The sequence below is a fragment of the Leucobacter luti genome (genome assembly GCF_004217175.1).
Classification (GTDB): Bacteria; Actinomycetota; Actinomycetes; order Actinomycetales; family Microbacteriaceae; genus Leucobacter; species Leucobacter luti.
The window spans coordinates 406,478-637,163 of sequence record NZ_SHKI01000002.1 but is presented as its reverse complement, the minus strand read 5'-3'; the positions used below and the strand labels follow the sequence as shown (position 1 = coordinate 637,163).

General features: G+C 69.7%; 188 protein-coding genes, 2 tRNA genes and 2 riboswitches (2 of these 192 cut by a window edge). Of the genes, 81 read left to right on the top strand and 109 right to left on the bottom strand.

What is annotated here, in order from left to right; translation table 11 throughout:
- The 3 genes from EV139_RS02655 to EV139_RS02645 form a co-directional block, all read right to left on the bottom strand.
- On the bottom strand, positions 1-808 hold the 5' portion of the coding sequence (locus EV139_RS02655; protein ID WP_130452744.1) for an ABC transporter permease. It extends 149 nt beyond the left edge of the window; only the first 808 of its 957 coding nucleotides appear in the window; the start codon lies at positions 806-808; the stop codon falls past the left edge of the window.
- 63 nt (positions 809-871) lie between these two features.
- Complete coding sequence (locus EV139_RS02650; protein WP_130452743.1) at positions 872-2,518, bottom strand: ABC transporter substrate-binding protein; 1,647 nt, start codon at positions 2,516-2,518, stop codon at positions 872-874.
- An 87-nt stretch (positions 2,519-2,605) separates the two neighbouring features.
- Positions 2,606-4,261, bottom strand: a complete 1,656-nt coding sequence (locus EV139_RS02645) for an amidohydrolase (protein ID WP_130452742.1) — start codon at positions 4,259-4,261, stop codon at positions 2,606-2,608.
- Between the two features lie 147 nt (positions 4,262-4,408).
- Between EV139_RS02645 and EV139_RS02640 the strand changes: the two genes are divergently transcribed.
- Positions 4,409-5,164: a TetR/AcrR family transcriptional regulator gene (locus tag EV139_RS02640; protein WP_237465825.1), complete on the top strand. Its 756-nt coding sequence runs from the start codon at positions 4,409-4,411 to the stop codon at positions 5,162-5,164.
- Positions 5,165-5,301: 137 nt separating this feature from the next.
- On the opposite strand, the gene EV139_RS02635 is transcribed toward EV139_RS02640, so the two are convergent.
- A complete protein-coding gene (locus EV139_RS02635; RefSeq protein ID WP_130452741.1) occupies positions 5,302-5,913 on the bottom strand; it encodes a TetR/AcrR family transcriptional regulator in 612 nt (203 codons plus the stop codon).
- 118 nt (positions 5,914-6,031) lie between these two features.
- Here EV139_RS02635 and EV139_RS02630 point away from each other — a divergent pair, with 118 nt between their 5' ends.
- The 9 genes from EV139_RS02630 (at position 6,032) to EV139_RS02590 (ending at position 16,308) form a co-directional block, all read left to right on the top strand.
- Positions 6,032-7,078: a phosphotransferase enzyme family protein gene (locus EV139_RS02630; RefSeq protein ID WP_130452740.1), complete on the top strand. Its 1,047-nt coding sequence runs from the start codon at positions 6,032-6,034 to the stop codon at positions 7,076-7,078.
- The gene (locus tag EV139_RS02625; RefSeq protein WP_130452739.1) at positions 7,075-8,343 is read left to right on the top strand and encodes an aspartate aminotransferase family protein; all 1,269 of its coding nucleotides are present in this window, start codon (positions 7,075-7,077) and stop codon (positions 8,341-8,343) included. Before EV139_RS02630 ends, EV139_RS02625 begins: the two co-directional genes overlap by 4 nt.
- An 85-nt stretch (positions 8,344-8,428) precedes the next feature.
- Positions 8,429-9,391: an AraC-like ligand-binding domain-containing protein gene (locus EV139_RS02620; RefSeq protein ID WP_130452738.1), complete on the top strand. Its 963-nt coding sequence runs from the start codon at positions 8,429-8,431 to the stop codon at positions 9,389-9,391.
- 381 nt (positions 9,392-9,772) lie between these two features.
- The gene (locus EV139_RS02615) at positions 9,773-10,588 is read left to right on the top strand and encodes a MoaF C-terminal domain-containing protein (RefSeq protein WP_130452737.1); all 816 of its coding nucleotides are present in this window, start codon (positions 9,773-9,775) and stop codon (positions 10,586-10,588) included.
- Between the two features lie 86 nt (positions 10,589-10,674).
- Positions 10,675-11,859, top strand: a complete 1,185-nt coding sequence (locus EV139_RS02610; protein WP_130452736.1) for an ABC transporter substrate-binding protein — start codon at positions 10,675-10,677, stop codon at positions 11,857-11,859.
- A 136-nt stretch (positions 11,860-11,995) separates the two neighbouring features.
- Entirely contained in the window at positions 11,996-12,871 is an 876-nt protein-coding gene (locus tag EV139_RS02605; protein ID WP_130452735.1) for a branched-chain amino acid ABC transporter permease, read from the top strand.
- The gene (locus EV139_RS02600; protein ID WP_130452734.1) at positions 12,858-14,630 is read left to right on the top strand and encodes a branched-chain amino acid ABC transporter ATP-binding protein/permease; all 1,773 of its coding nucleotides are present in this window, start codon (positions 12,858-12,860) and stop codon (positions 14,628-14,630) included. The genes EV139_RS02605 and EV139_RS02600 overlap by 14 nt, the downstream gene beginning before the upstream one ends.
- Positions 14,627-15,322 carry an ABC transporter ATP-binding protein gene (locus EV139_RS02595; RefSeq protein ID WP_130452733.1) on the top strand — a complete coding sequence of 232 codons (696 nt, stop codon included), beginning with the start codon at positions 14,627-14,629 and terminating at the stop codon, positions 15,320-15,322. The genes EV139_RS02600 and EV139_RS02595 overlap by 4 nt, the downstream gene beginning before the upstream one ends.
- Positions 15,323-15,498: 176 nt before the next feature.
- Positions 15,499-16,308 carry a glucose 1-dehydrogenase gene (locus EV139_RS02590; protein ID WP_130452732.1) on the top strand — a complete coding sequence of 270 codons (810 nt, stop codon included), beginning with the start codon at positions 15,499-15,501 and terminating at the stop codon, positions 16,306-16,308.
- A 44-nt stretch (positions 16,309-16,352) separates the two neighbouring features.
- On the opposite strand, the gene EV139_RS02585 is transcribed toward EV139_RS02590, so the two are convergent.
- Positions 16,353-17,180, bottom strand: coding sequence for an SDR family NAD(P)-dependent oxidoreductase (locus EV139_RS02585; RefSeq protein ID WP_130452731.1), 828 nt, complete (start codon positions 17,178-17,180; stop codon positions 16,353-16,355).
- 218 nt (positions 17,181-17,398) lie between these two features.
- On the opposite strand from EV139_RS02585, the gene EV139_RS02580 reads away from it, so the two are divergent.
- From EV139_RS02580 to EV139_RS02570, 3 genes are all read left to right on the top strand, one after another.
- Positions 17,399-19,477: a primary-amine oxidase gene (locus EV139_RS02580; RefSeq protein WP_130452730.1), complete on the top strand. Its 2,079-nt coding sequence runs from the start codon at positions 17,399-17,401 to the stop codon at positions 19,475-19,477.
- Positions 19,478-19,549: 72 nt separating this feature from the next.
- On the top strand, positions 19,550-21,196 hold the full coding sequence (locus EV139_RS02575) for an amidohydrolase (RefSeq protein WP_130452729.1): 1,647 nt from the start codon (positions 19,550-19,552) through the stop codon (positions 21,194-21,196).
- Between the two features lie 5 nt (positions 21,197-21,201).
- Entirely contained in the window at positions 21,202-21,516 is a 315-nt protein-coding gene (locus EV139_RS02570) for an EthD family reductase (RefSeq protein ID WP_130452728.1), read from the top strand.
- 70 nt (positions 21,517-21,586) lie between these two features.
- Here EV139_RS02570 and EV139_RS02565 read toward each other — a convergent pair whose 3' ends face one another.
- Together EV139_RS02565 and EV139_RS02560 are read right to left on the bottom strand one after the other, a co-directional pair.
- Positions 21,587-23,113, bottom strand: a complete 1,527-nt coding sequence (locus EV139_RS02565) for an ABC transporter substrate-binding protein (protein ID WP_130452727.1) — start codon at positions 23,111-23,113, stop codon at positions 21,587-21,589.
- 96 nt (positions 23,114-23,209) lie between these two features.
- The gene (locus EV139_RS02560) at positions 23,210-25,531 is read right to left on the bottom strand and encodes an arylsulfatase (protein ID WP_130452726.1); all 2,322 of its coding nucleotides are present in this window, start codon (positions 25,529-25,531) and stop codon (positions 23,210-23,212) included.
- Positions 25,532-25,694: 163 nt separating this feature from the next.
- On the opposite strand from EV139_RS02560, the gene EV139_RS02555 reads away from it, so the two are divergent.
- Positions 25,695-26,321, top strand: coding sequence for a TetR/AcrR family transcriptional regulator (locus tag EV139_RS02555; protein ID WP_130452725.1), 627 nt, complete (start codon positions 25,695-25,697; stop codon positions 26,319-26,321).
- 71 nt (positions 26,322-26,392) lie between these two features.
- On the top strand, positions 26,393-27,223 hold the full coding sequence (locus EV139_RS02550) for a CPBP family intramembrane glutamic endopeptidase (protein ID WP_241988943.1): 831 nt from the start codon (positions 26,393-26,395) through the stop codon (positions 27,221-27,223).
- A gap of 99 nt (positions 27,224-27,322) precedes the next feature.
- Here the strand turns inward: EV139_RS02550 and EV139_RS02545 are convergent, their stop codons facing one another.
- The 6 genes from EV139_RS02545 to EV139_RS02520 are packed head-to-tail and all read right to left on the bottom strand — an operon-like array spanning position 27,323 to position 33,261.
- Positions 27,323-27,913, bottom strand: coding sequence for a Zn-ribbon domain-containing OB-fold protein (locus tag EV139_RS02545; protein ID WP_157992973.1), 591 nt, complete (start codon positions 27,911-27,913; stop codon positions 27,323-27,325).
- The gene (locus tag EV139_RS02540) at positions 27,910-29,061 is read right to left on the bottom strand and encodes a thiolase family protein (protein WP_130452722.1); all 1,152 of its coding nucleotides are present in this window, start codon (positions 29,059-29,061) and stop codon (positions 27,910-27,912) included. The genes EV139_RS02545 and EV139_RS02540 overlap by 4 nt, the downstream gene beginning before the upstream one ends.
- Positions 29,058-30,683 (bottom strand): AMP-binding protein, encoded by a 1,626-nt coding sequence (locus EV139_RS02535; protein ID WP_130452721.1) that lies wholly within the window; start codon positions 30,681-30,683, stop codon positions 29,058-29,060. The genes EV139_RS02540 and EV139_RS02535 overlap by 4 nt, the downstream gene beginning before the upstream one ends.
- Complete coding sequence (locus tag EV139_RS02530; RefSeq protein ID WP_130452720.1) at positions 30,683-32,305, bottom strand: solute symporter family protein; 1,623 nt, start codon at positions 32,303-32,305, stop codon at positions 30,683-30,685. The genes EV139_RS02535 and EV139_RS02530 overlap by 1 nt, the downstream gene beginning before the upstream one ends.
- Positions 32,293-32,604, bottom strand: a complete 312-nt coding sequence (locus EV139_RS02525) for a DUF485 domain-containing protein (RefSeq protein ID WP_198677419.1) — start codon at positions 32,602-32,604, stop codon at positions 32,293-32,295. The genes EV139_RS02530 and EV139_RS02525 overlap by 13 nt, the downstream gene beginning before the upstream one ends.
- A gap of 33 nt (positions 32,605-32,637) precedes the next feature.
- The gene (locus EV139_RS02520; RefSeq protein ID WP_198677418.1) at positions 32,638-33,261 is read right to left on the bottom strand and encodes a flavin reductase; all 624 of its coding nucleotides are present in this window, start codon (positions 33,259-33,261) and stop codon (positions 32,638-32,640) included.
- 224 nt (positions 33,262-33,485) lie between these two features.
- Here EV139_RS02520 and EV139_RS02515 point away from each other — a divergent pair, with 224 nt between their 5' ends.
- Positions 33,486-34,211, top strand: a complete 726-nt coding sequence (locus EV139_RS02515) for a response regulator transcription factor (protein WP_130452718.1) — start codon at positions 33,486-33,488, stop codon at positions 34,209-34,211.
- Here EV139_RS02515 and EV139_RS02510 read toward each other — a convergent pair.
- From EV139_RS02510 to EV139_RS02500, 3 genes are read right to left on the bottom strand one after another with little or no spacing between them, the layout of a single operon-like run.
- On the bottom strand, positions 34,186-34,935 hold the full coding sequence (locus tag EV139_RS02510; RefSeq protein WP_198677417.1) for an SDR family NAD(P)-dependent oxidoreductase: 750 nt from the start codon (positions 34,933-34,935) through the stop codon (positions 34,186-34,188). The two genes, EV139_RS02515 and EV139_RS02510, sit on opposite strands and share 26 nt — an antisense overlap.
- On the bottom strand, positions 34,928-35,314 hold the full coding sequence (locus EV139_RS02505; protein ID WP_130452717.1) for a hypothetical protein: 387 nt from the start codon (positions 35,312-35,314) through the stop codon (positions 34,928-34,930). The genes EV139_RS02510 and EV139_RS02505 overlap by 8 nt, the downstream gene beginning before the upstream one ends.
- A gap of 47 nt (positions 35,315-35,361) precedes the next feature.
- Positions 35,362-36,489, bottom strand: a complete 1,128-nt coding sequence (locus EV139_RS02500) for an acyl-CoA dehydrogenase family protein (protein WP_237465828.1) — start codon at positions 36,487-36,489, stop codon at positions 35,362-35,364.
- A gap of 266 nt (positions 36,490-36,755) precedes the next feature.
- Between EV139_RS02500 and EV139_RS02495 the strand changes: the two genes are divergently transcribed.
- Positions 36,756-38,267 carry a PAS domain S-box protein gene (locus EV139_RS02495; protein WP_206750805.1) on the top strand — a complete coding sequence of 504 codons (1,512 nt, stop codon included), beginning with the start codon at positions 36,756-36,758 and terminating at the stop codon, positions 38,265-38,267.
- Positions 38,268-38,323: 56 nt separating this feature from the next.
- Here the strand turns inward: EV139_RS02495 and EV139_RS02490 are convergent, their stop codons facing one another.
- Positions 38,324-39,922: a GMC family oxidoreductase gene (locus EV139_RS02490; protein ID WP_130452715.1), complete on the bottom strand. Its 1,599-nt coding sequence runs from the start codon at positions 39,920-39,922 to the stop codon at positions 38,324-38,326.
- A 241-nt stretch (positions 39,923-40,163) separates the two neighbouring features.
- On the opposite strand from EV139_RS02490, the gene EV139_RS02485 reads away from it, so the two are divergent.
- The gene (locus tag EV139_RS02485; protein WP_130452714.1) at positions 40,164-40,760 is read left to right on the top strand and encodes a TetR/AcrR family transcriptional regulator; all 597 of its coding nucleotides are present in this window, start codon (positions 40,164-40,166) and stop codon (positions 40,758-40,760) included.
- A gap of 9 nt (positions 40,761-40,769) precedes the next feature.
- Here EV139_RS02485 and EV139_RS02480 read toward each other — a convergent pair whose 3' ends face one another.
- The 3 genes from EV139_RS02480 to EV139_RS02470 form a co-directional block, all read right to left on the bottom strand.
- The gene (locus tag EV139_RS02480) at positions 40,770-41,906 is read right to left on the bottom strand and encodes a phosphotriesterase family protein (protein WP_241988942.1); all 1,137 of its coding nucleotides are present in this window, start codon (positions 41,904-41,906) and stop codon (positions 40,770-40,772) included.
- Positions 41,907-41,908: 2 nt separating this feature from the next.
- A complete protein-coding gene (locus tag EV139_RS02475; protein ID WP_130452713.1) occupies positions 41,909-42,949 on the bottom strand; it encodes an amidohydrolase family protein in 1,041 nt (346 codons plus the stop codon).
- Between the two features lie 141 nt (positions 42,950-43,090).
- Positions 43,091-44,065, bottom strand: a complete 975-nt coding sequence (locus EV139_RS02470; RefSeq protein WP_130452712.1) for a methyltransferase — start codon at positions 44,063-44,065, stop codon at positions 43,091-43,093.
- A 195-nt stretch (positions 44,066-44,260) separates the two neighbouring features.
- Between EV139_RS02470 and EV139_RS02465 the strand changes: the two genes are divergently transcribed.
- Complete coding sequence (locus EV139_RS02465; protein ID WP_130452711.1) at positions 44,261-44,980, top strand: alpha/beta fold hydrolase; 720 nt, start codon at positions 44,261-44,263, stop codon at positions 44,978-44,980.
- Positions 44,981-45,044: 64 nt separating this feature from the next.
- On the opposite strand, the gene EV139_RS02460 is transcribed toward EV139_RS02465, so the two are convergent.
- Positions 45,045-46,034, bottom strand: a complete 990-nt coding sequence (locus EV139_RS02460; protein ID WP_130452710.1) for an aldo/keto reductase — start codon at positions 46,032-46,034, stop codon at positions 45,045-45,047.
- 134 nt (positions 46,035-46,168) lie between these two features.
- On the opposite strand from EV139_RS02460, the gene EV139_RS02455 reads away from it, so the two are divergent.
- Complete coding sequence (locus EV139_RS02455; RefSeq protein WP_130452709.1) at positions 46,169-46,906, top strand: SDR family NAD(P)-dependent oxidoreductase; 738 nt, start codon at positions 46,169-46,171, stop codon at positions 46,904-46,906.
- A 120-nt stretch (positions 46,907-47,026) separates the two neighbouring features.
- On the opposite strand, the gene EV139_RS02450 is transcribed toward EV139_RS02455, so the two are convergent.
- Entirely contained in the window at positions 47,027-48,433 is a 1,407-nt protein-coding gene (locus EV139_RS02450) for an amidohydrolase (RefSeq protein WP_130452708.1), read from the bottom strand.
- Positions 48,434-48,570: 137 nt separating this feature from the next.
- On the opposite strand from EV139_RS02450, the gene EV139_RS02445 reads away from it, so the two are divergent.
- The 7 genes from EV139_RS02445 to EV139_RS02415 all read left to right on the top strand — a co-directional run bounded on the left by EV139_RS02445 (position 48,571) and on the right by EV139_RS02415 (position 57,611).
- Entirely contained in the window at positions 48,571-49,686 is a 1,116-nt protein-coding gene (locus EV139_RS02445; protein ID WP_130452707.1) for a zinc-binding dehydrogenase, read from the top strand.
- 49 nt (positions 49,687-49,735) lie between these two features.
- Positions 49,736-50,701 carry an aldo/keto reductase gene (locus EV139_RS02440; protein ID WP_130452706.1) on the top strand — a complete coding sequence of 322 codons (966 nt, stop codon included), beginning with the start codon at positions 49,736-49,738 and terminating at the stop codon, positions 50,699-50,701.
- Between the two features lie 2 nt (positions 50,702-50,703).
- Positions 50,704-51,768, top strand: coding sequence for an alpha/beta hydrolase (locus EV139_RS02435; protein WP_241988941.1), 1,065 nt, complete (start codon positions 50,704-50,706; stop codon positions 51,766-51,768).
- 154 nt (positions 51,769-51,922) lie between these two features.
- On the top strand, positions 51,923-52,921 hold the full coding sequence (locus EV139_RS02430) for an alpha/beta hydrolase fold domain-containing protein (protein WP_241988951.1): 999 nt from the start codon (positions 51,923-51,925) through the stop codon (positions 52,919-52,921).
- A complete protein-coding gene (locus EV139_RS02425; RefSeq protein WP_237465830.1) occupies positions 52,918-54,126 on the top strand; it encodes a multidrug effflux MFS transporter in 1,209 nt (402 codons plus the stop codon). Before EV139_RS02430 ends, EV139_RS02425 begins: the two co-directional genes overlap by 4 nt.
- A 309-nt stretch (positions 54,127-54,435) precedes the next feature.
- A complete protein-coding gene (locus EV139_RS02420; RefSeq protein WP_130452705.1) occupies positions 54,436-55,848 on the top strand; it encodes an aldehyde dehydrogenase family protein in 1,413 nt (470 codons plus the stop codon).
- A 632-nt stretch (positions 55,849-56,480) separates the two neighbouring features.
- Positions 56,481-57,611 carry a type IV toxin-antitoxin system AbiEi family antitoxin domain-containing protein gene (locus tag EV139_RS02415; protein WP_130452704.1) on the top strand — a complete coding sequence of 377 codons (1,131 nt, stop codon included), beginning with the start codon at positions 56,481-56,483 and terminating at the stop codon, positions 57,609-57,611.
- Here the strand turns inward: EV139_RS02415 and EV139_RS02410 are convergent.
- The 6 genes from EV139_RS02410 to EV139_RS02385 all read right to left on the bottom strand — a co-directional run bounded on the left by EV139_RS02410 (position 57,608) and on the right by EV139_RS02385 (position 65,818).
- Positions 57,608-57,985 (bottom strand): HNH endonuclease, encoded by a 378-nt coding sequence (locus EV139_RS02410; RefSeq protein ID WP_130452703.1) that lies wholly within the window; start codon positions 57,983-57,985, stop codon positions 57,608-57,610. The genes EV139_RS02415 and EV139_RS02410 overlap by 4 nt on opposite strands.
- A gap of 300 nt (positions 57,986-58,285) precedes the next feature.
- Positions 58,286-60,436, bottom strand: coding sequence for a DEAD/DEAH box helicase (locus EV139_RS02405; RefSeq protein WP_420029133.1), 2,151 nt, complete (start codon positions 60,434-60,436; stop codon positions 58,286-58,288).
- 170 nt (positions 60,437-60,606) lie between these two features.
- Positions 60,607-61,455 carry an ABC transporter ATP-binding protein gene (locus tag EV139_RS02400; RefSeq protein WP_130452701.1) on the bottom strand — a complete coding sequence of 283 codons (849 nt, stop codon included), beginning with the start codon at positions 61,453-61,455 and terminating at the stop codon, positions 60,607-60,609.
- The gene (locus tag EV139_RS02395; protein ID WP_130452700.1) at positions 61,452-63,260 is read right to left on the bottom strand and encodes a dipeptide/oligopeptide/nickel ABC transporter permease/ATP-binding protein; all 1,809 of its coding nucleotides are present in this window, start codon (positions 63,258-63,260) and stop codon (positions 61,452-61,454) included. Before EV139_RS02395 ends, EV139_RS02400 begins: the two co-directional genes overlap by 4 nt.
- A complete protein-coding gene (locus EV139_RS02390) occupies positions 63,257-64,198 on the bottom strand; it encodes an ABC transporter permease (protein WP_130452699.1) in 942 nt (313 codons plus the stop codon). The genes EV139_RS02395 and EV139_RS02390 overlap by 4 nt, the downstream gene beginning before the upstream one ends.
- A 78-nt stretch (positions 64,199-64,276) precedes the next feature.
- Positions 64,277-65,818: an ABC transporter substrate-binding protein gene (locus EV139_RS02385; protein WP_237465833.1), complete on the bottom strand. Its 1,542-nt coding sequence runs from the start codon at positions 65,816-65,818 to the stop codon at positions 64,277-64,279.
- 280 nt (positions 65,819-66,098) lie between these two features.
- On the opposite strand from EV139_RS02385, the gene EV139_RS02380 reads away from it, so the two are divergent.
- From EV139_RS02380 to hpaD, 6 genes are all read left to right on the top strand, one after another.
- Positions 66,099-66,884, top strand: a complete 786-nt coding sequence (locus EV139_RS02380; RefSeq protein WP_130452698.1) for a fumarylacetoacetate hydrolase family protein — start codon at positions 66,099-66,101, stop codon at positions 66,882-66,884.
- Positions 66,869-67,696 (top strand): HpcH/HpaI aldolase family protein, encoded by an 828-nt coding sequence (locus EV139_RS02375; protein ID WP_130452697.1) that lies wholly within the window; start codon positions 66,869-66,871, stop codon positions 67,694-67,696. Before EV139_RS02380 ends, EV139_RS02375 begins: the two co-directional genes overlap by 16 nt.
- A 320-nt stretch (positions 67,697-68,016) precedes the next feature.
- The gene (locus tag EV139_RS02370) at positions 68,017-69,507 is read left to right on the top strand and encodes a fumarylacetoacetate hydrolase family protein (protein WP_130452884.1); all 1,491 of its coding nucleotides are present in this window, start codon (positions 68,017-68,019) and stop codon (positions 69,505-69,507) included.
- A 2-nt stretch (positions 69,508-69,509) separates the two neighbouring features.
- On the top strand, positions 69,510-70,223 hold the full coding sequence (locus EV139_RS02365; RefSeq protein ID WP_130452696.1) for a GntR family transcriptional regulator: 714 nt from the start codon (positions 69,510-69,512) through the stop codon (positions 70,221-70,223).
- Between the two features lie 50 nt (positions 70,224-70,273).
- A complete protein-coding gene (gene hpaE / locus EV139_RS02360) occupies positions 70,274-71,770 on the top strand; it encodes a 5-carboxymethyl-2-hydroxymuconate semialdehyde dehydrogenase (protein WP_130452695.1) in 1,497 nt (498 codons plus the stop codon).
- A 40-nt stretch (positions 71,771-71,810) separates the two neighbouring features.
- Entirely contained in the window at positions 71,811-72,953 is a 1,143-nt protein-coding gene (gene hpaD, locus EV139_RS02355) for a 3,4-dihydroxyphenylacetate 2,3-dioxygenase (protein WP_130452694.1), read from the top strand.
- Positions 72,954-73,087: 134 nt separating this feature from the next.
- On the opposite strand, the gene EV139_RS02350 is transcribed toward hpaD, so the two are convergent.
- Complete coding sequence (locus tag EV139_RS02350; RefSeq protein ID WP_237465835.1) at positions 73,088-73,741, bottom strand: TetR/AcrR family transcriptional regulator; 654 nt, start codon at positions 73,739-73,741, stop codon at positions 73,088-73,090.
- Positions 73,742-73,746: 5 nt separating this feature from the next.
- Positions 73,747-75,246 (bottom strand): APC family permease, encoded by a 1,500-nt coding sequence (locus tag EV139_RS02345; protein WP_130452693.1) that lies wholly within the window; start codon positions 75,244-75,246, stop codon positions 73,747-73,749.
- Between the two features lie 111 nt (positions 75,247-75,357).
- Between EV139_RS02345 and EV139_RS02340 the strand changes: the two genes are divergently transcribed.
- Positions 75,358-76,566, top strand: coding sequence for a DmpA family aminopeptidase (locus EV139_RS02340; protein WP_130452692.1), 1,209 nt, complete (start codon positions 75,358-75,360; stop codon positions 76,564-76,566).
- A 228-nt stretch (positions 76,567-76,794) separates the two neighbouring features.
- Positions 76,795-78,336, top strand: a complete 1,542-nt coding sequence (locus EV139_RS02335) for an APC family permease (RefSeq protein WP_237465838.1) — start codon at positions 76,795-76,797, stop codon at positions 78,334-78,336.
- A 260-nt stretch (positions 78,337-78,596) separates the two neighbouring features.
- Here EV139_RS02335 and EV139_RS02330 read toward each other — a convergent pair whose 3' ends face one another.
- The 3 genes from EV139_RS02330 to EV139_RS02320 all read right to left on the bottom strand — a co-directional run bounded on the left by EV139_RS02330 (position 78,597) and on the right by EV139_RS02320 (position 81,205).
- Positions 78,597-79,574: a ribose-phosphate diphosphokinase gene (locus EV139_RS02330; RefSeq protein WP_130452691.1), complete on the bottom strand. Its 978-nt coding sequence runs from the start codon at positions 79,572-79,574 to the stop codon at positions 78,597-78,599.
- A gap of 45 nt (positions 79,575-79,619) precedes the next feature.
- Positions 79,620-81,056 (bottom strand): bifunctional UDP-N-acetylglucosamine diphosphorylase/glucosamine-1-phosphate N-acetyltransferase GlmU, encoded by a 1,437-nt coding sequence (gene glmU, locus EV139_RS02325; RefSeq protein ID WP_130452690.1) that lies wholly within the window; start codon positions 81,054-81,056, stop codon positions 79,620-79,622.
- Positions 81,057-81,133: 77 nt separating this feature from the next.
- A tRNA-Gln gene (locus EV139_RS02320) sits at positions 81,134-81,205 on the bottom strand.
- 101 nt (positions 81,206-81,306) lie between these two features.
- Between EV139_RS02320 and EV139_RS02315 the strand changes: the two genes are divergently transcribed.
- Positions 81,307-81,846, top strand: a complete 540-nt coding sequence (locus tag EV139_RS02315) for a MarR family winged helix-turn-helix transcriptional regulator (RefSeq protein ID WP_130452689.1) — start codon at positions 81,307-81,309, stop codon at positions 81,844-81,846.
- Positions 81,847-81,960: 114 nt separating this feature from the next.
- Here the strand turns inward: EV139_RS02315 and EV139_RS02310 are convergent, their stop codons facing one another.
- The 3 genes from EV139_RS02310 to EV139_RS02300 all read right to left on the bottom strand — a co-directional run bounded on the left by EV139_RS02310 (position 81,961) and on the right by EV139_RS02300 (position 88,814).
- Entirely contained in the window at positions 81,961-84,759 is a 2,799-nt protein-coding gene (locus EV139_RS02310; protein WP_130452688.1) for an Ig-like domain repeat protein, read from the bottom strand.
- A 99-nt stretch (positions 84,760-84,858) separates the two neighbouring features.
- A complete protein-coding gene (locus EV139_RS02305) occupies positions 84,859-86,829 on the bottom strand; it encodes a hypothetical protein (RefSeq protein WP_130452687.1) in 1,971 nt (656 codons plus the stop codon).
- 284 nt (positions 86,830-87,113) lie between these two features.
- On the bottom strand, positions 87,114-88,814 hold the full coding sequence (locus tag EV139_RS02300) for an amidase (protein ID WP_130452686.1): 1,701 nt from the start codon (positions 88,812-88,814) through the stop codon (positions 87,114-87,116).
- Positions 88,815-88,913: 99 nt separating this feature from the next.
- Here EV139_RS02300 and EV139_RS02295 point away from each other — a divergent pair, with 99 nt between their 5' ends.
- The gene (locus EV139_RS02295) at positions 88,914-89,486 is read left to right on the top strand and encodes a TetR/AcrR family transcriptional regulator (protein ID WP_130452685.1); all 573 of its coding nucleotides are present in this window, start codon (positions 88,914-88,916) and stop codon (positions 89,484-89,486) included.
- 104 nt (positions 89,487-89,590) lie between these two features.
- Here the strand turns inward: EV139_RS02295 and EV139_RS02290 are convergent, their stop codons facing one another.
- Positions 89,591-90,502 (bottom strand): LysR family transcriptional regulator, encoded by a 912-nt coding sequence (locus EV139_RS02290; RefSeq protein ID WP_198677416.1) that lies wholly within the window; start codon positions 90,500-90,502, stop codon positions 89,591-89,593.
- Between the two features lie 75 nt (positions 90,503-90,577).
- Between EV139_RS02290 and EV139_RS02285 the strand changes: the two genes are divergently transcribed.
- The 3 genes from EV139_RS02285 (at position 90,578) to EV139_RS02275 (ending at position 95,232) form a co-directional block, all read left to right on the top strand.
- Complete coding sequence (locus tag EV139_RS02285; protein ID WP_130452684.1) at positions 90,578-92,155, top strand: aminotransferase class I/II-fold pyridoxal phosphate-dependent enzyme; 1,578 nt, start codon at positions 90,578-90,580, stop codon at positions 92,153-92,155.
- Between the two features lie 74 nt (positions 92,156-92,229).
- Positions 92,230-93,660, top strand: a complete 1,431-nt coding sequence (locus EV139_RS02280) for an amino acid permease (RefSeq protein ID WP_130452683.1) — start codon at positions 92,230-92,232, stop codon at positions 93,658-93,660.
- 135 nt (positions 93,661-93,795) lie between these two features.
- Complete coding sequence (locus EV139_RS02275) at positions 93,796-95,232, top strand: amino acid permease (protein WP_130452682.1); 1,437 nt, start codon at positions 93,796-93,798, stop codon at positions 95,230-95,232.
- Between the two features lie 6 nt (positions 95,233-95,238).
- On the opposite strand, the gene EV139_RS02270 is transcribed toward EV139_RS02275, so the two are convergent.
- Positions 95,239-95,679, bottom strand: coding sequence for a MarR family winged helix-turn-helix transcriptional regulator (locus EV139_RS02270; RefSeq protein ID WP_241988940.1), 441 nt, complete (start codon positions 95,677-95,679; stop codon positions 95,239-95,241).
- A gap of 53 nt (positions 95,680-95,732) precedes the next feature.
- Here EV139_RS02270 and EV139_RS02265 point away from each other — a divergent pair, with 53 nt between their 5' ends.
- Positions 95,733-97,259 (top strand): MFS transporter, encoded by a 1,527-nt coding sequence (locus EV139_RS02265; RefSeq protein WP_130452681.1) that lies wholly within the window; start codon positions 95,733-95,735, stop codon positions 97,257-97,259.
- Positions 97,260-97,394: 135 nt separating this feature from the next.
- On the opposite strand, the gene EV139_RS02260 is transcribed toward EV139_RS02265, so the two are convergent.
- Both EV139_RS02260 and EV139_RS02255 read right to left on the bottom strand, forming a co-directional pair.
- Positions 97,395-98,816 (bottom strand): MFS transporter, encoded by a 1,422-nt coding sequence (locus tag EV139_RS02260; protein WP_130452680.1) that lies wholly within the window; start codon positions 98,814-98,816, stop codon positions 97,395-97,397.
- Between the two features lie 65 nt (positions 98,817-98,881).
- Complete coding sequence (locus EV139_RS02255; protein WP_130452679.1) at positions 98,882-99,772, bottom strand: arginase family protein; 891 nt, start codon at positions 99,770-99,772, stop codon at positions 98,882-98,884.
- 110 nt (positions 99,773-99,882) lie between these two features.
- On the opposite strand from EV139_RS02255, the gene EV139_RS02250 reads away from it, so the two are divergent.
- Positions 99,883-101,448, top strand: coding sequence for a PucR family transcriptional regulator (locus EV139_RS02250; RefSeq protein WP_130452678.1), 1,566 nt, complete (start codon positions 99,883-99,885; stop codon positions 101,446-101,448).
- Positions 101,449-101,525: 77 nt separating this feature from the next.
- On the opposite strand, the gene EV139_RS02245 is transcribed toward EV139_RS02250, so the two are convergent.
- Positions 101,526-102,752, bottom strand: a complete 1,227-nt coding sequence (locus tag EV139_RS02245; protein WP_130452677.1) for an acyl-CoA dehydrogenase family protein — start codon at positions 102,750-102,752, stop codon at positions 101,526-101,528.
- Between the two features lie 169 nt (positions 102,753-102,921).
- Here EV139_RS02245 and EV139_RS02240 point away from each other — a divergent pair, with 169 nt between their 5' ends.
- Positions 102,922-103,605, top strand: coding sequence for a TetR/AcrR family transcriptional regulator (locus EV139_RS02240; protein ID WP_130452676.1), 684 nt, complete (start codon positions 102,922-102,924; stop codon positions 103,603-103,605).
- Here the strand turns inward: EV139_RS02240 and EV139_RS02235 are convergent.
- Entirely contained in the window at positions 103,602-104,231 is a 630-nt protein-coding gene (locus EV139_RS02235; RefSeq protein WP_130452675.1) for an MBL fold metallo-hydrolase, read from the bottom strand. The genes EV139_RS02240 and EV139_RS02235 overlap by 4 nt on opposite strands.
- A complete protein-coding gene (locus tag EV139_RS02230) occupies positions 104,231-105,316 on the bottom strand; it encodes an S-(hydroxymethyl)mycothiol dehydrogenase (RefSeq protein WP_130452674.1) in 1,086 nt (361 codons plus the stop codon). Before EV139_RS02230 ends, EV139_RS02235 begins: the two co-directional genes overlap by 1 nt.
- Before the next feature lie 157 nt (positions 105,317-105,473).
- Between EV139_RS02230 and EV139_RS02225 the strand changes: the two genes are divergently transcribed.
- The gene (locus tag EV139_RS02225; RefSeq protein WP_130452673.1) at positions 105,474-106,166 is read left to right on the top strand and encodes a FadR/GntR family transcriptional regulator; all 693 of its coding nucleotides are present in this window, start codon (positions 105,474-105,476) and stop codon (positions 106,164-106,166) included.
- 188 nt (positions 106,167-106,354) lie between these two features.
- Entirely contained in the window at positions 106,355-107,557 is a 1,203-nt protein-coding gene (locus EV139_RS02220; protein WP_130452880.1) for an alpha-hydroxy acid oxidase, read from the top strand.
- Here EV139_RS02220 and EV139_RS02215 read toward each other — a convergent pair.
- Positions 107,526-108,815, bottom strand: a complete 1,290-nt coding sequence (locus EV139_RS02215) for an NAD(P)/FAD-dependent oxidoreductase (protein ID WP_130452672.1) — start codon at positions 108,813-108,815, stop codon at positions 107,526-107,528. The genes EV139_RS02220 and EV139_RS02215 overlap by 32 nt on opposite strands.
- Before the next feature lie 3 nt (positions 108,816-108,818).
- Positions 108,819-110,363, bottom strand: coding sequence for an alanine/glycine:cation symporter family protein (locus EV139_RS02210; RefSeq protein WP_130452671.1), 1,545 nt, complete (start codon positions 110,361-110,363; stop codon positions 108,819-108,821).
- A 180-nt stretch (positions 110,364-110,543) separates the two neighbouring features.
- Between EV139_RS02210 and EV139_RS02205 the strand changes: the two genes are divergently transcribed.
- Positions 110,544-112,286, top strand: a complete 1,743-nt coding sequence (locus EV139_RS02205; protein WP_130452670.1) for a fibronectin type III domain-containing protein — start codon at positions 110,544-110,546, stop codon at positions 112,284-112,286.
- Here the strand turns inward: EV139_RS02205 and EV139_RS02200 are convergent.
- Positions 112,267-114,114, bottom strand: a complete 1,848-nt coding sequence (locus tag EV139_RS02200; protein WP_130452669.1) for an ABC-F family ATP-binding cassette domain-containing protein — start codon at positions 114,112-114,114, stop codon at positions 112,267-112,269. The genes EV139_RS02205 and EV139_RS02200 overlap by 20 nt on opposite strands.
- Positions 114,115-114,243: 129 nt before the next feature.
- Here EV139_RS02200 and EV139_RS02195 point away from each other — a divergent pair, with 129 nt between their 5' ends.
- A complete protein-coding gene (locus EV139_RS02195) occupies positions 114,244-116,016 on the top strand; it encodes a lipase family protein (RefSeq protein ID WP_130452668.1) in 1,773 nt (590 codons plus the stop codon).
- A gap of 63 nt (positions 116,017-116,079) precedes the next feature.
- Entirely contained in the window at positions 116,080-117,846 is a 1,767-nt protein-coding gene (locus EV139_RS02190; RefSeq protein ID WP_130452667.1) for an alkaline phosphatase family protein, read from the top strand.
- 620 nt (positions 117,847-118,466) lie between these two features.
- Here the strand turns inward: EV139_RS02190 and EV139_RS15795 are convergent.
- The 7 genes from EV139_RS15795 to EV139_RS02160 form a co-directional block, all read right to left on the bottom strand.
- Positions 118,467-118,643, bottom strand: coding sequence for a hypothetical protein (locus EV139_RS15795; protein WP_157992972.1), 177 nt, complete (start codon positions 118,641-118,643; stop codon positions 118,467-118,469).
- 26 nt (positions 118,644-118,669) lie between these two features.
- Positions 118,670-119,383 carry a DsbA family oxidoreductase gene (locus tag EV139_RS02185; protein ID WP_130452666.1) on the bottom strand — a complete coding sequence of 238 codons (714 nt, stop codon included), beginning with the start codon at positions 119,381-119,383 and terminating at the stop codon, positions 118,670-118,672.
- 43 nt (positions 119,384-119,426) lie between these two features.
- Positions 119,427-120,362, bottom strand: a complete 936-nt coding sequence (locus tag EV139_RS02180; RefSeq protein WP_130452665.1) for a 4-(cytidine 5'-diphospho)-2-C-methyl-D-erythritol kinase — start codon at positions 120,360-120,362, stop codon at positions 119,427-119,429.
- Between the two features lie 82 nt (positions 120,363-120,444).
- Complete coding sequence (gene rsmA / locus EV139_RS02175; protein WP_198677415.1) at positions 120,445-121,335, bottom strand: 16S rRNA (adenine(1518)-N(6)/adenine(1519)-N(6))-dimethyltransferase RsmA; 891 nt, start codon at positions 121,333-121,335, stop codon at positions 120,445-120,447.
- Positions 121,332-122,237 (bottom strand): TatD family hydrolase, encoded by a 906-nt coding sequence (locus EV139_RS02170; RefSeq protein WP_241988939.1) that lies wholly within the window; start codon positions 122,235-122,237, stop codon positions 121,332-121,334. Before EV139_RS02170 ends, rsmA begins: the two co-directional genes overlap by 4 nt.
- Positions 122,234-123,844 (bottom strand): methionine--tRNA ligase, encoded by a 1,611-nt coding sequence (metG, locus tag EV139_RS02165; protein WP_130452663.1) that lies wholly within the window; start codon positions 123,842-123,844, stop codon positions 122,234-122,236. The genes EV139_RS02170 and metG overlap by 4 nt, the downstream gene beginning before the upstream one ends.
- A gap of 41 nt (positions 123,845-123,885) precedes the next feature.
- A complete protein-coding gene (locus EV139_RS02160; RefSeq protein ID WP_130452662.1) occupies positions 123,886-124,377 on the bottom strand; it encodes an OsmC family protein in 492 nt (163 codons plus the stop codon).
- 110 nt (positions 124,378-124,487) lie between these two features.
- Here EV139_RS02160 and EV139_RS02155 point away from each other — a divergent pair, with 110 nt between their 5' ends.
- On the top strand, positions 124,488-125,882 hold the full coding sequence (locus tag EV139_RS02155; protein ID WP_130452661.1) for an aminotransferase class III-fold pyridoxal phosphate-dependent enzyme: 1,395 nt from the start codon (positions 124,488-124,490) through the stop codon (positions 125,880-125,882).
- Positions 125,883-126,305: 423 nt separating this feature from the next.
- Here EV139_RS02155 and EV139_RS02150 read toward each other — a convergent pair whose 3' ends face one another.
- Positions 126,306-127,031 carry a TetR/AcrR family transcriptional regulator gene (locus EV139_RS02150; protein ID WP_130452660.1) on the bottom strand — a complete coding sequence of 242 codons (726 nt, stop codon included), beginning with the start codon at positions 127,029-127,031 and terminating at the stop codon, positions 126,306-126,308.
- 119 nt (positions 127,032-127,150) lie between these two features.
- On the opposite strand from EV139_RS02150, the gene EV139_RS02145 reads away from it, so the two are divergent.
- Both EV139_RS02145 and EV139_RS02140 read left to right on the top strand, forming a co-directional pair.
- Positions 127,151-128,119 (top strand): ABC transporter ATP-binding protein, encoded by a 969-nt coding sequence (locus tag EV139_RS02145; RefSeq protein ID WP_130452659.1) that lies wholly within the window; start codon positions 127,151-127,153, stop codon positions 128,117-128,119.
- Positions 128,120-128,139: 20 nt separating this feature from the next.
- Complete coding sequence (locus EV139_RS02140) at positions 128,140-128,919, top strand: ABC transporter permease (RefSeq protein ID WP_130452658.1); 780 nt, start codon at positions 128,140-128,142, stop codon at positions 128,917-128,919.
- A gap of 294 nt (positions 128,920-129,213) precedes the next feature.
- Here the strand turns inward: EV139_RS02140 and EV139_RS02135 are convergent, their stop codons facing one another.
- Together EV139_RS02135 and EV139_RS02130 are read right to left on the bottom strand one after the other, a co-directional pair.
- Entirely contained in the window at positions 129,214-130,008 is a 795-nt protein-coding gene (locus tag EV139_RS02135; RefSeq protein ID WP_237465627.1) for a PP2C family protein-serine/threonine phosphatase, read from the bottom strand.
- Between the two features lie 152 nt (positions 130,009-130,160).
- Positions 130,161-131,153, bottom strand: coding sequence for a LacI family DNA-binding transcriptional regulator (locus tag EV139_RS02130; protein ID WP_130452656.1), 993 nt, complete (start codon positions 131,151-131,153; stop codon positions 130,161-130,163).
- Positions 131,154-131,275: 122 nt separating this feature from the next.
- Here EV139_RS02130 and EV139_RS02125 point away from each other — a divergent pair, with 122 nt between their 5' ends.
- The 8 genes from EV139_RS02125 to EV139_RS02090 are packed head-to-tail and all read left to right on the top strand — an operon-like array spanning position 131,276 to position 138,967.
- Positions 131,276-132,244 (top strand): substrate-binding domain-containing protein, encoded by a 969-nt coding sequence (locus EV139_RS02125; RefSeq protein ID WP_130452655.1) that lies wholly within the window; start codon positions 131,276-131,278, stop codon positions 132,242-132,244.
- Between the two features lie 57 nt (positions 132,245-132,301).
- Positions 132,302-133,036 (top strand): ATP-binding cassette domain-containing protein, encoded by a 735-nt coding sequence (locus EV139_RS02120; protein ID WP_198677414.1) that lies wholly within the window; start codon positions 132,302-132,304, stop codon positions 133,034-133,036.
- A 6-nt stretch (positions 133,037-133,042) separates the two neighbouring features.
- On the top strand, positions 133,043-134,041 hold the full coding sequence (locus EV139_RS02115) for an ABC transporter permease (protein ID WP_130452654.1): 999 nt from the start codon (positions 133,043-133,045) through the stop codon (positions 134,039-134,041).
- 8 nt (positions 134,042-134,049) lie between these two features.
- Positions 134,050-135,075, top strand: coding sequence for a phosphotriesterase family protein (locus tag EV139_RS02110; RefSeq protein ID WP_130452653.1), 1,026 nt, complete (start codon positions 134,050-134,052; stop codon positions 135,073-135,075).
- Positions 135,076-135,118: 43 nt separating this feature from the next.
- Positions 135,119-135,868 (top strand): glutamine amidotransferase, encoded by a 750-nt coding sequence (locus EV139_RS02105; RefSeq protein ID WP_130452652.1) that lies wholly within the window; start codon positions 135,119-135,121, stop codon positions 135,866-135,868.
- On the top strand, positions 135,865-136,812 hold the full coding sequence (locus EV139_RS02100) for a nucleoside hydrolase (protein WP_130452651.1): 948 nt from the start codon (positions 135,865-135,867) through the stop codon (positions 136,810-136,812). Before EV139_RS02105 ends, EV139_RS02100 begins: the two co-directional genes overlap by 4 nt.
- On the top strand, positions 136,809-137,729 hold the full coding sequence (locus EV139_RS02095; RefSeq protein ID WP_157992971.1) for a ribokinase: 921 nt from the start codon (positions 136,809-136,811) through the stop codon (positions 137,727-137,729). Before EV139_RS02100 ends, EV139_RS02095 begins: the two co-directional genes overlap by 4 nt.
- Positions 137,726-138,967 carry a M20 family metallo-hydrolase gene (locus EV139_RS02090; RefSeq protein ID WP_130452649.1) on the top strand — a complete coding sequence of 414 codons (1,242 nt, stop codon included), beginning with the start codon at positions 137,726-137,728 and terminating at the stop codon, positions 138,965-138,967. Before EV139_RS02095 ends, EV139_RS02090 begins: the two co-directional genes overlap by 4 nt.
- 46 nt (positions 138,968-139,013) lie before the next feature.
- Here EV139_RS02090 and EV139_RS02085 read toward each other — a convergent pair whose 3' ends face one another.
- From EV139_RS02085 to prmC, 13 genes are all read right to left on the bottom strand, one after another.
- Positions 139,014-139,781, bottom strand: coding sequence for a YaaA family protein (locus EV139_RS02085; protein WP_130452648.1), 768 nt, complete (start codon positions 139,779-139,781; stop codon positions 139,014-139,016).
- A 154-nt stretch (positions 139,782-139,935) separates the two neighbouring features.
- Positions 139,936-140,196, bottom strand: a complete 261-nt coding sequence (locus EV139_RS02080; protein WP_130452647.1) for a F0F1 ATP synthase subunit epsilon — start codon at positions 140,194-140,196, stop codon at positions 139,936-139,938.
- A gap of 3 nt (positions 140,197-140,199) precedes the next feature.
- Complete coding sequence (atpD, locus tag EV139_RS02075) at positions 140,200-141,663, bottom strand: F0F1 ATP synthase subunit beta (protein ID WP_130452646.1); 1,464 nt, start codon at positions 141,661-141,663, stop codon at positions 140,200-140,202.
- A gap of 24 nt (positions 141,664-141,687) precedes the next feature.
- Entirely contained in the window at positions 141,688-142,578 is an 891-nt protein-coding gene (locus EV139_RS02070; protein ID WP_130452645.1) for a F0F1 ATP synthase subunit gamma, read from the bottom strand.
- A 75-nt stretch (positions 142,579-142,653) separates the two neighbouring features.
- Positions 142,654-144,279, bottom strand: coding sequence for a F0F1 ATP synthase subunit alpha (gene atpA / locus EV139_RS02065; RefSeq protein WP_130452644.1), 1,626 nt, complete (start codon positions 144,277-144,279; stop codon positions 142,654-142,656).
- A 54-nt stretch (positions 144,280-144,333) separates the two neighbouring features.
- Positions 144,334-145,110: a F0F1 ATP synthase subunit delta gene (locus tag EV139_RS02060; protein WP_130452643.1), complete on the bottom strand. Its 777-nt coding sequence runs from the start codon at positions 145,108-145,110 to the stop codon at positions 144,334-144,336.
- Positions 145,110-145,658 carry a F0F1 ATP synthase subunit B gene (locus EV139_RS02055; protein WP_130452642.1) on the bottom strand — a complete coding sequence of 183 codons (549 nt, stop codon included), beginning with the start codon at positions 145,656-145,658 and terminating at the stop codon, positions 145,110-145,112. The genes EV139_RS02060 and EV139_RS02055 overlap by 1 nt, the downstream gene beginning before the upstream one ends.
- A 37-nt stretch (positions 145,659-145,695) precedes the next feature.
- Positions 145,696-145,920 carry an ATP synthase F0 subunit C gene (gene atpE, locus EV139_RS02050; protein ID WP_017791782.1) on the bottom strand — a complete coding sequence of 75 codons (225 nt, stop codon included), beginning with the start codon at positions 145,918-145,920 and terminating at the stop codon, positions 145,696-145,698.
- 57 nt (positions 145,921-145,977) lie between these two features.
- Positions 145,978-146,781, bottom strand: coding sequence for a F0F1 ATP synthase subunit A (gene atpB, locus EV139_RS02045; RefSeq protein WP_130452641.1), 804 nt, complete (start codon positions 146,779-146,781; stop codon positions 145,978-145,980).
- 225 nt (positions 146,782-147,006) lie between these two features.
- Entirely contained in the window at positions 147,007-147,513 is a 507-nt protein-coding gene (locus EV139_RS02040; protein ID WP_241988938.1) for a Cg1360 family ATP-synthase-associated protein, read from the bottom strand.
- Positions 147,510-148,715, bottom strand: coding sequence for an MraY family glycosyltransferase (locus tag EV139_RS02035; protein ID WP_130452640.1), 1,206 nt, complete (start codon positions 148,713-148,715; stop codon positions 147,510-147,512). Before EV139_RS02035 ends, EV139_RS02040 begins: the two co-directional genes overlap by 4 nt.
- Before the next feature lies 1 nt (position 148,716).
- Complete coding sequence (locus EV139_RS02030; RefSeq protein ID WP_130452639.1) at positions 148,717-149,382, bottom strand: L-threonylcarbamoyladenylate synthase; 666 nt, start codon at positions 149,380-149,382, stop codon at positions 148,717-148,719.
- Between the two features lie 58 nt (positions 149,383-149,440).
- Entirely contained in the window at positions 149,441-150,331 is an 891-nt protein-coding gene (gene prmC / locus EV139_RS02025) for a peptide chain release factor N(5)-glutamine methyltransferase (protein WP_130452638.1), read from the bottom strand.
- A 169-nt stretch (positions 150,332-150,500) separates the two neighbouring features.
- Between prmC and cysK the strand changes: the two genes are divergently transcribed.
- On the top strand, positions 150,501-151,436 hold the full coding sequence (cysK, locus tag EV139_RS02020) for a cysteine synthase A (protein ID WP_130452637.1): 936 nt from the start codon (positions 150,501-150,503) through the stop codon (positions 151,434-151,436).
- A 162-nt stretch (positions 151,437-151,598) separates the two neighbouring features.
- Positions 151,599-152,168 (top strand): serine O-acetyltransferase EpsC, encoded by a 570-nt coding sequence (epsC, locus tag EV139_RS02015; RefSeq protein ID WP_130452636.1) that lies wholly within the window; start codon positions 151,599-151,601, stop codon positions 152,166-152,168.
- Positions 152,169-152,234: 66 nt separating this feature from the next.
- Here epsC and EV139_RS02010 read toward each other — a convergent pair whose 3' ends face one another.
- From EV139_RS02010 to EV139_RS01970, 9 genes are all read right to left on the bottom strand, one after another.
- Positions 152,235-153,629 (bottom strand): MFS transporter, encoded by a 1,395-nt coding sequence (locus EV139_RS02010; protein ID WP_130452635.1) that lies wholly within the window; start codon positions 153,627-153,629, stop codon positions 152,235-152,237.
- Between the two features lie 49 nt (positions 153,630-153,678).
- Positions 153,679-154,218, bottom strand: coding sequence for a GNAT family N-acetyltransferase (locus EV139_RS02005; RefSeq protein ID WP_130452634.1), 540 nt, complete (start codon positions 154,216-154,218; stop codon positions 153,679-153,681).
- 153 nt (positions 154,219-154,371) lie between these two features.
- Complete coding sequence (gene prfA / locus EV139_RS02000; protein WP_130452633.1) at positions 154,372-155,448, bottom strand: peptide chain release factor 1; 1,077 nt, start codon at positions 155,446-155,448, stop codon at positions 154,372-154,374.
- Positions 155,449-155,601: 153 nt separating this feature from the next.
- The gene (locus EV139_RS01995; protein ID WP_130452632.1) at positions 155,602-157,713 is read right to left on the bottom strand and encodes a transcription termination factor Rho; all 2,112 of its coding nucleotides are present in this window, start codon (positions 157,711-157,713) and stop codon (positions 155,602-155,604) included.
- A 222-nt stretch (positions 157,714-157,935) separates the two neighbouring features.
- Positions 157,936-158,871: a homoserine kinase gene (thrB, locus tag EV139_RS01990; protein ID WP_130452631.1), complete on the bottom strand. Its 936-nt coding sequence runs from the start codon at positions 158,869-158,871 to the stop codon at positions 157,936-157,938.
- Positions 158,868-160,178: a homoserine dehydrogenase gene (locus EV139_RS01985; RefSeq protein ID WP_130452630.1), complete on the bottom strand. Its 1,311-nt coding sequence runs from the start codon at positions 160,176-160,178 to the stop codon at positions 158,868-158,870. The genes thrB and EV139_RS01985 overlap by 4 nt, the downstream gene beginning before the upstream one ends.
- Positions 160,175-161,623 (bottom strand): diaminopimelate decarboxylase, encoded by a 1,449-nt coding sequence (gene lysA, locus EV139_RS01980; protein ID WP_130452629.1) that lies wholly within the window; start codon positions 161,621-161,623, stop codon positions 160,175-160,177. The genes EV139_RS01985 and lysA overlap by 4 nt, the downstream gene beginning before the upstream one ends.
- A gap of 312 nt (positions 161,624-161,935) precedes the next feature.
- Positions 161,936-163,363, bottom strand: a complete 1,428-nt coding sequence (locus EV139_RS01975) for an APC family permease (protein ID WP_130452628.1) — start codon at positions 163,361-163,363, stop codon at positions 161,936-161,938.
- 31 nt (positions 163,364-163,394) lie between these two features.
- Positions 163,395-164,492 (bottom strand): alcohol dehydrogenase catalytic domain-containing protein, encoded by a 1,098-nt coding sequence (locus EV139_RS01970; protein WP_130452627.1) that lies wholly within the window; start codon positions 164,490-164,492, stop codon positions 163,395-163,397.
- A gap of 167 nt (positions 164,493-164,659) precedes the next feature.
- Between EV139_RS01970 and EV139_RS01965 the strand changes: the two genes are divergently transcribed.
- Positions 164,660-166,096, top strand: coding sequence for a PucR family transcriptional regulator (locus EV139_RS01965; protein WP_130452626.1), 1,437 nt, complete (start codon positions 164,660-164,662; stop codon positions 166,094-166,096).
- Positions 166,097-166,116: 20 nt separating this feature from the next.
- On the opposite strand, the gene EV139_RS01960 is transcribed toward EV139_RS01965, so the two are convergent.
- Both EV139_RS01960 and argS read right to left on the bottom strand, forming a co-directional pair.
- Positions 166,117-166,878: an LmeA family phospholipid-binding protein gene (locus tag EV139_RS01960; protein WP_130452625.1), complete on the bottom strand. Its 762-nt coding sequence runs from the start codon at positions 166,876-166,878 to the stop codon at positions 166,117-166,119.
- 63 nt (positions 166,879-166,941) lie between these two features.
- Positions 166,942-168,612: an arginine--tRNA ligase gene (argS, locus tag EV139_RS01955; protein ID WP_130452624.1), complete on the bottom strand. Its 1,671-nt coding sequence runs from the start codon at positions 168,610-168,612 to the stop codon at positions 166,942-166,944.
- 95 nt (positions 168,613-168,707) lie between these two features.
- On the opposite strand from argS, the gene EV139_RS01950 reads away from it, so the two are divergent.
- Positions 168,708-168,780: transfer RNA gene (locus EV139_RS01950), tRNA-Arg, on the top strand.
- Positions 168,781-169,090: 310 nt separating this feature from the next.
- Here the strand turns inward: EV139_RS01950 and EV139_RS01945 are convergent.
- A complete protein-coding gene (locus EV139_RS01945) occupies positions 169,091-170,053 on the bottom strand; it encodes a formylglycine-generating enzyme family protein (RefSeq protein ID WP_337248814.1) in 963 nt (320 codons plus the stop codon).
- Between the two features lie 27 nt (positions 170,054-170,080).
- Positions 170,081-172,450, bottom strand: coding sequence for an arylsulfatase (locus EV139_RS01940; protein WP_130452875.1), 2,370 nt, complete (start codon positions 172,448-172,450; stop codon positions 170,081-170,083).
- Between the two features lie 391 nt (positions 172,451-172,841).
- Between EV139_RS01940 and EV139_RS01935 the strand changes: the two genes are divergently transcribed.
- Positions 172,842-175,022 carry a S8 family serine peptidase gene (locus tag EV139_RS01935; RefSeq protein ID WP_157992970.1) on the top strand — a complete coding sequence of 727 codons (2,181 nt, stop codon included), beginning with the start codon at positions 172,842-172,844 and terminating at the stop codon, positions 175,020-175,022.
- Positions 175,023-175,221: 199 nt separating this feature from the next.
- Here the strand turns inward: EV139_RS01935 and EV139_RS01930 are convergent, their stop codons facing one another.
- Genes EV139_RS01930 through EV139_RS01920 form a run of 3 tightly spaced genes read right to left on the bottom strand, consistent with a single transcriptional unit; the run spans position 175,222 to position 178,415 of the window.
- Positions 175,222-176,049 carry an anti-sigma factor gene (locus EV139_RS01930; protein ID WP_130452622.1) on the bottom strand — a complete coding sequence of 276 codons (828 nt, stop codon included), beginning with the start codon at positions 176,047-176,049 and terminating at the stop codon, positions 175,222-175,224.
- Entirely contained in the window at positions 176,046-176,645 is a 600-nt protein-coding gene (locus tag EV139_RS01925; RefSeq protein ID WP_237465631.1) for a sigma-70 family RNA polymerase sigma factor, read from the bottom strand. The genes EV139_RS01930 and EV139_RS01925 overlap by 4 nt, the downstream gene beginning before the upstream one ends.
- 48 nt (positions 176,646-176,693) lie before the next feature.
- Complete coding sequence (locus EV139_RS01920; RefSeq protein ID WP_130452621.1) at positions 176,694-178,415, bottom strand: cytochrome c biogenesis protein DipZ; 1,722 nt, start codon at positions 178,413-178,415, stop codon at positions 176,694-176,696.
- Between the two features lie 182 nt (positions 178,416-178,597).
- On the opposite strand from EV139_RS01920, the gene EV139_RS01915 reads away from it, so the two are divergent.
- Together EV139_RS01915 and EV139_RS01910 are read left to right on the top strand one after the other, a co-directional pair.
- Positions 178,598-179,260: a fasciclin domain-containing protein gene (locus EV139_RS01915; protein ID WP_130452620.1), complete on the top strand. Its 663-nt coding sequence runs from the start codon at positions 178,598-178,600 to the stop codon at positions 179,258-179,260.
- Positions 179,261-179,519: 259 nt separating this feature from the next.
- Positions 179,520-180,905: a DUF1214 domain-containing protein gene (locus EV139_RS01910; protein WP_130452619.1), complete on the top strand. Its 1,386-nt coding sequence runs from the start codon at positions 179,520-179,522 to the stop codon at positions 180,903-180,905.
- 10 nt (positions 180,906-180,915) lie between these two features.
- On the opposite strand, the gene EV139_RS01905 is transcribed toward EV139_RS01910, so the two are convergent.
- Both EV139_RS01905 and EV139_RS01900 read right to left on the bottom strand, forming a co-directional pair.
- Entirely contained in the window at positions 180,916-181,656 is a 741-nt protein-coding gene (locus EV139_RS01905) for an alpha/beta fold hydrolase (protein WP_130452618.1), read from the bottom strand.
- An 18-nt stretch (positions 181,657-181,674) separates the two neighbouring features.
- Positions 181,675-182,562 carry an EamA family transporter gene (locus EV139_RS01900; RefSeq protein ID WP_130452617.1) on the bottom strand — a complete coding sequence of 296 codons (888 nt, stop codon included), beginning with the start codon at positions 182,560-182,562 and terminating at the stop codon, positions 181,675-181,677.
- 82 nt (positions 182,563-182,644) lie between these two features.
- Between EV139_RS01900 and EV139_RS01895 the strand changes: the two genes are divergently transcribed.
- On the top strand, positions 182,645-183,538 hold the full coding sequence (locus tag EV139_RS01895; RefSeq protein ID WP_130452616.1) for a LysR family transcriptional regulator: 894 nt from the start codon (positions 182,645-182,647) through the stop codon (positions 183,536-183,538).
- 491 nt (positions 183,539-184,029) lie between these two features.
- Here the strand turns inward: EV139_RS01895 and EV139_RS01890 are convergent, their stop codons facing one another.
- Together EV139_RS01890 and EV139_RS01885 are read right to left on the bottom strand one after the other, a co-directional pair.
- Positions 184,030-184,581 carry a DUF4395 domain-containing protein gene (locus EV139_RS01890; RefSeq protein WP_130452615.1) on the bottom strand — a complete coding sequence of 184 codons (552 nt, stop codon included), beginning with the start codon at positions 184,579-184,581 and terminating at the stop codon, positions 184,030-184,032.
- The gene (locus tag EV139_RS01885) at positions 184,578-185,009 is read right to left on the bottom strand and encodes a thioredoxin family protein (protein WP_157992969.1); all 432 of its coding nucleotides are present in this window, start codon (positions 185,007-185,009) and stop codon (positions 184,578-184,580) included. The genes EV139_RS01890 and EV139_RS01885 overlap by 4 nt, the downstream gene beginning before the upstream one ends.
- A gap of 350 nt (positions 185,010-185,359) precedes the next feature.
- Between EV139_RS01885 and EV139_RS01880 the strand changes: the two genes are divergently transcribed.
- A complete protein-coding gene (locus tag EV139_RS01880; protein ID WP_130452613.1) occupies positions 185,360-187,636 on the top strand; it encodes an Ig-like domain repeat protein in 2,277 nt (758 codons plus the stop codon).
- A 101-nt stretch (positions 187,637-187,737) separates the two neighbouring features.
- Here EV139_RS01880 and EV139_RS01875 read toward each other — a convergent pair whose 3' ends face one another.
- A complete protein-coding gene (locus EV139_RS01875; protein WP_130452612.1) occupies positions 187,738-188,142 on the bottom strand; it encodes a hypothetical protein in 405 nt (134 codons plus the stop codon).
- Between the two features lie 188 nt (positions 188,143-188,330).
- On the opposite strand from EV139_RS01875, the gene EV139_RS01870 reads away from it, so the two are divergent.
- A complete protein-coding gene (locus EV139_RS01870) occupies positions 188,331-189,545 on the top strand; it encodes an MFS transporter (protein WP_130452611.1) in 1,215 nt (404 codons plus the stop codon).
- Positions 189,546-189,573: 28 nt separating this feature from the next.
- On the opposite strand, the gene EV139_RS01865 is transcribed toward EV139_RS01870, so the two are convergent.
- The 8 genes from EV139_RS01865 to EV139_RS01830 form a co-directional block, all read right to left on the bottom strand.
- Positions 189,574-190,467, bottom strand: a complete 894-nt coding sequence (locus tag EV139_RS01865) for an AraC family transcriptional regulator (protein ID WP_130452610.1) — start codon at positions 190,465-190,467, stop codon at positions 189,574-189,576.
- A gap of 126 nt (positions 190,468-190,593) precedes the next feature.
- Positions 190,594-192,039 (bottom strand): MFS transporter, encoded by a 1,446-nt coding sequence (locus EV139_RS01860; RefSeq protein ID WP_130452609.1) that lies wholly within the window; start codon positions 192,037-192,039, stop codon positions 190,594-190,596.
- A 54-nt stretch (positions 192,040-192,093) separates the two neighbouring features.
- Complete coding sequence (locus tag EV139_RS01855) at positions 192,094-193,524, bottom strand: L-serine ammonia-lyase (RefSeq protein ID WP_130452608.1); 1,431 nt, start codon at positions 193,522-193,524, stop codon at positions 192,094-192,096.
- A 9-nt stretch (positions 193,525-193,533) separates the two neighbouring features.
- Positions 193,534-194,865 (bottom strand): serine hydroxymethyltransferase, encoded by a 1,332-nt coding sequence (gene glyA / locus EV139_RS01850; RefSeq protein WP_130452607.1) that lies wholly within the window; start codon positions 194,863-194,865, stop codon positions 193,534-193,536.
- A complete protein-coding gene (gene gcvH, locus EV139_RS01845) occupies positions 194,862-195,239 on the bottom strand; it encodes a glycine cleavage system protein GcvH (protein WP_130452606.1) in 378 nt (125 codons plus the stop codon). Before gcvH ends, glyA begins: the two co-directional genes overlap by 4 nt.
- Before the next feature lie 145 nt (positions 195,240-195,384).
- Complete coding sequence (gcvT, locus tag EV139_RS01840; protein WP_130452605.1) at positions 195,385-196,515, bottom strand: glycine cleavage system aminomethyltransferase GcvT; 1,131 nt, start codon at positions 196,513-196,515, stop codon at positions 195,385-195,387.
- Between the two features lie 10 nt (positions 196,516-196,525).
- A complete protein-coding gene (gcvP, locus tag EV139_RS01835) occupies positions 196,526-199,378 on the bottom strand; it encodes an aminomethyl-transferring glycine dehydrogenase (RefSeq protein WP_198677412.1) in 2,853 nt (950 codons plus the stop codon).
- Between the two features lie 46 nt (positions 199,379-199,424).
- Positions 199,425-199,530: riboswitch (glycine riboswitch) on the bottom strand.
- Between the two features lies 1 nt (position 199,531).
- A riboswitch (glycine riboswitch) is annotated at positions 199,532-199,633 on the bottom strand.
- A gap of 106 nt (positions 199,634-199,739) precedes the next feature.
- The gene (locus tag EV139_RS01830; RefSeq protein ID WP_130452603.1) at positions 199,740-201,284 is read right to left on the bottom strand and encodes an amino acid permease; all 1,545 of its coding nucleotides are present in this window, start codon (positions 201,282-201,284) and stop codon (positions 199,740-199,742) included.
- A gap of 310 nt (positions 201,285-201,594) precedes the next feature.
- Between EV139_RS01830 and EV139_RS01825 the strand changes: the two genes are divergently transcribed.
- From EV139_RS01825 to EV139_RS01805, 5 genes are all read left to right on the top strand, one after another.
- The gene (locus EV139_RS01825) at positions 201,595-202,965 is read left to right on the top strand and encodes a glutamine synthetase family protein (RefSeq protein WP_130452602.1); all 1,371 of its coding nucleotides are present in this window, start codon (positions 201,595-201,597) and stop codon (positions 202,963-202,965) included.
- Entirely contained in the window at positions 202,946-203,803 is an 858-nt protein-coding gene (locus EV139_RS01820) for a gamma-glutamyl-gamma-aminobutyrate hydrolase family protein (RefSeq protein ID WP_130452601.1), read from the top strand. Before EV139_RS01825 ends, EV139_RS01820 begins: the two co-directional genes overlap by 20 nt.
- Positions 203,800-205,155: an aldehyde dehydrogenase family protein gene (locus EV139_RS01815; protein ID WP_130452600.1), complete on the top strand. Its 1,356-nt coding sequence runs from the start codon at positions 203,800-203,802 to the stop codon at positions 205,153-205,155. Before EV139_RS01820 ends, EV139_RS01815 begins: the two co-directional genes overlap by 4 nt.
- Positions 205,156-205,214: 59 nt before the next feature.
- A complete protein-coding gene (locus EV139_RS01810) occupies positions 205,215-206,009 on the top strand; it encodes a 3-oxoacyl-ACP reductase (RefSeq protein ID WP_198677411.1) in 795 nt (264 codons plus the stop codon).
- An 84-nt stretch (positions 206,010-206,093) separates the two neighbouring features.
- Positions 206,094-206,822, top strand: a complete 729-nt coding sequence (locus tag EV139_RS01805) for a FadR/GntR family transcriptional regulator (protein WP_130452599.1) — start codon at positions 206,094-206,096, stop codon at positions 206,820-206,822.
- A gap of 131 nt (positions 206,823-206,953) precedes the next feature.
- Here EV139_RS01805 and EV139_RS01800 read toward each other — a convergent pair whose 3' ends face one another.
- Complete coding sequence (locus tag EV139_RS01800; RefSeq protein ID WP_130452598.1) at positions 206,954-209,236, bottom strand: ABC transporter permease; 2,283 nt, start codon at positions 209,234-209,236, stop codon at positions 206,954-206,956.
- 148 nt (positions 209,237-209,384) lie between these two features.
- On the opposite strand from EV139_RS01800, the gene EV139_RS01795 reads away from it, so the two are divergent.
- Entirely contained in the window at positions 209,385-210,044 is a 660-nt protein-coding gene (locus EV139_RS01795) for a TetR/AcrR family transcriptional regulator (RefSeq protein ID WP_130452597.1), read from the top strand.
- Between the two features lie 92 nt (positions 210,045-210,136).
- Here EV139_RS01795 and trmB read toward each other — a convergent pair whose 3' ends face one another.
- Positions 210,137-210,883, bottom strand: coding sequence for a tRNA (guanosine(46)-N7)-methyltransferase TrmB (gene trmB / locus EV139_RS01790; RefSeq protein ID WP_241988937.1), 747 nt, complete (start codon positions 210,881-210,883; stop codon positions 210,137-210,139).
- 102 nt (positions 210,884-210,985) lie between these two features.
- Between trmB and aroQ the strand changes: the two genes are divergently transcribed.
- On the top strand, positions 210,986-211,426 hold the full coding sequence (gene aroQ / locus EV139_RS01785) for a type II 3-dehydroquinate dehydratase (protein ID WP_130452595.1): 441 nt from the start codon (positions 210,986-210,988) through the stop codon (positions 211,424-211,426).
- Between the two features lie 92 nt (positions 211,427-211,518).
- Here the strand turns inward: aroQ and EV139_RS01780 are convergent, their stop codons facing one another.
- Positions 211,519-212,505, bottom strand: coding sequence for a CPBP family intramembrane glutamic endopeptidase (locus EV139_RS01780; protein WP_237465636.1), 987 nt, complete (start codon positions 212,503-212,505; stop codon positions 211,519-211,521).
- Between the two features lie 368 nt (positions 212,506-212,873).
- Between EV139_RS01780 and EV139_RS01775 the strand changes: the two genes are divergently transcribed.
- Positions 212,874-215,243 (top strand): ATP-binding cassette domain-containing protein, encoded by a 2,370-nt coding sequence (locus tag EV139_RS01775; protein WP_130452594.1) that lies wholly within the window; start codon positions 212,874-212,876, stop codon positions 215,241-215,243.
- A 204-nt stretch (positions 215,244-215,447) separates the two neighbouring features.
- Here the strand turns inward: EV139_RS01775 and EV139_RS01770 are convergent, their stop codons facing one another.
- Positions 215,448-217,931, bottom strand: a complete 2,484-nt coding sequence (locus EV139_RS01770) for a DUF2510 domain-containing protein (protein ID WP_130452593.1) — start codon at positions 217,929-217,931, stop codon at positions 215,448-215,450.
- 160 nt (positions 217,932-218,091) lie between these two features.
- Entirely contained in the window at positions 218,092-219,078 is a 987-nt protein-coding gene (locus EV139_RS01765; protein ID WP_130452872.1) for an LOG family protein, read from the bottom strand.
- A 116-nt stretch (positions 219,079-219,194) separates the two neighbouring features.
- Between EV139_RS01765 and EV139_RS01760 the strand changes: the two genes are divergently transcribed.
- Positions 219,195-220,613, top strand: a complete 1,419-nt coding sequence (locus tag EV139_RS01760) for an RNB domain-containing ribonuclease (protein ID WP_130452592.1) — start codon at positions 219,195-219,197, stop codon at positions 220,611-220,613.
- A gap of 137 nt (positions 220,614-220,750) precedes the next feature.
- On the opposite strand, the gene ispG is transcribed toward EV139_RS01760, so the two are convergent.
- From ispG to rsmI, 6 genes are all read right to left on the bottom strand, one after another.
- The gene (gene ispG / locus EV139_RS01755; protein WP_198677410.1) at positions 220,751-221,902 is read right to left on the bottom strand and encodes a flavodoxin-dependent (E)-4-hydroxy-3-methylbut-2-enyl-diphosphate synthase; all 1,152 of its coding nucleotides are present in this window, start codon (positions 221,900-221,902) and stop codon (positions 220,751-220,753) included.
- 94 nt (positions 221,903-221,996) lie between these two features.
- Complete coding sequence (locus EV139_RS01750; RefSeq protein ID WP_198677409.1) at positions 221,997-223,454, bottom strand: M50 family metallopeptidase; 1,458 nt, start codon at positions 223,452-223,454, stop codon at positions 221,997-221,999.
- Positions 223,455-223,566: 112 nt separating this feature from the next.
- Positions 223,567-224,655, bottom strand: coding sequence for a 1-deoxy-D-xylulose-5-phosphate reductoisomerase (gene dxr, locus EV139_RS01745; RefSeq protein WP_130452591.1), 1,089 nt, complete (start codon positions 224,653-224,655; stop codon positions 223,567-223,569).
- A 76-nt stretch (positions 224,656-224,731) separates the two neighbouring features.
- A complete protein-coding gene (locus EV139_RS01740; protein ID WP_130452590.1) occupies positions 224,732-225,757 on the bottom strand; it encodes an FKBP-type peptidyl-prolyl cis-trans isomerase in 1,026 nt (341 codons plus the stop codon).
- Positions 225,758-225,908: 151 nt separating this feature from the next.
- Positions 225,909-226,439, bottom strand: a complete 531-nt coding sequence (locus EV139_RS01735) for a hypothetical protein (RefSeq protein ID WP_130452589.1) — start codon at positions 226,437-226,439, stop codon at positions 225,909-225,911.
- Positions 226,436-227,356 carry a 16S rRNA (cytidine(1402)-2'-O)-methyltransferase gene (gene rsmI / locus EV139_RS01730; RefSeq protein WP_130452588.1) on the bottom strand — a complete coding sequence of 307 codons (921 nt, stop codon included), beginning with the start codon at positions 227,354-227,356 and terminating at the stop codon, positions 226,436-226,438. The genes EV139_RS01735 and rsmI overlap by 4 nt, the downstream gene beginning before the upstream one ends.
- Positions 227,357-227,444: 88 nt before the next feature.
- Between rsmI and EV139_RS01725 the strand changes: the two genes are divergently transcribed.
- From EV139_RS01725 to EV139_RS01715, 3 genes are all read left to right on the top strand, one after another.
- A complete protein-coding gene (locus EV139_RS01725) occupies positions 227,445-228,524 on the top strand; it encodes a DsbA family protein (protein ID WP_157992968.1) in 1,080 nt (359 codons plus the stop codon).
- A 115-nt stretch (positions 228,525-228,639) separates the two neighbouring features.
- Positions 228,640-229,887 (top strand): MFS transporter, encoded by a 1,248-nt coding sequence (locus EV139_RS01720; RefSeq protein WP_130452586.1) that lies wholly within the window; start codon positions 228,640-228,642, stop codon positions 229,885-229,887.
- Positions 229,888-230,008: 121 nt separating this feature from the next.
- On the top strand, positions 230,009-230,686 hold the 5' portion of the coding sequence (locus EV139_RS01715; RefSeq protein ID WP_130452585.1) for an aminotransferase class V-fold PLP-dependent enzyme. It continues 630 nt past the right edge of the window; the window shows 678 of its 1,308 coding nt (coding positions 1-678); the start codon lies at positions 230,009-230,011; the stop codon falls past the right edge of the window.

The window sequence follows — 230,686 nt, the reverse complement described above, 5'->3', positions numbered from 1 at the left end:
GCAGCGAGCCGAGCCCGGAGATACCGAACGCCGACTCCACGATCGTGCTGGCCACGAGGAGGCCAGCGACGAGCAGACCGCTCACGGTGACGATCGGGCCGATCGCGTTGCGGAACACGTGGCGCCGGATCACGGTGCCGCGCTTGAGGCCGCGGCTGGTGGCAACTTCGACGTGCTCGCGCCCGATCTGCTCGACCATCGAGGAGCGGGTCACCTTGCCCACGAGCACCACGAACGCGATTGCGAGCGCGAGCGCCGGGAGGAAGAGGTGGTAGATCGTGTCCCAGAAGCCGGTGCCGGATCCGAACGTGGGGAACCACCCGAGCGTCACGGCGAACACGGCGATGAGCACGATCGAGCCGACGAACGAGGGGATCGCCCCGAGCACAGTGAGGAAGATCAGCATCGCGCGGTCTGCGAGCTTGCCGCGGTTGAGGGCGGCGATGACGCCGCCGGAGACCCCCACGATCGCGATCATGAGTGCCGCGAGCACCACGAGCCCGAGCGTGACGGGGAGCCGGTCCCCGATCACGCTGGCGACGTCTTGCCGATACTGGAGCGAGCGACCGAAGTCACCGCGGAAGATACCGAGCACCCAGTTCACGTACTGCTGCCACGGGGGCAGGTTGAGGCCGAACTGCTCGGTCACCGCTGCGATCGCTTCCGGGCTGGGCTTGCGGCCCCGCAGCAGGAAGCTGACGGGGTCGCCCGGCACCATGAAGCGCGAGAAAAACACCAGCAGGGACGCTAGGAACAGCGTGAGCAGGAGCGCACCCAGTTTGGATGCGATGCGCCGCGCGTAAGTCATCGTGGGTCTCCAGACCGTGGCGTTGGGAGGCGGGCGCGCCCGCCTCCCAACTGAGGCGAGTGGTTAGCGCGCGCCGAGCGTCGCGGCCCAGGGGAAGTAGAGGTAGCTAATCGAGGGCGACAGCCCCGTCACCCGCTCCCCCATGAACATCGCGGTGGGCGTCTCGGCGAGCGGCAGCCACGGCAGCTCCGCGTTTGCGATCTGCTGCGCCTGCGCGGTGAGCGTACTGCGCTCGATCGGGTCCATCGTGGAGACGGCCTCGGTGACGAGCGCGTCGAAGTCCGGGTTCGACCAGTTGCCGTAGTTGCTGAACTCGTCCGTGCGAAGCACCCCGTACATTTCAAGCGGGTCGGGGCTCGAGAGGTACCAGATCGTGTAGAAGAGGTCGACGCCCTCGCGGGCGCTCGGGTCCGAGAACAGTGCGGTGTACGCGGACGGCGTGACGGTGTCGATCGTCACGTCGAGCCCGATCGCCTTCGCCGCCGCGGCCGTCGCCTGAGAGACGATCGCGAAGTCCTGGCTGATCGGCGCGGTCACGAGAGTGAGCTGCTCCCCCGTCGCGCCGGCCTCCTCGACGAGCTGCTTTGCGGCAGCGACGTCGAACGGGTACTCCTCGATGTCGGCGAACGCCGCCTCCGTGGCGGCCGGATCCGACTCGCCCCACACGGAGCGGGTGGTGTGCACGTCGGTGACCTCGCCCACCCCGCTGTTCATCGCCTGCAGGATCCCCTCGCGGTCGATCGCCATGAGCAGGGCCTTGCGCACGCGCACGTCGCCCAGCGGGCCCTCGAGGTTTGAGACCACGAGGTTCGAGACCGAGGTGTTCATTCCAAAGAGGACGTCGCCGGTCCCCGCGTCCTGGATGCTCTTCGCGGCGTCCATCGGCAGCAGCCACGTACCGTCGACCTCGCCCGACTTCAGCGCGTTGGTGCGCGCCGTCGCGTCGCCCATGAACACGAAACTGAACGTCTCCGAGTGGGCAGCGAGCTCGGGATCCCAGTAGTCGGCGAACCGCGAGAGCTCGAGCTTCTCGCCCGACTTCCAGGATTCGAACTGCATGGGGCCCGTGCAGTTGACGCCGCCGGTCGAGTTGCCGTAGTCGGCGCCGAGCTCCGCGAGGGTTGCGGCCGACTCAATCACGCCTGCGGCGCCGCCCATGCCGAGATTGAACTGCGAATCAGGGATCGTCGTGGTGACCGTCACCTCGCGGTCGCCGGTCTGCTCGATGCTGGCGACGTTCTGATACACGCTGTACCAGGACGACCCCACCTCGGGGTCGAGGTGGCGCGACATCGAAGCGACCGCGTCGGCCGCCGTGAGCTCGGTCCCGTCGTGGAACTTCACCCCCTCGCGGATCTGGTACACCCAGGTGGTGGGCGTGGGATTGGCGAATGACTCCGCGAGCCCGGGCGTGAGCGTGAAGTCCGGGTTGAGCCGCAGCAACGACTCGCAGACGTTCGCGAGCACCTGGTTATCGGCGTAGTCGAACGCGTACGCGTAGTCGAGCGAGTACGGTTCCGAGTAGCTCGCCCAGGTGATCTGGTCGATGTCGCCCGACGGCGCGGCCGTCTGGTCGGTGAGCTCCCAGTCGAGCGGGGTGCCGGCGGCGGCGCCGTCGCCCTGCGCCGAGCAGCCGGTGAGCGCGAGGCCGGCGACCGCCAGGCCCGCGAGCAGGGCGCCGCCGCGGCGGCGCGTGAAGACAGCGAACATCGGTGTTCTCCCTTGCGTGTGGTGCGTGTCAGTTGAACCGCTGGGCGGTCGGGGTGTGCGGGCGCGGCGGGCACGTCCGCGACGGTGCTACTCGGTGCGCTCGTAGACGGCGACGCCGTCGATCCAGGTTTCGCGGACCCGGGCGCGGTGCAGCTCGGCCGGATCCAGCTCGAACGGGTTCGGTTCGATCACCACCAGGTTTGCGAGGTAGCCCTCCCGAATCGAGCCGGTGTCGTGGTCCCGGTGGTTCACGTACGCGGAGCCCGAGGTGTAGGCCGCGAGGGCCGCGGCGAGCGTCAGCCGCTGGTGCGCACCGCCCAGTGGTTCCGCGGCGGGGTCGCCGCCCTGCCGCGTGACGCCGACGTGGATTGCCGCGAGCGGATCGGCAGTGGACACCGGCCAGTCGCTGCCGGCGGCGAGTCGCGCGCCGCCGCGGGCGAGGTCGCCGAACGGGTACTGTCGCGCTGCCGCGCTCGCCTGCAGAAACGGCAGCGTGAGCGTGTCGAGCTGCTCCTCGTGCGTAGCCCACAGCATCTGCAGGTTCGCGACCGCATCGACGCTGGCGAACCGGCCGGCGTCTGCCTCGGCGACCACCTGCAGGTGGGCGAGGTGATGGCGGCCGTCGCTCGCGCCGTTGGCGGCTCGGGCCCCCGCGACCGCGTCGAGCGCGTCACGCACCGCCCGGTCACCGAGCGCGTGGAAGTGGACCTGCATCCCGGCGGCGTCGATCTGCCGCACAGCCTCGCGCAGCGTCTGCGCGTCGATGAAGGAGATGCCGTGGTTGTGGGTGTCGTGGCCGTGCGCGTCGCGGTAGGGCTCCAGCATCGACGCGGTGTGGTTCTCGGCGACGCCATCGACCATCACTTTGACCGTGCCGAGTTCGAAGCGCTCGGCTGTGCCGCTCGCGAGCCGCGCGTCACGGTGCGCGATCTTCTCGGCGAGCTGTTCGAGCCCGCGGTCCCGCTCCCACCACTGGGCTCCGACCACGTGTACGCGGAGCGTGCCCTCCGCGAGCGCGCGCTCGTACGCCTCAATGGTGCCGGCCCCCGGCCCGTCGGCGCCGACCCAGGCGTCTTGCCAGCCGGTAATGCCGAGCGCGATGAGATCCTCCTGCGCGCGCAACAGCCCGCGGTAGATGAGCTCGGCCGAGGCCTCGGGCTTCACCGCCGCGAACAGGTCCCCCGCTCCCTCATGGAAGGTCCCGGCCGCCGCGCCGCTGGCCTCGCGCTCGATGCGGCCGTCGGCCGGATCGGGCGTCGCGGCGTCGATTCCGGCGAGCGTAATCGCGGCGGTGTTCGCCCAGCTGCTGTGGTGGTCCCGACTCATGAGCAGCACCGGGCGATCCGGGACCACTGCGTCGATGAGCCCGCGGAGCGGCGCGCCGCCCGGGAAGTGGTCCATCGACCAGCCCCCGCCGAGGATCCACGGCTCATCGGGGTTGGCCGCGGCATAGCTGGCGATGCGGCGCACGGCGTCGGCGGCGTCGCGCGACTGCGTCAGGTCGCACTGCAGCGATTCGACGCCGCCGCTGATCGGGTGAATGTGCGCGTCCTGGAAGCCCGGGCTGAGCAGGGCCCCCGCGAGATCCACGATCCGCGTGTCCGCCCCGACGAACGATCCGGCCTCCGCCTCGGGCACCACGGCGTCGATGCGGCCGGCCGAGACCGCCACGGCAACCCCGGAGCTCGGTTCGCCGCTTCCGGTGAACACCGCGCCTCCGGTGAACAGTATTTCGCTTGCCATCTCGCTCCTCGTTCGTCTCTGAATCGGGCTGAGTTGGAGCGTATTCGAAGAGCGCCGCATTTGTCAAAGCCTTTGACAAAGCATTTGTCAAAGTGATGAACTTGGCCCCGCGCCCGATGCAATACGCTGGGTCCGGAGAGGAGCCACATGACCACGACACCCACCGCCGAGCCGGTACGCCGCCGCGCCGGCGCGCGCAAGGTGCGACTCGACACCGCGGTCATCGTGAGCACGGGACTCGAAATCGCCGCCGAGACCCGCTCAAACGAGTTCTCCGCAAAAGCGCTCGGCCTGCGCCTCGGCGTCGACCCCTCGGCGATCTACCGCCACTTCCGCAGCAAGGGCCACCTCATGGAGGCGCTCCTCGACGAGGTCCACCTGCGCTCGCTCGCGCGAATCACCGCGGCCCCGCACGAGTGGCGGCTCCGCGTACAGCAGCTCGCCGACGCCACGCTCATCGAATACTGCGCGCACCCGTCGATCGCCGCGGAGTCAATGGTGCTCACTACACACGGCCCCGGCGAGCTCGCGGCGATCGAACTCCTGCTCGACGCACTCGAGCACGCTGGCCTCGCGCCCGACGACGTGGTGCGCCACTACGCGCTCCTCTCCTCATACATCCTCTCGACCGCCTCCGGAATCGCGCGGGCCCGCATCGAGAGCGGCGACACCGAGGGGCCCGGCGAGAGCACTGCCTGGCTCGATGGCCCGATCCTCGCCGACCCGCGCGCGTACCCGCAGATCGCTCGATTCTCGGCCCAGCTTGCCGAGCTCGAGGATCGCGAGACCTACATGCTCGGCGTTGAAACGCTGCTCGATTCAGCCGAGCGCGCCGCCGCAGAGCGCGCCGCTGCCGAGCGCGCCGCCGCCGAGGGGCTGGCGACGCGCACCGCGCCGGAGTAGCCCCCGGCCGCGGGCGCGGGCACAGACGCGGGCACGGGCGCCGGGGGCACGCGGGGTCGACGCGGTCACGCACGCGGGGTCGACGCGGTCACGCACGCGGGGTCGACGCGGTCACGCACGCGACGCAGGCGCTCCCCTCAGTGCGCAGCGAGCCCGTCAGCGAGCCGCGCGAATGCCGCGTAGGCCCGCTCGGCGTCGCTCCCGCCGGCCGCCACTCGGATCGCGGCCTCGCGGAGCGCGCCAACGAGCAGGGTCGCGGTCGCCGCGGGGTCGACGTCGGCCGATACCTCACCTCGGAGCTGCGCCGCGCGCAGGTCGGCCTCGATCATCAGCGCGCTCGCGCCGGAGCCGATCCCGCGCTCAGCACCGTCACTGATCAGGGTGGGTCCCGACACGTTGAAGAAGTGCCCGAGGTGCTGATCCGCCGCAAGATCGAACATCGCGCGCGCGTGCGCCACGAGCCTGCCGCGCCAGTCCCCGGACTCGTCAACCGCGGCCCGAGTGCGCTCAACGAGCTCGGAGCCCAGGCGCGCGTAGGCGGCGCGCAGCAGCTCGTCTCTCCCACCGGGGAAGTGCGCGTAGACGGTGCCGCGGGAGATTCCCGACTGCGCAGAGACGCGCTCGATCGTGGCCCCGTCGAGGCCGCTCTCGCCGATCACCACGAGCACGGCGTCGACGAGCTCGTGGCGCGTGCGCTCCTGCCGGCGCTCACGCAGGCTCGGGGGGCGGGTGACCGGTTCCGCTGTCATCCTCCCAGTCTAAGAGACCGCATGCCCACTTGTGTACCGCAAGTTCACTTTCTATACTCTGAGTATAGAAAGTGGTGACGCGCCTCCGTGGCCGCACCGCCCAGCCGAGAGGATTCCCATGAGCGCCGCAGATCTCGCCGCCGCCGTCGAGCTCGCCCGCGCGGCACTCCCCCAGTACGGGATCGCCGCGGACACGGAGCTCACGCTCCTGAAACACCGCGAAAACGTCGTGTTGAGCCTCACCGCGCACGGCACCGACTACGTGCTCCGCGTGCACCGCCGCGGCTACCACAGCGACGCGGAGCTCGAGTGCGAGCTCGACTTCGTCCGCGCGCTGCACCGCGAGGGGGTCGCGGTGCCGCGGTTCGTCCTCGCCGCCGACGGCCGCGGCTTCTGCGTGGTGGGCGCGGACCACCCCGCAGGGGCGCACCAGGTTGATCTCCAGCACAGGCTCGACAACCACGGCAACTTCGGTGACGAGCGCACGGCGGTGGACGGCAGCGCCACCCTCGACCCGGCCGATTTCGCCGAGCTCGGCCGCCTCATCGCCGGCGTCCACGACGCGAGCGAGCGCTCGGGCTATACCATGTCGGTGCCCCGCGACGACTGGGATCTCGAGGGGCTCGTGGGGCCGAACTTTGCGTGGGGCAACCCGCTCCGACTTACCGAGCTCGCCGGCGCCGACCGCGAGGCCGTCGTCGCGGCAATGCGCGTCGCCCGGTCCACTCTGAGCACATACGGCACTCCGGCGCACCGCTTCGGCCCCATCCACGCGGACCTCACTCCGGAGAACGTGCTGCGCACGCCGGACGGTCTCGTGCTCATCGACTTCGACGACTTCGCGGCGGGGTGGCACCTGTTCGACCTCGCGACCGCGCTGTACTTCTACACCCCGCACCCGCACGCCGCCGCGTATCGCACAGCGCTGTTCGCCGGGTACGAGGCGGTGCGCCCGCTCGATCCCGAAGACCACCGGGTGTTTCCGGCCCTGCTCCTCACCCGCGCCCTCACCTACCTCGGATGGGCGGCGGACCGACGCGGCGAGCCCACTGCCGAGTGGCACGCCACCATGGTGCTGCCGCACGTGGTCGCGCTCGCGCACGACCTTCTCGCGACCACCACTTCCCCTTCGTCCGCGCACCGCACCCCCGGGAGTCCCGAATGACCACGAACGCCGCTCTGATCGCCCGCCGCAACCGCACGATCGGCCCGTACTCGCCGCTCTTCTACGATGAGCCACTGCAGTTCGTCTCCGGCTCCGGGGTGTGGCTCACCGAGGCCTCGGGCCAGCGCTTCCTCGACGGCTACAACAATGTGCCGCACGTGGGTCACGCGAACGAGCGCGTGGTGCGGGCGCTCGCGGAGCAGGCGGCGACCCTCAACATTCACACCCGCTACCTCAACGAACGCGTGGTCTCGTACTCCGAGCAACTCCTCGCCACGTTCGGTGCAGGGCTCGACCGCGTGCTCTACGGCAACTCTGGGTCCGAGGCGAACGAGCTCGCGATCAGGATCGCGCGGCAACTCACGGGAGCGACCGGCATGATCGTGTCCGACTACAGCTACCACGGCACCACGATCACTCTCGCTGAGCTCACCACGGGCCTGCGGACCCGGGAGCCGCTCGCTCCGAACGTCCGCGCGCTGCGGATCCCCGACCTCGACCGCGACGAGCGCACGGAGGCCGAGGTGCTCGCAGAGACCCTCGGCGAGCTCGACGCCGCGATCGGCTCCCTCCAGGAGGCCGGCTTCGGCATCGCGGCAAGCCTCTTCGACCCGCTGTTTTCAACCGAGGGAATGCCCCGGGTCCCAGCCGGGCTCGCCGCCGGGATCGTGCAGCGCGTGCGCGCGGCCGGGGGGCTCGTCATCGCGGACGAGGTGCAGAGCGGCTTCGGCCGCACCGGCAGCCACATGTGGGGACACGAGGCTGTCGGCATGGACCCAGACCTGGTCACGCTGGGCAAGCCAATGGGCAACGGCCACCCGATGTCCGCGGTCGTCACGAGCGAGGCGGTACTCGACGCGTTCGGCTCGCGGAACGAGTTCTTCAACACGTTCGCCGGCAACCCGGTCTCCGCCGCGGTCGGCGAGGCGGTGCTGCAGGAGATGGCTGCCGAGCAGCTTATGAGCCGTGCCGCAAGCCTCGGCGCGGTCGCGCAGACTCACCTCCGGGAACTCGCGGAGCGTCACGACTTCGTGCGCGCCGCGAAGGGAACCGGCATGTTCCTCGGCCTCGACTTCGCGATCGACGGCGCCCCGGCGCCGCAGCTCGCAAAGCGAGTGGTGGAGGGAATGAAGGCGCGCCACGTGCTGATCTCCCGCATCGGACGCGACGAGAGCGTACTGAAGGTGCGGCCCCCGCTCGCCTTCGGTGCGAGCGAGCTGCCGATCCTGCTCGACGCGCTCACCGAGGCGCTTTCAGAGGTTTGAGGGTATAGTCTCTCGGCAAGAGTGGCAACGGCGCCCGTCCCGCGGTGGGGCTGAGCGCCCAACTGGAGCAGTGAGGTGATGAGGCATGCGGATCGCTGAACCGCACAACACGTCTGGCCGAGCCGCCAGACGCGGCGACACCGACGGGCTCGCGGAATTCCGCAGCCTCGTCAGCTCCTCATTCGTGCCGCTGCGGATCACCACCGAGCGCGATGAGCCGTTCGTTGGCCGCACCGCGTCCGCCCACGCCGACGACGTGGTGTTTACCGAGGTCGCCGCGCGCCCCCACCTGGTTGAACGCACCCCGGAGAATATCGCGGACGGCGGCAGCGGGTACTACAAGGTGAGCCTGCTGCTCGCCGGAAGCAGCATCCTCGTGCAGGACGGCCGCGAGCTCGTGATGCGCGCGGGCGATCTCTCCGTGTACGACACGTCGCGGCCGTACTCACTCCTGTTCGGCGAGGAGTTCCGCAACCTCATCATGATGTTCCCGAAGGATCGCATCGACCTCCCGATTCCGTTCACCGAGCAGCTCACCGCGGTGTCGCTGAGCCGGGAGCACCGCGGCCTCGCCCCCGTGGTCAGCGCGTTCCTGTCGCAGTTCCCCGCGCAGCTCACCCCGCTCGACGGCCGGGTCAGGTCCAAACTCGCGCACACGAGCCTCGACCTCGTGGGCACGCTGTTTTCAAGCATCCTCGACGCAGACCCCGCGCAGCGCGACCCGCATCAGATGCTGCTGCACAAGATCACGGCGCACATCGATCAGCACCTCGCCTCGCCCGAGCTGTCGCCCGGGTCGATCGCCGCAGCGCACTACATCTCGACCAGGCACCTGCACGCGCTCTTCCGCCAGGCAGAGACCACGGTGTCGACCTGGATCAGGGAGCGCCGCCTCGAACGGTGCCGGGCAGATCTGCTCGACCCGGTGCTCGCCGACCGCACGGTCTCGGCGATCGCGAGCCGCTGGGGTTTCCCCGACGCCGCGCACTTCAGCCGGGTATTCAAGACCGCATACGGCGTCTCGCCGAGCGAGCTTCGCCTGAGCTAGCCCCGCCCGCGGCACCGCGCGCCGCCGCACGCTCCCCGCCCCACCGCGCCACCTCCCCGCGCGCCATCGCACCTCGCGCCTCGCGCCCGCGCGCTCCACTGCCCCGCGTGCCATCGCACCTCGCGCCTCGCGCCCGCACGCCGAGCGCGGCGCTGTGCCACCCCGGGCTCCCCGGCACCGCAACCGTTCTGTGACACTCGTTGACCCGCAGAGCACGAGCCTTGTCTGTGACTGCAGGCCCGTGCACTCCCCGCTGCGCGAGAACTATACGCTGCGTACAGTTCAGGATGAGGACGGGCAGTGACGCCCGCGGGCCACGGCCCACCGTCAGCTCCCGTCCCTCCGCCCAACGCAGTGCGAGGACACAGAGGAGTGCCAGCAATGACGACGATGCCCAGCGCCGACACCACGCCCGCGGACCCGAACGAGTGGCGCAGTTACGACGAGTTCGCCGCGGGAATCGACACGTTCAGGCTTCCTGACGCCTCGCTCGCGGGCGTGACGATCGCGCTCACGCTCGACGACGACACCCGCCTCGCCCTCGCGTTCGACGCGGACACCGTCCGCTGGAGCGCAACGGGCGCGATCGTCACGGCGGGCGAGCTCACCGACCCCTACGACGCGGTGCGCGTGCGCGATGACGTGGTCTTTGTGCACCTCCCGCTCGATTCGCGCGAGCTCGAAGCGCTCACGATCGTGTATTCGGAGACGACGCACCGCGCGCTCGTGACCCGCTCACTCATCGGCCCCGAGGACGCGGGCACCGAGCCGCGCGTGGGCCAGACGTTCTGGGCTGGGATCACCGACGGCGGCAGCCCGACCGGCGCCGTCCCCGCCCCCTCGCGCGACCTCATCGGTAAGCGCAACCTGTACCGCTACAGCCCGTTCCACCTCTACGAGCACGTCTACATGTCGAGCGAGCGCTACGCCTGGCAGTGCGTGCAGGGCGTGCAGCGTGGCCACGGCGACACTGACCTCTCGACGGTCTGGAAGTTCGCCGACGGCCTGTACCTGTTCTGCTTCCGCGAGTTCCGGATCGCGGTCGCCAGCGTCTGGCTGCACGATCTTGGCTACCAGCTGCGCACCACCGGCGCGTTCCTGGGCATCGCCGGGGACGGCGCTGCTGAGCACTCGCGCGCCGGCGGCCACATCTACCCCATCGGTTCCGTCACGTACCCGGACGTCCAGCCGGTGTAGGGCGCGGTGCACCCGCCTCGCCTCCTCACACTTCACGCCCCATCCCGCTTCACCATCCTTTTCTCACCCTTTCGAAAGGACCACCCATGAAACTCCGCATTGCACGCGCCGCGGCGCTCACCGCGGCGGCAGCCCTCGTCCTCAGCGGTTGCGCCGGCGGCGCAGACGCTGGCGGCGATTCCGCCCCCATCAAGCTCGGCTCTGTGAACACGATCAGCGGCGCGGCGACGTTCCCCGAGGCGTCCCAGGCGGCCGCCGCGGTGTTCGACAAGGTCAACGCCGACGGCGGCATCAACGGCCGTCAGATCGAGTACAAGGCGATGGACGACAAGGCCGATCCGGCAACCGCGACCGCCTCGGCCCGCGAGCTGGTCGGCAGTGACGAGGTGATCGGCCTCGTGGGCGGCGCTTCACTGCTCGACTGCGAGATCAACGCAAAGTACTACGAGCAGGAGGGCGTGCGCTCGATCCAGGGCATTGGCGTGGACCCGGGCTGCTTCAACTCGCCGAACGTCGCCCCCGTGAACATCGGCCCGTTCAACGACACCACGCTCACGATGCTGTACGGCTCGGAGGAGCTGGGGCTCGAGAGCCTGTGCGTGTTCACGAGCGTGATCGGCTCGACCGGCCCGGCGTACGCGGCCGCGGTTGAGCGCTGGAGCACCATCACAGGGAAGGAACCGACGCTCATCGACGACACGGTCCCCTACGGCGGCTCTGACTACACGCCGTACGTGGTGAAGGCGAAGGAGGCCGGCTGCGATGCGATCGTGAGCAACGCGGTCGAGCCCGACGCGATCGGCCAGATCAAGGCCGCAAACCAGCAGGGCTGGGACGACGTGACCTTCCTCTTCCTCACCTCCACCTACAGCGAGAGCTTCGCCGCCGCGGTTGACAACGCCGGAGCCGGCGTCAACGTTCCGGCCGAGTTCTACCCCTTTACCGAGGACAACGAGATCAACGCCGACTGGAAGTCGCTGATGGAGGAGAACGACATCACGCTCACCTCGTTCAGTCAGGGCGGCTACCTGGCCGCGACGTTCATGGTCGAGGTACTGCAGTCGATCGAGGGCGACATCACCCGCGACAGCCTCAACGAGGCCCTGTCGAGCATGTCCCCCATCGACAACGACATGATCGCCTTCCCCTACGAGTTCGACAAGATCGCGGCCCAGGACTTCGAGCCGGGCGGCTGGCCCGTCGTGCTCAAGTCGGGCACCGGAGCCTGGGAGAAGTCGGCCGACGATTGGCTGACCATCCCCGCCAGCTAGCCTGCGCGTCGCGCCCGTCCGGGCAGGAGCAACCGTCTCCTGTCCGGGCGGGCGCGACGATTCCGTCACCGTTGCTCGACCCGAAGGACCCCATGCACACTCATCACACTTTCCCGCACGGGCGGGAGACTCGCCCGTGAACGGCGGCGCGCTCCTCCAGGGTGCCCTCTCCGGCCTCGCCGCCGGCGGTGTCTACGCGGTCTTCGCGGTCACCCTCACCCTCATGTCACGGCTCGTGCGCGTGGTCAACTTCGCGCAGGCGGCCACCGGCATGTTCGCCGCGTTCATCTCCGTCTGGTTCGCCAGTTCGCTGGGGCTCCCCGTGTGGCTCGCCACCGTGGCCGGCGTGCTCGTCGGATCCCTGCTCAGCGCACTCATCGGGTGGATCGCGGCGACCTGGCTCTCGGAGGCGGATCTGTCGACCCGCTCCGCGATGACTGTCGCCCCGTTCCTCCTCCTCATGTCGCTGTCATACATCCTGTTCGGCAACAAGCCGAAGCCGTTCACGCCGATCCTCAACGGCCCGGCGTTCTCCGTCGCCGGCGTCGTCGTGAGCTGGGTCACGGTCGCAACCGTGAGCCTCGCGGTCATCGTCGCGTTCGCTGCTGCGGTACTGCTGCGCAAGACAACGGTCGGCACCAAGCTCCGCGCGCTGTCCGACCGGCCGACGACGGCCGAGCTCATCGGTATCGCCTCCAAGCCGCTGTCGATCGGCGTGTGGGCGGTCACCGGCGCAATCGGCGCAATCACCGTGCTCATCATCGCGCCAACCCAGTCGAACGACGCGGTCAGCCTCTCGATGCTCATCATCCCCGCAGCCGCCGCGGCGCTGCTCGGCGGCTTCAAGCGACTCGATCTCGCCGTGGTGGGCGGCCTGCTGCTCGGGCTGATCAACGGCGTCGTGGCCCAGGTGGAGCAGCTCGCGCTCGTGCGCGATTTCATCCCGTTCCTGTTCATCGTGATCCTGCTGCTCTGGTCGCAGCGGAAGGAGGTGTGGGATGCTGCTCGCTAACCGAAAGGCGCGTGCCCTCGCGCCCGTCGTCGTCGCCGTACTCGCCCTCGCCATCGGCTGGGCGCTCAGCGTCGGGCTCTCCGGCTACGTCGTCTACCTCGCCGTCAGCATGGTCACCGCGACCATCGCGGTGCTCGGTCTCGGCGTGGTCACCGGCTCCGCCGGCATCATCGCCCTCTGTCAGCTCACCTTCGCCGCGATCGGCGCGTGGGTGGTCGCCTGGCTCAACGTGAACGACGCGCCGGGCGGATTCGCCGTGTGGCTCGTCGCGGGCGCCCTCGTGGCGGGCATCGCCGGTGTGCTGATCGGTCTGCCCGCCCTGCGCCTGCGCGGCGTCAATCTCGCCGTCGTCACGCTCGGCTTCGCCGCCGCGTTCGACGTCATGCTGGTGCAGACCCAGTTCCCGGGCCAGGCCGACGGGGTCTCGGTCGCGCGCCCGGGCCTGTTTTCAAGCGATCGCGAGTACTTCTTCTTCTGCATGATCGTGCTCGTGGTGTGCGCGCTCGGCGTGTACGCGCTGCAGCGCAGCCGCGTGGGGAGCAGCTGGAAGGCCGTCGCGTTCTCGGAGCGCGGCACCGCCGCGGTGGGCCAGAGCGTGCGGCTCGCAAAGCTCTCGGCGTTCGCGGTCAGCGCGGCGCTCGGCGGGGTCTCCGGCGGACTCCTCGCCGGCCAGGTGGGGATCCCCTACGCGTCGAGCTTTACCCCCATCCAATCGCTCGCGATCTACATCCTCGCGGTGATGAGCGGCGCCTACCTCATCGATATGGCGATCTTCGGCGGCATCCTCTGGGTGCTCGTGCCCGAGCTGCTGAAGCGGTGGGGGATCCCGCAGGACTGGGGCTTCGTCGTCTTTGGCCTGCTCGGTATCCAGGCGCTCACGAGCGGCTCAAACCTCGGCGAGGCGATCCGCGGCGTGTTCAGATCGCGAGTGAAACGGCGCAGGGCGGCCGTGGTGGCCGCGACTGCCGCGGCAACCGAGGATGCGACGACCACCGCGCTCGACGCATTCGCGGTTCCCGAGGCGGCGCTCCCCGTGCCCGCGGACGCCGGCCCCGTGCTCGAAGTCCGCGGCCTCGGGGTCCAGTTCGGCACGCTGAAGGCGCTCGACGACGTGACGCTCCAGGTGCGCCCCCGCTCGATCATGGGGCTGATCGGCCCCAACGGCGCCGGGAAGTCAACGTTCGTCGACGCCGTGAGCGGCTTCCTGCCGCAGCACACCGGCTCGGTGCTGCTCGACGGCGAAGACATCACGGCGCTTACGCCGACCGCGCGGGCCCGCCGCGGACTGCGCCGCACCTTCCAACAGGATCGTGTGCCGCCGCAGCTCACCGTCGAGGCGTACGTGCGCTTCGTCGCGCGTCGCCGCCTCGATCACGACGAGCTCGCGGAGGCACTCGCGTTCCTCGGCTGCCCACCGCCCGAGGAGCACCTGTCGAACGTCGACGTGGGGACGCGGCGCCTCATCGAGGTTGCCGCGGCCGTGCTCTCGGGGCCGAAGGTGCTGATCCTCGACGAGCCGGCCGCCGGGCTGTCGCACGAGGAGCACCTGCAGTTCGGGCAGCGCCTCACGCGGATCCCGTCGCGATTCGACACCGCGATCGTGATCATCGAGCACGACCTCGACCTCGTGCGCACCGTGTGCACCGAGATCACCGTGCTCGACTTCGGTCGGGTGCTCGCACAGGGTGCTCAGCAGGACGTGCTCGACAACCCCGCCGTGATCGCGGCGTACATGGGAGATGCGGAGATTGGCTCATGAGTGAACTGCAACTGACCGGCGTGACGGTGAGTCGCGGCGCGGGCCCGGTGATCTCAGACGTGACGCTCACCGTGCGTGCCGGCGAGATCCTCGCGCTTGTGGGACCAAACGGTGCCGGGAAAACGAGTCTGCTCGAGTCGGTGTCTGGCGTGATCCAGCACTCCGGCGGTGACATCGCCGTCGACGGCGAGTCGATCGGCAAGCGCACGCGCGTGCAGCGCTCCCGGCTCGGGATCGCGCACATCGAGCAGGGGCGGGCAATCTTCCCCTCGCTCACGGTGCGGGAAAACCTCATGCTCACTGCCGGGTCCGAGGCAGCGATGCACGAGGTGCTCGCGTCATTTCCCGAGCTCGAAAAACGGATCGACGCGCAGTCGGTCCTGCTCTCGGGCGGCGAGCAGCAGATGGTGGTGCTCGCGCGGGCGTTCGCGTCAAGGCCGCGGTTCCTGCTCATCGATGAGATGTCGCTCGGCCTCGCCCCCGTCGTGTTCATGCGGCTGCTCCCGATTATTCAGGACATCGCCGCGTCGGGCGTGGGCGTGCTGCTCGTGGAGCAGTTCACCCACCTCGCGCTCGGGATCGCGGACGACGCGATGGTCGTCGCGAGCGGGCGGGTGAGCCGCGCGCAAGGGCCCGCGCGGACGCTCGAGGACGATCCGGAGCTGCTGCGCCGGGCGTACCTCGGCGGCTAGCTGCCCCGCCGCTCCCGCCCGTGGGGCGGGGTGCAGACCGGCCGGTCTGCACCCCGCCCCACGGGCGTGTAGCAGAGTTCGCTGGGGTTATACCCCAGGTCAGAAGCAATTTTCTGGGGTACAATTGAGCCATAGGCTCAGGCCGAAACCCGGCGGGCCTGTGAAAGGGAACTCCCATGGCCGAGAACACACACCCCCAGTTGCACGACGCCGTCGCGATCATCACCGGCGGCGCTGGCGGACAGGGCGCCGCCGAAGCACGCCTCTTTCTTGAGCGCGGTGCCGCCGCCGTCGTGATCACTGATTTCAATGCCGAGGCTGGCGAGCACCTCGCCGCGGAGCTCGGGGAGCGCGCGAGCTTCGTCACGCACGACGTGTCGAGTCCCGACGACTGGGCCCGGGTCGTGGAACACACGCTGAGTGCGCACGGGCGCATCGACACGCTCGTCAATAACGCCGGAATCCTTCGGATGCTGCCGCTCTCCGAGGAGACCGTCGAGGGCCTCGACAAGATCCTCAGCGTCAACGTCCGCGGCGTCTTCCTCGGCATGCAGGCCGTCGCACCCGCGATGCGCGAGCGCGGCTCCGGGGCGATCATCAACGTCTCGTCGCTCGCCGGGATCCAGGGGCAGGCGAACGCGACCGCCTACTCGGCGAGCAAGTTCGCGGTGCGCGGGCTCACGCGCTCGGCGGCACTCGAACTCGGACCGTTCGGCGTGCGCGTCAACTCGGTGCACCCCGGCACGATCCTCACGCCGATGATCGGCGACCTCGGTGCCGCAGCAGACCACTTCCCGTTCGCTGCCCTGGGCCGCGCGGGCAGAGCCGAGGAGGTCGCCACGCTCGTGGCGTTCCTCGCGTCGAACGACGCGAGCTACATCACGGGCGGCGAGTACATGGTCGACGGCGGATCCGCCGCGGGCGACCCGGTGCAGCTGAGCGCGGCGCTCAGCCTCGGCATCCGCACACCGGACGCCGAGGCGTAACCCGGGACGCCGGGGCTGAGTGGCCGGGCGGGCGTCCGCCCGGCCTACATGCCGGCGTGCTCGAACGCGAGCGTCGGCAGGTCGACGATGTGCGCGCCGCCGTCGGCGACGAGCACGGACCCGGTCATGTACGACGAGTCGCGCGAGCCGAGGAAGCGCACGATCGAGGCGATCTCAGCGGGCTCCGCGGCGCGCCCAAGCGGGACGTCGCGGGTCACCGCGGCGTATCCAGCCTCGCGATCACCAATCTCGGGGGCGTGCGCCGCGAACTCGTCCATCTCAGCGTCGGCCATCGGCGTGCGCACCCACCCGGGACAGACCGCGTTCACGCGCACCCCGCGCCGACTGTAGTCGCGCGCAAGGCTGCGCGTCAGCCCGATGAGCGCGTGCTTCCCCACCGTGTACCCGGCGACCGAGGGGCCGGCGAAGAGGCCGGCGAGCGACGACACGAGCACGATCTCGCTGCCCCCGGACTCGCCGGCGCGCGCCAGCAGTGCCGGAAGCGCCTCGCGGGCCATCACGAAGCCGGTCGACAGGTTCGCCGTGATCGCGCTCGCCCAGTCCTCGTCGCTCGTCTCCCCGACCGGCGCAAAGCCGTGCCCGCCGGCGTTGAGGATCAGCACGTCGATGCCGCCGAAGTCCGCAACGATCCGCGCGACCGCGGCGCGCGCCGACGCCCCGTCGGCGGCGTCTGCGACCACCGTGGTTGCGCCCGTGCGCGCGGCGACCGCTTCGAGCGGCTCAGCGCGCCGCCCCACCACCACCACGGTGGCGCCATCCGCCGCATACCGCTCAGCGACCGCCGCACCGATCCCGGTGCCGCCGCCGGTGATCACGACGACCCGTCCCTGAACTCCGCTGTCCTTGTCCATGCTGTGTGGTCCTTTCACGAGTGATTCGCGCCGCGCCGCTTCGCGCTGGCACCCCCATCATCCTCGGGAACGCGGCGCTCAGCGCGGATCGGGCCCGCTGGGTCAACACCGGAGCGCGCACGGTCAACGTGCGTGGAGACTCGCTTGGGATACTGAGAGTGGAGAGTTCCGAAGCCGCACTCTCGCTCACGCGAGGCGCAGAAATCGAGGATGATGTCATGACGATCACGGACCCCGGCCACCGGCCGGACGCCACCCACACGCACGGCGCGCGCGTCACGACACCCGGCACCCCCGAGCACCCGCTCGACCCGCTCACCGGCGAGGAGATCGCCGCCGCCCGGCTGATCCTTGCCGAGGCCGGCCACCTCACCGCCGACACGCGCGTGCCGCGCATGCTGCCACTCGACCCGCCGAAGCCGGCGCTCGCCGCCTGGCGCGCGGGCGACCCGCTCGACCGCAGGATCAGGGTGACGCTGCTGGACCGCGTGACGGGAGTGGCGCGCGAGGCACACGTGTCGGTCTCACGCGGGGAGATCGATTCGCTGCGCGAGCTGCCGACCGCGACCGAGCCGTACGGTCAGCCCCAATACCTGTTCGAGGAGTACGACGACGCGGCGGCGATCGTGAAGGCCTCGCCCGAGTGGCAGGCGGCCATGCGCCGGCGCGGGCTCGCCGACCACATGGAGCTCGCGTTCTGCTCGCCGCTCGCGCCCGGCTTTTTCGGTCGCGAGGAGGAGATTGGCCGCCGCCTGATCCGCTCGCACACCTATCTACGCTTCAGCGAGCAGGACAGCCCGTGGGCACACCCGGTCGAGGGCCTGGTGGTGCACGTCGACCTCACCGCGCGCCGCGTGATCCGAATCGATGACGAGGGCGACGTGCCCGTTCCTGAACAGCACGGCAACTACGGCCTCGCCGCGCAGGGGCCAGCGCGGACCAGCCTGAAACCGATCGTAATCACGCAACCGGAGGGGCCGTCGTTCTCCGTCGACGGCAGCCTCGTCCAGTGGGAGAACTGGAAATTCCGCGTCGGTTTCACGCAACAGGAGGGGCTGGTGCTCAACCAGATCAGCTTCCGCGACGGCGACGAGGACCGCAGTGTGGCGCATCGCGCGAGCGTGCCCGAAATGGTGGTGCCCTACGGCGACACCTCCGTGAGCCGGTACTGGATCAGCTACTTCGACGCCGGCGAGTATCTGCTCGGCAAGAACGCGAACTCGCTCGCGCTCGGTTGCGACTGCCTCGGCGTGATCCACTACTTCGACGCGTTCGTGCCAGACGACCACGGCAACCCCGTGAAGATCCCGCAGGCGATCTGCATGCACGAGGAGGACTACGGGATTCTCTGGAAGCACACCGACCTCGACGGCCACGCTGAGACCCGCCGCAGCCGCCGCCTCGTGGTGAGTTACTTCTCAACGATCGGCAACTACGACTACGGCTTCTTCTGGTACTTCTACCTCGACGGTTCGATCCAGGTCGAGGCGAAGGCCACTGGAATCGTGTTCGCCGGAGCCGGAATCCCGGGCTCCACGAACCCGCACGCCCCCGAGATCGCGCCCGGCATCTTCACGCCCGTGCACCAGCACCTGTTCTGCGCGCGCATCGATGCCGCGATCGACGGCGAGGACAACACCCTCCACGAGATCGAGGCGGTGGGCATCCCGATCGGCCCAGAGAACCCGTACGGCAACGCGTTCACCTGGTCGGAGACGCAGCTGACGAGCGAGCTGGGGGCTCAGCGGGTCGCGAACGGGCTGACCGGCCGGGTGTGGGAGGTGCGATCGGCACACCGCACCAACTACGTGGGCAAGCCCACCGCGTACTGGCTCGTCCCCGAGGGGAAGGCGTTGCTCGCCGCGCAGCCGGAGTCGACCGTGCACGGTCGGGCAGCGTTCGCCACCAAGCACCTCTGGGGTACGCAGTACGATCCGGAGCAGCTGTACCCGGCAGGTTTTACCCCGAACGCGCAGGCGCCGGGGCAGGGACTCCCCGAGTGGACGCGCGCCGACCGCAGCCTCGACGGCGAGGACATCGTGCTGTGGCACGTGTTCGGCCCCACCCACATTCCCCGCACCGAGGACTGGCCGATCATGCCGGTCGACTACTCGGGGTTCTGGTTCAAACCGCACGGCTTCCTCGATCAGAATCCGGCGATGAACCTGCCGGAAGACGCGCGCGGCGGCGCGCACGGCGGCGGTGCGTGCTGCACCGGCGGCGGCTGCGGGTGCTGCGCCGGCGAGACCTGCCGCTGCGGCAACGATGCGTGCGGTTGCGGCAAGCCGCGCCCCTAGCCGGAGTTTCACCATGCCACGGCCCGGACCGACCTCGGCCCGGGCCACCACTCTCACCGATTGGAGTCACCGATGACCCACCCCGCACCCGAGCTGATTCTCACGGGCGGCCGCATCTACACCGTCGACCCGGCACAACCGTGGGCCGAGGCACTCGCCGTCTCGGGCGGCCGCATCGTCGCGGTCGGCGCCGCCGCGGAGATCGCGGCGCTCGCGACACCCGACACCGAGGTGCGTGAGCTCGACGGCGCGTTCGTCATGCCCGGCCTCGTCGACGTGCACAACCACCACGCGATCGCCGGCCAGGAGGAGCTCTTCGAACTGCGAATTCCGCTCGGCGCGCACCTCGACGCCATCGCCGCCGCCGTGCGCGACCACGCAGCCACGCTCCCCGCCGACGCCTGGATCGTCGGCGGACCGTGGGCGAGCGATCGCCTCGGCGAGATCAACTCCGCCGCCGCGCTGGCGCAGCTCGACGAGGCTGCCGGCGGCCGCCCGGTGATGCTCTCCGATGACTCGCACCACAACCGGTGGGTGAACACCCGCGCCCTCGAGATCGCCGGGGTCGCCGCCGGGCAGCCGGGCGTGGTACTCGACGCCGACGGCCGCCCCACCGGGGTGCTCCTCGAAGCCGCTGGCATCCCCGTGGCGCAGGCCCAGCGCGAGGTGGGTGGGCTCTCCCCCGCCCAGGATCGCGCGGCCTCCAAGCGCGGGGTCTCGATCCTCAGCTCCTTCGGTGTGACCGCGTTCCAGGACGCCGGAGTGTCCACGCCGACGCTCGAGGCGCTGCGGGCGCTCGACGCCGACGGCGAGCTCGACGCGTGGGTGGTGACGTCGATGCTCGTCAACGACGAGATCTTCGGCAACTCAGTGATCGGCGACGAGCTCGTTTTCGACGGCGAGCGCTTCCGCACCGAGCACCATCGCCCAGACTTCGTGAAGATCTTTCTCGACGGCGTGCCGCCCACCCGGACCGGAGCGTTCATCGAACCGTACCTCCCGGACGACGTGCACGGGGATCACTTCCACGGCGCCACGCTGCTCGACCCGGCGGAGCTCACCGAGTGGCTGCGTCGCGTCGCGGAACGGGGCCTCTCCGCGAAGATCCACTGCACGGGCGATGCGTCGGTGCACGCTGTACTCAACGCCGTCGAGGTGATCCGCGGGGAGGGCTTCACCGAGACCCGCTATCAGGTGGCGCACGGCCAGTTCGTACACCCGGACGATGTGCCGCGCTTCGCCGCGCTCGGGGTTGCTGCGGATATCTCCCCGTTCATCTGGGTGCCCGGCCCGATCGTCGAGGCGATCCGCGAGGTGCTCCCCCGCGAGCGCGCCGACCAGATGCAGCCGAACCGCTCGCTGCTCGACGCCGGTGCGATCGTCGCCGGCGGCTCCGACTGGCCCGTCTCCCCGTCCCCGAACGCGTGGGAGGGCATCCACGGCCTCGTCACTCGCGCGGACCCGAGCGGCGCCTACCCCGGCACGCTGTGGCCCGAGCAGGCGATCAGTCTCGCGGAGGCGATCGCGGCGTTCACAATCGGCGGGGCCGAAGCGATGGGCCTCGCCGATGTCACCGGCTCGCTCACCGTGGGGAAGTCCGCTGACTTTGTGCGCCTCACCCGCGACCCGTTCGCGCACCCGGAGACCGAGCTGGTGCAGACCGCGGTCGCCGAGACCTGGTTCGCCGGCCGCCGCGTCTACGCGGCAGAAACGGAGTAGCGATCGTGCATACTCTCCTCGTGCTCTACCCAGAGCCCACCGACCGTGCCGCGTTCGCGGAGTATTACGAACGTGTCCACCTGCCGCTCTGCGCGAAGCTGCCCGGCGTGCAAGATATCAGCTACGCGCTCGGCATCACTGAGCCGGGCGCCGGCCCCTATTACGCGATGTTCCGGGCCACGTTCGCGGACGGCGCCGCGCTCGCCGCGGCCATGGCGTCGCCCGAGGGCCGGGCGGTCGAGGCCGACGTGCCAAACTACGCGAGCGGCGGCGCGACGGTGCTCACGTTCCCGACCACCAGCGTCCCGGTCCCCGGGTAACCGGTTCGAGCGCGCGGTGGGGTGCACGGGAGCCGAGACCCGTGCACCCCACCGCGCGCTCGCTCGGGAGCTAGCTCTCCGGCTGAATCTGACGCAGCGCCGGGAACATCATTCCGGTGACGGGTTCAACCGTCACGCCCGGGACGCTCACATAGATGTTGTCCGACTGATACCAGACCACGTGCCAGGCGTCCTCGGTCACCAACTCGTTGAGCGTGCGGATCTCCGCGTCCTGCTCGACCCCGGGTGCCGCAGCCAGGGCAGCATCGACCTGCGCCTGCAGCTTCGGGAACTCGGCGATGTCGGGTGACGGCATGTACCACTGCGGCACGGTGAGCTGGCGCGCGATCGTGGCCGCCGGGTTCGAGTCAACGGCAAGCACCGCGATGAACATTGGGTAGTTGGGCGCGTTCGATTGGTAGTCGGCGTACTGGAACTCATCCCAGCTCACCGTGATGCCGAGGTCACCAAATACCTGCTCCACGGCGGGCTGCCAGGGCTGGAACGGGGGCGCCATCGGAAGGGTCACGGCGAATCCGTCGCCATAGCCAGCCTCTGCGAGGAGCGCTTTCGCGCGATCGATGTCGTGCGCGTACCGGTCATCGAGCTTCGGATCGTTGCCCGGGAACCCCGCTGCAAACAATTGGTTTGTGGCCGTTCCCTGCCCTTCCCCGACGCTGTCGAGCAGGGCCTGACCATCGAACGCGTAGTTGAGGGCCTGCCGCACGCGCACATCACCGAGCGGCTCCAGTACCGAGCCGGTGTGATCATTGATGCGCAGGCCCACCCAGGACGCGGTCTGCGCGGCGACGTTCCACCCGTTGTCTTCGGCCATGGCAATGGTGGTCGCGTCGCCGTAGCTCACGTCGATCTGGCCAGCCTCGAGGGCGTTGTTGCGCGCGGTCGGATCCTGCATCGGGAGCACGCTCACTCTCCCGAAGGGAAACTGCGCACCCGCCCAGTGATCCGCGACCTTCTCGAAGCGGTACTCGGAGCCCGGCACGGTGTCTGCGCTGAGCAGGTACGGTCCGGAACCTACGGGCGCTTCTGCCAGAGTCCCTGCGGCGATCGCCTCGGGTGCCGCCATGTAGCTTCGCCCCAGCCCCATGAAGTACAGGAGCCGATCGTCTCGCGCCGTCAAGTGGATCTCGATCGTATCTTCGTCGACCGCGGTGACACGATCAACGTTGAGGTAGGCCTCGCGCGAAATGGTGCCCGCGCGGAGATATTCGAGGTTGGCGACCGCGGCCTCAGCATCGAACGCCGCGCCGTCGGAGAACGTGGCATCGCTGCGCAGGTTCATGGTCAGCAGGGTGAAATCGTCGGAGTACTCCCAGTCCGTCGCGAGCGCGGGCTGCGGCTCCCCGGTCCCGTCAATTGCGACGAGTGGATCGTAGACCGCGGAGAGGTACGGGGCGTTGAACCCGATGTCCGCGATCGCCGGGTCCCAGGACGTGAGATCGATGAAGTTGCCGATCCGCAGTTCGGTCGGCGCGGCGTCGCCGCCCGAGGTCGGGGCCGGCGCGCCCCCGGCGCACGCAGTCAGGAGCAGCGCCGCCGTGGCGAGCCCCGTGACCGCGAGGGTCTGTCGTTTCATGAGTGTTCCTTTCACTGTGGGTGGTGTGGGTGAGTGTGGGTGGTGTTCATGGTGCGACGTTTCAGAGCGGGGCGGAGCAGGGCTGCACTGCCGCGCTCAGTCCGCAACCGCGAGAACCGCCTCGTCGATACGCCTGATCACGGTGCGGTCGAAGTGCGATGTCGCACCGGGGACGTAGCGCACCCGGCGCAGCACGCCGCGACTGAACTTGAAGATGCCGTGGCGCTCGTGCAGTTCCCAGTCGACGGGGCCGCCGTAGTCGTAGCCCACGCTGATCCCGGTAAACGGCGCCATCCCGAGCAGCATTGGCACCTCCGACAGCTCGGCAACCGGCTCACCGTCGACGTGCAGGGTCACTCGCCACCGCAACCCGTCGAGCTCCGTGCAGCTCAAGACGATCTCGCGGACCCCGGCCGCGAGCCGAACACCGCGCACCCGGTGCATGTCGCCGTAAGCGTTGTAGGACACCAGCGGAACTCCGCCGTCGAGGGCAAGCAGATACCCGCCCCCCTGGTCGCCGTGCGCCACGATCACTCCCGAGGTTGCGGGTCCGACCTCCACCTCCGCGCGCACCTCGAACGAGCGCAATACGGTGAGCTTTGCGGATCTGAACCGCTCGAGCGGCGGCCGAAACGGCGGCAGCGTGACGGGTTCGGAGAGTTCTGCTTCGGTCTCCGGACGCACCGTGAACAGCGAGCCGTCGTCGTTGAGCGGAAATACGGTGTTGCGCCAGGCTTCGGTAAGCCAGGTGCGCGCGAGATCGCCAACGATCTCGGGGTGCTCGCGAGCCACGTCGCGAGTCTCGTTGGGGTCGCGCGCAAGGTCGTACAGCTCCCAGTTGCCCCCGGCCGCCCCCTGTTCGGGCGTGGGCGGCGCCGGCGCGACCGCCTTCCACGGCGCGGACACCAGAGCGCGCGCACCGAACAGCTCGAACATTTGCTTCTCCCGGCCAGGCGCGGCGCGGTCGCCCAGGGCAGGCGCGAAGCTCGCACCGTCGAACTCCTGCGTTGGCGACCCGTGCCGATGCGCGAGCGGCGCAACTCCGGCGAGGTCGAGCAGAGTAGGAGTGAGGTCTGAGACAAAGATGTGCTGCTCCCGGGTACCCGTGAGGGCACCCCGCCGCAGCGACTCCGGCCACGAGACGATGAGCGGTGCGTGCACCCCGCCCTCGTACAGGGAGCCCTTGAACGCGCGAAACGGGGTGTTTGACACCCGCGCCCAGCCCGCCGGGTAGTGTCCGTGTACCCTTGGACCGCCGAGCAACTCGATGTCGCGCGGTACATCCCGCACCCAGCCTGCCGGGAGTGGGAGCCCGGCGACAAACTGTGAGAAGTAACTCCGAGTCCCGGTAGGGCCCCCCTCGGCTGTCCCCCCGTTGTCACTCGCGATCACGATGATGGTGTTGTCGAGCTCGCCGAGTTCACTCAATCGGGCCCGGATCCGACCAACGCTTTCATCTACGCTCGTCACCGCTGCCGCGTACACCTCCATGTGCCGGGCGAACAGCTCCCGCTCGTCATCGCTGAGCTCGTCCCAGCTCTGGATCTGTTCACTGTCGGCGAGCACCCCCCGGGGCAGGCTGGCGTGCGCCGGCACAATGCCGAGGCGCCGCTGGCGCGCAAGTCGCTCTTCCCGGAGCGCGTCCCACCCGGCCGCGTACCGGCCGCGCTGGGCCTCGATGTCTACGGGTTTCGCCTGCACCGGGCCGTGCACCGCCGCGTGCGCAAAATACAGGAAGAACGGCTTCGACGCCGCGTTCGCGCGCACCTCGTCAATCATTGCGAGCGCCTCGTCGGTGAGGTCGTCGGTGAGGAAGTAGTTTTCTGGGAAGCTCTCTCGGTCAATCACCGAATTGTCACGGACGAGCCGGTGCGGATGATGCAGCGAGGTAAAGCCGTCCATGCACCCGTAATACCGGTCGAAGCCGCGCTGCAGGGGCCACGAGGAGCGATCCGCTGCGTCGTGCATGCGCGATTCGACGGTGAGGTGCCACTTCCCCACCATGAGGGTCGCGTAGCCGCCGGCGCGCAGGGACTCAGCGAGGGTGGCGGCGTCTTCGGGAAGCTCGCAGGTGAACCCGGGATACCCCGGATCGACGTGAGCAACCGTGCCGAAGCCGGCACGGTGCGGGTTCATCCCGGTGAGGAGCGCGGCGCGAGCGGGCGAACATACCGGAGCAGTGCGGTAGTTCGTGAAGGTCCACCCGTCGGCCGCTGTCGCGTCGACGTGGGGCGTGTGAATCTCACTGCCGAACGGGCCGAGGTCGCTAAACCCCAGATCGTCGACGAGCACGACGACAATGTTTGGGGCGCCGTCGCGGGCCCGTGGCCGCGGCGGATACCAGGGCGTGGACTCGGACGCGAACTCGGAGACGCGCCCCTGAAAGCCCTCGTACCCGCGTGATTCTGAGCGCTGCATTGCATCCCCACATCTTTTAGAGAACAGCTGGTCACTAAACAGTAGCGATCGGCCGCACCTCAAATGTCACGGATATATAACTTTCTACAGCCGGAGAATAACGTAGGCTGGAAGACGACCATCCGGTCACCACACTCGCCACCGAGCGCACTGAGAGCCGCAGATGCCCCGAATAGTCGACCACGACGCCCGCCGCGACGAGATCGCCGGCGCTGCGTGGCAGGTGATCGCGCGCGACGGATTCGATCAGCTCACCATGCGCAACATCGCCGCCGAAGCCGGGTACGCCCACAGCGCGTTCGCGCGTTACTTCCCAGACAAGGAAAGCCTGCTCACAGCCGCATTCCTGCGGACGCGATCCCAGGCTGACAGCGGGATCGCGGCGTCAACCGCTGGGAAGCGCGGAATCGCCGCGCTGCGCAGCATGTGCGTCACGGTACTGCCGCTCGGTGAAGCCGGAACGCAGCACGCCCGGGTCGCCCTCGCGTTCTGGAACCACGCGGCACAGAACCGAGCGTTCTGGATCACGCAGCGCGCTCACGCCGAACAGTGGCGCGCGCGGATCCTCCAGTTCCTCACCGAGGCTGAGCTCGATGGCGAGCTCGCACCCGGGGTCGAGCCGATCACCGCTTCCGACGAGATTGCCGCGGCGAACATGGGCTGGCAAACGATCAAGCTCCTCATGCCGGAGTTCGCAACCGACGCGCGCATGATCGCAGCCCTCGATTCGCTCCTCGGCAGCATCGTGGAACCGGGCCACCCGCTGCACGACACGACTCCCACCTATTGAGCGCCGCGGGCCTCGCGACGTAGGTTATTCCCATGCCGCAGTGCGCGCGGCCGCACACACAAGGGGGACCCGTGTCTGAATACGCTGAGCATGCAGAGCCGTCCGCGTGGCGACGATTTTGGAACGCCGGCGGCTGGTGGCGGTCACTGCTGCTCGTAGTCGCGTACTACGCGCTGTACCAGCTCGGCGGGATCCTCGTTCTCCCGCTCGCAACCGGGGTCACCGATCCGGGCCTGCAGGTTCTGATCCTCACGGGCCTCCCGATCCTGCTTGGCGGCGTGATTCTCGTCGCGTTCGCGCTCTCGATTGGCTGGCTGCGCGAGCTCTTCGGCCGCCAGCCAATCCGCGGGCGTGGCTGGATGTGGATTGCCGTGGCGGCGGTGCTGCTGTTCAACGCGCTGCGCTTCGCGACAATCGACTACACCGCAGCGGGCGCCGGGGTCGTGGTGGCCTGGCTCGTCACGGGCCTCTTCATCGGCTTCGCCGAGGAGGTGCTGACGCGCGGCTTCGTGGTCACCCTCATGCGCCGGGCGGGCTACCGGGAAATCGCCGTGGCGCTCGTCTCCGCGGCCGTGTTCGCTGCACTGCACTCGGGCAACATCCTGGATGGGCAGGGCCTGCTCACCACGGCTGTGCAGGTGTTCTACACCTTCGCGTTAGGCATCTGCATGTACCTCGCGCTGCGCGTCACCGGCAACCTCGTCTGGCCAATTCTCCTGCACGCGACCACAGACCCGTCAATCTTCCTGCAGACGAGCGACCCCGCAGCTGGAGCACTCACGGCATTCGCGGGACTCGGCAATTTTGCGGTGATCGCGGTGGGCCTCGTGCTGCTCTGCTTCATTCGCGGCCGGGTGCAGCCGGTGCCAGATTTCTCGGGCACCGGCGCGTTCAGGGGGTAGCTGCCCCACCCCCGGCCCGGGCGGCCAGCCCCGACCAGCCCCGGCCGCTAGCGCTCCCCCGCGAGCACGAAGCGGGAGCCGAGACTCCGTCGCGATTGGCTAATCGAAGTCGACTCGCAGGGGCCACGCGAGCTCGAATCCATCGCTGCCAGTGGGGAGGAGACGGGCGCCGGCGGCGAGCGCCGCGTCCCCAATCCGCTTCGCGTGCGGACCAGCCCCGAGGATGCGCACGTCGGCACCAGAAACGCCCCACAGGAACTCCTCCGCGACGCCAACTCGCGGAGGTTGGCGGCTCCCCCTGTCGAGCCCCGGTTTGCCGAGCTCGCTCGCACACATCGCCGGACGCCCCGTGCGGTCGAGTCGGAGCGAGAGCTCTACCAGTTCACCAGCTTCCAGGGGATCGAGCAGATGAGCGATGACACGGGCGCCGGCATCGTGCGCGACGAGCGCGATCGGCCACGGTCCATGCTCGCCAGAGAACGGCTCCCCTGGCACGTGCAGGTGTGTGCTTGCTAGGATCGTGCCCCGCGGGGCGACGGTGACCCAGGCAAGCTTGCCCGCAAGAGCGCCCGGTACCAGTTCGCGCGGCGGATACCACGCCCGACCCGTCTCATCGACTTGCAGTGCGAAGTCACCCGTGATCGCGTACAGGGTGGCATCGACCCAAGCGGATCCCCGCGCCAGTTTCACGGTGTCCCCAGGACGACCGCGCCCGACACGATCCCACGGTCGAAGTTCACCATCCCGAAGCCGGATACTGCCCCGACACGCGCTCCGTTCACCGCGTTGCCCAGCGGGGCACCGGTGAGCTGCCGCAGCGTTTCAGTAATCCCGAGGAAACCACCGGCAAATCCGGCTTGCCCGCTCGAGAGCTGCCCCCCGGAAGTGTTGTGAGGAAAGCTGCCGTCGACGGTGAAACTCTGCGCGCGGATAAACTGCGCGATGCCTCCCTCGTGCGCAAAGCCGAGATCTCGAAGCTGCATGGCGACCATGACCGGGTAGTCGTCGTAGCTCTGCACCAGATCGACGTCGTCCGGCTGCACCCCCGCCCGCGCCCACAGCCCCGCCGCGTGCCGCGCCCACCCACCCCGAGTCGCCACGGGGTCGTTCCGAAAGTCGTTGTAGCTTTCAAACGAAGCGAGCACCCGCACGGGTCGCAGCCCGAGACTCTCAGCCCGCGTCTCGCTCATCACGAGGAATGCTTCCGCTCCCGCGCAGGGCATGACGCAGTCCAGCAGGCGCAGCGGATCTGCGATCGGCCGTGACGTCAGGTATTCATCGAGCGTGTACGGGGTACGGAGCAGCGCGAGCGGATTTGCAGCGGCGTTCAGCCGTGAGGCCACGCAGAGTTTCCCCAGGTCCTCGGCGGTGACCCCGGTGTCGCGCATGAACACCTGAGTGATGAGCGCGAACACACCGTTCGGCCCGCCGGCGCCGTAGGGCGAGACTGCATCTCGCGTAAAGCCTGAGAACTCCGAGGTGAGACGGTTCAGCTGCCCCGGGCGATTGGTGTCGGCGCCGACGCACGCCACGATCTCCGCGTCTCCAGCGTCTACTGCAGTCACCGCGCGACGCAGCGCCACGATCCCAGCGGCGCCGCCCACGGTCACCTCAGTGAGCCAGTCGAGTTCAATACCGAGGTGATCCACAATGCCCGCGGCTGAGTCGGGGCCCATGGTCAGCGAGGCGAGCGCAAGCCCATCAATATCCGGGACTCCGATACCGGCCGCCTCGCACAGCGAATGAATCGCAGCACCGATAAAGTACGGGGCCCCTCGCTGCGAATAGCGCACATAGGGCACGGTCACCGGCGCGACCACCACCGCCCGCTCCCTCACGAGCCGTCCCTCCGAAGCTCGTACCCTGCGGCCTCACGATCCCACGTATCTGGACTCACCCCTTGTTCGCGGAGGACGAACTTGCGTACCTTTCCGTTCTCCGTGAGTGGGAGCTCGTCAACGAAGTCAACGAACCTCGGCACCGCGAAGTATGCAAGTCGCGTACGAACGTGGTCAAGCAGAGCGGCGGGGGTGAGTGTGTCGCCCTCACCACGCACGACCGCGATCATCACCTCGTCCTCCGCAAGCTCGGACGGCACTGGGAACGCCGCGACCGCCTCAACTTCCTGGTGGGTCAGCACGGCGGCCTCGACCTCGTGCGATGAAATGTTCTCACCCCGGCGCCGGATCACGTCCTTCAGCCGATCCACGAAGCTGAAGAACCCATCCGCGTCACGCACCACCCGATCGCCGGTGTGTAGCCAGAGGTTTCGCCACGACTCAACCGTCGCGTCGTGGCGTCCACGGTAACCGAGCGCGAACGCGAACGGCTCGCGTGAACGAAGCACAAGCTCACCGGGAGTACCGTCGGGCACTTCCGCATCGTTCGGATCCACCACGCGCGCTTCAAACCCCCGCTGCACGGTGCCCATCCGGCCTGGGCGACGCTCGCTCACGCGAGAGCCAATCACGAAGTTCGATTCGGTTGATGCGAAGCCGTCGACGATCCGAGCCCCGAAGCGCTGTTCAAACTCGCGCAGTTGCACTTCTGGGACGCCGGGGGCGAGCACCCGCCGTAGCGGTGACTCGCGGTCTTCCGGACGCGGCGGCACTGTGAGCAGTATCGGTACCATGGCGCCGAGCAGGTAGGTCACGGTGGCCCCGGCGCGTTCTATCGCGTCGACAAACCCCGAGGCTGAGAATCGTCGCTCGTACACGACGCTCGCACCCACCCGCGCCGCCTGGAACAGTGCGCTCAGAGCGTTTGTATGGAAGAGCGGGAGCGTCGTGAAGAGCACGTCTGTTGGCCCGAGTTCGAGCAGGGACGCGTTGTGGTACGCCCACCAGTAGTACTGCGCGTGCGGACACACCACACCCTTTGACACTCCGGTCGTCCCCGAGGTGTACAGCACCACGAACGGGTCGCCCGGCCGCACCGAGGCCGGCGGGAGCCGGGGCTCGGTCACTGGGCCGTGCGAGATAGGCTCCCAAGCGTCGACGCTGTTCTCGCTACCGCGAGTCACCCGCGCCGCGGGATCGGTGAGGACAACCAGCCTCGGCGTCGCGGAAACTGCAGCGAGCGCATCGCGCACCCGCACGGCAAGCTCTTGCTCGACCACGATGACGTTCGCCGCGGCGCTCTCGAGCATATGGCGGAGCTGCTCGCCCATCGCCGCAGTGTTGAGCGGAACACTCACCGCCCCCGCCCAGGCCGCGCCAAGCACGATCTCGAGAAACTCGACGCGATTGTGGAGGATTAGGACAATCGTGTCACCGCGGCGGACGCCATACTGATGTGTCAGGCGCCACGCGGCGTGCCCGGCGATCTCGCATGCCCGCTGGTAGCTCGCACTCGCGTCGCCGAAGCTGAAGAGCGGTGCCGACCCGTGCGTCTCAGCGGCGCGCTGGAGCATCCACGGCACCGTGCGCTCGGCCGGGACGGGGGCCGCGATGTCGGTCATCACAGCTCCTCCCGCGGCGTCACCGGCGTCGCGTTGGTCACCGACTCCGAGCGAGCCACGGCTGCGGGCTGCTGTGCCGCGGACGAACCGTCACCGCCAACCAAACTGGCTCGCTGTGGCCCGAATGCGGCCGCGCGCATGTCGGAGTACGCAGCGCTCGCACGCTCCGCATCGCCGGCATTGTGGCGTGAGCTGAGCGCGACGAGCAGGGAGGTTCCCAGGGCAACGGGGGCGGCCACGAGTGCCGGGTTCGAAAACCCGAGCAGCGCCGTCTCACCCCACACAATCGGGCTCAGGAGGATCACCGCGATTGACACGCCGAGGCCCACGGACATGCCAGCGACGACGGCCGCGCTGGTCATCCGCTTCCAGTACATCGTAAGCATGAGCGCTGGCAGGTTTGCTGCCGCGGCGATCGACATTCCCAGGCTTGCGAGAAAGGCGACGTTCTGGCGCTCAGCTGCGAATGCGACCGCGACACCCGCGATGGACGTCGCGAGAGTGGCGATTCGAGCTGCCCTGAGCTGTGCTGCAGCCGTCACGTTCCCGCGTCGGAGCACCTGACCGTAGAGGTCGTGAGCGATTGCGCCTGATGTCGCGATGACGAGTCCGGAGAGCGCCGCAAGAATCGTCACGAACGCAACGGCGGCGATGATCGCGAGCAGGGTCTTTCCCCCCACTGCCTCCGCGAGCTGCATCACTGCGAGGTTACCCCCGGGGTTTCTGGCGGTGATCGCGTCGGCCCCGACCAGCAGCGTCGCGGCGTACCCCAGCACCGGAACCATCGCGTAGAACACGAAGAACACCCAGATTGAGGTGTATGCGGAGGAGCGGGCCTGACGCGCATTCGGTACCGTGAGGAATCGGATCATCACGTGCGGAAGCCCAAGGACTCCGAACACGAGGCCGATGGTCATCGAGAGCTGGTCAAAGTTCTGCAGCCCACTGCCTCGGTGCGGCGCAACGAACTGGTCGCCGAGGGTGACCATGACATCGGCAAACGGGCGCAACGGGTTGAAGTCGAACTCGCCGATAACGAACACGAACAGCACGGCGGCGCAGATGAGGAGGATCCCGGTCTTCACGATCTGAATCCAGGTGGTCGCAACCATGCCCCCGAGGAGCGTATAGACCGTTGTGAGACCTCCGATGGCCAATACGGCCGCCCAATACGGGAGACCAAACATCAGCGAGATCAGTAACGCGGCTCCGACGAGTTGCGCTACCAAGTACACGAGACTGATCACCACAGAGGTAGTCGCCATCATTGCGCGAACGTTGCGCGCCGGGTAGCGCGTTGCGAGCACGTCAGCGAGCGTGAATTTGCCGAGGTTTCGCAGCGGCTCAGCGACGAGCAGCAGAGCCAGCACAAACGCGACGGGCACGAAGACGGCGAGGTAGAAGCCGTTGAACCCAGAGAGCGCGATCGCGCCGGTCACTCCGAGAAACGAGGCCGCCGATATGAAGTCGCCCGCGATCGCGAGACCGTTCTGTCTGCCGCTGATCCGACCACCAGCGACCAGGTGATCGGCGGCGGACCTATTCCTTTTTGCGGCAAGGTAGGTAATCAGGAGCGTCGCCGCAACCAGCAGCACGAAGATCGCGATTGTTACGGCGTCCATGTCTCCCCCTCCCGCTCGATGAGTCGCTCGCCAGCGGCGTCAGAGCGCCGAGCTCGACGCATGTAATACTGTGCGACGACCAGGGCGAGAACGAACTGAGCGAACGCATAGACCCACGCCACCGTGATGCCCAACCCAATGTGGGCGTCGAGCGCGGGCGTGAACCCGCCGAGGATCGGAAGCGGGAGGAAGAAACCGAGCACAATCGCGGCAAGGCCAAAGCGCACTCGATGGTTTCGTCGAACGAACTCTTCAAGGTCCGGCGTCGCTGCCGGGCCTATGTCTTTTGGATACGACACGATCAGACTCCTTTCAAAGCCGGCGGTCTGGATTCAGGTGGTGATCGCAGTTGAGGCGCCACCGGTGCGGTATGCCTCGTCGTGTATCGGTTGCGAGAGCGAAGAGGCGAGCCCCGGATCTGACCACTCGTCGTAGAACTGCCAAGTACTTCCCTGCCGGGAGGCTGCGGCTACGGGTACAAACGTCCGCCTGAAGTAGGCGAGCCCGAGCTGCTCGGTATCGGTTTCAACGCGGTCAAGCTCAACGAAAAACACCGAGTGCGTTCCCACCTCGATGTCGCGCACGATCCGCCCGGTCGCCCGGACCACCACCCCACGAAGCACGGGAAGGCCGTCGCTGGTCTCCCAGTCGGGCCAGGACAGCCGCTCCGCCATCGGCACCTGCGTCGCGCCGGCGAAATGCAGTGCCATTTGCGATTGTTCCCCGGAGAGGAGGTTGATCGCGAGCCGCCCGTTTCCCCGGAATGCCGCGTGCATTCCACTTAACCGATTTACACACACCAGGATGGTCGGCGGTGTATCGGTGACCGAACTCACCGCGCTCACGGTGATCCCTCCGGTACCAGCTGGGCCGGCAGTGGTGACAATACTTACCGCCGACGCGAGGCTCGCCATCGCTTCCCGGAACGACAACTGATCTGGCTGCGCTGAAGTCATGTGAACACCCCTGTGTGTTGATAGCTTCGTCCGGGAAATCCCCGTGTTTCACAGCCTATGAACGCGCTGACACCCGCCCCATCCGCGATGACTTCGCCCCTACTGTTCGTCGCGCATACACACCTACGGGTTCCTTTAGCTCGCGCCCCTACTGCTAGGCCGGACTCCCCTCGTGTCGTACTCTGACTGACAGGAGTATCCGTCAGCGTCGACACGGGAGATCAATGTCCCTCACCCACCCGCAAGAAGCCGCCCCGCGCGAGCGCGTGTTCATTGTCGACGACGACGACGAGCTGCGTGCCTCACTCGAGTGGCTCCTCGAGTCGGTCGGAATCCCATCGCGCTCGTTCAACTCGGCGGCGGATTTCCTCGCGGAGTTCGATCCGGCCGTCGTGGCCTGCCTCGTCACTGACGTTCGCATGCCGGGACTGAGTGGGCTCCGACTCCAGGAGATTCTGCGCGACCGCGGCATTAAGATTCCAACCATATTCGTGTCCGCGCACGGGAGCATCAGAATGTCTGTGCAGGCACTCCAGGCAGGCGCTCTGACGTTCCTCGAAAAACCTTACGAACCGCAGCAGCTCGTAGACCTCGTCCAGGACGGACTCGCGCGTGCCCGCGCACTCCACAAGACCGCGCATGAACGTGCGAGACTCACCGCACTCATCGACGCGCTCACGCCGCGCGAGCGCGAGGTACTCAGCTTCGTGCTCGAGGGCGAGCAGAGCAAGGTCATCGCGTTCGCGCTCGGAATCAGCACGAGGACCGTCGATGTGCACCGTGCCCGTATCCGGGAGAAGACTGGGGCCGCGAGCATCACCCACCTGGTGCGGGATCTGCTGCAGGCGGGTCTCGAACCAGAACATGTACTCACTGAAGCCGGGCTCACGGAGACGAGAGTTGCTCGCGAAACCCGCCGGACCGCTAGCGCAGGAGCAGGCCTCCGTTAATGTCCCAGCACGCCCCGGTCGTTGAGATCGCTTCGTCGCTGGCGAGCAAGACCGCAGTCTGCGCCACAAAATCAGGGGATAGCAGCGTTCCGACGGGGATCCCCCGTTCCAAGCCAGCCAGCTGCCCAGTACTCAGGGCGTCCCGCACCGCCGCGACATTGAGCGGGCCGGGCGCGATCGCATTTACGGTCACCCCGCGTGCTGCCAATTCCCGCGCAAAGACCTTCGTGAGTGCGAGCACCCCCGCCTTTGCTGCGGCGTAGTGGATCCCTGATGCGGTGCCGCCGTTCTGGCCGGCGAGCGAGGCGATATTGATGATGCGCCCGGTCGCCTGTTCAGCAAAGAAGCGGCCGAACACCTGGCACCCAATGAACGTCCCAGTGAGATTTAGCTCGATCCCGGCGGAGAAATCGCGCGGCGAAACCTCGAGCGCGTCACCGAAGAGCGTCTGCCCCGCGCAGTTCACGAGCACCATAGGGCCACCAAACTCCTGGTTGCTGCGCCTCAGCACCTCGTCCCACGATGCTTTCACGCGAATGTCGTGTTCGAGACCGAGCGCGCCGGTGACGGCCGCAAGTTCACGGGCCGCCACAGCGGCGCCGCGCCCGTCAATGTCGGTGACCACGACGCGGTAGCCCGCCGCCGCGAACGCGTGCGCAATTCTGCGTCCGAGCCCGCTCGCGGCCCCCGTCACCACGGCAACCCGGGCCACCCCCTCAGCCATGTACTGACCCCGTGGGTAGCGTCACGTCATCGCGAACCGTGAGCGGACGACCGATCCGTGCCTCGATCTTCGCGTATCTCCACAGTGCGTGCTCGCCCACACGAATCGTGCGCAGCAGGTTCGTGATTTCAGTCACCGTGGCCTGCGAATCAACGTCGGCGAGCATGTACGCGGTCCACGGCCAACCGTACGATGGTCCGACTTGCTGGGCGTCGTCGTCAAAGTCGGCAATATACGTGATCCCAGGATGCCGCGAGGTCTTCTCCAGCAGGTCGAGGGTCGCCTGCCACACGGCACCGCCGTCGCCAGCGGGCAGATCAAAAAAGTTCTGGTTGATTCCGATGCAGAAGAGCACGCGGAGAGGTGCAGCTGCAGTCATGAAGAAGCTCCAATTGGTCGTAATAATGGCGGGGCATCGGGCCGTTCCTAAATGAAGCCCGGGAATGGAGTCCCGCCGGTGAGGACTGACCCCGCGCTGTCGAAGATCCCATCCCCGAGAAATGCGTGCTGCGGCGGCACCGCGGCATCCCGCAGCATCTTCTGCAGCGGGTGCCCGTTGTAGATGGCCCCCGTCCCCGCAAGCGTGAATGCGATCTGGGTCGCCTGCCAACCGGCTTTGACTGCTGCGGTGCCCGCGAGCCGGAGCAATCCGGCGGTCCGGTCGTCAAGTGGGTCACCGCGCAACACGATCTCCCAGGCTGTCTCGGTGATCTCGTAGAAAAATGCGCGTGCGCTGCGCAGCAGAGACTCGGCTTTCGCAAGCTCGATGCGGAAGTACGCTCGATCTGCGAGCCGCGGCGCCCCGGTGATGCCGCTGCCGCCAGACCCGACCTCAGTGAGATAGTCGAGTGCGGCACGCCCCACGCCGAGGTTGACCACCGCGAGCACCTGCGCGGCGTAGGCAATCGCAGGATAGCGAAACAGCGGCTCGTCGACGTTGACGTCGCCACCCCGCACAAACGTATACTCCTCGGGGACGAACTTGTCGACGACGCGGAGCTCGTTGCTCCCGGTGCCCTCGAGCCCGAGCACGTCCCAGTTCTCTACGATCTCAACGTCTTCGGGCTTGAGTAGCGCAGTGAGCGGCTTCCCTTTGGTGTCCTGCCCCCCTGAGATACCGACGCCGAGCATGTCGGCAGCAGCACAGCCACTCGCGAACCGCCAGTGACCGTTAAGCCGGTAGCCGCCGGGCTCAGACATCGCTTCCTGCACCGGGAACAGACCGCCAGCGAAGACGAGATCTGGGCCGTCGCGGTACAGCTCGGCCTGTGTGGTGAGCGGCAGCGAGGCGAAGTAGACGAGCGCCGAACCGAAGCTGGCGACCCAGCCCGCGGAGGCGTCAACCGCAGAGATCCGCTCGATCTTGCGGAGGAACTCAGCGGGGGGCAGCGCGTCACCGCCGAACTTCGCCGGGGTCGCGGCGCGAAACAGCCCAACGCGGATAAACTCGTCAACCATGTCGCGCGGGATGTGCCGGAGTTCGGAGAACTCTCTCCGCCGCGCTTCCACTTGCGCGAGCATCGCTGTGAACGCGGCCTCGCTCGGGTCGATCAATCTCGGAGCCTGATCATTCGCTCGTGTATTCACGTTCAGTCCTTCCGGGCGTTGTGGGGCAGTGCTGTGGAGCCGCGCCGAGGGGCGTCGCTGAACTCCCAAATCTGACGCTACGTCGAGCGCCCCGGCGGAAACAGTGCGGAGCCCCTGGCGGCGAACCCGGGATTCCTGCAACACCCCTAAGGCTTCTACGTAGCCAGCGCCACGTCGCGATAGCTCACCGCGGCGCAGTTGCGTGCGACAATCGACGCATGGCTGTCAATGATGTGGCCTCGGTTCCCACGTTCTCGCTGCGCGACCTTCAGCGGTTGCTTGACGCGAGCCCGCTGAGCATTCTCATTCACGACGCAGCGTCGAAGAACATCTTGTGGGCGAACCACACCGCACTCAGGATCCTCGGGTTCTCGCTGCAAGAACTCCTCCCCCTGAAGGCGCACGATATGAGCGGGCTCGGTGAGATGTACCGCAGAGCCCGCGGCGTCGAGTGGCTACAGCGTGCGGCCGACGAGGGCAGCGCGAGGATCAAATGGAAGTACCGTTCGAAGTCGGGTAAGGAGACGCTTACTGACGCGATTGCGACGCGAGTCACTCTCAGCGAATCAACGGTGGTGATGGTCCAGTTCCGCGACATTGAACACGAAGAGCGTACCCGTGAGACCCTATCGCGCACGAGGGCAGCGCTCGCCACTTTTATCGGTCAGACCGATGAGGGTATCCTCATCGTCGACGAGCATGATGCGGTCACCTACGCGAGCCGTTCCGCCGAGCTGCTCCTCGGCGCAGAGCGCGGAGGGCTCATCGCTTCGAACCTGCTCGACGCGCTTGATGCGGATGGCCGCTCCGCGCTCAGCCTGGCGCTTACCCGCAGTAGGGAGCTCGGCCGTTCACAGCCGTTCCGTGTAGCGACACGACACCGGACTGCAACCGCAAGCTGGGTGTCGGGGAGCTGCCAATTCATATCTGACGACAACGTCACCGGGTATCTGCTCTTGTTTCACGATGTCACGGAGCCTCGACTGCAGGACATCCGCCGTGAACGTGAGCTTCAGCATCTCAACTACCTCGCGCGATTCAACGCGATGGGAGATATGGCCACCACGATTGAACATGAAATCGCACAGCCGATCTCCGCCGCCTCGAACTTCCTTGCTGGTGTGGAGCAGCGTCACCGTTCAGGGAATGTCAAGACGGCAACGCTGCTCACCGGAATACAGGCAGCTCAGGGTCAACTCGCGCGGGTCGGGGAGATCCTGCAGAGTCTCCGCAGGTATGTCACCAGCCTCGAACCGTCGTCACAGCTCATCGATCTGAACGCCCTCGTCGCCGAGGTCCGCCCACTGGTCGAGACGCGCGCTGCCCAGCACCAGGTCGACGTCACGTTCGCGCTCTCTGGCGTCGCGGTCCCAGTGCGCTGCGAGCGAGTACTCACCGGGCAGGTCATGCTCAACCTGTGTTTCAACGCTATCGAGGAGATGCGTGACTGGCCCATTGAGTATCGTGCGGTGCGGGTCGAAACCGCACACCGCACGGACCCGAAAGATTCGGCTGAAGGACGCGGTCTGTTTCGGGTGACCGATCTTGGCCGAGGGCTGAATCATGTGCCGGGCGGACGGGTGTTTGACGGCGCGTTCTCCTCTAAGAGCGGCGGGCACGGGATCGGCCTAGCACTCAGCCATCAAGTGATCCTGCGGCAGGGCGGAGAGATCGCCGCATACGAGCACCACCCGCACGGCGCGGTGTTCGAATTCGCTTTTCCGCTGGCAACTCACACGGGCTGACCGGCAGGAACTTCCCACCCCCGGCCCGGGCGGCCAGCCCCGACCAGCCTCGGCCGCTAGCGCTCCCCCGCGAGCACGAAGCGGGAGCCGAGCTCCCCGATCAGCACCGACGGCGCGTTCGTGTTGCCGGTGGTCACGCGCGGCATCACGGATGCGTCGATCACGCGCAGCCCGTCGACGCCGTGCACGGCGAGCCGCGGCGAGACGACGGCGAGGTCGTCCACCCCCATCTTGCAGGTGCCGACCTGGTGGTGGTAGGTCGCGACGGTCTGGCGCACGTACTCGACGAGGTCGTCGCCGTCGCCCACCTCGGGTCCCGGGTACACCTCGGTCGCGCCCCAGCCGCCGTCGGCCGGGTCGGCTGCAAGCGCGGGCTGTCGTCCGATCGACCGGCACTGACGCACCGAGGCGACGAGCGACGCGACATCGTCCTCGTGGCCCAGCGCGTCGAGGTTGATCCGCAGCGGATCCTCAGCGCCAGGGCCGGAGAGCGTGATCTCGCCGCGCGCCTGCGGGGTCACGAGTCCCGCCATGAAGCTGAGGCCGTCGTCTCCGCGCGGCTCGAGGTTCTCGCCGTACATCGGCACCGAGAAATTGATCGGCTGCGTGTCCGGACGGTCGAGCTCCGGCCGGCTCTTCCAGAACAGGTGGGTCTGCGTCACAGAGACCCCCGACTGCGGCGGACCGATCGGCTTCTCGGTAGCGAAAATCACGGGCGAGAGCAGGTGGTCGTGGAGGTTCTTCCCCACGCCCGGGAGGGCGACGCGCGGCGTGATTCCCACGGCCGCGAGCTCGTCGGCGGGCCCGATCCCGGAGCGCAGCAGCACGCGGGGCGAGTCAATCGCGCCAGCGGCGAGGATCACCTCGTCGGCGAACAGGTCCCGGGTCTCACCGTTCTGGGTGACGCGGACGCCGATCACGCGGGGCGCGGCGGCTCCGGCACCGTCGGTGTCGCCGCCGGCCTCGGCCTCAGCGAAGAGCAGCTCATCGACGCGGCAGCCCACCTCGATCGTCACGCGATCGCGCACCGGCTTCAGGTACGCCACGTAGGTGCTGAGCCGGATCCCGTCGCGCGCGGTGATCTGCTGCTGCGAGATCCCCTCGATCGACTCTCCGTTGTAGTCGGGGTTGTGGGCGAGCCCCTCCTGCACTCCGGCGTCAATGATCGACTGCTGGATCGGCGAGAGCTCGTAGTCGTCGGTCACGTCGAGCAGGCCGTCGCCACCGCGGAGTTCCGAGGCGCCGCCCGAGTAGCTCTCGATCTCGCGGTAGACGGGGAGCACGTCGTCCCACGCCCACCCGTCGTTGCCCAGCGCAGCCCAGTGGTCAAAGTCCTGCGGCACGCAGCGCACCCAGATCATCGCGTTCAGCGCGTGCGACCCGCCCAGCACCTTGCCGCGCGGCAGGTGGAGGCGGCGGCCGGCGGCGCCGGGCTGCGGCGTCGTGTAGTAGTCCCAGTCGTCGGCGCTGTGCCACAGCTCGCCCATGCGGCTGAGGTCGTGGATAGCGGGGTTCGTGTCTTCGCCCCCGGCCTCGATCATGGTGACGGCGACCCCGGCATCGGCCAGGCGGCGAGCGACGACGGATCCCGCGGATCCGGCACCCACCACGATGACGCTCTCGGGGCGCGGGCTCGTGTTGGACTGTTCCGACATCATGACTCCTCTCGGGGCGGCTTCCTCGCCGCGCACTGCTTCTGTATGACGATGGCATTTCGGGGAGGTCACGGTCGAGCCACCCGGGGGAAACCTGCCCGGATTGTCAACTTGACTGCCCCGCGGGGCAAGTTGGCTCGCGCGCAGCACGGAGGTCCGGGCGGCACCAGATTCTCCACCCCGAAGGTTTTATGTCTACAGTGGAGGATATAAAGTTGTGTCCGCCCACAGGAGAGCGCCAATGCCAAAAGTCATAGATCATGATCAGCGCCGCAAGGAAGTTGTCGATGTCACTTGGCAGCTGATCGTCGAGGGCGGCATCGAGGCCGCCACGATGCGCGAGATCGCATCCCGCGCCGGGTTCGCGAACGGTGCGCTGAAGCACTACTTCTCGGGCAAAGACCAGATCATCAAGGGCGCGTACGAGCGCTCGCTGAACAACCTGGGTGACCGCCTCGCCGCGCACACGGCGGGGAAGCGCGGGATCGAGGCGCTCGAGATGTTCATGCGTTTCACCCTGCCCATCGACCAGGAAGACGCCACCGCGGCGCGCGTGCTGCTCTCGTTCTGGGAGCGGTGCGCGTTCAGCCCCGAGATTCACGGCGGCTACGACGAACACCTCGACTCGTGGAAGGCCGGGTACCTGCAGTACCTCGCCGAGGGGCGCGCCGACGGCGACGTGCTCACCCCCACCCCGGACGAGCAGCTCGTCGACGAGATCATCATGCTCAATATCGGCGCCACCGTAGTGCGGGTCGTCAGCCCCGATCACCTCAATGCGCACGTGCTCGAGGCCCAGGTCACCGACTTCATCGCCCGGTTGCGCCGCGCGGAGTAGCCGCGGCGCTCAGCGGGGTGCCGGCGCCCCGAACGTGAGGGCCCGCGCGGGGTTCTCGTGCAGCATCCGCCTGATGTCGGGCTCGGCCACACCGAACTCGGCGAGGGTCGGCACAAAGTGGTCCACGATGTAGCCGTAGCCGTGACCGCCGTAGCGCCGCAGCTGCACGCGCTGGCAGACGTCGCCCCCGAGGAGCAGCTGGGCACCCCAGCCGTCCGCCACAAGCTCGGCCCACCCGCGCGCCACTTCGCGGTCGGTGAACGGAAACAGCGTGCCCCAGGGGCTCCCGGTCGTGCCGAGGAAGTCGGCCTCCACGAACACGCCGCGCGCGAGCAGGCGCCGCGCGAGCTCCGGTTCATCCGCGATCGTGCCCGCGTGACCGAACACGATCCGGGCGGGGTCTGCGCCCTCGGCCTCGAGCGCGTCGAGCACGCGCAGCTTTTCGTCGCCGGCACCGCCCATGTGCAGGGTAATCGGCGCGCCGGTGAGCGCGGCCGCCCGCCCCGCCGCGCGTACGCTGCGCATTTCCTCCGGGTGGATCGGGGCGCCCTCGGCGCCCACCTCGCCGATGATCCCCGACCTGATCCCGGTACCGTCGACCCCGGCCACGAGATCGGCGACGATCATGGCGGTGAGTTCTGCGACGCTGCGCTCAGCGAATCCGCGCGGCAGCAGATCTCGCTGGTACCACCCGCTCCCCATGACGATGTTCAGCGCGGAGGCGCGGCTGAGCCTGGCGAGCGCGGCCGCGTCACGGCCCACCCCGCGGGGCGTCACCTCGACCATCGTGCCGCCACCCTGTCGCACGAAGTCGCCCACCTCGTCGAGCAGCAGCGCTTCGTCACCGAGGATGTCATTCTCGGCGTTCGGCTGGCCGCGGCGCACCGCGGCCAGCGTGTCGAGCGTGAGCGGGAGCTGCGCCGCGGGGTCCCACTCCCCCGGCCGCGGGTTCGGCGAGTGGGCGGGCCGGCGGATGTCGAGGAACAGGTGCTCGTGCATCAGCGTCATGCCGAGCTGCTCGGGCGCGACCGCACCGAGCACGGTCTGGACGAGACCGGTGCGATCGGGGATCTCAAGTGCATCGAGTCGGACTTCAGTCCGCGCGGGTGCCGGACGCCGCGCGGCGGGGTGCTGGTCTTGGGTCACGCTCACACTGCCTTCGAATCGGTGCGCTGGAGGAGACGCCGCAGGGTGCCGCCGCCGACGGCCTCCCGAAGCGCCGGATCCCCGCCCAGCATCGCGAGGTAGGGCAGAAACTGCTGCGCGACGAACTCGAGCCCGTTGCCCCCGAACGCAGTGAGCCGGTGCTTCGCGCGCGCTCCGACGCTGAGCGTGATCCCGGCACCGAGGCCGGCCTCCGCGCAGCGCAGGATCGCGAGTGCGACGTCGTGATCGGAGACAACCGTGCGCACGGTGGGAATCCGGCCAAGCTCATCGAAGCAGACGGTCGCTCCCGTGGCGGCCGCGAGCCCGATCAGCGCGTCGAGCCGCGCCGGGTCGACGCCGACCCCGGCCCCGGCGCCCCGGCGCCGCCTGATCAGGTGCGCGGCGCCCGTGAGCATGACACGCGCGCCCCGCAGCCCCGAAGCCCGCAGCCGCTCGAGCGCAGCGCCCGCCTCCGCGAGGTCGGCGGGTGGCGCGAGCACGAGCGCGCGCCCGGAAGCCGCGGCGGACCGGGCGGCGGCCTCGATCCCGGCCGGGCCACTCGGATCGATCGCACCAACGACCCCGCCCGGGTGGGGGCCCAGCCCGGCGGCGGGCGCGCCGCCCGGAACACCGCGGACAATCGCCACGCCGGTGTCCCGGCTGAGCCGTGCGAGCGTGGCCGAGTCGGCCGGTGCGCCCGCCGCCGGGTCCGCGAGCGCGACCACGAGGGGCCGGCGCGGCGGGCCGACCTCCGGGCCGGCCGCCTCGGCGGGCACTGGGGCGGCCGCTCGGGCGACCGCCGCATAGCTGCGGAGTGCCCGTTCTGCGTCCTCCGGAGCGAGCGTCTGGTCGTCCAAGTTCGGGGCCCCGAGGAGCACCCGCCCGAGCACCTCGATGGTAACGGGGACGCGCTCAAACGCCACGTCGCTGGCGGGGCGCCCCGCATTTCCGCGCCCGGGCGCCCCGGTGCGGAGCAGCGTCTCGGCGGCCAGCCCCTGGCCCAGATCTGCCGCCGCCACGGGCCCAGTTACGGTCTCGATCACGGTCCTCGCGGTCCTTCCTGTTCGTAGCTCATCGAAGCGGAGCGGCTCAGGAGAGCGGCCCGACGGAGCGGCTCAGCAGAGCGCGCCAGCGGAGCGGCCCAGCAGAGTTGCTCCGCCAAGCGGCTCCGCGGTGCGGCGCGGTCAGACCGCGGTGGCCACGAGCACGCGCGGGCTGCCGGGCAGCGCGACGAGGCGGTCAGACTTCCAGCCGGCCTCGGTGAGCCAGGCTTCGACCTCCTCAACTGGGTACACGACGGTGCCGTCGATGTTGAAGTACTCGCCGGCGTGCAGCGCATCGATCGCGCGCTGGGTCCCGTCCTGGTCGAGGAAGAAGTCGAGCAGCATGAGCGTCGCCCCGGGAGCGGCCGCGTCACGGGCGGCAGCCAGGATTGCGCGGTTCTGCGCGGGGTCGAAGCGGTGCAGCACGTGGGTGAGCAGCACGAGGTCGTGCGCGCCGCCGGGAGCGGTCGACTCGGTCGCGCCCTCCTCGATGGCGACCCGATCCGCGAGGCCAGCTGCTGCTGCTGCGTCAGCGATCGAGTTAGCGAACCCGGGGGCGTACACAAAGCGGGTCGTCAGCTCGGGGTTGCCCTGCATCGCGGCGATGGAGAAGCCCGCGGCGAGCCCGCCGAAGTCGAGCGAGTTGCGGTAGCCCGAGAAGTCGAACGCCTCGGCAAACTGCTCGGCGTGCAGCGCGTTGTAGGTCATCACGCCGGCCATAAAGTCGGCCCAACCGGCCTCGTCCAGGTCGAGCGTCCCCGCCGCGTCGGTGTCAACGGTCTTGTCGTAGCCGAGCCACTGCGGGTAGCTAATGTCGTTGAGGAACGCGATGAACGGGGTCAGGGTGATCTCGCCAGTGCCCGCGAGATACTTCGCGGCGTCTGGGGCGAGGGTGTACGTTCCCGCCGTGCGCTCAAGCAGGCCCAGCGCGTTCATCGCGTCGGCGAGCGTGCGCACCTGGCGCTCCGCGTGCGCGGTCGCCGCGGCGAGCTCGGCGACGGTCTTCGCCCCGTCAGCGAGGGCGCCGAACAGGCCGATCCGGCTGGCAGCCGCGAGCTGCTTTGCGCCCATGAAGCCGATGGCGATGTCAACGATGCGGTCTGGAGTTGCAGTCATGAACTCGTCCTTTGCGTAGTGGCCGCCCGCGCTGCACGGGACGGCGGTGTCCGGTAGATGCTTTGGGAAACTCTACAGTTGTAGATAATAAATGTCTAGCGATCGCGGGTTTATTTTCTACTAGCATAGAAAAACAGCTCACGACCCGGATCCGGGCCGCGCCACGTCACCGTTTCACCGACGAAAGGTCACCCAATGGCTCTCGCAGTGCACCACTTCCCCGTCGCCTCAGCGGCGCCACCAATCGTGCTCTTGCACGGCTTCGCCGCGAGCGCGGACGAGGACTTCGTGACCCCCGGCTGGGTCGACACACTCCGCACCGCGGGCCGCACGGTCATCGCCGTGGACCTCCCGGGGCACGGCGCGAGCCCAGCGATCGAGCGCCCCGAGGACGCCATCACGAGCGCGGTGCTCGACGCGATCCTCGATGCCGCCGCAACGGTGGCCCCCACCGGGCCGCTCGACGTGATCGGGTACTCCCTCGGGGCACGCCTCGCCTGGGACCTCCCGGGCCGCAGCCCCCGGGTGCGGCGCCTCGTGCTCGGCGGCGCCAGCCCATTCGAGCCGTTCGCCGCGATCGAGCCGGCGGCGCTCACCTCGGCGCTCGCCGGGGCCGCGCCCACGTCCCCCCTGGTCGGCATGATGGCGGGAATGATCTCTGCGCCCGGTAGAGACACCGCCTCGCTCGCGCAGCTCATCCCGGGCCTCGCGTCCGAGCCATTCACCCCGCAGAACTCCGCACCGGGCGTCCCGACGCTGCTCGTCGCGGGGAGCACCGACCAGATGACGCAGGGCATCGAGGCGCTGCTCGCGGAGCTGCCACACGGCTCGCTCACGCACGTGCCCGGCGACCACCGCGACGCGCTCGACAGCGCGGAGTTCCGCTCGGCCGCGCTCGAGTTCCTCGCGGCCTAGCGCGGGTGTGGGCCGGCCACGCGGCCGGCCCACACCGTCACACCCCGGGGCCGCCCGGTCACACTCACGGCGCCCAGACCCCGTCGGCGCGCACGTCGCGGTCAAGCCAGAGCCCGGCGGTCGCCGCGCGAATCGCATCGGGCCCCACGCGCTCGAGCACACCGATCGCGCCGAGATTGTCGTCGAGTTGAGCCACCCGGGAGGCCCCGAACAGCACGTTCGCGGTCGCAGGGTTGGCGAGGCAGAACGCGAGCCCGAGCTGCGCCGGCGTTGCCCCGAAGTCCGTCGCGACGCGCTCGACCTCCGGATATGCCGCAACGATCCGCTCCCGGATCCCACCGACGTCGGCGCCGATCTTGCGCGCCGGGGCAAGCTTGCCCACGAGGATCCCGCCCTCGAATGAATCAGACGCCTGCAGCGCCAGCGTGCCGTCCGCGCACCACCCGCCGTAGAACTCCCCCTCGGCCATGCTGCGGCGCACGAGCCCGTACTTCAGCTGAGCAAAGCTCGGCGGGGTCAGCCGCTCAGCCGCGGCCGTGTCGAGCGCGAGCTGCAGCGCCTCCGCCGGCCAGTTGTTCACACCCCAACTCGCAAAGCTGCCGCGGTCGATCTCCGCCTGTACGTCACGCACCACCTGGGCGATGTCAATCTCGCCCATGAAGTCCCCCACCACCACGGTCTCGAACGACTCAGGACCGCCGCGCCCGGCGCCAATTCGATCGAGGGAGACGCGCATCTGCTCGGCGAACCCCGCCTCGGGGTACTCCCACAGCCAGAGCTTGCCGCAGAGCTGATAGTCGGTGCGGGCGAGCCCGAGCTCGCGCAGCGTCTCGCCAAACAGCAGATCAGTGCGCGACGCCTCGGCGTGCGGCCCCATGTTGTAGTAGGCCACATCAAAGAACGCGGCGCCCACCTCCACCGCGCGCCCCATGAGCGCGCGCCGCTCCGGCGGCGCCATCCGGTCCCAGGTGTTCCACGATCCGAGCGCGAAGACGGGCACTTCGGGGCCGCCGGGGCCGAGCCGCCGCTTCGGGACCACTCCGGTAAACGTCATGTCTGCCTCCTCGCAGGAGCCGCGCCCGCCGCTGCGCACGCGCACTCGTTTATTTTCTACAATCGTATAATATAAGTGAGGTTCGTTCCAGTGCCGCCGCCACCGCGCCGGCCCACCATGACAGAGGAGTCACCGTGACCACACACCGCACCGTTCTCATCACCGGCGGCGCCGGCGGCATCGGCCAGGGCATTGCCCGCGAGTTCATTGACGCGGGCGACCGGGTGATCCTCGCCGACCGCGACGCCGCGGCGGTCTCAGCCGCGGCCACCGGTCTCGGCGCGGAGGCGCTCACGCTCGACATCACCGACGCCGACGCCGTAGCCACGGCATTCGCCGCACTCGCGCCGAACGGCGGCGTCGACGTACTCATCAACAACGCGGGGATCCTGTCCGTGCACGGCGCGGTCACCGAGCTCGACCCGGCCGCGTACCGCTCAATCCTCGACGTCAACGTGCTCGGCACCTTCGTCATGATCCAGGCGTTCGCGCGCCACCGAATCGCCGCGGGCGGGGGTGGCACGGTGGTGAACATCTCCTCGATCGGCGGGCGCCAGCCCACGCCAGGCATGGGCGCCTACGAGTCGAGCAAGGCGGCCGTCGACTCGGTCACCCGCTGGGCCGCGATCGAGCTGGCGTCCCACGGGATCCGGGTCAACGCGGTCGCCCCCGGCCCCGTACTCACCCCCATGCTCGAGCAGGGAATGCCTGCGGGTTCCCCGGCTCGCGCGGCCTGGTCGAGCCGGATCCCGCTCGGCGACCTTGCGCGCGTGGCCGACATCGCCCCCGCGGTCGCCTACCTCGCCGGGCCGGGCGCCGCGCACATCACGGGCGTGAGCCTCCCGGTCGACGGCGGTCAGCTGCTCACGTAGCCGGCGCCACGCCGCGCAGGAGATCCGAACTCCCGCAGGAGATCCGAACTCAGGCGGAGAGAACGAGCGAAATTCCTCCGCCTGAGTTCGGATCTCCGTCCTGAGCGCGGGCGACGGCCCCTAGCGCTCGAACACCACGCGCCCCTCAAGCACCGTGACATCGACCGCGACGCCAGGGAGTCCCGCAGCGCCCGCCACGAACGGATCGCGCTCGAGCACGACGAGGTCGGCGACCATCCCGACGCCGATCGTGCCCTTCCACTCGCCAGCCCGATCCTGCGCGGCCGGCACGGCGGTGTAGCAGCGCAGCAGCCCGTGCAACCGCTCCCGCGCACTCACGGCGTCGGTGGCACCGCCGCCCGCGACGATCCGCGCGTCTGCGTCCGCGATTCCCCGCCGCCAGTCAAAGCCGAGCACGGGGGCGTCCGACGAGAGCACGAGCACCCCTGCGGCGAGCGCGTCGCCCAGCGGCCAGGCGGCGCCCGCCACCTCGGTACCGAGCATCCCGGCGAGCCAGTCGCCCGTCTGCGCCGCGATCCCCGCCTGGGTATTGAGCCACACCCCGAGCTCCGCCATGCGCCGCACCTGCGCGGGGGTGGCGAGGTCGCCGTGGATGATCACGTGGCCGAGCTCACGCACGCTGGGCGCGCCCGCTTCGGCCGCCGCCGCCTCGAACGCGTCGAGCGCGAGGCCGATGGTGCGATCCCCCGTGGCGTGGATGCCGACCTGCAGGCCGGCGAGGTGCGCGGCGCGCAGCATTGCGGAGAGGCCCGCGGTCTTCGCATCGAGCGTGTCGCCCTCGACGAGCAGATCGCCGTGCGTGCCGTCGTCGTAGCTGTGCGCGGTCCAGGCCTGGCGCGAGAGCGGGATGAGGTCTCCGAAGATCTTGACGCCGGGGATCGCCAGCCAGGCGGGGTCGCTCGTCGCGGAGATCGCGGCGTGATCCCGGATCCCGTCGACCACGGTGGCAACGTCGCTGGGGCCATCGAGGATCCCGTGCAGCGCGAGCAGGGTGACGCGCTGCCGCAGTTCTCCCGCGGCCGCGAGTTCCCGGTAGACGTCGATCACCTCGCTGTGGAAGCTGCCGGTCTCCCCGTCATCCTCGCCGGGGCCGATGCCCGGTTCGGTGTAGCTCGTAATACCCAGCTCGGAGAGCAGCACCCCCGCGCGCAGGATCGCGGCGCGGCGCTCGGCGCGGCTCGACACGAGCGTGCCGCTCACCTGCGCGGCGGCCTCGGGATCCGGGGCCCCGAAGAACGTGTGTGGCCAGCGCGCGCCGAGCCAGGAGCCGTGGAGGTGGGAGTCGTTGATTCCGGGGAGCACCGCGCGCCCGGCGAGATCGATCACGCGGGTGTCCAGCCCACACCAGGGCGCGAGTTCGTCGGCCCCGCCGACCGCGACGATGCGGCCCCCGGCGATAGCCACGGCCTCCGCGCGCGTGCCGGCCTCGTCCATGGCGAGGATCGCACCCCCGCTCAGCACGAGGTCGGCGTGTGCGCGCGGCGCGCGCGCATCAAGATCAGTCATGTTCCCTCCCTGGGACCCTGGACCGGCGGCGCGGATGCAGATACTTCGCGCTTATGGTCAACGTATGTAGAATAAAACTACATGATCGGCGCCCCGGGCAACGAGGCCGCGCCGATCCCCTCGGAACGGAGTACTCAATGACGATTCCCACAACCACCCGCGCCGCGGTGCTCACCGAGCACGGCGCTCCACTCACCCTCACGGAGCTCCCGCTCCCAGAACACATCGAGCCCGGCGCAGCGCTGGTGCGGATCACCTGCACCACGCTCTGCGGCACCGACATCGAGATCTGGGCCGGCAAAATGACGTTCCCCGGCATGCTGCCGATGGTGCTCGGTCACGAGATGGTCGGCGAGGTAATCGCCCTCGGCGACGGGGCTGTAGACGCCCTCGGCGCCCCGCTGCAGCTCGGCGACCGGATCGGCTGGTCTGAATCGGTCTGCGGCGAGTGCTTCGGCTGCACCGTGCTGCGGCAGCCGGTCGCGTGCGCGAAGCGCGGGTACGGGTTTCTGCAGCGCTCCGATGTGTTCCCCTACGCGACGGCCGGGCTGTCCGAGTACGCGTACGTGACCCCCGGCGCGCAGAAGCTGCGCCTGCCGGCCGAGGTGAAAGACACCTGGGCGTCGGCCGCCGGCTGCGCGGCAAAGACCGTGCTCCGCGCCTTCGACCGCGCCGGCGGGGTGCGCCCCGGCTCCCGCGTCGTAGTGCAGGGTTCGGGCGCGCTCGGCCTGTTCGCCACCGCGGTCGCGAGCATCTCCGGGGCCGGAACCGTGATCACCGCCGGCGCCCCGGCCGCGCGCTTGGAACTCGCTCAGCGCTTCGGCGCGACCCACACGATCGACATCGCGGGCGGCTCCAACGCGACGGTCGCGCGTGTGCTCGAACTCACGGATGGCCAGGGCGCCGATCTGGTGCTTGACTTCGCGGGTGCGCCGAGTATCGGCCCGGAGGCCGTCGGCATGGCAGCGCAGCGCGGCACCGTCGCGATCGTCGGTTCGACCGGCCCCACCGGCGACGCGTTCCCCCTCTCCGCGGTCATGGGCAAGGAGCTCACCGTCGTCGGCTCCCTGAACGGCGATGTCTCCGACTACTACCGCTCGATCGAGTTCTTCCGCACCTTCGCTGATCGCTTCCCCTGGGACGACCTCTTCTCCGCGCCCTGCGGGCTCGATGAGGCCTCCGACCGCATTGCGAACATGCACGAGCTGCGCGAGGTGAAGGCCGTCATCGACCCTCGACTCTCCCGCGAGTAGCTCCGGCCGGAGCACCCTCGCCCCCACTTCAGCTGTGAAAGGACCACCCATGACTCACCCGCCAGTCCCCCGCCGCCGGATCGGCACGAGCGAGCTGGAGACCTCGGTCTTCGCCCTCGGTTCCTGGCACATATACGACCGCATGCACTTCGAAGACTCAGTGCGGCTGGTGCGCACGGCAATCGACCGCGGCATCACCCTCTTCGACGTCGGCGTCTACAGTATGCCGGGATCCCCACCGGCGTTCACCGACGTCCTATTTTCCGCGATCATCCGCGCGGCCGGCGTCGCCCGCGACGAGTATCTGCTCTCCGAGAAGCTGTGGCTCGAGGGCTGGGACGAGCAGACCGGGTTCAGGTCCCAGCTCGACGCCGCGCTGTTCCGCGTTGGCGCCGAGCACGCCGACCTCGTCGTGCTCGGCGATCTCCGGCGCGACGACGTCGCCCTGCGCGACATCGCGCTCAACCTCGCCGAGCTCCAGTCGGAGGGCCGGATCCGCGCCTGGGGCGTCAACAACTGGTCGGCAACGAACGTGCAGGCGCTGCTCGACATCGCCGCCGCGGAGGGGATCCCCGGCCCAGAGATCGCCCAGCTCAAGTACAGCGTCTCGCGCCGCGCGATCCCCGACGGAGCACCGTTCGCGCGGCTCTGGGAGCGGGGGCTGTCAATGCAGGCGTCCGACGTGATGGAGGGCGGTTACCTCGCGGGGAAGGTCGCCACCGACCGTGAGGTGGGGCGCGACCCCGGCGGGATCCGACAGCGCATCATTAACGACGTGCCCGCCTTTGTCGCGCTCGCCGAAGAGCTCGGGGGCACCCCCGCCCAGCTCGCGATCGCGTTCACGCTCACCCACCCCGCAACGGCGACCACGCTGTTCGGGGCGTCGAGCGTGGCGCAGCTCGAGACAAACCTGGGCAGCCTGGCGCTGCTTGACCGTGTCGGGGCCGCCGCGATCCGGGAGCGCGTCACCCCGTTCTGGGCCGACCGCGGCCTCGTCGATCCGGAGGGACCGTAACCGTGAGCCAGATCATCCACGACGACGCACACACCGGGCCAGATTCGGCCGCACCGCCCGCACCGCCCGCGGCACTCGGCGCCCCGCAGCTGCCGCCGGTCCCGTTCGATCCGGAGGTCATCCCCGCGCTCGACGCGCTCAACGCGAGCGGGCAGCCCCCGCTCAGCGAGGAGTCGCTCCCACTCATGCGCGGCGGCGGGCCGGCGTTTCCTGACTCCGCCGCGGTTGCGGCGACCCTCCCGATCACCGCGGAGGAGCTGCGCATTCCCGGCCCGGCCGGCGCGCCAGCGCTCGAGATCACCGTGTTTCGACCGGAGCACCCTCGCCCCGGGGCCCTGCCGCTCCTCGTGAACTTCCACGGCGGCGGAATGATCGTGGGCCACCGCGCGTGGGAGCACGGCAGGGTCGCCGACCTCGTCGCCCGCCACGGCGTCATCGGCGTGAACGTGGAGTATCGCCTCGCCCCCGAGGACCCGTTCCCCGCCGGGGTCGAGGACAACTACGCCGCCACCTGCTGGGTGGCGGCGCACGCCACCGAACTCGGCGGCGACCCGGAACAACTCATCGTGATGGGCGGCAGCGCCGGCGGCGCGTTCGCCGCGGCCGTGGCCCTCATGGCGCGCGACCGGGGCGGTCCCGCGCTCGCCGGCCAGCTCCTGCTGTGCCCCATGCTCGACAACACGAACACCACGGTGTCGAGCCTGCAGTACGACGGAATCGGCACCTGGCAGCGCGACGCGAACCTGCTCGCCTGGCGCAGCGTGCTGGGCCCCGATCTCGCCTACGCAGACGACGCCCCGGAGTACGCGGCACCGAGCCGCGCGAAGGACCTCGCCGGCCTCCCGCCCGCGTTCATCGAGGTGGGCGCCGCGGAGATGTTCCGCGACGAGGACACCGACTACGCGCGGCGCATCTGGGCCACCGGCGGCGAGGCCGAACTGCATGTCTGGGCCGGCGGCTGCCACGGCTTCGACATGTACGCGCCTGAGGCCGAGATCACGCGCGCGGCGCTCGCCTCCCGCGACTCGTGGCTGCGGCGCATCCTGGGCGGGGGCGACCGTGGCTGAGCCGCGCGAATCCGCACCCGGGCCGCAGGGCTGGGCCGCAGGGCTGGGCCCGGCCGCGGCGCAGGGTCCGGACGCGCAGCAGAGCCCGGCCGCGGCGCACGAGCCGGCCGCAGCGCGGTACCGTGCCGCGCCGCCCAGGCCCCGCCCCGCACCCGTGCCTTACGATCCGGCGCTCCTGCCCGGCCTCGAGTTCTTCCTCGACCTGGTCGAGCGGATCCCGCTCCGCGCCGACACCATCATCGCGAACCGCGACCACTTTGCCACGATCATCCAACCGATGGCCGCGCAGGTCGAGGGGCGCGCGGTGACCTGGGAGGACCGGGTGATCCCCGGACCGCCCGGCGCGCCCGACGTCGCCGTGACTATCGTGCGCCCGGCAGCGAACGACGCCGCCGGCGATCATGAGCCCGGAGGCGCCGGCGGGTCCGGCCCAGGGCGCCCCGCGGTGCTCGGCATCCACGGCGGCGGCTACGTGCTGGGCACGCGCTTCTTCGGCACGGGCGAGCTCATCGACCTCGCCGAGCGGCACGGCGTGGTCGGTGTGGCCGTGGAGTACCGGCTCGCCCCCGAGCACCCGGCCCCCGCAGCCGCGGAGGACTGCTACGCGGCGCTCGCCTGGCTCGCCGCGCACGCAGCCCAGCTCGGCGTCGATCCGGACCGCGTCGTAGTCTCGGGCACGTCCGCGGGCGGCGGGCTCACGGCCGCGGTGGCGCTCCTCGCGCGCGACCGCGGCGGCCCGACCCTCGCGGGCCAGCTCGTAAACACGCCGATGATCGACGACCGCAACGACACCGTGTCGTCCTGGCAGTACGACGGCATCGGGGCGTGGGATCGCTCAAACAACGACACCGGCTGGGACGCAATGCTCGGCGCTGAGCGCGGCACCGCCGCAGTCACGCCGTACCAGGCCCCGGCGCGCGCAACCGATCTCACGGGCCTGCCGCCCGCGTTCATCGAGGTGGGCTCGGCCGAGGTGTTCCGCGACGAGGCGACCGCGTACGCGAGCGCGATCTGGGCCGCGGGCGGGCAGGCGGAGCTGCACGTGTGGTCGGGCGCCTACCACGGCTTCACGGGGTTCTCCCCCGACGCCGAGGTGTCGCTGGCCGCGAACGCGGCGCGCGACAGCTGGTGGCGCAGGATCCTCACCCGATGACGGGCGCGTCCCGCCGCCCCATGGGCCTCCTGCGCATCACGCTCGTGCTCGGCGCGCTGGAGGCCTTCGGCCCGCTCTCGATGGACCTGTACCTGCCGCAGCTGCCCGAGCTCGCGCGGTCGCTTGGGGCGTCAGACGCGCTCGGGCAGGCGACCATGTCGGTGTGCATGATCGGGCTCGGGATCGGGCAGCTCGTGGCCGGCCCGCTCTCGGACCGCTTCGGGCGCAAACGACCGCTCGTGATCGGAGTGATCCTGTTCGCGATCCTCTCCGCCGTGTGCGCGCTGGCGCCCACGATCGAGGTGCTGCTCGTCGCCCGCTTCCTGCAGGGGCTCGCCGGGTCCGCCGGCGTGGTGATCAGCATGGCGGTGGCCCGGGATCTGTTCCACGGCGTCGAGCTCTCGCGCATGCTCTCGCTGCTGGCGCTCGTCACCTCGCTCACACCGATCATCGCGCCGATCATCGGCGGCCAGCTCGCTCGCGTCATGGACTGGCGCGGCATCTTCCTCGTACTTGCCGGAGTGGGCGTGGTGCTCGTGTGCGTGGCCCAGTTTGGGCTCCGCGAGACGCTCACCGAGGGCCGGCACACGGGCGGCGTGCTCCGCACCACCGTCTCGCACGTGGGTGTCGTGATGCGCGACCCCCTGTTCGTCGCGCTCATGGCGGCGGCCTGCCTCGGCGGCGCCGCGTTCTTCTCCTACCTGTCGATGTCGAGTTTCGTGCTGCAGGATCAGTACGGACTCACTCCGCAGCTGTTCAGCGTGGTGTTCGCGATCAACGCGCTCTCGCAGCTCGGCGGGGCGCAGCTCAGCCGCCGCTTCGTGACGCGCTTCGGCACCGTGCGAATGTACCTCACCGGTCAGGTCGCCGGCGCAGTCGCCGCGATCGTGCTGCTCGGTGCGACGCTGGCCGGCGCCCCCGCAATCGCTGTGATCGTGCTGCTGGCCGTCTTCCTCGGCGCGAACGGGCTCGGCGGCCCAAACGGCACCACGATCGCGCTCGGCGGGCACGGGAGCCGGGCCGGCACCGCAGCCGCGCTGCTCGGGATGGCGACGTTCACGGCCGGCGCGGTCGCGGCTCCCGTGGTGTCCGGGCTCGCCGGCACCTCCGCCGTCACCATGGTGTCGAGCATCGCCGCCGGGTCCGGTGCGGCGGCGCTCGTCGCCGTGCTCGCCGTGCGGCGGCTCGCACCCCGCGGCGAGTAGGGCGGGGCGGGCTGTCGTTGTGCGCGGCCGGCGTCTGCGGCTTCGCGCACCGGGGTCTGGGGCGGCGGGGCGGGCTGTCGCGGTGCCCGCCGCGGGCGCACTCGGGCGGCGCGACCCGAGCCGGGTCCGGGTCCCGCAGCGCGATCCGGCACCCGATTCTGAGCAGCCACCCACCGGGCACCGAGGGCCCGCACATCCGGCCCCCAGATACTGGGCACCGACAGACAACCGCGGTGCCGCCGCAGACAAGCCCACCGCGGGGCAACCGTCTACGCTGAAATTACTGACCGGACTCGAAGTGGAGGATCCATGAAAACCTACGACAGCCTGCTTGCGGCGATCACCCCTCAGGGTGGCGAGACGCGCGAGGTGTTCGACCCGGCGACGGGCGAGAAGATCGGCGACGCTCCCGTCCAGGACGTCGCGGCGCTCGAGGCGGCGATCGACACGGCCACCGCAGCCCAGGTGGCGTGGGCGGCACTCCCCGACGCCGAGCGCAGCGCCTACCTCCACAAGGCGGCGGACGCGATCGAAGAATCCGCCGAAGCGCTGGCCGAACTGCTCTCCCGCGAGCAGGGCAAGCCGCTCAACGGACCGAACGCCCGCTTCGAGGTGGGCGGCTGCGTTGCGTGGACCCGCACCCCCGCGGACACGCCGCTGCCCGTCGAGGTGCTCGTCGACGACGAGTCCGGCTACGCCGAGATGCACTACCGCCCGCTCGGCGTGGTCGGCGCGATCTCCCCGTGGAACTGGCCCATGATGATCTCGATCTGGCAGATCGCGCCCGCGCTGCGCATGGGCAACACGGTCGTGATGAAGCCCGCCGAGACCACCACGCTGTCCGTGCTCGCGCTCATCACCGTCATGAACCAGGTGCTCCCCGAGGGCGTGCTCAACATCGTGCCCGGCCCAGGCCGCACGGTCGGCGACGCGCTGACGCGCAGCCCCAAGATCAACAAGATCATGTTCACCGGCTCCACCCCGGTCGGCAAGCGCATCATTGAGGCCTCGGCCCCGAACGTCACACGACTCACCCTCGAGCTCGGCGGCAACGACGCCGGGATCGTGCTCCCCGACGCCGACCCGAAGGCGATCGCCGAGGACCTGTTCTGGGGCGCGTTCATCAACACCGGGCAGACGTGCGCGGCGCTGAAGCGCCTCTACGTGCACGACTCGATCTACGACGCGGTCGTCGACGAGCTCGCGAAGGTCGCGGCCAACGTGCCGATGGGCGTGGGCCTCGACGAGAACAATGTGCTCGGGCCGCTGCAGAACCGCGCCCAGTTCGACGTGGTCGACAAGCTCGTCGAGTCGGCGAAGGCGTCGGGCGCTCGCGTGGTGCTGGGCGGCAACCCCGACCGCGAGGCCGTAGGCAACTTCTACCCGGCCACGCTGATCGCCGACATCGACCCGCACCAGGAGCTCGTGCTCGAGGAGCAGTTCGGACCCGCGCTGCCGATCATCCGGTACACCGACCTCGACGAGGCCGTGCGCCTCGCGAACGAGCTCGAGGTGGGCCTCGGCTCCTCCGTCTGGTCTGCCGATCGCTCGGCGGCGCTCGCCGTGGCCGCCCGCCTCCAGGCCGGCACCACCTGGATCAACTCACACGGCGGGCTGCACCCGATGATCCCGTTCGGCGGGGCGAAGCAGTCGGGCTACGGGCGCGAGTTCGGCGTCGAGGGTCTCAAGGCCGTCGCCGAGCAGCACGTGATTAGCGGCTAACCGCTCGGGTTCGTCCCGATGCACCGCGGCCCCCGGCCCGACGCGCACCGCGTTCGGGCCGGGGGCCGCGGTGTGCGGGTGGGCGGTGGGGGCGGGTCGGCGGTGCGCGGTGCGCGGTGCGCGCACCCCACCCCACCCCACCTCGCTCCACCCCGTCCACCTCGTTCCGCCCCGCCCACCTCGCTCCGTCCCGCGCAGATCCGACCCCTCCGCCCACATCCGACCCGTTTGACGGGCCCCCGGCCCCTCCGCAACGGGTCGGATCTGCAGCACCGGGTCGGATCTGTGGTGCGCCCGCCCCGCCGGAGACCGCATCGCGCCCACCGACCCAGCGCCCCGCCCCGCCTCATCCCACCCCGCAGATCCGCCCCCTCCGCCCACAACCGACCCGTTTGACGGGCCCCCGGCCCCTCCGCAGCGGGTCGGATCTGCAGCACCGGGTCGGAATTGCGGCGCAACGTGCCGCAGCGCCGAGCCCGCGCAGCGCGGCCGGTCGCACCCCGACGCCAGCTCACCCCATCCCGCCCGGCTCACTCGTCCACAGTCAGCCATAGCGGTGAAGCCAGCGGGGGTTGTCCACAGTCTCGCGATATCCGCACCGCACCCGCCGCTGGTCGGGGACGCTTGCAGATATGAATCATCCACTCAACCCAACTGCACGCGCCCTACTCACGCCCACCCAAGACCTCATACGCGCCGGTCACACCGGCCACAGCCTCGCGCGCCGCGTCCGTTCGGGCGAGCTGATCCGACCACGCCGCGGCTGGTACGCAGATCCCGACACCTGGCGGGAGGCTCCCGCTGAAGCGAAGCACCTCGCGGCGATCTGGGCGGCCCAGCGTGCGTCCCGCACGGATCCGCTTTTCGCGCAGCGGTCCGCCGCCACGCTGCACGGGCTGCCGGTCTGGTCTCGCTGGCTCCAGTCCACGGGAGTGCGGGTGGCGCATCACGACCGGCCGGCCACCCTCGATAATCCCTTGGCGACCAGGCAGTTCGTGGGGCCCGGGTACCGCGGGTCGCGAAACCCGCACGTGCAGTACCTGCACGAATCAGTCGACCTCACGCACACCACACGGATCGCCGGGCTGCGACTCACGACCGCGGAGCGCACTCTGTTCGACCTTGCTCGGAGCGAGTCGTTCGAGGTGGCACTGGCCTGCGCGGACCAGTATCTGCGGGAGACCGTACGCGTGGGCGCACTGGTAGATATGGCCGGGTGGCGCGCCTGGCAAGCCCGCCTCAACGCAATGATCGCCGCCGCGCACGGCCGCGCCGGCATCGCCCAGGCCCGCGCCCTCTCCGCGCTGGCAGACCCCCGCGCAGACTCGCCGTTGGAGAGCGTCAGCCGGCTCCGCTTCCTGCAGCTCGGCATCGACGTCGAGCCGCAGCATCCGGTCCGCTCAGAGCACGGCGGAACGCTTCACTTGGACTTCTGGCTGCTCGCGCTTGCATTCTTCGGCGAGTGCGATGGGAAACAGAAGTACCTTGACGACGCGTTTCGGGGCGGCAAGTCAGCCGCGGAGGTGGTGTACGCGGAGAAGCGGCGGCACGATTGGGTGACCGGTGTCACCGGGCGCCGCGGGATCCGGTGGGGCGCACCCGACGTTGCTACCGCGGCTCGATTCGCCGCGCGGCTCACCGCCTTTGGGGTGCCCGTGCCCGGGTCTCCCACCCGACGCTTCGGCCCGGAAATCAGGCGCTTCCTCGCGCGGCTCCCGAGTTCTGGCGGCGCAACTTTCGGGCGCGGCCCCCCGAGCGGCTAGTCCGCGTCGGGCGCGAGGGACTGCAGGATCGTGGCGTGGCGCAGCAAAAACGCGCGCTCGTCGAGCTTCTTGCGGCGAAGCCAGCCCGTGACCTCGGTGTTGTGCTTGCTGGCATTGCACGACGCGCAGGCGGGGACGACGTTGGTGAGGGTGTAGCGGCCACCCCGGGAGACCGGCTGGATGCAGTCGCGCTGCAGCGCGGGAGCCTCCGCCTGGCAGTACGCGCACCCGGCCCACGCATCGAGCAGCTGCCCCCACTGCGCATCGGTGAGGTCGTTGTCGACCTTTGCGAGTCGGTTCTGGCGGCGCTGTGCATAGCGGGCTCGCGTCGCCGCCGATTGAGTGGCAGACGAGCGCTTTCGACGGGGTGGCACGCCTCAAGGCTATCGACGCCGCGGACGCGGCAGGCACCCCCACGCCGAGGCAAGCCTTACGCTCTCACTGCACGCGCGAGCCCCACCGCTAGCTCAGCCCCCCTAGCTCAGGCTTAGGCCCAGCCCAGGCAAGACGAGGCCAGGCCAGGCGAGGCGAGGCGAGGCCGGGACCTGCCCAGGCCCAGGCCCGCCCACGCGCAGCCAGATCCAGGCCCAGGCCAGCCCAGGCCGCCTCCACGCTCCCTGAAACGAGTGCACCCCTCCGCCCGATGGGCGAAGGGGTGCGAGACTCAGAGGCTGCTACCAGCGGGGCTTGCGCTTGCCGTCGGAGCGGTTGGGGCCCTGGTCGCGGCGGTCGCCGCCGGAGTAGCCGCCGCGGTCGCCACGGTCGTTGCGGTCGCCACCGTAGCGGTTGCCGCCCGAGCGGTCGCCGCCGTAGCTGCTGCCGCCACGGTCGCCGCCGTAGCCGCCGCGGTCGTTGCTGTAGCCACCGCGCCCGCCGCGGTCACCGCCACGGTCGTTGCGGTCGTTGCTGTAGCCACCGCGCCCGCCGCGGTCACCGCCACGATCGTTGCCGTAGCCACCGCGTCCGCCGCGGTCACCGCCACGATCGTTGCCGTAGCCACCGCGATCGCCGCCACGGTCGTTGCGGGAGTAGCCGCCACGATCGCCACCGCGCGAGCCGGGGCCGCCACGATCCTCGGTCAGCTCGATGAGCTTGCCACCGATGCGGGTCTGCGAGAGCTTCTCGAGCGCACCGCCCGGGAGCTGCGCGGGGAGCTCGACGAGCGAGAAGTCGTCGCGCACCTGGATGCGGCCGAAGTCGTCGCGGGTGAGCCCGCCCTCGTTTGCGATCGCGCCGATGATCTGGCCCGGGTTGATCTTCTGGCGGTGCCCGACCTCGATGCGGTACATCTTCAGGTCGCTGCGGCGCTCGCGCGGGCCGCGGTCCTCGCGGGCCGGGCGGTCGCGGCCGGCACGCGGGTCCTCTTCGAGGAAGGCGCGCGCCTGCTTGCGGTCACGCTCAAACTTGCGGTCGTCGTCCTCGGTGAGGAGCAGCGGGGTATCCCCCTGCGCGACGACAGCGAGTGCGGCGGCAACGTCGGTCTCGGGCACATCGTGATTGCGCACATAGTGCGCGATGATGTCGCGGAAGCGGTCAATGCGGGCCGTCTCACCGAGCGCGGTGGTGATCGCGTCGTCGAAGCGGGACAGGCGGGTCGCGTTGACCTCATCGACCCCGGGCAGCGGCATCTGCGTGAGCGGCTGCTTGGTCGCCTTCTCGATCGCGGTGAGCAGGCGGCGCTCGCGCGGCGTCACAAAGCTGATCGCGTCGCCCTTGCGGCCGGCGCGGCCCGTGCGGCCAATGCGGTGCACGTACGACTCGGTGTCGATCGGCAGGTCGTAGTTGATGACGTGACTAATGCGCTCAACGTCAAGACCACGGGCGGCGACGTCGGTGGCCACGAGGATGTCGAGCGAGCCGTCCTTCAGCGCCTGCACCGTGCGCTCACGCACGTTCTGCGGGATGTCGCCGTTGATCGCCGCCGACGAGTACCCGCGCGCACGCAGCTTCTCAGCAACCTGCTCGGAATCGCCGCGCGTACGCGTGAAGACGATCACGCCGTCGAACGGCTCGACCTCAAGGATGCGCGTGAGGGCGTCGAGCTTCTGCGTGTAGGACACCACGTTGTAGCGCTGCGTGATGTTCGAGCTCGTCTGGGTCTTGCCAGCGATCTTGATCTCACGCGGGTCGCGCAGGTGCTGCTGCGAGATGCGGCGGATCTGCGCCGGCATCGTCGCGGAGAACAGCGCGACCTGCTTCTCTGCGGGGGTGTCGGCGAGGATCGTCTCGACGTCCTCAGCGAAGCCCATCTTCAGCATCTCGTCGGCCTCGTCAAGCACGAGGTACTTGATCTCGGTGAGGTCGAGCGAGCCACGCTTGAGGTGGTCCATGATGCGGCCGGGGGTTCCCACGACGATGTCAACGCCGCGGCGCAGCGCCGAAAGCTGCTGACCGTACGCCTGACCGCCGTAGATGGGCAGAAGGTGCACGCCGGGCAGGTGCGCGGCGTAGCTCTCGAACGCCTCGCACACCTGGAGCGCGAGCTCGCGGGTGGGGGCGAGCACGAGGGCCTGCGGCACACCCTGGCCGGGCGTGATGCGCGCAAGGATGGGCAGCGCGAAGGCCGCCGTCTTGCCGGTTCCGGTCTGCGCGAGGCCGACGACGTCGCGTCCCTCAAGCAGGGTCGGGATAGTTGCCGCCTGAATGGCGGAGGGGGTTTCGTACCCCAGACCGGTGACGGCGCGCAGCACTTCGGGGGGCAACCCGAGATCGGCAAAGCTTGCGCGCTCACCCTGGGTTTCGGTGGGAGCAGCGGTGTCACCGACCACGACGGCCGCGGCTTCGGCGGCGTCTGTGGATTCGGTGTTCTCAGAAGAGGTCATCATACTATTCTACCCCGACTTTGCAAGAATAGTTTGCGCTCCCGATGAACAGTTCCTGCTCGCGGCATCAGGCCGTGCCGTGGCCCCGGCGATCGGGCGGCGCGCCGGCCATGCCCGACCCGCCGCCAAGCCACGCCCGACGCGCCACCACCCCGCCTCCCGCCCGCAGCTGACTAGGCGGCGGCGCTGTCGCGCGCGTGCGCGGCCCGCAGCGCGAGCCACTCCGCGCGACGCTCAGCCTGCTGTGCCGGATCCGCGACGGGCGAGGCCGCGAGGAGGCGCTGACTGTACGGGTGCTGTGGATCGCGGGTCACCTGCTCGCCGTCGCCCACCTCAACGAGGTTGCCGCGGTACATGACGGCGACCCGGTGGCAGATGCGGCGCACCACGCCGAGATCGTGCGACACGAAGAGGTACGACACCCCCGTGTCGCGCTGCAGATCGATGAGCAGCTCGAGCACGGTGGCCTGGGTGGTGAGGTCGAGCGCGCTCACCGGCTCGTCACAGATGATGAGCCGGGGCCGCCGCACGAGCGCGCGGGCGATCGCGATCCGCTGCCGCTGCCCGCCAGAGAACTCGCTCGGGAATCGGTCGCTCACGCTCGCGGGCAGGTTGACGCGCTCAAGCATCTCGTTGACGGTTCGGCGGGCCTTCGCGCGGCCGACGCCGGCGGTCGCGAGCGGCTCGGCGAGGATCTCCCCGATCGTCATCATCGGGTTGAGCGAGCCGTACGGATCCTGGAACACCACCTGGATGTCTTTCGCGAGCTCACGCCGCTCACGCCTCTTCAGGTGTGTAATGTCGCGCCCGTCGAAGGTGATCTTGCCGGAAGCGACGGGCACGAGCCCGAGGATCGCCTTGCCGAGCGTCGACTTGCCGGATCCGGATTCGCCGACGAGCCCCACGCACTCTCCGTCCCCCACTTCGAGGGACACCTCGTGGAGCACCCGGTTTGGGTGGCGGCGTGTGCCGTAGTCGACGACGACGTTCTCGGCGGTGAGCAGGGGCGTCTGCGCGTTCATCGGGGTCCCTCCTGAGTTGCGACGGCCAGGCGGTCCAGCTCGGTGCGGCTCTCCGCACCGTCGAGGGACGCCGCGATGAGGTCGCGGGTGTACGGGTTCTCGGCGTGCGCGAAGATGGGCGCGACATCGTCGATCTCAACGATCGACCCGCTGCGCATCACCACCACGCGGTCGCAGATGTCGGCGACCACACCGAAGTTGTGGGTGACGATGATGAGGGCCATCTGGTACTCCTGTTGCAGCTCGCGCAGCAGCTCGAGTACCTCCGCCTGCACCGTGACGTCGAGGGCGGTGGTCGGCTCGTCCGCGACAAGCACCGACGGCTTTCCCGAGATCGCCCCGGCGATCAGCACGCGCTGCGCCATTCCACCGGAAAGCTCGTGCGGGTACGACCGCATCACCCGTGCCGGATCAACGATTCCCACCCGGGTGAGCATCGCGAGCGCGCGCTCGCGCGCCTCCGCTTTCGTCATCCCGTGCACGGCGCGCAGGGGCTCGGTGAGCTGGAACCCGATCGTGTACGACGGGTCGAGGTTCGTCATCGGCTCCTGCGGGATGTACCCGATCTCGTGGCCGAGCAGCTCGGCGCGCTCGCGCTTCGAGAGCGTGGTCACGTCCTCGCCGCCGATCCAGATCGCGTCGGCCGTGTAGGCCCCCGATTTCGGGAGCAGGTCGAGCATCGAGAACACGGTCTGCGATTTGCCAGATCCAGATTCCCCCACGATTCCGAGCACCTCACCCGGCGAGACGTCGAGGGTGATGCCGTGCACCACCTCAACCTCGCCATCGGGCGTCTCGTAGGTCACCCGGAGGTTTTCGAGGCGCACCGCGGAGTCAACGGCGGCCACCGAGATAGACCCGGTGGTGCTCGTCGTGCCGGCGGGCGTCTTCGCCGCGTTCGCGGCGGCAATTCGCTTCCGGTCCCGACGCGAGACGGTCGGGGTCTTCACGCTGATCACGTCGGCGAGCGTTGATCCGAGCACCGCGAGCGCGGCAATCGTAATGCCGAGCGCGAGCGACGGCCAGAGAAGCAGCATCGGATCGGTGCGCATCACCTTGAAGCCCTCGTTCATTGCGGCGCCCCACCCGGGGGTGGTCCCCCCGCCGATCCCGAGGAACTGCAGACCGGCCTGCATCCCCATGGCCATGCCAGCGGTGAGCGCCGACTGGATCACGATCGGGGCCGTGACCTGCTTGATCACGTGCTTCACCATGATCCGCGCGTCCGAGAGCCCGGCGACCCTCGCGGCATCGACGTATGCCTCGCCGCGCACGGAGAGCACCGTCGACCTGGTGAGCCTGAAATAGCCGGGCGCCATGAAGACGCCGACGGTGATCATGAGGATGTTGAAGTTGTTGCCGGTGTTGGCGCCCACGATGAGCAGGATCACCATGCCGGGGATCGACTGCAGCCCATCGCTGATCCAGCTGCCGATCCGGTCAGTCTTCCCGCCGTAGTAGCCGGCGGCGAGCCCGGACGGCACACCGAGAACGAGCGCGGTGACGATCGCGACGAGTGCGCCCCAGAGTGTGACCTGCGTACCCCAGATGAGGCGGCTCGCAACGTCGCGCCCGGTGGTATCGCCGCCGAGCCAGTGCTCGGCGCTCGGCAGCGCTCGCGTGATCGACAGGTCGACGAAGTTTGGATCGTACGGAGCGAGCCACGGCGCCAGCACCCCGACGATCACGATGAGCGCGAGCACGCCGATCGAGATGGCGCCGGCCGGCCGGCGCAGGAGCCGGGTGAGCAGCGAGCCGCGGCGGCCGCCGCGGGTGTCGAGTGAGTCGGTGAGCGGGGTGGTCATTTCACACGCGCCTTCGGGTTGATCCAGCCGAGCAGGATGTCGAGCAGGAAGTTGACGATGACAACGAACACCACGGTGATCACCGTGATGCCGAGCAGCATGGGGATGTCGCCGTTCTGTGACGATGCCTGCGTAAGCGGACCGATGCCCGGGAGCGCGAAGATCTGTTCAACGATGATCGCGCCGGAGAGGAGCCCCACGAACATGAGCGCCAGGATCGTGAGTGAGGCGGGTGCGGCGTTGCGCAGCAGGTGCATCACGAGACGCCAGCCGGGCAGGCCACGACTGCGCAGGGTGCGCATGTAGTCCTGCTGATCGGCCTGGATGATGGCGTTGCGCAGCTGCTCGGCAATCATCACGACCGCGCCGAGCGCGAGGGCGATCGCCGGGAGCGTGATCGACTGGAGCCAACCCCCCACTGACTCGGTGGGCTGTACGTAACCGACCGCCGGGAACATGCGCAGGTTGACCGCAAAGGTCATGACGAGCACGAGGGCAACCCAGAACCCGGGCAGCGCGAACAGGATCACGGCCGCGGCCTTGACCACCCGGTCGATCCAGCTGTTTGGACGCAGCCCGGCGAGCACGCCGAGTGTGGCGCCGAGCAGCGCGGAGAGCAGGATCGCGGCGGTCACCACTGAGAGGGTGACGGGGAGTTTGAGGGCAAGCTGCGCGCTCACCGGCTGAAAGTTCTTCCACGAGACCCCGAAGTCGCCGCGGAGGATGTTCGAGAACCACTCACCGAACTGCACGAGCACCGGGCGGTCGGTGCCAATTTTCTGCGCGAGGGCCGCCTGGGCCTCCGGGGTGGCGGCGCTGCCGAGCAGGCCGAGCGTGGGGTCTGGGATCGCTGCGTGAGCCAGGAAGAACGTGCCGGTCGCAACGACAACCAGCAGGATCACACCAGACAGCAGTCGCTTAAGCGTGAAGGTGAGCATAGGTACTCCGAGATCGGATGGGATCGGTGGTCTGAAACGGTGGGTGGGGCCGCGCGAGCGCGACCCCACCCGTGACTGCTACTCCGTGACCGCGATCTGACGCAGCGTCGGGAACATCATGCCCGTGACCGGCGTGACGGTGAAGTCCGCCACCGAGATGTAGGTGTTCGTCGACTGGGCCCACACCGAGAAGAACGCGTTCTGCGTGACCAGCTCGTTCAGCTTCTCGACCTCGGCGAGCTGCTCGTCGCCGGGGGCTGCGGTCAGCACCGTGTCGACCTGCGCCTGCACCTCGGGGAACGCTTCGAGGCCGGGAGTGGGGTTGTACCACTGCGGGTTGGCGATCTGGCGCTCGACCGTGGCGATCGGGTTCGAATCCATCGCGATGACACCCACGAACATCGGGTACTCGGGGGCCACCGACATGTACTGCATGAAGTCGGTCTCCTTCCAGGTGACGGTGATCCCGAGCTCGGTGAACGTCTGCTCGATGATCGCCTGCCACGGCTGGAACGGCGGGGCCATCGGCATCGTGACGGCGAACCCGTCGGCGTACCCGGCCTCGGCGAGGAGCTTCTTCGCGGTGTCGATGCTCGGCGGGTACTCACCCGTGAGCGACTCGACGTAGCCGGGGGTTCCGACCGGGAACACCTGGTTGGTTGCTTCGCCGACGCCCTGCGCGATGGTCTCAACCATCTCGGGCCCGTTGAACGCGTAGTTGAGCGCCTGGCGCACCTTGAGCTCGCCGAGCGGCTTGCCCATCTCGGTGGCTCCCGCGCGATCACTGAACTGGAGTCCCACCCAGGTGGAGAGGCCGCTCGCGACGTTCCAGTTGTTGTCCGGCGCGAGATCGGTCGCGGTCTTGTCGCCGTAGATCAGGTTGAACTGACCGCTCTCCATGCCGTTGAGCATCGCGGTCGCGTCGGACAGCGGGCTGACCGTCAGCGGGTCGAACGGGAATGCCGCCGCGTCCCAGTGATCGGCGACCTTCGCGAAGTGGTACTCCGCGCCGGGAACCGAATCTGCGCCCAGGGTGTAGGGCCCGGATCCGACCGGGGTCTCCGCGAGCGTGCCGGCGTCGATCGCCTCGGGCGACATCATGTAGCTGCGGCCCAGACCCATGTAGTACAGGATCGTGTCGTCGCGCTCGGTGAGGTGAATCTCAATCGTGTCCTCGTCGACCGCCTCAAAACTGTCGACCTTCACGTACGCCTCCTGCGAGCGGACGCCAGCCTTCAGGTAGTCGAGGCTCTTGACGGCAGCGTCGGCGTCGAACGCAGCACCGTCTGAGAACGTGGCGTCGGTGCGCAGGTTCATGGTGATGGTCTTGAAGTCGTCTGAGACTTCCCAGTCGGTCGCGAGCGCCGGCTGCGGCTCCCCATCGCCGTTGATCGCGAGGAGCGGATCGTAGATTGCCGACAGGTACGGCCCGTCGAACCCCACGTCGGCGAGCGACGGGTCCCAGGAGGTGACGTCCAGGAAGTTGCCGATGCTCAGCGGCTTCGCGGCCGACTCGGCGCCGTCGCCGCCGTCGGTTGCTGCCGTGCCGCTCGAGCACGCGGTCAGGGCGAGAGCCGCGGCCGCGAGGGCTGCGATTCCCGTGAGTGATCTCTTCATCATGTCTACTTCTCTCGGTTTTCGGACATGTGTGTTTGGGGTGAGGCTCCGTTGCTTTTCCACCGCATGTCCGGGCTGCGCGAGAGCTCCCCGGGGATGAGATGGACGTCACTTCGGTGTGCCGTCGGGTTTCATTCTACGAACGTTGACTAAAAAAGCAAACTATCGTCTACGGTCCGAGAATAACGATCCGAGCACGGCCATGCGCGACACCCAGGGCAGGGAAGGGTGGCGCCCCGCGTGGCGAATCGTATACGATTCCTGCAAGACCAAAGGAGGCCAAGTGCTCGACCAGACACAGATTGAAGCCATCGCCGACGAGCTCGTGCAGGCAGACCGCGACCGCGCCGTGCTGCCGAAGCTCACGAGCCGCTACCCGGGCATGGTGATCGAAGACTCGTACGCCATTCAGAAGGTGTGGTCGGATCGCCGCATCGCCGCCGGCGCGCGCCTCGTCGGCCACAAGATCGGGCTCACCTCGAAGGTCATGCAGCTCGCAACCGGGATCTCTGAGCCCGACTACGGGGTAATTCACGACGACATGGTCTTCGAATCGGGCGCGGTGCTCGAGTTCGACCGCTACTCGAACGTCCGCATCGAGGTCGAGCTCGCCTTCGTGCTGAGCAAGCCGCTCTCGGGCCCCGGCGTCACCATCTTCGACGTACTCGACGCGACCGCGTACGTGATCCCCGCGCTCGAGGTACTGAACTCGCACCTCGAGCTCGAGGGGCGCACGATCGTCGACACGATCAGCGACAACGCCGCAATGGGCGCCATGGTGATCGGCGGCCGCCCCGTCAAGGTCGACGAGGTCGACCTCACCTGGGCACAGGCCCTGCTCTACCGCAACGAGGGCATCGAGGATTCCGGCGTGGCCGGCGCCGTGCTCGGCCACCCGGCGCTCGGCGTGGCCTGGCTCGCGAACAAGCTCGCGCAGCACGGGCAGTCGCTTGAGGCCGGAGAGATCATCCTCGCCGGCTCGTTCACCAAGCCCATGTGGGTGGAGCGCGGCGACACCGTGCACGCCGACTACAACGAGCTCGGATCAGTGACGTGCCGGTTCGTGTAGAGCTCCCCGCGACGCTGCGGGATCGCCTCGCCGCCGCGGACCGCCCACTGATCGGACTCTGGGCGTGCGCCGGCAGCCCGATCACGGCCGAGATCGTCGCCGGCAGCGGCTGCGACTGGGTGCTCCTCGACGCGGAGCACTCCCCCAACGGGCTCGAGTCGGTGCTCGCCCAGCTCTACGCAATGTCCGCGTATCCGGTTGCCCCGCTCGTGCGGCCGCCGTTCGGTGACACCGTCACGATCAAGCAGTTCCTCGATCTTGGCGCGCAGAACCTCCTCATCCCAATGGTCGACTCCGCCGAGCAGGCCGCCGAGATTGTCCGCGCGGTGCGCTACCCGGACGGCACGCCCGGCGGCGGGGTGCGCGGCGTCGGCTCGGCGCTCGCGCGCTCGGCGCGCTGGAACCGGGTCGAGGGCTACCTCGGTCGCGCGAACGAGACGATCAGCCTGACCGTGCAGATCGAGTCGGCCGCGGCGGTCGCCGACGTCGAGCGGATCGTTGCGACCGACGGGGTCGACGCGATCTTCGTGGGGCCGTCCGATCTCGCCGCGTCGATGGGGCTGCTCGGGCAGCAGAACCACCCAGAGGTCGCCGCGGGTGTGCTGCGCGCGATCGCGGCGGGCGTCGCGGCGGGCAAGCCGGTTGGCGTGAACGCCTTTGTCCCGGCCGACGCCGAGCGCTACATCGCCGCGGGGGCATCGTTCGTGGCGGTCGGCGCCGACGTGGCGATCCTCGCCCGGCAGACTGAGGCGCTCGTGGAGCGCTTCACCGCGGCGCCGGGAAGCGCCGCGGCCCCGCGGGCAAGCTACTAGCCGGACCCAGCGCGGCGAAGCCACCGGCCGGAGCCAGACCGCTTCGCGCCCGGACCACACGGCCAACCGGGCGCACCGCCCACCAGGAGCACCGGCGGCCGGGATCACCGGGCTGCCGGTGCTCCCAGGGGCACCGGCAGCCCGGGCGCACGCCCCCCCCCCCGGTCCGCACCGGCGGCTCACCGCCCAGGCCGCACCGGCGGCTCACACCGCGCGCGCCAGTGGTCCGCCGCACGCCGAATTCAGCCCAGCGGACCACACTTCCAAAATCCACCCAGATCGTATACGATAAGAAATACAACGAGATGAGCGAGGTCGCCATGACGTACGGAATTCCCACACCCGGCAAGATCATTGCCGTGCACCTGAACTACCCGTCCCGGATCGCCCAGCGCGGCCGCACCCCGGAGTTCCCGTCCTACTTCTTCAAGCCGACCTCCTCGCTGGCCCCCACGGGCGGCACGATCGAGCGCCCCGCCGGCACCGAGCTACTCGCGTTCGAGGGCGAGGTCGCCCTGGTGATCGGCACGGCGGCGCGCTGGGTCTCCCCGGAGGACGGCTGGAAGCATGTCTCCCAGGTCACCGCCGCGAACGACTTCGGCGTCTACGACCTCCGTGCGGCAGACAAGGGCTCGAACGTGCGCAACAAGGGCGGCGACGGCTTCACGCCGATCGGCCCGGCCGCGATCCCTACCGACGGCATCGACCAGGATGCCTGGCGCGTGCGCACCTGGGTCAACGGCGCGCTCGTTCAGGACGACACGAGCGCCACCCTCAAGTTCCCGTTCGGTCAGCTCGTCGCTGATCTCTCGCAGCACATGACGCTCGAGCCCGGCGACGTGATCCTCACGGGCACCCCTGCCGGGTCTTCCGTGGTGCTTCCCGGCGACGTGGTCGAGGTCGAGGTCGACGCCCCGAACGCGCCCGGAGCCCCCACCACCGGCCGCCTCGTCACCACGGTGACGCAGGGCACGCACGAGTTCGGTGCGTTCGGCAACCGGCCGCAGGCCACCGACCTGCAGCGGGTGGAGGCCTGGGGCAGCGAGGCTGAGCACGCCGCGGCGGTTGCCGCCGGCCGCGCGACGCCGCTCGCGGGGGATCAGGCCGCGGCCGGTCCGCTCACCGACGAGATCCGTGCGCTGCTCGACGGGGTCGCCGTGGCAACGGTCTCCGCGGCGCTGCGCAAGCGCGGCTACGTCGACATCTTCATCGACGGTGTGCACCCGAATCACGAGGGCGATCGCATTCTCGGCACGGCGAAGACGCTCCGGTTCATCCCGTTCCGCCCCGACCTCTTCAAGTCGCACGCCGGCGGCTTCAACGCGCAGAAGCGCGCGTTCGACACCGTCAACCCCGGCGAGGTGCTCGTGGTCGAAGCGCGCGGCATCCCCTCGACCGGCACCGTCGGCGACGTGCTCGCGCTCCGCGCCCAGGTGCGCGGCGCGGTGGGCGTCGTCACCGACGGCGGCGTCCGCGACTACGCCGCAGTGCAGGAGTTCGACATCCCCGTGTTCTCGCAGGGCGCGCACCCGAGCGTGCTCGGCCGCCGCCACGTGCCGTGGGAGACCGACGTCACGATCGCCTGCGGCGGCGCCGCGGTGCAGCCGGGCGACGTAATCATGGGCGACCGCGACGGCGTGATCGTGATCCCGCCGTTCCTGCTCGCCGAGGTGGCCGCGGAGGCCGCTGCCCAGGAGCGTGCAGACGCGTGGGTGGCGGATCGTGTTGCCGAGGGGCACGCCGTGGACGGCCTGTTCCCCATGAACGCCGAGTGGCGCGCGCGCTACGAGGCCGAGACGGGCGCGGCGTAGCCATGTCGTCCGAGTCGAAGTCCGAGCGCGCGTACCGCCTGATCCGAGAACGGATCGACAGCGGGCAGTACGTGCCGGGATACCGCCTGGTGCTCGCACCCATCGCCGCGGAGCTCGACATGTCCGTGGTCCCGGTGCGCGAGGCGATCCGGCGGCTTGAGGCCGAACAGCTGGTCACCTTCGAGCGCAACATCGGCGCGCAGGTGGCGCTCATCAAGGAGACGGAGTACCTGCACACAATGCAGACGCTCGCGCTCGTTGAGGGGTCCGCAACCGGTCTCGCCGCGCCGTTCATCACGCCGGATCAGATCGAGCGCGCCCGCGCCATCAACCAGACCATGCGCGAGTCGCTGTCTGCGTTCGACCCGCAGGCATTCACGGAGCTGAACCTCAGGTTCCACAGCGTGCTCTTCGAAACCTGCCCAAACCCGCACATTCTCGACCTCGTGCACCGGGGCTGGAACCGCATGAAAGTGCTGCGCAACTCCTCGTTCAGCTTCGTCCCCGGCCGCGCCAGCGAGTCGGTCGAGGAGCACGAGCGACTGCTGCAGCTCATCGAGCGGGGCGGCACCCCCATCGAAATCGAGCTTGCCGCCCGCGCGCACCGCACGGCGACGCTCGACGCGGTGCTCTCGCACACGGGAGAACACCGACCGCACGAGCCGGATCCGGCCACTGCCCAGGCGCTGGATCCGGCACCCATTCCCACCGCGTGAGCGGCACACACACCACCCACACCACCATCACTGCCATCGGAGGCGACAGCATGACTCAGTCACAGCCCGCAGGGCTCCCAGACAAGATCCGCCACTTCATCGACGGAAAGTTCGTCGACTCGGTCGGGGGCGAGGAGTTCGACGTCCTCGATCCCGTGTCGAACGAGACCTACATCACGGCCGCCGCCGGCCAGAAGGCCGACATCGACCTCGCCGTCGCAGCTGCCCGCCGCGCGTTCACCGAGGGCCCCTGGCCCAAGATGCTCCCCCGTGAGCGCTCGCGCATCCTTCACAAGGTCGCCGACATCGTCGAGTCGCGCGACGCGCAGCTCGCCGAACTCGAGAGCTACGACTCCGGCCTGCCCATCACTCAGGCGAAGGGCCAGGCCCGCCGCGCGGCAGAGAACTTCCGGTTCTTCGCCGACCTGATCGTCGCGCAGCACGACGACGCGTTCAAGGTGCCCGGTCGCCAGGTCAACTACGTGAACCGCAAGCCGATCGGCGTCGCCGGCCTCATCACGCCGTGGAACACGCCCTTCATGCTCGAGTCGTGGAAGCTGGGCCCCGCCCTCGCGACGGGCAACACGGTCGTGCTCAAGCCGGCCGAATTCACCCCGCTCTCGGCATCGCTCTGGGGCGAGATCTTCCGCGAGGCGGGCGTGCCAGACGGCGTGTTCAACCTCGTGAACGGCTTCGGCGAGGAGGCGGGCGACGCGCTCGTCAAGCACCCCGAGGTGCCGCTCATCTCGTTCACGGGCGAGTCGACCACCGGCTCGCTGATCTTCGCGAACTCCGCGCCGTTCCTCAAGGGACTGTCGATGGAGCTCGGCGGCAAGAGCCCGGCGATCGTGTTCGCCGACGCGGAGCTCGACGCGGCGCTTGACGCCACCGTGTTCGGCGTGTTCAGCCTGAACGGCGAGCGCTGCACCGCGGGCAGCCGCATCCTGGTGCACCGCGACATCTACGACGAGTTCGTGGAGCGGTACGCTGAGCGCGCCAAGAACGTGGTCGTCGGCCTGCCCAACGATCCCGCGACCGAGGTGGGCGCACTCGTGCACCCCGAGCACTTCGAGAAGGTGACCCGCTACATCGAGATCGGCAAGTCCGAGGGCCGCCTGGTCGCGGGCGGCGGGCGCCCCGAGGGCTTCCCCACCGGCAACTTCGTCGCGCCGACCGTGTTTGCAGACGTGAAGCCGGACGCGCGGATCTTCCAGGAGGAGATCTTCGGACCCGTCGTCGCGATCACGCCGTTCGACACCGACGAGGAGGCGCTGGAACTCGCCAACAACACCAAGTACGGCCTCGCGGCCTACATCTGGACGTCGAACCTCAAGCGCGCACACAACTTCGCCCAGGCGGTCGAGGCCGGCATGGTGTGGCTCAACTCGAACAACGTGCGCGACCTGCGCACCCCGTTCGGCGGCGTGAAGGCGTCCGGTCTCGGGCACGAGGGCGGCTACCGCTCGATCGATTTCTACACCGATCAGCAGGCCGTCCACATCACGCTCAACGAAGCGCACTCGCCGAAGTTCGGCGCAGGCAAGTAACCCTCTCCCCCGCCCCAACCACAGATTGAAGGACAACGAAATGTCTGAACTCAAGGGTCGTGAAAAGACCTCCTCCGGCTTCTACGTCACCAAGGAAGCCCCGATCAAGACCGACAACCCGATCCTGACCCCCCAGTCGCCCGCGCCGGATATCCTGCGCTGCGCGTACATGGAGCTTGTGGTCACCGATCTGGCGGCGTCGCGCGCGTTCTACGTGGACGTGCTCGGTCTCACCGTGACCGAGGAGGACGAGAACACCGTCTACCTCCGGTCGCTGGAGGAGTTCATCCACCACAACCTGGTGCTCCGCAAGGGCCCGGTTGCCGCGGTCGCCGCGTTCTCGTACCGCGTGCGCACCCCCGAGGATCTTGACAAGGCCGTGGCGTTCTACACGGAGCTCGGCTGCCGCGTCGAGCGCAAGGCCGACGGGTTCACGAACGGCATCGGCGACTCCGTGCGCGTCGAGGATCCGCTCGGCTTCCCTTACGAGTTCTTCTACGACGTGGAGCACGTGGAGCGCCTCGCGTGGCGCTACGACCTGTACACGCCGGGCGCGCTCGTGCGCCTCGACCACTTCAACCAGGTCACCCCGGACGTGCCGCGCGCGGTGCGCCACTACCAGGACCTCGGCTTCCGCGTGACCGAGGACATTCAGGACGAGGACGGCACGGTCTACGCGGCCTGGCTGCGCCGCAAGCCGACCGTGCACGACACGGCAGCGACGGGCGGCGACGGCCCCCGCATGCACCACGTCGCGTTCTCCACCCACGAGAAGCACAACATCCTCGCGATCTGCGACAAGCTGGGCGCGCTGCGCATGTCCGACCGCATCGAGCGCGGCCCCGGCCGCCACGGCGTCTCGAACGCGTTCTACCTGTACCTCCTGGATCCGGACGGCCACCGCGTCGAGATCTACACCCAGGACTACTACACGGGCGATCCGGACAACCCGGTCGTCACCTGGGACGTGCACGACAATCAGCGCCGCGATTGGTGGGGCAACCCCGTCGTGCCGTCCTGGTACACGGATGCCTCGCTCGTGCTCGATCTCGACGGCAACCCGCAGCCCGTCATTGCGCGCACGGACGCCTCTGAGATGGCCGTGACCATCGGGGCCGACGGCTTCTCGTACACCCGCGATGAGGACGGCGAGAAGGGCTTCAAGCTCGGCAACACGCTGTAACTCTCGCGCACGCGAGTGCGGGGCCGGGGCGCGTGCGCGTCCCGGCCCCGCTGCGTGTGTGCGGCGGGACGGGTGGGGCGGCTACGCGCTGCGGGGCCGGGACGGCCGCTACACGCTGCGGGGCGGGGCGGCCGCTACGCGCTGCGGGGCGGGTGCGCCGCAGCGGTGAGCTCGGTGAGCGCGGTGAGCGCGCCCTGCGCGAGGCCCAGCGCGAGCTCCGCATAGCTTCGCACCGCGACGCGGCTCTCCTCGCGCGGCGTGCGGTCGCCCACGAGCGGGTAGAGATCGTACGCGTCCTCAAGCGCGACCAGGTTGCGCGCGATGATCCCGGGCGGCGAACCGAGCGTGAATTCCCCGGTCCCGGCCCCGATCTCCACGAGCGTGCGATAGAGCATCACCTGCCGCTCGACGAGCGCGCGGTGCGCGGGCAGGTACTCCGGGTGTGCGGCGAGCACCGGCACACTCTCGTAGACCTGCCGCAGCTCATCACTGATCTCGTCGGGCACGCCGGCGTCGATCATCGCCGCGATCCGCGCGGCCGCGCTCTCGGAGCGATCGAGGATCCCCTGGCGCCGCTCCGCGAACTGTTCCATTGCGCCGGCGAGCGCGGTGATCTGCAACTCGTTGAGGCTCGCAAAGTAGTGGAGCACGTTCGCGGGGCTCATCGCCGCCTCTGCGGCGACCGCACGCACGTTGACGCCGCCGCGGGGCCGGGTCCGCGCGACCCGCCAGAACGCCTGGACAATCTCGTCCCGGCGCTCCAGGCGGCGGCGCGCGGTCGCATTCATGTGGCTCAGCCTATGGCATTCGCCCCGTCGCGTTCGCTCGGCTGCACCCGCACGGACTCCGTGAGCCCGGCGTAATACTCGGGGCGCCGCGCACGGAGCACGAGCCCCACGATGATTCCGCCGATGAACAGGATCGGCGTCGGCAGCAGCAGCCACTGATTGATGGGCCCCTCGAGCCCCGTGACCACCTCGAAGTTCGTGACGATCAGCGCGTACCCCACGGCGAGCCCGATCGCGCCGAGGATCGGGGCGATCACCACGCGGAAGACGCTGTGCCCGCGCCGGTCCCTGAGGAAGTACCAGACCACGGCGATCGCCGCGAGCGCCTGCGCGAACACGAGCCCCTGCACGCCGGTTGCGTAGGTCCAGAGCGCGAGGCCAAGGAACGGGTCCGCGCCGACCACGATCGCGACGAGCACGCCGAGCGCCGAGAACACGGAGAGTGTGATGCTCGCCACCGCGGGCGACTGCGTGCCCCTGGTGGTGCGCCCGAGTACGCGGGGCAGCAGGCCCTCGCGGCCGAGCGCGAACAGGTAGCGCGTGCAGGCGTTGTGGAATGACAGCACGCAGGCGAAGAAGCTGGTGACGATCAGGATCTTCATGACGTAGCCCGCCCAGTACCCCGCGATCTGCTGGGTACCGTCGATCACCATGGTCTCGAACGCGTCGCCCTGCGCGAGGGCAATGATCCCGTCAACGCCGAACGCGGCCGTGAGGATCCAGAACGTGAAGCCGTAGAAGACGGCGAGGAACACGACCGCGATGATGGTGGCGCGCGGCACCGTGCGCTCCGGGCGCTTTGCCTCCTCCGCGTAGATCGCCGTGCTCTCGAAACCGAGATACGCCCCGAACCCGACCACGAAGAGCGCCCCGGACGTGGGGGCGAGGAACACGTTGTCGATACTGAATGGAGCAGCACTCCACGGCTCCGGGCCGCCGTCAATGAGTACCGCGACCGCGAGCACGAGCAGGATCGCGACCTCGAGCGTGAGCAGCACCGCGAGCACCTTCGCCCCGACGTCGATCTTGCGGTAGCCGAGGAACGCGACAATCGCGACGGAGAGCAGCGACCACACGCCCCAGGGCAGGTCGATCCCGAGCAGCTCGGCAAACGTGAACTGCGCGAAGAATCCGATGAAGCCGTAGAACGAGATGACGAGTGAGATGTAGGCGAAGACGGTCACCGACGAGGCGCCGAGCCCGAAGGGCTTGCCAAGGCCGCGCGAGACGTACGCGTAGAACGCCCCGGCGTTGCGCACGCTCTTCGACATCGCGGTAAACCCGAGCGCGAACAGGATCAGCACGACGCCGCTGAAGAGCATCGCACCGGGGGCGCCGAGGCCGCCGAGCCGAAACGACGTCGCGGCGCCGCTCACCACCACGGTGAGGGGCGCTGCGGCCGAGACCACGAAGAAGATGATGTCCCAGGTGCCGAGTCTGCCCGCGGCGAGGCTGCCCGACTCCGCGGTCGTGACTGCTGGGGACTGCGCTGGTGGGGCGGACATGTGAGACTCCTTTGTCAGAACTGAACATCGCGGTATGGTTTGAACGGCAGTCAGAAAAACTGACGAAAACCATTGGTTCATGAGTGTAGACACGAAAGACTGGTTTAAACAATGTTCAATGTTGAGCGCGCGGCACCACCGGCCCCGGAGCGGGCGCGGGATCTCGGGGTGGAGTTTGACGGCGAGCCGGGAGCGCTCAACGCGATCACGGACGTCCCGGGCCTCGAGGTCGGCCTCGTCACGCTCATCGGCGACGAGCCGGTCGCCACTCGCACCGGGGTCACCGCGATCCTCCCCCGCGGCAAAGCAAACGCCGGCGCACCCTGCGCGGCCGGCGTCGCGGTGCTCAACGGAAACGGCGAACTCACCGGGCGCAGCTGGATCGAGGAGTCCGGGCAGCTGCAAACGCCGATCGCGATCACCAATTCGCACGCCGTCGGCGCAGTCCACCGCGGCGTCGACGCCTGGATGGCAACGAACCACCCAGCCTCGGCGGCCGCGTGGATGCTGCCCGTCGTCGGCGAGACCTGGGACGGCTACCTCAACTCGATCAACGCCGACACGGTGCGGCCCGAGCACGCGGCCCGCGCACTCGATGGCGCCACGGGCGGGCCCGTCGCCGAGGGGAACGTCGGTGGCGGCACGGGCATGAACTGCTACGGCTTCAAGGGCGGCACGGGGACGGCCTCGCGGGTCGTCCGATCCGGAACCGCTTCCTGGACCGTCGGTGTGCTGCTCCAGGCAAACTTCGGCTCGCGCGCCGAGCTGCGCGTGCAGGGGCGACCGCTCGGCCGCGACTCGGCGGCCCCCAACCGCATGGAGGCGGAGAACTGGTTTGCCGCGGATCTGCGCGCCGCGGGGGTCGACGACAGCCCCGCCAGCGGTGACGCGGCCACGGGGTCTCCGGAGGCAGATGCCCGAACTGGGCGGGCAACCCCGGGGGCCGGCAGCGTGATCGTGATCGTGGCGACCGACGCCCCTCTCCTGCCGGATCAGTGCCGCGCCCTCGCGCGCAGGGTTTCGCTCGGCCTCGCTCGCACCGGCACCACCGGCAGCCACTTCTCTGGCGACATCTTCCTCGCGTTCTCCACGGCGAACGAGGCGGGCCTGTCGTCGCGCATGAGCGACGGTGAGATCCGCACTGAGACGCTCGAGCACATCGCCTGGGGCAGCATTGATCCGTTCTACGCGGCCGTGGTCGAGGCGACCGAGGAGGCCGTGGTCAACGCACTCGTGGGCGCGCGCGACATGACCGGGCGCGACGGCCACACGAGCTACGCACTTCCCCACGAGGAGGTGCGAGCGGCGTTCGGCGCCTAGCGCCGCGGCGGGCGCGGCGGCGCGCGATCGCCCGTGCGCAGCGCCGCCCGGCCACCCGCGCACACTATCCATTCGGATAGTCGTGCGCGGGTGGTCATGCCCCGTGCGCGCTCTGCACAGCCCAGCACTTCACCTCTCCCCGCGCCGAATCTAGACTCGGAGCGCATGTGCTGCCGGCGTCGTTGCCGGCAGGGTCGGCAACGCCGCAAGACCGGGAGGAAAAATCACATGAGCACAACCCAGGACGCAGGGGTCGCGCAGAGCGATCCGGGCCTCAGCCGCAGAACCCTCGGGGTCCCCGCGATCACCCTGATGATCATCGCGGCGTCAGCGCCGCTCACCGTGGTCGCCGGCGGAGTCACCACGTCGTTCGCCGTCACCGAGTCGCTCGGCGTCCCGCTCGGCTTCCTGCTCATCGCGGTCATCCTCACGGTGTTCGCGGTCGGCTACACCGCAATGGGCCGGCACATCACGAACGCCGGCGCGTTCTACGCGTACATCGCCCAGGGGCTGGGCCGCCCGCTCGGCGTCGGTGCATCGCTCGTCGCCCTCGTCTCGTACAACGCCATGCAGGTCGGCATCTACGGGCTGTTCGGCTTCCAGCTCTCGATGTTCCTCGAGGCGAAGTTTGGCATCGTCTCCCCCTGGTGGCTCTGGATCCTGCTCTGCATCGTCCTCGTGGGCGTGCTCGGCGTGAACCGCGTAGACCTCTCCGCGAAGGTGCTCGGTGTGCTCGTGGGCCTGGAGTTCCTCGTGGTCATCGTCTTCGACATCGTCTCGATCGCCGTCGCACCCGAGGGCGTGTCGACCGCCACGCTCAACCCGGCGGCGCTCTTCGGCCCCGCGCTCGGCATCATTCTCGTGTTCGGTGTCGCCGCGTTCATGGGCTTCGAGGGCGCAGCAATCTACGGCGAGGAGGCGAAAGACCCCAAACGCACCGTGCCGCGCGCCACCTACGCCGCCGTCGCCATCATCGGCGTGTTCTACGCGTTCAGCGCCTGGGCGTTCTCCGTGGGGGTGGGCCCGTCGCAGATCGTGGGGGCATCGCAGGAATTCGGCCCCGACCTCATGTTCGTGTTCATGACCGACCAGGTCGGCGTGCTGTTCGCGGACGTCATGACGCTCCTGTTCCTCACCAGCCTCTTCGCTGCGCAGCAGTCGTTCCACAACGCGGTCGCCCGCTACTTCTTCTCGCTCGGGCGCGAGGGCGTGCTGCCCGCGTGGTTTGCGCGCACCAGCCGCGCCGGCGCACCCTGGGCCGGATCGGTCGCGCAGACCGTGATCGCGCTCGTGGTCGTGATCGGCTTCGCGCTCGCGGGCGAGGCGTTCGGCGGGGCCGCCGCCCTCGGCGACTCAGCCTTCCTCTACCCCGTCCTCACGATGTTTACCTGGCTTACGAACACCGGGGCGATGGGCCTCGTGCTGCTCATGGCGGTCATCGCCGCGGCCGTGATCGGGTTCTTCCGCAAGAACCCGCGCGGGCTCAGCGCGTGGACCACGATCGTGGCGCCCGTGATCTCGGGAGTCGCGCTCATCTGGGTGTTCGTCATGATCCTGCAGAACTTCCAGCTCATGCTCGGACAGGAGGAGCCGGACGCGTCGACGTTCGTACTGCCGGGCCTCATCTTCGCCGCGGCAGCCATCGGCATCGTCTGGGCGCTCGTGATCCGCGCGACCCGGCCGAACATCTACCGCCAGATCGGACACGGCACCGAGCCGGGCGCGTACGGCACCGAACTCGTGGACGTGGTCGAGGCGCCCGAGCGCTAGCCCGGCGCCACGCGCCCGCGCCCGCGTGCCCGCCCGCGCGCACGGCGCCGAGTGTCGCCAAATGCCCCCTTCGGATTCTTCGAAGGGGGCATTTGGCGACACTCGGCGGGGTGGCTGGCCACGCCCTACGGGCCAGGCCCCGCGGGCCACGCGGGCCACGCGGGCCACGCACGCGGGCCACGCACGCGGGCCTGGCCCCGCAACGCCGAGAGCCCGCCTCCCCGAGAACGGGGCGGCGGGCTCTCGGCGTGCGAGGCGGGTTAGGCCGCGCCCTCGAACATGCTCGTGACGGAGCCGTCCTCAAACACCTCGTGGATCGCCTTCGCGAGCAGGGGCGCGATCGGCAGCACGGTGAGCTTGTCGAACCGCTTCTCGGCGGGCACCGGCAGCGTGTCGGTGACGACCACCTGGTCGATGAAGTCGGCCGAGAGGTACTCCGTGGCCTTGCCGGAGAAGATCGCGTGCGTCGCCGCGATGGTCACGCCGCGCGCGCCAGCCTGCTTGAGCGCCTCTGCGGCCTTCGAGATCGTGCCGCCCGTGTCGATCATGTCGTCGACCATGAGGCACCAGCGATCCTTCACGTCGCCCACGATGCCGTGCACCGACGCCTGGTTCGCAACCGAGGGGTCGCGGCGCTTGTGGATGATCGCGAGCGGGGCGCCCAGACGGTCGCTCCACACGTCGGCGACGCGCACGCGGCCCATGTCGGGCGACACGACCGTGAGATCGTCGCGGTTGAGGTGCTTCTCGAAGTGCGCGAGCAGCACCGGCATCGCGAAGAGGTGGTCGAGCGGGCCGTCAAAGAAACCCTGAATCTGCGGGGCGTGCAGATCGACGGACATGATGCGGTCGGCACCAGCGGTCTTGAAGAGGTCGGCAACCAGTCGGGCCGAGATCGGCTCGCGGCCGCGGCCCTTCTTGTCCTGGCGCGAGTAGGGGTAGAACGGCGCCACCACGGTGATCCGCTTCGCCGAGGCGCGCTTGAGCGCGTCGACGATGATGAGCTGCTCCATGAGCCACTCGTTGATCGGGTTCGTGTGCGACTGGATCACGAACGCGTCAGAACCGCGCACGCTCTCGTCGAAGCGCGCGTACAGCTCACCATTGGCGAACGTGCGCGCGTCGGTCGGGACGAGTTCGGCGCCCAGCTCGGACGCCACCTGCTCAGCGAGCTCGGGGTATGCCCGGCCCGAAATCAAGACGAGCTTTTTCTGCCCCGCCATCTCGATCGTACTCATCAGTGCTGATACGTCCTCACTTGTTGAATTCCCGCTTTTCCACGCTCACTCGGCTGCAGTACCGGTGGAACGCGCAGCCGCTTCCGCGGTGCTCGTTCCGGGCCGGTGCTCGGCCACCCATCCTTCAATATTGCGCTGCGGCGCTACGTTCAGCGCCAGTGCCCCTGAGGGCACGTTCTTTCGGACGACCGTACCCGCTGCCGTGTACGTTCCGTCTTCAATGGTAACCGGCGCGATGAGAACATTCTTCGAACCGACCCGAACTCCGTCGCCCACGGTCGACTGGTGCTTCTTCACACCGTCGTAGTTTGCGAAGATTGTGCCCGCACCGATGTTGCTGCCGGTGCCAATGGTGGCGTCGCCCACGTAGCTCAGGTGCGGCACCTTGCTGCCGTCGCCGATCTTCGCGTTCTTCGTCTCGACGAACGCGCCGATCTTGCCCTGCGCGCCGAGTTCGGTGCCGGGGCGAATGAACGCGAACGGCCCCACCTCAGCACCGGCCGCGAACACCGCGAGCGTCGCCTCGCTGCGGCGGATCCGCACCCCCTCGGCGACCTCGCAGTCGACGAGCGTGGTGTCGGGGCCAATGATGGCGTCGGCGGCGATCGAGGTGGCGCCCTGCAGGAAGGTCCCGGGGAGGATCTCGACGTCCGCCGCGATCGACACGTCCGCGTCGATCCAGGTGGTGGTCGGGTCCTGGATGGTGACGCCGGCCCGCTGGTGCGCGCGCACGATGCGCGCGTTCAGCTCGCGGCCGGCCTGAGCGAGCTGCGCGCGGTCGTTGACACCGGCGATGAGCCACGGGTCATCGGTCGCCACGGCCTCGACGGCGCCGCCGCCGGAGAGGATGCGCGCCGCGGCGTCAGTGAGGTACTTCTCGCCCTGCGCGTTGTTCGTGTCGATCTGCGCGAGCGCGTCCTGCACGGCACGGCGCGCGAAGACGTAGATGCCACCGTTGATCTCGGTGATGCGGCGCTGCGCCTCGTCGGCGTCCTTCTCCTCGACGATGCCGGTCACGGCCCCCTCGGGCGAACGCAGGATGCGGCCGAGCCCGGTCGGGTTGTCAAAGATCGCGGAGAGCAGCGTCATTGCCCGGCCTCCGTCGAGGTGACCGCGCACGAGGCGGTCGAGGGTCACGGTGTCGACGAGCGGCACGTCGCCGGAGAGCACGACCACGGTGCCGTCGAAGTCGTCGGGCAGCGCCTCGAGCGCCTGCTCCACGGCGCGGCCGGTTCCCGGCGTGGCGTCCTGATCCACGATCACGGTGTCCGGCGCGTGCTCCAGCACAGCCGCGGCGACGCGATCACGGTCGTGGCGCACCACGGTGATGACCCGGGACGGCGAGAGCCCCGCGGCCGTGTCGAGCACGTGCGCGATGAGCGAGCGGCCGCCGATGCGGTGGAGCACCTTGGGCAGGGAGGACTTCATGCGGGTCCCCTGCCCCGCAGCGAGGATCACGACCGCGAGCGAGCGTTCTACCATGAGATTTTCCTTTCACCGGAGGCGAGGTGCGTCCGTCGACGCCGCGTGCTGGGATTTCCCCCGGCACCCACGCACTGTTCCGCCTCCAGGATTCGAACCTAGACCTAACAGCTCCAAAGGCTGTCGTGCTGCCATTACACCAAGGCGGACCGTGCCAAAACAGCACGGATACAGTCTGCCAGACTCCGGAAGCTCTCGTGCACGCGCGGGAGAGTTCGCTCGACGTCGAGACAAGTTGGATAATGGAGGAATGAAGCATGAAGACGAGGTCGATCGGATCATCGCGGCGTGGACCACGGCGCGACCCGACCTGGATCTCGCGCCCCTCGAGATCTTTTCGCGCCTGTGGCGGATCACGAAGCACCTCGACCGGGCACGCGCGCACGCGTTTGAGCGCTCGGGCCTCGCCTCGTGGGAGTTCGACGTGCTCGCGGTGCTGCGGCGCGGCGGCGAGCCGTTTCTGCAGAGCCCCAAGCTGCTCGTGCAGCAGACCATGGTGTCGAGCGGCACAATGACAAACCGGATCGACCGCATGGTGGAGCGGGGACTCGTGCGCCGGCTCACTGACCCGAACGATGGCCGCGGCGTGCTCGTCGAGATGACGCCGCTCGGCCTCACGCTGGTTGACGCGGCGATCACTCGCCTGAGCGATTCGGAAGAGCGCCTGCTCGGCGGTATCCCGCGCTCCGAGCGGGAGCGCCTCTCGGTGCTGCTGCGCCGGCTCGCGCTGAGCGTTGACCGCTTCGAGCCGGAGCCGCTCCCGGTCGACGGGGATCCGCTGAGCGCCTAGCCCGGGCGCCCCGTCCCCAGCAGGCTCGCACCAGAGCCACCCCGCACCTCGCGGGCCCGCAGGCCCGCAGCCCGGGGCGCACCCGCGTCGCGCGGATCCGCCCCGGCATCCCGGCTACTTCTTCGCCGGCTTCGCCGCGACCTTCTGGGTCGCGCTCGCTGACTTCGCGGAGATGTTCGCGGTGCCCAGGTACTTCGCGGTGACCTTCACCTTGGCGGTCAGCGCCTTCGGTGCCGTCACCTTGACGGTCCCCTTGTGCGCCGCCGTGAGGGCGACCGTCCGCTTCGCGGAGCCGAAGCTCACGGTGACCCGCCCCGTGGGGTACGCCCCGTTGGTGAGTTTGCCAAGCTTCACGGTGACGGTGGGGCGCGTGCCGTACTTTGCGATCTTCGTGGTGACCTTCGCCGACGTCACGGACGCCCGGGTGATCGCGAGCGTGCTCGGCGCGAAGCGCTTCGCGGTGTCCGCGTAGGTGTCGTCGCCGATGTAGGCGGCGGCGACCCGGTACGTGCCCACGGGCAGCGCGGGCAGCTTGAGCGTGGCGCGCCCCGCGGAGTTCACCTTGGCAGTGCCGAGGTCGCGCGAGCCGGCGGTGAAGAGCACCGTGCCGCTCGTGGCCCCGGTGACCCGCACGCTCGCACTGGGGCGCACCCCGTACACCGCGCGTGTGGCGTCCACGGTGACCGTCGACAGCGTCACGGGGACAAGTCCCACGGTCACGCGCCGCGCCTTCGACGCGGACTCGCCGTAGCGGGCGTCACCCGCGTAGCGCGCAGTGAGCTGGAAGGTGGTGGCAACTGGCGAGCTGTAGGCGAGGGTGGCGGTGCCGTCGGCAATCTGCGCGGCACCGATCGTCTCGGACCCGGCGGTGAACACCACCTCACCGGTCGCGTCGGCGGGCACGGTGGCCACGAACTCAAGCTCGTCCTGCGCGGTGCCAGCGGTGTCGCCGCTGAGCGTCGTCTTAGAGCTGAGCTTTGCCACCTCGGCTTCGAGCTCGGCGACGGCGGGGGCGAAGTGGCCCGCCGCGTCCGCGAAGCTCGCGGCGAACGCCTGGGTGCCGCCGGCGGCGAACGCGGCGATCGCGCAGCTCGCCGCGCCGTCAGCAACGGCAACCGCCTCACACCCGGGGACGGTCACGCCGGCCTGCGAGAACGCGACGGTTCCGCCCGGGGTCCCGGCGCCCGCTCGCGGCGCGGTGACGCTCGCGGTGAGGGTGCCGCCCTCGGCGACACTCAGCTCCGCCGCGCTGAGAGCGAGCTCGGTGCGTGCGGCACCGAGGAGGTACACCGCGGCGTAGTCGGTGCCGTTCGCCCCGCCGACGATGTCGGGGACCCCGTTGCCGTCGAAGTCGCCGCTGCCGCCCACCGAGCGGCCGAGCTGCGCGCCTGCGGCCGCGCCGTCGATCCGGAACCCGAGTGCCGGATCGAGTGCCGCCGTCGAGATCGTGCCCGAGAAGCCGGGCTGCCCGTACACCACGTAGATCGCGCCGGCGTTCGACCCGGCAGCGTCGTGGCCCCACGCGCCAAGCAGCGCTTCGGGGACACCGTCGCCGTTCAGATCGCCGATTCCGGCGGCCGACCAACCAAACTTGTCGTTGTCGACCGCGCCGTCGATCCAGTACCCGCGGGGGACGGTCTCGCCGGTGCAGGCGCCGCTCGTGTTCAGCGCCTCGTCGGCGCAGCTGAACACCGCGTTCTCGGCGGCGCCGGGGGTCGTGAAGACGGTCTGCGTCGAGTCGGATCCAAGCACGACGGCCGCGGCCCCAGCGCGCGGGCCCGTCGCGGCGTTCGAGACGCCGTCTCCACCCACCACGAAGTCGGCCTTGCCGTCGCCGTTGATGTCGCCGAGCGCGCCGATGGCGGTGCCCAGCCGGTCACGCCCGCGCTGCGGCCCGTAGACCGCAAAGCCCTGCGCACCCAGGTTCGCGACGTCCACGCTCTGCCGCGTGGTCGAGCCGAACACCGCGTAGGCCGCGCCGGCGACGGGGGCCGACGCGCCCCAGGGGGTGGCGCCGTAGCTCCCCACCACGATGTCGGCGAGGCCGTCGCCGTTGATGTCGCCGACGTCCTCGGCGGAGATGATCTGGCCGCCGCTCCCGTCGATCGTGAACAGCACGCGCGCGGCGCCGGCCTCGGAGGCCACGTCGATCGTGTTCACGTCGGTGGACCCCGAGATCACCCACACACGTCCGACGTTCGCGGCTGCGGGGGTGCCCGCCTCGGCGTTCGCCGGCCGGTCGTAGAGATTGTCGGTGATCGCGAAGTCCGCCAGGCCGTCGCCGTTCACGTCGCCGAGCCCGCTGACCGCGTAGCCGAAGTTTGCGCTGCCGCCCGACGCCGCGTTGTCCGCGACCGCCGCCGAGTTGGTCACCTCGAAACCGCGCGTGCCGAGCGTGTCAACGTCGACCGGCTCGAAGTCCGCCGCCCCGAGCACCACCCAGGTGCGCTGGGTGCGGTTTGACCCGACGATCACGTCGTCGATGCCGTCGCCGTTGACGTCGCCGAGGCAGGAGACGCTCAGGCCCGCGAACGCGTTCGGGGTGTTCGGTCCGTCGATCCGGATCGCGCCCACCGCGGTGCCGCGCCCGATCGGGCCGGCGACGGGGTCGGCGCCACCGAGCAGGACGTAGCCAGCGCCGGCGTTCGCGGTGTTGCCCCGCTTCCACCACCAGTCGCCCACCACGGTATCGGCGAACCCGTCGCCGTTGACGTCGCACGAGCTGCGACTCGCGGCAAAGCCGAGGTCGCCGCCGGCCTCGCCCGTCCAGCGGAGCTCGGATACGGGCGGCGCGCCATCGCTGGTCGGGGTCTCAACGGCAAGCGCCGGCGTCGAGATGAACGCACTCGTCACCAGCGCGAGGGCTGCGACGACGCTCACCCCCGCTCGCGCAAGGTGTGATGTGGATTCCACGGTGTTCCTGTTCTCTGAGGTGATGGTGGGAAATGCTGCGGCGCTGCGCTGGCCCGGCGGCGGCGCACGCTTGGCCGCCGCCGGGCCGGCGCACGGGCGCTAGTTCGGCGCGTGCACGCCGTTGTTGCTGCCGAAGTCGGCCTTCGCATCGAACTTCTGGCGGCTCAGCGACACGTCGCCGAGCACGCTGCCCGGCACGATGTGCTGCCGGATCGCACCGACCGTGCGGTCGGTGCGCGCCCCGCCGCCATAGGGGTCGCTGTAGATCGTGCCGTCGGCCGTGGGCACCTGCGCGAGTGTGAGTTCCCCGAGGTAGAAGTCGCGCTGCGCGCCATTGAACGGCGAGCGGGGGTCCGTGTAGTCGAACCGCTCCGTGTCGCTGAGCCCGGCCCAGAGGTAGTCGGTGGCCGGGCGCTCCGCGTACCAGGCGAGGTCGAGCGGGCGGCTGATGCCGTTGGCGGTCGCCGTGCTGGCCGTCGCGTCGTACAGCCGGCTCGGATTGCGGATCCCAAACCAGGGATCGAACGCCGCGAACACGGTCCCGTCAGCGCTCACGATCTTGCTGTCGCTCTCCCACAGCTCGTAGAGCGTCCAGTCGGTCGGGTTGTTGCGCACGCAGTCGGTGGTCGGGATGATGCGGCGGCCGCCGTCCCCCGCGGGCAGCAGGCTTCCCACGGTCGGGATTGCGGTGTCTGGCGCGCAGGTGCCAAACATCTCGTTCGCGTTGCCGAAGCGGGTGAGGATGGAGGTGATGATCTCAGTACCGTCCGTGCAGCGCGCCGCGAACTCGCTCTCGTGCGCGTTGTTCGAGGTCGCGTCGGGTGACCAGCTGCCCTGGTGCTGTTTGATGAGCACGTCGCACACGAGCTGCGAGCCGTCGGCCAGGCGCAGCCAGTTGCGGTGTGCGTCGAGCATCTTCACGTTGTTTGCCACGAACACCTTGTGTCCGGCGTTGTCTTCGTGCCGCATGGCCATACCGCCGTGCTCGTGGCCGTAGTTCTCAAGTTCCTCGCTGGTGTATCCGAAGGGCAGGCCGACCGGCTCGCCCGCGACCAGGTCGTCCGGGGCGTAGAACGCCGCGACCCAGTCGAAGATCTCGGAGGTGCTCGGGTCGGCGCCGTGCTCGTGACCGAAGCTGCAGAGCTCGCCGGTTGCCGGATCGGTGACCTGGGCGGGGTGCCACGTCGGGTAGATCTTCCCGTCGGGGCCGACGGTCTGGTAGCTCGCGTGGAGCTCGGCCGGGCAGGTGTCCACCGCGCTCGGGACCCAGTTGCGCTCGGCGTACGCTTTCGAGGCCCCGCGCACGGGCGCCTCGGGCTCGGGCTCGGGCGCTGGTGTGGGCTTCCGAAGCGTGATCGTGGCGGTGTGCGCGATCGCGTCGGGCTTCGTCTCCGTGAGCGAGACCGTGTACTTTGCCGCGGTGGTGGTCAGCTTCGCCGCCTGCGCCGCGGTGAGGGTGAGCTTCACCGTGGTCGCGCCCTTTTTTGCCTGCACCTTTCCCTGGACGAGTGTCTTTCCGCCGAGCTGCAGCTTCGCGGTCCCGGCGCACCCGGCAGCGGCCGCGCAGCTGAGCCGCAGCGGTAGCACGCGATTCGACTCGACCGTGTAGCTCGCGGTGGTCACTTTCACCTGCGCCTTCGCCGGCTTGAGCGTGGCGCTCTGCGTGAACTTGGCGGAGCTTGGCTTCGTGGTCGCTCCCGAGATCTTGAGCTTCGCGCTCCCGCGCTTCACGAACGCCCGGTAGTCGGCGGTGCCGAGCTTCCAGTTCAGCGTCTTCGCGCCGCGGGCCGCCACCGAGTACTTGAGCGTCTTGGTGCCGCCCGTCGCCAGCTTGAGCGAGAGTTTCCCTGCGCACGCCTTTGCGGAGGTGCAGGCGACCGCCACGCTGACCACCCGGTCGGTGCCAACGGTCGCCTCCGCAGTGACGCGCTGCGGGGCTGCGGCGAGCGCGGGTGCGGGGCTCGCGACCAGGCCAGCGAGCGGCACGAGCGCCGCGAGGGCGAGGATCGCGACCGCGCGCCCCCGGCTCGCGCGTCTCCCCCGTTGGTGGGTCACACTCGTCGCTGTCATCTGCGCTCCTGTCGCTCGCGTCGCCGGCTCTGCGCCGGCGAAAAACAGTTCATCCTATCTAGCTAAGGCAAGCCTTAACAAGATCAGATGTACGTGGTGTTTCGCGGTGTGCCCCGGCCGGCAGCGCGCCCCTGCCTGGCGGGGCGCCCAGTCTCGCAGCGCAACCCTGACCTCGCACCGTCGGGCCCGAGCTCGCGCAGGAGAAAACACCTCAGGCGGGCCGATTCCGAAGAATCGACCCGCCTGAGTGCGGTCTTCCTGCGCGAGTGCGCGCGGGGCCGGGGCTACGCGACCGGACGGTCCTCCGGCAGCGCCGGGGTGGCCGCCGGGGTCTCGCGCAGCGAGCCCGGCGCCTCGAACGCGGCGGCGTAGCCGAGCAGCTGCGGATCCGCGTAGGCGGCGCCCGCGAAGGTGAGCCCGATCGGCATGCCGATGTCACTCATGTTGCCCATCGGCACGGTCACCGTGGGGATCCCCAGGTGCCGCAGCGCGTAGTTGCCATTCGAGAAGAACACGCCATTCGACCAGGCGTGATCCGCGGCGGCCGGGTCCCGCTCGGCGTCCTCGCGCCCCACGTCGGCGTTCGCGGGGAACACCACCCCGTCGAAGCCCTCCTCCTGAAGCCAGCGCTCGAAGAGGTCCTCGCGCAGGCGCACGAGGGCGCGCAGGCCGTCGGCAAAGTCGGCTCGCCTGCGCGGATCCGGCACGCCGCCGGGCACCTGCGCCATGGCGACCGTCGCGCGGTAGCGATTCGGGTAGTCCTCGACCTCCTCGTAGCGGTCGGGCAGCGTGCCCTCGGGCTGCGGGAAGATGCGCTCCGGATCAACGACGCCGAGGTTCGGGATCGCCGGGTCGGCGTTTGCGCGCAGGAAGTCGTCCCAGCCGTAGGCGAGGAAGTCGCTGAACTCGGTGTCCATCCACCCCTCGGGCAGCACGCCGAGTGCGCCGACGTTTTCCTGCCCCGGGCGATCACCCTCGTACTGCTCGATGAGCGGGAAACCGGTCACCACGACCTCGGCGCCGAGTTCCTCGAGCCGGGCGCGGGCAACCGCGAAGCGCTCAAGCACCGACGGGCGGACGGCGATCGGGAAGCGGGGGTCTTCGCCGAGGTACATCGCGGGCACGGCGAAGCGCTTGCCGCGCAGCGCCGCGGGATCCGCCACCTCGCGGTAGCTCACGGGGCGATGCTCGCTCGGCAGCGGCAGCGGGACCACATCCTGGTTGCGCCAGAAGTCGCCGCGGGGGTTCGCGTCGTCCTGCACGAGCACGTCGAGCAGGCGGAGCATGTCGGGCATGGTGCGCGTGTGCGGCACGACGACGTCGCGGGCGGGGAACAGCGGCCAGTTGCCGCGGATCGAGAGGATCCCCCAGCTCGGGGTGTACGCGCACAGACCGTTGTTCGAGGCGGGGCTGCGGCCGGAGGACACGGTCTCCTCACCCATCCCAAATACGGCGAGGTTTGCGGCGGTGGAGACGCCCGAGCCGTTCGACGAGCCGGAGGCGTAGGCGGCCGCGAGGTAGTCGCGGTTGTAGGGGCTCTCGGCCCGGCCGTAGACCCCGCGCTGCATCCCCCCGTCGGCCATGGGCGGCATGTTCGTCTTCCCCACGAGTACCGCTCCGGCCTCGAGCAGCTGCGCCACCGAGAACGCGTCCCACTGCGCCACCAGCGTCTCGAACGCGGGCGAGCCCGAGGCGACCGTGAGCCCGCGCACCATGTACGAGTCCTTCACGGTAAACGGGACGCCCTCGAGCGCGCGCGCCTCCCCGGCCGCCCACCGGCGATCTGACTCGGCCGCGGCGGCGAGCGCGTCCGGGTTGGGCACGATGATTGCGTGCAGCCCGTCGGGGCCCTGATCGTAGGCGGCGGCGCGCGCGAGGTAGCGCTCGGTGAGCCACACGCTGGTGATTTCGCCGCTGCGCAGCGCCGCGAGCACGTCATCGATGGTGGTCTCGATCAGCTCAAATGTTGCGGTCGGGTCGCTCATGCACTTCCTCGTTCCTGTTCCGAACCGGTATCCTGAAAACAGTTTCAGTTTTAATGCGCGCGGTGTCAAGCCCGCCGCGCCACAGTCGAGGGGAGCCACATGGCCGAGGACACACGGGAGCGGATCCTCGCGGCCTGCGCCACGGTGATCGCGCGCAACGGGCTCGCCCGATTCCGCATGAGCGACGTGGCCCGCGAGGCAGGGGTGTCGATCGGCCTGCTCGCCTACCACTTCGGCGATCGCGACGGGCTCGTGCAGGCCGCCCTCGACGAGGTGACCGCGAGCGCCACGCGCCGCGCGCAGCTCACCCCCGAGGCGCACACGCCGGCCGCCCGCCTCACCGCGCTGCTCTGCTCGGAGTTTGGCGACGAGCCCGGCATTCGCGCCGGTTCCACGGTCTGGAACGAGGTGCGGGCGGCGGCCGTCTTCGACGCCGGGCGCGCGGCCGCGGTCGCCCGCTCCACCGCGGCCTGGCAGGACGGCATCGAGGCGCTCATCCGTGAAGCGCAGCCCGGCGCCAACGCCGCTGCCGCCGCACGCGCGGCACTCACGCTCACCGCGCTCGTTGAGGGCCTCTCGGGGCGCTGGCTCACCGGGCAGCTCGACGCGGCCGACGCGCAGGCGGCGGTGCGCGGTGCGCTCACCGCGCTCGGGCTCGGCGCCGGCGCGTAGCGGAGGTCACCACCCGAGCGGGCGGCTCCGGCGACTCGGTACGGCTCGCTGGCCCCGACGGCTCGGCCCAGGCCCGAGCCCCGGCGATTCGGTGCCGGCCCCGGCTACTCGATCCCGGCCACGCGCTCGGCCGCGAGCTGCCGCAGGATCTCTCCAAGCCACGTCACCGCGGGCGGCACGGGCCCGCGCCGCGTGACGAACGACACCCGCCGCTCCCCCAGATCCTGCACGGCGGGGCGCAGCACCACATCAAAGTCGGCGTCGACGGCGGCGGCCGTGGTGAGCGCGAAGCCAAGCCCCTCGGCCACGAGCCCGTGGATCATCGTGAGGTCGTCGGTGCGCATCACCTCGCGCACGGGGAGCCCGAGCGAGTGATACACCCGGCGGAGCACCCGGTCAGACGCCTCGTCGGGGTTGCGGCTGCACACCCATGCGACCTCGGCGAGCTCGGCGAAGTCAAGCACGTCCCGCGCACCGAGCGGGCCGCTGCGCGACACCATGACTCGGTACGGCTCCGACAGGAGCGTGGTGCGCTCCACGTCCGGTACCGCGAGCGCGAGCTCGTCGGACACGTCGTAAATGAGCCCGGCGTGCACCTCCCCGCCGCGCAGCAGGCGCAGCACTTCCGTGGGCTCGGCCTCGACGACCTCGACCCGCACCGACGTACGCTGCTGCAGCCGCGCGATCGCGGCGGGCATGAGCCGCGATCCGATGGAGGAGAAGGTTCCCACACGCAGGGTCACGACACCCGCGTCGCGCTGATCCGCCACCGCGCGCTCCGCCCGCTCGATGCGCGTGAACACGGGCGCGATGTCCGCCGCGAACGCCGCGCCGAGGGGCGTGAGGTGCGCGCCCCGCCGATCGCGGTCCACGAGCCGCGCGTTGAGATGGGCCTCGAGCGCGCTGAGGTGATGGGTCACCGTGGGCACCCCGTACTGCAGCGCTTCGGCGGCCTGCGTGAGGCTCCCGTGCTCGCGGATCGCGAGGAGGACGCGGAACTGCTGGAGCGACATCATGTCATATATACTATGTGACCACGCGCGAAAACATGATACTGCGCATAGGGTCTGGTTTCTTCTTACCCTGGAGCCATGCAGACCGTTTCCTCCGCGACCGATCCGGCCGCGACCGCCGACGCCGCCGTGACCTCCGACCCAATTGCGGACGCCACATTCACGACTCCCGTGACGGCGGAGATCCCCGCGCACCAGTTCGAGACGCCCTACGCGGACGCGCTCCGCTCGCTCGCCGGCCACGACTGGCAGCGCCTGCACGTGCCGGGTCACCAGGCGAGCGCCGCGAACGCCCCCGGTGTCGCGGGGCTCGTCGGAGAGGCCGCGCTCTCAATCGACTTCCCGATGCTGTTCAGCGGGGTCGATCAGGAAACGTGGCGCCTCGTGACCCCCGGTCGTATCACGCCGCTCATGCGCGCGCAGGAGCTCGCGGCAGAGGCCTGGGGCGCGAGCCGCACCTGGTTCATCACCAACGGCGCGTCCGGCGGCAACCACGTCGCCACCACCGTGGTGCGCGCGCTCGGCACCGAGCTCGTGGTGCAGCGCAGCGTGCACTCAAGTGTGATCGACGGGATCACCCACGTGGGCCTCACCCCCCACTTTGTCACCGGGCACGTGGACACCGGGCTCGGCTCGGCGCACGGCGTCACCGCCGAGCAGGTTGAGACCGTGCTCGCCGCACACCCGGCGAGCGCTGCCGTGTACATCGTCTCCCCCAGCTACTTCGGCGCGGTCGCCGACATCGCGGCGATCGCCCAGGTCGCCCACGCACACGATGTGCCGCTGATCGTCGACGAGTCGTGGGGCTCCCACTTCGGGCTGCACCCGCGCCTGCCCGTCAACGCGGCGCGGCTCGGCGCCGACCTCATCGTGTCGAGCACGCACAAGGCGGTCGGCTCGCTCACGCAGTCGGCGATGATCCAGCTCGGCAGCGGCCCGCACGCCGCGGCGCTCGAGCCGCTCGTCGACCGCGTGGTCCGCTCGCACCAGTCGACGAGCTGCAGCGCCCTGCTGCTCGCGTCGCTCGACGAGGCGCGCAAGAACATCGTGACCCGGCCCGAGCTCGTGGAAGAGGCGCTCGCCACGGCCGAAGAGATCCGCCGCCGCGTCCGCGCCGACCGCCGCTTCCGCGACGCGACCCCGGACATCCTTGCGAGCCCGGACGCGGTCACCAACGACCCGTTCAAGATTGCAATTGACACGCGCGGGGCCGGGATCACGGGCAGCGACGCGCACTACCAGCTGCTGCGCGATCACCGCGTGTACGCGGAACTGTCCACGCCCTCCGCGCTGCTGCTGCTCGTTGGCGCGGTCTCCCCCGTCGACGTCGACCGCTTCTGGGACGCGCTTCAGGCGCTGCCGGAGGCGGCGATCGAGCCGGAGCGCCCGATCGTGCTCCCCGCGCCGTGCGAGCGCGCGATGGGGCTCGGCGAGGCGTTCTACAGCCCCGTCGAAGTGGTGCCGTACGAGGAGGCCGTCGGCCGCATCTCCGCCGACTCGCTCGCCGCGTACCCGCCCGGCGTCCCCAACGTGCTGCCCGGCGAGATCCTGAGCGCCGAGGTCGTCGCGTTCTTGCGCGCCACGGGCGCCGCACCCTCCGGCTACGTCCGCGGCGCGGCAGACCCGGCACTCGCCACGTTCAGGGTCGTCGCGTAGCGCCGACTACAATCGCCAGGTCACCCTTTCCCGCGCCGCACCCGGGCGCACCCGTCTCCACACAAGGGAGTGTCATGTCCACCACAGCCACCGCCTCGCCCACCGGCGAGATGCAGCGCGGCCTCAAAAACCGCCACCTGCAGCTCATCGCGATCGGGGGTGCGATCGGCACGGGGCTGTTCCTCGGCTCCGGCAAGCTCATCAGCGTGTCGGGCCCGTCGATCATCTTCGTGTACATGGTGATCGGTTTCTTCGTGTTCTTCATCATGCGCGCACTCGGCGAGCTACTGCTGTCGAACCTGAATTACCACACCTTCGGGGACATCGCGAAGGACATGCTCGGGCCCTGGGCCGGCTTCTTCGTCTCGTGGAACTACTGGTTCTCTTGGGTGATCGCCTGCGTGGCAGACATCATCGCGATCACCGCGTACGTGCAGTGGTTTAACCCCGAGATCCCGAGCTGGTTGCCCGCGCTCATCACCGCCGGCGTGCTGCTCGTGCTCAACCTGCAGCCGGTCAAGTACTTCGGCGAGACCGAGTTCTGGTTCGCGATCCTCAAGATCGTCGCGATCCTCAGCCTGATCGCGGTCGGGATCGTCCTCGTACTCACCGGCTTCACGAGCCCCGAGGGGACGCAGGCGTCGTTCGCGAACCTCTGGGAGCACGGCGGCATGTTCCCCATGGGTGCGAGCGGCTTCGTACTCGGCTTCCAGATGGGCATCTTCTCCTTCATCGGTGTTGAGATGGTGGGCACCGCGGCGGCCGAGACCGAAAACCCGCGCAAGACCCTCCCGAAGGCGATCAACTCGATCGTGCTGCGCATCCTGATCTTCTACGTGGGCGCCCTCGCGATCATCATGAGCGTCACCCCGTGGAACCAGATCGAGGCAGACAAGAGCCCGTTCGTGACCACGCTCGCGCTCGCCGGCTTCGGCCTGGCGGCCGCCGCGATCCAGCTCGTCGTGCTCACCTCGGCGGCGTCGAGCGCCAACGGCGGGCTGTACTCAGGAACGCGCATGCTGTTTGGGCTGTCAAAGGACGGGCACGCGCCAAAGTCGTTCGCGCTCACCGACTCCCGCGGGGTGCCGCGCGGTTCGGTGTTCTTCACGAGCGTGTTCCTGTTCGCCGCGATCCCCCTGCTGTTCGCGGGTGACGGCGTGGTGGCCGCGTTCACCTTCGTGTCGTCGATGTGCGCCACGATGATCCTCTTCACCTGGGGCTCAATCGTGGTGAGCTACATCGTGTACCTCAAGCGCTACCCCGAGCGGCACGCGGCCTCGAAGTTCAAGCTGCCCTTCGCGCGGATCGCGCCCTGGCTCGTCCTCGCGTTCTTCGTGTTCATCGCCGGCACGCTGCTCTACGGTGAGGACACCCGTCCGCCGTTCCTCGCGACGCCGTTCTGGTTCGTGCTGCTCGCAATCCTGTGGCAGCTCCGCAAGCGGAAGCTGCGCCGCGAGGGCCGACCACTCACCGCCGCGATCCCCCTGCCGGACACGCACGAGTAGGCGGGGCGCGCGCGGCCGCTCACCCGCATCCGACCACGGCATCGCGCCGCGCGCGCACTGAGGAGCCACCGCGCCTGCCCGCGCGCCCGCCCCGCGTGAGTACACTCGGGAGCAGACACCGGGATGGGAGCCGACATGACCAACACCGCGCCTTCGGGCACGCACGACGAACTGCAGCGGGGGCTCTCAAACCGGCACCTGCAGCTGATCGCGATCGGCGGCGCCATCGGCACCGGCCTGTTCCTCGGCTCGGGCAAGGTGATCAGCCTCACCGGCCCGTCAGTGCTGTTCATCTACGCGATCATCGGCTGCATGATGTTCCTGCTCATGCGGGCGCTCGGCGAGCTGCTGCTCTCAAACCTCAATTACAAGACCTTCGGCGACATCGCGAAGGACCTGATCGGGCCGTGGGCCGGATACTTCGTCTCGTGGACGTACTGGATCACCTGGGTGGTGATCTGCGTCGCCGACATCATCGCGATCACCAGCTACGTGGCGTACATCAACGCCTCGATCCCCACCTGGGTGCCCGCGCTGATCACCGTCGCGGTGCTCACGATCCTGAACCTGCAGCCGGTGCGGTTCTTCGGCGAGTTCGAGTTCTGGTTCTCCCTCATCAAGATCGTCGCGATCCTCGCCCTGATCGTCACCGGCGTGGTGTTGCTCGTGAGCGGCTTCGAGAACCCGGACACGGGGACCCGCGCTGAGCTCAGCCACCTGTGGGACCACGGCGGCATGTTCCCGTTTGGCGCCAGCGGCTTCCTGCTCGGGTTCCAGCTCGGCATCTTCTCGTTCATCGGGGTCGAGCTGGTGGGCACCGCGGCCGCGGAGACCAAGGACCCACACCACAACCTGCCGCGCGCGATCAACTCGATCGTCGTGCGCGTGCTGATCTTCTACATTGGCGCGCTCACCGTGATCATGGCGATCACCCCGTGGGACAAGCTCGATCCGGATCAGAGCCCGTTCGTGACCACGTTCGCCTACGCCGGGTTCGCCGCGGCGGCGTTCGCGATCAACATCGTCGTGCTCACCTCGGCGGCATCGAGCGCAAACTCGGGCTTCTACTCGGGCACGCGCATGATGCACTCACTCGCGCGAGACGGCCACGCACCCGGCGGCTTCGCGGTCACGGACTCGCGCGGCGTCCCCCGCAAGGCGGTGTTCTTCTCCACGGTGTTCGTGTTCTCCGCGGTCCCGATCCTGCTGCTCGGCGACAGTGTGATCGAGGCGTTCACGTTCGTGACGTCCGTGGCCTCGACGTTTATCCTGTTCACCTGGAGCATGATCGCGATCAGCTTTATTCAGTACCTGCGCAAGCACCCGGAACGGCACGCCACGTCGAAGTTCCGCACACCGCTGCCCCGCATCGTGCCGTGGGTGGTGCTCGCGTTCTTCGCGTTCATTCTCGTGACGCTGTTCCTCGCCGACGACACCCGCCTGCCGCTGCTGTTCACACCAATCTGGTTTGTCGCGCTCGCGGTGATGTGGCAGTTCACCAAGCGGAAGCTGCTGCGGGAGGGGCGCCCGCTGACGGCGGCCGTCGAGCTTCCCGACGCCGCGGAGCACTAGGCCCCGCTAGTCCGCTTTCGTCTCCCGGTACTCCTCGATCGAGGCGTTGAAGCGGTGCAGCAGCTCGGCGAAGGTGTTCACGTCGCTGGCGGGCCAGTCCGCCATGATGCGCTCAAGGGAGCGCACCGAGTCGTCGCGGGCGTCGCGGAGCCGGGTGCGGCCCTGCGCCGTAAGAGTGAGCTTGCGCGCGACCCCACCGGCTGGGTCGAGGATGCGCTCAAGCAGCCCCGCCTTGATCGCGACGGTGGTCTGACGCTGCAGCGTTGACGCGTCGAGCCTGAACGCCGCGCTGAGCTCGCCGATCGACATGGGCCCCTGCCCGTCGAGGCGACTCATGAGCAGGTATGTGCTGCGATCGAGCCCCTGCGCATGCGGGTGCTGGGCGATCGTGTAGCGGCTGAGCAGCATCTGCTCATACTCAATATCTGCGATTCGGCGTTCAGTCACGGCGCTCCCTTCGATGCACTCAATTCTACGCGAACATGTATGATGCACTTCATATGCATTCTACACATTCAAAATCGCAGCCGACGGCCTCCCCAGCCGGGCCCACCGTCCCTAACCCCGCGGCCGACGCGGCGGCGGGTGGGCGCGGCCCGCGGCGCGCCGGCCTCGCCATCGCGGTTCTCGCCTCCGCCGGCATCGCGTCGTCGATCACGCAGACGATGGTCACCCCGCTCATTCCGCGCTTCCCGGCGATCTTCAACGCCCCCGCCGCGACGACCGCCTGGATCATCACGGCAACGCTCCTCGCCGCCGCCGTCGCCGTGCCGATCTCCGGCCGCCTCGGCGACCTGTTCGGCAAGCGCCGCATGATCCTCATCCTGGCGCTCCCCCTCGTGGTCGGCGCGCTCGTGTGCGCGGCCGCGCCGAACGTCGAGACGATGATCGTGGGCCGCGCGCTGCAGGGCCTCGGCTCGGGCATGGTACCGCTGGGGATCGCGATGCTGAGGGACCTCGTGCCGCGCGAGCGCCTCTCGTCGGCGATCGCCACGGTCAGCGCAACGCTCGGCGTCGGCGGCGCGATCGGCATGCCCATCTCCGCGGCGGTGGTGCAGTTCGCCGACTGGCGCGCGCTCTTCATCGGCAGCGCGGTGATCACGCTGATCGTGATGCTCGCGATCTGGAAGCTCATCCCGGCGCTCCCCGCGGGGGCCGCGGGTCAGCGCTTCGACTGGATCGGGGCGATTGGGATCACGATCGGACTCGTGGCGCTCATGCTCGCCGTCTCGCAGGGATCCTCGTGGGGGTGGAGCGCGCCGCTCACGCTCAGCCTGTTCGGCGTGGCCGCGATCGCGCTCGGGCTCTGGGGCGTGTGGGAGACGCGCACCACCGATCCGCTCGTCGACCTGCGCACCGCCGTCATCCCGCGCGTGCTGCTCACCAACATCGCCTCGATCTTCGTGGGATTCGGCATGTACGCGAGCATGCTGGTCATGCCGCAGCTGTTGCAGCTTCCGTCGCAGACCGGGTACGGCCTCGGCCAGTCGATCCTCGCCGCGGGCCTGTGGATGGCGCCGGCCGGGCTCATGATGCTCCTGCTCTCCCCCGTCGGCGGCCGGCTCAGCGACACGCGGGGGCCCAAGTTCACGCTCGTGCTCGGTGTGCTCGTGCTCGCACTCGGCTACGGGGTCGGCCTGCTCTGCATGGGCAGCACCTGGGGGCTGCTCGCCACGAGCCTCGTGATCAACAGCGGGGTCGCGCTCGCCTACGGCGCCATGCCGGCGATCATCATGAGCGCGGTGCCGCGCAGCGAGACCGCGGCCGCGAACGGCTTCAACACCCTCATGCGGTCGATCGGCACCACGGTCGGGGCCGCGGTGATCGGGCTCGTGCTCTCGCAGATGACCACTACGCTGGGCGGCGAACCGGTGCCTTCGGAGGCGGGCTTCAAGCTGGCGCTGCTCCTCGGCGCCGGCATCTCCGTTGCGGCCGCGATCATCGCCGCCTGCATCCCCGCATCGCGGGTGCCGGCCCCGGTGCACCGGGTGCCAGCCGCGGCTCCACACCCGGAACGGGCCGCGTAGCGGACGTGCCCCCGCGCCGCGCCCCCGCCGCACCAGCGCACCCGGGAGCGGCACCACACTGCGGTGCCGCTCCCGGGTCTGCTGCGCAGGCTGCGCGGCCTGCGCTGGCTGCGCGACTTGCGCAGACCGCACTGACTACGCGGTGGGCCCGCCGGCCGCGTGCCGCGCGAGAGTGATCTCGTGCGCCTCGCGCTCCGTCTCAACGTTTGGCTCCGAACCCGAGAGCGGCTTGCCGGCGGTCTCGGGCAGGAAGCAGATCGCGATCAGCCCGACCACCGACATCCCCATGAGGTAGAACGCCGCGGCTGAGGGGCTCCCCGTGGCGCGCACGAGGGTATCGATCACGAGCGGCGCGGTGCCGCCGAACAGCGCGATCGAGATGTTGTAGGAGACCCCCAGGCTGGTGTTGCGCGAGGCGGTCGGGAACATCGCCGGGTACGTCGAGGCGAGCGTTCCCATGTAGAGCGCCACCGGGATGCCGATCAGCGCGAGCCCGGCCACAATCGCGACGGGCGAGTTCGCACCGATGAGCGCGAACGCCGGGTAGCTCAGCACGATAATCCAGATCGCGGCTGCGAAGAGCACCGGCTTGCGGCCCACGCGATCTGAGAGCAGCCCAACGAACGGCATCAGGCAGGCCATGAGCAGCATGAGCGGCAGCGAGAACAGGTTGCCCTGGATCGCGTCGTGTTCGAGCACAGTGGACAGGTAGGTCGGCATGTACGAGGTGAACGCGTACCCGGCCGAGTTGGCAGCGGCGACGAGCAGGATCACCAGCAGCATCGGGCGCCAGTTCGCGGCGAACACGCGCAGGGGGTTGACCCGCAGGCTTGCGCCGGCGTCACCGCCGCGCTCGGCGGCGAGGGCGGCGAAGTGGGGGGTCTCCTCGACCCGCATCCGCAGGTACACCGCGACGAGGCCGAGCGGGCCCGCGATCAAGAACGGAACACGCCACAGGCCATCCTCCATCGCCTGCTGGCCGAACGCGATCTGCATCGCCGTGACGATCGCAGCACCGAGCACGAAGCCGAGGTAGCTCCCCGCGTCGAGGAACGCCGCGTAGAAGCCGCGCCGACGGTCCGGCGCCGACTCGCTAATGAACGTGAGGGCGCCGGTGAACTCGCCGCCCGCCGAGAAGCCCTGCAGGATCTTGAGCGCGACCAGCAGCACCGCGGCACCCGCCCCGATCGTCGCGTGCCCGGGGAGCAGGCCGATCAGGAAGGTGGCGACGGCGACCAGCGTGAGGGTCATGAACAGCACCCGCTTCCGGCCGATCTTGTCGCCGAGCCAGCCAAAGAACAGCCCGCCGAGCGGCCGGAAGAGGTAGGTGCTCGCGAAGGTGCCGAGCATGAAGATGACCTGCGTGGCGCGGTCGGCGTCCGGGAGGAACACCGGGCCCAGCGTGACGATGAGGTAGCCAAACACGCCAACGTCGTACCACTCCATGACGTTGCCGACGAACGTTCCGCGCACAGCGCGGCGCAGCTCGCGCTTGCGGACCACGTTGACGGTTCCCGTGTCGAGCGGCGGGGCGACCCCCGGTGCGGTGGTGTGCATAGCAAAACTCCTTTGTTGCTGATGGTAGGGCGTGGGCGGCGCGACGGCTGCGCGCGGCCGGGGTGTTAGCGGGTCGCCGGCTCCTGGCCGAAGACCGCGAAGTAGTAGCAGAGGTAGGCCGCGAGGGTGGCCGTCATGTCCTGGTGGTCCGTCATCGGGTTCACCTCGGTCACCGCGAACGAGTCGCAGTGCGGGGCGAGCGCCGCGACCGTCTCGAGCGCCTGCCGCGAGGTGATGCCGCCCGGTTCGAGCGCCCCGGCGCCCGGGGCGTGCGCCGGATCGATCGCGTCGATGTCGAACGAGAGGTGTACGTGATCGGCGCCGGCGACGCGGTCCAGGATCCGCGCGATCGCCGCGTCGGAGCCGATCCGGTCGAACTCCGCCGCGGTGATGCGCGCGAGCCCGGAGTCGTTCAGGTAGCGCTGCGACGCGGGGAAGTTGAAGTGCCGCAGCCCCACCTGAATGCTGTGCTCGGTGCTCGCGCGGGGCAGTTCGAGCGAGCGCCGCATCCCGCTCGACTGGCTGTGCGTGCCCTGCTGCACGTTCACGTCCATCACGTCGAGGTGCGCGTCGAAGTGGATCACGGCGACGCTGCCGGTGGTCGCGTCGTGCAACCCCCGCGTGCCGGCGAAGAGGAAGCAGTCGTCGCCGCCCAGCAGGATCGGGACGTTGCCGGCGCGGACGCTCTCGCTGACGCGCGCGCTCGTGTTCGCGAGCGTGGCCATCAGGTCGTGCGCCACGACCTCGGCGTCGCCGCCGTCCGACAGCGCCGGCGCCCCGTGCAGCTGCCCGGTCTCCAGCGAGAACACGCTGCCGTCCTCGACGCGCTGCGTGATCCACCCGAGCGCGTGCCGGATGCGATCGGGGGCGTACCGCGACCCCGGGAACCCGAGCGTCGAGGCCCCGTCGTACGGTGCGCCGATAATCTCGAACGTTCGGGCGGCGGGTGCAGGCATGGTGTCTCCTCGGGTGATCTGGTGTCGTGCTCTAGCCTGACGCGCCCCGGCTCGCCCCACAATCGCGGTATACGCGAACTCTTGAGTGATTTTCACTACTATCGTGAAGCATGGCCCCCACGCTCGCGGATCTCCTTGCCGACCCGGCGCTCGACCTCAGCTGCGCCACCGGACACGCGCTGCTCCACCGCCGGGTGGCTCATGTCCACGTCGCCGAGGTGAGCGACCCGAGCCCGTGGCTTGCAAAGGACGTGCTGCTGCTCACCACCGGGCTCATCGACCGCTCCCCCGCTGAACTCGACGCGTTCTTCGCCGCGCTCGCCGCCCGCGGTATCGCGGCGGTCGGCTTCGGCGTCGGCCTGTTCGTCGAGGACGTGCCCCCGGCGTGGATTCGCGCGGCCGACGCCCACGAGATCCCGCTGCTCAGCATCCCGCTCGCCACCCCGTACATCGCGGTGTCGGAGTTCGTGTCGCAGCGCCTCGCCGACCGGCAGCTCGACCAGGTGCGCCGCATGCTCGACGTGCAGCAGCGGCTCGCGTACTCGAACGCGACCCCGGACCAGCAGCTGCGCGCGCTCGAGCAACTCGCCGAGCAGCTCGAGGCAACCGTTTTCTGGATCGCGGCAGAAGGGATCCGGTACACCGAGCACGGCGGCGGCGAACTCTCCCAGGCCGAGCTGCGCGCCCTCACCGACGAGCTATCCCGCCATATGGCGTCGGGCCGCGCCAGCGGGGCCGCGGCAATCGGTGGCCTCTTCGTGCACCTCGCGAGCACCGCTGGATCGCCACTCGCGGTGGCGCGGCGCCGCCGCTACACCCCGCTCGAACAGGGCCTCATCGGCTCGCTCGCCACCTTCATCGACCTCTCCCGCGACACGGCCGCGCTGCCTGGACTCGCGGCGTCGCTGCGCGAGCAGCTCATCACCGAGGCGATCACCGGGCGCATGAGCGCAGATCCCCGGCTGTTCGAGACCCTCTTCCCCGGTACGGCGCTGTGCACGGTCGCGTTCCTCGGTCCGGCCCCGCACGCGGGCGCCGCGCGCCGCGAGCCGGCGGCCGGCCTGCTGCTGAAGTCGTTCCTCGCCGCGGAGCTTGCCGCGGGGGCTCCCGCCGCAACGCCCCTGCTCAGCACGGTCGACGACGGCTTCGTCCTCGTGCTCCCCGCTCTGCGGGACGTGCCCACGGCCGAGGCAATCGAGCGCTTTCTGCGCGCCGAGACCGGCGCGCTCGGGGCCTGGCGCGCCGGCGTGAGTAGCACCGGCACGCCGGGCGGCGTGCTCGCCCTCAGCGCGGAGGCCCGCCGGGCACAGCAGGCGACGGCCGGCCGGCCGGAGCTGCGGGTGCTGCGCGCCGCCGAACTGGAACGGGCCGACCTGCTCACCGCGTGGCTTGCCGACAGCGGCGAGGCGCCGGTATTCGAGGTCTGGCGCGCGCGACTCGCCGAGCTCGATCCCGCCACCGGAAGCCGGCTCCTCGCCGCCGTGCACGCGTTCCTGCTGGCAAACGGCGGGCTTGAGCGCGCGTCCGAGGCGCTCGGGGTGCACCGGCAGACGCTGAACACGCGGCTCCGGGACGCGGAGCGCGAGCTCGGCGTCTCCCTCACCGACCCCACTGAGCGGGCGCTGCTGTGGCTCGCGTTCGAGACGGGGGCGCTCCCGACGCAGCCGGCCGCCTGAGCCCGGTCCGGCACGGGAGCGCGCCCGGCGCCCGCCGCGCCGGAGCTCGCACCGCGAGCCCCGGCGCGCGGCGTCGCTTAGGCGAACGCGGAGACGCCCGTGATGTCGCGCCCGATAATGAGCGCCTGCACGGTCTCCGTTCCCTCGTAGGTGTGCAGCGCCTCAATGTCGGCGAAGTGCCGCGCCACGCGATTCTCGAGCAGGATCCCGTTGCCGCCGAGCAGGTCGCGCGCGTTGCGCGCCATGTCCCTGGCGGTACGGGTGGCCGTGTACTTGCCGAGGGAGGCGCCGGGCCCCGAGAGCTCACCGCGCTCCTCCGCGCGGGTGAGCTGCATCAGCAGCGCCTGCAGCGTGGTCAGCTGGCTCAGCATCTCCGCGAGCCGCGCCTGCACGATCTGCGAGGCGGCGAGCGGGCGGCCGAACTGCACCCGCTGCTTCGCGTAGTGCACGCTCGACTCGTAGACCGCGGTGGCCTGCCCGAGCGCGGCCCACGCGACGCCGAGCCGGGTTGCCTGCAGCACGCGCGCGGTGTCGGCGAACGAGTTGGCGCCCGGCATGCGAGCGGCCTCGTCGACCTCCACGCCGTCGAGCTCGATGTTCGCCTGCCAGATCGCGCGCAGCGACACCTTGCCGTCGATCGTCGTGGCACGGTAGCCGGGCGCGTCCTGCGGCACCAGGAACCCCTGCACCTTGCCGTCGTCGCCCCGCGCCCACACGACCGCCAGGTGACCCACGCTGCCCGAGCCGATCCACTTCTTGTGGCCCGTGATCCGGTAGCCGCCCGGCCGGGACTCAGCGCGGGTCTCCAGGCTCACTGAGTCAGACCCGTGCGTGGGCTCGGTGAGCGCGAATGCGCCGAGCTCGGTGCCGCGGGCGAGCGGCTCGAGCCAGCGCGCGCGCTGCGCCTCCGACCCGCACGAGGCGACCGAGCGGAGCGCGAGCCCGCCCTGCACGCCCACGATCGTGGCGATGGAGCCGTCCCCGCGGGCCAGCTCCATCGTGGTGAGGCTCGCGGCAAGGAGGCTCTGCTCCGGGAAGCCTGGGACGTCAACGCCATCGCGCAGCAGGTCGAGCTCGCCGAGCCGGGAGGCGAGGTGGAGCGGATACTCGGCGCGATCCCAGATGCCGGCGATGACCGGGCGCACCTCCTCCTGCACGAACGCGCGGGCGCGATCGCGGTAGACGAGATCCTCAGCTGACAGGTCGCGGAACACCCCCGCGACGTCTGGCTCGAGCGGCTCCCACAGCTCGTACTCGGGCTCCTGCGTGCCCTGCGGGATCGGTCCAGTTCCGGTCTGCGACATTGCTTGCGTCCTCTCCGCACCGTCGTGATGCCTTGCTCAGAGACTGCCTGAGACGGCGTACCACGTCAAGCGGCGCCAGCGACTCTTGGGGGAACGCACAATATACGCGCAGAGAAGATCCGGGAATGAAACTGAGTGCCACAATTGACTGTTGTGCTAGCTTCGGCGTATGAGCACGAAGTCGTCACCGCCCGTCGCCCCCTCGCACAGCGCCACCGCGGCGATCCGGCGACTCGCGGAGCGCGGGTACGAGGCGACGACCGCCGAGGACCTCGCGGACGCCGTGGGGATGAGCCGGAGCACGTTTTTCCGGCGCTTCGGCAGCAAGGACGACGTGGTGTTCTCAGACCACGACCACGCGCTCGCCCAGCTTGAGGTCTTCCTGGGCGCCACCGCGCTCCCGCCCGGAGAGGCGCTCGTGCAGGGCACCGCCGACGTGCTGCGGCTCCTCACGCGGGATCCGGAGGCCGCTCGGCTCCGGTTCGAGCTCATGCGGGTGACCCCCGCGCTCCGGGACCGCGAGCTCGTGATCACGCACCGCTACGAGCGGGTGTACGCTCGCTTCCTGCGGGAAGTGACCGGACCCGAGACCCCCGGCTGGGTGGCGCCGGCACTTGCCGCCTCGCTCGTCGCGGTGCACAACGCGACCCTGCGCGACTGGCTGCGGGGCACGGTCACGGACGCGCCGGGCACGGTGACGCGAGACCTGCGCCGAGTGGCCGGGCTCTACGACCCGTGGCTCGACCCGAGCGGCTCCGACGCGCGGCGCCGGGTGGTCGTGGCGGTGTACGACGCCGCGGGGTCACCCGACGCGATCCTCGACGCCGTCGCCGCGCAGCTCAACGGCGGCTAGTGACCGCGCGCGATCCACTCGTCGAGCTGTGGGGCCTCCGCACCGATCGTGGTCGTGTCGCCGTGCCCGGTGTGCACCACGGTGTCGGCCGGGAGCGTGAGCAGGCGCTCGCGGATCGACTCGATGATCGTGGGGAAATCACTGTACGAGCGGCCCGTCGCACCGGGGCCACCGTTGAACAGGGTGTCCCCCGTGAACACCGCGGTGAGCTCGGGCGCCACGAAGCTCACCGAGCCGGGCGAGTGCCCGGGCGTGTGCGCGGCGGTGAGGGTTACCCCGGCGACCCCGAACTGGGCGCCGTCCGCCAGCTCGGCATCTGGCGCCGCGTCTGGGTAGACCGCGTCCCACAGCATCCGGTCGGCCGGGTGCAGGTGGATCGGTGCGCCGAGCGCCGCCGCGGTCGCGCGGGCGGCCCGAATGTGGTCGTCGTGCCCGTGCGTGAGCAGCACGGCGAGCGTGCGGCGCTCCCCCACCGCGGCAACGACGGCCGCGGTGTCGTGCGCCGGATCGATCACGATCACCTCGGCGTCGTCCCCGACAAGCCAGACGTTGTTGTCGACGTCCCAGGTCCCGCCGTCGAGCGAGAACGTGCCGCTCGTGACGAGCCGCTCAATGCGCGCGCCCATCAGAGCACCACCACCGAGCGCAGGACGGTGCCGTCGGCCATCTTCGCGAACGCGGCCTCCACGTCGCCGAGGCCGATCCGCTCGGTCACGAAGCCGTCGAGGTCGAGGCGCCCGAGCTTGTACTGGTCGATGAGCATCGCGAAGTCGCGGCTGGGCAGGCAGTCGCCGTACCAGGACGACTTCAGCGAGCCGCCGCGCCCGAACACGTCGAGGAGGGGCAGCTCGAGCTTCATCTCTGGCGTTGGCACCCCCACGAGCACCACGCGGCCCGCGAGATCGCGCGCGTAGAACGCCTGGGTGTAGGTCTCCGGACGACCGACCGCGTCGATCACCACGTCGGCGCCGAAGCCCCCGGTGAGCTCCTGGATCGCGGCGACCGGGTCGGTGCCGCGCGAGTTCACCGTGTGCGTGGCCCCGAAGCGGCGGGCCTGCTCAAGCTTCGCGTCGTCGATATCGACCGCGATGATCGTGGTCGCGCCCGCAAGCTGGGCCCCGGCGATCGCCGCCGTGCCCACGCCGCCGCAGCCGATCACCGCGACGGATTCGCCGCGCTGCACGTCACCCGTGTTGATCGCGGCTCCGATGCCGGCCATCACGCCGCACCCGAGCAGCCCCACGGCCGCCGCATCCGACTCCTCGTCGATCTTGGTGCACTGGCCGGCCGCGACGAGTGTCTTCTCGATAAACGCGCCAATCCCCAGCGCCGGCGACAGCTCGGTGCCGTCCTCGAGCGTCATCTTCTGCGTCGCGTTGTGCGTGTTGAAGCAGTACTGCGGCTGCCCCTTGGCGCAGGCACGGCACTGCCCGCACACGGCGCGCCAGTTGAGGATCACCCGGTCTCCGACCGCCACCTCGGTGACGCCCGCGCCCACCGCCGCGACCCGCCCCGTCGCTTCGTGGCCGAGGAGGAACGGGAACTCATCACTGATCCCGCCCTGCTGGTAGTGGAGGTCTGTGTGGCAGACGCCGCTCGTCAGCACATCGACGACCGCCTCACCGGGGCCCGGATCCGGCACCAGTACGGTCTCAATCGTCGCCGGCGCCCCCTGCGCCCGCACTACTACGCCCTGTACCCGATACGCCATGTGGTGTCCCTCCGTGTTCGCCTCGTTGCGCGCTTGGCCGCCCCGCCGGGGCGCCGCGCCGTCCGTCAAGGGTATCGAGCCGCACCCCGCCGCGGCCACCCCGCCGCGCGCGGTTCGGGCGACCTGAGCGGGCTCGCAAGCTGCGATAATCGAAGCGATGAAGACGCACGAGGTGGTCATTGCTTGGGTCACCGGGGAACTCGCGAGCGGACGGCTCAGCGTTGGGGACCGGCTCCCCGGGGAGCGCGCGCTCGCCGAGACGCTCGCGGTGTCGCGCAGCTCCCTGCGCGAAGCGCTTCGCGTGCTGGAGGCGCTCGGAACGGTCACGTCAGCGACCGGCTCCGGCCCGCGCGCCGGGACCATCATCTCCGCGGACCCCGGGCAGGCGCTCGGCCTCGCGCTCACGCTGCAACTCGCCACCAGCCACGTCGAGTATCGCGACATCTACGAGGTGCGCGTGCTCCTCGAAACCTGGGCGGCGCAGCACTCGGAGGCGGCCAGGCTCGACGTCACTGCGGCGGAGCGCCTCCTGCTCGCGATGGCGGATCCGGCGCTGTCACCCCGCGAGTTCATCGCGCTCGACGCCGAGTTTCACGCGGTGCTGGCAGGGTCCGCCGCAAACCCCCTGGTGGGCACGCTCGTCGACGCGATGCGGCGGTCGATCGAAGACCACGCGACCGCGCTCGCGGAGGCGATGCCCGGCTGGCCGGCGCTCACGGCGCGACTGCGCGCCGAGCACGCGACGATTCTTGAGCACCTGCGGCGCGGCGACCGCGCCGCAGCCGTGGCGCTGATTCGGGCGCACATCGAGGGGTTCTCGCGCGACAGCGCCGCGGCGGATCCCGCTTGACGATCCCGCGCAGCGGTCATACTATGACAGTGTGGTCAGACCACACTCGGCGGCCCCACGGCGCCGCGCACCGCGGAATATCGATCTGATCAGCCTTCCGCGGCCCACGAACCGCACCGGGGTCCGAGCACACGAAAGGACTCCGCGTGAAGCGCCAATTCCCCCGCCCGGCAGAACTCCTCGAGCTCATGCAGTTCAAGGCCCCTGAGCTGAACGGGAGGCGCCGTCGCCTCGACGCGGCACTCACCACCTACGACCTGCGGCGAATCGCCCAGCGCCGCACCCCGAAAGCGGCCTTCGACTACACCGACGGCAGCGCCGAGGCCGAGATCTCGCTCGCCCGCGCACGGCAGGCGTTCGAGGACATCGAGTTCCACCCCGACATCCTCCGCCCCGCCGCGCACGTGGACCCCAGCGTTGAGATCCTCGGCGGCCCCTCGGCACTGCCGTTCGGGATCGCTCCCACCGGCTTCACCCGGCTCATGCAGACCGAGGGCGAGATCGCCGGGGCCGGGGCAGCCGGCGCGGCGGGGATCCCGTTCACGCTCTCAACGTTCGGCACCGCCTCGATCGAGGACGTCCGGGCCGCGTACCCGGGGGGCCGCACCTGGTTCCAGCTGTACGTGATGCGCGACCGCGACGTCTCGTACGGGCTCGTCGAACGCGCCGCCCGCGCCGGCTACGACACCCTGTTCTTCACGGTCGACACCCCGATCGCCGGCAACCGAATGCGCGACACGCGCAACGGCTTCTCCATCCCACCGCGCCTCACCGCGCGCACGGTACTCAACGCGATCCCGCGCCCCTGGTGGTGGTTCGACTTCCTCACTACCCCCAAGCTCGAGTTCGCGTCGCTGACGCGCACGGGCGGAACCGTGGGCGACCTCGTCGGCGCCGCAATGGACCCCACGATCTCGTACGAGGACCTCGACGTGATCCGCGAGCTCTGGCCGGGCAAGATCGTGGTGAAGGGGGTGCAGAACCTTCCCGACGCGGTGCGCCTCATCGACCGCGGCGTCGACGGGATCGTGCTCTCGAACCACGGCGGACGCCAGCTCGACCGCGCCCCCGTGCCATTCCAGCTCCTGCCGCGGGTGGTGCGCGAGGTGGGGCGCGACGCGACCGTGATGCTCGACACGGGGATCATGAACGGCGCGGACGTGGTCGCTTCGCTCGCGCTCGGCGCGAAGTTCACCCTCGTGGGTCGCGCCTACCTGTACGGCCTCATGGCCGGCGGGCGCGAGGGCGTGGACCGCATGATCGCGATCATGCGCAGCGAGATTGTGCGCACCATGAGTCTGCTCGGCGTCTCAAGCGTCGCCGAGCTTGAGCCGCGCCACGTCACGCAGCTCGCGCGCCTCACACGGGCCGAGCCACCGCGAAGCGAGTGAGGTCGAGCGGTGCGCCGTTCACTCCCGGCGTGCGTCCGGCAACGAGATCGGCCACCACCTCCCCCGTGGCGGGCCCGAGCGACAGGCCGTGCATGTTGTGCCCGGTCGCAACGATCACCCCGGGGATCTCAGCCACGGGGCCGAGCAGCGGCAGCCCGTCCGGGGTCATCGGCCGCGCGCCCACCCACTCGTCGCTTCGGTCGCCCCACTCGCCGCCGTCGAACACGCGCGCGGCCGACCGCGCGAGCAGCTCGAAGCGATCCGGGTGCGCGCGCTCGGGCACGGCGTCAAACTCCATCATCCCGGCGACCCGAAGCCGGCCCCGCATGGGCGTGAGCACGCAGTGGCGGTCGACCGAGTGCACCACCGTGCGCGGCATGCGCGCTACGGGCACCGTAAAGCTATAGCCCTTGCCCGAGACGACGGGCGCCGCGCGAATCCCTGAAGCGCGCAGCAGCGGGGAGCTCCACGCCCCCGCCGCGACCACCGCCCGGTCGCCGGTGAACCGCCGCGGCTCCCCCGAGGCGTCGCGCCCCACCACCGTCACGCCGTCGGTGCCGGTGGCGCCCGGCGCCACGCGCTCCGCGGTCACCCCCTCCAGGATCTCCGCGCCGGACTCGACCAGGTGCCGAATCAGCCCCGCAACGAAGCGCACCGGATCGAGCGAAAACTCGCCCGGCAGTTCGAACGCGCCGCGCACCTCGGCCGCGAGCGTCGCTTCACGCGCGCGCAGCTGCTCCCCCCGGAGCAGCGGCCCCGGCGCGGTGCCCCAGCCGAGCGCGGCGCGGCGCGCAAACCCGGCGTGTGCGGCGCGCAGCTCCGACTCGTCCGAACCGGTGAGCAGAAACCCCTCGCCGCCGCCCGATACCTCAACACCCTCGCCTCGCAGCCGCTCAAGCGCCGGCATGATCCCCGCGGAGAACTGCGCGAGTGCGGCCTCCCCCCGCGCAAACCGCGTCGCGGACGAGGCGCGGAGAAACCCGATCCCGAAGCGCAGCAGGCGCGGCAACTGCACCGGGGCGATCGACAGGTAGGAGGAGCGGGTGAACACGCCGCGGACGATGTCGCCCGCGGTGCGCGCCGAGGCGAGCGGTGCGACCATCTGCGGGGTGAGCTCTCCGGCGTTCCCCGTTGCGGCACCGGCTCCCAGGTGGTCCCGCTCGATCACGGTGACCCGGTGCCCGTCTCGCAGCAGCGCGGCCGCGGAGCTGAGCCCGATCAGGCCACCCCCGACGACGAGGACGTGTGCGCGGCCCACCGCTCACGCTCCGTCGCCGGTGCGAACGTCATCGGAATTGACATCGCCGGAGGGGACGCCACCGGAGGGGACGCCACCGGCGGCGTCCATCTCGTCTTCGCGGGCCTTCCAGGCTTGGAAGTCGGGATCGTCCGCGAGCGCCTCCTCGATCTCGCGCTTGCTCGCGCGCAGCTTCGGATCGAACCTCAGGTAGGCGCGGGTCTCGCGCGCAATCAGCCCGGAGAGAATGAGGAGGCCGATGAGGTTTGGCAGCGCCATGAGCCCGTTCATCACGTCGGAGAAGGACCACACCAGCGTGAGCTGCGTGGTCGCGCCCCCGAACACGATGAGCGAGAAGAGCACGCGGAACGGCATGACGGCGCCGCGCCCAAATACCCGCTCCACGTTGCGCTCGCCATAGTACGACCAGCCAAGAATCGTGGAGTATGCGAACATCGCAAGGCCGATCGTCACCACCCAGTGGCCCCACTGACCGGGGAGGCCCTGCGAGAACGCCTCGCCCGTCATCAGCGCCGCAGACAGCTGCTCGCCCGTCGCCGGGTCCGCGAGCGTGTACGCGCCGGTCGTCACGATCACGAGCCCGGTCATGCTCACCACAATGATGGTGTCGATGAACGTCTGCGTCATCGACACGAGCCCCTGCCGCACCGGGTGGCTGGTCTGCGCCGCCGCGGCCGCGATCGCGGCCGAGCCCATACCCGACTCGTTCGAGAAGATCCCGCGCGCGAAACCGTACTGCACCGCGATGATAAACACCGAGCCGGTGAATCCGCCGGCCGCCGCGGTGCCCGTGAACGCATCGCCGACGATCACTCCGAACGCCGCCGGTACATCGCCAATGTTGACGATCAGGATGTACAGGGCCGCGATCACGTAAAAGACGATCATCACGGGGACGAAGCCGGCAGTCACCCGCCCGATCGATTTGATCCCTCCGACGAGCACCACGAGCGTGAGCACCGTGAGCACGAGCCCGGTCGCCCAGGGGGTCACCGAAAAGCTGTTCTCGATGTTCAGCGCGATCGAGTTGCTCTGCGTCAGATTGCCGATCCCGAAGCTCGCAAAGATCGCAAAGATCGTGAACGTCCAGGCGAGGATCTTGCCCACGGGCCCGCGGATCCCACGCTCGAGGTAGTACTGCGGCCCGCCGTTGCGCTCCCCGGCCCGGTCGGACTGCCGGAAGCGCACCCCGAGGAACGCCTCCGCGTACTTCGAGGCCATCCCGAGGATGCCCGTCACCCACATCCAGAACAGGGCGCCTGGACCGCCGATCGCAATCGCGGTGGCCACGCCCACGATGTTGCCTGTGCCGACGGTGGCGGCGAGCGCAGTGGTGAGCGCCTGGAACTGCGAGATGTCCCCGCTTGAACCGGGGTCCTTGCGCCGCAGCAGGCCGAGGCCGAGCGCGGCCCCGAGCCGCAGAAACTGTATCCCACCCAGTCGGATCGTGAGGTAGAGCCCCGTGAGGAAGAGCAGCGGGATCAGCACGAACGGCCCCCACACGATGCCGCTCACCGCGTCCAAAAACTCTTGAATCTGGTCAACCATGAGGTATCGCCTCTTTCGCGTCGTTGCGATCCCCCTGGCTTTGGATGGTACCCGCGGGCGGCACAGTGTCAAGCAGCTCGATGTGCGAGCGAGCGGGGCGGACGTTTACGATGGTGGGGTGTCGCTTCGGAGGCTGCCGCGTGAGACACACGGGGGCGCGGGTCTTCCGAAAGGAATTCAATGCTCCACACACGCGTCATCGGGGGGCTCACTGTCGCCACGATGATCACGTCCGCCACCGTATTCGCCCCGCAGCCGGCCGCCGCCTTCGCGCAGCTCCCAGACGGCAAAGCCGAGGGAAGCGGCGAGTACGGGCTCATCGGCGATAGCCTCAAGACCATCGACAGCATCTACGGGGTCGCACTCGATGATGCAGGCAGCATCTGGTACGCCGTTCCCGACGGGGCCGGGCGCGGAATCACCGAGTACCGGGCTGAGAGCTTCGATCCGGCTGCCGGTGACTACACGGGCAATGGCGAGTACACGCTGCGCGGCGGCTATCTCGCCTCGGCCTGGAGTGATCCAGTGCACTACGCGAACCGCGACAGCACCGCGGCGGATCCCGGCGGCGGCACGCAGCCGTGGCCAGAGCCCCGCGGCATCGAGCCACTGCCGGGCGGCGGAATCGCCGTGGGCGACACGAACGGCAACGTGTCGACGCCGCCGGGCACGATCCTCTTCTACGACGCCGAACACACCGCGATTATCGGCAACGCCGGGGTCGGTGGCGACCAGGGGTGCACGCGGCTCGCGGAGGGCGAGCTCGCCTGGGGCCCGTACTTTGCGGTCACCGCGGATCGACTCTACGCGCCGTACGAGGGCTGCAACGTGGTCAGTGTGTTCTCGGTGCCCGAGGGAGACCCCCTGCATCGGCTCACCGGAGCGGGACAGACCGCGGGGATCCAGCCGAACCCGCCGGCGGATCAGGGGCCAGGCAGCCTCGACGAGGTGTACGGCGTTTCGACCGACGGCACCGCGCTCTACACCTCAGATCTCGGCTTCACGCGCGCGCCGGCCACCGGCATGGTGCAGCGCTGGCTGATCGACGACGAAACGGAATCGTGGGAGCTCGACACCGCGTTTGGCACGGACGGAGCGCTCGCGTTCCCCGGCGAGCAGATCTACGGGACCGTCGCGGGCGCCGATGGCGACCTCTATGTGATCCCGCAGCGGGGCCCCGTGCGCCGCTACGACGCGGGCGGCACCTACCGCGCAGACGTGCAGGTGCGCGACGTGCCGTACGCCGCCGCGCGGGATCTCCAGGTGACCGACGAGGGCTGGATCGTGATGACCGCGAGGGGCGAGCACAGCCTCCGGGTGCTCGCGAAGAGCCCCGACCCGGTCACCGGGCTCGCGGCCGAGTCCGGGCAGGCGGACGGAAGCGTCGAACTCACTTGGGACGCGCTCGAAGCGGGCTACGGGCAGGCGCCCCTCCTCGACTACGTCGTCGAGCGCTCCGACGACGGCGGCGCGACGTGGCAGACCGTCGAGCGCGAGATCAGTCTCGACCCCGCCGCGACACTCACGGGGCTGGACGCCGGCGAGTACGACATTCGGGTGACGGCGTTCAGCGAGGCGGGCCGCGGCGACCCGGCGCTCGTCGAGGGCGTCACCGTCACGGAGCCCACCCCCGGAGGGCCCCGGCCGCCGGTTGTCGAACCGCCCGTGGTGGAGCCGCCGGTGGTGGAGCCGCCAGTTGTCGAGCCGCCACGGGGCACGGCGATACCGGGCGAGGGGCTCCCGGGAGTGCAGCCAACGCATGAACCCCGCCCCACAGCTCCGACGCGGTCACCGAGCGAGGGGCTCGCCGCTACCGGCGGCCCGCCCAGCGGTCCCGCGGCCGCGGTCGCGGCGCTCCTCCTCGCGGCGGGCGCCACGGGCCTCGTCGCGCGGCGCGTGCGCGCTAGCCGAGCTGTTCGGTGAGCTCGAACCAGCGTTCCTCGAGCTCGGCCACCTCGGCCTCGGCCGCGGTGATCTTCGACATCTCCGCGTTCAAGAGCTCAAAGTTCGCCTGATCCATCGTGGCGAGGCCGTCCCGGGTCTGCACGATCAGCTGCTGCAGCTTCTGCATCCGCCGCTCAACCGCCGAGAGTTCTTTCTCGGCGGTGCGGCGCTCGGCCCCGCTCAACCCGGATGCCGCGGCCGCTGCGGCACTGCTTGAGCCGCCCGATCCGGGGGCTCCGCCCGCTGCGCCGGCGGCGGTGCCCCCGGTCGCGGCGCTCGCGGCCGCGCGGTCCTGCGCCGCACGCAGCTTCAGGTACTCGTCCACCCCGCCGGGCAGGTGCCGCAGGCCGTGGTCGAGGATCGCGTACTGCTGGTCAGTGACGCGCTCAAGGAAGTAGCGGTCGTGCGACACCACGATGAGGGTGCCGGGCCACGAGTCGAGCAGGTCCTCCATCGCGGCGAGCATGTCGGTGTCGAGGTCGTTCGTCGGCTCGTCGAGGATCAGCACGTTCGGCTGGTTCAGCAGGATGAGGAGCAGCTGCAGGCGCCGCTTCTGCCCGCCGGAGAGATCCTTCACCGGGGTGGACAACTGGGCGCTCGTGAAGCCCATGCGCTCGAGCAGCTGCCCGGGCGTGAGCTCCTGCGCCTTCGAACCGCTCCCGACCGTGAAGCTGGTGCGCAGCCGCGCGATCACGGTGCGCACGGGCTCCTTGAGGTGCTCCTCGAGCTCGTCGAGCCGCTGCGTGAGCGTGGCGACCTTCACGGTCTTGCCGCGCTTCACCTCGCCGCTCGTCGGCTCGACCGTGCCCGAGATCAGGCCGAGCAGCGTCGACTTGCCCGCTCCGTTGACGCCGAGGATTCCGGTGCGCTCGCCGGGGGCGAGGCGCCACTCGATGTCCTCGAGCACCACGCGGTCGCCGTAGCTCACGCCGGCGTCGAGCAGGTTGACGACCTCCTTGCCGAGGCGGGCCACCGCCATCGACTGGAGCGAGACACGGTCACGGATCTCGGGGACATCGGCGATCAGCTCGTTTGCCGCGTCGATCCGGAACTTCGGCTTCGCGGTGCGCGCGGGAGCGCCGCGGCGCAGCCACGCGAGCTCCTTCTTCGCGAGGTTCTGCCGCTTCTGCTCGATCGTCGCCGCCTGGCGGTCGCGCTCAACGCGCTGGAGGATGTACGCGGCGTAACCGCCCTCGAACGGCTCGACGATGCGGTCGTGCACCTCCCAGGTGGTGGTGCAGATCTCGTCGAGGAACCAGCGGTCGTGCGTCACGACGAGCAGGGCGCCCTGGCCGCGCGGCCAGCGGCGGCGCAGGTGGTCGGCGAGCCAGGTGATCCCCTCAACATCGAGGTGGTTGGTGGGCTCGTCGAGGAACAGCACGTCGTAGTCGCCGCTGAGCAGGCGCGCCAGGGCAACGCGGCGGCGCTGCCCGCCCGAGAGCGCGTCAACCGGGGCGTCCCAGGGCAGATCCGACACGAGCCCGGCGATCACGTCGCGGGTGCGCGCGTCGCCCGCCCACTCGTGCTCGGGGCGGTCGCCCACGATCGCGTGTCCCACGGTCTCGCCGTCGTCAAAGACGTCCGCCTGATCCAGCACCCCGATGGTGGTGCCGCCGCGCATCGTGACCTTGCCGCTGTCGGGCTCGCGGCGCCCCGCGAGCATCATGAGCAGGCTTGATTTGCCGTCGCCGTTGCGGCCCACGATGCCGATGCGGTCGCCCTCGGCGACGCCGAGCGTCACCGAGTCGAACACGGTCTTCGTCGGGACCTCGAGATGCAGGGCTTCAGCCCCCAGAAGATGTGCCATAACTCCCCAAGCGTAGTTCAGTTCTGATGTGGATCGCCCGCGAGTGCCGCGCCCCGGTAATCTAGGGGGCGTCGCAGGCTGCGGCGCACCCGCTCGGAGACGAGGGTGAACAGGTGGAGGGGGCAGCTCGTGTCGCTCACAACAGGCGCCGCCGCGAGGCTCGGCGCGCTCGTCGGTCCGGCGCGCGCGGTGATCGGGATCGCGGCCGTGTGCCTCGGTGTCGCGCTCGTGCTCGCCCCACTGACCACCCACCAGATCGCCGTCGTCAGCGGGATCGGCCTCGCGCTCGCCGGCGTCGCAGCGTTCACGGTCCCCACGAGCGACCGCGTCGCCCGGTTCTCCGCGCGCGTGTTCGGCACCATCTTTGTGTTGCTCGGCGTGTTGATCGCGGTGTGGCCAAGCGCCGGCGCCCCGTGGATCGCGTTCCTCGTGGGTGCCTCGCTCATCGGGCACGGCCTGTTCCAGACGGTGCAGTCGATCCGGCACGGCGGCGACCAGCGCGCCACGAGCATCATCGGCGCACTCGCGAGCATCATCATCGGCGTCGTCACGTTCTCGTGGCCCGTGCTCACCCTCACCTTCTTCCGGCTCGGCGTGGGCGCCTGGTTCGTCTTTTTCGGATTCCAGCTGGTGCTGCTCGCGTTCGCCGGGCGCACCCCGGAGCAGCGGCGGCCGCGCTCCCGCGTGGCGCGCTGGTCGCGCACCATCGGAGCCAGCCTCGCGCTCGTACTCGCCGTCGCCATGGCGCTCGGCACCGGCTGGATCCTGGGCGGCGTGCCGCTGCCCAGCCCCGGCAAGTTCTACGCGGCGCCAGCCGAGGTTCCGAGCGAGCCGGGCCAGCTGATCCGCAGCGAGCAGCTCACCGAGGGGGTGCCGCGCGGGGCAGAGGCCTGGAAGATCCTGTACACGACCACCAATGCCGACGGCTTCCCCGCGATCTCCAGCGGCACGATTCTCGCCCCAGCGCAGCGCGGGGACGCACCACTGCCGCTGCTGTCGATCGCCCACGGCACCACGGGCGTCGCCGCGAAGTGCGCGCCGTCACTCAGCGCCACCCCGTTCTCGGACGGCGCGGGTGCCGCCCTCGAACAGATGGTCACCGAGCACGGCTGGGCCGCGGTCACCTCCGACTACGTCGGCCTCGGTACCGCCGGCACCCACCCCTACCTCATCGGCGACGCCGAGGCCCGCAACGTGCTCGACGCGACGCGCGCCGCGCAGCAGTTCACCGAGATCACCACAACCGCCCGTACGGTCGTGTGGGGCCACTCGCAGGGCGGCCAGGGTTCGCTCTGGACCGGGCAGCTCGCTGCCGAGTACGCGCCCGAGCTTGAGCTCGCCGGGATCGCGGCGTTTGCGCCGGCGGCCGATCTCTACGGCCTCGCAGAGGTGAACAAGAACGATGCCCCGGGCAAGACCGTCTCCGCGTACATCGCCGCCACCTGGAACACGATCTACCCGCAGCTCGACCTCTCGGCGCAGCTCACGCCCGGCTCCGCACTCCCCGTCGCCAAGATCAGCGACCTCTGCTTCAACGGGCAAGACGTGCTCGCGGCGATCCTGCGCGGCACGCAGGTGCCCAACCAGATCTTCCCCGACCGCCTGCTCGCCGGGGAGTTCGGCAGCCTGCTGAAGGCGCAGACTCCCGTGGGGCCGTTCCCGGCGCCCGTGCTCGTGGCGCAGGGGCTCGCCGACCCGCTCGTGCAGCCCGCGCAGCAGCGCGCGTGGGTGGGCGCCCGGTGCAAGGCGGGCGAGCAGATCGACTACCGCACCTACCCGGGGCTCGACCACCTCTCGCTCGTCGCGGCGGACTCCCCGCTGACGCCCGAGCTGGTGCAGTGGACGCTCGACCGCTGGGCCGGCGCCGCGCCGACCCCCAACTGCGACGCGCTCCCCGACTAACCCGACCGACCGCGCCGGCGGGCGCCACCCACGTACACCGAGATCGATGAGGACAGGGGACGTATGACCGAGCAGGATTCAGACCGCACCGATGCACCGCCGCAGGATCCCACGGCGCCGGGGCCCAGCCGCCGCCGCTTCCTCAAGACCGGCGGATTGATCGCGGCCGGGCTCGCCGCGGGCGGCGCGGCCGGGGCAGGCATCGCCGCGGCGATCGGCAGCGCCGACCCCGGCACCCCCTACATTCCCGAGCGGTTCTCGGTGCCGAAGCCGCGCAGCGAGCCCGGCTTCGACCACCTCGTGGTGATGATGGGCGAGAACCGGTCGTTCGACAACATGCTTGGGTACCTCTACACGCCGGACTCCCCCGCCGAGGGGCAGGACTTCGAGGGCCTCGCGTTCGGCGAGTATTCAAACACCGCGCTCGACGGCGCTGTCGTTCCCGCGCACGTCTACACGGGCACCACGGACCGGATCATGGGCAGCCCGGATCCGGATCCCGGCGAGGAATACCCGCACGTGAACACGCAGCTCTTCGGCCACATCGATCCCCACAACGCGGGGAAAGAACTCGGCGATCTCACCGCCCCCTACCACGCGCCCCCGGCCGGCACCCGCGCAGACATGTCGGGCTTCGTGCTCGACTACGAGACCGACTACCAGAACCGCACGGGCAAGAAGCCGACCGCCGCGGAACGCGACCAGATCATGGGCTCGTTCGCCCCCGAGATGCTGCCGGTACTCTCGACGCTCGCGCGCGAGTTCGGCGTGTACGATCACTGGTTCTGCGCGGTGCCCAGCCAGACGTTCTGCAACCGCAGCTTCTTCCACGCCTCGACCTCGCACGGCTACGTGACAAACCTGCTCGGTGACGGCTACGGCAAGTGGCTCGACGCGGCTCCGGCGCCCACCGTGTTCAACCGGCTCGAGGACGCGGGCCGCACCTGGCGCATCTACTTCGACAAGCTCCAGCTCGTCTCGTTCACCGGGGTGCTCCACGCCCCGGTGCTGCGCAACTACTGGAAGACCGAGCACTTCGCCACCATGGAGCAGTTCCACGAGGACGTGCGCAACGGGGACCTCCCCGACTACGCTTTCGTCGAGCCGCGCATGATCTTCAACCACAACGACTTCCACCCGCCCGTGGGCCGGGTGCGCGAGAGCGACGTCGGGGGCACCGAGGTGGTCGACGGGGCGATCTCCGACGCCCGGGCCGGCGACGCCCTCGTGCACGAGGTGTACACGGCGATCCGCAACTCCACCGCGAAGTCAGGCTCGAACTACCTCAACACCACGCTGCTCATCACGTTCGACGAGCACGGCGGCACCTACGACCACGTGCCGCCGCCCGCGGCCACCCCGCCGGACGACACGGGGGCCGGCGAGATGGGCTTCACATTCGACCGCCTCGGCTGCCGGGTCCCGGCGGTCGTGGTGTCGGCGCACACGGCGCGGGGCAGCGTGTTCTCGCGGGAGATGCACCACGGCTCGCTCGCGGCCACCATCAGCGAGCGCTTCGGGGTGGAGTCGCTCACCGAGCGCGACCACGGCGCGCCGACGCTGCGGCACGCGTTCAATCGGAAGGTGCCGCGGCACGCCGCCGACTGGCCGCAGCCGTCGCCCGCCTACGTGCCGCCGAACGCCGAGGCGCACCCCGCGGACGCGGACCCGGATCGGCAGCTCAGCCCGCCCGCGCGGGGGCTCATCGGGCTGCTGCTCCACGAGTACGGCACCCCGGAGGAGCGCGCGCACCCGCCGCAGACCTTCGGGGCCGCGTACAAGCTCCTCACCAAGTACGGCGCCGGGCTGTTCGGGGTCGGCGCCGCGTAGCGCGCGGGGTGCGGCGTGGGGCCGCGCGGGCCTGCGCGGGGCCGCGCGGGCCTGCGCGGGGCCGCGCGGGCCTGCGCGGGGCCGCGCGGGCGCGCGGGGCCGCGCGGGCGCCGTCGCCCCGCAGGCGCCGCCGTCGCCCCAGGCCGCACCGCAGGCACCGCCGAGTGGAGCCAAACGCCCCCTTCGCGTGAGCTGAAGGGGGCGTTTGGCTACATTCGAGATCGCGTGCGCGTGCTTCTCAGCGTGCGCAGCGGCGGCCAGACACCCCACGCCGAAGCGTCAGCTTCGGCCGTGCCTGGCCGCGGGGCTCACCAGCCCCGGGATCCAACTCGCCGCTAGGCGCAGCGGCGGCCAGACACCCCACGCCGAAGCGTCAGCTTCGGCCGTGCCTGGCCGCGGGGCTCACCAGCCCCGGGATCCAATTCGCCGCTAGGCGCAGCGGCGGCGGCGAGGCACACCACGCCGAAGCGCCAGCTTCGGCCGTGCCTGGCCGCGGGGCTCACCAGCCCCGGGATCCAACTCGCCGCTAGGCGCAGCGGCGGCCAGGCACACCACGCCGAAGCGCCAGCTTCGGCCGTGCCTGGCCGCGGGGCTCACCAGCCCCGGGATCCAACTCGCCGCTAGGCGCAGCAGGATCCCCCACAGCAACTCCCGCCCGCGGGCGTGTCGCCCAGCAGGTTGAGGATCTCGCGGGTTTCGGCGTCGGCGAAGCCGGCCGCCGTGTCGAGGCCGGTGGCGGGGTTCGTCTCGGCGACGGTCGCGGCAGCGGGCTCGGTGGTCTTCGTGGTCTCGCTCATGGTGGCTCCTTTGTTCAGGGAAAAGGCTACGGGGTGACGGCTACGGGCTCGGCTTCGGCGGCCGCGGCCGCGGCCGCGGCCGCGCGGTTCAGCTCGAGCACCTGCTCGAAGACGCCGGCGAAGGCGTCGGCGCTCTGCGCGCCGGAGACGCCGTACTGCTGTTCGAGCAGGAAGAACGGGACGCCGGAGATGCCCAGCATCTGCGCGCGGCGGATGTCCTGCTGCACGGCCTCAGCGTAGGTCTCGCTGTCAAGGGCGGCGCGCACCGCGTCGGGCGCGAGCCCGGCTTCGGCCCCGAGGCGGGCGAGCGCGTCGGGATCCGACATGTCCTCCCCCTCGGCGAAGTATGCGCGGAACAGGCGCTCCTGCACCTCGGCTTGCAGGCCCTGGTCTTTCGCGAGGTGGAGCACGCGGTGCGCGCGCTGGGTGTTCGCGTGGCGCACGCGCGAGAAGTCGTAGCTGAGCCCCTCGGCTGCGGCCATCTCGGTCATCTGGCCGAGCATCTGCTCCACCTGGTCGGCCGGCATGCCCTTGTGAGTCACGAGGAAGTCGATTTCGCTGCCCTGGAAGTCGAGCGGCGTGTCCGGTGCGAGCTCGTAGCTGTGGCTCTCCACCTCGATGCGCACGTCGGGGTGCGCCTCCGTGAAGGCGGCGACGCCGGCCTCAAAGCGATGTTTGCCGATATAGCACCAGGGGCAGGCGATATCGGACCAGATGTCTACGCGGATCGTTTCACTCACGCACGGTGCAACCGCGCGCGTGATCTGGCTATTCCCGAAGAAATTAGTGTGCGTCGAGCACGCGTGCGCCGGGAACTGGTCCGGTGACCACGAGCGTGCGAATATCGCGCCGCGTGAGCGTGCCGCGAAGCTCCGCGGCCTCCTGCGCGCTGTGCACGAGGAACGCGACCGTGGGCCCAGACCCAGAGACGATGCCGGCGAGCGCCCCGCGGGACTCGCCGAGCTCGAGCAGTTCGGACAGCTCGGGCGCGAGCTTGAGCGCCGCGACCTGCAGATCGTTGTGCATCGCGTCGGCGAGCGAGTCGGCGTCCCCGATCCGGACGGCCTGCAGCACCGCGGTATCGACCTTCACCAGGTCGGGCTGCGGCCCGAGGTCGCCAACGTGCGCGTCGCGGTGCTGGTCGAGGGTGCCGTAGACGAGCGGCGTGCTGAGCCCCATGTCCGAGAGCGCGAGGACCCAGTGGAACGCGCCCTGTGCGAGCGCCGGGCTCAGCTCGTCGCCGCGCCCGGTCCCCACGGCGGTGCCGCCCTCGAGCGCGAACGGGACGTCGGCGCCGAGCTCAGCGGCGAGCGGTAGGAGCCCCGAGCGGCCGAGGCCGGTGCCCCACAGCTCGTCGCAGGCGACGAGCGTGGCCGCGGCGTCGGCGGATCCGCCGCCCATCCCGCCGGCGATCGGCACCCGCTTGAGGACGGTGAGCGCGACGCCGCCGGTGTAGCCGGTGCGCGACGCGAGGAGCTTCGCGGCCGCAATCGCGAGGTTTGAGTCGTCTGTTGCGAGCCCCGCGGTGTCGATCGGCCCCGTGAACCGCACGGAGAATTCATCGGCCGGGGTCGCCGTCACCTCTTCAAACAGCGAGACTGCCTGATAGAGCGACGCGACGTCGTGGTATCCATCATCCTGCAGCGCACCGACCCGGAAGAACACGTTGATCTTCCCCGGTGCCCGCACGGTCACCGTGCGCTTCAGAATCGGGCTCATACGTACAAACTAGCGCACCTCGCGGCACTGCATTTTCATGAGCTGCCCCTGAGCTTCCTCGCGCGCTCCCGTGGGGCCCGGATCAGCGCGCGCGGGTGATCGCGAGGAAGTCTTCGACGCTGAGCTGCTCAGCGCGCAGCGTCGGATCGATCCCGGCAGATTCAAGCACGCGCACCACCGCGTCGAGCGGCCCGAGTACCGGTTGGAGTGACTGGCGCAGCATTTTGCGACGCTGCGCGAACGCCGCGTTAATGAGCTCGAACGTGGTGTCACGCTCCGTAACAGTGCCGCGCGGGGCGTCGAGCCGCTGGTACCCGACGAGCACCGAGTCGACCCCGGGCACCGGCCAGAAGATGCGGCGACTCACCGTGCCGGCGATCCGCCACGGCCCGTACCAGGCGGCCTTGGCACTCGGTGCGCCGTACTCCTTGCTGCCCGGCTGAGCGGCGATGCGGTAGCCCACCTCGGCCTGCACCATGACGAGGCCGCCGCGGAGCTCGGGAATGAGCTCGAGCAGTTCCATGAGGATCGGCACCGACACGTTGTACGGGAGGTTTGCCACGAGCAGCTCGGGCGGCGTCGGCAGCTCGGCGATCATGTCGGCCGTGAGCTCGAGCGCGTCGCTGCGGATCACCCGGAAGCGCTCCGCGGCGGCCGGCTGCATCGCGCGCACCGTCGCCGGCAGCTCGGCGGCAAGTCGGTGGTCGATCTCAACGGCGGTGACCTCGGCGCCCGCCTCGGTGATCCCGAGCGTGAGCGAGCCGAGACCCGGCCCGATCTCAATCACGTGGTCGCCCGCGGTGACCCCCGCGAGCCGCACGATCTTGCGCACGGTGTTTGGGTCGATCACAAAGTTCTGGCCGAGCTTCTTGGTCGGCGATACACCAAGCCGCTCGGCGAGCTCGCGCACTTCGGCCGGACCGAGCAGCGCGGGGCCCGATCCCGGCTCCGGCGAACCGGTTGCCTCGCTCACGCGGCGGCCTCCTCGGGGTCCCACGAACCGTACACGCGCTCGGTGTTCGCCGCGAGCTGCGTGCACAGCTCGGCAAGCGGCAGGTCGAGCGTCTCGGCCATGCGGCGCACCGTGTGCGGCAGCAGGTAGGGCGCGTTGGGGCGCCCGCGCCACGGCTCCGGGGTGAGGAACGGGGCGTCGGTCTCGGCGAGGATCAGCTCTGGCCGCGCCACCGCGAGGGCCTCGCGCAGCGCGGGTGCGTTCTTGAAGGTCATCGTGCCGGCAAACGACATGTACCAGCCGTGCTCGTTGCAGATACGGGCGAGCCGCGCGTCGCCGGAGAAGCAGTGGAACACGGTGCGCTCGGGGGCGCCGACGCGCGTGAGCGTGGCCACGACCTCCTCGTGCGCGTCACGATCGTGGATCTGTAGCGCGATCCCGTTCGCCTTCGCGATCTCGATGTGCGTCTCGAACGCCTCGATCTGCGCTTCACGTCCGTCCTCCCCCGTGCGGAAGAAGTCGAGGCCGGTCTCGCCGACGGCGCGCACGCGCGGCTCGGCGGCGAGGCGCGAGATCTCGGAGAGGTGCGCGCTCAGCTCACCGCGCGCGAAGAGCCGGGGCGCCTCGTTGGGGTGCAGGGCGACCGCGGCGAGCACGCGCGGGTCAGCTGCGGCGAGCTGCGCGCTCCACCGGCTGGTCTCAAGATCGGTGCCGACCTGGACGACGCCGCGCACGCCGACCGCGGCGGCACGATCGAGTGATTCGAGCGGCTCGAGCTGGTCGACCCCGTCCTCGAACTCAAGGTGCGTGTGGTTGTCGTAGAGCGGCACCGGCAGCGGCTCAGGCAACTCCGGGCGCGTCAGGTCGCGCCCGGGAGCCCCGGTGCGTTTCCGGAGCCCCGGCGCGGGCGTCTCTGCGGTCACTTCGCGGCACCACCGGTGGTCGGGGCCTCGGTCTCGATGCGCGGGAACAGCACGGCGAGCGCGTGCTGGGGCGTGCCCGGCACGATTCGGCCCCATGTGCCGGCTTCGCGGATCGGCTGCGCGGCCAGGGCGCCGAGCGTCTCCTCAGCACCGAGCGCGGTCCACAGCTTCGCCGCGGCCTCCGGGATCACCGGCGCCAGCAGCTCCGCGAGCACGCGCAGCCCCTCGGTCGCGGTGTACAGCACGGCGCTCAGGCGCTCACGCTGGGCCGGATCCTTCGCGAGCGCCCACGGCTCCTGCTCGGTGATGTAGCCGTTCAGGGCGTCGACGAGCTCCCAGATGGCGGCGATCGCCTCGTGGATCGCGAACGTCTCGATCTTCGCGTCGGCGCGCGCGGCAACGCTCGCGGCGAGCTCGCGAATCACGGCGTCGGCGGGCGCGTCCACTCCCGTCTCGGGCACGCGGCCCTCGAAGTACTTCGCGTTCATTGCGAGCACGCGGCTCGCGAGGTTGCCGAAGCCGTTGGCGAGCTCGGCCTGGTACCGCGCGGCGAGATCCTCCCAGCTGAACGAGCCGTCGTGGCCGAAGGACACGGCGCGCATGAAGTAGTACCGGAACGCGTCGGCGCCGAAGGTGTCGGTGATCTCGTTGGGGGCGATGCCCGTGAGCTTCGACTTCGACATCTTCTCGCCGCCGACGAGCAGCCAGCCGTGCGCGAACACGTGATCCGGCACCTCAAGACCCGCGGCCATGAGCATTGCCGGCCAGATCACCGCGTGGAACCGCAGGATGTCCTTGCCCACGATCTGCGTCGCCGGCCAGTGCTGCAGCTCGGCAGTCGGGTCCGCGGGGTTCGCGCCGTAGCCGCGCGCGGTGATGTAGTTGAGCAGCGCGTCGAACCACACGTAGGTGACGTGCGACGAGTCCCACGGGATCGGGATGCCCCAGTCGAAGGAGGTGCGCGAGATCGACAGATCCTCAAGCCCCTGCTGCACAAAGGCGATGACCTCGTTGCGCGCGCTCGCCGGCTGCACGAAATCGGGGCGCTCCTCGTAGAGGGCGAGCAGGCGGTCCTGGAACGCGCTCATCTTGAAGAAGTAGTTCTTCTCCTGCAGCAGCTCAAGCGGCTTCGAGTGGATCGCGCAGACCTTCTCGCCCTCGAACGCCCCGGTACCGTCGACGATCTCGCTCTTCGGCTTGAACTCCTCGCACCCGACGCAGTACAGCGCCTCGAACTCGCCGGCGTACACGTGGCCGTCGTCGTACAGCTTCTGCAGAAACACCGCGACGCCGGCCTCGTGGCGCGCGTCGGTCGTGCGAATGAAGTCGTCGTTCGAGATGTTGATCGTGTCGAGCAGCGGCTTCCACGCAGACTCGACGAGGCGATCCGCCCACTCCTTCGGTGCGACGCCGTTCGCGGTCGCCGTGCGCAGAATCTTCTGCCCGTGCTCGTCAGTTCCGGTGAGGAAATAGGTGTCGTCGCCGGCCTGGCGGTGCCAGCGCGCGAGTACGTCCGCGGCCACCTCCGTGTACGCGTGCCCGATGTGCGGGGCATCGTTCACGTAGAAGATGGGCGTGGAGAGGGAGAACGACGGGGTCTTGGCCATACCCTCCAGTCTATTCGCTCGGGCGGGCGCACACGCCCGTGTTACGCTCCCGAGTCCGGCGCGGCCCCCGCGACGAGAATCTCGGGCTCGTGCCGCACCGGGAAGTTGACCGAGTTTGCGATGAAACACGCCTCGCGCGCGGAGCCGTGGGCGGCGAGCGCCGCGTCGACCATTGACGCGTCGGCAACCGTGACGCGCGGGCGCAGCAGCACATCCGTGAACGCTCCCCCGACGCCCTCCTGCCGCATCGTGCCCACCGCGGCGTCAGTGTACGCCCTAACCACCACGCCGGCCCGCACGGCCATGTGCAGGTACGATAGCATGTGGCACTGTGCGAGCGCGGTCACGAGGAGCTCCTCCGGGTTCCAGCGATCCGCGTCGCCGTGGAACGTCGGATCCGCCGAGCCCGCGAGCGGCGGCTTGTGGGCGGCGTGAATTGTGAGCTCGCGCCCGTACTCGCGATACCCGCTGGTGCCGGTGCCGCGATTTCCGGCCCACTCGACGTCGATCCGGTACTCGTGCACACCCATCATGCGTTCAGGCTAGCGCGACCGGCCGGATCGTGCGCGGGCGGCGGGCCTGCGATGGCCGTGGGAACACGGTTCGCGGGCGGCCGTCACCTGGCGGGAGTAGTATCGTTCGCATGACAGAAGCGAGCGTGAGCACCATCAAGGCACCCGTCAGCACCGTCGAGGCATCGCAGCCGGAGACCACCGTCCCCCAGCAGCGTCGCGTCGTCACGGCGATCCCCGGGCCGCGGTCCCAGCAGATCCATGCCCGACGCCAGGCGGTCATCCCGCCCGGCGTCCACAGCGTGCTTCCCGTGTACATCGATCGCGCGCACGACTCGATCATCGTCGACGTCGACGGCAACCACATCATCGACGTGTGCGGCGGCATCGGCGTCACCACCGTGGGCCACACCGACGAGGCCGTCGTGGCCGCCGCGACCGCGCAGCTGAACAAGGTGACCCACACGCTCTTCACCATGACCCCGTACGAGCCGTACGTGCGCGTCGCCGAGCACCTCGCGCAGCACGTCCCCGGCTCGACCGCTGACGCGCCGTACAAGACGCTGCTCATGAACTCGGGCGCCGAGGCAGTTGAGAACGGCGTCAAGATCGCCCGCAAGTTCACCGGACGCCCCGGCGTCGCGGTGCTCGAGCACGCCTACCACGGTCGCACCATGCTCACCTCGAGCATGAACCACAAGGCGGCCCCCTACGCGCTCGGGTACGGCCCGCGCGCGGGCGACATCTACAAGGCGCCCAACTCCTACCCGCTGCACGACGGGCTCAGCGGAGCCGAGGCCGCAGCGCGCACGATCGCGCACCTCGAGAAGGTCGCCGGGGCCGAGGATCTCGCCTGCCTCGTGGTCGAGCCGATCCAGGGCGAGGGCGGCTTCATCGTCCCGGCCGACGGCTTCCTCCCCGCGCTCGCCGAGTGGTGCCGCGCGAACGGAATCGTCTTCATCGCCGACGAGGTGCAGGCCGGCATGGCGCGCACCGGCACGGTGTTCTCAATCGAGCAGTTCGGCGTGCAGCCCGACATCGTGCTCTCGGCCAAGGGCATCGCGGGCGGGCTCCCGCTCGCCGGCATCACGGGCCGCGCCGAGATCATGGACAAGTCGCAGCCCGGCGGGCTCGGCGGCACCTTCGGCGGCAACCCCGTCTCGTGCGCGGCGGCCGTCGCCGTGTTCGAGCAGATCGCGGCTCAGGATCTCCTCGCCGAGGCGCAGCGCATTGAGCGCGTGTTCGGCGCGGGGCTCGGCCGCCTCGCCGCGAAGTACCCCGCAATCGCCGAGGTGCGCGGCAAGGGCGCAATGCTCGCGATCGAGGTCGTGCAGCCCGGCACGCTCGATCCGAACCCCGAGCTTGTCGCCAAGGTGATCGACTACGCCGCTCAGCAGGGCGTGCTGCTGCTGAGCTCCGGCATCCACAACCAGGCGATCCGCTTCCTGCCGTCGCTCAAGATGACCGACGAACTGCTGGAGGACGTGGTGAGCGTACTCGACGAGGCGTTCGCCGCCGCCGCGTAGCCTCGGCTACTGCGCCGCACGGGGCGGGACGGGCTGAGCCCGTCCCGCCCCGTGCTGCGTTCTGACGGTGTGGCGGCGCGGCGCGGGGGCGGCGCGGCCCGGCCGCGCCTGCCGCGCGCTGCGCGGCGCGCGGCGTGGGCCAGCGCCTCGATCCACCCAAACCCGCCCCAACCCACCTAACCCAACCCAGCCCACCCAACCCAACCCAACCCAACCCACGAGCGTGCGGCTTCATCGCGAGCGTGCGGCTTCACCCCCGCAGTGCAGCCGCACACTCGTGCGCGAAGCCTCCACTCGTGGCGGGTGGGATCCTCCGCACTCGGGCGGGAATACCGCTCTGGGGCAGGGCCGCCACACACCGGCATTCCAGATCGGCGCCGCACGAGCCACCCCGGGTGCACGATGCTCAGTGCGCGTGCGCGGCTAGCCGTCGGCGATTTGAGTGAGCAACTCCCGCATCGCGAGCACCGCAAACTGCGTCTCGTCGCGCGCGAGCACCCGCTGCTCGCGCACGGCGTCGGCGGGCAGGCGTTCGGCGGCGGCGCTGAGCACTGCGATGAGTTCAGTCACCAGCTCGCGCACCTCGGCGCGGTGCTCAGGCACACGCCATCCAAAGAGGAGCGCCTCGATTCCCAGTGTGGCGGCCGCACCCAGGTCTTCCGCGCTCGGGCCGGGCCGAGCGTCGTCGCCATCCGCCGCCGCGTCGTCGTCGTCGCGAGAGCTGGCGGACTGGGCCGCAGCCGCGTTCTCCTCGCGGATCCGCCCGGTAACCGACCGGACCGCCGCGACAAACACCTGCTCCTTGGATCCGAAGTGGCTGTACACGGCCCCCTTCGTGAAGCCGGCAGCCTGGGCAATATCGACCAGCGACACCCCGGAGAACCCGCGCTCCGCAAACAGTCGCGCGGCCTGCTTCAGCAGCTGCTCGCGCGTGCTCATGGGCCGGGCTCGCTGCTCTACCCACGCAGAGGCCTGCGCAAGCGCTTCCGCCGCCGCGAGGAGCCCCTTGGTCACGCCAGTCTCTGCCTGGCCACCGACCGCACCAAAGCTCTGGCCGAGCTGGCCCGCGGCGTCCGCGAGCGCCTTCGCCGCATCCCGCAGCTGCTGCTCTCCATTCGACCCCTCGGGGCCCCGCTGACGCCGTGCCATGACGCAAGCCTACCCGAACATACCCATGAGAATCCATATTGCATTTCGAGATACCCATGGGTATGTTCAATCAAGAGGGGCACATTCCGGGACTTCCCGGACGACGAAAGGAGCATTTCATGCCCGCCCACCACCCCCACCCAGGCGCTACTCAACACCCCGACCCGGTGCTCAGCATCGAGCGGCTGATCAAGCACTATCGCGGCCGCACGGCTCCCGCGAACGACGGGATTAGCCTCACAGCCAGGCCCGGCCGCGTGCTTGGCATCCTCGGCCACAACGGTGCAGGAAAGACCACGCTCGTGAATCAAATCGTGGGCCTCCTGAAACCCAGCAGCGGCACGATCAGAGTGGCCGGGATCGACGCCGTAGCGCACCCCGCCCGCGCCCGGGAACTCGTCTCCGTCCAGGCACAGGCGAACGTCCCGATCACGGGGCTTACTCCGCGCACCGCAATCGAGCTGGTGGGCAGGATCCGCGGCGGCGAACGCGGCGAAGTGCGGCGCCGCGCGTCGCAGCTCCTCGAGGAACTCGACCTCGGCGCTTGGGCAGACACCCCGGCACAGAAGATCTCCGGGGGCGTGGCCCGGCTCACCGCATTCTGTATGGCCGCGGTGCGCCCGGGCGCCCTGGTGATCCTCGACGAGCCAACGAATGACGTCGATCCCGCCCGGCGCAGGCTGCTGTGGGACGCCATCCGTGCGACCGCCGAAGCCGGCGCCGGCGTGCTGCTCGTCACCCACAACGTGCGTGAGGCGGAGCGCGCCGTCGACGATCTCGTGGTGCTCGACCGCGGCAGGGTGATCGGATCGGGCACCCCCGCGCAGCTCACAGCCCACCTCCGCTCGCAACTCTTCCTCGAGCTCGACGGCACCGCGCTCCCCCGGCTCCCGGACGACCTCGAAGCAGTACCGACCGGGCCCGCGGTGGCCACGGCCGCGATTCCGACGGAGCGCGCCGCGGAGGCGGTGGCGTGGGCGCAGGCGGCCGTGAGCCGCGGAGACATCGAGCGTTTCTCCCTCACTCCTGCGTCACTCGAGGACGCCTACCTCGAACTCGTGGGCACCGACGCGGGGGTCGCGGCGTGAGCGCGCGGAGCACAGCGAGCGTGGGTGCAGCCCAGACCGCAGCCGGGGATCGCGCGGCCCGCCCGGCATCGACGATACGCGGGACCCTGCTCCTCGCACAGTGGCAGGTGCGGCGACAGGCGCAGTACCTCCCGCTCCTGGTCGTGGTCCAGACGGCGCTCGCGGTCTCGACGGTGCTGGGCTACGGGATCCTCATCGGCGACGTGGCGGCGGAGGCGGCGCTGTTTCTCGCGACCGGCGCTCCCACGATCACCCTGATCATCGTCGGGCTGATCATGACTCCGCAGCAGATGTCGCAGTCGCGATTGGAGGGAAGCGCCGAGTGGCTGCGCACCCTGCCCGTGCCCCGCAGCGCGTTCCTCGCCGCGGACCTCTCGGTGTGGACCCTGCTTGCACTTCCGGGATTCGTTTTCGGTGCGCTGGTTGGGGCGCTCCGCTATGGGATCGAGTACCAGATCGCTCCGTGGATCGTGCCCGTCGCGCTGCTGATCTCTTTGACCGCCGCAACGATCGGCTACACCTTCGCGGTATTGCTGCCCCCGATGGTGGCAATGCTCATTACGCAGCTCCTCGTGTTCCTGCTGCTCCTGTTTTCCCCGATCAGCTTCCCCGCAGCAAACCTGCCCGAGTGGTTGCGGAGCGCGCACGCGTTTCTCCCCATCGAGCCAATGGCGAATCTCATGCGAGCGGGGCTCGCCGGGCACAGCTTCGAGGCGAGTGGCCGCGACTTCGCGGTAGTGCTGGTGTGGTGCGCTGCCGCCGTGGGGCTCGCGATCCTGTCGCTGCGCCGCCGACACTAGACCCGGCCCGGCCCGGGCCGCGCCATTCAACGCACCAGCCGCGCCGCCCCACCCCATGAGCGTGCGGCTTCGTCACGAGTGTGCGGCTTCACCTCCGCAGTGAAGCCGCACACTCGCGAGCGAAGCCTCCACTCGCACGCGACACCGCCACTCGCGCAAGACACCGCCACTCGTGCGCGACACCGACACTCGTGAGCGAAGCCGCCACTCGTTCGCGAAGCCGCCACTCGCGTGCGAAGCCTTCACTCGCCGGCGGGAACGCAAGAACGGCAAGCCGCGGCGGAGCCCAGCGCCCTACGGAACCCGGACGGGCTCGGTATCGACCTCGGGGTCCTCGGGATCGAGCTCGGACAGGTCGATCCCGGCGGCAGTGACGCTGCCGGTGTCGACCACGTCGCCCACCGCGTGCACGTCGATCACGATCGCGGTCACATTGTCGCGGCCGGCGTTCTCGACGGCCTGCCGCACGAGCATGGTCGCGGCCCCCTCGGCGGTCTCTTGCGTCGCGAGGAAGTGCTGGATACCGATATCGGTGAGCTCCTTGGTGAGCCCGTCGGAACAGATCAGGATCCGCTGCCCGGGGATCAGCGCGAGCGAGGTGTACTCGGGGATCGGGGCCTCGTTGAAGCCGACCGCGCGCGTGATCACGTTTGCGTGCGGATGAGTCTCGGCCTCTTCCTCGGTGATCGCACCGGTGTCGATGAGGTGCTGCACCACTGAGTGGTCGACGGTGATCTGACTGAGCGCACCCTTGAAGTACTGGTACACCCGGGAGTCTCCGATGTTGAAGACTTTCCAGGTGGGCTGGTCGTCGGTGCTGAGGCACACGCCGGTGACCGTGGTGCCCGCACCGAGCTCGGTCTCGCCGGCGTCGAGCTCGATGTCGTCAACCGCGTCCGCGAGCACCGCATCGATGTCCGCCTCGACCACGCGCTCGCTTCCGCCCAGCTCGGCGAGCCGGCGCACAACCGCGGCGGACGCGACCTCACCGGCCGAGTGCCCACCCATGCCGTCCGCGACCGCGAAAACCGGCGGCATCGTCACGTAGCTGTCCTGATTTGTCTCGCGCCGACGGCCGACATCGGTCATGGCAAACCACGACAATTCGATCTCAAGCTCGCAATCATTGCGATACCGGAGGCGTCGCCGAGACGCGTTCTCACCGCGCGCGGTCACCGCTTCCACCTCTTGAACACTTGAGTATCCTACCGCGCGAAGCGGGGTGCCTGCGAACGAAGCACTTAGCTCGGGCTTGAGGCTCCAGACACGAACTCCGGCTGCAGGGTGATCGCTGCCGACTCAGAACCCCCCACACCCTCGCGGATCAACTCAAGTATTGCGTCGCTCATGCGCTCAACGGGCTGCCGGATCGTGGTGAGCGTTGGCATCACGAACTGGGAGATGCCAATACCGTCGAACCCCACAACGCGGAAGTCCTGCGGCACGCGAAACCCCGCTCCGATCAGGCCGGTAAGGACGCCGAGAGCGATCACATCGGCCGCGGCCACGATCGTGCCAGACTCAATTCCCATCGCGACGATCTCGCCAACAGCCCGATACCCCCACTCCACGTCAAAGCTCCCCGCGAGCGCGGGCGCGTTCGGGAACTCGCGCCGGAATCCCTCCAGGCGTTCGCGCCCAGATGACGACGTGGCGTCCGCGCCCACGAACACCACCTGGTCCCCCGCTGGGTCGGCGGTGCGGACATGGTTGGCGAGGAGCTCCATCCCGGCGCGGTTGTCGCACCCGACGAATGGGACGTCGACCGCGGCCACCCGGCGGTCGTATTGCACGACCGGCACACGCTCGCGTGCGAGCCGCAGGGTGTCTGCGCTCGCGAGTTCGTCGCACGGGATAATCACGAGCGCGTGAATCTGCTGTCCGAGGAACGACTGCACCCCGTGGGCCTCGATCTCAACGCTCCCCGCAGCGCTGCTGACCAGCAGTTCGAAACCGTTGCCGCGAAGCGTGCGGGCCAGCTGCTCGGCGAGCGCCGCAAAGAACGGGTTTTCGAGGTCGGGGACCATGAGCCCGACGATGTTGAGTCGCTGCTGGCGGAGCGCGCGGCCGAGCAGGTTGACCTGGTATCCCAGCTCGCGGGCAGACTCCTGGACGCGCCGCTGCACTTCGGGGTTCATCGCCCGACCACCGCTGAGCGCGCGCGATACGGTCGCGGCGGACACCCCGGCGTGCGCTGCAACGTCTTTCATCGTGATCGGTTTGCGATGGCTCACGGCACCTCACTCGCTCGTTACCTAATTGAGACCTCAGCGCCTATTCACGCGGACTCCCCGCAAGGTTACTCTTAAACGGATCTCGGTAATCGATTTCCAACCCAGTGTATTGGAGTACAAAGATGTCTCTCTCACGAACGACTCGCGGGCTCGGCCTTGCCGCCGCCGCGATCCTCACGACCGCGGCGCTCACCTCATGCTCGACGGGGAACGAAGCGCCGGAGGCCGGCGGCTCCGGCGACACCACCTCAGACTCATGCGTGATCGGCATGACACAGATCAACCAGACCGCGGTCTTCTTCACAGAGATGAACGCCGGCGCAACCGAGGCAGCCGAGAAGCTCGGGTGCGAGCTCAACATCACCAACGCAAACAACGACTCGGCCCGGCAGAGTTCCGACATCGAGAATTTCGTTACACAGGGTGTCGATGCCCTGATCGTGGTCGCGATCGACGTGAACGGCGTGAAGCCAGCGGTGACCGCGGCGCAGGCCGCCGGCATTCCCGTGATCGCAATCGACGCGGAAGTTGAGGGCGTCGACACGTTCGTCGGCGTCGACAACGAGGCCGCTGGCGCCGAGGCGGCGGCTTGGGCAATCGAAGAGGGGCTGATCGACGGCATGAGCTACGGGGTGGTCGACGCAAAGAGTTCCTTCATCCAGAACCAGCGCGAAGACAGCTTCCGCACCGCCATCGATGCCGCTGGCGCCAAGTACACGCAGAGCGTGAACGGTGACAACGTGCAGGAGAAGGCGGCCACCGCGGCGCAGGACCTCGTGACCGCGCAGCCGGATCTCGATTTCATCTACACGACGGGTGAGCCCGCCACCGTCGGCGCGGTTGCAGCGCTCTCGGGTGGCAGCACGGAGACCACGATCATCGGGTGGGATCTCACCGCCGAAGTAATCGCCGGAATCGACAGCGGACTGGTCCGCGCAGTCATCCAGCAGGATCCCCGGCAGGAGGGCGTCGAGGCGGTCACCGAGATCGTGGCGATCCTCGGCGGCGACGAGCCCCGCGGCTTCATTGACGTGCCGATCACCTTCGTGACCAGCGACAACGTTGACGACTTCCGCGAGATTTTCAACTAGGCGAGGTGGCGGTGCCGCCACCGGCACCGCCACCTCCCGGCACGGGAAAGACAGGCTATGAACCCCACACCACGCGTTGAAATGGTGGATATCCGCAAGCACTACGGCGCGGTCAAGGTACTCCGCGGAGTACACCTTGCGGTCGCGCCCGGCCAGGTCATCGGCCTCGTCGGCGACAACGGCGCCGGCAAATCAACACTGATGAAGATGCTGGCCGGGGCCGTGACGCCCGACTCCGGGCAAATCCTGATCGATGGCACCGCACTCGAGCACTCGGACCCGCGGTCCGCGCGACGAGCGGGCATCGAGATGGTGTATCAGGACCTCGCACTCTGCAACGACATCGATGTCGCCGGAAACCTCTTCCTCGGGCGCGAGCCGTACCACCCGCTGACCCGCAAGCTCAATCTCGCGAAGATGCACGAGGACGCCGCGCGGGACCTCGCAAAGCTCCACATTCGGATCCCGGACACCACGCAGGAGGTGGGGACGCTCTCGGGCGGCCAGCGCCAGGCGATCGCGATCGCGCGCGCGATCGCGTTTGACCCCAAGGTCCTCGTGCTCGATGAGCCCACTGCGGCCCTCGCCGCCAAGGAGGTCGAGATGGTGCTCCAACTCATTCGCGACGTCTCGGCCCGCGGGGTCAGCGTGATCCTCATCACACACCGGCTCCAAGACCTCTTTGAGGTGTGCGACCGATTCGACGTCCTCTACGAGGGCGTACTCCATAAAAACCTTGACCCCCGACAGACCAACCTGACTGATCTGGTCACGGCAATGATGGGAAAGTAGCCTCAAGTGACTTCTTCGATTATCACCACAGCCACGCAGTCCCGTCGCACCGGCGCGTCAAAGTTTGTCAGCAAGCACTTCGGTGTGCTGTCAATCTCGGTCGTGTTTGTGCTGCTGTTCGCCTGCTTCTCAGTGTTCACCAACGACTTTGCCTCGGCCGAGAATCTCGTCAACGTCGCCCGCCAGATCGCCCCCACCGTGATCGTCGCGATGGCGATGACGTTCGTCATCACCACCGGCCAGATCGACCTCTCGGTGGGATCGCTGGTTGGCCTCTCAGCCGCGGTACTGGGGATCTGGGCGCTCAGCGGAAACGCGCTCGTCGCGCTCATCCTGACGCTGGTGCTCGGGCTCGTCCTAGGACTCGTCAACGGCGCGCTCACCGCGTTCGGCCGCATGCAGTCGTTCATCGTCACGCTCGCCGGACTCACCGCGCTGCGCGGCGTTGCCCTGTTCGTCACCGGCGGGTACAGCACCCCGATCGACTCGCCCCTGATCACGCCCATCGGGCAGGGCCGCTTCCTCGGCCTCTACACCCCCACGTGGATCGCGATCGTGGTGGTGGCGCTCGCCTGGTACACGTTCAACCACACACGCTTCGGGCGCTACGTGGTCGCGGTTGGCTCAAATGCGGAGTCGCTGCGCCGCTCAGGCGTCGACATTCGCAAGATCCAGATGGCGGTGCTCGGCATGACCGGGCTCGCCGCGGCGCTCGCCGGCATTATCACTGCCGCCCGGCTCTCAAGCGGCTCGCCAAACTCCGGCACCATGTTCGAGCTCGAGGTCATCACGGCCGTGGTACTCGGCGGCACGTCCCTCATGGGCGGACGCGGCTCGATCATGGGAACCGCAATCGGCGCCCTCACGCTCGGGATCCTCAGCAACGGCCTGGTCCTCCTGAAGGTCGACGTCTACTGGATCCCAATTGTCCAGGGCCTGATCCTGGTGATCGCGATCCTCGTGAACACCCGGCTCTTCGCGAAGTTCTCCCGGGGCGCCAGTTGACCACGGTGATGAGCGTGACCGGAGAGGTCCCGGTTTCGACGCTCGGCATCACGCTCACGCACGAGCACCTCGTCAACGACGTGCAGTCCTGGGCACACCGCACGAAGTCGCTGGGGGTCAACTCCCAGGAGTTCTGGGAGCGCCCGGTGAGCATGGACGTGCTCTGGGAGCTTCGCAACGATCCGTTCGGAAACCTCGACAACTGCAGGCTCGACGACCGTGAGCTCGCGGTGCGCGAGCTCGAGCGGTTCCGGGCGCTCGGAGGCGCAACGATCGTTGACACCACGAGCATGAACGGTGGCCGCGACCTCCCAGCCCTGCGGCAGCTCAGCGAGCGCAGCGGGGTGACGATCATCGCGGGCACCGGGTACTACCTTGAACCAAGCCTGCCGCGGGCGTTCGCGACTCTCAGCGCGGAGGACATTGCTGAGTTGATCCTGGCTGACCTGCGGACTGGCGTGGCCGGCGTCCGCCCGGGAATCATCGGCGAGATCGGTGTCGGCGCGGAGTTCCCGGAGCCCGAACGGCGCAGTCTGCACGGCGCTCTCCTCGCGCAGCGCGAGACCGGGCTGCCCATCCAGGTGCACCTCCCGGCCTGGTTCCGCCGGGGACACGAGGTTCTCGACATCGCCGAGCAGCTCGGGGTCTCCCCCGCGTCAGTGGTGCTCTGCCACATGGGCCCCTCGGGCGCCGACGTTGCGTATCAGCACGAGCTCCTTGCCCGGGGCGCGTGGCTGCAGTACGACATGATCGGCATGGAAGTGTTCTACGCGGACCAGGGTGTCCAGTGCCCGTCGGACGCGGAGAACGCGGGCCGGATCGTTGACCTCGCGGAGGCAGGGCACCTCGGCCAGATCCTCATCTCGCAGGACGTGTTTCTCAAGTCGCTGCTGCGCGAGTACGGCGGCCCCGGCTACGGACATATCCTGCAGTACTTCGTTCCGCGGTTGCGCAATCTCGGATTCGACGACGCGGCGCTCGATCAGCTGCTGGTGCACAACCCGCGCGACATGCTCACTCCCCGCGGCGTCTGACCGCACACACTCACCCCGTACCCCACGCCGAAGGAGGCACCCCATGACTCGAGTTCTTCTCGCAGGAGAAAGCTGGACCATTCACGAGATCCATCAGAAGGGATTCGATCACTTCACCAGCACGAGCTTCGGCACCGGCGCGGACGCGTTCATTGCCGCCGCCGCAGCCGAGGGAATCGAGGTCGAGCAGATGTACGGCCACGACGTCGCGGCCAAGTTCCCCCGCACCGTGGCGGAGCTCTCGAGCTATGACGTCATCATCATTTCGGACATCGGGTCGAACTCGTTCCTGCTGACCCCCGAGACGTGGAAGGATGGTGCGCGAAGCGAGAACTCGCTCCGCGCGCTCGTCGAGTGGACCCGGCAGGGTGGTGGGCTCATGATGGCCGGCGGCTACCTGAGCTTCCAGGGCATCAACGCTGCTGCGAACTTTGCGCGCACCCCGCTCGCCGAGGTGCTTCCGGTCCGAATGCTCGCCGGCGACGACCGGGTCGAGTCACCCGAGGGCTCCGCCGTGTCGGTGGTTGACCCGGAGCACCCGCTCGGACGGCTCTTCGCAGGAGCCCCCGATCTGCTCGGGTACAACGAAGTGGCGCTCGGCGACGACGCGGAGCTCGTGGCAAACGTCGGCGCTCACCCGCTGCTCACGACCCGAGCGTTCGGTTCAGGTCGGTCGCTTGCGTGGACGTCTGACATTGGCCCGCACTGGTGCCCCCAGCCATTCCTCGACTGGACCGGATTCTCCCCCCTCGTTGGTGGCATGCTCCGCTGGCTCGCCGGGGAGCACGCATGACCGCCCGCCCCGTCATCATTGACTGCGATCCCGGGCACGACGACGCGATTGCGATTCTTCTCGCCGTCGCCTCACCGAGCATCGACCTGCTCGCGGTGACGACCTGCTTTGGGAACTGCGCGGTCGAGGACGCCACGCGCAACGCGCTCCAGATCCTCGACCTCGCCGGCGCCTCACATATTCCGGTTGCCGCGGGCGCCGCCGGACCGCTCTCCGGAGAGACGACACTCGGCAACTACGTGCACGGCGGCTCGGGGCTTGACGGGCCGGAGTTACCGGAGCCCAGTCGGGACGCGCTCCCCGAGAGCGCGGGCGAGCTGCTCGCGCGCCTCCTCGAAGCCGCGGAGCACCCCGTGACGCTCGTCGTGATCGGCCCGATGACCAACATCGGTGCGCTCGTGCGGTCCCGCCCAGATCTCATCGACCGGATCGCCGAGATCGTGTTCATGGGCGGTTCGACCGAGCGCGGGAACCACACGCCCGCCGCGGAGTTCAATACCTTCGCCGATCCAGAGGCGCTCGACATCGTGCTCCACTCCGGCATTGCCGTGCGCATGGTGGGCCTCAACCTGACCCATCAGGCGCTCGCAACGCCCGAGGTGGTCGCCCGCATGCGAGCGCAGCAGCACACGATCGGCCAGACCGCGGCCGCCTGGATGGGGTTCTTCGGTTCCTCGTATCATCGCGTGTGGGATTTCGAGGCTCCGCCGGTGCACGATCCGTGCACGATCGCCGCGCTCATCGAGCCGGAGCTCATCACCTGGGTCGATGCGTTTGTGGCCGTCGAGCTCCGGGGCGAGTGGACCCGCGGTGCAACCCTGGTTGATCTCCACCGCCGCTATCCCGAACACGCCCCGAACGCGCGCGTCGCGATCGCGCTCGATGCCGCACGCTACTGGGACCTCGTGCTCGGCGCGCTCGACGACCTCGGGCGGCGGTCGTGACGCCGCCGTCGGGGCGCACGGTGACCGTGGTGGGCTCGGCAAACGTTGACACCACGCTGCGCGTGCCGCGCCTGCCCGGGGCTGGCGAGACCATCCTGAGCTCGCAGCAGCTCGTCTCCCCCGGCGGCAAGGGCGCGAATCAGGCCGCCGCCGCGGCCTGGCACGGGGCTGAGGTCAGCTTTGTTGGCGCAACCGGCACCGACCCCGCGGCGGTCACCGCGCTCGCAAATCTCCGGGCCCTGGGGGTCGACGTCGCCGGGGTGGCGGCACTGCCCGGGGCAGCGACCGGCAGCGCCGTGCTGCTGGTCGCCGAGGACGCCGAGAACGTCATCATCGTCTCGCCAGGCGCCAACCACGCGCTCGAACCGGAGCACGTCGCTCGGGCTCTCAGCGCTGGCACCGCCCGGGTACTCCTCACCCAGCTCGAGACGCCGCTCAGCGTCCTCGCGGAGTGCGCCACCCACTCGGAGATCCCCTGGCGGATCCTGAATCCCGCGCCCACTCAGCTGGACGGCGGGTTCACGGCGGTTCTCGACCGGTTCAACGTGCTGGTGCCAAACCGTACCGAGCTGGGGCAGCTTGCCCGCCGCCCGGAGCCCCGCACGCTGCACGATGTCGCCGAGTGTGTGGCCGCACTCGGGTTCGGCGGCACCATGATCGTCACGCTCGGCGCCGCCGGGGCCGCGGTCTTCACGCGGGGCGCCCACGGGGCCCCGGATGTGATCGCTCCCCCCGCGGTGGCCCCGGTTGATACGAGTGGCGCCGGAGACGTGTTCTGTGGCGTGCTCGCAGCCGAGCTCGCGGCGCACGACGATGTGCTGCGCGCGGCCCGCGCCGCCGTCGCGATCTCGGCAGCGAGCACGGAGCGTCGCGGAGCGCAGCTCGCCGCGGGCACTGAGCTGACGGTGACCCTGTGACGGCACCGGCGACCCCCGAGACCGAACGGTTCGAGCGCGAGTGGCTGCACCTTGCCACACTCGTTGATTCGGACCTTCCGGGTTGGTCGCGCACGGGGTTCAGCGAGGAGGATCGGGCGGCCCGCGCCTGGCTCCTCGCGCTCATGAGGGACGCCGGTCTCGACGCGTACTCCGACGCCGCTGGAAACCTGATCGGCTCGATTGAGGGCACCAATCCAACCGCCCCCGCGATCGTCATCGGCAGCCACTCTGACACGGTGCCTGGCGGCGGGCGGTTCGACGGAATCGTAGGGATCCTCGGCGCCATCGAGGTCGTCAGGATGCTCCGGGCCGCCAACGTCCGACTTCGGCGAACCCTCCGCGTCGTTGACTTCGCAAACGAGGAGGGCAACCCACAGGGCGTCAAGCTCGTGGGCTCGCGCGCCATTGCCGGGAGCCTCGACCGGGCGGCGCTCGAGGCCGTCGACGCCGCCGGGGTCACGCTCGCCGCGCTGATGACGGGGGCCGGGCACTCCCCCGAGCTGCTGTCCGGAGCGCGCTGGCGCCCCGGAGACATCGACGCATACCTCGAACTGCACATTGAACAGGGCCCCGTGCTCACGGAGGCAGGCGCGCACATCGGAGTGGTGACCAGCATCTGCGGGATCAGCACGTTCGCCCTCGATGTCGCCGGTCGCCGGGATCACGGCGGCACGATGCCAATGTCCACACGGTCTGACGCGATGTGCTGCGCCGCGGACGCGGTGCTGTCGGTGCAGCAGATCGCCTCGGCTCGGGCGGAGGCCGTGGGAACCGTTGGCGCCGTGACCACTCCGAGCCCCCTCACCAACACGATTTCCGAGGCGGCGCGCGTCACGGGCGAGTTCCGCAGCCCAAGCGCGGCTGGGCTCGCCGAGCTTCGCGCCGAGTTCTCGGCAACGACCGCCGTCCGGGACCGTCGCCACCGCACCCGATCGCGGCTGCAGTGGCTCCACACCGACGCGCCGACCCCCATGGACACCGGGCTCTCGGCCATCGTTGTTGGCGCAGCGGAGGCGGCGGGCGAGCGCCCACTGCGGCTCTACTCGGGCGCGACGCACGACGGGGTCGCGATGTCTGAGATCGCGCCGAGCGCGATGATCTTCATCCCGTCACGCGACGGGCGAAGTCACTGCCCCGAGGAGTGGACTGAGCTGGCCGACATCGGGCGCGGGATCAGTGTGCTGTACGGCTCAGTGATCGCGGTCGACGCGCGCTGACCCGCCTGGGCGCCCGGCGCAGGCGTGTGCGCACGCGACCCCCGGATCACGCCGGCGCCCCGAGATCCGTGACGAGTGTGAGCTGGTGTGCGGCGGGATCGCTGGTGATGTCCAGGCCGTTCGCGGCGCCCCAGGCGACGACGTCCGCGGGAGTCTCAAGCGTCGCGCGAGTCTCAGCCAGCCGGCGCACGAGATCACCCTTCGCGGCCTTGTTGAAGTGATTGAGCGCACGCACCGCGCCATCGGCACCGCGCTGCGCGACGTGGAGAAACCAGCCGCGCCCCGCGGGAATCGGTGCGAGGGCACCGTAGTCCTTTGACCGGAGATCGAGCACCAGTCCGGCCTCGTCCCAGCCGAGCCCGGCGTGCGCCTCGGTCCACACGCGCTTGAGGGGCGCGGCGAGATGCGGCAGCCGGGAGCTCGCGGAGAGCCGGTACGCGGGGATCTCCTCCCCTGCCCCGATCAGCCCGAACAGCGCCGACTGCACTGCCACGTGGGCGTCGAGCCAGGCACGCGCGCCGGCGTCGAGCGTCGCGACCGCGAGGGCGTCGTAGAGCACGCCGGTGTAGCGCTCGATCGCGGGGAGGGCCCCGCTCTCGGTGAGGACAAGATTGTGCTCGCGCTCATCGCGATTCTTGACCCCGAGCTTGAGCGCCTTGGTCGCCGCCGCCTCGTCGGCGCTCACGGCCTCCAGCGCCGCGCGCACCGCCGACCGCGCGGCTCCGAGCTCGCCGTCGCGCGCGAGACCCGCCGGATCGAAGCGCCCGGAGCCGCCGGCCCGCTTCGTCTCGGATGGTGGGAGCAGGACAAGCATCGTGACCCTTTCAGAGCGGCGTACGTGGCGAATGGGGTGTGGGGGCAGCGGGCGCCGAGGCGGTGCCGGGGCGCGTGCGGTGAAACGGCGCGAGGCCGGTCAACCACCCGTGGGTGATTGACCGGCCTCGTGCACAGTGGCGACAGCGTGTGCTCTAGACGAGTACTGCCTTGCCGGCGACGATGGTGACATTGTCGTGGTCGACGGAGAGGAAGCCCCCCTCGGCGTCGACGGTGACCTTCGCCCCGTCGGCAGCGGTCACGCGAACCTCGCCCTGCGCGAGCAGCGCAAGGAAGGGCTCGTGTCCGCTGAGGATGCCGATCTCGCCCTCGACCGTCCGTGCGACGACCTGGGAGGCGACGCCAGTCCAGACCTCGCGGTCGGCCGAGACGACACTCACGTTGAGCGATGCCATGGCTTAGGCCAGATCCTTCTGCATCTGCGCCCACTTCTCCTCGACGTCGCCGATCCCGCCGACGTTGAAGAATGCCTGCTCGGCAACATGGTCGAACTCGCCCTTGGCGATCGCATCGAAGGACTCGATGGTCTCCTTGAGCGGGACCGTGGAGCCCTCGACACCGGTGAACTTCTTCGCCATGTACGTGTTCTGCGAGAGGAACTGCTGGATCCGGCGTGCGCGTGCCACCGTGATCTTGTCCTCTTCGGAGAGCTCGTCGACGCCGAGGATCGCGATGATCTCCTGCAGTTCCTTGTTCTTCTGCAGGATCTGCTTGACCGTCGTGGCAACGCGGTAGTGGTCCGCGCCCAAGTAGCGGGGATCCATGATGCGGCTGGACGAGGTCAGCGGATCGATCGCGGGGTAGAGACCCTTCGATGCGATCTCGCGCGAGAGCTCGGTGGTCGCGTCGAGGTGCGCGAAGGTGGTCGCCGGTGCCGGGTCGGTGTAATCGTCGGCGGGGACGTAGATCGCCTGCAGCGAGGTGATCGAGTGACCGCGCGTCGAGGTGATGCGCTCCTGGAGCACACCCATCTCGTCGGCGAGGTTCGGCTGGTAGCCCACAGCGGAGGGCATGCGGCCGAGCAGCGTCGAGACCTCGGAACCGGCCTGCGTGAAGCGGAAGATGTTGTCGATGAAGAGCAGCACGTCCTGCTTCTGCACATCGCGGAAGTACTCCGCCATGGTCAGTGCCGACAGCGCGACGCGAAGACGCGTCCCCGGCGGCTCATCCATCTGGCCGAACACAAGCGCGGTCTTGTCGAACACGCCTGCCTCGTCCATCTCGTGGATGAGGTCGTTGCCCTCACGGGTGCGCTCGCCAACACCGGCGAACACCGACACACCGCCGTGATCCTGCGCCACGCGCTGGATCATTTCCTGGATGAGGACGGTCTTGCCCACACCGGCGCCGCCGAACAGACCGATCTTGCCGCCCTGAACGTAGGGGGTCAGGAGGTCGATCGACTTGATGCCGGTTTCGAAGAGCTGCGTCTTCGACTCGAGCTGGTCGAAGGGGGGCGGCGTGCGGTGGATGCTCCAGCGCTCGCTCACCTCAATGGTCTCGCCCTCGGGGAGGTTGAGCACATCACCGGTGACGTTGAAGACCTTGCCCTTGGTGATGTCGCCAACGGGAACGGTGATCGACGTCCCGGTGTCGAAGACCTCCTGGCCGCGGACGAGGCCGTCGGTCGGCTTGAGGGCGATTGCGCGGACGAGGTTGTCGCCGAGGTGCTGAGCAACCTCGAGGACGAGCTTCAGAGGCTCCTCGCCGTCACCGAAATCGATGGTGGTCTGCAGCGCGTTGTACACGGCGGGGATCGCGTCGTGCGGGAACTCGATATCGACGACGGGGCCGGTCACGCGGGCGATGCGCCCGGCGACCTGTGCGGCGGCCTCAGTCGCCACAGCGGCGGATTCGGTCATGATTCTCTCTCTTCGTGCTTCCACTTAGCTTGACAGCGCGTCCGCGCCGCCGACGATTTCGGAAATCTGCTGGGTAATCTCTGCCTGGCGAGCGTTGTTCGCAAGGCGGGTGTAGTCGCGGATCAGCGTGTCTGCGTTGTCGCTCGCCGACTTCATCGCCTTCTGCGTCGCTGCGTGCTTGGCCGCGGCCGAAGCGAGCAGCGCGTTGAAGATGCGCGATTCGATGTAGGCGGGCAGCAGCTGATCGAGCACCGCGTCCGGGTCCGGTTCGAACTCGTACAGCGGCGACGGTCCCTCTGCGGGATCCGCAACACCCTCAACAACCTGGAGCGGGAGCAGACGGTGCACCTCGGGAACCTGGCTCACCATGCTGACGAGCCGGTTGTACACGAGGTGGATCTCCTGGGCGCCGCCCTCGTCGGCGGGACGAGCGAAGCGCTCGAGCACCGCCTCCGCGATCTCCTTGGCCGTCTCGAAGCCCGGGTTCTCGGTGTCACCGAGCCACACGCGCTCCGACGCCCGCTGGCGGAACGCGAAGTACCCCTGAGCCTTACGGCCGACCAGGTAGTACACCACGTCCTTGCCCTCGGCACGGAGCAGCTCACTGAGCTCCTCGGCCTCGCGCAGGACCTGCGAGTTGAACGCGCCAGCGAGGCCGCGATCGGAGGTGAAGATCACCACTGCTGCGCGCGTGACCGTCTCGGCCTCGGTGAGCAGCGGGTGATCGGTGTTTGAGTGCGTCGCGACGGCCGAGACCGCGCGAGTGATCGCTGTGGCGTAGGGCGTCGAAGCTTCGACGCGGGCCTTCGCCTTCTGAATGCGAGAGGCCGCGATCAGCTCCATCGCACGGGTGATCTTCTTGGTCGTCTGGGCAGAACGAATTTTCTGCCGGTAGACCCGAAGTTGCGCTCCCATGTCTCTCCTGTGTTGGTTGGTGCTGGCTGGTCGTGCGGAACCGGTGGGGGCACGGGCCCCCACCGGGTTTCTGCACTACTTCTTTACGACCAGCTGCTCCTGCTTGATCTCGGCCTCGTCGAGCGTCTCGAACTGCTCGTTCAGGCTCTTGCCCGAGGAGGTCAGGAACTCGCCCTTGAACTTCTCGATCTGAGCCGTGATCTCGGCGACGGTAGCGTCGTCGAGCACGTTCGTGGAACGCAGCGTGGTGAGCGCCTCCGAGTTGCGGCCCAGGAAGTCGAGGAACTCGCGCTCGAAGCGGAGGATGTCCTCGACCGGGACGTCATCCAGGTGGCCGTTGGTGCCAGCCCAGATCGACACGGTCTGCTCTTCAACCGGGTACGGCGTGTACTGCGGCTGCTTGAGGAGCTCGGTGAGGCGTGCGCCACGCTCGAGCTGCTTGCGGCTGGACGCGTCGAGGTCGGATGCGAACATCGCGAACGCCTCGAGTGCGCGGTACTGAGCCAGCTCAAGCTTGAGCGTGCCGGAGACCTTCTTGATCGACTTCACCTGCGCGTCGCCGCCCACGCGGGACACCGAGATGCCCACGTCGACCGCGGGACGCTGGTTCGCGTTGAACAGGTCCGACTGGAGGAAGATCTGGCCGTCGGTGATCGAGATCACGTTGGTCGGGATGTACGCCGAGACGTCGTTCGCCTTGGTCTCGATGATGGGCAGACCCGTCATCGAACCCGCGCCCAGCTCGTCGGAGAGCTTTGCACACCGCTCCAGCAGACGGGAGTGGAGGTAGAAGACATCGCCCGGGTACGCCTCGCGCCCCGGCGGACGACGCAGCAGCAGCGACACGGCGCGGTAGGCCTCGGCCTGCTTGGAGAGATCATCAAAGATGATGAGAACGTGCTTGCCGTCGTACATCCAGTGCTGGCCGATGGCCGAGCCCGTGTACGGTGCGAGGTACTTGAAGCCCGCGGGATCGGATGCCGGCGAGGCAACGATCGTCGTGTACTCCATTGCACCGGCGTCCTCGAGCGCGCCCTTCACCGAAGCGATGGTCGAGCCCTTCTGGCCGATAGCGACGTAGATGCAGCGAACCTGCTTCGTCTTGTCGCCCGACTCCCAGTTGGCCTTCTGGTTGATGATCGTGTCGATCGCCAGTGCGGTCTTGCCGGTCTGGCGGTCGCCGATGATGAGCTGACGCTGGCCGCGGCCAACGGGGATCATCGCGTCGATCGCCTTGATGCCGGTCTGCAGCGGCTCGTGCACCGACTTGCGCTGCATAACGCCGGGCGCCTGCAGCTCGAGTGCGCGACGCCCCTCGACGCCGGCGATCTCGCCGAGGCCGTCGATCGGGTTGCCGAGCGGGTCGACCACGCGGCCGAGGTAGCCCTCGCCCACGGCGACCGAGAGCACCTCGCCGGTGCGGGTGACCGGCTGGCCCTCAGCGATTTCGGTGAACTCGCCGAGCACGACGACACCGATCTCGTTTTCCTCAAGGTTCTGTGCCAGGCCGAGCGTGCCGTCCGCGAAGCGGACCAGCTCGTTCGCCATCACGCCGGGGAGACCCTCGACGTGTGCGATGCCGTCAGCGGCGTCAACGACGGTGCCAACCTCGGTCTTACCCGACTGGCTGGGCTCGTAGGACGCTGCGAAGTCTTTCAGCGCGTTCCGGATCTCGTCCGGGCTGATTGAGAGATCTGCCATTTCGTTTCCTCTGTCTGATCCGGAAGCGCCGCCCCCGGGTTGAAAAGTTGTGCCTTACGCCGCGAGCTTCAGGCGGAGATCTTCGAGGCGGGCACGAATGCTGCCGTCGATGATGTCGTCTGCGATCTGGATCCGGATGCCACCGACGAGCTCGGGGTCGATCACCGTGGTGATCTTGACCGGGCGACCGGCCGACTGCTCGAGCGCGCGAGCCAGGCGAGCCTGCTGCTCCGCGGTGAGCGCCGCAGCGACGGTCACGGTCGCGAGCTCACTCCCGCTCTGATCCGCGACGATGCTTGCGGACCGGCGCAGTGTTGCGTCGAGCCGGCGACCGCGCGGGGTGGTCACCAGGTGGCGGACGACGCCGGCTGCGGAGGCCGACACCTTTCCGTCGAGCAGGCGGCTCACGAGCGCGACCTTTCCGGCCGGATCAGCGAGCTTGCTGCCGAGGCTGAGCTGGAGCTCGTGGTTGCTCGACACGAGGTCGGCAACCGCGAGCAGCTCGTCTGACAGCGCGGCATTTGCACCGCTCTCTGCGCGGAGCGCGAGCTCCTCGACGCCGTCGACGAACTCGTCGACATTCGACCAGCGTCCCTGCACAGCGGCGGTCAGGACTGAACGCGCGCCAGCGGAGAACCCGCCGAACAGCCGCTCGACCACCTGCGCCTTCGCCTCGGCCGGAGCCGAAGCGTCGCCGAGCGCCGCAGCGAGTGCGGGGCTCTCAGCGATGCGGGCCGAAGCCTGCAGCAGCTCAGTGCCGGCGCTCTGAGCGAGGCGCCCGGTGATCGCGGCACGGGCCTGAGCCAGTGCTTCGCGTGACGCGCTCCCCATTACTGGGCAGCCTTCTCTGACGCCTCGAGCTCAGCGAGGAAGCGATCGACCAGGGCTGAGGCCTTCTGATCGTCGGAGAGGCTCTCGCCAACGACGCTCGAAGCGAGGTCGATTGCGAGCGAGCCGACGTCCTTGCGCAGCGAGACCGCCGCGCTCTGGCGCTCGGCCTCGATCTGAGCCTGAGCTGCCTGGGCGATGCGTGCCTGCTCGGTCACCGCATCTTCTTTTGCCTTGGTGACGATCTTCGTGGCATCGGCGCGAGCCGACTCACGGATCTCACCGGCTTCGTGGCGGGCGCTCGCCAGCTGCGCGGTGTACTCCTGCAGCGCGGCTTCGGCCTTTGCCTGTGCCTCATCGGCCTTAGCAATGTTGCCCTCGATCGCTTCTGCGCGGGCATCAAGCATCACCTGCACCTTGGGAAGGAACACCTTCCAGAATGCGATGAGGATAATGATGAACGCAATCGCCGACCAAACGATGTCGTACGTAGCTGGCAGAAGCGGGTTTTGTGCCGCGCCCTCTGCAGCGAGCTGCACTGCGGAATTCATCGTGCCTCCCTTTCGAGACTAGGGAAAGATGGACGACTTACACAAAGATGAAGTAGGTGGCGACGCCGATGAGCGCCAGCATCTCCGTGAAGGCGATGCCGATCCACATCATGCCCTGGAGCTTGCCAGCGAGCTCGGGCTGACGCGCGGTGCTCTCGATGGTCTTGCCGACCACGATGGCCACACCGATAGCGGGGCCGATGGCAGCGAGGCCGTAGCCGACGGTTGCGATGTTGCCCGAGATTTCAGCGAGAACAGACACAGTATGTGTTTCCTTCCGTATATGGGTGGGGCGGGAGCCACACCCAGGGGTTTTTTCTTAGTGCTCTTCAGCCAGCGCGAGCTGGATGTAGAGCGCGGTGAGCAGAGTGAAGACGTACGCTTGCAGGCCAGCCACGAACACCTCGAAGAGGGTGAACGCGAAGCCGAAAGCGAAGGTCCCGACACCGACGAGCGGGAAGAGCCCGCCGGCCTGGGTGATAAAGAAGTTCGTTGCAGCGAAGAGCAGCACGAGGATCATGTGACCCACGAGCATGTTCATGAGCAGTCGCAGCGCGAGGGTGACCGGCCGCATGATGAACGTCGAGAGGAACTCGACGGGCGTCACCAGCAGGTACATGACCTTCGGCACGCCTGCTGGGAAGAGCGAGTTCTTGAAGAACTTGCCCGGGTGCTTCTTCACACCGGCGTAGATGAACGCCACGTACGCGACAACCGCCATGACGATCGGGAATCCAACGACGGACGAGGCCGCGATGTTGAAGCCCGGAATCACGCCGGTGATATTAAACGCGAAGACGAGGAAGAAGATGCTCATCAGCAGCGGAGCGAAACGACGCCCCTCTTTCACGCCGAGCTGCGCCTCAATGACGTTCTTCCGAACGAAGTCGAGCGCAAACTCGAGCACGCCCTGCGCGCGGCCGGGAATCACGCGCAGATTGCGCGTGCCGAGCCAGAAGAGCACCAGCAGGACAATGACCATGATCACGCGAATGATCATGATCCGGTTCATCTCAAAGGGCGTACCCTCGAAGAGAACCGCTGCCGGGAAGAAGTCGTCGAGAGTGGGGCCGTGGAAACCGCCCTCTTCGGTGCGGACAAGTCCGGGGGCAACGAAGTGCATTGGGTTAGCGAACAGCGCCATTCTCCTGATTCGGGGTGCGGCGAGGCCGCACGGCTTCGAACGATGGTCGTGCCCCAGTGCTAGCGGGCACTCAGGAGCGGCGCAGCCTAGCAGGGAACGAACCTATCCTAGCAAGGTTTCAGGCCGTGTGAAACTCACCCCTCGCGGGACGTACCCTGAGGGGGAATCGAGCCGGATCTGACCGCAATCTCGACCGATTCGCGATTACGGCGTGTCGGCGACGTACGGCACCCGCGCGCGGGCCACGATAATCACGTCGATCACGATCGAAACCAGTACCGTCGCCACGAGCGCAATGAACAGCATGCGCGGATCGAGCCACGGCTGGTCTCTTAGCAGAAGTGCCGCGACCACGAAGCCAATCAGCTTCACGATCCACGCCCCGAGCACAATGCTGAAAAACACCTGAAGATACATGGGGCTGCTGGCGAAGCGGTTCGCGAAGGCAATGCTGCCAACGGTGATGAGCAGCAGCACACCGCCGATGGCCGCGCCAATGAGGCCGCCGAGGAGGCCGCGCGACTCCGCGACGAGGAACCCGATCCCGGCGAACACCACCATGGAGGTGACAGTGGCGATCGCACCCCAGCGCACGCCGCGCAGCAGCATCGGTTGCGAGGCCGGCATCGGGTACGCGGGATCGCTCCCCTGCACCGCCGGCTTCTCGGTACTCGAAGCTCGCAGCGGCTCAGGCTGTGCGGGAGTGGTCACTCGGAGGTCCTTTCGGTGGGCGTGCCCTCGAACGCTGACTCTGCGTGCGGGGCTGCGGCGGGGTCGGCCCGCCGCGACAACGGTACCAAGCCGCGCTGCGCGAGCGCTGCGCGCACGCGGCTGGCCGGGAAGAAGAGGAGCAGCGCGCACGCGGCGCCGCCCAGCACGAGCACGATCGCGGGAAGCACGAAACTCTGCAGCGTGAAGACGAGGAGCGCTGCCGTGGAGAGGACCGCGGTCCCCAAGTAGAAGATGCAGACCGCCTGCACGGGCGAGTGTCCCATGTCGAGCAGTCGGTGATGCAGGTGCTGCCGGTCAGCCGTGAACGGGCTCTTGCCCGCCCGCATGCGGCGCACCACCGCGAGCGTGAAGTCCGCGAGCGGCAGCGCCAGCACGGCGATCGGGAGCAGGATCGGGATGTAGCTCGCGAGCACCAGTTTGGCATCGAGCGCGGCGGGGTTCAGCTGCCCCGTGACCGAGACCGTCGATGTCGCCATCAGCAGACCGATCAGCAGGGCACCGGTGTCGCCCATGAACATCCGGGCCCGGTGCCAGTTAAAGGGGAGGAACCCGATGCAGATGCCCACGAGCACGGCCGCGATCAGGCTGGCGAGCGTCACGGAGTCGACGCGCCCCATCTCCTCGTGCAGCAGCCGCGTGTAGATAAAGAAGAGTGAGTTCGCGATCAGTGCCACGCCGGCGACGAGGCCGTCGAGCCCGTCGACAAAGTTGACGGCGTTCATCACGAGCGTCATGAGGAAGACGGTCAGCACAAAGTTCGTGGCAGAGGACGCGACGAAGATCGTGTCGCCGAACGGGAGGGACAGGATCTGCAGGCCGTTCCAGGCGAGCAGCCCCGTCGCCGCGAGCTGAGCCGCGAGCTTGATCATCCAGTCGAGGTCGAGCAGGTCGTCGAGGATCCCCACGGCGGCGATGATCGCGCTCGCACCGAGGAGTGCCCACATTTCCGAGCCCTCGGTAAACAGGGCGGCGAACTCGCGCTGCGTCGCGGCGACCGCGAACGCGGCAATGATCCCGATGAACATCGCGATCCCCCCGAGCCGCGGGGTGGGCGTCTTGTGCACGTCGCGCGCGCGAACCTCGGGGGCGAGCCTGAATCGACGGCTCAGTCGCAGCACCGCGTACGAGGCGATTGCGGTAACAACGGCCGCGACCGCGACGATGACGATGTACTGGAACACGTCACTCCTCGATGGTGACCTGCGGGACGGCCTCGGCAAGTGCGGCGCGGCTCACACCGCCGTCGCGAAGGACCCGGATCGTGCCGCCCTCGGCGGTGAGCCCGGTCGCGTCGATGATGGTGGAGGCGACGCCATCGCTGTCGCTCTCCCCCGCCTCGAGGTAGACCGCCACGCTGTCGCCCAGCATCTCCTGAGCCGCGGCCGCGGTGCGTGCGGCAGGCACGCCCGTGGTGTTCGCCGACGACACCGCGAGCGGCCCGGTCTCCTGCAGCAGTTCGAGCGCGAGCGGCTGGTTGGGGATTCGCAGCGCGACGGTGCCGCCCGTCTCGCCGAGGTCCCAGCTGAGCGAGGGGTTGGCGCGCGTGATGATGGTGAGCGCCCCCGGCCAGAACGCCGCGGCGAGGGCTTCAAGCGGCTCCGTCACCTCCGCCGCGAGCGCGGCGAGGGTGCCCGTGTTGGGGATCAGCACCGGCGGCGGCGACTGCCGCCCGCGCCCTTTCGCGTCGAGCAGGCGCTGCACCGCTTCGGGCGAGAACGCGTCGGCGGCAACACCGTACACGGTGTCGGTGGGGAGCACGACAAGGGACCCCTGCCCGATCGCGCGGCGCGCGGTGCGGGTGCCGCTGAGCAGCTGGGAGTTGTCGGAGCAATCGAAGACCTCGGCCATAGCGACCGATTCTACTCCTGCGGGCCTGTGTGCCGCGGGAACCCGCCGGGCCGGTCGCTCACCGCAGCGCGGTGGTCGCCCGGTCGCGGCCGGTGAGGTCCTGGTGGGTCGCGGCGGCGCGCCACCCGTCCGCGGCGAGCAGCGCTCGGATCGCGGCCCCCTGCAGTTCGGCGTGTTCGAGCACCAGGACGCCGCCGGGGAGCACGAGGTCGCGGGCGAGCGTGCTGATGGTGCGCACCACGTCGAGGCCATCAGAGCCGCCGTAGAGCGCGAGCTCGGGGTCGTGATCGCGCACCTCGGGGTCGCGCGGCACCATGTCCGCCGGCACGTAGGGCGGGTTCGAGATGAGCACGTGCACGCGGCCGGCGAGAGCCGCGAACTCGGGGATCCGCGGGAGATCCGCCACGTCACCGAGCACAAGGGTGACGCGCTCGTCGCCCCACTCCCGCACGTTTCGCTCCGCCCAGGCGTGCGCCTCGCGGCTCTTCTCGAGCGCCCACACGTGGGCGCTCGGCACCTCCTGCGCCAGCGAGAGCGCAATCGCACCGCTCCCGGTGCAGAGGTCGACGGCGATGGGCGCCTCGACCGGCACGAGCTGCAGCGCGTCGATCGCGAACTGGGCGACTGTCTCGGTTTCGGGGCGCGGCACGAAGACTCCGGGCCCCACCGAGAGCTCGATGGCGCGGAACGGCGCGCGCCCGGTGAGGTGCTGCAGCGGGACGCGGCGCGCCCGTTCCTCGGCGAGCTCGGTGGCGGCCTCGCGCTGCTCGGCGGTCACCGGCTCGCCCAGCACGGCGAGCGCCTGTACGCGGCCGCGGGACTCTCCCAGCACGTGCGCGAGGATCAGCTCCGCATCGGTGCCGGGGTCTTCGATGCCGCCCGCGGCGAGGATCTCACGCAGCCGGTCGAGGAGGGGGCCCGTGGTGATGGAGTCGTCTCGTTCGTGCACTCCCCCACTGTAGCCACTGCCCCACCCCGGGCGCTGGCGCCCGCCCGAGCAGCGCGCGCGCGGGCGGGCGTCACACTGTGACGCAGTTCATAAGACGGCCAAACTTCTCCGATAAGGTAAAGCTATATCTGGCTTGCTTCAGCTCGACACTTCAGGAGGACACACGCTCATGGCACGGACGTACGACAACATCACCCAGGCTTTCGGGAACACGCCCCTCGTCCGCCTGAACCGCGTGACCAACAACGCCGGGGCTGAGGTGCTCGCCAAGCTCGAGTTCTACAACCCCGCGGGCTCGGTCAAGGACCGCATCGGAATCGCAATCATTGACGCCGCGGAGAAGTCCGGTGCGCTGCAGCCCGGCGGCACGATCGTCGAGGGCACGAGCGGCAACACGGGCATCGCGCTCGCCTTCGTCGGCGCCGCGCGCGGCTACCGGGTGATCCTCACGATGCCCGAGACCATGAGCGTCGAGCGCCGCAAGCTACTCGCTGCATACGGCGCCGAGATCGTGCTCACGGAGGGCCCGCTGGGCATGAAGGGCGCGGTGGCGAAGGCCGAGGAGATCGCAGCGAGCACCGCGGGCGCCGTGCTCGCCAAGCAGTTCGCGAACCCCGCGAACCCGGCGATCCACCGCGCCACCACCGGCCCCGAGATCTGGGCCGACACCGACGGCGCCGTCGACATCTTCGTCGCCGGCATCGGCACGGGCGGCACCATCACCGGTGCGGGCGGATTCCTCAAGGAGAAGAACCCCGGCGTGCAGGTCGTGGCGGTCGAGCCGATCGACTCGCCCCTGCTCACCGAGGGCAAGGCCGGCCCCCACAAGATTCAGGGCCTCGGCGCCAACTTCGTCCCCGACATCCTCGACCGCGACGTGTACGACGAGGTCATCGACGTGACCCTCGCCGACTCGATCACCACGGCGCGCGCACTGGGCACCGACGAGGGCATCCTCGCGGGCATCTCGGGTGGCGCCGCCGTCTGGGCCGCCACGCAGCTCGCGCAGCGACCCGAGAACGCCGGCAAGAAGATCGTCGTGATCATCCCCGACTTTGGCGAGCGCTACTTCTCCACCGTGCTGTACGAGGACCTCGCGGTCTAGCCGCAGCACTCCGAGCCACGCGCTCACACCGCCGGGTTCGGGCATATGAATGCCCGGCCCGGCGTTGGCGTAGGCAGCGCCGCTTCACACTGGTTCGGCCCCCGAGCCACCCGACCCCAACCCCGACCACCGAGTTACCCGAGTAGAGAGCCCCGAGGCAGAGTGAGTATCTTTTCCCGGATCCGCGAGGACATCGCCGCAGCTCGCGCGCACGATCCGGCAGCACGCGGCGGCGCCGAGGTGTTCTTCGTCTACTCTGGCTTGCACGCCGTCTGGTGGCACCGCGCATCGCACGCGATGTGGCGGCGCGGCATGCGCTTCATCCCCCGCGCGATCTCCCAGATCACGCGCTTCTTCACGGGGATCGAGATCCACCCGGGCGCTACGATCGGGCGCCGCCTCTTCATTGACCACGGCATGGGCGTGGTGATCGGCGAGACCGCCGTCGTCGGTGACGATGTGCTGATCTACCACGGCGTGACCCTCGGCGGGACCGGGCACGGGACCGGCAAGCGGCACCCCACGATCGGTGACCGCGTGGTGATCGGCGCCGGCGCGAAGCTGCTCGGCAACATCGAGCTCGGCGACGACTCCGCGGTCGGCGCAAACGCCGTGGTGGTGCGCTCCGCGCCGACCTGGACCACGCTCACCGGGATCCCGGCTCAGGGCCGCCCGCGCCGCGGCGCCCCCACCGCAGAGCTCCCGGACACCGCGGGTTTCTACGTGATCTGACCCCACTGGGCAGGCGGCTGCCGCCGGCGGCAGCCTCGCACCGCCGTCACAGTGCAGCGCCGCGGGTCAGCGCAGGCGGCGGCCGTGCTCCCGCATCCAGCGGCCCGTGCGGCGCTGCTCGATGAGGATCATCACGATCCCGAGCACCCAGAACGGAATCTGCACGGCGAACGCGACCCTGAACGCGTCGAGCGAGTACAACTCGGGCGACCCCGCGCCCTGCATGTCGAGCACGAGCCCGATCAGCAGGATCACCAGCAGCGAGGCCGTGAAGCCGGCGGTGTTGACGAGCCCGGTCGCGAAGCCGGTGAAGCTGCGTGGCGTGTGCGAGCGCAGCACCTCAAACGCGATCATTGAGGCCGGCCCACCGAGCGGCATGACCACCAGCAGGGCGATCAGCAGCCACGTCGGCGGGGTGCCGGGCCAGAAGATCACGGCGCACCAGGTGAGCACGATCGCGATCACGATCCCGAGGTTCACCCACACCCGGCGCTCGATGAAGCGGGAGCTGACCGGGCCGAGCACGAGGCCGGCGAACATCGAGGACAGCACCGTGAGGCTGAGTAGCCCGCCCGCGGCGGCCGGGTCGAGCCCGATCCCGCCCACGAGGAACGGGGTGCCCCACAGCAGCAGGAACACGTTTGCCGCGAACGGCGAGGTGAAGTGCACCCAGTACGCGAGGCGCACGCCGGGGAGCCGCAGCAGCCGCCGCGCCTGCGACCAGAACCTGAGCGCGCGCGGCCGCGGCGCCCCCATGACCGGGATCATCTCGGTGCTCGGCGGCGCGATCTCGACGGTGCCCGTGGGCTGGAAACCGCCGAGGCTGCGCGCGTTGCGCGTGATCTTGCCGGTGCGGCCGATCATTCGCTCGGCGAAGGTGCCCACACCGGGCCGGTCGCGGATCACGAGCGCGCCGAGGATCGTGACGAGCAGGCCGATCGCGGCGAGCCCCAGGAACCCGTTGGTCCAGCCCGCGAGGCTGACGAACAGGGCCAGCGGGGCCACCGAGACGAGCTGGCCCGCCTGGCCGATGAGCCCGGTCAGCTGGCTCACGACCGGCAGCTGGCGCACGGCGAACCACTCGGGGAGCAGGCGCATCACACTGATGAACGTGCAGGCGTCGCCGGCGCCGACGAGCACGCGGGCGAGGATCGCGAGCCGCACGTCGAAGACGGTCGCCATCACGGTCTGGCCGACCACCATGAGCACGGAGCCGCCCAGCAGCATCGCGGTGGCCCCGACCCGATCGATCAGCACGCCAACGGGGATCTGCAGCGCCGCGTACACGAACAGCTGGATCATCGGGAACGTTGCGAGGGTGGTCGCGTCGATGCCGAAGTGGTCCTGCGCCGCCGGGCCGAGCGCCGCGAGCGAGGAGCGGTTGATGATCGCGACCGCGTAGAGCGCCGCCGCCGTGCCCCACACGATCCATGGGAGGAGTGGACGGCGGGCGGTAGGCATATGCCCCATGCTACTCCCGTGGCCGGCGCGGCCCGGCCGGGCCGCGCGCCTAGGCGCGCTGCGGGAGCGGCGGGCCGTCGGGGAATTCGCCGCGGGTAAGGTCGAGGAACACGGCGTCCTCGAGGTGTCCGCCGGGGCGCACCTGGTAGTCGCGGAGCACGCCGATGCGCCGGAAGCCCAGCCGCTCGTAGCTGCGGATCACGCCCTCGTTGTTGATGTTCGGGTCGAGGGTAACGCGCGTGATCCCGGCGGCGAACTCTGCGCGGATCGCGAGGGCGAGCGCCTCCTCGCCGATGCGGCGGCCACGGAACCGCGTGCCGATGAAGATGTGCATCACGGTGGTCGGGTACTCGGCGTCGTCGCCGCGCAGCACGAACATCGCACCGGCGCACTCGCCGTCGATCTCGATGATGCGGACGACCTCGGGCTGGTCGATGAACTCGGCCTGCACGCGCTCCGGCGTGTACCCCACCCACCAGAGCGAGACTTCGGGCTCGGCGAGGATCGCGACGAGCGGGGCGTGGTCGGCCTGCAGCGGGGCGCGCAGCGTCACGAGCGGTCCGACGATGGGGGCGAGTATGTCTGTCATTGCTTCAGCGTAACGCGCGCGCTCCCCCGGATCACAGACCAATTCGGCCGCGCAGCCGCGGTCCACTTCGCGTGAAGTGGACCGCGGCTGCGCGGCCGAGTGTGGGAGTGCGCCGGCCGCCGTGCCCCGCGCGGGGCGGGGCCGGCCACGGCGCTAGTCCTGGCCGAGCGCGGCCAGGCGCGACTCCTCGTCCATGCGGATGCAGGACTCGATCACCGGATCGAGCGCCCCGTTCATCACGTGGTCGAGGTTGTACGCCTTGAATCCGGTGCGGTGATCCGCAATGCGGTTCTCCGGGAAGTTGTACGTGCGGATGCGCTCGGAGCGATCCATGGTGCGGATCTGGCTGGAGCGGTGCGCGCTCGCCTCGGCCGCCTTCTCCTCCTGCTGCCGCGCGAGGATGCGGGCGCGCAGCACGCGCATCCCGGCCTCGCGGTTCTGCAGCTGCGACTTCTCGTTCTGCATTGCGACCACGATCCCCGTGGGGAGGTGCGTGATGCGCACCGCGGAGTCGGTCGTGTTGACCGACTGGCCGCCGGGGCCGGACGAGCGGTACACGTCGATCTTGAGGTCGTTCTGGTGGATCTCGACCTCTTCGGGCTCGTCGACCTCGGGGTAGACGAGCACGCCGGTGGTGGAGGTGTGGATGCGACCCTGCGACTCGGTCACGGGGACGCGCTGCACGCGGTGCACGCCGCCCTCGTACTTCAGGTGCGCCCAGGCGCCCTGCGACGGGTCGCTGGCGTTGGTCTTGATCGCGACCTGCACGTTCTTGTAGCCGCCGAGGTCACTCTCGTCCTTCTCGAGGATCTCTGTCTTCCACCCCTTCGACTCCGCGTAGTACATGTACATGCGGAGCAGGTCGGCCCCGAACAGCGCCGACTCGGCACCGCCCTCGCCGCCCTTGATCTCAAGAATCACGTCGCGCCCGTCGTCCGGGTCGCGCGGGATGAGGAGGCGGCGCACCTTCTCCTGCGCCTCTGCGAGGCCGGTCTCCAGCTCGGGGATCTCCTCGGCGAACGCCTCGTCCTCGCGGGCGAGCTCGCGCGCGGCCTCAAGGTCACTCCCCAGCTGCTGCCAGTGCTCGTAGGCGACCTTAATCTTGTTGAGCTCGGCGTAGCGCCGGTTCACCTTCTTGGCGCGTGCCGCATCGGCGTGCAGCGCCGGATCGGCGAGGTCTTCCTGCAGCTGCGCGTGCTCGGTGAGCAGCCCTTCGACCTGTTCGAACATGTTTCCTCCGGATGATGTGAGCTCAGCACCCTGCGCTCCGACCGCTGAGCGGCCGAAGCCGCGGGACCCGGCGCAGTGCCGGGTCCCGCGACCACCTCCGCGCGCGCAGGATGACGGGAAGCCCGTGATCAATCGCGGAGTGCGGGGTGCGTGCTAGGAGAGACCGCCGGCGCGCTGGATCTCGGCGAGCAGTGCGGCGTTCGAGCTGGTGGCCCGGATGCGATCAAACACGCGCTTGGGGGCCTGCTCGTCGTGCAGTGCATCGCGGACCAGACCGAGCACGCCGGCCTCGTCGGCGCTGAGCACCGTCTCGGCGTTCAGCGTGCGCGACTTCGCCAGGTCCACGACGGGGGCAAGCCCCGCGCGGGTCTTCGCGATCCGGATTTCGCTGTTGGCCACCCGACGCGCCTCGCGCAGCAGCGTCTTGTCAGCGGCGATCCCCGTGCCGTGGTGCACCGCGGCGAGGATGGTCAGCGAACCACCGTTCTCGACGTTGCGCGCAGCAGCGAGCAGCTTCTTGAGCTGGCCGAGGGCGAACTCGTCGATCTCGTCGTGCGCCGGACGGGTGGGCGTGTGCTGAGCCTGCGCGTAGGCCCGGGCGAAGCTGTTGAGCGAGTCGACGAGCACGACGACATCGTGCCCGAGCTCGACCATGCGCTTCGCGCGCTCGATCGCGAGCTCAGCGATCGTCGCCTGGTCCTCGGCGGGGCGGTCGAACGTCGCCGCGACGACCTCGCCGCGCACGGTGCGCTCAAGGTGCGTGACGTGCTCGGGCTGCGCGTCTGCGAGGACGAGCATCAGGTGCGCCTCGGGCGCGTTCGCCCGCACGGCCTCCGCGAGCTCACCGAGCACCGGGGTACCAGCGGTGCGCGCGGGGAGCACCACGAGGGCGCGCTGCCCGAACCCGATCGGTGCAACGAGGTCGATCGCGCGGCCGAGCTGCGCGTCCGGGGTGCCCTCGAGGCGCAGCCGGGTGTCCGGGTAGATCGGCGTGAGGTCGGCCACGTCCGGCCGCTTCTCGTTCTCGTCGAGCGTGCGCCCGTTGACCGAGTCGATCTTCACGATCGCGTTGTACTTCTGGCGGTTGCCGGCGTCGCTCTCGCGGGGCTGGCGAATCGCGCCGACTACCGCGTCGCCGCGGCGCAGGCCGTACTTCTTCACCTGGCCGAGCGAGACGTACACGTCGCTGTTGCCCGGCAGGTAGCCGCTGGTGCGCACGAACGCGTAGTTGTCGAGCACGTCGAGGATGCCGGCGATGGGCAGCAGCACGTCGTCCTCGGTGATCTCCGGCTCGAAGTCGTCACCGGTGCCACGGCGCTTGCGGTCGCGCTGGCGGGTGCGGCTTGAGCGCGACGCGCTCTCCGCGTTGTTCTTATCCGAGCTCGGGCCGGTGTTCGACCCGTTCTGGCCGTTCGACCCGTTCTGGCCGTTAGATCCGTTCTGCCGGTTCTGGCCACGACCGCCCTTGTTCGAATCATCGCCCTCGGCCGACTGGTCCGCAGCGTCGTTCGACTGCTCGGCGCTGTCGTTCTTCTGGCCGCGGCCACGACCGCGGCGGTTGCGCGTCGGCTTCTCGCCGTCGGTGCTCTCGGAGTCGCTCTGCGCCTGGCCGGTGGCGGTGTCGCCCTCTGCCTGGGGCGCGCCCTGCTCGGAAGCCGGGGCCTCTGCCGGCGCGGCGTCTGCCGCGGTCGTCTCAGCGGCGGGCGCTGCCTCGTCGCTCTTGGCGCGCCGGCTGCGCGAGCGCTTTGCCGGCTCGGCGGGGGCCTCAGCCGCGTCTGCGGCGGCGTCGGTGGTCTGGGCTGCCGCGCTCGCGGCGGGCGCCGCCTCGGTCGCCTCGGCTGCGGGAGCCTCGGCGTCGGCGGCCTTCTTACGCGTGCGAGTGGCGCGCTTCTTCGGCGCCGCCTCTGCCTCGGAGTCGGCAGTTGCGGCGGCCGCGGGGGCCTCGGCTGCGGGGGCCTCGGCCGAGGCGGCCTCGGCGGGAGCCTCGTCAGCCTTCTTACGCGACCGGGTGGCGCGCTTCTTCGGCGCAGCCTCGGCGGCGTCTGCCGCCGGGGCCTCCGCCTGTGCCGCCGGCGCTGCCGGAGCCTCAGCGGCGGCGGGCGCTGCGGCCGGAGCCTCAGTTGCCGGTGCGCCGGCCGGCGCCGCTGCTGCGGCATCGGTCGTTGCGCCCGCGGCAGCGGTCACGCGACGCGACGCGCGGCGACGCGGCGGTGCGGTCTCCTCGGCTGGGGTCGCGGGGGTCTGGTCGGTTACGTTGGATTCCACGTTCTTCCTTTCGGAACGCCGTCGGAAAAGCGCGCGCATACGGCTTCGCCTTCCCGCGGTGGTGCACGTCTCGTGCGTCGGGATCACCGGACAGTCGCGTCGCGGTGAAGGAAACGATCCACACTCCACGGTCAGGGATGTTGGACGATCGCGCGTCGCTACGGACTCACGCCGAAACCATCCTGGCCGCGGGCACCCGACCCACTCAGACTGAGGGACCGGCTACGCGGGGATCGCCTCCACTGTAGCACCCTTCGTGTCCACGGCAAGGATCAATACGCGCCAGTCCGGGTGTTCTTGCGCCACCAAGTCGGCCGCGGCGAGCCGCTCGGCGGGCCCGTTCGAGAGCACCAGGATCGACGGGCCCGCACCCGAGACGACCGCCGGGTGCCCGGCGTCGCGCAGCTCGCGGATCAGATCGCGCGTGAGCGGCATCGCGTCGCCGCGGTAGTTCTGGTGCAGCCGATCCTCGGTGGCCTCCATGAGCAGCTCCGGGCTCTGCGTGAGCGCCGCGATGAGGAGCGCGGAGCGCGACACGTTGAACACGGCGTCCTCGTGGGGCACCTGCTTCGGCTGCAGGCTGCGCGCGAGCTCCGTGGACATCGTGAAGCTCGGCACGAGCACCAGCGGAGCGACCCCGCGGTGCACCATGAGCCGCTTGAACCGCGGGCCGTTGGGCGTGGACCACGCGATCGTGAGTCCGCCGAACAGCGCCGGCGCCACGTTGTCGGGGTGTCCCTCAAGCTCGGTCGCGAACGCGAGCAGCTGTTCCTCGCTGAGCTGGAGCGGCGCCTCGGGGTCGCTCTCGAGGAGCCCAGCGGCGATCATCACGCCCGCCACGATCGCGGAGCCCGAGGACCCCATGCCCCGGCCGTGCGGGATCCGGTTGGTTGCCGCGACGTTGAGTCCCGGCAGCTCGCGGCCGAGCCGCTCGTAGACGTGCGCGGCCGAGCGGACGACGAGGTTTGACGCGTCGGTGGGGACCTCACCCTCCCCCACGCCCGTGACCTCAACGGTGGCGCCGGGCTCGTCCCGGGTCACCACGGTGAGGTCGTCGCCGTAGGCGAGCGCGATCCCAAGCGTGTCGAAGCCGGGGCCGAGGTTCGCGCTCGTCGCGGGGACCCGAACGCGGACGGCGCGCGGCGCGGCGGCGCTCACGCGTTGCCCTCGAGCCGCAGCACGCTGGTCACGTCGAGCACCATGTCGGAGGCGCGCAGCGCCGCCACCATCGCGGCGAGGTCTGCCTCGCGTGCCACGTGGGTACCGATCACGAGCGCGGCGCTGCCGGCCTGGTCCTGCGCGACCGACTGCTCCACGCTCGCGGCCGAAACGCCGTGCTCCGCGAGGATCCCGGCGATGCCGGCGAGCACGCCGGGCTGATCACGCACATCGAGCATCACCTGGTAGGCGGTGTTCACCTCGCCGACCGGCAGGATCGGCAGCTCAGCGTGCAGCGAGCCCGGGATCCCGGGGCCGCCCACGACGTGGCGGCGAGCCGCGGAGACAAGGTCGCCCAGCACCGCGGAGGCGGTCTCGGCGCCACCGGCGCCCGCACCGTAGAACATCAGCTCGCCCGCGGCCTCGGCCTCAACGAAGACCGCGTTCTTGCCGCCGTACACGGCGGCAAGCGGGTGGTCCCGGCGGATCAGCGCCGGGTAGACGCGCGCCGAAACGCCCGCGACCCCGTCGGCCGCGGTGATGCGCTCGGCGATGGCGAGCAGCTTGATCACGAAGCCCGCGTGCTTTGCGGCCTCGATCTGGGTGAGCGTGATGCCCGAGATCCCCTCGCGGTACACGGCCGCAACCGGCACCTCGGTGTGGAAGGCGATGCTCGCGAGGATCGTCGCCTTCTGCGCGGCGTCGTACCCCTCGACGTCGAGGGTGGGGTCGGCTTCAAGGTAGCCGAGCTCGCTCGCCACGCGCATGGCGTCCTCCGCGCTGTCGCCAAAGCGGTCCATGCGATCGAGGATGTAGTTGGTTGACCCGTTCACGATTCCGAGCACGCGCGTGATGTGGTCGCCGGCGAGGCTCTCGCGCAGCGGGCGCAGGATCGGGATCGCCGCCGCCACCGCCGCCTCGTACGACAGCTGCGCGCCGACCTGCTCGGCCGCGTCTGATAGCTCGCTGCCGTACGCGGCGATGAGCGCCTTGTTCGCCGTCACCACGTCGGCGCCGCCCTGCAGCGCCTGCATGATGAGCGTGCGCGCCGGCTCGATCCCACCCATGAGCTCGATCACGATGTCGGCGCCCTGCACCAGGCGCTCGGCGTCGGTGGTGAAGAGTTCCTGCGGCAGATCCACATCGCGCTTCGCGGTCACGTCGCGCACGGCGATCCCCGCGAGCGTCAACCGTGCACCAATGCGCGATGCCAGTTCCTCCCCGTGCTCGAGGATCAGTCTGGCCGTCTGCGCACCGACCGAGCCGCAGCCCAGCAGCGCAACGCGCAGATCACGGTATCCGTTCACTTGGTTGCTCCGTTCGTGGTTGGGGTAAATCGCGGCGCGTCAGACACGCTCTTCGCGAGGAGTTCTTCTTCGGTGTCGCCGCGCACAATGATGCGGGCTGAGCCGCCCGAGATCGCCACGACCGGGGGCCGCGGGACGTAGTTGTAGGTGCTCGCGAGCGACCAGCAGTAGGCGCCGGTGGCGGCGACCGCGAGGGTGTCGCCCGGGCGCACGTCGCCCGGGATCTCGTCGCGCTGCACCACGATGTCGCCGGACTCGCAGTGCTTGCCCACGACGCGCACGAGCGCGGGCGCGGCCGCGCTCTCGCGGTTCGCGATCCGCACCTGGTAGTCGGCACCGTAGAGCGCGGGGCGCGGGTTGTCGCTCATGCCGCCATCGACACTCACGTACAGGCGCTCCGCGTAGCCGAGGTCGGCGGGGTCCGCCGCCGCGTCGCTGCCCGCCAGCTGCACCGACTTCGTGGTGCCCACGGTGTAGAGCGTCACGCCGGCCTGGCCGATAATTGCGCGCCCGGGCTCGAACGCGAGCTTCGGCAGCGGCACGTTGACCTCGGCCGCCGTCTCGGCAACGATGTCGGCGAGCTCACGGGCGATGTCGGCGATCGCCGGCAGCTCGTCTGCCTCGGCGCTCGTGTACGCGATGCCGAAGCCGCCGCCGAGGTTGAGTTCGGGGATCGGCCGGCCGGCGATGCGCGCGAGCTCGGGGTACGCGCCCAGCAGGCGGCGTGCCGACTCGCGGAACCCGTCGGTGGCGAAGATCTGCGAGCCGATGTGGCAGTGCAGCCCCACGAAGTCGAGGTTGTCGTGGCGGAGGATCTCGCGCAGCAGCCGCGGCGCCTCGGCGAGGGGCTGCCCAAACTTCTGGTCCTCGTGGGAGGTCGCGAGGAAGTCGTGGGTGGAGGCGTGCACGCCGCTGTTGACGCGGAGCCGCACGCGCTGCCGGATCCCCGCGGCCGCGGCCGCGGCGGCGACGCGCTCGGTCTCGAACTCGCTGTCGAGGATGATGGTGCCCACTCCGGCGGCAACCGCGCGCTCGATCTCGGGCACCGACTTGTTGTTCCCGTGGAACCCGATCAGTGCCGGGTCGACCCCCGCGGCGAGGGCGACGGCGAGCTCACCGCCGCTGGCAACATCGATCGCGAGCCCCTCGTCGGCCATCCAGCGCGCCACCTCGACGCACAGGAACGCCTTCGTGGCGTAGTAGACGGTCGCGGTCGTGCCGATGCGCTCGGCCTCCGCCTGCAGCGCGGTGCGCACCTCGACCGCGCGGGCGCGGGCCGCGTCCTCGTCGACCACGTACAGCGGCGAGCCAAACTCGGCCGTGAGCGCGGTGGCGCGGATGCCGCCAAGCTTGAGTTCGCCGCAGCTGCTGCCGCGGCGCGCGGTCGGGGGAAAGACGCGCGGGTCGATCGCGTGTGGCGTGGCCGCGCGGTGCGCCTGTGTCATCGTTCGCTCCTGGGGTGGGGTCCGGCTTCGATCGTCGACGCTCGCGAGGCTGCAACGGGCAGCCGATGGCGAGCGGACCCGGATTGGCCCCTGAAGCCGTGCGAACGGAGCTGTGCGCTCAGAACGAACCCGTTTAGCTTAGCGTGCCGCGCATGCCGCGCAGGTGCTGCGACGCCGCGTTGCGACGCAGGAGTGCAGTGCCGGGGCGCGGCGCCTGAGACGGACGGAGCGGGGGCCTGGCGTGCGCCCCCGCAGATACAGCGGGGGCCGGCCACGCAGTGCGTGACCGGCCCCCGCCGCAGAGTGTGCGGCCTAGCCGACGCCCGACATCATCGCGGTGTCGGTGTTGCCCACCCGGTCGAGCACCTCGGGCCGGTTCGCCTTGATCCACCAGAAGCGGATGAACGCGAGCAGCATGGTCGCGGCGAACAGGTACGGGATCACGTTGATCGGGAACGCCGGGACGGGGAACACGTTCGCAATGAACACGTAGACCATCGCGGCGACCGCGACGACCGCGCAGAGCCAGACCATGCGGTTGGGGATCCCCGCGCGCGTGGTGTACACCACACCGGCGATCGCCACGAGCGAGTAGGCCACCATGTAGCCGTACGTGCCGTAGGTGTCCACCCACACCACGATGTCCATCGGGTGCGTGCCGGCGAGCAGCAGGATCACGTCGAGCACGATCGCGGCGGGGCCGGCAATCAGCAGCACGCGGTGCGGGGTGAGGTGGGTCTCGTGCGTGCGTCCGAAGCGCTCGGGCACCACGCCCTCCTTGCCCATCACGTAGACGATGCGGCCCACCACGTTGAGCGGAGCGACCACCACGGCGAAGAACGACGCGGCAACGCCGAACACGAGCACCGGGGCGAACCAGCCGGGCATCCCGATCCGGTCATTGATTGCCTGCAGCGGGCTCGCCACCTCGCCGAGCGCGTCGCCGAGCACGGCGATCTGCGTGTACGCCGCGAAGACGTAGAGCACGCCGACCACGACCGCGCTCCACATGATCGCGCGCGGGATGGCGGTGTGCGGGTTGCGCGCCTCGCGCCCGAGCGCGTCGGCAGAGGAAAAGCCGACGAAGCCGAGGATACCGAGCACCATACCGGCGGCGACGCCCTGGAACGGAACGCCGTCGAACGTGAACTGCGCCGGGTCCCAGGCGTCGGGGCCGAGCCACACGAGCGCGGCGATCAGCAGCACGAGGATGATGAACACGGAGACGAGCTCGAGCACGAGTGAAACGCGCGCCGAGATCCGGATCCCGCGGATCGTGAAGAAGGTTGCGAGCCCGCCGATGATGACCGCGAGGGCGATGAGCCAGCCGGTGCTCGAGGCGCTCGAGATCCCAAAGATCTGCAGCAGGTCGGACGCGTAGGAGACCGCACCGCCGAGCGAGCCGGCCGCGATGCCCCACGAGCCGATCAGCAGCGCGACGCCCGCGGCGAACGCGCCGGTGGGGCCGAGGCCCTTCGAGACGTAGGTGTAGAGGGAGCCCGCCGAGGCGTGGCGGCGCGCGAACATCGACACGATGTAGCCCACGCAGAGAATCACGATCGTCGCGAGGACGAACGCGAACATGGTGCCGTTGCCGGCCCCGAGGAAGATCGAGGCGGCGGTGAAGGCGATGACGGCGCTCGGCGCGATGTTGGCGATTGCCTGTGCCGCGAGCTCGGGGCCAGACATCACCCCCTCGCGCAGGCCGGCGTCGACCTTCCGTTCAGTGGTCTGAGTCATGGTGAGTTGAATCTCTCTTCGTTGAGGTGGGTTACGGGATGAGGAGGGTGCGCAGCACGCCGCCGGCTTCGAGGTCGTCGAGCGCCTCGGCCGCCTCGTCGAGCGGGCGGCGACCCGAGATCAGCGGATCAAGCTTGAGCTGGCCGTCCATGTAGCGGTCGACGAGCGCGGGGATGTCGATCGACGGGCGCACCGAGCCGTAGTTCGACCCGAGGATGCGCTGGTCCGCCTCGGCGAGCACGAGGGGCTCGAACGAGGCGCGGGCGCCGGTCGGCGGCAGGCCAACGATCACGGCGGCACCGCCCAGGCCGAGCATCTGAATCGCCTGCTCGGTGGTGATCGTGCGGCCGATCGCGTCGAAGGCGTAGTCAACGCCATCGGGGATGAGTTCGAAGAGCTGCTCGACCGCGTCGCGCTCGGACGAGTCGATCCGGTCGGTCGCACCAAACTGGAGCGCCATCGCGGTCTTCTCGGGGACGATGTCGATGGCGATGATGCGCTCGGCGCCCGCAAGCTTCGCGCCCTGCACCACGTTGAGGCCAACGCCGCCGCAGCCGATGACGGCGACGGTCGCGCCCGGCTCCACCGCGGCGGTGTTCAGCACGGCGCCGACGCCCGTGGCGACGGCGCAGCCGACGACCGCGATCACGTCGAGCGGCGCGTCGTCGCGCACCTTGATTGCGCCCGATGCCGGGACCACGACCTCCTCGGCGAACGAGGAGACGCCGAGGTAGTGGTGGATCGGTTCCTCGTTGAGCGCGAGGCGCGAGGTGCCGTCGAAGAGCACGCCCTGGGGCGCCACGACCGTGGCAACCTTCTGGCAGCGTGCCTCGTGGCCCTGCAGGCAGTAGCGGCACTCCCCGCACGGCGGCACCCAGCTGAGCACCACGTGGTCGCCCACGGCGAGCGAGGTGACGCCCTCGCCGAGCTCGGTGACGACGCCCGAGCCCTCGTGGCCCATCACCATCGGCGCGGGAGCCTCCCACTCGCCGCGCTTCACGTGCAGGTCTGAATGGCAGACGCCGGCGGCGGCGATCTTGACCCGCACCTCCCCCGCCTTCGGTGCGGCGAGGGTCACATCTGCGACCTCCACGCGGGTCTCCGGATCGCGGAACACCACAGCCTTCATGAGGAACACTCCTTCGTTGTTCGAGTCGTTGAGCTTTGCGTCGCGGCCGCCACAGAGCGCCCGCCGCAACGCGACACCAGGAGATGCTACGGACGAACGCCGGGCGCTGTCACTGCACAACTCGACGATCTGGGCGGCATCAAATCAACACTTGGTACACTCTGGGGATGGCACTCGATCTCGCCGCCGTGGTGCGCGCCGTGGGCGGCACCTGCGTTCAGGGCCGCCTCGACGAGCGCACCCCCGTCGACGGCGTCACCGCGATCGAGGCGTACGTCGTCGTGGGGAACCCCGACTACGCCACGCTCGTCACTGGCCCTGAACAGGAGATTCTCCGTCGGCTCCGCGGCGGCGGGGCGGCGCGCGAGGCGCTCACCGGCGCCGTGTACGTCTCCGATACCGACGGCGCGGGACTCCGCGCGGCGCTCGCGGAGCACGGCATGACCGCGATCCTCGGCGCCCGGCTCGGTGAGACTGCGCTTCACGCGACGCTCGCCGCAATCATCGCCGACGATCGCGCGGCCGCGGATCGGCTCGTCACCGCCGGCATGAACGTGCTCACCCAGGTGGCGCGGCGCGGCGGGGTCACCGCCGTCATCGCCGAACTCGCGCGCCGCATCGACGGCTGGGCCGTGCTGCTCGACCCGCAGGGCCAGCTCATCGCGAGCGCCGGCGCCGGCCGCCTCCACGAGTCAGACGCGATCGCGATCGCGACCGGGCGCCCGGTGCGTGTGCGGCACGCCGGGCTACAACTGCACCCGGTCGGCTCCGACGGCGACCTGGCGGCGCGCCTCGTGGTCGCGACGCGGTCGAGCCGCACCAGCCACGCGCGCGACCTCGCCTCGCTCGCCGCGGCGCTCTTCGACCTTCTGCTGCGCACCCACAACCCATCGCTCACCGAGCACCTCGGGCGCGCGGCACTGCTCGAAACACTCGTGGCGGGCGGCCCGGAAGCGCCGGAGCTGCTGCACCGCTGGGGCATCCACGAGTCACAGCTCACCGCGTTCGAGCTCGGCACCCGGACCCGCTCGATCGACCCGGAACGCCTGCTGGGGCGCTGGTTCGACGAGTTCGGGGCCGAGCACGTGTTCGCCACGGCGCACGGCCGCGTCTCCGGGTTCGTGCGCGACGACGTGGTTGCCGAGCTCACGGCGCGGGTGCAGGAGTTCGCGCCGGTTGCGGGAAGCCGGTTGCACCTCGGCATCGGCGACCCCGCCCCCGTGCACGCGCTCTCACGCAGCGGCGTGCAGGCCAGGCAGGCGCTCGACACTGCGTTCGAGGACGGCCTCGCGGTGGTGAGCTTCAGCGCGCTCCCCACGGTCGGCCTCGTCTTCTCGGCGCTCGAACACAGCGCGACCGCCGAGATCGCGAGCGTGCTCGACCCGCTCCGCGACGCCGACGGCGCGCACGGCGAGCTCGGGCAGACCCTGCGCGTCTTCCTCGCCGAGCACGGGGCGCACCGCAGCAGCGCGGCGCGGCTCGGGATTCACCGGCAGACCCTCGTGGCGCGGATCCGGCGCGTCGAGGAACTCACCGGCCTCGCGATGGATCGGGCCGACGACCGCGCGGCGGCCTGGCTCGCGCTGCGCGCCGCGGGGCTCTAGCCCCGACCGGCGCGCGGAGGCTACTCGCAGCTCCCCTTCGCGCGCTGCGCCGGGTTCGAGACGGCATCCGGCGCGAGCTTCGCCTCGATGATCGCGGTGCCGGTGCTCGACAGGGTCACGTCGGTGAGCGTCACCCCGGCGGGCAGCTGATCCCGAACGCACACGGGGGCCGGGTGCAGCACCGGATCGAGCAGTGCACCCGTTGCCTGCGAGATCTGCTCCGCGCTCAGGTCGAGGCCGGCGGCGCTCACCTGCTTCGGTTCGAGGAGCACGTCGCCGTCCGCGACGCTCAGGCCCAGCCCGATCGTCAGCGGGATCTCCTGGCCCAGGATCGTCACCGAGCGGCCCACCACCAGCTCACCGTCGCGCACCTCGCCGGTGGTGGCAACGCCCTTGGTGAGCAGCTTGACCACCCCGGCGAGCTGATCCTGCGGCACCGTGAGCTCGACGGTGCCGTCGCGGATCTCGCCGGTGAGCGGGTTGAACGGCACGAGCCCCGCGTGCACGGTCGCGTCGGCCACGATGCCGTCGACGAGCGGTGTCTCCGGCACCGTGACCGTCACGTCGCCCACGCCGCCGCGGAACGCGTTGAGCACGGTCGAGCCACCGAGGGTCACGTCGACCGGGTGATCCCCGGAGAGCTTGAGCTGGCCGCGCACGGCCGTCTCGATGACGCCGGGCAGAATCAGGCGCAGCGCGAACTCAGCGGCCCCGCCCAGCACCGCGAGCGCGATCACCACGCCCAGCAGCTTCTTCCACCAGCTCGATCGTCCCCGTGCCATGCGCGCTCCTTTGAGATTGGGTGTGCGCCGAGCCTATCTGGCCGGCACGGCGCACGCCCGCGACTACATGCGCTCGGGGGCGCTCACGCCGAGCAGGTCGAGCCCGTTGCGCAGCACCTGGCCGGCGGCGTCGTTGAGCCACAGCCGGGTGCGGTGCAGGTCGGTGACCGGCTCCTCGCCGAGCGGGATCACGCGGCACGAGTCGTACCAGCGGTTGAACGCGGCCGCGAACTCCTCGAGGAAGCGGGCGATGCGGTGCGGCTCGCGCAGTTCCGCGGCGCCGGCAACGATCCCGGGGTACTGCTGCAGCTTGCCGAGCAGCTCGGTCTCAGTCTCGTGCGTGAGCAGCTCGGGCGCGAACGCGCTCCGGTCGATCCCGGCCGCCGCCGCGTTGCGCGCCACCGCGCAGCTGCGGGCGTGCGCGTACTGCACGTAGAACACCGGGTTGTCGTTCGAGCGGCTGCGCAGCTTCTCGCCGTCGAGCGCGAGCGGCGAATCGGCCGGGTAGCGCGCGAGCCAGTAGCGGAGCGCGTCGGCGCCGAGCCACTCGAGCAGGTCGTCGAGCTCGATGATGTTGCCCGCGCGCTTCGAGAGGCGCGCCCCGTCCAGGTTGACGAGCTGGCCGATCAGCACCGAGATGCCCGTCTCGATGTCGTCACCCGCAGCACCGGCGATCGCCGTGAGGCGACCGATGTAGCCGTGGTGGTCGGCGCCGAGGAGGTAGATCTTCTCGGTGAAGCCGCGGTCCATCTTGTCGAGGTAGTAGGCCGCGTCGGCGGCGAAGTACGTGTAGATGCCGTTGCCGCGGGTGAAGACGCGATCCTTGTCGTCGCCGAACTCGGTGGTGCGCACCCAGATCGCGTCGTCTTCCTCGAACACGTGGCCCTGCTCGCGCAGGCGATCGATCGCCGCCTCGATCGGGCTCGGCGCGCCGTCGGGGCCCGGGGTGTGCAGCGTGCGCTCGGAGTAGTACACGTCGAAGTGCACGTTGAAGCGCTCGAGCGAGTCCTTGATCTCCGCGAGCTGCAACTGGTAGGCGAGCTCCTGCACCTGCTCAAGCGCCGCGTCGCGATCGGCGGCCGCGAGCTCGGGCAGGTTCGGCAGCTGCGCGCGCACGCGCTCGCCAAGCGTCTGAATGTACGCGCCCGGGTACGCATCCTCGGGCGCGTCCTCGCCGAGCGCGGCGGCGAGCACCGAGCGGCCAAACTTGTTCATCTGCGCGCCGGCGTCGTTGATGTAGTACTCGTTCGTCACCTCGGCGCCGGCCGCGCGCAGCACGCGGGCCGTCGAATCGCCGAGCGCTGCCCAGCGGGTGTGCCCCATGTGCAGCGGGCCCGTGGGGTTCGCCGAGACGAACTCCATGTTGATCCGGTGCCCGGCGAGCACGGTGCTGCGACCGTACTGCTCGCCCTGCTCCACGACGCGGCGCGCCGTCTCCCCCGCGCTCGCGGCGTCGAGGGTGAGGTTAATGAAGCCGGGGCCGGCGACCTCGGCCTTCGCGACGCCGTCGATCCCCTCGGCCGCGGCCGCGATCTCCTGCGCCAGCTCGCGCGGGTTCACGCCGATGCGCTTCGCAAACTTCATCGCCACGTTCGAGGCCCAGTCCCCGTGGTCCCGGTTCTTGGGTCGCTCCACCTGCGTGTCACTGTCGGTGACCACGAGGTCGAGGCCGCGGGCCCCCACAACGTCGGTCACGATACGGGCGAGGGCGGCAGAGAGTTCTTGTGGCGTCACAAAGATCCATTCTAGCCGCGCCCGGACACGCGAACCGCCGCGGGTGCACAAACGCTCCCCCGAAGTGCGCTACGCTGGTGCAGTTGCTATTGCTCGCCTCCGTAGCTCAGGGGATAGAGCGCCGGTTTCCGGTACCGTAGGTCGGGGGTTCGAATCCCTCCGGGGGCACTGCAACACAGGCTTCCACCGCGCAGGCGGTGGGGGCCTTTTTCTTTGCCCGAGGCGCGCGGGTATGCACCCTCTGGCCGAATTCACGTCGAGAGGTTGCATCTCAAGACACCCGTGCTCCTCAGCACCAGCAGCGCGACCCCGCGTCATCACGTTCGAAGTTCGCAACAAACGTGTGTTCCAGGCCGCGAGCTTCGCGTCACAGGTCCCGCAGTTGCTCGACGTAATCCCAGCCCCGATGCGGGCACTCGGGGGGGGCTAGCGACTCACGTGGCACCACATTGACTCCCGGGAGCCGATGGGGACGTTCTCACGAACCGTCTCGCGCAACCCGGAATCCGATATGCGTGGTCGCGGAGTCTTCGGCCTGCGGCGAACGGGCCGCAGGCCGATAGCGCAAACAATACTTGGGCGCGCATAAGTGCGATCCTCCCTTGAGTACTCGCTGCACCATTCCTGCATTCCCTGCCGGCTGATCGTTCAGCGAGGCACTGGGACCGCAGCCACAGCCACAGCTGATGGGGCTCACGGCCAGCGAATTCGGTCCATGGTGCTGCAGCGAACTCCTGTGAGACGAGGTATAGAGATCGCTGCACCACTCCCACACGTTGCCGATGCAGTCATACACCCCGTACGCATTGGGTGGAAATGAACCGACGGGACTGGTCCCCTTCCACCCACGCGCCCCATCGTTTTGGAAGGGGAAGTATCCCCGCCAGGTATTTGCCATCGGAATCCCGCCCGGATCCCGCACTGATCCCCACGCATAGGGCGTTGGGGTCGCGCCGCCACACGCCGCGAATTCGAACTCAGCTTCAGACGGAAGTCGAGCACCCACCCAGCTGGCGTAGGCCATGGCGTCCGCATACGCAATGTGGACAACGGGATGGTCAGCAATTCCATCAAGAGTGCTCTCCGGGCCTGCCGGCCGGTGCCAGCATGCGCCTGGCACCCACCTCCACCATTGTTGCCAGTCGCGCAGGTCCACTGGCCCGCGAGTGGGGGTAAATACGAGGGACCCTGGTGCGAGCGCCGCGGCATCGAATTCCTGGTACTCCCCCGAGGGCAGCGGTCGCTCGGCAATCGTGACGTAGCTTGTTTCGGCGACAAACGCAGCAAACTGTTCGTTTGTAACTGGTGTAGCAGAGAGACTGAAGGCCTTGATTTTACGGCGATGCTGAGGCGCTTCGTCCGGATAATACTCCTCAGACCCCATCAGGAATTCACCTCCAGGGATGGGAACCCATTGCAGGCTTGCTCCTGACTTACCCACGGATCAGTTCCTGCTCCTTCGTAGTTCTCACTGCCGACCCAAGGCTGAACGCACGGCATCCTCAACGGGAATGAGGTGGCTGTGATCGTCGTCGCCAAGATCGATACGGACCCAATCGATGGATCCGTTAAATGAGGCAGCTGCCCCCGGCTCCGTGGACACCGGGGTGCCCAGGCTGCGTCCAACGTCTGAGGTCTCGTCGGCCGAGTACACAATCGGCTGGGTCGCTTCGATCCGGCCGGATCCCACCGGCGCTCCATCCACGTACAGCGTAAGCACGCCACCGCGGGCCATACCGCCGCCGTCGTAGACGAACTCGGCACGCAACTGGTGCTTTCCCGCAGGCAACGGAGTCTCCGAGGCGATGATAGACATACTCAATCCGAGAAAATTGTATGCATATTTGAGATGGCCGCCATCCGCGTAGAATGACCAGCCCCCCAGATAGCCCCCCTGGCTCAGCAACACACCGGAGGCAGGCACATCAGGGAGAACTACCTCTGCGGTGACACTGTGCGACCGGTTCTTAACGTTCACCATCGTGTTTTCAGTCAGGTGCCCCATTCCGGGGAAGAGGATCTGCGTGTTGCCTGTGATGAGTTGGGGTCGCCCCGCTACGAGGGCGTCCATCCGCTCGGTCCCCCGGTCGTCAAGCGGCAGCACGTTGAATTTGGTCGCCTCGATCAACCACAGTCGCTGCAGTTCGTGCAGTTTCTCGGGATAGTCCTGTGAGAGATCGTTCGCCTGACTCCAGTCAGTGGCGGTGTCATACAATTCCCAAAGATCGTCGTCGAATGCGACGGTTTGTGCCCCCACGAGCTCCCACGGAGTGCGGTGTTTCGTGACAGCAGTCCAGCCTCGATGGTAGATTCCGCGATTGCCAAACATCTCGAAGTACTGCGTCTGACGGTGCTCCTGCGCGTCTGCATCGCCGAACGTAGCCGCGAAGCTTCGTCCTTCCATTGGGGATTGCGTCACCCCGTGTACCTGGACGGGTTCTGGAAGGTTGGCGATGTCGAGCACCGTCGCCGCCACGTCGATGACGTGAGTGAACTGGTTGCGGATTTCGCCGGCATCGGTGATGCCCTGAGGCCAATGCGCGATTGTGCCGTTCCGGGTGCCGCCAAAGTGGGAAGCAACTTGCTTGGTCCACTGGTACGGGGTAGACATTGCGTGCGCCCACCCCACCGCGTAGTGGTTGTAGGCGGCGGGCGTTCCCAGATCGTCAATGTGCTCCATGAGGAACTCATCTGTTTCGAGATGACCCATCCCGTTGAAGTTGATGCCCTCGTTGAACGAACCGCGCAGTGTTCCCTCAGCTGAGGCCCCGTTGTCGCCGATGATGTAGAGCACCAGGGTGTTCTCCAGCAGCCCCAGTTCATCGACAGCATCAATCACTCTGCCGAAGTGATGATCGGTGTGCTCCAGGAATCCCGCATAAACCTCCATTTGGCGGCGCAGCAGTGGCTTGAGCTGTTCGTCCGTCTCATCCCAAGAAGGGATCTCGACAGGACGCCCCGTCAGTTCCGTCTCCGCAGAGATCACTCCGAGTTCGCGTTGGCGCGTGATCGTCTGTTCGCGCATCGCATCCCAGCCTTGATCAAACTGTCCGCGGTACTTATCGGCCCACTCCTTCGGGGCATGATGGGGGGCGTGGGTTGCGCCAGGGGCCCAGTACATGAAGAACGGACGATCCGCCTGCAACGCTGAGGATTGGCGGATCCAGTTGATCGCATGATCTGCAAGGTCCTCAGTGAGGTGGTACCCCTCCTCGGGCGTCTTCGCAGGCTCAACCGGAGTCGTGCCATGGTAAAGCGCTGGGTAGTACTGATGGGTTTCGCCCGCAACGAAACCGTAGAAGTGCTCGAAGCCCGAGTGAGTCGGCCAACGATCGAACGGCCCGACAGCACTCGTCTCCCACGGTGGCACCTCATGGCATTTCCCGAACTGCGCGGTCGCGTAGCCGTTGAGGCGCAGGATTTCAGGGAGTGTAGCTTTAGCGTTCGACCTCACGCCGTTGTACCCGGGAGCCCCGGTGGCCATCTCAGTGATATTGCCCATACCCACCGAGTGGTGGTTGCGCCCTGAAAGCAGTGCTGCGCGGGTGGGAGCACAGAGCGCTGCAGTGTGGAAGCGCGAATAGCGCAACCCTTCCCCAGCAAGTCGCTCCGCGGTCGGCATCTGCACCGGACCCCCGAACGCTGATGACGCACCAAATCCAACGTCGTCCAGCAATGCGATGATCACGTTCGGGGCGCCGACGGGAGGCCGCAGCCGAGTAATCGGCGGCGCACTGTAGTCCGGATCCTTGGCGTCATACGCCGTAAACCCAATAGCCGGCCTGTCCGGAACCGGAAGAATCGTTCGGGTCTCTGGTTCCACATGCTGACCTGGCATAGCAACCCTCCTCAAGTATTCGCTAGCTTCGATCATGCTCACGCCAGGGAATTGCGAAAACAACACACTCTCCGCATGCTGCCCCTGGTGGACCGCACTGATGTCGTCAACGCCGCCATCGCGACGCTCTGGGGAACATTCTGTCTGCGGTCACTGGGGCCAGCAAGCGACTCGATGAAGGATCATCAGGAACTGGTGAGGGCCGGGCCAGCGTCGGCGGTCGCGCGCGGAGCGTGCCGGGCGGCGACGCTGCGCCGCCGCAACGGGAGCCTCACCGCCACCCAAATATAAACGGTGTGCACTTTTGGGCCATTTCGCATACCCTTGCTCCCAGTGCCCCAATCGGGGGCGTCCTGGGAGGGGAACGATGGGCGCAAAGATGCGCAGGTGCATGGCTACGGGAATAGTTGCCGCGGCGCTTCTGGGGCTCGTCGCCCCGTCCGCATGGGCAGAGGAACCCGCGAACGACGATGGGGCACCGGGGATCGGTGACGTGATTGCGGAGGCGGCCTCAGCGGGGGTGACGGCCCCCGATGACCTCGCGATAGAGCTGTCCCTCCCGGAGGAGGGCCCCGGCAGCCTGATCTCCGACGAGGAGCAGCGACTCGCCGCGGTCGTGCGTTTTGACGGGCCGCCAGCCGACGATGCAGTAGCGGCGCTGGGCGCCCTGGCCGAGATCAAGACGATCAATGCCCGCTTCGGCGTTGCATCGGTGCTCGCGTCGCCGTCCGACTTTGGGGCGATTGGCGACATCGCCGGAGTCACCAACGTGTCACCAGCGCTCGAGCCGCTCTCGAGCGGTGGCGGCGGAGCCGGGCCACGAGGAGCGGCGAGCACGCCAGACGGCACGGCCTGCGGCCCCATCCCGATCGAGGCCGACGGGCCGCTGCGCTCCGCCGAAGCCCGCGCCGCCTTCGGCGTTGACGGCACTGGGGTGACCGTCGGCATCATTTCAAACACCTTCGATCAGCTCAGCTCGCCAACCTCCTGGGCCGACGATGTTGCCTCGGGAGCACTGCCCGGCGCGGGGAATCCGTGCGGCCGCACTCAGGACGTTGAGCTGGTGGGCCCGGTCGAGACCACCTGGTCGAGCACCGACGAGGGCCGCGCCATGACGCAGCTCGTGCACGGCATCGCGCCCGGCGCGAAACTCCTGTTCGCGGACTCTGGCGACGACATGTACGAGATGGCCACGAGCGTGCTGGCGCTGGCGGAAGCGGGAGCGGACATCATCGTCGACGACGTGTCGTTCGCGAGCGAGCCGCACTTCCAGCAGGGCCCTCTCGCAGTGACGATCGCCGAGATGCGCGAGAGCTACGGCATCTCGTACTTCACTTCGGCAAGCAACTCGAACGAGCCGCGGAGCCTCGATGGCGCGATCGTCCCGGTCAACGGCTGGCGCACCGAGGCTTTCCGGGGCGTCACGTGCCCGGCCTGGGTCGCCCCTGCCGGGTCTGGCGATCCGCTGGAGGGCGAAGACTTCGACTGCATGGACTTTGGTCCAGCCGACCAGGCCGCCCCGTTCACGGAGATCACGTTCACCGACGAGCTCTCTGAGGTTGAAACGATCAGCGTCTGGGGGTCCGCGGGCGAGGCGATGTTCGGTCCGCTGAGCAGGCTCGAGCTGCGATTCTATTCGGCTGGCAGCAACGCGCTCCTGGGCGCGTCCTCCCCCGGGGACCCCGGGGACCCGAGAATCGTCGGAGCCTTTGCTGCCGTCCCCGATGATCAGGTGCGCCTGGTGCTCGTGCGCGTGCGCGAGGAGGGATCGGCAGCGGCCGCCCCCGCCGTCTGGCTCAAGTTCGCGAACAACTCCGCATACATCGCGTCAACCTCGGCAGATCGGACCCTCAGTCACGTGGGGGCGACGGTCTCGGGGCACGGGGGCGACGGGTCATCAACGGGAGTGGCGGCCCTGCCGTGGGACAGCCCCACCACCCCGCAGGAGTACAGCTCGCTCGGGCCAACGGTGCAGCTGTTCGGCCCCGCCAGCTCGACCTCGGAACCGGCAGCACCACTGCCCGCACCGCAACTGATCGCGTCGCCCGCGGTGTCGGCCGTGGATGGAACTCAGACCACCTTCTTTGGTGGGGAGGGTGAGCCCGGCGTGTACCGCTTCAACGGGACCTCCGCCGCGGCGCCACACGCCGCCGCCGTCGCGGCGCTCGCAGAGTCGTACAACCCCGCGGTTCGCGGCAGGGCACTGGAGGACTATGTGCTTGCCACTGCCGACACGAACCTCGTGAACCCCATGACAGGCGTCACGTTCGCCGAGGTCTTTGGTGCTGGGCGGGTAGACGCGATGGCACTGTTGACCGCGGTGCCGGAGCCCGAACCGAAGCCGGAGCCCGAACCCAAGCCGGAGCCCAAGCCGGAACCGAAGCCTGAGCCGAGCCCGTCGCCCGCCGCTGAGCCGGAACCGGCGAGCGCGGCCGGCACGCAACAGCTCGCGCACACGGGCGCGCAGACCCCGTGGCCTTGGCTCGCCGGAGGCGCGGCGCTCACGCTGTTCGGCAGTGCGGCCCTTGCCGTGGCTGTCGCGCAGAGGCGCAGGCTCAACAGCACCCGCTAGCCACGGAACGCGGCGCGCATCCGCGGGGCCCGCGTTCAGCGCGCCCCGCGGATGCGCGCCGCTGTGATGCTGCGCCGAGCTCGCGCAGGAGATCCGAGCTCGCGCAGGAGGGTTTGCGCGGATTCGTCCGCCTGAGTTCGAATCTCCTGCGCGAGTTCGAGGGAGGGGTGGGACGCCCCGCCCGGGACGCACCGCCCGCTCAGGCGGAGGCGAGAACGAACAGGGGTTCCGTGGTGGGGAGGCCCGTGGGCGATCCGCCCTGCTCCTCGACCGTCACGGCCACCGCGTCGCCCGGCACAAACCCCGGCGCGAGCAGCGCGGTGTCGCCGCCGTCGCCGACGCGCATCACGCCGAGCGACACCGGCTGCGACCCGCGCACAATCCACAGCTCATAGTCGCGCCCCTCTGGCGCAGCTTCCATGCCCTCGGTGACGAGCACCGCCTGCCGCGTGTCCGCCGACCAGAGCAGCGTTCCCGTCGCACCGCCCGGGAGCTGCGCAGTGACGGTGTTCGCGTCGGGCGCTGCCGCGATCAGCTCGAGCGCGCGCGAGGCCGGATCTTGCGGCGGGAACAGGGTCCCCCACGGGAACGACAGCGAGACGACCAGCATCACGGCGACCGACGCGGCGAGCGTGAACCACACCGCTCGTTTCCGGTGTCTGGGCGGGGAATCGTCGGGATCGTCCTGGTCCAGGTCGGCGAGCTCCGGGATCACCGGGCGAGGTGCCACGGGCTCCGGCGGCACCGGCCCCGGAGCCGGAGCCGGAGCTGCGGGCGCGGCCGCGGGCGGCGCTTCGAACTGCGGCGTCCGCGCGATGAGGTCGAGGATCGCGGAGCGCGCGGCGTCGGGCGGCGCGATCTCGGGCGCTACAGCGCTCATCGCCGCGGCGGTCGCCCGGTCCTCGTCAACCACCGACTGCCACTCGGGGTGGGCCGCGAGGGCGCGTGAGAACTCCTGCTCCTCGTCAGGCGACAGCGCGTGCAGCGCCCGCGCCGCGGAGAGCTCGCGGAAATCGTGCTCGTTCATCGCGTCGCCTCCAAAGCTCTCTTCAAACGGGTCAGCCCATCCCGGATCCGGGTCTTGATCGTGCCGAGCGGCGCATCGAGCAGCACCGCGATCTCCCGCTGGCTGTACCCACCAAAGTAGGCCAGCACGAGCGCGCGTCGCTGCGGCTCGGGCAGCTCCCGTAGGTGCTGCACCGCCCGGCCGCCATCGACGAGCAGTTCCACCTCGTCGTCGACTCCGGGCTTCGCGTCTGCGAGGTCGCGCACGCCCACGGTGAGGTCGCGCTGCTTCGATGCCTGAGCGGCGCGCACCCGGTCGACCGCTCGCCGGTGCGCGATCGTGAGGAGCCAGCTCCGCGCCCGGCCGCGATCGGCGTCGAACCGCGCCGCCGTCTGCCACGCTTCGAGGAACACCTCCTGCAGCACTTCCTCGCTCTGCGGACGGTCGACCACGATGCGCAGCACGAGCCCGAACACCCGAGCCGACATCATGTCGTAGAGCTCCGCGAACGCGCGCTGGTCGCCGTGCGCCGCGCGCGACAGAGCCTCGTCCGCGGGATCGGCGCGTTCGCCGTCCTCGGGAATCTCTACGCCGTCGATGACCATCTCCTCAAGCATGCCCCATTCACCTCCAATCCGTGCTCGTTTCCGGCGCGAGTCCCGCGTTCACCCGAAGGTGAACGAGTACACCTGCACGCCGGCCGGCACGCTGAGCTCGAGCGCTCCGGTGTCTGGGTTCTCGGTCTGGACCAGCCGGTACGACCGCGGGGTGCCCCCGACGTCGACCGAGTGGGCGGCAGATCCGCCCCCGCTCACCTGTACGGTGCCGCTGCCGGCGAGCACCGCGCGCACCTCGCGTGCCCGGTAGTCCAGGCGCACTGCGGCGTCGCCGCCCTCCGCCGGCGTGGCAAACTGCGTCTCGATCTGCCAGGCCCCCTCGAGCGCGAACGTGTCGGGCGCCTGCTGCTCGGGGAAGCGGTATGACCCCTCGCCAGCACGGTACTCGCCGGGCCCCGCGAAGTTGCGGTCCTTCGACGAGCCGAGGAACGTCTCGGGGGTGGTGCTCCCGAGCTCTGGCGTCGTATCCGCCGTGTCAGTCTCGGCCGGCAGGGTGACGGCCGGGTCTGCATCGCGCAGCAGCTCCCGGATCATTCGCTCCGTGGTCGCGTAGTCGCCCTCACCGAACGAGATGTGTCGCACCACCCCCTGCGCGTCGATCAGGTAGTGCGCAGGCCAGTAGCGGTTGCGGTAGTTGGTCCAGGTGGCGAGCTGGTTGTCGAGCGCCACCGGGTAGGTGATGCCGAAGTCGCGCGCTCCGGCCTCGACGTTTGCGCGCTCCTTCTCGAACGCGTACTCGGGAGAGTGCACGCCGATCACCTGGAGGCCGGCGTCCGCGTAGGTGTCGTCCCACGCGACCACGTGCGGAATCGAGCGCTGGCAGTTGATGCAGGAGTAGGCCCAGAAGTCGATGAGCACCACCTGGCCGCGCAGCTGCTGCAGATCGATCGCCGCCCCGTCCGGGGTGTTCAGCCAGGCGTCGATGCCCCGCAGCGCGGGGGCAGTGCCGCACGAGGCGAGCTCCGTCGCGTTGTTGGCGCAGTTGTCGAGGTCCCGGTTCTCGTCGGTGACCAGCCCGCCGAGGCCGAGCGCGCGCTCCCCCGACTCGCTCTGCGCGAGGCCCTGCTGCAGCCCCGCGGTGTAGTCGGGCAGGAGTCGCTGCAGCGCCTGCGGCAGGTTGAAGGCGAGACCGACCGCGAGCGCGATCAGCGCGATGCCGCCCGTGATGCGGATCACGCGCTCGCGCTTGCGGAATCCGCGAATTCGCTGCGCCACCCCGCGCCCGGCGAGCGCAAAGACGAGCAGCGGGATCGCCACCCCCAGCGCGAACGACACGGTGAGCAGAACGGTCTCGGGGCCGATCGTGCCGGTCGCCCCCGCGACGATGATGGCGGCGAGCACCGGTCCGGCGCACGGCACGAACACCGTGCCGAGCGCGAGCCCCATCCCGAAGCCGTTGCCCCCCTCGCCCACGGACCTGCGCGGCAGCCGCTGGAACGGCTTCTCGAGCAGCTGTTCAAACCCGGGGAAGAGCATGCCAATACCGATCGCGAGCAGCACGGCGACACCGGCCCAGCGGATCGCGTCCTGCGGGATCGAGAGCAGGCCGAGCAGCAGCGAGCCGAGCAGCGTGACCACGGAGAAGCTCAGCACGAGTCCGGCGATGATCCAGTAGGGCCGGCTGCGCTTGGCGGGAATCACCTCCGGCGATTTGCCGCGCACCGCTGGCTTGGCCCCCGCGGTGAGGAAGATGACGGGCAACACCGGCAGAATGCACGGCGAGATCCCGGTGATGAGCCCGCCGAGCAGGCCGATGATCACACTGTCCATGAGAACTCCTTCTGTTGCTGGAGTATTCGGAGCCGAGGCCCAGCCGGATGGATATTCGTCTCCGAATGGGCGAGCAATCGGGGACGACAAACTTTTTTGAAGAATCTCCCATCCGGATCCGCGACCGCTCCGAACACCCTCACAAGCCGCGGAAATCGCGGGCAGCCTTTCAAGGAGGAACCATGTTCACGAAGAAGAAGACAGTGGGTACCGCATTCGCCCTGATGCTGATCGGCGCGACCCTGACCGGGTGTTCAATGAGCGGATCCGCTGAGGACACGACGGAGGCGCCGACGGCGCAGAGCGAGGAGAGCACCACCGACGAGTCGATGGGCACCACCGATCCCGCGGCAAACCTCGTGGGCCCGGGCTGCGCCGCCTACGCCGAGCAGGTTCCCGACGGTGACGGTTCAATCCAGGGGATGTCCCAGGATCCGGTCGCAGTCGCGGCCTCGAACAACCCGATCCTCACCACGCTCGTGTCTGCGGTGAGCGGGGAGCTCAACCCGGACGTCAACCTGGTCGATACCCTCAACGGCAGCGAGTTCACCGTCTTCGCACCGGTTGACGACGCGTTCGGCAAGATCGACGCGGCGACCATCGACACGCTGAAGACCGATAGTGACCTGCTCACCAAGATCCTCACCTACCACGTGGTCCCCGGCCAGATCGAACCGGCCGACATCGATGGCACCCACACGACCGTTGAGGGCCAGGACCTCACGGTGACGGGATCGGGCGACTCGATCATGGTCAACGACGCGAAGGTGATCTGCGGTGGCGTACAGACCGCCAACGCGACGGTCTACCTGGTCGACAGCGTGCTGATGCCGCCCACCATGTAGCCGGAATCGCCAGTTCCGCGCCGCGGCCGCCATCGGGTTCTCCCGCTGGCGGCCGCTCGCGGTGGTGCGTCACACCCGCCGCGCACCCGCCCTGACCGGGCCATTGACCCCGGCCGCGGTTCGGCGTAGTGTCAGTCCACACTCAATCCTCGCGACGACGCGAGGAGCGTGGACACCATGGCGGCGGCGAGCCAGAGGGCGCACGGCCAGCACGCGCTCCATTCCCCTCCGACGGCGCACCCACCCCCGGGAGCATCCGATGAACGATTCACTCGCCGACTCCCGCTTCACCGGCGGATTCCCCGATCAGGAAACGATCCGCGCCGCCTATGACGCGGCCAATTCGGCCCGCGCGATCGTGTGCTACAAACACTTCTTCCCCCTCGTCTCCGGCGCGCGCATCTTCAGCGGTCAGCTGGCGGTGGGGGCCGAGATCAACCGGGTGTTCGGCTACATGGACACCCGCCCGGCGCAGGCCGGCCTCACTCTCAACTCCGACACCCCGTACGCCGGCCCGTTCCTGGATCTCCGCGTCGGCCCGCTCGTGGTCGAGCTGCCCGCGGGAGTGGTGTTCGGCGCCGTCTTGAACTACGACCAGAGCTGGGTCACCGACCTCGGCGTCCCCGGTCGCGACGGCGGCAACGGTGGCGCGTACCTGATCCTCCCCCCGCACTACGACGGCCCGGTCCCCGAGGAGTTCTTCGTTGCGCGGGCGCAGTCGTTCAAGATCGTGGTGGGGCTGCGGGGAGTCCCCATCGGGGGCGACGTGGCGGCGGCAATCGAGCTGCTCAAGACCGTCAGGATCCGGCCGCTCGATCCGGAGGTGGCCTGGGAGGACCCGGAGTGGCTCGACATGTCGGGCGCACCGCAAGACACCTCGCCCGTGCCCGTCGAGGCCGGCTTCGAGTACTGGGAGACGCTGCATGCCGCGCTCCAAGACGAACCCGCCCGCGCCGGCGACACTGCGTACGAGAGTGAGCTCGCCGCCCTCGGTATTCAGCGCGGTCGGCCGTTCACCCCCGACGAGCACCTCCGGGGCGTGCTCACCCGCGCCGCGGCCGAGGCGGACGCCCAGATGCGGGTGCAGTCGCTCGCGGATCGGCGGGAGGATCGGGTCGTGTGGGCGGATCGGCTCTGGGAGTGGGTCACGCTGCGCCCCGAGAACGCCGACTTCGAGATCGACGGGCGCACCGATGTGGTGGCCCGCGAGACCTGGTTCTTCCAGGCAATCGCCACGTCTCCGGCGATGTTCCGCCGGGTTCCCGGGGGCGGCTCGCTCTACTGGTTCACCGCCCGCGACGGCCGCGGCGAGTACCTTGACGGGGCACACGCCTACACCCTGCGCGTACCGCTACCCGCGCCCGCCGGCCTCTTCTGGTCGGTCACCGTGTACGACGCGATCACCAGGAGCCAGATCCTCACCGACCGCAACAGCGCGGCGCTCCGGTCGCTCTTCGAACTCACCGCCGACCCCGCCGCGCCAGAAACCGTGCTGCGCTTCGGCCCGACCGAGCCGGCCGACGGCCCGGAGCGGTGGATCAAGACGATCCCCGGACGCGGCTGGTTCGCGTACCTCCGACTGTATGCTCCGACGCAGCCGGCGTTCGACGGTTCGTGGCGGCCCGGGGACATCGCACGCGCGTGATCGCGGGCGCTTACCGCCCCGCAAACGCCAGAATCATCGAGGCGACCGGCTCGGCGCTCTTGATGATCGCCTCGTGCCCGCGTCCGGGGATCTCCTGCAGCGTGCCGCGCGGCAGCCCGCGGCCGACCTCGGTGGTCCAATCACGCGGCGCAACGCGGTCGTCCTCGCCGCGCAGCACGAGCGTTGGCGCGGGGATGAGCGGCAGCAGCAGCTCGATCCGGTGCCGCAGCATGCGCCGCAGCCGCCCCACGAACCACAGGGGGCTCGTCTTGGCGTACTCGTACACGCCGAGCAGCAGCACGCGGGGGCCCTCGCCCCACAGATCCTGCACCATGCGCAGGCCCTGCTGTACCGCCGTCCGCTCGCGGCGGTTGATGGTGGGCGCGATCAGCACGAGCTCCGACACGAGCTCGGGGCGGCGCATCGCGAGCTCCGCGACGATCTGCGTGCCCATCGAGTGACCCACGAGCACCACGGGGCCCGTCGCCCGATCCTCGATAAAGCGGGCGACGAGCTCGGCGTTCTCCACGATCGAGTCGGCCTCCGCGCGCTGCGGCGAGTCGCCAAACCCCGGCAGGTCGAGCGCGAACGAGCGCCCCGCGGCGGCGAGCGTCTCGGCGACGCCGCGGAAGGTGGCGCGCCCCATCCCGATCCCGTGCACCAGCACGAAATCGCCGCGGCCGGGGCCGCCACACTCCGTGTACGCCATGTTCACCCCGTCGGGGTCGTAGCGCAAGTCCCAGCTCTTCACCCCTTCAGCGTATGCCCCTCAGGGAGTCGCGAGCGCAGCCGTCTGCGGTGCGGCGGTTCCTCGCGCTCCCGAGCGCGTGGCCCCGATCCCGGCCAGGATCACCAGAGCGATCCCGAGCACGGCGAGCGGCCGCGGTACCTGCCCGAGCAGGGTGAACCCGATCAGCAGGGCGATCGCCGGCTCCAGGCTCATCAGCGTGCCGAACGCCGCGGTGCTCAGCCGCCGCAGCGCCAGGAACTCAAGCATGAACGGGACCACGGGGAGCAGCAGCGCGAGCCCGAGCCCCGTGAGCAGCAGCGGCCAGGTGAGGCGACTCAGTACATCGGGGGTGATGGTGAAGCTCGCGACGATCGCGGCGACCGGGAACGAGACCGCGAGGGCGTGCAGGCCGTTGACCGCGTCGCCGGCGCGCTGGGTCAGGAGAATGTACCCGGCCCAGCACACCGCCGCCCCGAGCGCCGCGGCGATCCCGATCGGATCAACGCCGCCGTGCCACGGCTCGGTAAGCGCGACCACGCCAGCGGCTGCGGCGAGCGCCCACAGCCGCGCCCGGCCACGGCCGCTGGCCACCGCCACACCGAGCGGGCCGATGAACTCGAGGGCGCTCGCCGTACCGAGCGGGATGCGCACCACCGCGGCCATGAACAGCACGGTCATCCCCGCGGTCGCCACGCCGAGCAGCACGCAGGTGAGCAGCGCGCGCCGGGTGAACCGCGCCCGCCAGGGGCGGGCGATCACGAGGATGAGCAGCGCCGCGAACACGAGCCGCAGCCACGCGATCCCCGCCGCGCCGAGCGTGTTCGCGAGGTCCACTGAGACGGCGAGCCCCAGCTGCACGCAGCCCATTGCCGCCACCGCAAGGAGGGTCCCGGTACCTGCGCCGGCGCGAAGAGGTGTGAAAGCCATAGGCACAGTAGAGCAAAACTCTTCGTCCGCGTCCACGCGACATTCATGGACATTACGTTCAGCTTTCCGGGACAATAGGCGAATGGACACGCGTCGCCTCCGCTTCATCTTCGAGCTCTCCCGCCTGGGATCAATGCGGGCGGTCGCCGACGTGCTCCACACCTCCACGTCCACGGTCTCCCAGCAGATCGCGCTGCTCGCGCGCGAGCTCGGGACAGAGCTCATCTTCCCCGTTGGCCGCGGGGTTCGACTGACCCCCGCCGGCGAGCGCCTCGCCGAGCACGCCGGGGGGATCCTCGCCGCCGTGCAGCGCGCCAGGCTCGACCTCGACCCCACCGCGGCCCCGGCCGGGACGGTGCGGGTCACGGGCTTCTCCAGCGCGATCCGCCGCGCGGTGCTCCCCGTGGTCCGCGAGCTCGCCGAGCACCACCCGAGCGTCACGGTAGAGATCCACCAGCACGAGCCCGAGGGGGCGCTCGCGATGCTCGCCGCCGACCGCACGGACCTCGCGCTCACGTACGACTACGACATTGCCCCCATGCCCCGCGGGGCAGAGTGGGTCACCCGGCAGCTGTGGTCAACGCCCTGGAGCCTCGGTGTGCCCGAGGAGAGCCTCACCCGAATCCCGGAGGGGGCCGCCGCGCCGCTCACCGCATACCGGCACAGCGCGTGGATCGGCAACTCGCGCAACCGGGCAGACGAGGACGCCCTGCGGATCGTGGCGTCCGTGGCGGGGTTTCCCGTGCGGGTCACCCACGCGGCCGACAGCCTGGACCTGGTCGAAGAGTTCATCGTGGCCGGGCTGGGCGTGGGGCTCCTCCCCAGCGATCGCCCAGCCCGCCCCGGCGTCGCGCTCCTCCCGCTCCGCGACCCCGGCGTGAACCTCCGCACCTACCTGCAGCTGCGCGACGGCCGAGACAGCTGGCCCGCGCTGGCGCTCGTGCGGGACATGATCGCCGCCCGCGGCGCGGCGTAGCGCGGCGTAGCGCGGCGCAGCGCGGCACCCGCACCCTTACCCGCGCCCACGTCCCGCGCCCGCGCCCCGCGCCCCGCGCCCGCGCCCGCGCCGAGTGTGCGAAAACTCCCCCTTCGCACAGCCCGACAGGGAGGTTCGGCTACACTCTGCGCCCGCAGCGCGCGCCCCGCGCCCAGCGGCGCCCGCAGCGCGCAGCCCGCTCACCACTCTGCACCCGCGCCGCGCCCAGCACCCGCGCCTCGCACCCCACACCCCGCACCCCGCACCCCGCACCCGCACCCGCACCCGCGCCGAGTGTGCAAAAACTCCCCCTTCGCACAGCCCGAAAGGGAGATTCAGCTACACTCGGCGCTCCGCAGCGCGCAGCCCATGCTCAGCCCTCTTACCCGCACCCGCGTCCCGCACCAGCACCAGCACCTCGCACCCAGCACCCGCACCCGCACCGAGTGTGCGAAAACTCCGCCTTCGCACAGCCCGAAAGGGAGATTCAGCTACACTCGGCGCTCCGCAGCGCCAGCGCCCGCGCCCCCGCCGCGCAGGCGCGCGAGCAGCAGGTAGAGCTCGCAGCCGAGGCACAGCCCGATTGCGGCGTTGAGGAACGCTGCGATGAACGCGGCCGCCGCCGCCGCGGGCAGCCCCCACGGGATCCCGAGCAGCTGCAGCGCGAGACCCACCGAGACGACGACAAGCCCCACCCCCTGTGCGAATCGCGGCGGTCGCGGATCCTCCCACTCGCGCGGGGGCGCGAGCCGCGGCTGCACCAGCGACCGGAAGAGCACCCCGAGCGGCTGCGTGCGCGCGGAGACGAGCGACCAGCCGAACAGGATCGCGACCACGAGCAGGAGCAGCGTCGCCGGAGCGCTCGCCCGCTCGCCGAACGACAGCTCTGGCAGCGTGCCCGACACGGAGTTCCCGGTGAGCGCAAGATAGATCACGGCGAGCAGGAGCACCGCCGTCACTGCGGCACTGACGCGCGGGCCGCGCGGGTCGATTCCCGCGGGCGGGCGTGAGCCGGCGGCGAGGTCAGGGGACGACTTGGTCATGTGGTTCCTCCGGTCAGGGCCGCGAGCTCGCGCTCGATCGTTGCCCGCGACAGCACGCCACTCACGCGGGTGTGGGGCGTGCCGGTGCCGTCAATGAACAGCAGCGTGGGCGTCTGGAGCAGCTGATACTTCCGCGCGAGCTGCGGGGCGTGCGTCACGTCGACGTGCGCGAAGGCCACGTGCGGCGACTCCCCCACGAGCTCGGCGACGAGGCGCCGCGTACCTGGGCACCTGGCGCAGTACTCGGTACTGAACTGCACCACGGTGCCGGTTCGGCCGGGCGCCGCAACGCCCAGCTCCGTAAAGTCGACAGCCTCGGCGCCGCGGACCGCGCGCGCCCGCCCGCCACGCCGGCGCAGCACCTCGCCAAGCGCCACAGCTCCGAGTACGAGCGCTGCGAGCACGGTGACCGCGGTAGCGGGAGACACTGCTACGCCCCCTCGCGCGTGCGCGGGCAACCCGGGAACGCGTAGTTCTGAATGGCAGCCATAATTACAGGTTATGCCGACGCGCTGGCCAACCCCAAACGCACGGCCATATTTCGTCACACGGGCCGGGGGCCGCGACTCCGGGGCTCACTACTCAGCCCCCTCGTCGCCCCGGGGAGAGCGGGGCGATCCAACTCAGTCATCGCGCCGAATCACTCACTTCTTCGGGTTTTCCCGGAAAGACCGAAGTTGCGCGGCGATCGCGGCATATCGTCTCTGCTGTCGGCCAGCGCGGGATCGTCCCGAGCGCGCGAGCCACATCGTCCGATTCAGCCCCGTGGAGGATCGCTATGCCCCCGCATGTACCGTCGCCCGACCCCGCAGCGGAGCCCGCCGGAACGCCCACGCGTTCGAGAGTGCGCCGCGCGCGACGCACCCTCACCGCCGTGCTCGCCGTCGCGGTCGGATTCGCTCTGCCACTGGCCGACAGCGACTCAGGGCCCGCCGAGGCCGACGCCGGCTCGCCCGAGTACACCGAGATTCACCGCTTCGAACCAGATCCGGGATACCGTGCTGGCTACGCCGAGGCGATCGCCGGAGACTATGTGGCGTACGCAGATCGGCTCCACGAGAGCGTCCGCGTGACGCACAGCTCCGGCCCGGCGAGCGAGTGGACCACCGCGCGGCTGGAGCGCCCCGCGCCGGGGTTCGGCGAGGCGATCGCCATGGCCCCCGACGCCTCGCACGTGTACATTGCATCGGCCAGCACCGCGGAGGTCGCCGTGTACGTACGCAGCGGGGAGAACGACTGGGAATTTGAGCGGGCGCTCACACCTCCAGAGATGCCGGATCGAGTCTCCGGCTACCGCGATTCATTTGGCGAGGGGCTCGCGCTCGACGGCGACCGGCTCGTCGTCGGCGTTCCGAACGCTCGCGTCGATCGGGTCAGCAACACGGGCATGGCCTTCGTCGTTGATCTCGCGACAGACACCTGGACCCCGCTCATCCCGGCGGCACCGATCCCCAACAGCATTACTGGCCAGAGCGTGGCCGTGCGCGGCGACCACGTCGCACTCGGGGCCGTCCAGGTGCGCAGCCCTGAGGGCGCACGAGTCGGCGGCGTGTACCTCTGGGATCTCACGACGCTGAACGAGCCGCTGTTCACCACGCAGCCCATGACCGACCCGCAGGGCTGCCCCGCACTGCTTCCGGGATCCGGTCCGGCGTTTGGTATCTCGCTCGATTTCGACGACACGACCCTCTATGTGGGCTCTCCCGTAGAGACCAACGCGGCAGGCGCAGATCCGGCCGACCCCGAGACCGGCTGCAGGACGCCCGCAATCACGGCGGGGAACAGCACCCAGGGCGCCGTCTATCGCTTCGATCACGCGCTCCAGCAAGTTGGCGGGAAGATCATTCCGCCGCCCTATTCCCTCAATTTCGGGGGCTCCATCGGCGTGAGCGGCAACGCACTGCTGGTGAGCTCGGTGCAGCTTCCGGATCGCGAGGGCGAGGTGAGCGTCTTCGGTATCGACGCCCTGGAGGCGGATGGAACCGGGGATGAGCTCACGCGACAGCGTCCCGCCGTTGCGCAGACCCTCGTGGCATCGAACCCGGCCCCCGGCGCGCGATTTGGCAACCAGGTCTTCGGGGGCGGACTGGTCGGTGACGGCATTCAGGCTCTGATCGGGGCACCAGACGCCCGCGATGGTGCCGGCGCCGTGTATCTCTTCAGCCCGCTCATCCCCAATCAGGGCGAGACGCAGATCACCGCACCTGACACGACGGTCGAGTACGGCGCCCACACCACGATCACAGCGACCGTCACCGGCGAGCACGTCGAGGGCACGGTGCGCGGCACCGTTGCCGGGTACGAACTCGATCCGGCACCGACCGACGACGGGACCGCCGAGCTGCGCTCCCCCGATGCACGCATCGACGTGGGCACCTACCCGGTTGAGCTTTCGTTCACCCCGGCCGCGGGCGAGGCCCCCACGGCGACCACCACCGCGACGCTCACGGTCACACCACTGCCCACCTCCACCGAACTCACGATCCTGGCGACCGCGGAGCCCGCACAGACTCCCGTCTCGGGGGCAGCCGCGTCCCGCGCGCCCGCGGCGACGAGCGATGCGGCGAATTATCCGACCGGGACCGCGCTGCGGCTCGGGGGCACCGTTACAGACGCGCGGGGCGCCGATCCAAGCGGGACAGTGACGGTCTGGGACGGCGACACCCGGATCGGCGATTTCGAGCTCGCCGCGGACGGCACGTTCAGCATGCCCGAGGGCAACACGCTCGCGGTGAATGCGGACGCCTCGTTCGGAGCACACTACAACGGCGACGCGAACCACCTCGAGTCAGACGCAGAGCCGCTTGAGGTCACCGTGCAGACGGGCCCCCCGGGGCCGACCGGGCCCATCACACCACCGAGCCCACCAGTCCCCACCCCCACGGACCCGGACCTCGCGCGCACCGGCGGGGACGCATACCTGGGCTGGCTGCTCGCCGCCGCGGGGGTGCTGCTGGTGGCCGGCGGGGTCACCGCGTGGGCCGTGGCTCGGCGACGGGGCCTCCGCGCGGACGTCGCCGCGGATATTCCTGGACAGGAACCCACAGTTTCATAGCCCGGTCACCCGATCCGGACGCCCAGAACTCGGGCTTCCGGATCGGTTTCGGCGAGAGCGCCCGCGCCGACGGCCGAGACCGCGTGCGGGCGCAGGCGTCCTCAGAATTCGACCCCGAGTTCCGCCGAGTAGCTCGCGGCCACCTCGTCGATCCGCGCCGTGAACTCGGCGAGCGTCTCGTATCGGCTCGGGTCGCAATCGACCCCGCGCTGCCGGTTCACCTCACCGATCTCCCGGTAGCGGCCCTCGGCCTTGTACGCGCGGAGCACGTCGGTGAAGAGCTCGTGGCAGCGCTCGATCGTGTCCCCGTCGGTGGGCGCGGCGGTTGCGGCCGGGTCCGCGGCATTCGTCGGGCCCGGCGCAGCGGTCGTGCTCGGCGCAGTGGTCGCTTCGCTCGGCGCGGCGGGCGCGGGCGATTCGGCTGCCGCGCAGGAGACGAGGCTGCTCCCCAAGAGCGCCGCGCCCACAAGGACGGTGAGTGTCTGACGGAACTGCGTGCGTTTCATAGTGCGTGACCTGGCGTTCTGGTGTTCGAGAGGGTCCCCACCCCGCACGAAGCCTACCAGCGCGGGCGGCCGGGCGGCCGAGCACCGCGGGCGGCCGGGCAGGCGGTTGCGGCGAATCCGGACGATCGGTCGGGCACGCGAGACGTCTGGTCGGGCGCCAGACTCGGCGCGCTGTCACGCTTGATCACATGACGAACACCGCATCATCCCTCCACCCGCCCGAGCAGTCGACCGCGCCCCGGATGCGCTACGGCGGGCTCATTGCCATGATGCTGATGAGCTTCCTCCTCGTCACCTCCGAGTTTCTGCCGAACGGCGTGCTCACCGAGATGGCGCGCGGACTCGGCGTGACCGATGGCCAGGCCGGGCAGACGGTCAGCATCACCGCGCTCGCCGGACTCCTCGCGGCGCCGACCGTCGGCCTCATCTTCCCCCGTCTCGACCGCCGCTCGCTCCTCACCTGGATGGCGTTGCTCGCCGCGGTCTCAAACCTCGTGGTGGCATTCGCCCCGTCGTTCGCGCTCCTCCTCGCGGCGCGGTTCCTGCTCGGGGTCTCCATCTCGACGTTTTGGGCAATGTCGATCAGCGTTGCCGCGCGCATCGCCGGCCCCGAGCGGCTCGGCCGGGCCGTGATGTTCACCTCGGCGGGCATGTCGCTCGCCACCGTGGCCGGGGTGCCGATCGGGGTATTCTTCGCGGGGATCGTCGACTGGCGAGTCGTGTTCGCCGGCGCGGGGATCGCGATGGTGGTCCTTGCCGCGGCGGTGCGGCTCCTACTGCCGGCGGTGCCAGCGGCGCGAGCGAGCAGCTTCGCTGTGCTCGGAGACACGCTGCGGCGCCCCGGGATCGCGCTCGGTTTTGCCGGGCACGTGCTCGTAGTGCTGGGACACTTCGTCGCGTACACGTACATTCGGCTCGCGATCGAGCGCGTGTCCGAGGTCCCCGGCGGCGCGCAGCTCGACGCCGGGACCATCGTGCTGCTGCTCGCGCTCTTCGGCGTCGGCGGGCTGGTGGGCAACGTGGTCATGGGCATCGTCGTGGATCGCGCCTTTGCGGTCTACGCGGTACTGATCCCGTTGCTCATCTCGGGCGCGGTACTCACGGTCGCGGCGTTCCCCGGGGCGCTCTGGGCGGTCGGCACGGCGATCGTGGTGTGGGGATTCAGCTTCGCCTCCTGGTTGATCGTGGTCAATACGTGGATCGGCAACCGCGCGCCCGACCGGCTTGAAGCGGGCGGAAGCCTGGTGGTCGTGGGCTTCCAGGGCGCGATCATGCTGGCTGCCGGCGTGGGCGGGCTGCTGATCGACTCGGTCGGTGTCGCCGCGGTGTACGTGGCCGGGGCCGTCACGCTCGTGCTCGGCGCGATCCTCTTCGGCGCGGCGGGCGGGCGGAAGCGCGGCTAAGCCACAGCGCGGCTAGGCCACAGCGCGGCTAGGCCAGGGCGCGGTCCCGCCACTGCGACGGGGCCACCCCGGCGTGGCGTCTGAACGCCCGCCGGAACCCCTCGTCCGACTCGTAGCCGAGCTCCCGCGAGGTCTCCGACACTGAAGCGCCGGTCTCGAGCCGGCGCTTCGCCGTCTCCATCCGCACCTCCGACACGTAGTGCGCGGGCGAGGCGCCCAGGAGCTCCCGGAAACGCCGCGCAAACACCGAGCGCGACATCGCGCCGAGCCCCGCGAGGGTCTCGAGCGACCAGTCGCGGCCGGGCTCGCTGTGGATCGCGGTGAGCACTCGGTCGAGCTGCGGATCCGCGGCACGTGCCGACCACCCGCGCGGGGCGCAGCCCTCGGTGAACCACGCGCGCAGCACGGCGAGGAACGCGGTCTGCACCATGAGGCGGCACAGCAGCGCGTCGCCCGAGCGCATGCGGCACTCCCCCTCGGCCGCGCCCATGTTTCGCACGAGCGCGGCGACCGCCGGGTCGAGCCCGTCGAAGTTGGTGATCACGAGCGGGTCCGGGAGCAGACGGTGCAGTCTCGCTCCGGCCTCGGTCAGTTCAAGCGTGGAAACGATCAGTTCGGCGTCCGTCTCCGCCTCGAACGAGAGCGGCCGGCGGCCGAGCGTGAGCACCGCGTCACCCGCGTCGAGGGCTGAGCGCTCGCCAACTGCAACGGCGAGCGCGTGGTCGGCCGCGCCGGGGGTGAGCGCGCAGGATCGGGCCGGGGCGCCGCGGAGCCGGCCGCTCGCCACGTAGATCATGCTCGTCGCGTTCACCGCGGTCGCGAGCGTGCCGCCACGCGCCAGGGTGACGCGCTTCGCGCTGCCGAGGCGCAGATCGACGCTCGCGAGCAACGATTCGAAGGTGGCGGTCTCAGTTTCCTGCATGTGTCAACAAACGCTCGCGGCCGCCCCGCTATTCCGCCGCCGCCCTCGCCGGAGCGCCCCGCGGCCCGCCGCCGCGGCCAGTTCGTCGCGAGGCCCACCGCGGACCCCCGCGCCGCCTCGCGCGCGCTACCGGTCGTCGAGCGCCTGCCCGCGGCGATCGACGAGCCCCCAGGTGGCCGCGGCCGCGATCACGAAGAACGCCGCGAACACGGCGAAGGTGAAGGCGGTGCCGATGCCGACGAGCATGACCGGGACGAGCAGCGGAGCGACAATCGACGCGATCCTGCCGACGCCGGCCGCCCACCCCGCGCCGGTGCCTCGGAGCGAGGTGGGGTAGATCTCGGGCGTGACCGCGTAGAGCGCACCCCACGCGCCGAGGTTGAAGAACGAGAGCGCCATGCCCGCCGCCACGATCGCGGTCTCGGTGTCGGCGGTGCCGAACACCACGGCCGACGCCGCGGAGCCGACGAGGAACACCGAGAGGGTGGGGCGGCGGCCCCACTTCTCGATCAGCCAGGCGGCCACGGCGTAGCCGGGCAGCTGCGCGAGGGTGATGATGAGCGTGAAGCCGAACGAGCGCACCAGGCTGAACCCGGCGTCGACCAGGATGCTCGGAATCCAGATGAACGCGCCGTAGTACGCGAAGTTGACGCAGAACCACACCACCCAGATCGACAGGGTGCGGCCGCGGAACTCGCGGGCCCAGAGCCCGGCAAGCCGGCCCCCGGCGGAGGCCGCGATCGGCGCGGCGGCCGGGGCGGCCGGGGCGGCCGCCGAAGCGACCGCCTGATCAGCGCCCCCCGCCGGTGCCGCGACGGGCCCCGGCGCGACACCCGCACCGGCACCAACACCGGACGCGGCACCATCGGCGACCGGCCCGGCCGCGGCCGCCTCGAACTCCGCCACGATCCGCTCGGCCTCGGCGACCCGGCCGCGCCCGGCGAGCCACCGCGGCGATTCGGGCAGCCCCCAGCGCACCACCAGCGCGTACACGGCCGGGATCGCTCCGAGCGCGAACGCCCAGCGCCACCCGTCCTCGGACGCGGGCACCACGAAGTAGCCGATCACGGCCGCAGCGGTCCAGCCGACCGCCCAGAACGCCTCGAGGATCACGATGAGCCTGCCGCGGATGCGCGCGGGCGCGAACTCGCTGACGTAGGTCGACGCGACGGGCAGCTCGGCGCCGAGCCCGAGGCCCACGAGGAAGCGGAGCACGAGCAGCGCCGCGATCCCGCCGACGAGGGCGCTGGCCCCCGTCGCGAGCCCGTAGATGAGCAGGGTGAGCGCGAACACCTGGCGCCGCCCAAACCGGTCGGCGAGGAGGCCACCGAGGCTCGCGCCGATCGCCATCCCGAGGAAGCCGATCGAGGCGATGAGCCCGGCCTCGCCCGTGGTGATGCCCCAGTGCTGGGTCAGTGCGGCGATGATGAAGGAGATCAGGCCCACGTCCATCGCGTCGAGCGCCCAGCCGAGGCCTGATCCGGTGAGAAGTTTGGCGTGCTTCTTCGTGAACGGAAGCGCGTCGAGCCGCTGCGACAGCGAGCGCTCGGGGCTCGCGGGGGTTTCACTCATGGGTTTATCGTAGGGGGCGCACACCGCGCACCGCGAGCGTCATCCCCGGAGCGGCTAGCACTCGACGACGCGCACCGAGACGCTCACGGCGAGCCCGCCGGTCGCCGTCTCCTTGTACTTCTCACTCATGTCTCGCCCGGTCTCACGCATGGTGGCGATCACGTCGTCGAGGCTGACGTGGTGCGATCCGTCGCCCATGAGCGCCATCTTCGCGGCGTTCACGGCCTTCGCGGCGGCGATCGCGTTGCGCTCGATGCACGGGATCTGCACGAGTCCACCGATCGGGTCGCAGGTGAGGCCGAGGTTGTGCTCCATCGCAATTTCGGCCGCGTTTTCAACCTGCTCCGGGGTGCCGCCGAGGATCTGTGCGAGGCCGGCGGCGGCCATTGACGACGCGGATCCCACCTCGCCCTGGCACCCCACCTCGGCTCCGGAGATCGACGCCTGTTCTTTGTAGAGCACCCCGACCGCGCCGGCGGCGAGCAGGAAGTCGGCGATCACGCGCCGCTTGTCCGCGGCGCTCCACGAGCCCGCGCCCGGGGCGTAGTGGGTCGCGTAGAACAGCACGGCGGGGATGATGCCGGCGGCGCCGTTGGTGGGGGCGGTGACGACCCGGCCGCCCGAGGCATTCTCCTCGTTCACCGCGAGCGCGACGAGATTGATCCACTCCTGCCAGTACTGCGGATCGCGATCCGGATCCTGCTCGCTGAGGCGCCGGTGCCACTCCGGCGCACGGCGCCGCACGTTGAGCCCGCCGGGGAGCACGCCGGTGCGGGCGAGGGCGGATTCTTTGCAGGCCTCCATCACGTCCCAGATGTGACAGAGCCCGTCGAGCACCTCGGCCTCGCTGCGCCGCGACTTTTCGTTCTCCAGCATGAGCTCGGCGATGGAGAGCCCGGTCCGCTCCGAGAACCGCAGCAGTTCGGCCGCGGTGGTGAACGGGTAGGGCAGCTCGGCGAGCGTCGTCGCGAGGCGGTCCTGGACCACGTCCTCGGCGCCCTCCCGCACGATGAAGCCGCCGCCGACGGAGAAGAAGGTCTCCTCCGCGAGCAGCTCGCCGGCGGTGTCGACCACGCCGAAGCGCATGCCATTGGTGTGCGTGGGCAGCACCGTGAGCAGGCGGAGCACGATGTCTCGCACACCAAACGCGATCCCGACCGGGGCGGCGACGCCCGGGACTCCGGCCGCAAGCTGCACCACGCCCTCACGCTCGATGCGGGCCGTCGCCGCCTCAACCTCCTCGGGCAGCACCCGCTCGGGGTCGAGGCCCTCGAGCCCGAGTAGCACGGCGGTGAGCGTGCCGTGGCCGTGGCCGGTGGCCGCGAGCGACCCGTACAGGTCGACCCGCAGCCCCCGCACCAGCGGCAGGATCCCGGCGTCGCGCAGCTGGGCGGCGAATCGAAGCGCGGCGCGCATCGGCCCCACGGTGTGCGAACTCGATGGTCCGATCCCCACCGAGAAGAGATCGAACACGCTGATCGCCACGGGGTCTCCTTACTCTGCGCTCAGGTCTGCGACGCCCGGGTAGAGGGGATGCTCCGCCGCGAGCACGTCGACGCGGGCCCGCAGCGCCGCGATGGTCGCGGGGTCGGCCCCGCCCGGAGCGGTGCCCGCGATGAGGGTCTCGGCGATGACGTCGGCGACCTCCGCAAACGCTGCGTCGCTGAAGCCGCGGGTGGCGAGCGCCGGGGTGCCGATGCGCAGCCCGCTCGTGACCATCGGCGGGCGCGGGTCGAACGGCACCGCGTTGCGGTTGACGGTGATCTCCACCTCGGCGAGCAGATCCTCCGCTGCTTGCCCGTCGAGCACCGAGTTGCGCAGGTCGACGAGCACCAGGTGCACATCGGTGCCGCCCGTGAGCACGCTCACGCCGCACGCGGTCACGTCCTCGCGGACCAGGCGCTCGGCGAGGATCCGCGCCCCCATGATCGTGCGCTGCTGTCGCTCGGCGAACTCCGGCGTCGCCGCGATCCCGAACGCGACGGCCTTGCCCGCGATGACGTGCTCGAGCGGCCCGCCCTGCTGCCCGGGGAACACCGCGGAGTTGATCTTCTTCGCGATGTCGGCGTCGTTGGTGAGGATGATTCCGCCCCGCGGACCGGCGAGGGTCTTGTGCGTCGTCGACGAGGTGACGTGGGCGTGCGGCACCGGGTTTGGGTGGAGCCCCGCGGCGACGAGCCCGGCGAAGTGCGCCATGTCCACGAAGAGGTAGGCGCCCACCTCATCGGCGATTTCACGGAAGCGCGCGAAGTCAAGCCGGCGGGAGTAGGCGGACCAGCCGGCGATGATCAGCTTGGGCCGGTGCTCCTGGGCGAGGCGCGCGACCTCGTCCATGTCGACCCGGAGTGTCTCCTCGTCGACCCCGTACGCCGCGACCTCGTAGAGCCGCCCCGAGAAGTTGATCTTCATCCCGTGGGTGAGGTGCCCGCCGTGCGCCAGGTTGAGGCCGAGGATCGTGTCGCCCGGCCGGATGAGCGCGTGCATCACCGCGGCGTTTGCCTGCGCGCCGGAGTGCGGCTGCACGTTTGCGAACTCGGCGCCAAAGAGTGCCTTAACGCGCTCGATCGCCAGCGTCTCGATCACGTCGACCTCTTCGCAGCCGCCGTAGTAGCGGCGCCCGGGGTAGCCCTCGGCGTACTTGTTCGTGAGCACCGACCCCTGGGCCTGCATCACCGCAACGGCCGTGTGATTCTCTGAGGCAATCATCTCAAGGCCGCGGCGCTGCCGCGCGAGCTCGGCGTCGATGCGCGCTGCGACCTCGGGGTCGAGCTGCGCGATCGGCACGTCGAGCGAGGGCGAGGTGACGGGGGTGAAGCGGGCGGTCACAATTCTGCCCCGTTGTCTGCGGCGTACTGCTCGGCGCTGAGCAGCGGACCGAACTCGGTGACGGCAACCTTGAACAGCCAGGCGGCGCCGTACGGATCCGAGTTGACGAGCGCGGGGTCGTCGACCACGGCCTGGTTTACCTCGACGACCTCGCCGGCCACGGGCGAGTAGATCTCTGAGACCGACTTCGTCGACTCGATCTCGCCGCAGACGCCGCCCGCGGTGACCGCGGTCCCGACCGCGGGGAGCTCAACGTAGACGACCTCACCGAGGGCGTCGGCGGCGACCTGGCTCACGCCGATCGTGGCGGGCGACTCGGCGGTGATCCACTCGTGTTCGGCGGAGTACTGGAGTCCGGTCTGAACCTTGCTCATGATGTGTGTTCCTTTGTGTGAGGTGAGGGTGTTCGGGAAAGCTGGTGGGGAGGTCTAGGTGCGGGGTGCTGGGTGCTGGGTGCTGACCGGGCGACTCCCGGGAACGCCCGGGCGGCACTCGGCGGTTGCCCGGCCGGGGCAGGCGCTACTGCGGGCGCGAGTAAAACGGCAGTTCGACGACGGTGAACGGCTCAGGCTTGCCCCGCAGGTCGACGGCGAGCTCGGTGCCGACCGCCGCGTAGGCCGGATCGACCGAGGCGAGCGCGATTGGGTACCCGAGGGTGGGCGACGGCTGGCCGCTCGTGACCTCGCCGATCTGCACCCCGTCGGCGAGCACCGGGTACCCCGCGCGCCCTGCGCGGCGGCCCGAGCCACGCAGGCCCACCAGCACGCGCGTGGGGCCGGCCTCGCGGAGCGCCTCGAGCGCGTCGCGGCCGATGAAGCGCTCGTCCTTCTTGAACGACACCACCGGTCCGAGCCCGGCCGCGAACGGCGTGACATCGCGGCCGAGCTCGTTGCCGTACAGCGGCATGCCGGCCTCAAGCCGGAGCGAGTCGCGGGCGGCGAGTCCGGCGGGGATCAGCCCGAGCGGCTCCCCCGCGGCGAGCAGCGCCCGCCACAGCTCGGCAGCCCGCGCGTTGGGCAGGTAGAGCTCGAAGCCGTCTTCCCCCGTGTAGCCGGTGCGGGCGAGCAGCACGTCGAGGCCGGCCACGGTCGCCGGAGCCGCGGCGTAGTAGCGCAGCTCGCTCACGAGCGCGTGCTGCTCCGCGGGCACGAGCGCGAGCAGGATTTGGGCGGCGGCCGGCCCCTGCACGGCGATCAGGCTCGTCGCGGCTGATTCGTCGGCGACGGTCACGTCGAAACCCTCAGCGCGCGCGGCAAACTCGGCGGCGACCATCGGGGCGTTCCCCGCGTTCGGCACCACGAGGAACTCCTCGTCGCCGAGCCGGTACGAGATCAGGTCGTCGATGATCCCGCCGGCCGCGTCGCACATGAGCGAGTACTTCGCGCGGCCGACCGCGACCACGGCAAGGTTGCCCACGAGCGCGGTGTTGAGAAACTTCCCGGCGTCGGGCCCCGTGACCCGGATCTCCCCCATGTGGGACAGGTCGAACAGCCCGGCGGCCGCGCGCACCGCGCGGTGCTCGGCGAGCTCTGAGCCGTACTTCAGCGGCATGTCCCAGCCGCCGAAGTCGGTGAACGAGGCGCCGAGGGCGGCGTGCTCGGGATACAGCGCGGTCTGCGCCGGTGCGGCCTGTGCTGCGGTGGTGGTCATCGGTGATCCCCTAGTTCTCGAAGGCTTCGGGTGCCGGGCAGGAGCACACGAGGTTGCGGTCGCCGTACGCACCGTCAATGCGGCCCACCGGCGGGAAGTACTTGTCAAAGCGCAGCGACGGGACCGCGTACGCGGCCCGCTCGCGCGAGTACGCGCGGTCCCAGTCGTCGGCGACCACGGCGCGGGCGGTGTGCGGCGCGTTGCGCAGCACCGACGCGTCGAGCGCCACCTCGCCCGCGACGATCTCGTCGATCTCGCCGCGGATCGTGACCATTGCCTCGATGAAGCGCTCGATCTCGCCCAGGTCTTCCGACTCGGTCGGCTCGACCATCAGCGTGCCCGCGACGGGGAACGCGAGCGTTGGCGCGTGGAAGCCGAAGTCGATGAGCCGCTTCGCCACGTCCTCGGCGGTGACGCCCGACTGCGCCGTGAGCTCGCGCAGGTCGAGGATGCACTCGTGGGCCACCAGCCCGGACTCCCCCGTGAACAGCACCGGGAAGTGCTCGGTGAGCCGCGCCGCGATGTAGTTGGCGCTGAGCAGCGCGGTCTTGGTCGCGCGGGTCAGCCCGTCGGCGCCCATCATCGCGATGTACGCGTACGAGATCGGCAGCACCCCGGCCGAGCCGAAGAGCGTGGCGACCACCGGGATCCCCGCACTCACCGAGTAGGTGCCGGTCGGATCGTTCGGCACGAACGGCAGCAGGTGCTCGGCCACGCCGATCGGGCCGACGCCGGGCCCGCCGCCGCCGTGCGGGATCGCGAACGTCTTGTGCAGGTTCAGGTGGGACACGTCGCCGCCAAACTTGCCCGGCTGCGCGAGGCCGACGAGCGCGTTCATGTTCGCGCCGTCGATGTAGACCTGGCCGCCGGCCTCGTGGACCAGGTCGCACACCTCGCGCACGTCGGTGTCGTAGACGCCGTAGGTGGAGGGGTACGTGATCATGATCGCGGCGAGCTCGGCGCGGTGGGCATCGACCTTGGCGCGCAGGTCGTCGAGGTCGATGTGGCCCGTCTCGGTGTTCTTCACCACGACCACGCGCATCCCCGCGAGCACGGCCGACGCCGCGTTCGTGCCGTGCGCGGAGGCCGGGATGAGGCAGACCGTGCGCTCGGTGTCGCCGTTCGCGCGGTGGTAGCCGCGGATCGCGAGCAGGCCCGCGTACTCGCCCTGCGCGCCCGAGTTCGGCTGCAGCGAGATGCCGGCGTAGCCCGTGATCTCGACGAGGCGGCGCTCAAGGTCGGCGATCAGTTCGCGCCAGCCGCGGCTCTGCTCCTCGGGCACGTACGGGTGGATTCCGGCGAACTCGGGCCACGAGATCGACTCCATCTCGGCCGTGGAGTTCAGCTTCATGGTGCACGATCCGAGCGGGATCATGGTGCGGTCGAGCGCGAGGTCGCGATCCGCGAGGCGCCGCAGGTAGCGCAGCATCTGCGTCTCAGAACGCATCGAGTTGAAGATCGGGTGCGTCATGTACTCGCTCGTGCGCACCAGCCCGGCATCGAATCCAAGTTCCCCGGTGGCCACGGCCGGTGCGAGCTCCGCGCCGAATGCCCCGACCACCGCGGCAACGTGCGCCGCGGTCGTGGTCTCGTCGGTCGAGACGCCGACCGTGTCGGCGTCGATCCGCCGCAGGTTGATGCCGGCGTCGCTGGCCGCCGCGATCACGGCGTCGGCACGGCCGGGCACCGTCGCGACGACCGTGTCGAAGAACGCGGGGCCGGCGAGCGCGATCCCGGCGGCGACGAGCGAGTCGGCGATGGTGCGCGCGTGGCCGTGGGCGCGCTCGGCGATCGCGCGGAGCCCGGCGGGTCCGTGGTACACGGCGTACATGGAGGCGGTGATGGCGAGCAGCGCCTGCGCCGTGCAGATGTTACTGGTGGCCTTCTCGCGGCGGATGTGCTGCTCGCGGGTCTGCAGCGTGAGGCGGTAGGCCTGCTCCCCCGCCGAGTCGCGGGAGACCCCCACGAGGCGGCCGGGGAGGGCGCGCTCAAGCCCGCTGCGGATCGCGAGGTACGCCGCGTGCGGCCCCCCGAAAAAGAGCGGGACGCCGAAGCGCTGGGTGTTGCCCACGGCGACGTCGGCACCCTGATCGCCCGGGGGCGTGAGCACCGTGAGCGCGAGCAGGTCGGCGATCACGGTGACCATCGCGCCGCGCGCGTGGGCGGCGGCGATCAGCGCAGACTGGTCCCGCACGGTGCCGTCGTTTCCGGGCTGCTGCAGCACCACACCGAAGATCTCCCCCTCGGGCAGCTCGTCGGCGAGTTCGGTCACCTCAACGTCGAAGTCGAGCGCCTCGGCGCGGCCCCGGATCACCGCGAGGGTCTGCGGGAACACGTTCGCGTCTACCACCACCCGCGCCGTAGCCGGCGCTTTGCCCGCGCGGCGCATGAGCAGCACGGCCTCGGCGGCCGCCGAGGACTCGTCGAGCATCGAGGCGTTCGCGATCGCGAGGCCGGTGAGGTCGGCCACCATCGTCTGGAAGTTGAGCAGCGCTTCGAGCCTGCCCTGCGAGATCTCCGGCTGATACGGCGTGTAGGCCGTGTACCAGGCCGGGCTTTCGAGCACGTTGCGCCGGATCACCGGGGGCGTGTGCGTGTCCGAGAACCCCTGTCCGATCATCTGCGTCTTCAGCACGTTCTTCGCGGCAAGCGCGCGCAGATCCGCGAGGATCTCTTCTTCGCTGCGGGCGGCGGGCAGGTCGAGCCGGTCGGTCTTGCGGATCGACGCGGGGACCGCGGTGTCGACGAGCGCGTCGAGGCTCGTGTACCCGAGCGTGTCGAGCATCGCGGAGATGTCCGCGGGGGTGGTGACGCCGATGTGGCGATCAGCGAAATCGTGGGCGTACGGCTGCGTAATGCTCAAGAGGATCTCCGTGGGTGCGCGGGCGCGCCTGCGCCCGAGATGGGATCCTCCCCGCTCTGTTACGGAACCTGAGAGATTCAGACGCGCCGATCGAGATCGGGGCGCCCTTGCACCGTCGGTGAGCCGGATACACCGGCTGCTTTCCAGAGTTGCCGTGCTGTAGCGGTACGGGTGCCTGAGAGATTCCCGGGGAGGAATTGCTCCTACGGCGCCGGGACCCCGCACGCGGTTCCCGGACTCTCCCGCCACAACTTACTGGCCAGTATTCAAGAGTTCTCCCACCATAGCATCGCGGGCGATGTCGTGGGGTGTGGCGCCCGGGGCCGCCGCGAGCGCGAGCCGCGTGCGGCCCCGGGACCGGCTACTTCGGCTCGGGGTCGGTGCCGTCGAGCGCGAGAATCTCCTCCTCCACCGCGCCGCCGTAGCCCTCCGCCTGCGGGTCGCCGTGCAGCCCACCGGAGACGGCGTATTCCTCCTCGGGTGAGAGCACGAGGTGGTGCCGCCCGTAGATCCCGAACACGGCGAGCGCGATCACGTAGACGACCACGATCGCGATGATCGCCGGTTGGAAGGTCTCGTTGAGCAGGAACCCGACGAAGATCAGCGCCGCGATTACCGCCGCCGACCAAGCGCCGAAGACGCCCCACGGGCTGCGGTACGGGCGCTTCGCGTTCGGGTATTTCTTGCGGAGGATCAAGAACGACACCATCTGCATGAAGTAGGCGAGCACCGCGCCCCACACCGCAATGTTGAGCACGATCGCACCGGCGACGCCGTCCGCGCCACCCGCGAGGTCGACGATTACGAGCGCCACGAACCCGATGATCGCGCCGGCGAGCAGCGCGACCCACGGGGTCTGACGCGTGCCCGTGAGCGAGAGGAACTTCGGGTAGTAGCCCGCGCGCGACAGCGAGTACATGTTGCGGCCGTACGCGAACATGATCCCCTGCAGGGAGGCGAACAGGCCGATGATCGCGAACAGCGCGAGCACGGCCGCGAGCTGGTCGCCCACGATCACGCGGAACCCGTCGAGCAGCGGCTCGCCAGCCGTGCCCATTTCCTCCGCGCCGAGCACGCCGGTGTTGAGAAACAGCACGAGCAGGCCGGTGACGATCAGCGTGCCGCGGGCCCAGAGGCCGGCGCGCGGGATGTCGCGCACGGGGTCGTGTGACTCCTCGGCGGCGAGCGGCAGCTCTTCGATCCCGAGGAAGAACCACATCGCGAACGGCATGGCAAACAGGATGGGGAGTACGCCGTGTGGCAGGAACACGTTCTGGCCGGTGTCCGGCTCGATGTTCCAGAGGGCGTCCCAGCTGAACGCCCCGCTGAAGATCGCCATCGCTGAAAACAGCAGGATGATCGCGATCGAGATCACCGAGACGATGATCGCAAACTTGAACGAGATCGCCGCGCCCGCGGTGTTCAGGCCGATGAAGAGCGCGTAGAGGATGATCCACCACACCCACGACGGGAGTGATAGTCCGAGCAGCTCGCTCGTGATCCCGTTTGCGTACGAGGCAGAGAAGAACACGATCACCGCCGTGGTGGCGACGTACTCGACGGTCTCGGCGAGGCCGGTCACGAAACCGCCCCACGGGCCCATCGCCGCGCGGCCGAACGAGTAGGCGCCGCCGGTGTGCGGCATCGCGGCCGACATCTCGCCGATCGAGAAGATGAGGCCGTAGTACATGACGATCAGCACGGCGAACGCGATCAGCATGCCGCCGAATCCGGCCGCGTCAATGCCGAAGTTCCAGCCGGAGAAGTCACCGGAGATCACGGCACCGACCGCGAGGCCCCACAGCCCCCAGACCCCGGCCGCGCGCTTGAGTTTTCGTTTCTCGAAGTACCCTGACTCGGCGGTTGTGTAGGTCACGCCGGAGACCTTGAGAGTGTCCTTGGCCATTTCTTTCCCTTTCACTACGTTGTGAGGAGCTGTGGGCCGCAGCGGTGCGGCCAACACAGGATGCATTGGGATGACACGGACGACTATACCCACCTATTGGTTGCTTGCCACCACCTTTAATGAAAAGTTGATCCGGCGGAAACCCGCACACCCGACACGAGAACACCACACCAACCTCAAAAGTTCAGCGGCAACACTTGCGCTCCACGCAACCCCTCATGCTTTAATGGCCTAAGCACAGGCCATTAAATCCGACGGGCTCCGTCGGATCGCCCCGAGACCTCAACGACGAGTAGCAAGGAGCACCACAATGATCCCCGCGAGTGGCAACCTCACCCCCGACGAGCTGCGCGAGGCGGTCGCGCAGCGCGAGATCGACACCGTGATCGTCGGCTTCACCGATATGCAGGGTCGGCTCGTCGGGAAGCGCGTGTCCGCACGACTGTTCCTCGAAGACACGATGGAGCACGGTGCCGAGTGCTGCAACTACCTCCTCACCGTCGACGTCGACGTCAACACCATCGACGGCTACGCGCTCACGAGCTGGGACAGCGGGTACGGCGACATGGCGATGGTGCCGGATCTCTCCACGCTGCGCCGGATCCCGTGGCTGCCCGGCACCGCCCTCGTGATCGCCGATCTCACCCAGGCAAGCGATCACTCGCCCATCTCGGTGTCGCCGCGCGCGATCCTCATGCGCCAGATCGACCGTCTCGCCGAGCGCGGCCTCACCCCGTTCGTGGGCACCGAGCTCGAGTTCCTCGTGTTCGACGACGACTACCGCTCGGCGTGGAAGAACGGGTACCGGGACCTCACCCCCGGATCCGACTACAACACCGACTACGCCCTGCAGGGGTCCACGAGACTCGAGCCGCTCTTGCGCGACATCCGCAACTCGATGGACGACGCGGGCATGTACTGCGAGGGGGTGAAGGGCGAGTGCAACCTCGGCCAGCAGGAGATCGCCTTCCGCTACGCACACGCGCTCCCCACGTGCGACAACCACTCGATCTACAAGAGCGGGTCGAAGGAGATCGCCGCCGCGCACGGCAAGAGCATCACGTTCATGGCGAAGTTCAACGAGCGCGAGGGCAACAGCTGCCACGTCCACACGAGTCTCCGCGACGAGGCGGGCGTCCCGGTGTTCTCGGACCCCACCGCCGCGGACGGCATGTCCCCCGTGTTCCGCCACTTCATCGCGGGCCAGCTCGCCGCGATGCGCGAGTTCACGCTGCTCTACGCACCGAACATCAACTCGTACAAGAGGTTCGTGCCGGGCAGCTTCGCGCCGACCGCCGTCGCGTGGGGGCACGACAATCGCACCTGCGCGCTCCGCGTGGTCGGCCGCGGCCACGCGATGCGCGTCGAGAACCGGGTGCCGGGCGGCGACGTGAATCAGTACCTCGCCGTCGCGGGCATGCTCGCCTCGGGCATGTACGGCGTCGAGCACGAGCTCGAACTCGGCGAGCCGCTCACCGGCAACGCGTACACGAGCGACATTGAGCGCGTGCCCACCACGCTGCACGAGGCGGCCGACCTGTTCGAGCACTCGGCGCTCGCCCGCGAGGTCTTCGGGGACGAGGTCGTGGAGCACTACACGCACGCCGCGCGGGTCGAGGTCGCCGCCTACGACGCCGCCGTCACCGATTGGGAGCGCATCCGTGGCTTCGAACGGCTCTGAGCGTCCGGCCCCCGCCGAGCGTGCGCCGATCATCGGCGTCACCAGCTACCTCGAGCAGGCGCAGACCGGGGTGTGGGATGTGCGCGCCTCGTTCCTCCCGCAGGTCTACCTCGCCGCCGTCACCGACGCCGGCGGGATCGCCGTGGTGCTGCCGCCGCAGCCGATCGACGCCGACATCGCCGCCGCGATCGTTGCCACCCTCGACGGACTCATCCTGTCGGGCGGCGCCGACATCGACCCCGCGCGCTACGGCGAGGCGGCGCACGAGCGCACCGGCGCTCCGCGCGCCGACCGCGACGCGTTCGAGGCGGCACTCCTCACCGCGGCGCTCGACGCCGAGCTCCCATTTCTCGGGATCTGCCGGGGCGCGCAACTGCTCAACGTGGAGCTCGGCGGCACACTGATCCAGCACCTGCCCGACCTGGTGGGCGACGACCGCTACCAGCTGGGCGGCGGGGTCTTCAACCCGATCGAGGTCGAGGTGGACGCCGGCTCACGCATCGCCGACGTGCTCGGCGGCGAGCGCGACGCCACCGCGCACCTCTACCACCACCAGGGAATTGGCGAGCTCGGGGCCGGGCTCACGGAGACCAGCCGAACCGCGGACGGGATCGTGCAGTCCGTCGAGCTCACCTCGGTGCCGTTCGGGATCGCGGTGCAGTGGCACCCTGAGGAAAATCCGCGGGACCGGCGCCTCTTCGCCGGGCTGGTCGCCGCCGCCCGCGAGTATCGCGCCGCCCGCGCCTCGGCCCGAGCGTCGCGGCCGCCGGGGCAGCCCGCGCCGCCCGCACCCCACGCCCGTCCCGCGTCCGAGACCACTCAGAGGGAGCAGCCATGAGCTACACCGTCATCAACCCGGCCACTGGCGAGACCGTCACCGAGGTGGCTCACCTCGACGCCGCAGACACCGACGCCGCGGTCGCCGCGGCGGTGACCGCGCAGCGCGCGTGGGCCGCGGTCGCCCCGGCTGATCGGGCGCGCGTGCTGCGCCGCTTCGCTGACGCGGTCGACGCGGACGTGGAGCACTTGGCGCGGCTTGAGACCACCAACTCCGGCCACCCGATCACGCAGTCCCGCTGGGAGGCCGGCCACGTCCGCGACGTGCTCGAGTACTACTCGGGGGCCCCGGAGCGCTTGATCGGACAGCAGATCCCCGTGGCGGGAGGCATGAACGTCACGTTCCACGAGCCGCTCGGCGTCGTCGGAGTGATCACGCCGTGGAACTTCCCCATGACGATCGCGTCGTGGGGTTTCGCGCCGGCGCTCGCGGCGGGCAACGCCGTGGTGCTCAAGCCGGCGGAGTGGACGCCGCTCACGAGCATCAGGCTCGGTGAGCTGGCGCTCGAAGCCGGGCTGCCCGAGGGCCTGTTCCAGGTGCTCCCCGGGCGCGGCTCCGTGGTCGGGGAGCGCTTTGTGAGTCACCCGGACGTGCGCAAGCTCGTCTTCACGGGGTCGACCGCGGTGGGCAAGCGGATCATGGCCGGCTGCGCGGATCAGGTGAAGCGGGTCACCCTTGAGCTCGGCGGGAAGAGCGCGAACATCGTGTTCGCCGACGCCGACATCGAGCGGGCCGCAGCAACCGCGCCGTACTCGGTGTTTGACAACGCCGGGCAGGACTGCTGCGCCCGCAGCCGCCTGCTCGTGCAGCGCAGCGTGTACGACCGCTTCATGGCGCACTTCGAGACCGCGGTGCAGGGCGTGCGGGTGGGAGATCCACTTGACGAGACCACGGAGGTGGGGCCGCTCGTCACCGAGGCGCACCGCGCGAGCGTGGCGTCGTTCCTCACCGACGACGTGCCCGTGGCCTTCCGCGGCAGCGCCCCCGACGGTCCCGGCTCCTGGTTTGCCCCCACGGTCGTCACGCCGGAGCGGGGCGCGCGCGTCGCGACCGAGGAGATCTTTGGCCCCGTGGTCGCGGTGCTCCCGTTCGAGGACGAGGCCGACGCGATCGCGCTCGCGAACGACACGGAGTTTGGGCTGAGCGGGTCGATCTGGACGCGGGACCTGGGGCGCGGGATCCGCGTGGCGCGGGGCGTCGCGGGCGGCAACCTCTCCGTGAACTCGCACTCGTCGGTGCGGTACACCACCCCGTTCGGCGGCTTTAAGCAATCGGGCCTCGGCCGCGAGCTCGGACCCGACGCCGCCACCCACTTCACAGACACCAAGAACGTCTTCTTCGCCAGCGAATAACCCCTCCCTCTCCCGTGCCGCGCGCAGCCACGGCACCCAGCAGCAGAAAAGAGCCCACCATGAGCGACATCTCCCCCATCGACCTCACCCAGCGCCTCGCCGGCAAGGTCGCCGTGATCACCGGCGGCGGCAGCGGTATCGGCCTGGCGACCGCGAAGCGCATGCGCGCCGAGGGAGCCCGGATCGTGATCGGCGATATGGACGAGGCCAGCGGCCGGGCCGCAGCCGCAGCCGTCGATGGCCTCTTCGTGCGGGTGAACGTAACCGACCAGGAGCAGGTGGACGCGCTCTTCGACACGGCGGCGCGCGAGTACGGCTCGGTCGATATTGCGTTCAACAACGCCGGAATCTCACCGGAGGACGACGACTCGATCGAGACGACCGAGCTGCCCGCGTGGCAGAAGGTGCAGGACGTCAACCTCAAGAGCGTGTACCTGTGCTCGCGAGCGGCGCTGCGTCACATGACGAAGCAGGGCAGCGGCTCGATCATCAACACGGCCTCGTTCGTCGCGGTGATGGGATCCGCGACCTCGCAGATCTCGTACACGGCGTCGAAGGGCGGCGTGCTCGCGATGAGTCGCGAGCTCGGTGTGCAGTTCGCCCGGCAGGGAATCCGCGTGAACGCGCTCTGCCCCGGGCCGGTGAACACCCCGCTGCTGCAGGAGCTCTTCGCGAGCGACCCCGAGCGGGCCGAGCGCCGGCTCGTGCACGTTCCGCTCGGGCGCTTTGCCCGCCCGGAGGAGCTCGCCGCGTCGGTCGCCTTCCTGGCGAGCGACGACGCCTCGTTCATCACTGCATCGACGTTCCTCGTCGACGGCGGCATCAGCAGCGCGTACACGACGCCGCTGTCGTAGGCGCCCCGCAGCCCCGCGTAGACTCGGTCAGAGAGCCGGCGGGCCCACCCGGACGCCCGCCCGGAGCACACGAAAGCGAGACCGATGAAGCTGGCAGCCGAGGGCATCGAGCTGCTCGTCCGCGCCGTGCGCCCCACCAACGCGTACGAGGAGACGATGCAGCGGTTGCTGCAGTCGGTGCGGCTCGGCCTCATTCGACCGGGCGAGCGGCTCCCCGCGGAGCGCGAGCTCGCCACGATGCTCAAGGTGAGTCGCGACACGGTGCGCGAGGCGCTCGCCACGCTCGCGGAGGCCGGGTACGTGGTGTCGCGACGCGGCCGCTACGGCGGTACCTTCGTGGTCGACGATCTGCCACTCGACACCGACCTCGGCGCGAGCGGCCCGGAACTCGGTGAGGACGAGGTCGAGGACGTCGCGGTGCTGCGCCGCGTGCTTGAGGTGGGCGCGGCCCGGGAGGCCGCCGGGCGCGAGCTGACCGCGGACGAGCGGGCTGCCCTGGTCCGCGCGCTCGAGGAGTGCTCGGCAGCCGACGACGGTCAGCACCGCCGCTTCGACTCGCGCCTGCACCTGCTCATCGCGGAGCTCTCGGGCTCGCCGAGCCTGGTCCCGCTCGTGGCAAACCTGCGTACCCGCGTCAACCAGCTGCTCAACGGAATCCCGATGCTGCGGCCAAACCTCGCGCACTCAAACGCGCAGCACGAGGCGATCGTCGCAGCAATCCTTGCCGGGCGCCCAGACTCCGCCGCGGAGGCGATGCTCGAGCACATCGAGGGCTCCACGGCGCTGCTGCGCGGTTTTTTCTCGGGGCCGTAGCGGCTCCGGCGCCCGCGAGCGAGTCTCGCGGGCGCCCCGGCTCCGGCACACCGTGCCCCGCCCCGCGATCGGGGCGAGACGGGGCGGTGCGGTGTGGTGTGGTGTGGGGCGTTGCGGTGTGGTGCGGTGTGCTAGTTCCCCGCCGGGACCAGCGCCGCGTCCGCGGCGCGGGGCGCATCCGCGGCGAGCAGCGCATCCGGGTCCGCCGCGGTGCCGGTCGGCGCCGCTTCGGTGGCGCTCGCCGCCGCTGGCCGCTCGGCCGATCCGGCAGCCGCTGCCGAGCCCGTCGGACCGCCGCGCCCGGCTGAGAGCCCGAGGTCTCCGAAGTCGTGCTCGGTGCGCACGGGCTTCAGCGAGTCGATGATGCAGACCACCACGAGCGATACCAGGCCCCACAGCCCGAGCACCTGCAGGTGCTCGGTGACGGTGTCGCCGCCGAAGTAGAGGATCGAACGAACGGTCTCGGCCGCGGCCGGCATGGGGAGCAGATCGTGCAGCGCCCGGAACGCCTCCGGCACCATGTAGACGGAGAGCGCACCGTTTGACGCGGGAACGCCAAGGAACATCAGGATCCCCACCACCGGGATCACCGCGAGCATCCCGAGCAGCCGCTCGAACACCATCGCGAACATTGCGACGCAGAAGATCGTCACCGCCCCCGCGCCCCACAGTGCCGCGAAGTGCCCGTCGACCGCGCCGGTGATCGGCCCGGCGATGAGCCAGAGCACCGCGGACATGAACGCGGCGTACCCGGCGGTGATGGGGAGCATCCGCCGCAGCGGCCGACTCGACGGCGCCGCGTTCGCGGCGACGATGACCACCATGAAGCCGGCGAGAATCCAGCCCATTGCCACGTACATGGTGACCGTGCCGGTGCTGTCCCGGTCTGGCAGCGGCGCGGCGTCGTCGATCTGCAGCGGCAGCTGCTGCTGCGCGGCGATCTGCGTAAAGACGCGGGTCACCGCCTGTGTCGCGCTCGGGCTCCCCGCCTGGTTGGCGAGCAGCGTGAACTCGGGATCCGCCTCGGACGGCAGCACGAGCGCGGCAACGAGCTCGCGATCCGCAACCAGATCCGCCGCCTCGTCGGTCGAGTCGAGCGCCGTGAGCTCGAACATGTCGCCGAGGTGTTCTTCCAGCCCCGCGATCGTCTGCTCAGCCTGCTCGGCGCTCGCGCCCACCACCGCGACGGGCATGTCCCGCGGCGTCGGCTGATGCATCGCGCCCAGCATGCAGGTCACCATGATGGTCACCATCGCGAGCGGGAAGACGAGCAGCGAGGTGTAGCGCCAGAAGTTTCGCTTCGGGCGCGGCCCGCCGTGCAGCGACGGAATGTTGACGTCGAGCACCACGCCCTCCGGGTGCTTGCGGCGCTCCACGGCGTCGTAGGCCGCGGTGGCGAGTAATCCGGCAACCGCGCCGATCGCGAGCACCAGCAGGTGTCCCGTGAGCCCGACCCCGTCGAAGTAGAGCACCGAGCGCATCGCCTCGCCGATCGCCGGCATCGGCAGGATGTCGTGGAGCACCCGGTAGAAGGCCGGCATCGTGTACACCGACATGCTCATGTTTGAGGCCGGCATCCCGAGGACCATGAGGAGGAACATCCCGGCGATCACCCCGAGTGCGCCAAAGAGGCGCGTGATGAATAATTGCACGGCGCCGATCGCGAAGACGCCGAGCCACGCGATCCCGAGCACGGCCGCGGTGTGATCGGTTGAGACGACACCGAGGATCGGGCCGGTCACCAGCCACACCAGCCCGGCGATCAGGGCGGCCCAGCCGGCGAGCAGCGGCACGATGCGCCGGAACTTCAGCAGCTCCGGCGAGTTCGACCTGAGCACGCTGAACGGCAGGTACCCCGCCATCACGAGCGCCGTCGCGAGGAACATCGCGGCGAGGCCAGACGGATCCGACTCTGGCAAGCCCACGGCGTCCTCGGTGCTGACCGAGAGGTGCTCGTCGAGCAGCACGGGAGTCACGAGGCCGGTGACCGTGCTCGCCTGCGATGCCCCGGCCGCGGTGGCGGTGACGAGCGTCACGTCGCCGCCGTCCACGATCATCGCCGCGGCGACCTCGCGCTCGACCACCTGCTGCCGCGCGGTGCGGGCGTCGGCGACGCGCTCCACCGCGAGCGCGTCCGGCTCCGCTGCGGTGAGCGCCTGCGCGAGCGCCGCCGCCTGCTCGCTGGTGCCCGTGACCGCGACGGGCATGTCGCGCGCGGTGGGGGCGTGCATCGTCCCGAGGTAGCCCGTAATCATCATGCCGACGATGATGAGCGGCATGATGAATATCGCGGCGTACCGGCCGATCGCCTCGGCTTTCGCCCGTTTCGCGGCGCGAGCGGCGTCGGGGCCTGCGCCGCGATCCGCGTGCGCCGACGACGCGGGGTCGTCGGCGCGGGTGAGAGTGGTGGTCACGAAGGATCTCCTGACACGATAGAACTGAAGATCGCCGTTGATCGTGGATCGCACCAGTTTAAGACACGTGGCGTAAACTTTATGACCTGGGGCGGCCCGTCTCAGCAAACTCGAAGCGAAGCCCCCCCCCCCCGAAAGGACCGCGCACATGGATCAGCGCAGTGACCGCGCACGCGAGGCGCTCCTCGACGCCGCGGAGCAGCTCTACGCCACGCAGGGCATCGACGCGGTCTCGAACCGCAAGATCGCCGAGCACGCCGGATCGGCAAACCACTCGGCCGTGGCCTACCACTTCACCAACCGCGACGGCCTGATCCGCGAGCTCATCGAGCGGCACGTCGCACCGCTCACCGCGCGCCGCGCCGAACTGTTCGCGCAGCTCGGCGACTCACCGAGCGTGCACGACATCGTGCGCTGCCGCGTGCTGCCCTACTTTGAACACCTCGACGCGCTGCCAAGCCCGAGCTGGCGGGCCCAGTTCCTCGCGCAGGTGCGCTCCTCCCCCGCAATGGCGTCGATCCTCGAGGAGTCAGTCCGCGCCGCGGAGACGGCCGAGGACACGCCGCGCCTGCGCGCCCACGTGACCGACATTCCGGAGCGGGTCCTTCGCGCACGGTCAGGCATCATCGCGCACCTGGTGCTCGGCGCCTGCGCGGAGCAGGAGCGACAGATGAACGCCGGCAAACAGCGCGGATCGTGGATCCAGGTCGGGTACTTCTTCATCGACGCCGCGGCCGGCATGCTCACCGCGCCCGTCACCCGGCTCGACGCGACCGTGCCCGCGCTCCCCGACGAGCCGCTGCTGTAGGCGCTCGGGGCTCGGGGCTCGGGAGTCAGGCTCGGGGCGCCGGGCTCGGGCTCGGGGCGCCGGGCTCAATGCGCGGCGCGCGCCGGGAACCGCTAGGCGCGCGTGTATGCGAGGTCGCGGATCGCGCGCCCCTTCGCGGTGCCCTTGCGCTCGAACGCCGTCAAGATCCGCCCCTCGAAGCGTTCCGCCCAGTCGCCCGCGAAACCGCGGGTGAAGCCGGGGGCCGCGTCGAGCACGGCACGCATCTGCTCGGCGTAGTGCTCCCAGTCGGTCGCGAGCCGGAGCGTGCCGCCCGGGCGAATCGCGCGCGCGGCGATCTGCGCAAACTCTTCGTTGATCAGGCGGCGCTTCTGGTGCCGCTGCTTTGGCCAGGGGTCCGGGAAGAACACCCACACCTCGTCGGCCGAGCCGGCGGGCAGGTAGCGCTCAAGCACCTCGGGGGCGTTCGCCTCAGCGAGGCGCAGGTTGCGCACCCCCTCCTCGTCGGCGGCCGTCATGGTGCGCGCCAGCCCGGCCTGGAACACCTCAAGCGCCAGGAAGTTCTTCTCCGGGTGCGCGGCGGCCGCGTGCACGATCGCGTGCCCCTGACCGGAGCCGATCTCGATCACGAGCGGCGCCGCGCGGCCGAACAGCTGCTCGGGATCACCCGTGGCGCCCTCCGCCACGCTCGTCGCCGCCGGGCCCCGCGGCACGTCGAGCAGATAGAAGGGCGAGAGCTCGTCCCAGCCGCGCTGCTGCCCCGAGGTCATGCGCCCGCTGCGGCGCACAAACGACACCGGCTTGTCCCGGAAGGTCGTCGGATCGTAGTTCTTCGGCTTGAAGGGCTTCTGCTCGCTCACCCCACAACGGTAGTCGGGCAAGGCCCGCCGAGCAAAGCGGGGCCGGGCGCCGCGGCCCCGCCGGGGTACCATGAGTGCACGGCACCGATCAGGAGGAACAGCATGACTCGACGCATTTTGCTCGTCAACGGGCCAAACCTGAATCTGCTCGGCACCAGGGAGCCGGAGCTGTACGGCGAGGAGACGCTCGCAGACGTCGAGGCGCTCGTCTCGCGCGTTGCCTCCGACTTCGGGCTCGAGGTGCGCGCCGTGCAGAGCAACCACGAGGGCGTGCTCATCGACGCGATCCACGAGGCCCGCACCGACTGCGCCGGCATCGTGATCAACCCCGGCGCGTTCACTCACACCTCGGTCGCCCTGCGCGACGCGATCACGGCGGTCGCGCTCCCCACGGCTGAGGTGCACATCACGAACGTGCACGCGCGCGAGGAGTTCCGCAACCACTCCTACATCTCCGCGGTCGCCGCCTGCGTGATCGTGGGCGCCGGCGTGCACGGCTACGAGTTCGCCGTGCGCCGCATCGCGCAGCTCATCGCGCGCTAGCCGCTGCGGCGGGCCCGTGCCTGCCCCCTCGCACCCCGGTGCGCCTGCGTGACTGCGCCCCTGCGCGCGGGCGTGCTCCGCCGATCCGGGCGCTACGGCGCCGTAAGAAAGATGTGCGGCATCCCGGGATTGTGCGCGTAGACGAGCACCGCAAACACGACGGCGTCAAAGAGCAGGTGCACGGCGACCACGTAGCCGAGCGAGCGCGTGCGCAGGAAGATGAGCCCCTGCATGAGCGCGAACGGAATCGTGAGCACCGGCCCCCACGAGCGGTAGCCGAGCTCCCAGAGAAACGACACGAACACGATCGCCTGCAGCGCGTTCGCCGCCCACACCGGGAAGTGCCGCAGCAGCACGGCGAACACCGTGCAGATGAAGAACAGTTCGTCCCAGATCCCCACCGCGCCCACGCCGACGAACAGCCGCGCGATGAGGTCGGGCGTGGTCACCTCCGGCCAGTTCTGGTAGACGCCCGAGCTGATGAAGTACCAGGGCAGGATCAGCCAGCCGAGCACGAGCACGGCGACGAGCCAGCCCCAGTGGAACGCGCCCCACCGCCCGCCGCCGCGCCACGGAAACCCGGTCGAGCGGTCCCGGTACACGTAGCGCGACACGAGATACGGGACGAGCACCGCGCCGCCGAGCGCGAGCGTGAAGCGGATCATCGCCGGGGTGTCGAGCGCCGCCGCGAGCGGGATCGTGCGCACGACCGCGAGACCGATGATCACGAGTGAGAGGTCGCGCAGCAGCGACGGCGGCCGGGTTCCTGCCGCGGCGGGGGCGGTGGGGTCTGCGTTCGCAGCGCGGGCGCTGGCGCTCGTGCTGGTGCTGGCGCTGGCGCTGGCGCTGGCGCTGGCGCTGGTGCGATCTGTGTTCGCAGCGCCGGCGCTGGCGCTGGCGCGATCTGCAAGCCAGGCGAGTCCGAAGCCGAGGCCCGCGAGCGCGATGCCCACCCAGAACAGCTCAGCCACGAACCACGCGGGTGCGACCCCGCAGACCGCGAGGGCCGCGACGATGCCGATCGGGGCGGGCAGCCGCCGCGGCGTGAGCGCGTGCGAGGTGAGCGCGTGCGAGGTCATGCCGCGAGCTTAAACGACGCCGCGCCGAGCGCGCGTGGCCCGCGCGGCGCGCCCCGCCCCCTGCGCTCTTCCCCTCCCCACCCGGCCCCGCCAGCGCGCCCCTCCCCGCCCGCGCGCCCCGCGCGGCGCACCTCCCCGCCCCGCGCGGCGCGCCTCCCCGCGCGCCCAGCCCCCGCCGAGTGTCGCCAAACTGCCCCTTCCCCACGCACGAAGGGGCACTTTGGCGCCACTCGAGATGACCCAAGGGGCACTCTGGCGCCACTCGGAGGGGCCCGCGCCCGGGCGGCCCGCCCGTCCGAGCCACGGCGCACTTCACCAGATCAGGAATCAAGAAGCCCGATGTCGCAGGTGCGCGCTACGCTACCCCCATGAGCTCAGCCGACGCCGCCATCCACCCCGCCGATTCGCACGATCGCATCCGCGTGCGGGGCGCCCGCGAGCACAACCTCAAGGACGTCAGCGTCGACCTCCCGAAGCGGCGCCTCACCACCTTCACGGGAGTCTCCGGGTCAGGCAAGAGCTCGCTCGTCTTCGCCACGATCGCGGCCGAGTCGCAGCGCCTCATCAACGAGACCTACAGCGCCTTCCTCCAGGGTTTCATGCCGTCGCAGGGGCGCCCAGACGTCGACGTGCTCGAGGGGCTCACCACGGCGATCATCGTCGACCAGGAGCGCATGGGCGCGAACCCCCGCTCAACGGTGGGCACTGCCACCGACGCAAACGCGATGCTCCGGATCGTGTTCTCGCGGCTCGGCTCGCCGCGCATCGGCTCGCCAAACGCGTTCTCGTTCAACGTCGCTTCGGTGAGCGGTGCGGGCGCCGTGACCATGGAGAAGGGCGGCAAGCAGATCAAGGAGCGCCGCTCGTTCGAGGTGCTGGGCGGCATGTGCCCCACGTGCGAGGGGCGCGGCTCGGTGAGCGACTTCGCGCTCGACCAGCTCTACGACGCGAACAAGTCGCTCGCCGAGGGCGCGCTCACGGTGCCCGGCTACAGCATGGACGGCTGGTACGGGCGCCTCTTCGGCGCCCTGCTGCCCATGGACGTGCCCATTCGCGATTTCACGCCGGCGCAGCTCGACGACCTGCTCTACAAGGAGCCGACGAAGATCAAGGTCGACGGCACCAACCTCACGTACGAGGGGCTGATCCCGCGCATTCAGAAGTCGATGCTCTCAAAGGACCGGGAGGCAATGCAGCCGCACGTGCGGGCGTTCGTGGATCGGGCGATCGTGTTCACCGCGTGCTCCGCGTGCGGCGGCACCCGCCTCAACGACACCGCGCGCTCCTCAAAGATCGCGGGAAAGTCAATCGCAGACGCGTGCGCGATGCAGATCAGCGACCTCGCCGAGTGGGTCCGCGACATCTCCGACCCGGGGCTCGCACCGCTGATCGAGAAGCTCTCGGACACGCTCGACTCGTTTGTGCAGATCGGCCTCGGCTACCTGAGCCTCGAGCGCCCCACCGGCACGCTCTCGGGCGGTGAGTCGCAGCGCACCAAGATGATCCGGCACCTCGGCTCCCCCATCACCGACGCCACCTACGTGTTCGACGAGCCGTCGATCGGGCTGCACCCACACGACATCGTTCGGATGAACCAGCTGCTGCTCAAGCTGCGCGACAAGGGCAACACCGTGCTGGTGGTGGAGCACAAACCCGAGATGATCAAGATCGCCGATCACGTCGTGGATCTCGGCCCGCGGGCCGGCGCGCACGGCGGCGAGATCTGCTTCGAGGGCACCGTCGCCGAGCTGCGTGCCTCGGACACGCTCACGGGACGCCACCTCGACGACCGGGCGCGCCTCAAAGACCAGGTACGCGCCGCGACGGGCGCGATCGAGGTGCGCGGGGCCACCACGCACAATCTGCGCAGCGTCGACGTCGACGTGCCGCTCGGCGTGCTCTGCGCCGTGACGGGCGTCGCCGGCTCGGGCAAGAGCTCGCTGATCCACGGATCGGTGTCGAACCGGGAGGGCGTCGTGGCCGTCGACCAGGGCGCGATCAAGGGCTCCCGCCGCTCGAATCCGGCGACATACACGGGCCTCCTCGACCCGGTGCGCACAGCGTTCGCGAAAGCCAACGGAGTGAAGCCGGCACTGTTTAGCGCGAACTCTGAGGGCGCATGCCCGGAGTGCAAGGGCGCGGGGATCATCTTCACCGACCTCGGCATGATGGCCACGATGGAGAGCCCGTGCGAGGTGTGTGAGGGCCGCCGCTTCGCCGCGGAGGTGCTCGAGTACACGCTGGGCGGCAAGAACATTGCCGAGGTGCTTGAGCTCAGCATGGCGGAGGCGCACGAGTTCTTTTCGGCGGGCGAGTCTCGGATCCCTAAGGCGGCGAAGATCCTCGACCGTCTCGTCGACGTGGGCCTCGGCTACCTCACTCTCGGCCAGCCGCTCTCCACGCTCTCCGGCGGCGAGCGACAGCGCCTCAAGCTCGCGATTCACATGCTTGAGGACGCCGACATCTACGTGCTCGACGAACCCACGACCGGCCTGCACCTCGCCGACGTGGAGCAGTTGCTCGCGCTCCTCGACCGTCTGGTCGACGCGGGCAAGAGCGTCATCGTGATCGAGCACCACCAGGCGGTGATGGCGCACGCCGACTGGATCATCGACATCGGCCCCGGCGCGGGACAGCAGGGCGGCACCGTCGTCTTCGAGGGCACGCCGCGCGAGCTCGTCGCCGATCGCACCACGCTCACCGGAGAGCACCTCGCGGAGTACGTCGGCGCCGCCTAAGCGGCCCCAACCGGCCGGCGGGAAGACGCGGGGGGCATGCAGCTCGCTCGGTGCACCCCGCCAGGCACCCCACGCCAGGCATCGCACTCCGGCCCCAACACGTCGGCACTCCGGCGCTCCGGCGTCCCGACGTCCCGGCGGAAGCCGCGGCGGCGGCAGCAGCAGCGGCAGCAGCAGCAGCACCCCGGCGGCGGCAGCAGCAGCCTAGGGCGTGTTGAACTGTTCCTGGTTGATGTCAATGATCCAGTTCGTGGTCGGATCGGCGTTTCGCTCGGCGTTCCCCGTGTAGTCGCTCTCGTTGATGAGGAGATACCGCTCAGAATTCTCGTCGGAATCGTTCCAGGTGGGATCGACCGACTTCCACTCGCCACCGACGTTCACCCGATTCCACGCGTGCGCGCCACCGTCGACCACCTCACCCACCACGATGATCGTGTCAAGCCCCGCCTCTCGCGCGATGAGCGCGAACGCCTGCGCGTATCCCTGGCACACCGCGGTGCCGTCCCGAAATACCCCAATGGGGCTCCAGGCAGTGAACTCTGAGTCGTACGGGATCGTGCCGATGTTCATCCCGGGGATCAGCGATCCGCCCTCAAGCTCGGCGACGCTCTCGTAGTCGTACTCGACGTTGTCGACGATCCACTGGTTAATCACCCGCGCCTGTTCCGACTCACTGAGACCGGACACGCTCTGCGCGACCTCTTGCGCGGCACCGAAGCTGAGCTCAATTGCCGCGTCGCGTTCTTCCTGGGAAAAGATGTAGTCGATGAAAACCACGTCGCCGTCGTAAGCCACGAGCGGCGTCCCGTAGTTCAGGAGCGGGTTCTGCGTGATCGCCTCCTGGTATGCCTCACGCGGGGCGGGCGCACCGGGCTCGTTTTTCCACAGCGACACGTCAATGGCTGGTTCACCGAGGTACATGTTTGCCGCGATGCGCTTGACCATCGGGTGGGTGCCGTACACGGGGTAGGGCACCTGCGGGGTCTCGTCAGCCACGGCGAGCTTCCGATACTCGGCGATGTCGATCATGTGGTCGGCGTCCTCAACCGTGAGGGTCTTACCGCCGGTGGCCGCCTGCTCTGAAATCGCGCGCTCATTGAACGCCAAGACAAACGCGGTGAGCTGGTCGACCCACTCGGTCATGCTCGTCCCGTCGGGAACCTTCGAGGTGGAACTCGTGGTCATCGTGGTCCCCACGATCTTCCCGTGGAGCTTAACGGCCGGCTGCAGCGAGATCGTGCCGTCGTCGGATTCCCACAGCGCGTCTGGCTTTGGTTCGATCTGCTCGGGATCGAACTGGATCGGCATGGTCCTGGTCGCGCCATCAATCGTGGTGATCGGGAGCCATGTCTGCAGCTCCGACAGGTCTCCGACGTCCCCGCGGGAGGGGTCGCCGTGCTCACGCAGCTCGTTGTAGGCGAGCGAGTGGGGTTGCGAGCGCAGGCTCACGTCTGGTGCAACGGGCATGGCCGGGGAAAACCTGCCGTCCTGCCGCGCGACCACCGCGAAGTGCGCGTTCGTGGAGTTGAGCTTCGCGTTCGATGACAACGCTCCGCCGTACTCTTGCTCATCAGCCGAATCGCCAGAGTACAGCAGAAGCTCGATGTTCTGGATCTGGCTGCCGTCACGAGTATCCGTCGTGTCATACGACAGCGCTCCGGTGACAACACTGATCAGGTCGGTAGACCAGGCGTCCTCCTCGGTCGCGGACAGCGCGCTGGGCATATACCGCATGATCAAATACTCAGTGCGGTCGTCGGCACCCTCGGGAGCCCTCCAGCTCAGTTTCACCGAGCCGTCCTCGGCTCCCCGCGAGAACTCAGGGATGACGGGCTCAAACACATCGGTGGAGTGCTCCGGAATGAGCTGGGTCACCATTGGCACATCGAGCGGCTCGCCGTGCAAATCCACGCTGCGCTTCATCCAATACTCGGAGAACTGCGACCAGTACACATCGACGTCAAAGACCTGCTGCTCCACGTTTTCGGAGGGGTCTGTTCGTGAGCTGCCCCACGCGGTGTCGTTCCAGGCGTGCGGGTACACACTCCACGACTCGGTCTCTCGCTCGGGGCCCGTGCGTTCGGTGACTCCAGTGCCGATCGCGACAGTAAGGTTGCGGTCCGCGTAGAGTTCCACGACCCCCTGGGTCCACTCTGTGGTCCCATATCGTTCCTCACCGATCTGCTCGAGGTACTCGTCCAGGCTGATCTGCATCGGAATGTCGAAGTACTCCTCGGACGGATGAACGCGGATCGGCGGCATGTACTTGAGCCCGCCCGCAACGACCGGCTCGGTTGACGCCGCTTCCGACCCTGAGCCGCCAAGCAGCCTGGGGAGCGCGAGCGCGCCGGCCGCCACGAGCACGAGCGCGATGCCGGCAGCGCCGAGCCGCGCCCAGAGCCGCCGTCGCCGCGGCGGCGCCGGTTCGGCTGAGTCTGCGCTGCTCCGCTCCGCGTCGCCACCACGCTCCGCGCTGCCACCATCTGCGCCGCCGCCATGCTCCGCGCCGCCACCAACTGCCTCACGCGCGGTCTCGCGGACTGGGGCAGCCGAGTCGGTGGTGTGGGCGGTATCGGCGGTGTGGGCCGTGTGGGCGGTGTGGGCGGTCCACTGGGCGCCGTCCCACCATCTCAGACCGCGCGGATCGCTTGGGTCTGCGTACCAGCCGGGGGCGGGGGCCTGGGCCATCGTGTGAACTCCTCGGGTCAACCCCCGCGCTGTACCCCCAACGTCGTGTACCCAGCCTAACGCTCACCGCAGACAGACGCCGCCCGTCGAACGCAGTCGCGTGCGGCAGCCCGCTGCGGCAGCCCGCCGCGGCGTCCCGCGCCCTCGCAGCGCGCGGGCCCTAGGCGGGCGCCGACTCCAGCTCGTTCAGGGCGCGGATCAGGCGGTGCAGGTCCCCCACCGTGCGGCGGCGCGGCGTGAATACGATCCGCGGCAGCTCCGGCAGATCCCCGTCGCGCAGTTCTTCAGAGAATGGCCCCGTGCGCTCGATCTCGCCCACCTCGCACAGCCCGGTAAAGCGTCGGTTGAGATCCGCGAGTTCTGCATCGCTGGGTGCCGCGCGCAGGCGCAGCACCAGCTGCGCCCCGAACCAGCGGAGCGAGTCGTAGTTGCGCCAGAACCCGGTCACCTCGGCCACGGCAGCCTCGACCGAGTCGGTCACAAGCACGCGGTCGAGATCGTCAACCGCGACCATCCCGCTCGCGGCGAGCTGCTCAGTGACGAACGCCGCAAAACCGCGCCAGAACGTGCCGCCGGCGCGGTCGAGCAGCACGATCGGCACCGGCTCCATCTTGCCGGTCTGCTGCAGCGTCAGCAGCTCGAACGTCTCGTCCATCGTGCCGAAGCCGCCGGGGAGGCAGACGAAGCCGCGCGATTCCTTCACGAGCATCAGTTTGCGCGTGAAGAAGTATTTCATCGCGACCCGGCGGTCGTCGCCGGCGACCACGGCGTTCGGCGCTTCCTCGAACGGCAGGCGAATCGAGACGCCCAGCGAGCGCTCCTGGCCCGCACCCGTGGCCGCGGCCTCCATGATGCCCGGCCCGGCCCCGGTGACCACGAGCCAGCCCTGCTCGGCGAGCGCGCGCGCGGTTGCCTCGGCGCTCACCCAGAGCGGGTCGTGGGACTGGGTGCGCGCGGAGCCAAAGATCGTGACCTTTGGCGCGTCGGTGTACGGAGCGAACAGTCTGAACGCCGCCCGCATCTCCTCAATGGCCGCCGCGGTGATCTTCAGATCGCGGCGCGCGGTCCCGTCCTGGCCGAGGCCGATCCCGGCTTCGAGGATGCGCCGCACCAGGGTGCGCTGCGCGGTAATGCCACTCTCCGCCATGAGTTCGCCCAGCCGCTCTCGCAGCTCAAGCTGGGCGGCCGTGGGGTCTGAGTCGGGGAATGCAGTCACATCTCCAGTGTAGGCGCGGTCCCGCGGACATGCCCTAGGCTGGCCCCATGCCGGCACGGCGCGCGCACCTCGCCCCGCAGAGCTCGCACGGCGAGCTCGCGGAGGCGCTTGCTGCGCTGCGCACCGAGTTCTCGGTGCCCGAGGCGTTCCCCGCCGCGGCGCTCTCCGAGGCCGCGGAGACGGCGGCGCCCGAGGTGGAGTTTGACCTGCGCGACGTGCCGTTCGTGACCCTCGATCCCCCCGGATCACGCGACCTCGACCAGGCATTCAGCATTGAGCGCGCGGGCTCCGGCTGGGTGGTGCGCTACGCGATCGCCGACGTCGCCGCGTTTGTGCGCCCGGAGAGCGCGCTCGACCTGGCGGCCCGGGACCGCGGGCAGACCCTGTATCTCCCGGACGGCACCGTGCCCCTGCACCCGCGGGTCCTCAGCGAGGGGCGTGCCTCGTTGCTCCCCGGAGCAGATCGCACCGCCTACGTCTGGACCGTGCGCCTCGACGATGCGGGCGCGGTCACGGGGTGCGACGTGCGGCGTGCCCGCGTCCGGTCCCGCGCGCAGCTCGACTATCCAAGCGCCCAGCGCGACATCGATCGCGGCACGGCCGCCGCCCCGCTCGCGCTGCTGCCGGAGGTCGGCCGGGCTCGCGCGGAGCAGGAGCGTCTGCGGGGCGGGGCCAGCCTCAACATGCCCGAGGAGCAGATCACGGAGACGCCCTCCGGCTACCACATCGAGCGGCGCTTCCCGCTGCCCGTCGAGGAGTGGAACGCACAGCTTTCGCTGCTGGTGGGAATCGCGGCGGGAGAGATGATGCTCGCCGCGGGGGTCGGCGTGCTGCGCACCATGCCCGCGCCGTCTACCGAGGCGCTCGGCGCGTTTCGCACGCGCGTCGCGGCGCTCGGCGAGCCCTGGCCGGCCGGCCTCAGCTACGGGGACTATCTGCGGAGCCTCGACCCGGCGAGCGTGCGCACCCCGGCGGTCATGCAGGCGGCGGCCGCGCTCTTCCGCGGGGCCGACTACGCGGCGTTCGACGGCACCCCGCCGGCCGAGACCCGACAGGCGGCGATCGCCGCGCCGTACGCGCACGTCACCGCGCCACTGCGTCGACTGGTCGACCGCTGGGGCCTGATCCTGTGCGCGGCGATCTGCGCCGACACCGCGGTCCCCGAGTGGGCGCGCGCGAGTCTGCCGCAGCTGCCAGAACTCATGCGGGCGTCGAATCAGCGCGCCGCGCAGATCGGCTCAGCGGCGCTCGACCGGGTGGAGGCCGCGCTAGTGGCTGAGCGCATCGGGGAGCGCTTCACCGCGGTGGTGATCGAGGTGCGGGGCGAGCGCGCGCGGGTGCAGCTGGTCGAGCCGCCAGTCACCGCGCAGTGCCCCGCGGCCGGGGCCGCGGCGGGCACCACGATCGAGGTGCGCGTGGTCGGCGCCGACATCCGGACGGGCACGATCCAGCTCGAGCTCGCGTAGCCGGATCTGGGATACTCACCCGGCGGGGCCCAGCGCGGCGCGACCCAGCGCGGCGCGCCCCAGCCCAGCGCGACGCAAGCCCCCAGACCAGCGCCGGAAGCGCGGCGCGCAGAGCGCCCGCGCCCCCGGCCCAGTCTCTAGGCCGTAACGACCTCGGGGGTGCCTGTGCCCTCAGAAGCGGGCATCTCGGCCGCGAGGCGGTTCGCCTCCTGGATGAGGGTGGCGACGATCTCGCTCTCCGGGACGGTCTTGATGACCTCGCCCTTCACAAAGATCTGGCCCTTGCCGTTGCCGGAGGCGACCCCGAGGTCTGCCTCGCGGGCCTCGCCGGGACCGTTGACGACGCAGCCCATGACGGCGACGCGCAGCGGCACGCTCATGCCTTCAAGGCCCTTGGTGACCTGTTCGGCGAGCGTGTAGACGTCCACCTGTGCGCGGCCGCAGGACGGGCACGAAACGATCTCGAGCTTGCGCTCGCGCAGGTTGAGCGACTGCAGGATCTGCAGGCCCACCTTGACCTCCTCGACCGGCGGGGCCGAGAGCGAGACGCGGATCGTGTCGCCGATGCCCTCGGAGAGCAGGATCCCGAACGCGGTCGCGCTCTTGATCGTGCCCTGGAAGGCGGGACCGGCCTCGGTGACACCGAGGTGGAGAGGCCAGTCGCCGCGCTCGGCGAGCTGACGGTATGCCTTCACCATGACGATGGGGTCGTTGTGCTTCACGGAGATCTTGAAGTCGTGGAAGTCGTGCTCCTCGAAGAGGGAGGCTTCCCAGACGGCGCTCTCGACGAGCGCCTCGGGCGTGGCCTTGCCGTACTTCTGCAGCAGGCGCGGATCGAGCGATCCGGCGTTGACGCCGATGCGGAGCGAGACGCCCGCGGCCTTCGCGCGCTTCGCGATCTCGCCGACCTGGTCGTCGAACTTCCGGATGTTGCCCGGGTTGACGCGCACAGCGGCGCACCCGGCATCGATCGCCGCGTACACGTACGCGGGCTGGAAGTGGATATCCGCGATGACCGGGATCTGGCTCTTCTTCGCGATGATCGGGAGCGCCTCGGCGTCGTCCCGGCTCGGGCAGGCGACGCGAACGATGTCGCATCCCGAAGCCGTGAGCTCGGCGATCTGTTGAAGCGTTGCGTTGATGTCTGTCGTCGGTGTCGTGGTCATCGACTGCACCGACACCTGCGAGTTACCGCCGACGGTTACAGAACCGACCTTGATCTCGCGAGACTTGCGACGGGGTGCGAGGACCTCTGGGACCTTCGGCATTCCTAAATTGACTGCTGCCACGGATGAGAGTCTACTCGCGCATCCTGCGAGCCCGCTCGGTCTGGCGCGTCGCGGCGTCGCGCGAGCGCCGCCCCGGCACCGCGCGAGCGCCGGATCAGAAGAGGGAGACCGGCTTCACGAGGTCGGCGTACACGAGCAGCGCCGTCATCGCGCCGAGCACCACGACCACCACGAACGTGATCGGGACCATCTTCGCCGTGTCAACGGGGCCCGGATCTGGTTTGCCCCGCAGCTTTGCGAAACCGCGCTTGAGCGCCTCGTAGATCGCGCCGATCACGTGCCCACCGTCGAGCGGCATGAGCGGCAGCAGGTTGAACACGAACAGGGCGATATTGAGGGAGCCGAGCAGTCCGATCACGGTCTGCGCGCGCGCCGCAACCGGAGCCTCGTCGAGGCTCACGATCTCGCCGGCGATCCGGCCCACTCCGACCACGCTCATCGGGCCGTTCGGGTCGCGCTCCTCGGCGCCGAACGCGGCGTTCCAGGTGTCGACCATGCGCTGCGGGAGCTGAATCACCACGCCGGCGACCCGGGCGACGTTCTCGCCCACGTAGGCGGGCACCTCGCTCAGCGGCTGGGACACCATCTCGTTTGCGGGGGTGGCGCCGACCATACCGACCGACTCGGTGCGCACGGTGCCGTCGGCGTCGGTGAGCACGGTGCCGTCGGCGTCGACGAGCGCCCGCGCATTCGCGGCGGGGGTGAGCGAGACCAGCTCGATGCGCCCGTCGCGGTCGATTTCAACCTGCAGCGTCTGGCCGGGGGCGGCGGCGACCCGCTCGCGGAACTGCTCCCAGTCGTCGATCTGCGAGCCGTTGACGGAGAGGATTGTGTCGCCGGGCAGCAGCCCGGCGGCGGCGGCGGGCGCTGCGGGATCGCCCGCGCTGCAGGACGTCTCGGTGCTCCCGGCAGGGATGAGGCACTCGCTCACCTGGCCGAGCGTGGTGCTCGGCTGCGGCACGCCGAATCCAACGAGCACGATGCCGAAGAACACGAACGCGAGCAGCAGGTTCATCACGGGGCCGCCCAGCATGATGATGATGCGCTTCCAGGCCGGAAGCTGGTAGAACGCGCGGTGCTCCTCGCCCGACTCGATCGTTTCGGCGCTGGCGAGCCTCGCGTCGTCGACGATTCCGGCGATGCCGCGCCGCGGCTCGAGGTCGGTCGGCGCGTCGGCGTCGAGCACCAGCTCTGTCGTACCCGCCGCATCGCCCGCGTCGCCCCTGGTGCGCTTGCTCGGCAGCGGCCCCTCCTCCACCACTGAGTTCAAGAACCCGGTGGTGGACGCCCGGGGCGCCTCGCCGGGTTTTTGTGGCGGGTACATGCCGGTCATCGCGATGTAGCCGCCGAGCGGGATCGCTTTCACGCCGTACTCGGTCTCGCCTTTTTTGCGCGACCAGAGGGTCTTGCCGAAGCCGACCATGTACTGCGTCACCTTGACGCCAAAGAGCTTCGCGGGGATCAGGTGCCCGATTTCGTGCAGGCCGATAGAGACGGCGAGCCCAACCAGCACGATCAGGATCCCCAGCAGGTACAGCAGCACGTCACTCACGGACTCAGGCTAGCCTGCGGTGGTGGTCCTCCGCTGTGCGCCCGCCGAGGATCCCCCGAGAGCGTGGGCGGTCGTGGGCAGGCGCTGACAGGCACGGACGGACGCGGACGGGCTATGCCGCCCGCGCGGCGATGACGTGCTCCGCGCGCTCCCGCGCCCACCGCTCCGCCTCGGCGAGTGCCGGGAGCGAGAGGGCGTCGGGGGCCGAGTGGGCCTCGAGCACGTCGCGGACCGTGTCGACGATGTCGAGGAACCCGATCCGGCCGGCGTGGAAGGCGACGACCGCCTCCTCGTTCGCCGCGTTGAAGACGGCCGGGTAGGTGAGCCGAGCGCGGCCCACCTCCTTCGCGAGTTCCACGGCGGGGAACGCGAGCTGGTCGAGCGGCTCGAACTCCCAGGCAGAGGCGGTGCGCCAGTCGAGCGGCGCACCCACATTCGCCAGCCGATTGGGCCAGGTGAGCCCGAGCGCGATCGGGAGCCGCATGTCGGGGGGCGACGCCTGCGCGATCGTCGATCCGTCGATGAACTCGACCATCGAGTGCACGATCGATTGCGGGTGCACCACGACCTCGATGCTGCTGTACGGGACACCGAAGAGCAGGTGCGCTTCGATCACCTCGAGCCCCTTGTTCATCAGCGTGGCGGAGTTCGTGGTGACCATGCGCCCCATGTTCCAGGTGGGGTGCGCGAGTGCCTCTTCGGGCCGCACGCTGCGCAGCTCGTCTCGGCTGCGGCCCCGGAACGGCCCGCCCGAGGCTGTGAGCACGAGTCGGCGGACCTCCTCCGAGCGGCCGGAGCGCAGCGCCTGCGCGATCGCAGAGTGTTCTGAATCGACCGGCACGATCTGACCGGGCGCTGCGAGCCCCGTGACCAGGTCTCCGCCAACGATGAGGGATTCCTTGTTCGCCAGAGCGAGCGTGCGCCCGGCCTCGAGCGCGGCGATCGTGGGGCCGAGCCCCACCGATCCGGTGATGCCGTTGAGCACCACGTCGGCGGGCACCTCGCGGATCAGCTTCACGGCGTCGTCGGCGCCGAGCGCGGTGTGTTCGACGTTGAACTCCTCCGCCTGGCGCGCCACCTCCGCGGCGTTCGAGCCGGCAACGAGGCCCACCACCTGGAACTGCGAGGGGTTTTTTCGCACCACGTCGAGCGCTTGCTCACCGATCGAACCTGTGGACCCGAGGATGACGATGCGTTTCATACCCACCATTGTGCCCGACAGCGAAACGCGCCGCCTCCCCGAGCGGGGAGACGGCGCGTTCGGCGTGCGCGCGGGATTACTCGGCGTGCACCGTGCCGAGGATATCGAGCACGAAGACCATCACGTCGTCGGCCTCGTGGCCCTGCTGCTCGAGCGTCGCGGCGCCGTAGCCACCGTCCTCGGCAGGCACGACCGAGATGATCTGCGAGCCGACCTTTTGCCCCTCAAGTGCCTGCTGGAAGCCACCGATCACGCCGGTGGTGGTGAAGTTTGCGGGCTCGCCACGGCTCCAGCTCGAGTCGAACTCCTCGCCCGTGCGCCAGATCACGCCGCGGTAGTTGACGTAGACGCGATCGCCGGGTTCGACGGTCTCGCCGTCGCCCTCGATCAGCGTGGCGATCTGAAGCTCCGTGGGCGGCTCGACGCCCTCGGGCATCGTGATCGTGGGGGCGCCGTCCTTGGCAAGCTTCACGGTCGGGAAGCCCTCGGGTGCCTTCTGTGCGGTGCCCTCGGCCTTCTTCAGCAGCTCATCGGCCTCAAGCGTGCCCGGCTCCGACGTCGCAGCGTCGCTGCCCTCGGTGATCTCACCGAACTCCATCACGATCACGATGGGGCTCTCCTCGGTGAGGCCCTCGTAGCCGGTGGTCGAGGCGTCGGCCTCGGCGAACATCTCGGCGTAGGGCGCCACGAGCGCGACCTGCTGGCCGGGGACGGCGCAGCGAATGCCCTCGTACGCCCATCCCACGAGCTGGTCCTTCGCGAACGGGACCGGGCTTTCAGCGAGCTGATCCATCTCGTCACCCGTGGTGCCGTTGAACGTCGTCATGCTGACGGCGACCGTCTGCCCCTCAGCGATCAGGTCCCCCTCGCCCTCCGTCAGCACCGAGCGCTCGGTCTCCCCCGCGAGCGTGATCGGTGCCTTCGTGGTGAGTTTGAGGTCGGTGCCGGTCTCCCCCGAGACCTCGATTGACTTGCTCGCGGTCCCCGCGGCGAGACAGTCGACACCCGCGTCGTCCTTCGTCGGGGAGCCGCCGGCCGAGCAGCCGGTGAGGATCAGTGCGCCGGCGAGGGCGGCGGGGAGAATTGCACGGGAGAGTTTCACGGGGTCAGGGTCCTTACACGCGACGGGGCCGAGCGGCCAATGTACTGGGTCTGAGTATTTCGCACTCCGCTGCCCGCATCCTGTGAGCGTCGCGGCGTGTGGCGAACCGGCGGGGCACGCGGCGCGGGCAAAGCGACCGGCGCGGCGCGGGCTATGCGCGCCGCGCGTCGGTTCCCCGAGCCGGCTGTTCCCGGGCCGGGAGCAGCGCGCGTGCCGCGCCGAGCGCCGCGAGCACGAGGAGGATCATCGTCGCGACGTCGCACGCGATGTAGACGTAGTGCCAGATCGACTGCCCGGGCGCCTCGCCCTGGAGCACGAGGTCGGTGCGCGCATTGAGCGGCGGCCGCACGAACACGATTTTTGCCACGTAGACCACGGCGAGCGCGGCCCACACGCCCAGGCGCCCGCCGCTGATCCGGGCGGCGCTCGGCCAGAACGAGAGGAGCGTGAGCGCGAGGAGCACGAGCCCCTCGGCGACGTTGAGCGCCGCGAAGACGAGCCGGCCGATACCGAGACCGAGCGGGATCGTGATCCCGGGTGCCTGGAACTTCAGTGGCGCCTCGATGAACGAGATCGCGGCGACCATGCCGAACCAGAGCACGGGCAACGCGATCCGCCACAGTTCGACGGCCACGAGGCCGCGGGTGGCGCCCCGCTGCACCGCGGGTGCCCGCCGGCTCATCGCGCTGCCGCCGATCCCGTCGCCGATCCAGCCGCCGATCCGGTCGCGGTCCCGAGCGGCGCGGCTGCCGCCGGCGCTGCGGTGCCCGCCGTCGCCGCGGGAGTGCGCGCGGCAAGCGCTGCCGCGTAGAGTTCTCGCGCGGAGAGCCCGGTTGCCTCCGCGACGGCCCGGCTCGCGTCCTTGAGCCGCTCCCCGGCGGCAACGCGCTGTTGCAGCTCGCGCAGCGCGGTCTCGGGCGAGACCTCCACCGCGGGGGCGCCGCCGACCACCACCACGATCTCGCCGCGCACGCCCGCGGCCGCCCACTCGGCGAGCTCCGCGAGCGGGCCGCGGCGCACCTCTTCGTGGAGCTTGGTGAGCTCGCGGCAGACGGCGGCCGGGCGCTCACTCCCAAACACGGTGGCGAGGTCGGCGAGTGTCGCGGCGAGGCGCGTGGGCGCCTCGAAGAAGACGAGCGTGCGGCGCTCGGCGGCGAGCGCCGTGAGCGCGCGCACCCGCTCGCCGGACTTGCGCGGGAGGAACCCCTCGAACGCGAAGCGGTCGGTGGGGAGCCCGGCGACGGCGAGCGCGGTGATCACGGCGCTCGGTCCGGGGATCGCGCTCACGGTCACGCCGCGCTCGGCGGCGAGCTGCACCACGCGGAAGCCGGGGTCCGAGACGGTGGGCATGCCCGCATCGCTCACGAGCACGATGTCCTCGGTGGTGGCGCGCTCAACGAGAGCCGCCGCCCGCTCGTGCTCGTTGTGATCGTGGAGCGCGAGCAGCTCCGGGCGGTTCTCGATCTCCAGCAGGCGGAGCAGCTGGGCGGTGTGGCGGGTGTCCTCGGCCGCGATCACGGTCGCCCGCTCGAGGGTCTCGCGGAGTCGCACTGACGCGTCCCCCAGGTTTCCGATGGGCGTGGCAGCGAGCAGGATCATGCCTCAATGCTACGCCGCCACGTTCAGTCCAGGTCCCGCGCCAGATCGCCCATCGATTATTGAGGGGGTGGCCTGCGAGAATGGGGGCATGAGCGACTCGCAGCTGCCCACGCCCCCGCCGCACCCATACGCTGCGCCGCAGCGACGACCGGGCCGCGTCCTCGCGATCACCGCGATGGCGCTCGGGCTCGCCGCCCTCGTCACCTCGGCGGTCGCTCCAGTGACGTTCGGCGCGTTCGCCGTGGTGGGCGCCTGCGTCGGCGGCGTCGCGGTGGTACTCGGTGTGATCGCGCTCGTGCTGCGCCAGCGCACGGCGGTCGCCGTGGTGGGCCTCGCGGCCGGAGCGCTGGCGATCGTGGTGGCGCTGGTGCTGGGCATGGTGAGCATCGGCGCGATGTTCGCCGGGGCCGCCGCCGAGGGCCGGGCGGACACCGCAGAGGTGGCGCCCGAGCCGGGCGACGAGGCCACCCCGGAGGCCGCGTCGGTGACGTGGCCGCGCAACATGGCCACCGGCGGGGTCGTATTCACGGGGAAGGACGCGGCGGTGTTCGAGTCTGACGCGCTGGCAGACAGCGCGGTCCCCGAGCCGCGCACCGCTGCGGAGCTCGGCGCACCGGCGCTGATCCAGGTCTACCTCGACTACCGCTGCCCGTACTGCGCCCTCTTCGAGGAGGCGAACGGCGCGACCCTCACCGAGGTGCTCACGCAGGAGGCCGCGGCGGTTGAGATGCACCCGCTCACTTTCCTCGACCGGGCTTCAGAGGGAAGCTACTACTCGTCGCGGACGGCCGGGGCGCTCGCCTGCATCGCCGACGCGCAGCCGGGGGCCGCGTGGGACGCGAACACGGCGCTCGCTGATCCGGCGTTGCAGCCGACCGAGGGCGAGCCCGGGCACGACAACGCGGCGATCGTCGCGGCGATTGAGCAGAAAACCGGCCCGCTCTCGGCGGCCGCGAGCTCGTGCATCGCCGACGAGACGTTCGTCCCGCTGGTGCAGGCGCTCAACGACTGGACCTTCACGAACCCGGTGCCCGGGGCCGTTGATCCAGAGCTCGGCGTCACGGGCACGCCCCTCGTCGTGGTCAACGGGGTCCCGTACCCCGGCGACCCCACCGACGCCGACTCGTTCCGCGCGTTCCTCATCCAGCAGGGCGTCGCGCTGAGCTAGGCTCCCGGTGCGCGACGCACCGGGCTGGCCGGGCTGGATCCCGGTCGCCGCGCCCCGGGCTGGCCGGGCTCGGCCCTCGGGCGCCACGCACGCGGGCTGGTAGACTCGGTCGGCTATGCACGAAACGAGTCCCGCCACCACCGCACCCACCGTGATTTCGCGCACCGGGGTGATGTATTTCCCCATCGCGCTCGTCTCGCGACTGCCCTACGCGATGATGGTCATCGGGGTGCTCACGCTCGTGGTGTCAGCCCGCGGCACGGTCGAGCTGGGTGGCCTCAACTCCGCCATGGTGGGGCTCGGCGTGGCCTGCTTCGGCCCGCTCATCGGGGCGGCCGCAGACCGCTTCGGGCAGCGGCCCACGCTGCTCATCACGGGCGCGATCAACAGCGTGCTCCTCGGCACACTCGCCTGGATCGCGTTCAGCGATCTGCCCGTCTGGGTGCTGTTCATCGCGTCGTTTCTGGCCGGCGCGTCGGCGCCGCAGACCTCCCCGATGTCGCGCTCGCGCCTCGTCACCATCATCAAGACGGATCTGCCGCCGCAGCGCCGCCCGCGGGCGCTGTCGACGTTCCTCGCCTACGAGTCTGCCGCGGACGAGGTGATCTTCGTGTTCGGCCCCGTGATCGTGGGCGTGCTCGCGTCGACGCTCAACGCGTGGGCGCCGATCGTTGGCGCGGCGGTGCTCACCCTGGTCTTCGTCACCGCGTTCGCGCTGCACCACACGAGCGCGCCGCCGCAGAGCGCTGCGGAGCGCGCGGCGACCCTCGCCCCGGCCTCCGAGCTGCTGCGCCCGCAGCTCCTCATCACCGTCGTGGGCATCGTCGCCGTCGGCCTGTTCTTCGGCTCGATGCTGACCTCGCTCACGGCGTTCATGCAGGATCGCGGTGCCGCCGAGCAGGCGGGGCTCATCTACGGCGTCATGGGGATCGGATCGGCAATCTTCGCGATCGCCGTCGCGTTCCTCCCGCCCGCGTTCACGCTCCGGTATCGCTGGCCGCTGTTCGCCGCGCTGATCCTCGCGGGCACCGGGCTGCTGCAGGGAGCACACGATCTGCCCAGCATGCTGCTCAGCCTCGCGGTCATGGGCGTGGGCGTGGGCCCGCTGCTCGTGACCCTCTACAGTTTCGGCGCGCAGCGCAGCCCCGAGGGGCGCTCGGCAACCGTGATGACGATGCTCGGCTCGGGGCTGATGGTGGGGCAGTCCGCCGCCGCCGCGATCACGGGCACGGTTGCCGACCAGATCGGCACGCAGGCCGCGCTGCTCGTGCCGCTGGGGGCCGCGCTTGTCGCGCTCGGCTCGGGCGCGATCAACTGGGTCCTCACCGGGCCCGGCGCGCGCCGCACCGCCGCGGCGGAATAGCGCGCCGACGCTCGGCGTTTGAGACTGCGGGGTCCGGGGGCGGCGGTGCGACGTCCGCTGGCGGCCGCGGTTCCCTGTCAGCGGAAGAATGAATCCCACAGCTGCGTGAAGCGGTGGGAGAATGGAGAGTATGTCTGCTCGTGCGTTCACCCCGGCGGAGGTCTCTGATCTTCGAGCCGCGTTCCCCTACTTCGCCGCACACGATCTGAGCGGTGACGGCCCCGCCTATCTCGACGCCGCAGCGACCTCGCAGCGGCCCGCGGCGGTGCTCGACGCGGAGCGGCGCTTCCTCGAGACCGCGAACGCGGCGGTGCACCGCGGCACGAGCGGCGCGGTCGGCGAGGCGACCGGGGCGTTTGAGGGGGCCCGGGCCGCGGTCGCGGCGTTTGTTGGCGCCGCCACGCCCGAACAGATCGTCTGGGCAGAGAACGCCACCGACGCGCTCAACATCGTCGCGCTCGGGATCGGCGAGGCAAACGCCGGGCTCGGGGTGGCCGGCAGCGAGCGCTTCGCGCTGGGCGCCGGCGACGAGATCCTCGTCACCGAGGCCGAGCACCACGCCAACCTGATCCCCTGGCAGCGGCTCGCCGCGAAGACCGGCGCAACGTTCACGTACATCCCCGTTCGCGAGGACGGGACCTGGACGCTCGACGACGCGCGGGCCGCCCTCACGCCGCGCACCAAGATCTTCGCGTTCGCGCACGTCTCGAACGTGACGGGCTACGTCGCTCCGGTCGCGGAGCTCGTGGAGCTCGCCCGGGCGGTTGGCGCGGTGACGGTGCTCGACGCGTGCCAGTCG

Bases quoted from the DNA above. Each gene is read 5' to 3' on its own strand.
- EV139_RS02415 (WP_130452704.1), top strand. From the start codon at position 56,481: ATGAATCATCCACTCAACCCAACTGCACGCGCCCTACTCACGCCCACC.
- EV139_RS01890 (WP_130452615.1), bottom strand. From the start codon at position 184,581: ATGACCAAGTCGTCCCCTGACCTCGCCGCCGGCTCACGCCCGCCCGCG.
- EV139_RS02240 (WP_130452676.1), top strand. From the start codon at position 102,922: ATGAGCACGAAGTCGTCACCGCCCGTCGCCCCCTCGCACAGCGCCACC.
- EV139_RS02630 (WP_130452740.1), top strand. From the start codon at position 6,032: ATGAGCGCCGCAGATCTCGCCGCCGCCGTCGAGCTCGCCCGCGCGGCA.
- EV139_RS02635 (WP_130452741.1), bottom strand. From the start codon at position 5,913: ATGACAGCGGAACCGGTCACCCGCCCCCCGAGCCTGCGTGAGCGCCGG.
- EV139_RS02290 (WP_198677416.1), bottom strand. From the start codon at position 90,502: ATGATGTCGCTCCAGCAGTTCCGCGTCCTCCTCGCGATCCGCGAGCAC.
- EV139_RS02110 (WP_130452653.1), top strand. From the start codon at position 134,050: ATGAGCGTGACCGGAGAGGTCCCGGTTTCGACGCTCGGCATCACGCTC.
- EV139_RS02210 (WP_130452671.1), bottom strand. From the start codon at position 110,363: ATGGTTGACCAGATTCAAGAGTTTTTGGACGCGGTGAGCGGCATCGTG.
- EV139_RS01960 (WP_130452625.1), bottom strand. From the start codon at position 166,878: ATGGCACGGGGACGATCGAGCTGGTGGAAGAAGCTGCTGGGCGTGGTG.
- EV139_RS02030 (WP_130452639.1), bottom strand. From the start codon at position 149,382: ATGGCCGAGGTCTTCGATTGCTCCGACAACTCCCAGCTGCTCAGCGGC.
- EV139_RS02100 (WP_130452651.1), top strand. From the start codon at position 135,865: ATGACCGCCCGCCCCGTCATCATTGACTGCGATCCCGGGCACGACGAC.
- EV139_RS02230 (WP_130452674.1), bottom strand. From the start codon at position 105,316: ATGGCGTATCGGGTACAGGGCGTAGTAGTGCGGGCGCAGGGGGCGCCG.
- EV139_RS02650 (WP_130452743.1), bottom strand. From the start codon at position 2,518: ATGTTCGCTGTCTTCACGCGCCGCCGCGGCGGCGCCCTGCTCGCGGGC.
- hpaD (WP_130452694.1), top strand. From the start codon at position 71,811: ATGTCTGAACTCAAGGGTCGTGAAAAGACCTCCTCCGGCTTCTACGTC.
- EV139_RS01735 (WP_130452589.1), bottom strand. From the start codon at position 226,439: ATGAGCCGGCGGGCACCCGCGGTGCAGCGGGGCGCCACCCGCGGCCTC.
- EV139_RS02120 (WP_198677414.1), top strand. From the start codon at position 132,302: ATGAACCCCACACCACGCGTTGAAATGGTGGATATCCGCAAGCACTAC.
- EV139_RS02255 (WP_130452679.1), bottom strand. From the start codon at position 99,772: ATGCCTGCACCCGCCGCCCGAACGTTCGAGATTATCGGCGCACCGTAC.
- EV139_RS02575 (WP_130452729.1), top strand. From the start codon at position 19,550: ATGACCCACCCCGCACCCGAGCTGATTCTCACGGGCGGCCGCATCTAC.
- EV139_RS02135 (WP_237465627.1), bottom strand. From the start codon at position 130,008: ATGACCGATGTCGGCCGTCGGCGCGAGACAAATCAGGACAGCTACGTG.
- EV139_RS02460 (WP_130452710.1), bottom strand. From the start codon at position 46,034: ATGACGTTTACCGGAGTGGTCCCGAAGCGGCGGCTCGGCCCCGGCGGC.
- aroQ (WP_130452595.1), top strand. From the start codon at position 210,986: ATGACTCGACGCATTTTGCTCGTCAACGGGCCAAACCTGAATCTGCTC.
- EV139_RS02370 (WP_130452884.1), top strand. From the start codon at position 68,017: ATGACGTACGGAATTCCCACACCCGGCAAGATCATTGCCGTGCACCTG.
- EV139_RS01760 (WP_130452592.1), top strand. From the start codon at position 219,195: ATGCCGGCACGGCGCGCGCACCTCGCCCCGCAGAGCTCGCACGGCGAG.
- EV139_RS02055 (WP_130452642.1), bottom strand. From the start codon at position 145,658: ATGAATTCCGCAGTGCAGCTCGCTGCAGAGGGCGCGGCACAAAACCCG.
- metG (WP_130452663.1), bottom strand. From the start codon at position 123,844: ATGGCCAAGACCCCGTCGTTCTCCCTCTCCACGCCCATCTTCTACGTG.
- EV139_RS02440 (WP_130452706.1), top strand. From the start codon at position 49,736: ATGACTCACCCGCCAGTCCCCCGCCGCCGGATCGGCACGAGCGAGCTG.
- EV139_RS01865 (WP_130452610.1), bottom strand. From the start codon at position 190,467: ATGCAGGAAACTGAGACCGCCACCTTCGAATCGTTGCTCGCGAGCGTC.
- EV139_RS01780 (WP_237465636.1), bottom strand. From the start codon at position 212,505: ATGACCTCGCACGCGCTCACCTCGCACGCGCTCACGCCGCGGCGGCTG.
- EV139_RS01725 (WP_157992968.1), top strand. From the start codon at position 227,445: ATGAGCGACTCGCAGCTGCCCACGCCCCCGCCGCACCCATACGCTGCG.
- EV139_RS02400 (WP_130452701.1), bottom strand. From the start codon at position 61,455: ATGAACGCGCAGACGCCCCTGCTCACCGCCGAGAACGTCGTCGTCGAC.
- EV139_RS02645 (WP_130452742.1), bottom strand. From the start codon at position 4,261: ATGGCAAGCGAAATACTGTTCACCGGAGGCGCGGTGTTCACCGGAAGC.
- EV139_RS02395 (WP_130452700.1), bottom strand. From the start codon at position 63,260: ATGACCACCCCGCTCACCGACTCACTCGACACCCGCGGCGGCCGCCGC.
- EV139_RS01940 (WP_130452875.1), bottom strand. From the start codon at position 172,450: ATGCCAGGTCAGCATGTGGAACCAGAGACCCGAACGATTCTTCCGGTT.
- EV139_RS02565 (WP_130452727.1), bottom strand. From the start codon at position 23,113: ATGAAACGACAGACCCTCGCGGTCACGGGGCTCGCCACGGCGGCGCTG.
- EV139_RS02315 (WP_130452689.1), top strand. From the start codon at position 81,307: ATGAAGCATGAAGACGAGGTCGATCGGATCATCGCGGCGTGGACCACG.
- dxr (WP_130452591.1), bottom strand. From the start codon at position 224,655: ATGAAACGCATCGTCATCCTCGGGTCCACAGGTTCGATCGGTGAGCAA.
- EV139_RS01910 (WP_130452619.1), top strand. From the start codon at position 179,520: ATGAACGATTCACTCGCCGACTCCCGCTTCACCGGCGGATTCCCCGAT.
- EV139_RS02585 (WP_130452731.1), bottom strand. From the start codon at position 17,180: ATGGACAAGGACAGCGGAGTTCAGGGACGGGTCGTCGTGATCACCGGC.
- glmU (WP_130452690.1), bottom strand. From the start codon at position 81,056: ATGGTAGAACGCTCGCTCGCGGTCGTGATCCTCGCTGCGGGGCAGGGG.
- EV139_RS02245 (WP_130452677.1), bottom strand. From the start codon at position 102,752: ATGTCGCAGACCGGAACTGGACCGATCCCGCAGGGCACGCAGGAGCCC.
- EV139_RS02010 (WP_130452635.1), bottom strand. From the start codon at position 153,629: ATGCCTACCGCCCGCCGTCCACTCCTCCCATGGATCGTGTGGGGCACG.
- rsmI (WP_130452588.1), bottom strand. From the start codon at position 227,356: ATGATCCTGCTCGCTGCCACGCCCATCGGAAACCTGGGGGACGCGTCA.
- EV139_RS02305 (WP_130452687.1), bottom strand. From the start codon at position 86,829: ATGACAGCGACGAGTGTGACCCACCAACGGGGGAGACGCGCGAGCCGG.
- EV139_RS02470 (WP_130452712.1), bottom strand. From the start codon at position 44,065: ATGACTGCAACTCCAGACCGCATCGTTGACATCGCCATCGGCTTCATG.
- EV139_RS02350 (WP_237465835.1), bottom strand. From the start codon at position 73,741: ATGAATGCGACCGCGCGCCGCCGCCTGGAGCGCCGGGACGAGATTGTC.
- prfA (WP_130452633.1), bottom strand. From the start codon at position 155,448: ATGTTCGAACAGGTCGAAGGGCTGCTCACCGAGCACGCGCAGCTGCAG.
- EV139_RS02425 (WP_237465830.1), top strand. From the start codon at position 52,918: ATGACGGGCGCGTCCCGCCGCCCCATGGGCCTCCTGCGCATCACGCTC.
- EV139_RS01720 (WP_130452586.1), top strand. From the start codon at position 228,640: ATGCACGAAACGAGTCCCGCCACCACCGCACCCACCGTGATTTCGCGC.
- atpA (WP_130452644.1), bottom strand. From the start codon at position 144,279: ATGGCAGATCTCTCAATCAGCCCGGACGAGATCCGGAACGCGCTGAAA.
- hpaE (WP_130452695.1), top strand. From the start codon at position 70,274: ATGACTCAGTCACAGCCCGCAGGGCTCCCAGACAAGATCCGCCACTTC.
- EV139_RS02280 (WP_130452683.1), top strand. From the start codon at position 92,230: ATGTCCACCACAGCCACCGCCTCGCCCACCGGCGAGATGCAGCGCGGC.
- EV139_RS02560 (WP_130452726.1), bottom strand. From the start codon at position 25,531: ATGCAGCGCTCAGAATCACGCGGGTACGAGGGCTTTCAGGGGCGCGTC.
- EV139_RS02530 (WP_130452720.1), bottom strand. From the start codon at position 32,305: ATGGACGCCGTAACAATCGCGATCTTCGTGCTGCTGGTTGCGGCGACG.
- EV139_RS02340 (WP_130452692.1), top strand. From the start codon at position 75,358: ATGTTCAATGTTGAGCGCGCGGCACCACCGGCCCCGGAGCGGGCGCGG.
- EV139_RS01830 (WP_130452603.1), bottom strand. From the start codon at position 201,284: ATGGCCAAGGACACTCTCAAGGTCTCCGGCGTGACCTACACAACCGCC.
- EV139_RS01795 (WP_130452597.1), top strand. From the start codon at position 209,385: ATGGATCAGCGCAGTGACCGCGCACGCGAGGCGCTCCTCGACGCCGCG.
- EV139_RS02405 (WP_420029133.1), bottom strand. From the start codon at position 60,436: ATGATGACCTCTTCTGAGAACACCGAATCCACAGACGCCGCCGAAGCC.
- EV139_RS02200 (WP_130452669.1), bottom strand. From the start codon at position 114,114: ATGGCACATCTTCTGGGGGCTGAAGCCCTGCATCTCGAGGTCCCGACG.
- EV139_RS01765 (WP_130452872.1), bottom strand. From the start codon at position 219,078: ATGGCGGAGAGTGGCATTACCGCGCAGCGCACCCTGGTGCGGCGCATC.
- EV139_RS02150 (WP_130452660.1), bottom strand. From the start codon at position 127,031: ATGGCACGGCGTCAGCGGGGCCCCGAGGGGTCGAATGGAGAGCAGCAG.
- gcvH (WP_130452606.1), bottom strand. From the start codon at position 195,239: ATGAGCAAGGTTCAGACCGGACTCCAGTACTCCGCCGAACACGAGTGG.
- EV139_RS02515 (WP_130452718.1), top strand. From the start codon at position 33,486: ATGTCCCTCACCCACCCGCAAGAAGCCGCCCCGCGCGAGCGCGTGTTC.
- lysA (WP_130452629.1), bottom strand. From the start codon at position 161,623: ATGACACAGGCGCACCGCGCGGCCACGCCACACGCGATCGACCCGCGC.
- EV139_RS02265 (WP_130452681.1), top strand. From the start codon at position 95,733: ATGCATTCTACACATTCAAAATCGCAGCCGACGGCCTCCCCAGCCGGG.
- EV139_RS02420 (WP_130452705.1), top strand. From the start codon at position 54,436: ATGAAAACCTACGACAGCCTGCTTGCGGCGATCACCCCTCAGGGTGGC.
- EV139_RS02590 (WP_130452732.1), top strand. From the start codon at position 15,499: ATGGCCGAGAACACACACCCCCAGTTGCACGACGCCGTCGCGATCATC.
- EV139_RS02465 (WP_130452711.1), top strand. From the start codon at position 44,261: ATGGCTCTCGCAGTGCACCACTTCCCCGTCGCCTCAGCGGCGCCACCA.
- EV139_RS02285 (WP_130452684.1), top strand. From the start codon at position 90,578: ATGCAGACCGTTTCCTCCGCGACCGATCCGGCCGCGACCGCCGACGCC.
- EV139_RS02580 (WP_130452730.1), top strand. From the start codon at position 17,399: ATGACGATCACGGACCCCGGCCACCGGCCGGACGCCACCCACACGCAC.
- EV139_RS02250 (WP_130452678.1), top strand. From the start codon at position 99,883: ATGGCCCCCACGCTCGCGGATCTCCTTGCCGACCCGGCGCTCGACCTC.
- EV139_RS02595 (WP_130452733.1), top strand. From the start codon at position 14,627: ATGAGTGAACTGCAACTGACCGGCGTGACGGTGAGTCGCGGCGCGGGC.
- EV139_RS02390 (WP_130452699.1), bottom strand. From the start codon at position 64,198: ATGCTCACCTTCACGCTTAAGCGACTGCTGTCTGGTGTGATCCTGCTG.
- EV139_RS02520 (WP_198677418.1), bottom strand. From the start codon at position 33,261: ATGACTTCAGCGCAGCCAGATCAGTTGTCGTTCCGGGAAGCGATGGCG.
- EV139_RS01935 (WP_157992970.1), top strand. From the start codon at position 172,842: ATGGCTACGGGAATAGTTGCCGCGGCGCTTCTGGGGCTCGTCGCCCCG.
- EV139_RS02640 (WP_237465825.1), top strand. From the start codon at position 4,409: ATGACCACGACACCCACCGCCGAGCCGGTACGCCGCCGCGCCGGCGCG.
- EV139_RS02295 (WP_130452685.1), top strand. From the start codon at position 88,914: ATGGCCGAGGACACACGGGAGCGGATCCTCGCGGCCTGCGCCACGGTG.
- EV139_RS02260 (WP_130452680.1), bottom strand. From the start codon at position 98,816: ATGCACACCACCGCACCGGGGGTCGCCCCGCCGCTCGACACGGGAACC.
- gcvT (WP_130452605.1), bottom strand. From the start codon at position 196,515: ATGACCACCACCGCAGCACAGGCCGCACCGGCGCAGACCGCGCTGTAT.
- EV139_RS01970 (WP_130452627.1), bottom strand. From the start codon at position 164,492: ATGAAGGCTGTGGTGTTCCGCGATCCGGAGACCCGCGTGGAGGTCGCA.
- EV139_RS02105 (WP_130452652.1), top strand. From the start codon at position 135,119: ATGACTCGAGTTCTTCTCGCAGGAGAAAGCTGGACCATTCACGAGATC.
- EV139_RS01895 (WP_130452616.1), top strand. From the start codon at position 182,645: ATGGACACGCGTCGCCTCCGCTTCATCTTCGAGCTCTCCCGCCTGGGA.
- EV139_RS01815 (WP_130452600.1), top strand. From the start codon at position 203,800: ATGAGCTACACCGTCATCAACCCGGCCACTGGCGAGACCGTCACCGAG.
- EV139_RS01825 (WP_130452602.1), top strand. From the start codon at position 201,595: ATGATCCCCGCGAGTGGCAACCTCACCCCCGACGAGCTGCGCGAGGCG.
- atpB (WP_130452641.1), bottom strand. From the start codon at position 146,781: ATGCACTTCGTTGCCCCCGGACTTGTCCGCACCGAAGAGGGCGGTTTC.
- EV139_RS02535 (WP_130452721.1), bottom strand. From the start codon at position 30,683: ATGACCGACATCGCGGCCCCCGTCCCGGCCGAGCGCACGGTGCCGTGG.
- EV139_RS01900 (WP_130452617.1), bottom strand. From the start codon at position 182,562: ATGGCTTTCACACCTCTTCGCGCCGGCGCAGGTACCGGGACCCTCCTT.
- atpD (WP_130452646.1), bottom strand. From the start codon at position 141,663: ATGACCGAATCCGCCGCTGTGGCGACTGAGGCCGCCGCACAGGTCGCC.
- EV139_RS02225 (WP_130452673.1), top strand. From the start codon at position 105,474: ATGAAGACGCACGAGGTGGTCATTGCTTGGGTCACCGGGGAACTCGCG.
- EV139_RS01975 (WP_130452628.1), bottom strand. From the start codon at position 163,363: ATGACTCAGACCACTGAACGGAAGGTCGACGCCGGCCTGCGCGAGGGG.
- EV139_RS02145 (WP_130452659.1), top strand. From the start codon at position 127,151: ATGCCCGCCCACCACCCCCACCCAGGCGCTACTCAACACCCCGACCCG.
- EV139_RS02080 (WP_130452647.1), bottom strand. From the start codon at position 140,196: ATGGCATCGCTCAACGTGAGTGTCGTCTCGGCCGACCGCGAGGTCTGG.
- EV139_RS02125 (WP_130452655.1), top strand. From the start codon at position 131,276: ATGTCTCTCTCACGAACGACTCGCGGGCTCGGCCTTGCCGCCGCCGCG.
- EV139_RS02600 (WP_130452734.1), top strand. From the start codon at position 12,858: ATGCTGCTCGCTAACCGAAAGGCGCGTGCCCTCGCGCCCGTCGTCGTC.
- EV139_RS02235 (WP_130452675.1), bottom strand. From the start codon at position 104,231: ATGGGCGCGCGCATTGAGCGGCTCGTCACGAGCGGCACGTTCTCGCTC.
- EV139_RS01870 (WP_130452611.1), top strand. From the start codon at position 188,331: ATGACGAACACCGCATCATCCCTCCACCCGCCCGAGCAGTCGACCGCG.
- EV139_RS01930 (WP_130452622.1), bottom strand. From the start codon at position 176,049: ATGAACGAGCACGATTTCCGCGAGCTCTCCGCGGCGCGGGCGCTGCAC.
- EV139_RS02345 (WP_130452693.1), bottom strand. From the start codon at position 75,246: ATGTCCGCCCCACCAGCGCAGTCCCCAGCAGTCACGACCGCGGAGTCG.
- EV139_RS01915 (WP_130452620.1), top strand. From the start codon at position 178,598: ATGTTCACGAAGAAGAAGACAGTGGGTACCGCATTCGCCCTGATGCTG.
- EV139_RS01875 (WP_130452612.1), bottom strand. From the start codon at position 188,142: ATGAAACGCACGCAGTTCCGTCAGACACTCACCGTCCTTGTGGGCGCG.
- EV139_RS02180 (WP_130452665.1), bottom strand. From the start codon at position 120,362: ATGAGCCCGATTCTGAAGCGCACGGTGACCGTGCGGGCACCGGGGAAG.
- EV139_RS02085 (WP_130452648.1), bottom strand. From the start codon at position 139,781: ATGCTTGTCCTGCTCCCACCATCCGAGACGAAGCGGGCCGGCGGCTCC.
- EV139_RS01965 (WP_130452626.1), top strand. From the start codon at position 164,660: ATGGCACTCGATCTCGCCGCCGTGGTGCGCGCCGTGGGCGGCACCTGC.
- EV139_RS02510 (WP_198677417.1), bottom strand. From the start codon at position 34,935: ATGGCTGAGGGGGTGGCCCGGGTTGCCGTGGTGACGGGGGCCGCGAGC.
- EV139_RS02005 (WP_130452634.1), bottom strand. From the start codon at position 154,218: ATGACAGACATACTCGCCCCCATCGTCGGACCGCTCGTGACGCTGCGC.
- EV139_RS01920 (WP_130452621.1), bottom strand. From the start codon at position 178,415: ATGGACAGTGTGATCATCGGCCTGCTCGGCGGGCTCATCACCGGGATC.
- EV139_RS01770 (WP_130452593.1), bottom strand. From the start codon at position 217,931: ATGGCCCAGGCCCCCGCCCCCGGCTGGTACGCAGACCCAAGCGATCCG.
- EV139_RS02625 (WP_130452739.1), top strand. From the start codon at position 7,075: ATGACCACGAACGCCGCTCTGATCGCCCGCCGCAACCGCACGATCGGC.
- EV139_RS02490 (WP_130452715.1), bottom strand. From the start codon at position 39,922: ATGTCGGAACAGTCCAACACGAGCCCGCGCCCCGAGAGCGTCATCGTG.
- EV139_RS02365 (WP_130452696.1), top strand. From the start codon at position 69,510: ATGTCGTCCGAGTCGAAGTCCGAGCGCGCGTACCGCCTGATCCGAGAA.
- EV139_RS02505 (WP_130452717.1), bottom strand. From the start codon at position 35,314: ATGACTGCAGCTGCACCTCTCCGCGTGCTCTTCTGCATCGGAATCAAC.
- EV139_RS02385 (WP_237465833.1), bottom strand. From the start codon at position 65,818: ATGATGAAGAGATCACTCACGGGAATCGCAGCCCTCGCGGCCGCGGCT.
- EV139_RS02275 (WP_130452682.1), top strand. From the start codon at position 93,796: ATGACCAACACCGCGCCTTCGGGCACGCACGACGAACTGCAGCGGGGG.
- EV139_RS02555 (WP_130452725.1), top strand. From the start codon at position 25,695: ATGCCCCGAATAGTCGACCACGACGCCCGCCGCGACGAGATCGCCGGC.
- EV139_RS02485 (WP_130452714.1), top strand. From the start codon at position 40,164: ATGCCAAAAGTCATAGATCATGATCAGCGCCGCAAGGAAGTTGTCGAT.
- cysK (WP_130452637.1), top strand. From the start codon at position 150,501: ATGGCACGGACGTACGACAACATCACCCAGGCTTTCGGGAACACGCCC.
- EV139_RS02190 (WP_130452667.1), top strand. From the start codon at position 116,080: ATGACCGAGCAGGATTCAGACCGCACCGATGCACCGCCGCAGGATCCC.
- EV139_RS02445 (WP_130452707.1), top strand. From the start codon at position 48,571: ATGACGATTCCCACAACCACCCGCGCCGCGGTGCTCACCGAGCACGGC.
- EV139_RS02300 (WP_130452686.1), bottom strand. From the start codon at position 88,814: ATGAGCGACCCGACCGCAACATTTGAGCTGATCGAGACCACCATCGAT.
- EV139_RS02335 (WP_237465838.1), top strand. From the start codon at position 76,795: ATGAGCACAACCCAGGACGCAGGGGTCGCGCAGAGCGATCCGGGCCTC.
- EV139_RS02205 (WP_130452670.1), top strand. From the start codon at position 110,544: ATGCTCCACACACGCGTCATCGGGGGGCTCACTGTCGCCACGATGATC.
- EV139_RS02615 (WP_130452737.1), top strand. From the start codon at position 9,773: ATGACGACGATGCCCAGCGCCGACACCACGCCCGCGGACCCGAACGAG.
- EV139_RS02160 (WP_130452662.1), bottom strand. From the start codon at position 124,377: ATGATGGGTGTGCACGAGTACCGGATCGACGTCGAGTGGGCCGGAAAT.
- EV139_RS02220 (WP_130452880.1), top strand. From the start codon at position 106,355: ATGCAGTTCAAGGCCCCTGAGCTGAACGGGAGGCGCCGTCGCCTCGAC.
- EV139_RS02155 (WP_130452661.1), top strand. From the start codon at position 124,488: ATGACAGAAGCGAGCGTGAGCACCATCAAGGCACCCGTCAGCACCGTC.
- EV139_RS01860 (WP_130452609.1), bottom strand. From the start codon at position 192,039: ATGAGTGAAACCCCCGCGAGCCCCGAGCGCTCGCTGTCGCAGCGGCTC.
- EV139_RS01805 (WP_130452599.1), top strand. From the start codon at position 206,094: ATGAAGCTGGCAGCCGAGGGCATCGAGCTGCTCGTCCGCGCCGTGCGC.
- EV139_RS02060 (WP_130452643.1), bottom strand. From the start codon at position 145,110: ATGGGGAGCGCGTCACGCGAAGCACTGGCTCAGGCCCGTGCCGCGATC.
- EV139_RS02620 (WP_130452738.1), top strand. From the start codon at position 8,429: ATGCGGATCGCTGAACCGCACAACACGTCTGGCCGAGCCGCCAGACGC.
- EV139_RS02610 (WP_130452736.1), top strand. From the start codon at position 10,675: ATGAAACTCCGCATTGCACGCGCCGCGGCGCTCACCGCGGCGGCAGCC.
- EV139_RS02070 (WP_130452645.1), bottom strand. From the start codon at position 142,578: ATGGGAGCGCAACTTCGGGTCTACCGGCAGAAAATTCGTTCTGCCCAG.
- EV139_RS02450 (WP_130452708.1), bottom strand. From the start codon at position 48,433: ATGACTGATCTTGATGCGCGCGCGCCGCGCGCACACGCCGACCTCGTG.
- EV139_RS15795 (WP_157992972.1), bottom strand. From the start codon at position 118,643: ATGAGCGAGACCACGAAGACCACCGAGCCCGCTGCCGCGACCGTCGCC.
- EV139_RS02330 (WP_130452691.1), bottom strand. From the start codon at position 79,574: ATGAGTACGATCGAGATGGCGGGGCAGAAAAAGCTCGTCTTGATTTCG.
- EV139_RS01775 (WP_130452594.1), top strand. From the start codon at position 212,874: ATGAGCTCAGCCGACGCCGCCATCCACCCCGCCGATTCGCACGATCGC.
- EV139_RS01810 (WP_198677411.1), top strand. From the start codon at position 205,215: ATGAGCGACATCTCCCCCATCGACCTCACCCAGCGCCTCGCCGGCAAG.
- EV139_RS01925 (WP_237465631.1), bottom strand. From the start codon at position 176,645: ATGCTTGAGGAGATGGTCATCGACGGCGTAGAGATTCCCGAGGACGGC.
- EV139_RS01880 (WP_130452613.1), top strand. From the start codon at position 185,360: ATGCCCCCGCATGTACCGTCGCCCGACCCCGCAGCGGAGCCCGCCGGA.